Below are 225,579 nucleotides of genomic sequence, written 5' to 3'. Positions count from 1 at the left end.
CCATGAACAGCAGGGGCAGAAACCCCCACATGACATAGCAGCCCAGCGCCGACAGGAACGCGGCCCGCGTCGGGGGCGGCACGGGGGTCGGCGGGGCCACGGCCCTAGACCGTCAGGGTGCGGTACCCGCTCTTCGGCTTGATCGTGCCCGTCTCGTCCAGCAGCTGGGCGATCTGGACCGCGTTCAGGGCCGCGCCCTTCCTGAGGTTGTCGGACACGACCCAGAACACCAAGCCGTTCTCGACGGTGTGGTCCTTGCGGATGCGGCTGACATAGACGGCGTGCTCGCCGGCGGCGTCGACGGGCGTGATGTAGCCGTCGTGCTCCTGCTTATCGATCACCTGGATGCCGGGGGCCTCGCGCAGGATGGCTCGCGCCTCGTCCGGGCTGATCGGCTTTTCGAACTCGACCGTCACGGCCTCGGAGTGGCCGACGAAGACCGGCACGCGGACGCAGGTGACCGTCAGCTTGATGGCGGGGTCCAGCATCTTGTGGGTCTCGTCCCACATCTTCTGCTCTTCGTCGGTGTAGCCGTCCTCGTTGAACGACCCGATGAAGGGGATGACGTTGAAGGCGATCTGCTTGGGGAACTTCTTCGGCTTGGCGTCGCCGAGGCCGTAGATGGCCTTGGTCTGGTTCCACAGCTCGTCCATGCCTTCCTTGCCGGCGCCCGACACGGATTGGTAGGTCGAGACGACAACCCGCCTGGCCTTCGCCGCGTCATGCAGGGGCTTCAGCGCCACGACCAGCTGGGCCGTCGAGCAGTTGGGGTTGGCGATGATGTTCTTCTTCGTCGCCAGCTTGATGGCGTCCGGGTTCACCTCGGGCACGATCAGCGGCACGTCGGGGTCCTTGCGGAAGGCCGACGAGTTGTCGATCACCATCGGGCCCAGCTTGCCGATCTTCTCGGACCAGGCGCGCGAGACGTCGCCGCCCGCCGACATCAGGACGATGTCGACCTTCGAGAAATCGAAGCTGTCGATGTCCTGGCATTTGATGGTCTTGTCGCCCCAGGCGACGTCCATGCCCTTGGATTTTCGCGAGGCGACCGCGTGCATCTCGTCCACCGGGAACTCCAGTTCCTCGAGGATGGTCAGCATCTCGCGCCCGACATTGCCGGTGGCGCCCACGATCGCAACGGAATAGCCCATTCTTGTCAGTCCTTCGGACGCGCTGACGCTCGGCTCCCGGAGCCTCGCTGCTCAAACGCATCTTGGTTGGGGGCGCTAACGCTCGGCTTGCGGAGCCTCGCTGCTTGAGCGCCTTGTCTGGGATGCAGAACCACGCGCGTTCCGCCCGTCGCATTTAGTCTTTCGCGTCTGCGAAGCAATGCTTTTCACCGTCAGCCGGCACGTCTATGCCCCAGTTCCATGCCGTCCCGCATTGCCCGTGCTTATGAAAACCGCCTGAAACAGGGGCTGCTGACCCGCGACCCGGCCCAGAAGACGGCCGTCGCGGCCCTGTCCCGGCTCGAGATCGACCTGGGGAAGCGAAAGCTGTTCGGCGGCACCCCGGAGGTGCGCGGCGTCTATCTGTGGGGCCCGCCCGGTCGGGGCAAATCCATCCTGATGGACCTGTTCTTCGTCTGCGCGCCCGAGCCGCGAAAGACCCGGGCCCATTTCCACGCCTTCATGGCGCGGGTCCACGACCTGATCCGACAGTGGCGCGAGGGCGATCGCAAGGCCCGGCAGGGCGTGTTCGGCACCCACAAGGGCGACGATCCCATCGGCCCCGTCGCGGCCCTGATCGCGTCGGAGGCGCGCCTGCTGTGCTTCGACGAGCTGCAGGTGACCGACATCGCCGACGCCATGATCCTGGGCCGGCTGTTCGACGCCCTGTTCGAGAAGAAGGTCGTCGTCTGCATCACCTCCAACCGCGCGCCCGACCAGCTCTACAAGGACGGGATCAACCGGCCGCTGTTCACCCCCTTCATCGATCGCATCGTCGACCGCTGCGAGGTCGTGGCGCTGTCGGGCGCCCGCGACTGGCGCCTGGACCGGCTGAAGGCCTCGGGCGTCTGGCATGACGCGGGGGATCGCGCCGGGTTCGAACAGCTCTGGGACGATCTGCGCGGGGGCATGCCCGAGTGTCCGGCCCATCTGGAGGTCCTGGGTCGCGACGTCCGGGTGGACCGCACGGCCGGTGGACTGGCGCGCGCCACCTTCGACCAGCTGTGCGACACGCCCCTGGGGCCGCAGGACTATCTGGCCGTGGCGCGGCGGTTCCATACCGTGTTCATCGAGGACATTCCGGTCCTGACACCGGACCGACGGCAGGCGGCGCGGCGGTTCGTGACCCTGATCGATGCCCTGTATGAAGCCCGGACCCGAATTGTCGTGCTGGCCGCCGGCGCGCCGCAGACCCTCTATCCGGCCGGCGACGGGGCCTTCGAGTTCGAGCGCACGGTGTCGCGCCTGAACGAGATGTCGAGCGCCTCCTGGCTGGAAACGGCGGCGGACCGTTCGGACCCGGGCTGATGTCGCCACACGGCCGCAATCGCGGCTAGGATGGGCAACCGTCCAGGAGCCTGCCGATGAAACTCGCCGTCCTACTCGCCTCATGCGCCGTGATCGCTTCCCCCGCAGGGGCGCAGACGGCCGCGCCGGGCACCTGGAAGGGCCTGACGGTGGCCGAGATCACCGGCCAGCTGACCGCCTCGGGCCTCGTCGTGGAGGCCCCGCAGGCCCAGGGCGACCGGGTCTATATCCCCGTCACCGACGGTGCGGTGCGGTCGATCGTGACGCTGTTTTCATGCAGCGACGGCGCCTGTCCCGATGTGCAGTTCACGGCCGCCTTCGCGGGGCCCCAGGCCACGCCCGACATCGTCACCCGCTGGAATGCGGAGCGGCGGTTCGTGAAGGCCTTCTATGCGGTGTCGGGGGAGGCCGAAGAGGGTCAGGCCGTGGCGCAGTACGACATCCTGCTGGTCCCGGCGGTCGGCCCGTCCCAGCTGGACGATCCGATCCAGGTCTGGCGCAGCCTGTCCAACGACCTGGGGCGCACGGTCACCGTGGCCGCGAACGCCGCGCCGGCGGTTCCCCCGGCCCAGTAGACCCGGCTCCTCCCTGCGCCGCTGGCGTGGGGAGTTGGATCCGTAGCGAAGCGAAGGAGACGGAGGGGTTCCGGGTGCACGAGACCCCCTCCGTCAGCTCGCAAGGGCTCGCTGCCACCTCCCCATCCCTTCGGGACGGGGAGGAGACGTGGCGCTCAAGCAGCGCGCGACCGCGTCGCGCGCGTCAGCGCCCTATGCCAGGGACGCGTCGATGTCCTTGCAGGCCTGGATCAGGCCCTGGACGGACTCGACCGACTTCTTGAACATGGCCTTCTCGTCGTCGTTGGTGGTGAACTCGATCACCTTCTCCACGCCACCGGCACCCAGCAGGGCGGGCACGCCGACGTAGAGGTCCGACAGGCCGTATTCGCCCGACAGCCAGACGGCGCAGGGCAGGACGCGCTTTTGGTCCAGCAGATAGGATTTGGCCATGGCGATGGCGCTTTCGGCCGGGGCGTAGAAGGCCGAACCGGTCTTCAGCAGGGCGACGATCTCGCCGCCGCCCTTGCGGGTCCGGTCGACGATGGCGTCCAGGTCACCTTGCGACAGCAGGCCGGCCGCGACGGCGTCGGGCAGGGGCAGGCCGCCGATGGTCGAGTGGCGCACCATCGGCACCATGTCGTCGCCGTGACCGCCCAGGGTCCAGGCGTGGATGTCCTGCACCGAGACGCCGGTCTTTTCCGCCAGGAAATAGGCGAAGCGGGCCGAATCCAGCACGCCGGCCATGCCGACGACCTTCTCCTTGGGGAGCCCTGAGAATTTCTGCAGGGCCCAGACCATGGCGTCCAGCGGGTTGGTGATGCAGATGACGAAGGCGTCGGGAGCGTGGGCCTTGATGCCCTCGCCGACGGCCTTCATGACCTTCAGATTGATGCCGATCAGGTCGTCGCGGCTCATGCCGGGCTTGCGCGGCACGCCGGCGGTGACGATGCAGACGTCGGCGCCCGCGATGTCGGCGTAGTCGTTGGCGCCCTTCAGCGAGACGTCCGAGCCGAACACGGCGGTGGCCTCGGCGATGTCCAGCGCCTTGCCCTGCGGCGTGCCCTCGGCGATGTCGAACAGGATCACGTCGCCCAGGGCTTCGCGCGCGGCCACGTGGGCCAGGGTGCCGCCGATCATTCCGGCGCCGATGAGGGCGATCTTCGCGCGAGCCATAGAGTGTTCTCCGTAAGGGCCTTGTTGCGGTGCGATGTCAGAAACCGTCGGGCGGCGGTCTAGACCCGGTGCGGCAGGGTCGCAAGCGGGGAAGCGGGGGTTTACCGGCGACGATCGTCCTGCGACGGTCCTCGCCTCACAGACGAGGAGCCGACCCCATGCGCGCACCCTTCGCCGCCGCCCTTCTTCTCTCCGCCATCGCCGCGCCCGCGCTGGCCCAGACCCCGCCGGCCACCATCGGCCAGCAATATGTCCCCGCCCCCTGGTGGATGCGCGACCCGGTGATCGCCTCGATCGGCTATGTCCGGGTGGAGCTCCAGGCCAATCGCGCGGGGTTCTCGGCCACCTTCCAGGTCGTGGACCGCAGCGTCGCCGACGCGTCGCGCAAGGCCGCCGACCAGGTCCGGGCGCTGAGCCAGACGCTGGCGGCCTATGGCGTCGAAAAGGTCCGCGTCGAGACCAGCCTGTCGACCCAGCCGCTGTATGACCAGTACCGCGACGAGAACGGGATCCTGCGCGACAACACCCGGGCCGACCGGATCGAACGCTATCAGGCCCAGGCCACGGTCAGCCTGTCGGTCCGCGACGTCGCCCTGCTGGAGCGGATCTACGCCACCGTCGTGGCGTCCCAGCCCAACTCGATCAGCCAGGTCTATTTCAACCTGGAGCCGGACAATGTCGCCAAGACCAACCTGGCCGGTGCAGCCATGCGCGACGCCCGGACCCGCGCCGAGGCGGCCGCGCAGAACGCGGGAGCGACCCTGGGGTCCGTCCGGGTGATCGATCCGACCGGGCGCGCCTGCCAGACCGACGTGCTGGCCGGCTGGCCGTCCTACGGGTCCGGCGCGTCGCAGGCGACGACCGTGGATGAAATGGTCGTCACGGGAAGCCGTGCGCGCGCCGAGATGGCCATGGCCCCGCCGCCGCCGCCACCGCCCGCTCCGGGCCAGGCCCCCAGCGAGGCCCAGATCGAGGCGGCGCGGCTGGCGCTGCAGCCGCCCCTGCAGACCCTGACCGACCAGGCCTGCGTGGTCTACGGGTTGAACTGATGGCCGGATTCGCCGTCGACCCGGCCTTCGCGGCCGGGTCGGTCTTCGTCGCCGACGGGGACCTGTGTCAGGTGCGGCTTCAGGACGACGCGCGGTTTCCGTGGCTTATCCTGATTCCCCGGGTGGCCGGCGCGGTGGAGCTGGACGACCTGTCCGAGGCCGACCGTATCCGTCTGATGACCGAGATCGTGGCGGCCGGAGACCGGGTCCGCGCGCTGGGCGACGCCTCCGGACGGCCGGTCGAGAAGCTGAACGTCGCCGCCATCGGCAATGTCACGGCCCAGCTGCATGTCCATATCGTCGGGCGGCGTCGCGACGACGGCCTGTGGCCCGACCCGGTCTGGGGCCGGGGCCCGGCCCTGCCCTATGGCGACCGGCTGGCGCAGGCGGTGGCCTGGGTGGCGGCGGCCTAGCGCGACAGGGTCACCGGCACCGCGCGGCCGTCCTGCAGGAGTTCGCCGGTCCAGCCCGGGCCGTCGGGCCGCACGGTCAGCTCGCCCCCGGCCCAGGCCAGGCTCACCGAGGCCTCGGACCGTTCCGACCGCTCGATGACGCCCAGTGACGCGATCCCGCCGTCCTTTCGCCAGGCCCCCTCAATCGGCTTGGCGGCGCCCGCGTCCATCAGGGCCAGCGACAGGACCGTGGCGCCCGAAGCGTCCTGCACGCGCCAGATCCCGTCGAGCGGCCCCATGCGCGCGTCCATCGTGCGTTCCGCCTGGGTGACGCCCCGGGTGTAGGCCTCGTCGGCCGTGGACGGAGGGTATTCGTAGCTGCCGCTGTAGGCCTCGACCGCGACCGGGCGGGTGATCGGGCGGCGTCTCGGATCGCCGCCGCCGTCCCCCTCTTCCGTGACGCGCCCGAAGTTGGACGGCGGTTCGAACGGTCGCACCACGGGCGGCTCGTACAGGCGCGCGCCGTAGGCGACGGCCGCGTCTTGAGCGGAGGAAAGACCGAGGGAAATCAGGGCAATCACCAGCATGTCAACAGACTGTCGCCTGTCGTGGCGCATGGCTAGTGCTTACGGCGAACACGCGAAATCGTGATCGGTTCCCCCGACGCAGAGCCACGCGCCGGGCGTGCGGCCGTTTGCAGCGCAGCATCGCGTTGACACCCCCCCGCGGCGGTCCTTAAAGCCATGCGCACCGGGCCTTCGCCCGACTTTTCTGGTTTCGAGAACCATTCGCATGTCGAACGCCCCGCCGGATCGGATCGTGATCCAGCCCAACGGCCGCCCCCGTCCCCTGTCGCCGCACCTTCAGACCTGGCGGTGGCACATCACCATGACCGCCTCGATCCTGTTCCGGTTCACCATCGGCGCGATCAGCGTCGGGGCCCTGATCGGGGTCGCCTGGCTCGCGGCCGTCGCCTTCGGCCCGGCGGCCTATGCGTCGGCGCTGGGCCTGGCGGGATCGTGGTTCGGCCTGATCGTCGGTTTCGGACTGACCGTCGTGCTGTTCTCGCTGCTGCTGAACGGCGGTCGCCACCTGATCAACGACACCGGACGCGGGCTGACGATCAAGTCGGCCGACCTGCTGTCGAACATCGCCGTCTACGGCCCCGTGCCCCTGGCCGTCCTGTTCTTCATCGCCCTGTTCGCCTCGGGAAGGATTTCGCTGTGAGCCATCCCGCCCAATACCGGAACGGCGTCCGCGTCTCGGAACGTCACGGGGCCGGCGAGTGGACGCTGGAGAAGATCCTGCTCGCGGCCCTGATGCCGCTGGGCCTGTGGGTCGCCTCGACCGCCTTCACCCTGTCGGGTCAGGGCTATGACATTGTCCTGCAGTGGTTCGCCAGCCCGGTGAACGCCGCGCTGCTGGCCGCGACGGCGCTGATCCTCTTCGGTTTCGCCAGCCTGGCGTGGAAGGTGATCATCGAGGACTACATCCATGTCGCAGGCACCAAGGCCTTGTTGATCGGCCTGGTGAACCTGATCTGTCTCGCAGCGGCGGCGGCGAGCGTTTTCTTCATCGTGCGGCTGGCGCTGGGGTCGGCGCCGCTGCCGGCCGGTTTCGGGATCTGACGACTGATGGCTGCTTATGAATTCGTCGATCACGCCTACGACGTCGTCGTCGTGGGGGCCGGGGGCTCGGGCCTGCGCGCTGCGCTGGGCGCCGCCCAGCAGGGCCTGAAGGTCGCCTGCGTCACCAAGGTCTTCCCGACCCGCTCCCACACCGTGGCGGCCCAGGGCGGCATCTCGGCCGCGCTCGGCAACATGGGCGAGGACTCGTGGAAATGGCACATGTACGACACCGTCAAGGGGTCGGACTGGCTGGGCGACCAGGACGCCATCGAATATCTGGTCCGCGAGGCCCCCAAGGCCGTCTACGAACTGGAGCACTGGGGCGTGCCCTTCAGCCGCACCGACGACGGCAAGATCTACCAGCGCGCCTTCGGCGGCATGACCAAGAATTACGGCGAAGGCCCGGTCCAGCGGACCTGCGCCGCCGCCGACCGCACCGGCCACGCCATCCTGCACACCCTGTACGGCCAGTCCGTGCGCCGCGAGGTCGAGTTCTTCATCGAGTATTTCGCGCTCGACCTGATCATGGACAACGGGGCCTGCACCGGCGTAACGGCGTGGAAGCTGGACGACGGCACCCTGCACCGGTTCAACGCCAAGCTCGTGATCCTGGCCACCGGCGGATACGGCCGCGCCTATTTCAGCGCCACCTCGGCCCACACCTGCACCGGCGACGGCAATGCCATGGTGCTGCGCGCGGGCCTGCCGCTGCAGGACATGGAGTTCGTCCAGTTTCACCCGACCGGCATCTACGGCGCCGGCTGCCTGATCACCGAAGGCGCCCGCGGCGAGGGCGGCTATCTGACCAACTCCGAAGGCGAGCGGTTCATGGAACGCTACGCCCCGTCGGCCAAGGATCTGGCCAGCCGCGACGTCGTCAGCCGCTCCATGACCATGGAGATCCGCGAGGGTCGCGGCGTCGGTCCGAACAAGGACCACATCAACCTGCACCTGGATCACCTCGACCCGGCCGTGCTGCACGAACGCCTGCCGGGCATCAGTGAATCGGCCAAGATCTTCGCCGGCGTGGATGTGACCAAGGAGCCGATCCCGGTCATCCCGACCGTCCACTACAACATGGGCGGCATCCCCACGAACTATCACGGCGAGGTCCTGACCAAGGTGGGCGGCAACGCCGACACCGTCGTGCCCGGCCTGATGGCCGTCGGCGAGGCGGCCTGCGTTTCGGTTCACGGCGCCAACCGTCTGGGCTCCAACTCCCTGACCGACCTGGTCGTCTTCGGCCGGGCCGCGGGCCTGCGCGCCGGCGAGGTCGTGGACAAGGCGTCGGCCGTTCCGGTCGCCACCGCCGCCCACACCGACAGCCACCTGGCCCGTCTCGATCGCTTCCGCCATGCCTCGGGTTCGACCCCGACGGCGAAGCTGCGCGGCGAGATGCAGCGGGCCATGCAGTCCGACGCGGCCGTGTTCCGCACCGGCGAGACCCTGGCCGAGGGCGTCGCCAAGCTGCGCGACATCCATGCGCGCGGGGCCGATATCCAGACCACCGATCGCGGCATGATCTGGAACACCGACCTGGTCGAGACTCTGGAATACGACAACCTGATCGACCAGGCCCTGGTCACGATCGAGAGCGCCGCAAACCGCAAGGAAAGCCGTGGGGCTCACGCCCGCGAGGACTTCCCCGATCGCCACGACGAGGAGTGGATGAAGCACACCCTGGCCTGGAAGAAGCCCGGCGAAGGCGTCGTCATCGACTACCGCCCGGTCCACGAATACACGATGTCTTCGGACATCGATTATATCAAACCCAAGGCGCGGGTTTACTGAGGAACCGATGGTCCAGCTCACCCTCCCCAGGGGCTCCAAGCCCACGGCCGGCAAGGTCCACAAGGCTCCGGCCGGTGCCCGGAACGTCAAGACCTACAAGGTCTATCGCTACGACCCCGAGGTCGACGCCGATCCGCGCTGGGACCTCTACGAGGTCTCGGCCGACGACCACGGCCCGATGCTTCTGGACGCCCTGATCCACATCAAGTCCACCATCGACCCGACGCTGGCCTTCCGCCGCTCGTGTCGCGAGGGCATCTGCGGCTCCTGTTCGATGAACATCGACGGCCGCAACACCCTGGCCTGCACCAAGGGCTGGGACGAGTGCTCGTCCTCGACCATCGCCATCAATCCGCTGCCGCACCAGCCGGTGGTCAAGGATCTGGTGACCGATCTGACGCTGTTCTACGCCCAGTACGACTCGATCAAGCCGTACCTGCAGTCCGACGACCCGGATCCCACCACCGAGCGCCTGCAGTCGCCGGAGGACCGCGCCAAGCTGGACGGCCTGTACGAGTGCATCCTGTGCGCCTGCTGCTCGACCTCCTGCCCCAGCTACTGGTGGAACCAGACCGAGTACCTCGGCCCGGCCGCCCTGCTTCAGTCCTACCGCTGGATCTCCGACAGCCGCGACGACCAGACCCAGGCCCGCCTCGACGACCTCGAGGACCCGTTCAAGCTCTACCGCTGCCACACGATCATGAACTGCGCCCAGGTCTGCCCCAAGGGGCTGAACCCGGCCAAGGCCATCGCCGAGACCAAGAAGCTGATGATCGCGCCAGACCGCAAGAAGCAGGCTGCCTAGGGTGGCTCGCGTCACCTACATCGAGCATGACGGCCGCGAACATGTCGTGGAGGTCAAGCCGGGCCTCAGCGTCATGGAAGGGGCCGTCCGCAACAATGTGCCCGGCATCGACGCGGACTGCGGCGGGGCCTGCGCCTGCGCCACCTGCCACGTCTATGTCGACGAGGCCTGGCGCGAAAAGGCGGGCAAGGCCTCGGCCATGGAAGAGTCCATGCTGGACTTCGCCGAGGCGGTCGAGCCGAACTCCCGCCTGTCCTGCCAGATCCGCGTGAGCGACGCGCTCGACGGTCTGATCGTCCGGTTGCCCGCCAACCAGCACTGAGCCGACCCCCCTGTTGAGGCCATGTCGGGCCTCCGCGCGTTCCTGTGATGTGTCCCTGTCCAGTCCCCACGATCGTCGCGTTCAGACACGCCAGCCGGCCAATGATCGGGGTGTCGTCATCGTCGACGGTCGCGAGGTCGGCTGCCTGATCACCGACCATTCCGACGGGGGCGTGAGGCTGCGGCTGGACCGCGCCGCCGGCCTGACCCGAACGGTCACGCTCGTCGACGTCGGAAAGGCCCAGGCGTTCGACGCCACGCTCGCCTGGCAGAAGGGGATCGAGGCCGGGCTGAAACTGGGTCAGGGCGCGAGCGTGCGGGGTCTGGTGCCGTCGCGCCTGCTGGCGGCGCGTGAGGCCTGGGTCCGCGCCAGCGGCCGCTGACGGTCTTCAGTTCAGCCTGAGCCGCAACCGGTCCATGCTGGCGCGGTGCACCTGTTCGTCCTGACCCGACACGGCGCGGGCCCGGGCGAGGGCCTCGAGCGCGCCGGCGAGAGCCCCCTGTTTCTCGCGTGCGGCGGCGACATCCAGCCAGGGCCGGTGATCGTCGGGATCGAGCAGGGCGCGCCGCACAGCCGACCGCTCGGCACAGAGATAGTCCTCGCACCGGATGGCGCGGCTGAAGAGGACGTTCTGCAGCCGGATCAGGGCCTCCCGGTCCGTCACGGGGGCCATGAGCAGGTCCAGCCGGTCGGCGACATGCGGCGTCAGGCCGGCGCGCAGGGCCCGGCGCGTCAGTTCCGACGGCATCACGATACGGCCCTCGCTGAAGGGATCCAGGGCCACCGGCCCGGCGGGGGTCTCGACCCGCAGCAGGAAATGGTTCGGAAAGTCCACGCCATAGGCCTTCAGTCCGGCACGGCGCGCGGCGTCCAGATAGAAGACCGCCAGGGCCGCCGACAGGCCGCGGCGGCGCTCCGCCACGGCGATGACATCGGTGTTCGCCGCGTCGTCGTAGTGGAGCAGATCGCCGTTCAGGCGCAGATCGGCGGCCATGGTCTCGGCCAGGGCATCGTCCGGGCTTTCGCCGCCGATCCGCTCCGCCAGTCGTTCATACGCGGCCTGGGCGAGTCGCCGGGCCGGCTCGGGGTCGCGAAACGGATAGTCGTGGATCGCGCAGGCGATCGCCGCCTCCAGCAAAGGGAAGGTTTCGTCCGCGGCCCGGCCGGCCTCGGCCAGCACGTCCTCCGCTTCCTCGCGTGTCATGGCGACGTCCCCCGACGGCGCGTTCCAGGACGCTGGAACTACAGCCCACGACGATGACGCGGAAACCGGCCGGACGCCAGCGCCACAGTATCTATCCGCAGTATCAAGCCCTTAAGACCGGGTCTTTGGCGCAACACTGCCTCACCCGCAGCCCGCAGACGCTCCAGCTGGGCCGGCTTCAGCGCCGTCAGGGCCGCCTCAAGCGTGGCACGGCGCTTGACCTCCACCACGGCCAGAACGCCGCCCTTCCGCGCCAGGATGTCGATCTCGGCACCTTTCGTTTTCAGCCGGAAGCCCAGGATCTGATAGCCCTTCAGCATCAGCCAGAGGGCGGCGATCCACTCCGCGCCGTGGCCCTCGACGAAGGCGCGACCACCCCTGGCCCGACGGTGGTCGGAGGGCGGCCGGACCGGCGGCGGGGCCGGGCGTCGGACCCGCCCGGGTTTCATCCGCGCCCCTGAAGCTCCAGGGCCCGGCGATAGAGGGCCTTCCGGGGCAGGTCGAGCGCGCGCGACACCTCCGAGGCCGCCTCGCCGGGGGCCAGCCGCGCCATGGCCTCGGTCAGGGCCGCGTCGGCATCGGCGGCGCTGGCGGTCTCGGTCTCGCCCGGACCGACCACCACGACGATCTCGCCCTTGGGTCCGTCCAGAGCCGGGTCGGCCGCCAGGGCGTCCAGCGGTCCGCGCACGCAGGTCTCGAACATCTTGGTCAGCTCGCGACACACCGCCGCCGGGCGCGGGCCCAGCACGGCGGCCATGTCGGTCAGGCTGGCCCGCAGCCGGGGCCCGCTCTCGAAGAAGACCAGGGTCTGGCGCGCGCCCTTCAGCTCGGCCAGCATCGCCTGGCGGCCGGCCGATTTCGGCGGCAGGAATCCCGCGAACAGCACCCGGTCCGCCGGCAAGCCGGACAGCACCAGGGCCGCCAGAAGGCTGGACGCGCCGGGGATCGGATGCACCGGCAGGCCCGCCGCGATCACGGCCCGCGCCACGACGAAGCCGGGATCGGACACCACCGGCGTCCCCGCATCGGACACGAGCGCCACCACGGCCCCCTCGCCGATCCTCTGGATCGCCAGTTCGGCGGCATGGGCCGAGGCATGGTCGTCGCACCGCTCGAGCCTGGCCTTCAGGCCGTAGGCGGAGAGCAGCTTGGCCGAGACCCGCGTGTCCTCGGCCAGGACCAGATCGGCCGCGGCCAGTACGTCCAGCGCCCTCAGCGTCATGTCCCGCAGGTTCCCGATCGGGGTCGAGACCAGATACAGGCCCGGCGAGACCGGCCGGGGCGGCGGGGCGGTCGGCGGAAAGGGGCTGGGCTCGGTCATCGCGCGACCGTGACAGCCGGCGCGGTCGCGGACAATGGCCGCCTCACGTCAGCAGGGCCTTCAGCACGGCGTCCAGCACCGGCCGGCCGCGCGCGGTCGCCGCCAGGCGTCCCTCCTCGATCGCGACGAAGCCATCCTCGATCAGCGCGGCCACCGGCCCGGCCGCCACCGGCAGGCCGAGCCCGGACAGATCGCCGAGCGCCACGCCCTCGACGGTCCGCAGACCCAGCAGCACCCGCTCCTCGGCGGTCTCGCGCGCGTCGAGGCGAGCGGTCTCCGACCAGGGCGCGCCCGAGGCGACCCCCTCGACATAGGGCCCGATCCTGCGTTCGGCGACAGTCGCCGTCCGGACCCCGTCCAGCGTCAGCCGCCCGTGCGCGCCCGGCCCGACCCCGATGTAGTCGTGGCCCCGCCAGACATGCAGATTGTGGGCGGACCGGGCGGCCACGCCCCGCGCGTGGTTCGACACCTCATAGGCCTCGAAGCCGGCGGCCCCCAGAACGGCCTGCGTCGCCTCGTAGAGGTCGGCCGCCCGGTCCTCGTCCGGGGGAACGAGGGTGCCGCGCTCGTAGGCCCGTCCGAACGCGGTCGCCGCCTCGATGGTCAGATGATAGGGCGAGACGTGCTCGAACCCCATGGCGACCGCCTCCGTCAGGGCGTCCGACCAGGCGTGGACGGTCTGGCCGGGCAGGGCATAGATGAGGTCGATCGACAGCCGGTCGAACGTCGCGCCGGCCGTCTCGATCGCCCGCCGGGCCTCCGCCGCCGAATGGTTGCGGCCGAGGAAGGCGAGGGCCGCATCGTCCAGCGACTGGACCCCCAGCGACAGCCGATCGACGCCCGCGTCCCGCAGCGCCGCGAAATGGGCGGCTTCCGCATCGGTCGGATTGGCCTCCAGCGTGATCTCGACGGGCTCCCCGGACGGAAAGAGGGCGCGCGCCCGCTCCACGACGCGGGCCACGTCGTCCGGCCGCATCAGCGACGGCGTCCCGCCCCCGAAGAAGATCGAGGCCAGCGGTCGCGCGCCGACGAGAGCGGCCTGGGCGGACAGGTCCGTCAGGATCGCCTCGACCAGCACCGCCTGCTCGTCGCGCCAGCCCCGGTCGCGCACCACGTTGAAATCGCAGTAGGGGCAGATGCGCGCGCAATAGGGCCAGTGGACGTAGACCGCGACCGGGCCGGGGACCTCAGTCAATGAGCGCGGCCTTCAGCATCTCGAACGCCCGGGTCCGGTGGCTCAGACTGTCCTTCAGCGCCGGCTTCATCTCGCCGAACGTCAGCGTATGGCCATCGGGGATGAAGATGGGGTCATAGCCGAAGCCGCGATCGCCGCGCCGGGGGAAGGTCACCACGCCGTCCACCCGCCCCTCGACCACGACGCACGGACCGTCGGGCCAGGCCACGGCGAGGGCGGAGGTGAACCAGGCCGTCCGGTCGTGCGCGCCCAACTCCTCCAGCCGCGTCTCGATCTTGTCCATGGCCACGTTGAAATCCCGCTGCGGCCCGCCCCACCGCGCCGAAAAGATCCCCGGTGCCCCGTCCAGGGCCGTGACCGACAGGCCGGAATCGTCCGCGAGGCAGACTTCACCGCAGAAGGCGGCGGCATGACGGGCCTTCAACATGGCGTTGCCGACAAAAGTGGTCTCGGTTTCGGCCGGTTCGGGCAGATTCACCTCGGTTGCGGTGACCACCGTGTAATGTCCGTCCAGAAGCGCATGGATTTCGCGCGCCTTGCCCGCGTTATGGGTCGCCGCGACCAGCCGCATCCCCTTGATAAGTCTAAGCTTCATCGACGCTCCGCGGACTGAAACAATTCATTGCCTAAGTTTAATATCGTTAAACGATATGTAACGTGACTGGACGCCCTGCACGTCCTATCTATGATCTCAAGAACGGCAGCCACGACGTTCCCCGGTTTGATCCAAACGAGCAAATCGAAGCCTGTGGTTAAAGAATGCGGGCAATAAATGACCCGCTTCAGGATCGAAAGAATAGTACGATGAACACGATGAACGCCTCGCTGATGATGGACAAGGTCGGCACCCTCCTGGTGAACGCCGCTCTCCTCGCCGCCCTGCCGACCGCCATGGTCGCCATCCTGATCCAGGCCTTCTGAGAAGGCTGGATATCACGCTCGACGCGGTCGCTCCCTAGCCGGGCGACGATTTCCGCAAAGACGCCAAGACCCTACGTCGTTCAAGCAGCGAGGCTCCCCGAGCCGCGCGTGAGCGACGCTCTTAAAAAAGAGAGCTTTGACGCCAGTGATGAAGAACGCGATGAAGAGAACCGCGCCGGGGTTCGCCGGACCCCGCGCGGCCATCGCGCCCTGATCCTTCCGGCCGAGTGTCTCCATGCCTGCTGAGCAGCCCGACCGACGCCTGCCGAAGCTGCCCACTCCGGCGATTCGCCTGCCGTTCAGGACCCCCTTCAAGACACCTTTCAAGACCCTGGGCCCCGGGTCCGTTTCCAGCCTGCTGAAGATCGCGCTGGACGTGGCCTATGTGCTGCTGATGCTGATCACAGCCGTGCTGCTGCTGTTGTTCGTCGCGGCCCTGTTCATCCCGGTCAGCCAGTACAACATCACCTTCACCAACGACGACGGCGGGACCCAGCAGCCCCTGACCCGCGCCCTGGTGCTGTTCGGCGTCGGCGCGTTTTCGGCCTATTTCGGCGGCTTCCTGCTGATCCTGCGAAACCTGCGGATGATCTTTCGCACCCTGACGATGGGCGACCCCTTCCAGCCGGAGAACGTCCGGCGCCTGCGTCAGGTCGGGTTGATCCTGGCGGTCGTCACGGCCGGCGTCTGGCTAGCCCAGGGCATGGTCGCCGCCCGCCTGGCCCCCGGGGTGATGGATTCGCAGGGGCTCGGCGAGCTCCTGACGCCCATCTTCTCGGTGCTGGTCGTGTTCGTCCTGGCCGAGGTCTTCCGTGAAGGCGCGCGCCTGCGCCGTGAATCCGAACTGACGATCTGACCATGGCCATTCGCGTTCAGCTGGACAAAATCCTGGTCGAGCGACGCATGTCGCTGACGGAACTCGCCGATCGGGTCGGCGTGACCCTGGCCAATCTGTCGATCCTGAAGACCGGCAAGGCCCGGGCCGTGCGGTTCTCGACCCTCTATGCGCTGTGCCGCGAACTGGACTGCCAGCCGGGCGACCTTCTGGTCTACGAGCCCGGCCCGCCCGAGGCGGACGCAGACCGCGAAGACGCCTGATCCCGTGGCGCGCCGACCGCCCCCGGACCTGACCCCCGAGGACCGCCGGATCTGGGCCCGGGTCGCGGGCTCCGTGACGCCGCCGAAGATCCGGAAAGCCGCGCGGGTGACGCCGGGCGCGATCCAGCCGGACGAGCCTCTCAAGCCCGAGACGATCAAGACCCCGAGAACCCCGGGCCCGATGAAGGCAAAGGTCTCGACGAAAATGAGAACCGCCGAACCAACCACCGCGCTCAAGCAGCGAGGCTCCGCGAGCCGAGCGGTAGCTCCCTCAGGCAAGGAGACTCCGCGCGCCGTGCCCGAAGAGCTGGAACCCCGCCGTCAGCGCCGCCTGTCGCGCGAGCGCGATCCGATAGAGGCCTCCATCGACCTGCACGGCTTTGGCCGGTTCGAGGCCGAGGATCAGTTGCGGGCCTTTCTGGTGTCGTCCCAGTCGCGAGGCCTGCGCGCCGTGCTGGTGGTCACCGGGCAGGGCCGTCGGGGTGGCGGCATCATCCGCGCGTCGATCCACGAATGGCTGCAGGGTCACGCCCTGCGCGGCACGGTCTCCGGCTTCGCCACGGCCCACCGTCGCCACGGCGGCGACGGGGCGATCTATGTGACGCTGAAGAAGCGCTAGTTCAGCGCGAGGCCATGCTCGGCCGCCAGGGCCGACAGCACCACCATCGGGCGCGGACCCCAGTGGGCGATGACTTCGGACGCCGCCAGCGACCCCAGCTTGCCGGACTGTTCCAGCGTCAGGCCGCGCGCGACGCCCAGAAGGAAGCCGGCCGCGTACTGGTCGCCCGCGCCCGTCGTGTCGATGACCCTGTCGACCGGATAGGCCGAGACCGAGACCCGCTCATCGCCCGAAACGATGACCGAGCCGTGCTCGCCCCGTGTGATGGCGGCGACCTCGACCATCGAAGCCAGCTTCGCGGCGGCGGCGTCGAAGTCGTCCGTCTCGAACAGGGCGGCCAGTTCGCCCTCGTTGGCCAGGACGATGTCGGCCGAGGCCTCGATGAAGGCCAGCAACTCGGCGCGCCAGCGGGCGACGACGAAGGTGTCCGACAGGGTGATGGCGACCTTGCGGCCCGCGGCGTGGGCGGCGGCAGCGGCGGCCTCGAAGGCGGCGCGGGCCGGGGCCGGGTCGAACAGATAGCCTTCCAGATAGACGATGGCGCTGGAGCCGATCAGGTCGGCATCGATGTCGGCCGTGCCGAGCTGGTTCGCCGCCCCGAGGAAGGTGCACATGGTGCGCTGGCCGTCCGGCGTGACGTTGATCAGGCAGCGGCCGGTTCCGGCCCCGCCCTCCAGCACCGGGGTGTCGAAGTGGACGCCCACCGCACGGATGTCGTGGCTGAAGACCTGACCCAGGGTGTCCGGCGCGACCTTGCCGACATAGGCCGCACGCCCGCCGAAGCTGCCGACGCCCGCGACCGTGTTGCCGGCCGAGCCGCCCGAGGCCTCCACGCCCGCCGCCATCGCATCGTACAGGGCCGCGCTCTGGGCCTCGTCGACCAGCTGCATCGAGCCGGGCGTCAGGGACTGGGCGGTCAGGAAGGCGTCGTCGCAGGGCGACAGGACGTCGACGATGGCATTGCCGACGGCGCAGACGTCATAGGTGGCGGTGTTCTGGGTCATGGGGGGCCTGTTAGCGGGCGTGACAGGGGCGTACCAGTCCGCTTTAACCCCCGATGCCAAAAAATATAAGGATGTCCTTATATGTTTCGAGGGTTTCGATGACCGAAATCGCCGTCCTGACCCCCGCCGCCGACGACGGCACCTATGGCCCGCACTGGCCGGTGGTGCTGGAACGGCTGTCCGAAGCCCTCGCCCTGACGGGCGTCTCCACGCGTCCGATGGCCTGGCCGGACCATGCACGGGACGCCTCGACGCTGACCGGCTTCCCGCTGGTCCTGCCGCTGCTGGCGTGGGGCTATCACCAACGCCACGCCCTGTGGCTGGAGGCGACCGGCACCTGGGCCGGGGCCGGTGTCCGTCTCGCCAACCCGGCCGGCGTCCTGACCTGGAATTCCGACAAGACCTATCTGCGCAGACTGGACGCCGCGGGCGTCGCCGTCCCCGCGACCCTCTGGGCCGACGGGGTCACGGACCGGGACGTGGACGCGGCCTTCGACCGGTTCGGGACCGACACCCTGATCGTCAAGCCGACCGTCTCCGGCGGGGCCTGGAAAACCCTGAAGATCGCGCGGGGCGAGGCCCTGGTCGATGCGCCGGCGGGCGCGGCCATGATCCAGCCCTTCCTGCCCGACCTGGCCACGGCGGGCGAGCTGTCGATGCTGTTCTTCGGCGGGCGGCTCAGCCACGCGGTCCTCAAGCGGGCCGCCCCCGGCGATTTCCGCATCCAGTCCCAGTTCGGCGGCCGCTACGAAGCCGTGGCCCATCCGCCCGCCGGGGCCCTGGCCTTGGCCGAACAGGTGCTGGCGACGATCGAGGAAGACCTGCTCTACGCCCGCATCGACGTCGTCGAGCACGAGGGCCGGTGGCTGCTGATGGAGGCCGAACTGATCGAGCCGGACTTCTATCTCGGCGAGGCCCCCGATCGCGGCCGGATGTTCGCCGACGCGGTCCGGGCCCGGCTCGCCGCCGGAGGCTGATCCGCCGTCCGGCCGGCCTGCGGCGTGACGCCGCCGGTCGCAACCGCAGCGGTGGCAGACGGTTCGATCCGGATGAAACGCAGACATTTCCTCGCCGGCGGTGTCGGCCTCGCCGTCGCCGGCGGCCCCCTGGCGGCCTGTGGTCAGTCGGCCGCCCCGGCCCTCCGGACGCCCCCGACCCAGGGCCTGGACCCGGCCCTGCTGGCCGCAGCCCTGGAGCAGGCCGGCGCTCTGCCCCGCCTCCACGCCCTGATCGTCGCCCGCGACGGACAGGCCCTGGCCGACCGGGTGTTTCGGGGGCCGGGGCTGGAGGTCCCCGTCAACATCAAGTCCGCCTCCAAATCCGTCCTGACCGCCGTGGCGGGGGTGGCCATCTGGCAAGGCATCCTGTCCAGCGTCGACCAGTCCGTCGCCCCCTTCCTGTCCGACCGTTTCCCGGCCAATCCCGACCCGAGGCTGGCGTCCCTGACGCTCGGCCATCTGCTGTCGATGCGCGCGGGCCTCGGCTCGACGTCCGGGGCCAACTACGGGGCCTGGGTCTCGAGCCCCGACTGGGTCCGCCATGCGCTGGCCCGGCCGTTCGAGAGCGATCCCGGCGGAACCCTGATCTATTCCACCGGCACCTCCCACCTGACCTCGGCCGTGCTGACCAAGGCTTCGGGACGCTCGACGCTGGCGCTGACCCGCGACGCCCTGGGCGAACCGCTGGGCATCACGGTGCCGAGCTGGCCCGCCGATCCGCAGGGCATCTATTTCGGCGGCAACGACATGCGTCTGTCGCCCCGGGCCCTGCTGGCCTTCGGGGAGCTGTATCGCAACGACGGCCTGCACGAGGGCCGGCGCGTCCTGCCCGAGGGCTGGGTCCAGACCTCGTGGGAGCCGCGCGGCACCTCGCGCTACACCGGCGACGGTCACGGCTACGGCTGGTGGATCCGTCGGGCGGGCGGGCACGACGTCTTCTATGCCTGGGGCTACGGCGGGCAGATGGTGTTCGTGGTGCCGGGCCTGAACCTGACCGTGGTGATGACCTCGGACCCGTCGCCCGTCGAACAGCGGGACGGCCATGTCCAGCGGCTGCATGCCCTGCTGGCCGACGGCCTGATCCCTGCGGCCGAACGCGGGGCCTAGGTCCCGGCCATCAGCCCGCGCGAGGGGCACAGGTCGGAGATCACGCAGCCCGGACAGTTGGGCTTCCTGGCCGTGCAGGTGTAGCGGCCGTGCAGGATCAGCCAGTGATGGGCCTTGGGCAGGAAGGCCTCGGGCACGACCGTGTGCAGCTGGTCCTCGACCTTGTCGGCGGTCCCCGCGTTGGCGAGGCCCAGGCGATGCGAGACGCGATAAACGTGGGTGTCCACCGCGATCGCCGGCTCGATGCCCAGTTCGTTGAGCACCACGCTGGCCGTCTTGCGCCCCACGCCGGGCAGGGCCTGCAGGTCCGCGCGGTTCAGCGGCGTCACCCCGCCGTGCTGCTCCAGGATGATGCGGGACAGGGCGATGACGTTCCTGGCCTTGCCGCGATAGAGACCGATCGAGGCGATGTAGGGGACCAGCCCCTCCTCCCCCAGGGCCAGCATCTTCGCGGGCGTGTCGGCGACGGCGAACAGCTTTTCGGTGGCCTTGTTGACCGCGACGTCCGTGGCCTGGGCCGACAGGGCGACGGCGACCACGAGGGTGAAGGGATCCTGGAACGTCAGCTCGGTCTTCGGCTCGGGCATGACGGTCGACAGGCGGGTGAAGATGGCCTCGACGCGGTCCTCGTCCGGGGGCCAGGCGAAGATCGGGATCGGCGCGCCGGTCATGATGCCGCCGGGCTTGCGGACGGGCGCGGCCCTGGCTTTGACCTTGATCGACTTCGCCAACCCCATCCCCCGTCATTCCAGTTCGCCCCGCCTACCGACTGGACGACGAAAAAAACACCGTCCGACCCGTCCGACCCGTCCGACCTGTTCGGGCCGAACCTGTCATTCGGGCCCACTCTAGGCCAGCGCTGCGTCAGATTCGGTCGCAGGTGGGTTCTTTCGACGACCCTCAGTCGATCGACGAGGCCCGCGGATCGATGCCCATTGCCGCGATCGCCTCGATGGCGGCCCGCTCGCCCTCTTCCCAGGCCCCGTGGGCGGTGCCGTAGAAGCCCTTCGACGTCGCCTCGCCCGCGACGAAGATCCGGTCCTCGACCGGGCGGGCCAGGCGGGCCCGCGCGCCGGTGTCGGGATCGCCCTGTCCGGGCAGGACGTGGGAATAGGCCCCCATGGAGAAGGGCTCGGCCCCCCACATCGAGGTCGCCAGCGGGGTCAGCCGCCGCCGGAAGCTGGAGCCCAGAAGATCGACCAGCTCGCTGGCGGCGAAGTCGAAGAAGGCCGCCTCGCCGCCCGCCTCCAGCCCCCAGGCCAGGTCGCCACCGAAATAGCCCTCGATCATCGGCCGGCCGAAGGGGCGCAGGTGATAGCCACCGGTCTGGGACGTGTCGGTGCTGCCCCACAGCTGGCTGTCGGGGGGAAAGTCGTCGGCGCCCTCGACCGCCATGTGCAGCTTGGACGCCAGCCCCAGGGGCGCGCCCGCCGCCGCCTCGATCAGATCGGGCAGGGGCGGATCGAACCGCACGGCCTCCGAGGCGATCACCGAGGTCGGCAGGGTCAGGATGACGGCCTTCGCCTCGATCCGGCCGCGCGCCGTGTCGATCTTCAGCACCGGTCCCGAGCGGTCGACGCGGTCGACCGGGCAGTTCAGCACCACCGGCACATCCCGCCCCAGCGCCTCGACCAGCGTGCCGTAGCCCTCGGCCACGCGCCAGTTCACCCCGGTGTCCTCATAGGCGTCGTAGTCCAGCGTCGAGACCTCGGCGAATTTCGCCCCGTTCAGGGCGCCGGAAATCGCGTCCATCCGCGCGTTCCAGCGCTCGCCGGGGATGAACAGGTCGGAGGCCGGGCGGTCCTGGCCCCCCTCGGCCGCGCGCGCCACCCGATCGTCGAAGGCGGCATAGGCCTCTCCGAACTGCTGCTGCTCGGCCGCGCTCAGACCCAGGTTGAAGGCCTGCTGCCGCCAGGGCGGCGGCGTCTCGTCGATGGTGAACCCCGCGGCGCGGCCCTTTTCCGCCAGCACGTTGCGGTCCGCCGAATGCAGCCAGCCGCAGCCGAGGTCCAGGCCGTGGCCCTCGCGCCGGATCGTGTGGGCGCGCCCGCCGGTCCGGTCGCGCGCCTCCAGCACGACGCAGGCCACGCCGGCGGCGGTCAGACGGCGGGCTGCCGACAGACCGGCCGCGCCGGCTCCGATCACGGCGACATCGATGGAGGAGGGCAGGCGGATGGAGGACCTCATGTGGCTGGAATGCCCGGAAACATGACGTGTTCACGCCCCGCGACAACCGGTTATTGATTTTTGGACGATACAGTCCATTTTACGCGCCGTCCTCCCCGGATGTCCGTCCGACGCCCGACGTCCCCGCTGTTCAGAGATTTCCCCCCATGGCTCTCGCTCCCGCCGTCAAGAAACGCCTGCCGCTGATCCTCGGCGCGGTGGTGGTCCTCGGGCTGATCGTCGGAGGCGGCCTGTGGTGGACCAACAAGCAGCGGTGGGAATCGACGGACAACGCCTTCGTCCAGGCGGACACCACCCTGGTGAGCCCCCAGATCGACGGCTATGTCGCCGAGGTCCTGGTCAGCGACAACCAGCGCGTCGAACAGGGCCAGATCCTGGTGCGTCTGGACGATGCGGATGCCAGGGCGGAACTGGCGCAGGCCGAGGCCAATCTGGCGGCCCTGCTGGCGGCCGTGGACAATGTCGACGCCCGCGCGGCCCAGGAACAGGCGATGATCGCCGCCCGCGCCGCCGGCGTGGCCCAGGCCCGCGCCCAGGCGGATCTGGCCCAGGCCCAGGTCCAGCGATACTCCACCCTGCAGCGTGAGGGCTGGGTCTCGCAGCAGCGCATCGAGACCGAACAGGCCGGGGCCCAGACCGCCGCGGCCTCCGTGGCCGAGGCCCAGGCCGCCCTGGTCGCCGAACAGCGCACCGCCGGCGTGCTCGGCTCGTCGCGCAGCCAGAGCCTGGCCGCCGTCGAACAGGCCCGGGCCCAGGTCGAGCTGGCCCAAACCAATCTGGACCGCACCGTCATCCGCGCGCCCGTCGCCGGAGTCGTGGGGGCCCGCGGCGTCCGCGCCGGTCAATATGTGCGTCCCGGCGGACAGATGCTGTCCCTGGTCCCGCTGGGTGACACCTATGTCGTGGCCAACTTCAAGGAGACCCAGCTGGGCCGCCTGCGTCTGGGCCAGACCGTCCACATCTCGGCCGACGCCTTCCCCGATCAGGACCTGACCGGCCGCATCGAGAGCTTCGCCCCGGCCACGGGGGCCGAGTTCGCCCTGATCCCGGTCGAGAACGCCACCGGCAACTTCACCAAGATCACCCAGCGCGTCCCGGTCCGCATCCTGGTGTCGCGGGCCAGCGGCGGCGCGGCCCTGCGTCCCGGCCTGTCGGTCGAGGTCAAGGTCGATGTGAAGAGCGCCGGCGGAGCCAGCTTCGCCGAGGCCGCCGTCGGCCCGACCAGTCTGGCCGACGCGGGCACTGCGAGCCAGCAGTGACCGTCGCCACCCTCGACGGCGTCCCGGCCCGGGGTCCGGCTCAGGCGCCCGCGGCGGCCGAGCCGAAGGTCAACTGGACCTTCCTGATCCTGGGATTCGCCGGGATGGTGATCGGTCAGTTCATGGCCATCCTGGACATCCAGATCGTCGCCTCGTCCCTGCCCCAGATCCAGTCGGGAGTCGGGGCCTCCGCCGACCAGATCAGCTGGATCCAGACCGCCTATCTGATCCCCGAGGTCGTGATGATCCCGCTGTCGGGATATCTGTCGCGCCTGTGGGGCACCCAGAAGGTGTTCCTGATGAGCTGCGCCGGGTTCGTCATCATGAGCGTGGCCGTGGGCCTGTCCTCGTCGGTCGAGGTGATGATCGTCTTCCGGGCCATCCAGGGCTTCGTCGGCGGGGCGATGATCCCGACCGTCTTCGCCGTGGCCTTCACGGCGTTTCCGGCCTCCAAGCGCGTCACCGCCTCGGTCTTCATCGGCCTGATCGTGACCCTGGCCCCGACCATCGGCCCGACCCTGGGCGGGCACCTGACAGAAGCGCTCAGCTGGCACTGGCTGTTCTTCATCAATGTCCCGTTCGGCCTGCTGTCGTTCTTTCTGGTCTGGCGCTACGCCGACTTCGACAAGGGCGATCCCGGCCTGTCGAAAGGATTCGACTGGTGGGGTCTGGCCCTGATGGCCACCTTCCTGATGAGCCTGCAGTTCGTGCTTGAGGAAGGGTCCAAGAACGACTGGTTCGCCGACGACCTGATCCTGCTGCTCGCCACGGTAGCGGCCATCACCGGCCCGGCCTTCGTCTGGCGCTCGCTGGTGTACTGGAATCCTGTGGTCGAGCTGCGGGCTTTCAACAACCGGAACTTCCTGGTCGGCATCGTGATGACCTTCACGGTCGGCGCGGCCCTGTTCGGCGGCAGTTTCCTGCTGCCGCTGTTCCTGTCGCGGGTGCGGGACTATTCGCCGGCCGAGGTCGGCACGACCCTGGTCGTCTCGGGCCTGGCCATGTTTGCGACGGCCCCGATCGCGGGCCGGCTGGTGCGGATCCTCGACCTGCGCATCCTGATGTTCGGCGGGTTCGTCATGGCGTCCTGGGGGATGTGGGACGCCCATGCCGTGACCACGGAGTGGGGCTTCTGGGAGTTCGCGGGCGTCCAGGCCCTGCGCGGATCCGGCATCATGCTGGCCATGCTGGCGGCCCAGCAGGTCACGATGTCGACCATGCCGCCGCATATGGTCAAGAACGCCTCCGGGCTGGTGAACCTGTTCCGCAATGTCGGCGGGGCCTTCGGGCTGGCCTTCCTGAACACCTCCCTGACCACCAACACCGCCATCCACATGGGGGAGTTGACCAGCCGCATCAGCATCAGCGACACCCGGATGCAGGAGATGCTGGCCGGCATTTCGGCCCGCATGAGCGGCTCGATCGACCCCGACGGCGCGGCGATGAAGGCGATGTACGGAATCCTGAACCGGCAGGCGACGACGCTGGCGTTCGGCGACGCCTTCGCCATGCTGGCCATCGGTTGCGCCTTCGCCGCCTGCGTCACCCTTCTGGCCCAGCCGGTCAAGCCGGGCACCACCGCCCCGCCCGCGGACGTCCACTGATGGCCCGCGTCGCCGGCCAGATCGACGAGCGGAAGTCCGAGGCCATCCTGGACGCCGCCTCGGACCTGTTCGCCGAAAAAGGGGCCGCCGCCTCCATGGACGAGATCGCCCGGCGCGCGGGCGTGTCGAAACAGACGCTCTACAACCGCTATGGCTCCAAGGTGGAGATCGGGCGGGCCCTGGCCGAGCGGCGCTCCGACCTGATCACCGCGCCTCTCCGGGCCGGCGGCGAGCCCGTGACCGTGCTGACGGCCCTCGCCGAAGCCATGCTGACGAAACTGTGCACCGCCGACGGGCGCAGTTCGATGCGCGGGGTCGCCCTGATGTCGCCCCACGCGCCGGATCTGGCCGACGCCGTCTATCACGCCGGACCGGGCGAGAGCCTGCGGCGCCTGGCGCTGTGGCTGGCCGAGCAGGACCGGGCCGGCCTGATCCGCGTGCCCGACCCCGAGCTGGCGGCCGAGATGTTCAGCGGCATGACCATGGGGCACGGCCATCTGCGCGGCATCCTGGGCGTCGATGAGCCCCGCGCCATCGACATCCCCGCCCGCGCCCGCGAGACGGCGCAGCGCTTCCTGCGGGCGTTCGCGGTCTAGCTTTTCGCCAACCGGGCGGCGCGCTAGAGAGACCGCCGGCACGCTGCGCTCAGGCAGTGAGCGCCCGCGGCGCGAGCGAGAGCGCCCTGAAAGGATGCCCGCCCATGCTGATCGCCTTTTCCGCCTGGCCCGAGATCGAGGCCCGTCTCAAGTCCGCGAAGACCGTCGTCATCCCCATCGGATCCAACGAGCAGCACGGCCCGACCGGCCTGCTGGGCACCGACTGGATGTGTCCGGAGATCATCGCCCACGCCGCCGAGAAGACCGACGACGGCCTGGTCGTCGCGCCGACGTTCAACATCGGCATGGCCCAGCACCATCTGGCCTTCGCGGGCACGATCTCCCTGCGGCCCTCGACCTTCATGGCCGCCATCACCGACTGGGTGTCGTCGCTCCACCGCCACGGCTTCGAACGGATCTATTTCCTGAACGGACACGGCGGCAATGTCGCCACCATAGAGGCCACCTTCTCGGAGCTCTACGCCGAATGGTCGTTCATGGACGAGCCCTGCCCCTATGTCCTGAAGCTGCGGAACTGGTGGGACCTGCCCGGCGTCATGGGGGTCTGCAACACCCTGTTTCCGACCGGCCACGGCATGCATGCGACCCCGTCGGAGATCGCTGTGACCCAGGCGGCGTATCCGGATCGGATCAAGACGGCCGACTATGCGCCGAAGATCGCGCCGTCCGGCCCGATCCGCGACGCGGCCGACTACCGTGCCCGGTTCCCCGACGGCCGGATCGGGTCGGATCCCGGCCAGGCCAGCCCCGAAAAAGGCCGGCGCATCATCGATGCGGCCATCCCGGCCCTGCTGAAGGACGTCGCCGCCTTCGCCAATGAACCCTTGCCGACCTGACGAAAGCGGCCCAAGCCCCTGTCATGACGATGCTCGACAAGACGACCGTGAACAGACTGGGCCACGACGGCAGGCGCGCGGCCGGCAATGCCCGCTCGGCCGGCGACAACGCGGTCCACGGCGGCGAGATGCTGCGCGCGGCCTCGGACGTCATCGCCGCCCGCCTGACCATCATGGCCGAGGGCCTGGCCAATCCGATGAAGGCCGACATGGCCGAGATGTCGCTGATGAGCTCCGAGAAGGTCGAGGCCATGACCGCCTCGGCCGGGGCCCTGGCCGGCAATCTGGGCGATCTGGCCGCCCGCGTGTCGAAGTCCGCGATGGACGAGGTCGCCCACGCCCAGCGCGCCGCGTCGCAGATCGCGGGGGCCGCCTCGCCCCAGGCCGCCGCGACCGCCCACTACACCTATGCCGTCGCCTGGTGGGGCCGCGCGGCGGGTCAGATGCTGACGCTGAACACCGAACTGCTGAAGGCCCAGGCCGACGCGCTCCGGCCCATTCATTCGGCGGCCGTGGCGAACGCCAAGCGGCTGAAACGGTAGGAACGGCCACGCTTGCGGGGCGTTGAACCGTCGTCATCCGCAAGGAACGACGACCATGGCCGACCCCAAGACCCAAGAGAACGAAAAACACCCCGGCATGCTGGGCGACGGGACCGAGGAACAGAACCTCAACCAGCCCTTCGATCCATCCAAGCGCATCACGGAAGACGAGGTCGACGAAGCCTTCGGCGGCGACGAAAAGGGCTGATCTCGCTCACCCGGTCCGGATGACGGCTCCGTCGATCCGGACCGGCCAGGGCGTCAGCTTCCCGCCCGCGCAGGGCCCGCCGACGCAGGCCCCGGACAGCGGTTCGAACACCGCGCCGTGCCAGCCGCACAGGATGAGCGACCCGTCCGGCGTGAGGTAGCGGTCCATCTCGATCGCGATCGGAAAGCCCTGGTGAGGGCAGCGGTCGACCCAGCCGGCGATCTCGCCCGCCTTGCGAACGACAAAGCCGTGAAACCAGGCCTCGCCGATCTGCAGCACGAAGCCGCGCGACCCCGGCTCGGCGATATCGTCCAGCGCGCACAGGGCGACGCCGGCCGGTGTCGTCCAGACGCGCTTTCGTTCGGTCGTCGCCGTCTCGCTCATTCCCGCTCGGCCTTGAGCGGACGCGACAGCAGGGCCTCGATCAGGGCGTCGACCGTGGTCTCGCCGGCCAGCAGGCCCGCGATAGCCTCGCAGATCGGCATCTCCACCCCCAGCCGCCGGGCCAGTTCGCGCACCGCCGGCGCGCTCTCATAGCCCTCGGCCACCGACCGCTTGCCGGCCAGGGCCTGTTCGATCGACTGGCCTTCGCCCAGGGCGAGACCCAGGCTCATGTTCCTGGACTGGGGGCTGGAGCAGGTCAGGACGAGGTCGCCCAGGCCGCAGAGCCCCGCGACCGTCGCGGCCTCGGCCCCCAGGGCGACCCCCAGCCGGGTCATCTCGGCGAACCCGCGCGTGATCAGGGCCGCATGCGCCGACCGGCCCAGACGCCGTCCCTCCGAAAGCCCGCAGGCGATGGCCAGGACGTTCTTGACCGCCCCCCCGACCTCGGCCCCGACCAGGTCGGTCGCCAGATAGGGCCGGAACCCGGGGCCCGACAGGGTCTCCATCAGGGCCTCGCCGAGGGCGGCATCGGCGCAGGCCAGGGTCACGGCCGTCGGCAGGCCCCTGGACACGTCGGCGGCGAAGCTCGGTCCCGACAGGACGGCGGCGGGCGCATCGGGCAGGGTCTCCGCCAGCACCTCGGTCATCAGCTTCAGGGATCCGCGCTCGATGCCCTTGGAGCACAGGACGATGGGCGCGCTCGCCTTGTGATGCGGCGCATAGGCGGCCAGCGTCGCGCGCATGAACTGGGCCGGGGGCACGGCCAGCACGAGATCGCAGTCCGACAGGCCCGACAGGTCCGCCGTCACCGAGATCGCGTCATCCAGCACCACGCCCGGCAGGAAGGCCTCGTTGATGCGGCGCGCCGTGATGCTCTCGACCACCTCGGGCTCGCGCGCCTGCAGGACGACGTTCAGGCCGGCGCGGGCGCAGACCAGGGCCAGGGCCGTGCCCCACGCCCCCGCGCCGATGACCCCTGCGGTGCGATAGCTCATGACTGGTCCTTCAAAGCAGGCCTCAGGCCTTCGCGCCCTTGCGCCCGGTCGGATGGACAGGATCGGCCAGGGCGCGCGCCTCGTCCAGCGGCCATCGCGGACGGGCGGGCGCATCGATATCCGAAACCAGCCCCAGCTGAAGCCGTTCCGCCCCCGCCAGGGCGATCATCGCCGCATTGTCGGTGCAATAGGCCATGGGCGGCGCGAGAAAAGCGAACCCGCGCGCGTCCGCCGTCGCCTCCAGCACCCGCCGCACGGTCCTGTTCGCCGCCACGCCGCCGGCCACCACGAAAAGCCGGTGATCGTGCTTTTCGGCATAGTCGGCCATCGCCCGGTCGGAGCGTTCCGACAGCTGGCGCGCGATGGCGCTCTGGACCGCGTCGGCCAGATCGGCCCGGTCCTGATCCGTTTCGCAGGTCTGGGCGAGACGCGACGCCGCCGTCTTCAGCCCCGAGAAGGAGAAATCGCAGTCCTTGCGCCCCAGCAGCGCCCTCGGCAGGTCGAAGCGCGATCCGTCGCCGCCCTCTGCGGTCTTCTCCAGCGCGGGGCCGCCGGGGTAGCCGAGCCCCATGGCCTTGGCGATCTTGTCGAACGCCTCGCCGGCGGCGTCGTCGATCGTGGTGCCAAGCCGGCTCATGTCGCCGATCCCGCGCACCTCCAGCAGCTGGCAGTGCCCGCCCGAGACCAGCAGCAGCAGGAACGGATAGGCGACCCGGGCCCCCAGCCGCGCCGACACCGCATGGCCTTCCAGATGATTGACCGCGATCAGCGGCAGTCCGCGCGCCAGGGCCACGGCCTTGCCGAAGCCCAGCCCCACCATGACCCCGCCGACCAGCCCCGGCCCGGCGGTCGCCGCCACGCCGTCCAGTCCGTCATAACCGATGCCGGCCCCAACCATCGCCCGGCGCACGACGCCGTCGATCATCTCCACATGGCTGCGGGCCGCGATCTCGGGCACCACCCCGCCGAAGGCCGCATGATCGTCGATCTGGGAATGGACGACGGACGACAGCACGGTCGCCTCGCCGTCGGGCGTCAGCCGCACCACGGACGCCGCCGTTTCGTCACAGCTGGTCTCGAGGCCCAGGATGGTCAGCGCGCTACCGCTCGCCCCCGGGTCCGATCTCTGATCGGCCCGAGGATAAACTGTGCGGTCGCTCCCTGCTTGAGCGCGCGTGGAAACCGGCTTTTCGGCTGTGATTTCGGTGATAGGGTCGGCCTCGATTTCCACCGGGTTCAGGTAGCGACCCCGGACACCACACGCAACGGACACGCATGGCCACGATACGTATAGGCACCCGACGCAGCGCCCTGGCGCTGGCCCAGTCCGGGATGATGCAACGGGCCATCGCCGCCGCCATGCAGCTGCCGATCGAGGAGGTGGTGCTGGTCGAGATCGTCACCACCGGCGACCAGATCCAGGACCGACGCCTGATGGAGGTGGGCGGCAAGGCCCTGTTCACCAAGGAGATCGAGGAGGCCCTGCTGGACGGCCGCGTCGACATCGCCGTCCATTCGATGAAGGACGTGCCCGCCGAACAACCCCCCGGCCTGACCATCGCCGCCATCCCCGAGCGCGAGGACGCCCGCGACGCCTTCATCAGCCGCGATTTCGACGAGCTGGAGCATCTGCCCCACGGCGGTCGCCTCGGCACCGCCTCGCTGCGCCGTCAGGCCCAGGCGCTGGCGCTCCGTCCCGACCTGCAGATCGAGATGCTGCGCGGCAACATCGACACCCGGCTGCGCCGCGCGGCCGAGGGGGATTTCGACGCCATCCTGCTGGCCGCCTCCGGCCTGAACCGTCTGGGGCGCTCCGACGCCGTGCGCGGTTTCCTGTCGGTCGATGCCTTCCTGCCCGCGCCCGGTCAGGGGGCCCTGGCCCTGCAGACGCGCGAGGGCGACACCGACCACGCCTGGGTCCAGGCCATGAACCACGGCCCGACCGCCCTCTGCGTCGCCGCCGAGCGCGGCGCCATGGTGGCGCTGGAAGGCTCCTGCCGCACCGCCGTCGGGGCCCATGCCCACATCGACGGCGACCGCCTGACCCTGACCACCGAGATGCTGGCCCCCGACGGCACGGCCCGCTGGCGGCGCGCGGGCGAGATCACCCTGATCACCGCCCCCGACGCGCCCGGCCGCGCCATGGACAACGCCCGCGACCTGGGGCTCCGTCTGGGCCATGAGGTCCATGCGGCGGCGGGCGACCAGAGCGTCCCGGTCTAGCGCTTGGCCGATCGCCGCCGCGTCTGGGTCACCCGCGCCCGACCCGGGGCGGACCGCACGGCCGAACGCCTGACCACCTTGGGCCACACGCCGCTGGTCGTGCCGCTCCTGGCCATCCGTCCGCTCGACGTCGCGCTCGACCTCGACGGCGTCCAGGCCCTCGCCTTCACCAGCCTCAACGGCGTCGCCGCCTTCGCGGCCCTGTCCACCGAACGCGCCCTGCCGGTCCTCGCGGTCGGCGACGCCACCGCCCGCGCCGCCCGCGAGGCGGGATTCGCCTCGGTCCGGTCGGCGGATGGAGACCTTCAGGCCCTGGCCGCCCTCGTCCGGAGCGCGGCCCCGGGGCAGTCGGTCCTGCATCCCGGCGCGCTGGAGCCCGCGGGCGATCTGGCCGCCGCCGTCGGCGACGCCGCCCGGGTACGGTCCATCGCCGTCTATGGCGCACAGGAAACCGGGGCCGCCCCCCCCGGCGACTGGGACACCGTCCTGATCCATTCACCGCGTGCCGGTCGCGCCCTGGCGATCGCGCTGGGGGACCGGCCGACCCTCCGGCTCGCGCTCGCCATCTCCGCCGCCGCCGCCGAACCGCTGGCCGACGCCGGATTCGCCGAGATCCGGATCGCCGCGGCCCCGACCGAGGCGGCGCTTCTGGCGGCCCTTGGCAATCCCCGCGCCGGCGTATAAACAGCCGCTCTCGCGCGAGGCCCATGGCCCTCGCCGCAAGCCGCTTTAGCTCAGCTGGTAGAGCATCGCATTCGTAATGCGGGGGTCAGGTGTTCGAGTCACCTAAGCGGCACCACCTCTTCCCGTAGGATATCCACATCGCCCGAGGCGGACGTGCCTTCCGGCGGGGGCGGTCGGGGGTCCGACGTGGGATGCCGTCCGCCAGATCCCGGCCAACTGCCGCCAGCCTGAAATGAGGACCAAGCTTGGCCTCGATCGCTGTGGTATCGCTCGGCCACACCTTCCAGCCCAAAGCAGAGACATCCGATGATGACCGACCCCGAGCGCGTTGAGGCTCTGCTCGATATGGTCGACCCCGCCCGTGCGACGTCACCCGGTCGAGGGTCAGAGCTGGCGGTGCTGGGGTTGGCCGTCGCCAGGTCCAAGGGCGGCTACCAGCCGACGAACGCTGGCTGGGTGCTGATGGGCAATCGTGGCAGGGCGTTCCAGCCGAACTAGGCGCTCGTGGCCTGCCTTCGGCAGCCGCATTGAAAGCCGGCGGTCGGGCCCCGCGCTCGCATACGCGTCGGATGAGCGGCCTCTGTCAGACATCATGCCGCCCGTCGCATGAGCCGGACGCTAGTACCTCAAGGTCAGCGAAACCGAGACCCAGTTCCTGTCTGCGAACGTCTGTTCGCTTTCGACGTGCGACCATTCCAGACGGCCGAACACCGACGCCCTGCCGGCGGTCGCGGCCTCGAACCGCACCCCGGCCCCGATCGCGCCGGTGTCGGTCTGCTCGCGTTCGCCGACCAGCGGGGTTTTCAGCCATGTCCGACCCGCGGCGCTGAAGACATAGGGCAGGAGCGCGGCGCGGCCGAGGCTCACGCTGCGGCGCACCTCGATGCGGCCGGCGAAGGTGTCGTCACCCACGAGGGAGCCGGCCGGCGGGCCGGAGACGAGATCGCCGGAGGCGATATTGCCCTGTTCCGAGCGCAGCAGCGGATCGCCGAACCCGGTCTGGCCGCGCAGGATGCTCTGGGCGGAGAAGGCACCGCCCAGCGGCATGAGGACGCTCAGGCCGCCCTGGAGCCGGGTGAACGCGGCATCGGCCCCGAACCGCGACAGGGGCCGCAGGGGCGTCGCTTCGTCGATGGATCGTGCGCCGAGCCCGTCGAAGCCTTGCGAGACCTCCAGTTCGTAGCCCAGGCGTCCGTCCAGGATGATGGGTTCGGAGCCGTCGATGCCGAGCCGGGCCACGCGGGTCCGATCCGTGAACAGGGCGAGCGGGAACCCCAGCAGGCCCGTCGTCTGCTCCTCTTCGGAAGCATCGAAGGTCAGCCTGACCGTCTGCGATCGCACCCGCGAGCGCACGGTCGCCAGACTGACGAAGGCACCGGCCCGGGTGAAGTCGCTCTGCAGCAGAAGCGGCGCGCTGCTCCCTTGCGGGGACGACGCGCTGTAGGCGTACTCCCCCCCCAGGCTCAGGCCGTCGCGGCCGATCGGGAGTTCGGCGTAGATCGAGGCGTAGCGGCGCAGCGTGTCGTCCGACCAGGAGACGTCGTCCGGTGACACCGCCCCCGTCAGGATGATGCGCTCGCCCAGACCCAGCAGGCTGTTGAGGGCGACGGACCCCGTCGCCTGTTCGCGCCCGAGGTCTTCGCTCAGGCCGTTGTCGAGGGCGAGCGCGACCTGTACCGGCCGGTGTTCGCCCCCGATGATCAGGACCGTGCCGCCGGTTCGGGTGCCGGGACTGAGGGCGGATTCCAGCGCCACGCCGGCCGTCTCGCCGGCGAGCAGCAGGCGGCGTTCGAACTCGGCAGCGCGCAGCGGCCGGCGATCGAGGAGCGGCGCGAGCACGCTCTGGACCCGGCCGCGAACGGCGCGCGGCAAGCCTTCGACGTCGATGCGCTCCACGAACCCGGACACGACGAGGACCCGGACGATGCCGGTCTCACGCTCGAGATCCTGGGCGGGGACGACGACCCGGACGAGGGGATAGCCGGCATCGAGATAGGCGGCCTGCAACGCGGCGGCGTAGTCGTAGACCTCTGCGACCGAGACCTCGGCGCCGACGGCCGGCTTGAGGGCCTGCGTCCGGGCTTCCAGAGGCGCCAGTCCACCTTCTACCTGCAGGTCGCGCAGGGCGAAGCGGATGGCCGCGGCCCCCTCGGGCGCGGTCAGGCCCTGGGCGGCGGGAAAGCGGAAGCTGGTCGAGGGCGACCGGCGCTCGAGCGTCTGTCCGGGCGGGACCTGGCTGGGCGACTGGGTCTGGGCGAGGGCCGGCCCGGCCAGGGCCAGGGCGGTCCCGACAGCCAGCGCGAAGGGCGCGGCTGCCCTGAGCAGGGAAGACGTCATGGTTATATCCCTATTGGCTGGGCAGACAGACGCCGGCGGCGGAAACGGCGCAGGTTCCAGCCGCGACGCCGGTTTCACCATCATCCGACGAAGTCGCCAGATCCGCGCCGATGTCGACAACGGTCGATGTGGACACGGTCCGGGTCGTGGTCGATGGGGCCCCGTCGGTGGAGTTGGGCTGGCCCAGGGGAGCGGTCGTCGCCAACTGGCTGGGAGGGATGACCGCTGGTGCTAGGAGGGGCGTGGGCTCAGGCACCGGGACCGGCGGCGGCGGCGGCGGCGGGGGCGGCGGGGCGTTGATCGTCAGCACGTTGCCGACATAGCTGATCTGGTAGTTCGGATTGGCGACGGTCCCGATCAGGATGGGGTAGGCACCGGCGGCTTCCCCGGGCGTGCGCGTCAGGCTGCCGGCCAGCGTGTCGTTGAACTGCAGGGCTCCTGTCGTGACCCGGTAGGTCAGGGCCGGGTCGGTCTGGCCCACCAGACGCGAAAGGGCATCGGCCGTGATCGTGATCGGCCGCGGCGTGATGGTCAGGGTGCCGTTGACGAAGGTGACCTCGTAGTTGACACCGGCCGTCAGCGACCCCCGGGTGACGGCGAACGACCCGACGCCGCTCGTCTGGACCGCGGTGGTGGCCAGCGCCCCCGACAGGGTGTCCCCATTGACGAGACCCTGTCCCCCGACCGCATAGGTCAGGGCGGGATTGGCGTTGCCGTAGATGCGGCTGAGGGCATCGGCCGTGATGGTGACCGGTCGCGGGGTGATGGTCAGGTTGGAGCCGACGTAGGTGACGTCGTAGTTGGCACCGGCGGCAAGCGTGCCCCGGGTGATGGCCGAGGTGCCGATGCCGGTGGTGGTCGTAGCCGTGGTGGCCAGTGCCCCCGACAGGGTGTCCCCATTGACGAGACCCTGTCCCCCGACCGCATAGGTCAGGGCCGGGTTGGCGTTGCCGTAGATCCGGCTGAGGGCATCGGCGGTGATGGTGACCGGTCGCGGGGTGATGGTCAGGTTTGATCCGACATAGGTGACGTCGTAGTTGGCGCTGGCGGCCAGGGTCCCCTGTGTGATGGCCGAGGTGCCGATGCCGGTCGTGGTGGTGGCGGTGGTGGCCAGAGCCCCGGTCAGGGTGTCGCCGTTGACGAGGCCAGAGCCGCCGACCGCATAGGTCAGGGCCGGGTTGGCGTTGCCGTAGATCCGGCTGAGGGCATCGGCCGTGATGGTGACCGGTCGCGGGGTGATGGTCAGGTTGGAGCCGACGTAGGTGACGTCATAGTTGGCGCTGGCGGCCAGGGTCCCCTGTGTGATGGCCGAGGTGCCGATGCCGGTGGTGGTCGTGGCCGTGGTGGCCAGCGCTCCGGTCAGGGTGTCGCCATTGACCAGACCCTGTCCCCCGACAGCATAGGTCAGGACGGGATTGGCGTTGCCGTAGATCCGCGACAGGGCATCGGCCGTGATGGTCAGGGGCCGGGCCGTGATGCCCAGTGCGCCGTTGACGAAGGTAAACTGGTAGCCGAGATCCGACGCCAGTGTGCCGAGGGCCGCGACGATCGGCACCGACCCTACGCCGGTCGTGCCGGTCGCCGTGGTGCTGAGGCTGGCCGCGCCGGTCGTGCTGTTGGCGGCAGTGTCGCCGGTCAGGAAGCCGGTCAGCCCATAGGTCAGGGTCGGGTTGGCGTTGCCGTAGAAGCGACTGAGCGTATCGGCGGTCACGGTCAGGACCGGCGCGATCCGGTAGGCGATCACATTGGCCCCGGCGGGCGCGAAGCCGGCGAAGGCGGTCGCATCGGCGATGTTGTAGCGGCGCGTGAAGCCGGTCACCCCCTCGAGCGTGTTGTCGGGGTTGTCGGAGAAGACGCCGTAGGTGCCGCCGCCCGTCAGGCTGAAGACACCCGTCCCGGCATTGTTGGTGAAGGTGCCGGTGCGGGCCTGAAGGTCGATAGCGCGGCCCGTGCCCGATGCGGTCAGGACCGCGCCGGTGTTGAGCACGATGTTGCTGCCCGCTGTCGGGCCAGAGTTTGAGACCGTGATCGTTCGACCCGTGACGGAGTTCAGCGTGATCGATCCGCTGGTCGGGGTGGTGAGGCCGGTGCCGGAGGCGAGCGCGATGTTCACCGCCCCGGTTCCGGCATTGATGGTTGCGCCGGTGCCCATGGTGATGACGGCCGCGCCCGCCTGACGGTTGGCGTTGACGGTGGTCAGGTCCGAGCCGCCGGAGTTGGCGGTCAGGTTCAGATTGCCGTTGGCCGTGGTGATCGAGGCGTTCAGCAGGATCGACCGCCCCGCCGTCAGGCTCAGCGCCCCGCCGGTCGCTCCGGTCACGTTGACGGCGCTGGCCACCGTGATGTCGTTGGAGGCTTCCAGCGAAATCGCGGTCCCGCCCGCAAGGGCCGCGGCGAGCCCCGCAGCGGAGATGTTGCTGGTTCCCGTGGCGTTGTCGGCGAAGGCCAGGCTGGTCACCGGCGTCGTGCTGGACGTGAACAGATGCACCGCCCCCGCACTGGCTCCGAAACCCGGTGTGCCGAGCGCCAGCCGGTCGCCCGACGCGTCGAAGGCCACCGCGCTGCCGAACCCCGGGGCCAATCCGGCGGCTCTGAGGTCCAGGTCACCCGTTCCGGCATAGCCAGCACCGAGGGTGGCCGAGAGCGCGCCGCCCGCGAAACCGGTCCCTGTGAAGGTGAACAGGCGCACAGCGCCGAAACCAGAGAACGCGTTGCCCTGGCCGTCGTCGCCGCTGGCCCCGATCGCCAGCCGGTCACCGACCGCGTTGAGCGAGACGGAATCGCCCAGGAAATCGAGGTCGTCCAGGGCGGTTCCGAGGTCGATATTGTTCGCGCCGGTGTAGCCTCGGCCGATGGTCGCGGCGAGGGCGCCGCCGGCGAAACTGGTGTCGGTGAAGGTGAACAGCCGGACCGAGCCGGCCAGGCTCGCGACATTGCCGAAGCCGCCATCGTAGGCCGCCCCGACCGCCAGCCGGTCGCCGGCCGCGTTCAGCGAAACCGACCAGCCGAAAGCGTCGCTGGACTCCAGGGCGGCTCCGAGGTCGATATCGTTCGCGCCGGAGTAGCCGCGGCCAAGCGTGGCGGCGAGCGCACCCCCTCCGAAGCTGGTGTCAGCGAAGGTGAACAGCCGCACCGAGCCGGCATCGGGGGCCATATCGCCGAAGCCGTCGTCGCTAAAAGCCCCGACGGCCAGCCGGTCCCCGGCCGCGTTCAGCGAGACGGACTGGCCGAACAGGTCGCCGGCCGTCAGCGCGGTCCCGAGGTCGAGGTTGTTTCCGCCCGTGTAGCCTCGGCCGATGGTCGCCGCGAGCGCGCCGCCGGCGAAACTGGTGTCGGTGAAGGTGAACAGCCGTACCGAGCCGGAGGCTCCGGCCGCATTCCCGAAGCCGCCGTCGATGCGCGCCCCGACCGCGAGGCGATCGCCCGCCGCATTCAACGAAACGGACCAGCCGAACTGATCGTTGGCCTCCAGGGCAGACCCGAGGTCGAGATTGTTTCCGCCCGTATAGCCCCGCCCGATTGTGGCCGCGAGCGTCCCGCCGCCAAAGCCGGTGTCGGCGAAGGTGAAGAGCCGCACCGAACCGGTGTTGCTCCAGAGATTACCGAAGCCGTCGTCGCCGTAAGCCCCCACCGCGAGCCTGTCGCCGGCCGCGTTCAGCGAGACGGAGACGCCGAAGACGTCGTTGCTCTCCAGAGCGGCTCCGAGATCGAGATCGTCGCCGCCTGGATAGCCCCGGCCGATCCTCGCCGCGAGCGTGCCGCCGGCGAAGTCGGTGTTGCTGAAGGTGAACAGCCGCACCGAGCCGGAATCAACGAACGAAGCAAGGAAGCCGTCGTCCTGGTACGCTCCCACCGCCAGCCGGTCCCCGGCCGCGTTCAGCGAGACGGACTGGCCGAACCGGTCGTTGAACTTGAGCGCTGTACCGAGGTCGAGGTTGTTCCCCCCTGTGTAGCCTCGGCCGATGGTGGCCGCGAGCGCACCGCCGGTGAAGCTGGTGTCGGCGAAGGTGAACAAGCGCACCGAGCCGGCGTTGGTGACCGAGTTGGCTGCTCCCCAATCACCGCTCGCCCCCACCGCCAGCCGGTCCCCGGCCGCGTTCAGCGCGACGGAGATGCCGAAGAAATCAAAGGCCTCGAGCGAGGTGCCGAGATCGAGATTGTTCCCGCCCGTATAGCCCCGGCCGATGGTGGCCGCGAGCGCGCCGCCGGCGAAACTGGTGTCCGTAAAGGTGAACAGCCGCACCGCGCCGATACCGTTGAACGAATTTGCAGCGCCCCGATCCTGGTTGGCTCCGACTGCCAGCCGGTCCCCGGCCGCGTTCAGCGAGACGGAGACGCCGAAGACGTCGTTGATATCCAGCGCGGCTCCGAGATCGCGATTGTTTCCGCCCGTGTATCCCCGGCCGATCGTGGCCGAGAGGGCACCGCCAGCGAAGCTGTTGTTGCTGAAGGTGAACAGCCGCACCGAACCGGAGTTGCTGAAGGCGTTGCCCGAGCCGTCGTCACCGATCGCCCCGACCGCCAGCCGGTCCCCGGCCGCGTTCAGCGAGACGGCGTAGCCGAGAAAATCATTGGCCTCCAGGGTGGTTCCGAGGTCCAGGTCGTTCACGCCCGTGTAGCCCCGGCCGATGGTGGCCGCGAGTGCGCCGCCGGCGAAACTGGTGTCCGCAAAGGTGAACAGCCGCACCGAACCGGAACTGCTGAACCCATCGCCGAAGCCGTCGTCACCGACCGCCCCGACCGCCAGCCGGTCCCCGGTCGCGTTCAGGGAGACGGAGTAGCCGAAGCCGTCGCCGGCCGTCAGCGCGGTCCCGAGGTCCAGATTGTTTCCGCCCGTGTAGCCCCGGCCGATCGTCGCCGCGAGCACGCCGCCGCCGAAGCGGGTGTCGGTGAAGGTGAACAGCCGCACCGCGCCGGACAGGCTCGCGACGTTGCCGAAGCCGTCGTCACCGGTCGCCCCGACCGCCAGCCGATCTCCGGCCGCGTTCAGAGAGACGGCGGCGCCGAAGTTGTCGCTGTCCTCCAGGGCGGTGCCGAGGTCGACATTGCTTCCACCGTTATAGCCCCGGCCCAGGGTCGCCGCGAGCGCGCCGCCGGCGAAGCTGGTGTTGGTGAAGGTGTACAGCCGGACCGAGCCGGAGTCGGCGAACGCATTGCCGAAGCCGTCATCCTGGGGCGTCCCGACCGCCAGCCGGTCCCCGGCCGCGTTCAGCGAGACGGAAGTGCCGAACGCGTCGCCGTCCTCCAGGGCGACTCCGAGGTCGATGTTGTTGCCGCCGGTATAGCCCCGGCCGATGGTGGCCGCGAGCGCGCCGCCCCCGAAGCTGGTGTTGCTGAAGGTGAACAGTCGCACCGAGCCGGAACTGCTGGCGACATTGCCGAGGCCGCTGTCGCCTTGCGCCCCGACCGCCAGCCTGTCTCCGGCCGCATTCAGCGAGACGGAGGTGCCGAACAGGTCGAAGTCCTCCAAGGAGGTTCCGAGGTCGAGATTGTTTCCACCCGTATAGCCCCGGCCGATCGTGGCCGCGAGCGCGCCGCCGGCGAAGCTGGTGTTGCTGAAGGTGAACAGCCGCACAGAGCCGGAAATGCTAGCTACATTGCCGAAGCCGTCGTCGGTGTACGCCCCGACCGCCAGCCGGTCCCCGGCGGCGTTCAGCGAAACGGATTGGCCGAACCGGTCGCCGGACTCCAGAGCGGTTCCGAGGTCGAGGTTGCTGCCGCCGGTATAGCCCCGGCCGATGGTGGCCGCGAGCGCGCCGCCCCCGAAGCTGGTGTTGCTGAAGGTGAACAGCGACACCGAGCCGGAAGCGTTGGCCACATTGCCGACACCGGCGTCGTTGAGCGCCCCGACCGCCAGCCGGTCCCCGGCCGCGTTCAGCGAAACGGAGGCGCCGAACGCTTCGCTGTTGATTATGATGGCCCCGGGATCGAGGTTGTTCGCACCGGTATAGCCCCGGCCGATAGTCGCCGCGAGCGCACCGCCCCCGAAGCTGGTGTCGGCGAACGTGAACAGCCGCACCGAGCCGGAGTTGGGAACAAGATTGCCGAAGCCGTCGTCCTGGGTCGCCCCGACCGCCAGCCGGTCCCCGGCCGCGTTCAGAGAGACGGAATAGCCGAAGGCGTCGTTGGTCTCCAGGGCGGTGCCGAGGTCGACGTTGTTGCCGCCAGTATAGCCTCGGCCGATCGTGGCCGCGAGTGCGCCGCCGCCGAAGCTGGTGTCGGTGAAGGTGAACAGACGCACCCTGCCGGAATCGAAAGCCACAGTGCCGAAGCCGTCGTCGCCCGCCGACCCGACCGCCAGCCGGTCGCCCGCCGCGTTCAACGATACGGAGCTTCCGAACTGGTCGAAGGCCTCGAGAGTCGTACCCACGTCCCGATCCGATGTGCCCAACCCCGTCCCGATGATCCCGGCATACTGCCAGGCCTGGGCCTGGGCGAAGTCGCCGATGACGATGTCCTTGGGGTCCAGTAGCAGGCCGCCGCCCGCGCCGGTGTCGATGCGCGTCAGATCGACATAGCGCAGCGTCTCCTTGCCCGAGACCTCGACCCAGCCGCCGCCGCGACGACCGGTGGCCAGCACCAAGCCCAGCATGGTCGTCAGGTCGTCGGACCAGATCACGGCCGACCCGCCCTGCCCTCGCGCCGAGGCGACATTGATGCCGACCCCGTCGTTGACGAAGGTGGTCCGGGCATTGGCCAGGGTCGGCAGGGGGCCGAACCGGCCCTCGTGCGCCGCATAGTCGATCCGGTCCACGCGATCGGCCGCGCCGCCCTGGAAGGCTCCGCCCACGCGGACCAGCCCGCCCAGGGCGCCGCCCGAGGCGTCGATCTGCGTCGACAGCAGGCGCACCGATCCCCCCGTCAGATCGACCCGCCCGCCATAACCCAGCAGGCCCGAGGCCAGATAGACGCCCGAGGTCGCCAGGTCGCCGCTCGCCGCGACGCTGATGACGCCGCCGTGCAGGCCGCCAGACGCGTTGTTGACCGAGCCCTGAATCTCTGTGACCGAGCCGCCCGAGGTATAGGTCAGCTGACCGCCGACACCGGTCCGTCCGACCGCGGCGATCTGGTCCGCCAGGCTGAGCGCGCGCCCGGCCCGCAGCGTCACCGACCCGCCGTTCACGCCGCCCGAGGCGTCGACCGTTCCGCCCATGCCGAGAAAGCCGCCCGAGACCTCGACCGCGCCGCCGTTCAGGCCCGTGCCGCCCGAGGCGTCGATGCGGCCCGTGACCTGGACCAGACCGGTCGTGCCGCCATCGATGGCGACATTGCCCAGATGGACCCGGCCGTTGGCGCCCTCGCGCACCGTCGTGGCGATCAGCGATCCATCCACCTTGACCGCGCCCAGCATCAGGTCGCGCGCGCCCTGGGCCGAGATATAGATGCGACCGCCCTCGGCCCGGGTCGTGCCACCCGCCTGGACCAGCGCGCTCAACGGCCGTCCCAGCGCGTCGGTCAGACCCGCGGCGTCCGAGACGGGGATCGCCACCTGCAGGAACCGGTCACCCGAGAAATCCACCGTCACGAGGTCACCGGCCCCGTAGCCGATCTGGCCCAGACGGGCCTCGACCACGCCCTCGTTGACCACGCCCGACCCGATCAGGGCGACGCCCTGGGAGGCGGCGATGGTCCCCTGATTGACGACGGTCGCAGCCCGGCCTGTCCGGCGGAAAGTCAGGTTGCCGGACAGGAAGTCGGCGTCGGCGATGTCCAGTGTCGAGGCCACGAAGGCCCCCGTGTCGATGGTCGCGCCATTGGTGATGGCGATGCCGTTGGGATTGACCAGCAGGAACTGGCCGTTGGCGCTCAGCGACCCGGCGATGATCGAGGCGTCCTGGCCCGTCACGCGACCCAGAAGCGCCGACAGCGATCCGGGTTGATCGATCCGAACCCCGGCACCGGCCGCGATGTCGAAGCTCTGGAAGTTGACGATCGCCCGGTCGGTCGACTGGGTGATCAGAAGCTGGTTCGGCGCGCTGCGATCAAATGAGACGCCGCCGTGCACGACCCCGGCCACAACCGGAAGCTCCCGGCCCGCAGGCGGGGCGACCGGCGCGACATCCTGAGCGTACGCCTGACCGGCAAGAAACACGGCCGCGCTGGCGAGCAGGGAGGTCCGAAGGCTCCGCCCCAGGCGCCCCCCTCGAGCCGCCAGCCCTTCGGCCGACGTTGCGAGTTGAGCACGCGAGGTGAGAGATCGAGACATCCGACGGCTCCAGCAAGCCGACGACGACGTCACGGCATATGGGTTACAGGACGCAGTGGCCGCCGGGTCCCCCCCTTCGGCCGTATCGTGGTTAAGCCTAGCCGCCTGAAGGAGGCCCGGACAAGTCACATAACGCCGCAATCCCGTCGTGCAGCCGGGAAACACCGGATGCGCGAAAAACCGTGCGTTAACAACGCCACGGGATGGCCGGTACCGGCCAGGCCATCGGTCCGGGTCGCCAGGTCCCCTATCCTGCCGCTGTCCAGGAAGCGGTCGCCGCTCGGTCGTGATCGACATCGGCGTGGAAGCGGGTGGTCTCGCCCTCTGAAAGGCGCTCCAGCCTAGGGATGTCGAAACCACTCGCGTCGTCCGGAACGGCCGCGGAGCCACACCGCCGGAAGGATCAGGGACAGGATCAGCGCCAGCCCGAGGGGACCCCACCCTTGCGCACGGTCCGCCCAGCGGTGCGTGGCGTCGCGCCGGACCAGGTCGCGGTCGATGCGGTTGCCGATGGTCGTCAGACGCACTCTCTTGGACGCGTTCAGCGGGTCGATCGTCGGTGGCGCGAGGCTCGAGATCAGCGTCAGCGCTGACGTGCGCTCCGCAGAGATCGATCGATCGATGACGGCCGTGCGATGGCTCGCACAGGCCCAGATGCCCACCCACACCGAGACCCAGACGGCCGCCGCGGCCAGGATGAACCGCGTCAGACGTAGCCTGTGGAATGCTCCGAACCCCTTCGTGACACGGTCCATGTCGGCAGCCTGTTCAGCCTGGATGATCGGGTTCGGGTAAAGGCGCGCCCGACGGTTGAGCGAAGGGTGGAACAGGGGCCGCGCGGTGGCGCGACCCCTGTTGCCGGGTTGGCCTCAGAAGGCCTTGCTCATCCTGGCGCGCAGGCCGTGGAGGCTCTGGCCGTCGCTGAAGGCGCCGTCGTAGTCGGCGGACAGCGACCAGCCGCCGCCCGAGCGCCAGCCGAGGGTGAGCCCGAGGTTCAGGCTCGAGCGCTCCCAGCCCTCCTGACCGATCAGGAAGCCGGGCCCGGTCAGGAAGTCGGCGTAGCGCAGGGCCTGGGGTCCGGCGTCGCCGAACTCACGCGCCCACTCCACCCGCACCCCGGGGGTCCAGACGTCCTCGCCGCGCAGGATCTCGCGCTCGTAGCGCAGACCCACGGCCCCCTGCAGCGACTCCAGGTCGCGCGCCTCGTAGCGGAGCGCCCAGAGCGGCGAGCCGGCTTCGACATAGGCATCGAGGTCGGCGTTCATCACCTCGACCCGGCCATAGCCGATCCAGCGCGCCGCCCCCGCGACCCGGTCCAGGCCCGCCGACAGCGAACCGAACCGCGCCGAACCGTCGCGCTCGCCGGACACCAGGCTCCGGTCCACGGGGGTCCGGCGCCGGGTGGTGAAGTCCAGCTGGGCGTAGCCGAGCGTGCCGTCGACGAACACATCCGCCATCGGCCGCCAGCTGCCGTAGGCCACCGCCAGACGGGTGTAGGATTCCATGCGCGAGCTGTCGGATCCCACATCCGTGTCCTCCCGGCCGTAGCCGACCCCGACCCCCAGATCGAGGACGTCGGACAGGCTCACGTCGACACCGGCGCTGATCCCCGAGGTGGTGATCGACAGCTCGGCCGTCCGGGTCGTCGCATCACGCTCGCCCAGGCTGATCGAGCCTCCGACCCAGACCCGCGGGCCCGAGACCGCGTCCGCGCCGCCGGTTCCGGTGTCGGCGGCGGTGCGGCGGGCGTCCGCCGTCCCGGCCGCGTTGCCGGTTCCGTTGCCCGTTCCGTTGCCGGCCTGGGCCCGGTCGCCCCAGACCATCCGGGTCAGGGCGTCACGCTCCGCCGTCTGGCGATCGCGGCCCTCCTGGAGGTCGAGGAACTGCGACAGCTCGCCCATGGTCCGGCGGCCGGCGTCCGGCGGCGCGAAGGCGCTGCCGTCCAGGGTCAGGTTCAGGCTCGTGCGCGCCTGGGCCTCGCCGCCGCGGTGCAGCTGCTCGAGGCGGCGGCCGAAGGTCTGCAGCTGGGTGCCGACCAGTCGCCGCGTGGCCTCGGCCTGGGCCGTGTTGAGCCCGCGCACGTCCGGATCCGCAGCCGGGTCGGGACGACTGGTGACCGTCACCCGGATCGCCGCGGCGCCGGTGTTGCCGAAGCCGTCCGTGGCCGTGACCGTGAAGGCGAAGGTCCCCGCCGTGGTCGGCGTACCGCGCAGCAGGCCGCCCGGGCTCAGGATCAGTCCGGCCGGCAGGCTGCCGGCGGTGACCGCGAAGCTGTAGCTCCCCTGCCCGCCGGACGCCTGGAACTGCTGGCTGAAGGCCACCCCTTCCAGGGCATCGGCCAGGACCGCCGGGGTCACCGTCACGGTGGCCGCGTTGATCGTCACGCTCAGGTTGGCCGTTCCCGAATACGGTCCCTCGCCCGTGGCGCTGTCGGTGGCGCGGACCTGGAAGGCGAAGGTCCCGACCGCGGTCGGCGTTCCGCTGATCTGGCCGCTGCTCGACAGGGTCAGGCCAGCCGGCAGGGTGCCGGACGAGACGGCATAGCTATAGGGCGCGACCCCGCCGGACGCCGTGACGGCCTGGCTGTAGGGCGTGCCGCGGCTTCCCGCCGGCAGGGCGGCGCCGGACACCGTCACCGACGCGCCGGCGACCGTCAGGCTGTGGGCGGCGGCGACACGGAAGGGGCCGGTCCCGGTCGAGCTGTCGGTCGCGGTGACCGTGAAGCTGAAGGCGCCCCCCGCCGTCGGCGTCCCCGAGAGCAGGCCGGCGGACGACAGGGTCACCCCGGCCGGCAGGGCGCCGCCCGTGACCGCATAGGTATAGGGCGCCGTGCCGCCCGTGGCCGACAGGGTCTGGCTGTAGGCCACGCCCACCCGGGCTTCGGGCTGGGCGCCGCCCGCCAGGACGACCGTCGGGGCCGCCCGGGTGACCGTCACCGTGGTCGGCTCGGACGTCCCGTTCGCATTGCTGGCGGTGTAGGCGAAGCTGTCCGACCCGACATAGCCGGCCTCGGTGAACTGATAGGTGATCGAGGTGCCGCTGACCGTGGCCGTGCCGCGCGTCGGCGGGGTCGTGATCGACACCGACGTCGCCGCGCCACCCGACAGGGTCAGGGGAACCGTCATCGACGCCGTGCCGAACGGCAGCGACACCGACGAGGCCTCCGCCACAGGCACGCCCGGGTCCACCACGAAGGCGTATTCCTGGCCGGCGGAGTTGAAGGGCCCCGTGCCCGTGGTGCTGTCGGTCGCCTGGATGACCACGTCGAAACTCCCGGCCGTCGTGGGCGTACCCGACAGGACACCGTCGGAAGACAGGGTGACCCCGTCCGGCAGGGTGCCGCTGGTCAGCGCGTAGCTATAGGGTGCGGTGCCGCCGCTCGCCGCCGGGATCGAGGCGCGGAACGGCTGGTTGACCACGGCCATGAAGGGCTCGGTCCCGGGCAGGGCGATCGAAGGGCCCCGGACGGACAGGCTGTAGGCTCGCGATCCCATCATGTTCTGGCCGTCCGTCGCGGTGACGGTGAAGCTGAACGACCCCGTGGCGGTGGGCGTCCCCGACAGGGCTCCCGACGACGACAGCATCACACCCGCCGGCAGGGACCCGGCCGTCACGGCGAAGCTGTAGGGTGCCGTTCCGCCGGTGACGGTGAAGGTGTGCGAATAGGTCTGGCCCGCCGTCGCAAAGGAAGGCTCGGCCGTGCCGAGAACGACGCCTGGATCCACCAGGAGGCTGTAGCTCTGGATGGCGTTGTAGGGTCCCGTGCCCGTCGAGCTGTCGAAGGCCTGGATGGTCAGGTTGGTGAAGCCGACTGTCGTGGGCGTGCCGGAAAGGACACCCGCGGCCGACAGGGTGATCCCTGCTGGCAGGGTGCCGCTGAGCAGCGCGTAGCTGTAGGGTGCGGTACCGCCGGTCGGCGTCGGGATCGACGCGCGGAACGGCTGGTTGACCACGGCCTTGAAGGGATCCGCCTGGAACGGCAGGCTGATCGTCGGCGACTGGACCGTCAGGCTGTAGCTTCGCGACCCGGTGACGCTCTGGCCGTCCGTCGCCTGGACGGTGAAGTTGAACGATCCTCCGGCCGTCGGCGTGCCCGACAGGGTCCCGGACGACGACAGGGTCATGCCAGCCGGAAGCGCGCCCGTGGTGACGGCAAAGCTGTAGGGGGCGGTCCCACCGGAGGCAGAGATGGACTGACTAAAGGCTTCTCCCACGCGGGCCGACGGCAGGGACGTCGGCGAAATCGTCAGCGTCGGTCTTGTGATGACCAAGCTGAACGAGGATGCTGACAAACCCGTGTAGTAGACTTCTTCTCTGGAAAGGTTCTCGGTCCCGATCTTGAAACCGATGTTCAACGTGCCGCCACCGGCAGCGGCGAGTGCATTCAGCGCGGACACGCCGGCTGCATTGAGCTGGATTGGGGTAGTGGAGGTGCGGATGACGGCCGTGGGCCCGCCGATCAATGCGCCGCTACCTACGGCTGCGTAGGTGAACGGAGTGGATACATTGCGGAGTTCGGTTGCGGGGCTGTTGGCGACGTTGCTGCTTCCCGGTACTCTTACCTCGGCTGCGGTGATCGACGGACTTCCCGCCGGCACGTTGAATGTGATCACACCCCGAAAACCGAACCCCGCCTGGGTGCCCCATTGGATAAAGCCGTCTCCATCACCGTAGACGCTGCCGTTGTTGTCGAACGTAGACCGCGACGTCCCGCTGAGGTTCGTTGTCTGCGCCGCCGCAGGTGCGGCTGCGAAGCCCACAAGGATCGACAAGCCGACTGCAGCGACAACGGCATTCAAACCGCCCACGCACGTGGCGCGCCAGAGACCAGACAGAGCAGAACGAACAAGACGCATGGCGGCATTTCCGGCGGGGAACGACGCCCTGTGCGTCGGCCCATAATCGGCCGTGCCGTTGCGTGACGGAGGGGGATGCGATCAATGAACAAACTCCCCATTCTGGGGTTTTGATCGCAGATGATAGCATTTGATAGGATTTGAGAGGGCGTCAGGCCCGGCCGAACACCGCGTCCAGCAGCGGCTTGAGTTCGGGATCGTCGCGCCACGGCTCGAATGCCCCCGCCGGGAAGTCGAGATCGCGCCAGTTCTCCCGGCGGACGGACACATCCCTGAGCCGCTCCAGAAGGGCGCTCCGATCGCCCAGCCTCGCGGCCGCGATCGCGGCCGGCAGGTTGCCGCCGTGCCAGAAAGACGTCTCCAGAGCCGGGGCTGTGCTCATCAGCTTCAGGGCCGCCGGCGCGCCTCCGGCGTCGTAGGCCGCCTGTTCGCGATCAAGGCGTTCGAGCTGCGGCGTCGCCCGGATCAGCGACGCCCAGCGGCGCGATGCGGCGAGATAGGCGGCGACGTCGCCCGCCTGCAGGTGGAACAGCGCGGCCGCGCCGGGCGCAGCGGAATGGGTGGGAAAGCGGCGCTCGACGGCCGCCAGACGTTGCAGCGCCGCCGGTCGATCCCCGGCCTGCCACAGGGCGATCGCATAGTCGGTCAGGACGGCCGGGGAGTCGGGCGCGAGGATCACGGCGCGCCGCAGATGTTCGGCGCCCTCGCTGACCCGGCCGCCATCGATCAGCGCGTTGCCGTACCAGAGATGGATCAGATAGTCGTCGGGCCGCGCGCGGGCGGCGCGCTCGAAATAGGGCCGCGCGCGGGCGAGGTCGCGGTGGGTCCAGTATTCGAGAAAGCCGGCCACCCGGTTGGCGTCCGCATCGCCCGGTGCGAGCGCGAGCGCGGTCGTGACGGCCGCCCGTGCGGCGGCGAAGGCGGCGTCGCGGTCCGCGTCGTCGAACTCGCACGACAGGATGTAGGCGTCGGCCAGGCCGGTGAAGGCCGGATGGTAGTCCGGATGCTGGCTGATCATGAGCCGGAATTTCTCGGTCGCGCGGGCGAGGCTGGCGGGGCTGCGCTCGGCCCAGTCCGCCCGGGCCTCGAGATAGCTGGCGGTCAGGGCCGCGTCTGCGACCGGGCGCGCGGGGCCCCCGGTCTCGATCCGCGACACGGCCACAGCGAGGATCGCCACCATCGCAAGCCCCGCGGCCACGCCCAGAACAGCGCGCGGCCGGGCCCGGACGGCCCGCAGCGGTCCGCTCAGCCAGGTCCGGTCTTCGATCCCGGGCCTGTCGGCAACATCCGGAGCCTCGGCATCGGGATTGAGATCCGGATCGTCAGGCCGCTCGTCGGCATTGGCCAGCCACGCCTCCAGCGCTTGCGGCAACGCATAGACAGACCCGTGCTCGCCCGCGCGAATAACCGGGAAGCCGGGTCGACGGGACCAGCGCATCGCCGTGCCGGGAGAAACGCCGAGATGCTCGGCGATCTGCTTCCAGCCCTTCAACCGACCGTCGCTCATTCGTTTCCCCCACCCGGGTATCTTGCTCCAGACCGCGCGTGACAACCCCTCACATGGCCGAAAGGGCGACGAGGGTGGATCCTGATCGAGGAAAAAGGCAAGCGGGCCGACCCCGAAACGAAGACGGTGTTCCGGATACCGGCCCGGGCAGATCCGGACGCGTCCAGACGGGATCGCCCCGAAGAAACCGGATCTGGCGTTCCGGTGTGACGACCCGGCGGCGCGCGGGGGTTGGGTCCCGCATGGATGGCCGCCGGATCGTCAGCGCTGGTGGGCAGCGGGCACGGTTTACCGCAGCCCGGCCCTTGCGTGGCGGGGCTCATGCTCGTTCTGGGTAGATCGCCCCGGCCGGGTCAGCGGACCAGCACGGGGCGTGTCGCGGATGAGGGGCAGGTCAGACCGTGAACCGTGACGTCGGCCTGGCCCAGCTTGAGGCCCGCAACGCCGAGCACGGTGTTCAGGGTGCTGTCGAGTAGAGGGCCGATGGGCGTCAGCAGCAGGTTGAGGGCGCTGGTGAGTCTCGAGACATTGAGACCCAGACCCAGCGCCTCGATGTTCAGGCTGGCGCTGCCGAGAAGACTGCTGATGGCGCCCTGGACCAGACTGCTGGACGTCACCGTTCGTTTTCTCGCCGCCGCGATGTCGGCCTCCGAAAAGCGGGTTGTCTGATGACGGACATCTGTGGCCTGGACCTTGCCACTGGCCTTGACCGACAGCAGCCCCAGCGCCGACACCAGCGTGGCCTCCCGCGGTTTCAGGGCGGTCTTGAAGTCATTCAGATCGCGTTCGTCCACTTCGCCGATCTGAGCGGTCAGCAAGCCGGGCTTGACGGCCAGATCGACCGACCCTGTCTTGCAATCGATGGCCTGGAGATAGGCTTCGCCCGGTGCCAGCTCGAGCAGGATCGGCACATCGACCTGGGCCAGGCCCGACAGGGCTTTCGCTGTTCTGGCCCTGATGAACACCCTGGCTTGCGCCGTCCGGATGATCGGCTGGCCGGTCTTCGTCACCGACAGCCAGGGCGATCGATTGGGGCGTTCGCCGATGGCCAGGAAGACCTGCGCGCCGGCCAGCTGGGCGTTGGCCGCGAGGTCCAGTTTCACCTGTCGACTGCCCCCGGTCTCGAGCGTGGCCATGACGAGATCAAGCGCGGTGACCGAGGCATCCAGCCCCTCCGCCAGACCGCGCCCGGCATCGGCCTCGATCCCGATGACGTCACCAATCCGGACGCGGACATTGGCGGCGGGCGTCCGGAGTTTCCTGAGCGCCGCCGCATCCTGGCCGGTACTCAAGCTCTCCAGAACCTTCACGATCCTCCCGGCATCGACGGTGGTGTTTACAAGGGTCTCGTAGTCGCCGACCGTGACCCCCGTCTCGGTGGCCAGGGCGTCGAAGAATCCGAGCAGGTTGATGCGCGCGGAGGCCAGGGCGTCGTAGTCCATCACGGTCAGCGACACGGAACTGCCCGTCAGCCCGCCGATGACGGCGTTCGCCACCCCGCCATCGACCGCTGCGAGACGCGACCCGATCGAGAACATGGCCCGCGGCGGTTCGATCCGGGCCGCAGCCACCGCCGAGCGCACCTGGACGACCTCATCCTTGCCGATAACGATCTTGCCGAAGAAAAGCGGTGCGGTGGCGGTGACCGTGACCCGCGCGGCGTTGGCGGAGTCCGCCTGGACGCTGAAGCGGCCGGACGGCGCGATGTCCGGGTCGGCGACATAGGCGCCGAGTTCGGTCTTTACGGTGGCGGCGCGCAGATTGGCCGACACAGTCGCTTGCGCGGCCTGGTCCGCCACGTCGAGATTCGCCGCCGCCGACATGGCGGCGAGGTCCGCGACCCCCTGAAGCGTGCGACCGGACAGGGCTACAGAAGCGACGTCGATGCTGATGGCCGCCAGCGCGCAGATCAGGCTACCGGCCGCGGCCGCCATCACGGCGATGCCGCCCCGTGTGTCTTGACGGAAACCCGACGGGCGCAACATCAGAAGCCCCCCGTGCGGACCACGGCGGTGCGCGTGATGGTGACGGGCGGTGCCGGCAGAAAGCCCCGCAGGGCCATCAGCGGATGAGTCCGGATATCGACCGAGATCGTCACGTTGATCTGGGTGTCGGTGGCCTCGACGGCCGTCGACACGGTCTTGGGGTCGAAACCGAGACCCGCCGTGTTGGCCGCGGTGAACTCGCTGGCCAAGGCCACACGCTCCGGGGTGTCCAGACCCCCGATAGCGGCTCTGGCGGCTTCGGTCGCCAGCGATTGCGCGCTGTTGGCGAGCCAGAACCAGCCGCCGTATACCGCAACGCCCATCAGCAGCGCGATGAAGACCGGCGCGACCAGGGCGAACTCGACGGCAGCCGAGCCCTCTCTCGGCGACGGGCCACGGGCACCGCAAAGGCCCGGGAAGATCCCGGTCCCGGTCACGCCGCCACGTCCAGATAATCGTCGTCGGTCGAGTCCGTTTCCGTGCCGGTGGCCCAGAGGGCGAGATCGAAGACCGCCTCCCTGACCACCGGATCACAGTCGCCGGCAAGGTGGCGCGACAGAATCCTCAGCTTGGCCGCCGCGCCTGCGGGATTGGTGATCCGGCAGCGGAGGGCCTGACGTTCCAGATGGGTAATCTCACCCAGCATGTCGTCGATTTCGTCCGGTCCAGCGCCGGCGGCTCGAGCCTCCGCGAGGAGGTGGTCGGCATGAAAAAGGATCTTTTCTAAAGACGAGAGCACAGGCACATCCGCAGTCGACTGGCGATACCCTGGTTTCTCAAGGGGCCATTGACGACACGTGAATCCAGGGGCTCGCGTTGCTTTATGCTCGGTTCAATTTACCCATTTTGGGGAGATGGATAAAGAGACCGGCCAATAACCGGCGCTGGATACTTAAAAGTACCTACCTATCAACCCGGTCCGAAGGGCAGACCAAGCGCGGACCAGATCATGAGCATCGTCAATCCGACTACAAAGAATGACGCGGCGAAGGCGGCCATTCGACCCATCAGACGGGCCATGGACAGGGATCGGTCCCAGGCGGTGGCGCTGATCAGAGCATAAACGGCGGCTGGCTGGAGCGGGTTGACGACGTTGACGACGGCATCGCCGACGCGGAAGGCGGCGGTCGCGACGGCAGGAGAAACCCCCGACTGATCCAGGGCGGGCAGGACGGTCGGCGCGATGACCGTCCATTTGGCCGATGCGGAGAACATCAGGAAATCCGCCAGGGCCGTGACGGCCATCAGCAAGGCAGCGATGGCGCTCTCATGCCAGTCGCTGGCCCTGACCAGTTCCGCCAGATGGTGCGCGGCGAGGCGCCCGAGGTTGGAGACATCGATAGCCTTGACCACGAAGGCGATGAAGATGGCCATCAGGAGGAACGGCGTGAGGTCGCGCATCGACGCTTCGACCGCCTGGGCGACGCGGTGGAGTTTACGCCAGCGGCCGGAGGCGAACCCGTACGCCGTGCCGGCGGCGGCCGAGGTCAGCGTGATGATGGCGGCCCCGGATTTATAAAGCGGCTCGAAGCGGGCCATGCCGGCGGCCGTATCCGTCCGCAACGGGCTGACGTCCGGAACAAGGGCGAGGAGGGCGAACCCTGCGAGAACCAGAAGGCTAGCCGCACCCGCCGCAAGCAGCCCGCGGGAATCCGGCAGCCCTCCGTCGCCGAAGGCCCGGGTCGTGGCCGGCGCTGCGGTCGCCTCGTCGGAGGCACCGGCGAAGCGAGGGACCACGCGGTCCACCAGGGCCCACGCGACCAGAGTAAGCGCCACGGCGTTGGCGGATGAGAACCACATGTTGGCCATGGGGGAAATGGTCCCGGCAATGCCAGCCGCTCGCGCGGCCTGTTCCGTGATCCCCAGCAGGACGATGTCCTGCAGGCCCGGGAAAAGACTGGCATAAAGCGCCCCGGAGAAGGCGGCGAACCCCAGCATGACCCCGAGCACCGGATTGCGTCCCCGGGTCTGGAAGATCATGCCACATAGCGGCAGGTAGACGACATAGAGGGCGTCGGAGACCTGATGACAGATCAGTCCCATCAGGAAGACCGCGGGTGTGATCAGGACGCCCGGCACCTTTCGAGCGACGAAATCAGCGATGGCGTGAAGCAATCCGGACGCCGCCATGACCCCGGCGCCGAGGCTGCAGAGCAGGATGGTCCCGAACGGAGGATAGCCGATCGCGATTGAAGGGGCTTCCGTCAGGAAAACCCTGATGGAGTCCGGGACGAGCAGGCTCTGCACAACGTCCGCGCTGTCGTTGCCGAACGTCCAGCCCTGTGATGCACCCACGACGGACAGGGCCGCGACCACGGCGACCGTGGCCGCGCCTATGCCGATCGTGCCCTTCACGAGAGGTTTACCAGACCGCTGATATACGTAACGTCGATGATGATGATTGCCCCAACCGCAGAGCCCGATACGGCAGATCGAACCGAGCTTGACAGTTACGTGTACGCTCAGACGATAGACGCACTGCTACGCTTCATTCCCATCTGCGCCGCACCGTTCGGCGGCGACGTCACGCGGATGATGGTCTTCTACGGTGCCGCCCGATCGAGCGTTGGCCACCTGAACCATCGCAATCAGCTGCGAGCGGAAGCCGAAGGAGGCATCTTCCCGGACGACCTGAGGCGTGCCGTATCGGTACTCAGCATCTCCGAGTATCTGGCCCTGCCCTACGAAACGGTCCGCCGTCACGTCCATGAACTGGTCGAGCAGAAGCTGCTGGAGCGGCAGGGCTCCCGTTCGTTCTTCGTGAGCTCGGAAACCATGAAGCGGGAGGGACTTCGCGACTGCGTGAAATCCATCGCGCCGAAGATGGCGGAACTGGCGACGCGCATCCATACGACGATCGCCGAGAAATCGGTCGATACGGCAGGTGGGAACTGGGAAAGTTTTCTCCAGCCCCGTGCCAACGAGCCCGAAGTCCGGGCCGCGATCGACCCCGTGGCCTGAGATCGAGGCCGGGCCCTGTCGTCCCGATCGGCCACCTGGCCGGATCAGGACGGGAGCTCTCTGGAAAAAGGTGCGCGTCGCGCGCCCATTGGGTAGCGACCCTGCCAGGGTCTCCTGATCGCAAGTTCCCTCGCGATCAGGAGACGGAAGGGCCTAGTACTTCTTGCCGGAGGCGGGGCGGTTTCCGCTCAGGACATTGACGTTCAGGTTCCGGAGCAGCCCGAGGGTGCCACCCACGGCGCCGTTGCCGACCACGCCGATGGCACCGGCGGCAGTCCCCAGGCCCTGGGTCGAGATGACCGGAGCGATCGTCGTGTTGAGCGTGGGCGACACAGCCGCGGCGATCGAGCCCGTGGTCACGGCCAGATTACCCGTGGTGGCCGACAGCGAACCGTTGAGGGCGCTGACCGAACCGTTCAGGGCGTTGATCGGCGCGACCAGGGCGACCGAACCGGTGTTGACGGCGGCGGAGCCGTTATTGAGCGCCGAGGCGGAAACCTGGTTCAGGGCCTGGACGGTCGTACCGACCGCGACCTGCGTCGCGCCGGCGATAACGGCAGTGGGCGAGGCGTAGTGATTGTTGGAGAAAACAGAAACGTTTGATCCGCCGTTATACTGAGCCGGAGCCGGCGAGGTCTGATATTGCGAAGCCATTGCCGGGGTAGAGACAGATACAGCGGCAATCAGAGCAGCAGCATACATACGCATGTGAAGGGGTTCCTTGAAGGCGGGATGCCTAGCTTCTCGACTAGTTAGACGGACAGCGCGCTGTAATGGAATTCCCCTGACATACGAATCTGTATTACTCAAAATGGGCATTCTGCTCCGGACCGAGTCGATGCCCGAAGTTGCGGAGCCGGGGGCGATCAGGTGCCGCGTGGTGCTCCGGCATTCTCGCCGACAGCGCCTAGCACAATCCGGGGCACGCGCGCGCCTGCCCGGGTCGCCGGCCGTTCCAGAACCCACGGTCCGGGACGCAGCGTCCGCCCCCCCAGTCCTTCCCAATGCCGGGGTGCCGGAACCGCCCCAAGTTGCTCGAGCCTTTCGGCCGGATCCCCCGTGGGCGACGGCGCTGCCGGGACGAGTTCGGCGATCGTCGCCACGGGCGTCACAGGTGTCCCTTCCCGCGAGGCCGGCCGGAAGCCGGCACTGTAGCCGCCACAGGCGTCCGACCCGGACAGCCAGACGGCAATATCCCGGGCGGCTTCCCGGATGGCCAGCCGCGTCGCGAGGTCGAGGCCGTCGTTCTCGCTGCGGCGCGCGTCGAACCTCAGCACATCCAGCGACGACGGATCCGAGATCGAAAGGCTCTGATCGGTCGACACGGCGATACGTTCGTATGTCCCCACCGCCGCGATGAGCAGCGAGCGGCTGTCGATGATCCGGATCGAGACGACGACCCGGCGCCGCATCTCCGTGCTGCTCAGGGTCACGCCGGCCCCGCCGATGGCCTGGCCCTGCAGGCCGGCCGCATCAGCGGGATCAGCCGTCACGATCGCGCCGGAGACATAGTACCGGCTGCCAGCGATACGGCCCGTCTCGCCGGGCGTCGTGTCGGACACCAGCAGCCTCGTCTCGCTGTCGAGGACCGAGGTGTCCTGCCGCTCTGCGAGGCGGATACCGAAGGTGGCGAGATCGGCTGACAGAAACAGCCCGGCCCCCTGGGTCACGACCCGCCCGGTCGCGAAGGTCTGGCGTCCGGTCAGGTCTGCGACCGATCCGACGGCGAGGATCGGACGTGTCGCCTCGGCCGATGCAGCGAGACACTGGGCCAGACTTTCGGTCTGCCTGCCGGTCCGGGCGAATTCCCGTTCGAAGGTGGTCAGCGACGGCGACGTGGCGCAGCCTGCCAGCAGCAGGGCAACCAGACCGATCGCGGACATTGATCCAGGGCGTATCATGGCGTGATGGCCCCCTGGGTCGGGCAGGACTCCAGAACGCCCACCAGAACCCGGACGGCCTCCTCCACCATCCCGCGCACCGCATACTGGACCTCCGATGACCGGGCATAGGCGACCTGGCCCGAGACCACGGGGGCCGTCGCTCCGATCGCTCCGACAGAGAGGTTGCCGCTGGAAAGAGACCGCCGAACCGTGGCGGAACCGACGACTTCCTGGGACAGTGTGTCCACGAGCCTCAGGTCCAGGGCGACGCTGGCCCGCTCATAGCCGCCGCTCGCCGAGAGCGACGCGATCGCCGACGACACCGCCGTGGCGGACGCCGCCCCGGAAAGCGAAGACACGCCGGTATTCAGCTCGGTCAGGGCACCGGTCAGATAGAAGCGCGACCCGGCGATCTGACCCGGATAGATACGCCGATAGTTGTCCTGCACCTGCCCTGCCAGTTCCGGCGTGTCGGACAGCAGCTGCTGGCGGGCGTAGTTTATCTCGATCTCGGCAATCGCCATGTCGAACCGCTCGACGACCGGATAGCCCATCTCCAGCAGGGCCGAGATCGCGAACATCGATGCGCCCTGCGGCAGCAAGGCCCCGGACTCGAGGCTCACCCGGCCGCTCAAGTCCCTGATGTTCCCAACGGCGATGCGAGGACGCGAACCGGTGCCTGTACCGGTCTGCTGCAGGCAACGGACGGTGTCCGGAGCGATCGCCTGCGGCGCAACGGCCCCGGGCTGCATCGCAGCCTGGCCACCAGCGGCACCGGGTGCCGCCATCAGGGCGGCCATGAGGGTCAGACCACCCAGCCTTTGCTGAAGGCCGCGGCCTGATCCTGCGGGGCTAGACATTGCGTATATCCATTCTGGGTCTTCACCTTGGGGTGTCACAATTCTGGACACTCACCGTCAGGATTGCACTGAATGGACCAGTCGAATGACCGAAACCCGGAATAAGTTAGTGAATACCCAAATCGGGTATATATACCTAAACACTCGAGACATGGTTAACAAAGTGGCATGCGCTCATTTATTGTTCATAGCGATCACTTGATTTTTGCTTTGGCTGCTTTGGCACGAGAATAGTTTCGTTTCGCCAAGATTAAACCGACACCGTTTTTTACCCGACATGGGGATATTGGCGATCGGTGCCCAGAAAAGTTCATTACCAGTACGCCGCGTGCGCCTCCGAAATCGCCATCGACGGCGCGTGCGGCAAAGTGGACTTCAGGGGAGGCCATCCAAGTGAAAACGATCTGCACCATGGCGCGCAAGGGCGGGTCCGGGAAAACCACCGTGGCGGTGGCCCTGGCGCTGACGTGGCAGCGCTCCGGGAAGCGGGTTCTTCTTCTCGATTCCGACCCGCAGCGCTCCAGCTGGGCGTACCTGCATTCTCGCACGCAGCCGGGCCTCGACGTCCGTACGACGGTCTCGGGCAAGCTGTTCACCACCAAGGCGGCCGCCGAGCGCGAGGGGTACGACATCCTCGTCGTCGATACGCCGGCTCACCCCGAAGCCGACGTCAGCGTGGCTTTGACCATTTCGGACTATGTGCTCGTCGTGGCCCGGCCCACGTTCCTCGACCTCGCGGCGGCCGCCCAGGCCATCGGCCATCTCAACCAGATTGATCGCCCCGGCGCGATCGTGCTGAACCAGGCCCCTCCGCAACGGTTTGGTGAGGATGCGCCGCAGGTCCGAAAGGCGAAGAAAGCGCTGCAAGCCACCCATTTGCCGCTGATCGGCGTCCTGTGCGCCCGTCGCGTCTACCAGGAGGGGTTGGAAAAGGGGACCTTCGCATCGGGCTGGGGTATCGGCTCATGCCCGCAGGAATTCGAGCGCCTGTTTGCCTTGGTCAACAGCAAGATTGGCCTGAGACCGGTTCTGCCTGCAGCGGACAGCATGGCGTTTGTGAGCCCCTGAGCACGCATTGCCGATCATGCACGACCTGGTCCTCGGGCTGATCTCATCGACGACCTCGGGCCGCAAAAGACCTTCAGCCGCAGCCGTGCCGTGGCCGTGCCGGCTCGGCGTTCGTACGGACCTGGCAGCCCGGGCCGGCTGCTCTGAACCGCGGCCCGCCGGGGCCCACTCCAAGTCTTCGACAAGCCGACCCTCTCGCCCAGGACTCCGCGTCTTGGGGCGGATCTGCTCACGCCGCCGCTGACCGGACGGGTGGCACCGAAAACTTCGACCTCAATCCAGCCAGCATCACCGCGAGAACCTGGTCACGCTGGATCATCGGGCCTTCGTAAGGATCCGTCGGCGCCTGAGCCAAGGGTCGCTGAGTGATGGAGGCTGCTACCGGAGCGACACGCCGCTGCGCGACTCCGATCTCGAACGCCTCGTCGCGTCCAGTGAAAGGACCATTCGGCGGGCGCACGACCGTGCGCCCGCCGAACTCCGACACGCCTAGAAGCGTGCGGTGAGGCCGACCGAGTAACGGCGGCCAAGGGTGTCATAAGTCGACGGGTCGGTGTTGGCCTGAACGCCCGGAGAGTAGACGATCGGCTGCTCGTCGGTGACGTTGTTCACCGTGAAGCGAAGACTGACCGTGTCGGTCAGGTCCCAGCTGCCGTTCAGGTCGAAGTAGTCGGCCGACCCCAACTCGATCGCTGTACCGAACTGGGTCAGCTCGCCGACGTGACGCCAGCGGGCACCCAGGCCGAACGCACCGTAGGCCCAGTTGACCGAGCTCAGCGACTTCCACTCAGGGAAGGTGTTGCCGAACACGCTGTCGATGGTGCCGGTCCGGTTCGTGAACGGACCTCCCGGAGCATCCTGACGTTCGCGGTTCTCGAGCCAGCCCAGCACGAGGTTGAAGTTCAGATCGCCCCAGTCGGGCGCGCCGATGTCGGCGAGACCGAAATTCCAGTCGAACTGGGCATCGATGCCGGACGTCTTCAGGGTCGCGAGGTTGCCGTTGACCTCGCGGGCCTGGCTGATGTTGCCCGACAGTGCATCGCGGACGAACAGCTGGCAGTAGCCGTTGTTCGGATCGTAGGTCGGGTTCTCACCCCGCGCATTGAAACAGCCCTGGAGCTGGGCCGAGGCGCCGATCGTGCCGATGACGTCCTGGATTTCGATGTTGTAGTAGTCGATCGAGGCCGACAGGCCTGCGAGCCAGGGATTGTCGAAAGGCGACTGGATCACCAGCCCGGCGTTGAACGAGTCCGAAGTTTCCTCGGTCAAGTCCGGATTGCCACCGGTAATGCCCGGCACCTGGTTGTTGGTGAACACATAGGCGTCGATCGCCGAGGCGGAGATGCCCTGCGTCAGGCAGAGCGCACGGACCTGAGCGGCGTTTGCGCCGAGGCGGAAGCTTGAACGTGTATCGCAAGGATCGCCGGAAATGCCCGTCGCCGAAGCCGCACCCACGCTGGGGAAGCTCGTGTTGATCGGGGCGAACAGCTCGCCGACCGACGGAGCCCGCACTGCGCGCTGGACGCCGCCGCGGATCCGCAGGAAGTCGACAACCTGCCAGTCCAGATCAGCCTTGTAGGCGCTGACTTTGCCGACCGTCGAGTAGTCCGAGATCCGGTAGCCGAGGTTCAGGTCAAGCTGCTGGACGAACGGCAGGTCCGACAGGACCGGAACCAGCAGTTCAAGGAAATACTCGACAGAGTTCGTATCGCCGACCAGCCGCTGTCCCGGGTTGAAGCCCGCGATTTCCGAACCGCCCGTGGAACCGCCGTCAGCGCGGACCACGATCGGGTTGATCTGGGCCAGCGAGGCGTCCGGACGGAACTCGAAGACGTCTTCACGATACTGGATACCGCCTGCGAAGCGGAGGTCGCCGGCCGGCAGTTCGAACAGGCTGCCCTGCAGCGAGCCTTCGACCACCGACTGCTCCTGCTCGGTCAGGTTTTGCGCCGTGCGTCCGATGAAATTGACGCACGCCGCCGAAAGCTCGGTTTCGCCGTACCAGTCAAAGCCCCCCGCGCAGAGCGAATTGCCGCCGTCCGGCGCGTCGAGCAGGCGCTGCACCGCCGAACGCGAGACGTTGCCGCTCTGAAGCGTCGTACGCAGGACCCGGCCATACTGGGCGTAGACATCGTAGGTCCAGTCACGAAGACCCACCAGCTCCCCGCGAACGCCGACGGTGCTTTGATAGACGTTGTAGTTTTCGGACGCGCGACGACCCCCGAGGGCATTGAAGCGCTTGTTCAGAAGGAACGAGCCGTTCGGGTTTGCGCGCGAGTTCAGCAGGGTGCGCAGGTCAGCCGTGATGAAAGGGTTGGTGACCGGCACGCGGAAGCCCGTGGCGGGCACGTTTCCGGCAGCCGGGCTGGCCGCCAGCTCGTTGGCCGAGTTGTATTCGGTGAACAGCAGGTTTGCGTAGACTTCGGCACCACGGTTGATTTCGTAGCGACCGCCGACGTAGGCGTTCCACCGGTCAAGGCCCAGCTGGTTCAGGTTGAGCGGCCCGGTGTTATAGACGTAGTCGCTGACCCCCGGGTTGGCGAAGCCATCGTAGTCAATGCCGCCCGGGCTCTGGAAATTCCGGGTGCGGACGTAGCTGAACAGCGACCCATTGTTGTTGAAGCCAAACTGCCCGGTGTTGGTCAGGGTCGCGTCGTTGAAATAGGTGCGGACCAGAGTGAGGTTCGGCAGATTGTTCGAGTCGAACGTCGTGCTGCCCAGCGGCGATGTCCCCGACGGGCCCGAGATCGCAGAGAACTCGCGATCGCGGTTGAAAACCTGGTCGCGGCTGGAATGTCCCAGGGACAGGACCAGATGGCCGCGGCCTTCGGCGATTTCCCCGCCCAGCGTCAGGGCATAGGATTCGGTCACGCCGTCGCTGCGGTCGGTCACCCCATACTGAGAGTCGAACTGAACGCCCTCGAAGTTCTCATTCAGGATAAAGTTGGCCACCCCGGCAAGGGCATCCGAGCCATAGGCAGCCGACGCGCCACCCGAAATCACTTCGATGTTCTGGATCAGCGGCGTCGGAAGAAGGTTGATGTCGACCGTACCGTCCGAGTTGGAGGGAACAACACGACGGCCGTTCATCAGGACCAGCGTCCGGGGCGTGCCCAGGCCGCGCAGGTTGATGTTGGCCTGGCCCCCGTTCGAGGGATTGTTCGAGGTCGAATTGACCGAGGGCACGAACTGCGGAAGGTCGTTGACCAGGGTGTCGATCGTCACGGAGCCCGTCGCCTGGAAATCTTCCTGGTTGACGGTCACGATCGGGCTGGTGGCCTGATAGTCCTGGCGCGTGATGCGCGAGCCGGTGACGACGATGTCATCAACCTGGCTGTCGTCCTCGACCTGTGCGTCCTGGGCCGAGACCGGAGAGGCCATCAGCGCGGTAGCGGCGACGATCGCGGCACCCGCGAACATCGAGGTGCCAAGCAGACGCCGGCGAAGGTGGGGGTCACTCAAAGCTTTTCTCCTGATCCATGTCATTGGCGGCCGGCCTCGCCGACCGGCCCGTCCATGCCCTTGCGAGCCGGACTTGGGGCTGGGGCCGTCCCCTGATCCGAAATCGGGAGTGAGCCGGACCCGGTTACGACACGCGAGTGCGCCGCAGCGGAAACCAGGAGCCATCGGGCCCGGCACCCTGAGATTCGAGAACCAGAGGAAAGGCCGCCAGGCCGCTGAAGCTATTGGGTCAGCCCGAGAGCGGTAGCGCGGCAGGATCAGCAACGGCGTTTGATAGGCCCCAGTTTGGGGAGAACGGCCGCGTCAGCTCTCAGGCGTGCCAGTGCCCTTTGACCTCGGTCGCAGGCGCTATGGACGCGGCGCTTCCGCCTGGAGAACCAGACAACCAAGGCTCACAAGACAGGACGGCCATGCCTCCCGCGCGCCTTGCGACGGTGGCCAGAAACGATGCTGTCAGGTCAACCGCGATAAGCTTTCAGGCGTCGTGCCTGCAGATCCAGGCGGCTGCCGCTGCCCGAGCCGTTGGGGTCTCGGCGCGGATGCGGCGGAGGCTGATGCAGTGGCGATGAAGGCCGAAAAGGATTTCGTCGCCACCCGGATATTGAGAACTCTCACGGCTGAATCTTCTTGTTGTCGACAAACCGCGCCGTTCTTCATCAGCGGCCGCAAGCGCCTCGTCTCCCATCGACGCGGGACCTACATGGGCCAAGCGGAGACGAGCTGGCGTGCGACGGCGCGCCCGCCACGGCCCGTTTGTTTTGTTCTGAACCAACCTGCGACTTGGTCCGCCGAATGACGGGTGCGTTCGGACACCCTTAAATCTGTCAGCTCTTTGAACCGGCAACGCGGAGTATCGCATATCGGTCAAAGTGGCGCGGATCGGGCGGGCCAATGCGCAAGGCTGGATCGCATTTGCCGTCTTGTCTCCCGGTCCCGCGCGTTACTTAGGCCCGTGCGCATGGGCCGAGTGCCTCCGGGGATAGCGGTCGTGGCCGTAAGTCCAATCGGTTTGCCACTGCCCGTCATGACCCTGGATCAAGACCTGAGCGGCATGACCCGTTTCGCCTGTTCTGTAGGCGGCCTCGACTGCATGCTTCATGGCCATGGCCTGCGTCCTGTAGTCGTAGTCCATTTCGAGGTGCCGGATCTTCCAGCGGGAGCCGTTCCTGAAGACATAGAATTTGCCGCGGGCCATGTGCTCTGGATCAGTGATTGCAGGACCGTTGGAGGTCGATGGCGTTCGACAGCAGCCCGTGATTCACCTCAATCCATGGTTCTCCCCAACTCGGGTAAGCCGCTCGGCCTCAGGAAGAGCGGGCCTTCCAGAGGACGGCCCACGGCGCAAACGCCGGTCCGCTCGCGAACCGAAACGGGATCGCAGGCGCACCTTTCACAGGCAGGCACGCGGGCGGCTGTCAGATCTGCCGGGTCGCACGCGGCTCATCCGGGACTGGTTTCCGGCGCTCGTTGCCTGACGGCGATCCATTGGGTGGAACAGCGGCCGCGCCGTGGCGCGACCCCTGTTGGCGGGTCGGCCTCAGAAGGGCTTGCTCATCCTGATGCGCAGGCCGTGGAGGCTCTGGCCGTCGGTGAAGCCGCTGGACATGCCACCCTGGGTCGGGGTGCCCGACAGCGTTCCCGACGATGACAGGGTGAGCCCTGCAGCAGCGCACTCGAGGTCACGGCGAAGCTGTATTGTGCCGTCACGCCCCTGGCCGTGAAGGTGTGGGTATAGGCCTGGGCTACCGTCGCAATGGCAGGATTGGCCGTGCCGAGAACGACGCCTTGGCTCGTCACGCCCCATCGGCGGGTGTGGGAGGAGGATGGGCTTTCCGATCCGTAAAGCGATCCGTGCCCCGCAATCCCATGCCGGCGCTTGGTTGGGCGGTCGGCTTCGCCGGATTTCGTAGATGCGGGCGTCAGGCATTCGCCTCACCTAAGCGGCACCACCTATCTCACCACACCGGCCGCAGCCCTGTACGGTCTTCCGAACAGGGGAACTCATCATGCGGCTTCACATCATGCTGGCGGGCTTGCTCGCCGTATCCGGTCATGCCGCGGCGCAGGGGCACGCCGGGCCACAGGGGTCAGCGCCGGCCGCCCATGGCCCGACATGGAGCTACGACGGCCCGAGCGGGCCCGACTACTGGAGCCGTATCGACGCCGCCTATGCCACCTGTTCGACCGGACAGCAGGAAAGCCCGATCGACCTGGCCGGTGCGATCAGCGCAGACCTGGGCGTGCTGGACCTGCAGTGGCGGACCCTTTCGGCCCGCGTTTTCGACACCGGCCACGCCATCCAGGTCGAGGCCACGCCGGGGTCCAACCTGACCATGGGCGGGCGGGGCTATGCGCTGTTGCAGTTTCACGTCCACCAGCCGAGCGAGCATCTGCTGAACGGCCATCGCTATCCGCTGGAGATCCATTTCGTGCACACGGCACCGGACGGGACCCTGGCCGTCGTCGGCGTCTTCGCCGAACCCGGAGCCGCCAATCCGGTTCTGCAGTCCGTCCTCGAATCCGTCCAAGCCGCGCCGGACGCAGCGCGACCCACTCTGGACATGACCGCCCTCCTGCCGCAGGGCCGCGAATTCTTCCGCTACGAGGGCTCCCTCACGACCCCGCCCTGCAGCGAGACCGTCGACTGGGCGATCCTGGCCGAACCGATCACCGCCTCCGACACCCAGATCGAGGCCTTCGCCCGTCTGCATCCCGGTAACACCCGCCCGCTGCAGCCGCTGAACCGGAGGTTCCTGCTGCGGTCTGCCCCCTGAACGCCGGTCGCGCAACGCGTCCCTTGATCATATAAGCATATCTTTATATGTCTCCCGCCAACCCCTGCCCGTCGCGGGCTGCCCGGAGCATCGCCTTGTCCCGTTCTTCCTTCCTGTTCACCTCGGAAAGCGTCTCCGAGGGCCACCCCGACAAGGTCGCAGACCGCATCTCGGACACCGTCGTCGACCTGTTCCTGTCCAAGGACCCCTACGCCCGCGTGGCCTGCGAGACGCTGACCACCACGAACCTCGTGGTGCTGGCCGGGGAAATCCGCGGCAACGGCATCATGGACACGGCGGGCGCGTGGGCCCCGGGCGTCCAGGACGAGATCGAGGCCGCCGTGCGCGCCGCGGTCAAGGACATCGGCTATGAACAGGCCGGCTTCCACTGGGACAAGTTCGAGTTCATCAACCGCCTGCACGGCCAGTCGGCCGACATCGCCGTGGGCGTCGACGCCGCCGGCAACAAGGACGAGGGTGCGGGCGACCAGGGCATCATGTTCGGCTACGCCTCCAACGAGACGCCGGAACTCATGCCGGCCACCCTGCAGTACAGCCACAACATCCTGAAGCGTCTGGCCGAGGTTCGCCATGGCGGCGACACGCGCCTGGAGCCCGACGCCAAGTCGCAGGTCACCATCCAGTACGAGGACGGCAAGCCGGTCCGCGCGACCTCCATCGTCCTGTCGACCCAGCACGCCGCCGGCCTGTCGTCCGAACAGGTCGCCGAGATCGTCAAGCCGCACATCCTGGCCGTCCTGCCGGAAGGCTTCACGGACGAGAACACCGTCTGGCACATCAACCCGACCGGCATCTTCGAGATCGGCGGACCCGACGGCGACGCGGGCGTGACCGGCCGCAAGATCATCGTCGACACCTACGGCGGCGCGGCCCCTCACGGCGGCGGCGCCTTCTCGGGCAAGGACCCGACCAAGGTCGACCGTTCGGCCGCCTATGCCTGCCGCTACCTGGCCAAGAACGTCGTCGCCGCCGGTCTGGCCGACCGCTGCACCATCCAGATCTCCTACGCCATCGGCGTGGCCAAGCCCCAGTCGATCCACGTCGACCTGCACGGCACCGGCAAGGGCGCGGTCACCGAGGCGGTCTTGGAAGACAAGATCCTGGGCCTGATCGGCGGGGCCACGCCGCGCGCGATCCGCGAACACCTGGGCCTGAACAAGCCGATCTACGCCCGCACCGCCGCCTATGGCCACTTCGGCCGCACGCCGGATGCCGACGGCGGCTTCAGCTGGGAAAAGACCGATCTGGTCGATCAGCTGAAGGCCCTGGCCTGACGCTCGCGATCCCAGCCCCTGCGCGCGATCGCGCGGGGCCGGGAGCCCGTCCCACCGGGCGATGACGGTTCCTGACACGGGCGGATCTATGGGGCCGGAACGCTTGACGGAACGTCGCTGTCAGCGCCTTTGTGCGGCTGATCCGGACGATCTCCGTTCGGTCTGGGGAATTCGACGATGAAAAAGATGATCGGCGCGGCTGTCTGCGCCCTGATGATGCTCGCCGCCGGCGGCTCGGCCATGGCCCAGGACGGTGACGAGGACGACTACACCTTCACCCTCTACAACAACTCGTCCTCGACGATTCTGACCTTCAAACTGGTGTCGCAGTACGATGACGACTGGTCGGAAGACTTGATCCCCACCCAGGTGATCGCGCCCGGCGACGAAATCTATATGACGTTTAACCCGAACGAGGATGAGTGCGAGTATCCGACCGCCGTGACCCTGTCCGACGGTTCGGAGTTCGCCGACGTCCTCAACTATTGCGGCATCGACGGCGTGGCCGTGGATGACGACGGCATCCGCGCCTACTGATACCCCACGACCCGGTCCTGTCGCGCGACAGGGCCGGGTTGCTCTTCTTTCCGGCACGATCAGGCTCTAGACAGCCCCGATGCCCGCCTCGCGCCCCCGATCTGAACAGTCCGTCCCCCGAAGCCCCGATGCGCCCCTGCGCTCATTCGGGCGCATCAAGTCGCGCGCGGTCAAGCCGCGACAGGCGGCCCTGTTCGACACCCTGATGCCCCTGATCCGCCTGCCCGACCCGTCGGCCGGCCCCATCGACGTGGCCGACCTGATGCCGGAGGCGACCGAGGCCTGGCTCGAGATCGGCTTCGGCGGCGGCGAACACCTGGCCGCCCAGGCGGCGGCGCATCCGCACGCCCTGATGATCGGCTGCGAGCCCTTCATCAACGGGGTGGCCTCCGCCCTGCGTCATGTGGAAGAGGGCGATCTGAAGAACGTCCGCCTGCACGACGACGACGCCCGCGCGGTGGTCGAGGCCCTGCCGGACGCCTCCCTGGACCGGGTCATGATCCTGTTCCCGGACCCGTGGCACAAGGCGCGCCACAACAAGCGCCGCCTGATCCAGCCGGCCTTCGCACATGAATTGGCACGGGTGCTGAAGCCCGGCGGACGCCTTCGGTTCGTCACCGACTGGAAGGACTATGCGGGCTGGGCGCTGGAGCGGTTCCTGGCCACGCCCGGCCTGACGTGGCGGGCCGATGCGGCGGCCGACTGGCGCGACGCCCCCGCCGACCATGTCGTGACCCGCTACGAGGAAAAACGTCTCGGCGACACCGATCCGATCTTCCTGGAATTCGAAAAGGCCTGAGGCACGACGAACCGCGCTCAAGCAGGGAGGCTCCGCGAGCCGAGCGTTAGCGCCAGCGCCCATCGCCGACCACGCTCAAGCAGCGGGCGACCGCGTCGCGAGCGGTAGCGCCCCCATGCTACGCCTGCCGGAAGCCCAGCACGTCCTGCATGTCGTACAGCCCCGGCCGGCGCGTCCGCACCCAGGCGGCGGCGGCGACCGCGCCCTTGGCGAACAGGGACCGGTCGATGGCGGAATGGCTGAGCGTCAGGACCTCGTCCTCCGAGGCGAACAGCACCGTGTGCTCGCCGACGATGCCGCCCGCGCGGATCGAGGAGAAGCCGATCTTTCCGGTCTCGCGCGGCTCGGCGACCCCGTCATAGGGTGGGCTGCGCAGATCGGTCAGGTCATGACCGCGGCCGTTCGCGGCGGCCTCGCCCAGCATCAGGGCCGTGCCGGACGGCGAGTCGACCTTGCGGCGATGATGGGCCTCGGTGATCTCGATGTCCCAGTCGCGGGCATCGAGCCTCAGGGCCGCATGCTCGACCAGACCGATCAGGATGTTGACGCCGAGCGAGAAATTGCCGCTGCGGACGATGGCGATCGTGTCCGCCGCGCCGGCCAGGACCGCCTCCTGTTCCGGAGAGAACCCGGTCGATCCGATGACCAGCGCCGGACCCCCGGCGGCAGCGCAGGCCGTGGCGAGGGCCACGGAGGCCTCGGCGGTGGAAAAGTCGATGACCACGTCGCACCGCGACAGGTCCGGCGTCTCGCCCCAGTCGAACCGCGCCGCGACCATGACGTCGCTGCGGGCATCCAGCACCGTGTCGACGGCGCGGCCCATCTTGCCGCGCGCACCCGAGATCCCGACGTGAAACAGCTCGCTCAACCGACCGCCCTCACTGGGCGTTCTCGCGAGACGCCTTGGCGTCCTCCGCCCCCAGGATATCGGCCCAGAAGCGCTTGGCCTTGCCGGCGAAGCTCGAGTTCCTGGGGTTCTGGCTATCGCCGAACGAGGCGGCCAATTCCTGCATCAATTCCTTCTGACGCGGGGTCAGATCGGTCGGGGTCTCGACGAACAGCTCGACCACCAGATCGCCGCGCTGGCGACCGTTGAGGTGCGGCATGCCCTTGCCCCGGATCCGGACCGTCTTGCCGGTCTGGGCGCCGGCGGGAACGGAGACGGGGGCCCGGCACTGGCCGTCGCAGGCCTCGGACACCAGGCAGGGGGCCTCGATCTCGCCGCCGAGGGCGGCGACCGTCATCGGGACGGGCACGGTGACCAGAAGGTCCAGATTGTCCCGCTCGAAAAGATCGTGGGGCGTCACCGACAGGAAGACGTACAGGTCACCGCGCGGTCCGCCGCGCGTGCCGGCATCGCCCTCGCCCGACAGGCGGATCCGCGAGCCGTCGTCGACGCCGGCCGGCACCTTCAGCGAAAGATTGCGGGTCTTCCGGACCTGTCCGTGGCCGTGGCAGGTGGCGCAAGGGTCCACGTTCTGGCCGGATCCGCCGCAGCCCGGGCAGGTTCGCTCGACCTGGAAGAAGCCGTTGGCCTGTCGCACGCGGCCCGCACCGCCGCAGGTGGTGCAGGTCCGGGGCTTGGTGCCCGGCTTGGCCCCGGAGCCCTCGCAGGTCTCGCAGGTGGCGGTCGTGGGCACGGCGATCTCGACCTCGGCCCCCTGATAGGCCTGCTCGAGCGTGATCTCGAGGTCGTAGCGCAGGTCCGAGCCGCGTCGCGGTCCGTTCGACTGGCGGCGCCCGCCGAAGACGTCGCCGAAGGCGTCGCCGAAGACCTGGGAAAAGATGTCGTTGACGTCGTGGAAGCCCTGCTGGCCCCCGCCACCGCCGCCGTTCACGCCCGCATGGCCGAACCGGTCGTAGGCGGCGCGCTTCTGGTCGTCGGACAGGACCGTATAGGCCTCGGAGATCTCCTTGAACCTGGCCATGGACTCTTCCGAGCCACCGTTCCGGTCGGGATGGTGCTCCATCGCCAGCTTGCGATAGGCCGACTTCAGGCCGGCGGCGTCGATGGTCCGCTCGACCGACAGCACCTCGTAATAATCACGCGCCATGCGCAGATGTCCTCAAGCCAACCCCCGACATTCCGATCACGTCTCTTTTCAGGAGGCGCAAGCGGAATGGCGACCCATGACAGACATGGGTGGCGGGTTCGGCGATGCAAGTTTCATGAAAGCCACGGTCCCTCCCCGCATGACGGGGAGGGACCATAGCGTTTAGGCGCTCTTCTTCTGGTCGTCGTCGCCCGAGACTTCCTCGAACTCTGCATCGACCACGCCGTCATCGGCGGGCGCGTCGTCACCGCCGGAGGCGGCGTTCTGGGCGTACATGGCCTCGCCCAGCTTCATCGAAGCCTGGACCAGGGTGTTGGTCTTGGTCCGGATGTCTTCCGGATCGGTGCCGTCGCGGGCCGCCTTCAGCTCGGTCAGGCCGGTCTCGATCGCCGTCTTCTCGTCCGCGCCGACCTTGTCGCCGTGTTCGGCCAGGGCCTTCTCGGTCGAGTGGATCAGGCTGTCGGCCGCGTTCTGGGCCTCGACCAGTTCCTTGCGGGCCTTGTCGGCCGTGGCGTTGGCCTCGGCTTCCTTGACCATCTTGTCGATGTCGGCGTCCGACAGGCCGCCGTTCGCCTGGATGCGGATCGACTGTTCCTTGTTGGTCGCCTTGTCCTTGGCCGAGACGTTGACGATGCCGTTGGCGTCGATGTCGAAGGCCACCTCGATCTGCGGCATGCCGCGCGGCGAGGGCGGAATGCCCATCAGGTCGAACTGACCCAGCATCTTGTTGTCGGCGGCCATCGGGCGCTCGCCCTGGAAGACCCGGATGGTCACGGCCGACTGGTTGTCGTCGGCGGTCGAGAACACCTGGCTCTTCTTGGTCGGGATGGTCGTGTTGCGCTCGATCAGCGGGGTGAAGACGCCGCCCAGGGTTTCGATGCCGAGGGTCAGCGGGGTCACGTCCAGCAGCAGCACGTCCTTGACGTCGCCCTGCAGCACGCCGGCCTGAACAGCGGCGCCCAGAGCCACGACCTCATCGGGGTTCACGCCCTTGTGCGGCTCCTTGCCGAAGAAGGCCTTCACGGCCTCCTGCACCTTGGGCATGCGGGTCATGCCGCCGACCAGCACCACTTCGTCGATGTCCGAGGCCTTCAGGCCCGCGTCCTTCAGCGCCTTGGCGCAGGGCTCGATCGTGCGCTGGATCAGGTCGTCGACCAGGGCTTCCAGCTTGGCGCGCGACAGCTTGATGTTCAGGTGCAGCGGGCCCGAGGCGTTCATGGTGATGAACGGCAGATTGACCTCGTACTGGGTCGTGGAGCTGAGCTCCTTCTTGGCCTTCTCGGCCTCCTCGCGCAGGCGCTGCAGGGCCAGCTTGTCCTGGCGCAGGTCGACGCCCTGTTCCTTCTTGAACTCGTCGGCCAGATAGTCGGCCAGACGCACGTCGAAGTCCTCGCCGCCGAGGAAGGTATCGCCGTTGGTCGACTTCACCTCGAACACGCCGTCGCCGATCTCCAGGATCGAGACGTCGAAGGTCCCGCCACCGAGGTCATAGACGGCGATCTTCTGACCGTCGTTCTTGTCGAGGCCATAGGCCAGGGCGGCCGCGGTCGGCTCGTTGATGATGCGCAGGACTTCGAGGCCGGCGATCTTGCCGGCGTCCTTGGTCGCCTGACGCTGGCTGTCGTTGAAGTAGGCGGGAACCGTGATGACGGCCTGGGTGACCTTCTCGCCCAGATAGGCCTCCGCGGCCTCCTTCATCTTGATCAGGGTGAAGGCCGAGATCTGCTGGGGGGAATAGTCCTTGCCGTTGGCGCGCACCCAGGCGTCGCCGTTCGGACCCTTGACGATCTCGTAGGGCACCATGCCCTTGTCCTTCGCCACGACGGGATCGTCGAAGTTGCGGCCGATCAGGCGCTTGATGGCGAAGAAGGTGTTGGCGGGGTTGGTCACCGCCTGACGACGGGCGGGCTGACCCACCAGGGTGTCGCCGCCGTCCTGGATCGCGACCACCGACGGGGTGGTGCGGTTGCCCTCGGCGTTCTCGATGACCTTGGGGTTCTTGCCGTCCATGACGGCCACGCACGAGTTCGTGGTGCCGAGGTCGATACCGATAATCTTGGCCATGAGCCTTATGTCTCTCCGTCTGGCGGGCGATGCGGCGGCCTTTTAGAGCCAAGCGCCGCGCGTGACCGCCCCCGTTTTGTTTGCGCCGCGTTCGCTGAGGGCGCGCACGGCAGGTTGGGTTCTCGTCCCGCGAAACCTCACGATGAGCAGGGTCTCTCGGGCTGGTCGGGATATGGGAAAGTCGCCATGCCCCGCAAGGGCTTGATGCGAATCATCCAGATGTGATCGCGGAGTCAGGTCGTATCAGGTGCAATCGGCTCGCAGGATCGGCACATTGCGACCGATCGTGGGCTCAACGTCCCGTCGATCGACGTTCAGGACGCCCTCATGCCCCAGACATCACCGTCAGCGACGCGAAGGGCGAACCTGATGGCCACCCTGCTGACGGGCGCGCTCCTTGCGCTTGGCATGACGGCCGACGCCAGCGCCGGTGCCGAGCGTGTGTCGCGGACCCTGGCCCGCCCCGTCATGACGCAGTCTCAGGACAGCTACAATCGCGACATCCGGGTCCACAACCAGACCGGCTGGACGATGACCTATTTCTACGCCGCCAGCGCCGGCACGGACGACTGGGGCACAGACCTGCTGGGCTCCGGCACCCTGGCGCCCGGCGACAGCATGGTCGTGACGGCGGATAACGGCTCGGGGGCCTGCCGCTATGATTTCCGGGCCGAGTTCGACAATGGCGAGGCCCTGCGACGGAACGGCATCAACGTCTGCCAGGTGGCCGACTACTATTTCACGCGCTGACGCGCTCGAGCCGCCGGAGACGGCGTCGCGAGCGATGGCACCCGGCTAGACCGGCTCGCCTCGCAGCAGCCGCGGCAGGTCCCCGGTGGCGCCGCCGGCCTCCCCCATGAAGGCCCGACGCAGGGGAGCGATCCGGTTGACCGCCGCCATGCCCAGATCGCGCGCCAGCCGGACCGGCGCGACGTCGTTCGAGAACAGTCGCACGAAGGCGTCGAAGCCCGCCGCCAAAGCCATGATGTCGAACCGCCGCCAGCGGGCATAGCGGTCCAGCACCGTCTCCGAACCGATGTCCTCGCCCAGCCGCATGGCCTCGATCATGACCTGGGCCAGGGCCGCGGCGTCCTTCAGCCCCATGTTCAGCCCCTGGCCCGCCACCGGGTGCACCCCGTGGGCCGCATCCCCGATCAGGGCGACCCTCGGCCCGGTCAGGCGCGTGGCCAGCTCCAGCGCCAGCGGATAGACGAACCGCGGGCCCTCGGGCGTCGCCGTTCCCAGAAAATCGCCGAAGCGGCGCATCAGGTGCGACTGGAAGGCCTCGTCCGACGCGTCGCGCAGGGCCTCGGCCGCGCGCGTCGTCTCGGTCCAGACCAGGCTGGCCCTCCGGTCCGTCAGCGGCAGGATGGCGAAAGGGCCTTGCGGCAGGAAGTATTCGTGGGCGACATTGCCATGGTCGTGGTCCAGCCGGACGGTCGCGACGACCCCCGACTGGCCATAGGGCCAGCCGACCGTCTCGATCCCGGCCGACGCGCGCACCAGCGATCCCCGCCCCTCGGCCCCGATCACCAGCGGCGCCGTCAGGACCGTGCCGTCGACGAGGGTCACCGTGGCCTTCGACGGCGAGGCCTCGACGGCCACCACCGAGGCCGGAGCCATCAGCTCGATGTCCGACCCCGACAGCAGTTCGGCGAGCGCCGCGCGGATGCGGCGGTTCTCGACCATGTATCCGAGGGGTTCGCCGCCCGTCTCATCCCCGACCTCCTCGGCGTCGAAGCGCAGGAAGGCGGGCGAGGCGGCTTTCGACGCCGCGCCCGGCCTGCGCCCGTCGGTGACGAGGATGTGGTCCATCCGGCAGGCGTGAGGCCGGAGCCGCTCGCCGAGCCCCAGCACGTCCAGCATCCGGAAGGTGGACCAGGCGATCGCCGTGGAGCGCCCGTCGAAGGTGGGGGCCAGCTGGGCCGGGAACGGCTGGGGATCGATCAGCGCGACCTTCAGCCCGCCCTGGGCCGCCGCCAGGGCGAAGGTCGCCCCGGCCAGTCCCGCGCCTGCGATGATGACGTCGTGCGTATGGGGTCCGCTCATGGCCGTCTTGTCGTCCCGTCCGGCCGGTCCGTCCAGTGTCGGAGGGGTCGCACGGTGTTACGGCTGAAGCCGGTAGCCGCCCGCGTCCGTCAGCAACAGCCGCGCCTGACCCGGCTCCGGCTCGATCTTCTGGCGCAGGCGATAGATGTGGGTCTCCAGCGTGTGGGTCGTGACCCCGGCGTTGTAGCCCCAGACCTCGGTCAGCAGCTCCTCGCGCGACACCGCCTTGGTGCCCGAGCGATAGAGGTATTTGAGGATATTGGTCTCTTTCTCGGTCAGGCGAACCTTCTTGCCCTTGGCGTCCAGCAGGACCTTGCCCGCCGGTCGAAACTCATAGGGCCCGATCTGGAAGACCGCGTCCTCGGACTGTTCGTGGCTGCGCAGATGGGCGCGGATCCGGGCCAGCAGGACGGCGAAGCGGAAGGGCTTGGTGACATAGTCATTGGCCCCCGAATCCAGGCCCAGCACCGTGTCGGCATCCGAGTCTTGGGCCGTCAGCATGATGACGGGGGTGGAGACGCCGTCCTTGCGCAGCAGGCGACAGGCCTCGCGCCCGTCCATGTCGGGCAGATCCACGTCCAGCAGGATCAGATCGGCGCGGATTTCGCGACCCAGGCGCACGCCTTCGGTGGCGGTCGAGGCCTGGACGGTCTTGAACTCCTCGTGCAGCGCCAGCTGTTCCGCCAGGGCCTCGCGAAGGTCGTCGTCGTCGTCGATGATGAGCAGGGTCTTGGCTGTGGGCATCTGTCTAGAATGGCGAGGCTTGAGGCAAACGCCAAGGCGGTGCCGGAAATTGGTCCAGAATCAGAGACTAGAGGGCGCAGGGATGGGGTTTCGTTCCCCGAACAGCGCCGATCCGACCCGCACATGGGTCGACCCCAGCCGGATCGCGGCCTCGTAATCCCCGCTCATCCCCATCGACAGGACGCCCAGCCCGTTCCGCTCGGCGATCCGGGCCAGCAGGGCGAAATGCAGGATCGGCTCCTCGTCGGCCGGGGGGATGGCCATCAGTCCCTCGACGGTCAGACCCTGCGCCCGCGCCAGGGCGATCAAGGCGTCGGCGTCGCGGGGGGCCACCCCGGCTTTCTGGGGTTCCTCGCCGGTATTGACCTGGACCAGAAGGCGCGGCGACCGTCCGACCTTGGCCGCGGCCGAGGCCAGGGCACCGACCAGCTTTTCGCGGTCCAGCGTCTCGATGACGTCGAACAGGGCCACGGCGTCCTCGGCCTTGTTGGACTGCAGCGGCCCGATCAACCGCAGTTCCAGATCGGGAAGGCCGGCGCGCCGGTCCAGCCAGCGTCCCTGCGCCTCCTGCACCCGGTTCTCGCCGAACACCCGGAGCCCGGCCGACAGGGCCGCGTCGATGGCCTCCGGCGGCTGCGTCTTGGAGACGGCGGTCAGGGTGACCGAGGCTGGATCGCGGCCTGCCGCCTTCGCCGCGCCCAGGATCCGCGACCGGACCACAGCCAGCCGCCCGGCGAAGTCCAGGTCGCTGGACGCGGAGGCGGAAGCGGGCATAGAGGCGGACATGAGCGAACCGGTGATGATGGGAGAGGCCGCGGCCCGACTGTGGGCCAATGCGCAGGCCTTAGCCCGTGCCGCTGCGGCTGTCAGGGGGGGCGCCCCGTCGCGGGTGCCGCCGCTGCTGTTCTTCACCGACCCCGTCCGGACACCGCGACCGTGGGAGACCGCCGCGCGGATGCCGCAGGGCTCGGGGATCGTCTATCGGGCATTCGGCGCGGCCGACGCGCGAGACACTGCGGATCGGCTCCGGGCGATAACGGCCGCGCGGGGGATCTCGCTCCTGATCGGCATGGACGGCGCCCTGGCCGAGGCCGTGGGGGCGGACGGACTGCACCTGCCCGAGCGGGCCCTGTCGGCCGCCTATGCCCTGTCCGGCCGTCGGCCCGACTGGATCCTGACCGGTGCGGTCCATTCGGTCGAGGCCGCGCGGACGGCCCGCGATCTGGACGCCGTGGTCCTGTCCCCGATCTATCCGGCGGGCGGCGCGTCGTCGGCCAGGGCCGCGCTCGGGCTCGAAGCCCTGTCACAGGCGGCGAGGGTGCGGACCGTCATCGCGCTCGGCGGCGTGACGGCCGGCAATGTGGCGGAGCTGCTGGATACGGGGGCAGCGGGCGTGGCGGCCGTTTCCGGGATCGCCGACGCCTTCGCGGACTAGAAGCGGAACAGCGTCTCGAGCCGGACCCGCGGCTGGGCGCGACGATCGGTTTCCGGCGCACGGGCGGGATCCTGTTCGGCGGGTGCCAGACCGGCGGCTGCGCCGACGCGCACGGACGGCGACAGGCGGTAGTAGGCCCCCGCCTCCACATCGCCCCAACGGGTTTCACGCCCGACGGGCTGGTTCAGGTTGAAATCCAGACCCCAGCGGCCGTTCGAGTTCCAGCGGAGACCCCGACGCGGCGCGGCCGGCGCGACGCTGTTACGGGCGGCACTGGCTTCCGACAGGCTGACGGCGGGCGCGCGCGAACGCGATTGCGCAGACGCTTCGCTCGCCAGGCCCGAAACGGCGGCGAGCGCGATAACCCCGGCGATGACGACACGCAGCCGCATTTCCAACCCTTCGATCCGGCGTTTCGTCGCCGGATCCTGTTTCCTGAACCGGCATTTTTGCCGTGAACGCTCCGATTAGACACCGGTGGTCCGCCCGGTCAACGGAACCCGGTCGAACGGACCCGGTTCCTGCGACTCTGGGGGTGGCCTGTGGCGCAAGCGTCACGGGAATGCGTCCACAAGGCGTTCGCCCGCGCGGCGAGCGTACGGTGCCGGACGCGGTCTGGGCCTCCTCGACGCCATTGCCTTGTCATCGCCCCTTTTCAGCGTGTTATAGAGCCTCGCTTCGCCGCGCGCCCTGAAACGGGGCCGTCGACGCGCCTGTGAGCCCGGAGGGGCCATGGGTCGATCCTGGGATGGAGACAAGACGAATGGCGTTTGTTCGCGGCAAGACGGTGGTTGCGGTTACCGCCCTGGCCCTCGGCGGTCTGGTTCTGGCGGGTTGCGGCAGCCTGCCCTTCGTCGGCGACCGTCCGGCCCCCCGGGCCAATGCCCAGCAGGGGATCGGCGTCAACGGCTACCTGTGGCGCGCCACCCTCGACACCCTCGGCTTCATGCCCCTGCTGACGGCCGACCCGTGGGGCGGCGTCGTCAACTACGACTGGTACGTCAATCCCCAGACCCCGAACGAGCGGTTCAAGGCCACCGTCTTCATCCTCGACACCCGTCTGCGCGCCGACGCCCTGAACGTCACCGTGACGAAGGAAGTCAAGGACGCCGCCGGGGCCTGGACCAGCGCGCCGGTGGCCGCCCAGACCGAAGCCGACCTGGAAAACGCGATCCTGACCAAGGCGCGCCAGCTGAACCTGTCCAACGCGGGCTGATCGCTTCGCGTCTCCTCCCTGTCGCGAAGCGATGGGGAGGGGAACCGCCCGCCCCTTGGCGGGTGGTGGAGGGGCTCTTGACGCCCCGCGACCGAGTCCGCTTCAAGAACCCCTCCGTCTCCTCCGCTTCGCTACGGATCCACCTCCCCATTCTCCAAGCGTCGAACGGGGAGGAGACGCCTTGAAGGATTGCTCGTGTCCGCCTCTCCGACCCGCTACGACCCCAAGACCGCCGAACCTCGCCAGCAGGCCCGCTGGACGGAGGCGAACGCCTTCGTCACCCGGGATACCGGTCGGCCAAAGTACTATGTCCTTGAAATGTTTCCCTATCCTTCAGGGAACATCCACATGGGGCACGCCCGGAACTATGTGATGGGCGACGTGGTCGCCCGTCACAAGCGCGCCCAGGGATACGACGTCCTGCATCCCATGGGCTGGGACGCCTTCGGCATGCCGGCCGAGAACGCCGCCATGGAACGGGGCATCCATCCCAAGGGCTGGACCTACGACAACATCGCCCAGATGCGCGCGCAGCTGAAACTGCTGGGTCTGTCGCTGGACTGGAGCCGGGAGTTCGCAACCTGCGACCCCGAATACTATGGCAAGCAGCAGGCCTGGTTCCTGGAGCTGTACCGGCGTGGCCTGGTCTATCGCAAGGACGGCACGGTCAACTGGGACCCGGTCGACAACACCGTCCTGGCCAACGAACAGGTGATCGACGGACGCGGCTGGCGCTCCGGGGCCCTGGTCGAGAAGCGCAAGCTGAACCAGTGGTTCCTGCGGATCACCGACTATGCCGACGACCTGATCGAGGGGCTGAAGACCCTGGACCGCTGGCCCGAGAAGGTCCGCCTGATGCAGGAAAACTGGATCGGCAAGTCCAGGGGCGCCACTGTCTGGTGGGACTTCGCCGAGGCCCCGGCCTTCCTGCCTGCCTCGCCCGAAGGCGAGCCCAATCATGCCCGCGATCCGATCGAGGTCTATACGACCCGGCCCGACACCCTGTTCGGAGCCAGCTTCCTGGCCCTGGCGCCCGACCACCCGCTGACCAAGGCGATCGCCGAAAACCGTCCCGACGTCGCCGACTTCGTGAAGGCCTGCGCCCAGACCGGAACCAGCGAAGCCGATATCGAAAAGGCGGAGAAGCTGGGCATCGACCTGGGAATCCGCGTCCGCCACCCCTTCGACCCCGCCCGCTCTGTGCCGGTCTGGGCGGCGAACTTCGTCCTGTCGACCTATGGGTCGGGCGCCATCTTCGGCTGCCCCGGCCACGACCAGCGCGACCTGGATTTCGCCCGCAAATACGACCTGCCCGTCGTGCCCGTGGTCCGGCCGGACGGGGCCGAAGACGTCGAGATCGGCACCGAGGCCTATGTCGGGCCGGGCCGGATCTTCAACTCCGACTTCCTCGACGGCCTGTCGGTCGAAGAGGCGAAGGCGGAGGCCATCGCCCGTCTGGAGGCCTCGGACTACGGCAAGGGCACGACCATCTACCGCCTGCGCGACTGGGGCGTGAGCCGCCAGCGCTACTGGGGCTGCCCCATCCCGATCGTCCATTGCGCTGCCTGCGGCGTGGTCGAGGTTCCCACCGATCAGCTGCCCGTCGTCCTGCCCGACGACGTGACCTTCGACGTCCCCGGCAATCCGCTGGACCGCCACCCGACCTGGAAACATGTGGCCTGCCCGTCGTGCGGGGCCGATGCGACGCGCGAGACCGACACCCTGGATACCTTCGTGGATTCCAGCTGGTATTTCGCCCGCTTCACCGATCCGACGGCGGCCGAGCCGATCAACAAGGACGCCGCCGACCGCTGGCTGGCCGTGGACCAGTATATCGGCGGGGTCGAGCACGCCGTGCTGCACCTGCTCTATGCCCGGTTCATCACCCGCGCCCTGTCCGACGCGGGCATGCTGTCGGTGAAGGAGCCGTTCGCCGGCCTGTTTACACAGGGGATGGTGGTCCACGAGACCTATCGCCGGGCCGACGGCGCCTGGGTCGAGCCGACAGACGTCGATCTGACGAACACCGCCGGTGTTCGCAGCGCCCGGCAGGTGTCCACGGGCGAGACCCTGGTCATCGGCGACATCGAGAAGATGTCCAAGTCCAGGAAGAACGTCGTCGCGCCCCAGGAAATCCTGGATTCGCACGGCGTCGACGCCGGCCGCCTGTTCGTCCTGTCCGACAGCCCGCCCGAGCGCGACGTCCAGTGGACCCCCGGCGGGGTGGAAGGGGCCAGCCGTTTCGTCCAGCGCGTCTGGACCCTGTTCGACGGCTTCGACGGTTCGGCGGCGGGCGATCCCGCGCAGGACGCCGCCCTGCTCAAGGAAACCCACAAGGCCATCAAGGCCGTGTCCGAGGGGGTCGAAGGCTTCCGCTTCAACTCCGCCATCGCCAAACTCTATGCCTTCGTCGCCACGCTGCGCGATCACGACGCGGCCTCCGGGTCGGCGCGACGCGAGGCCCTGTCGGCCCTGGCCCGGCTGATCGCCCCCTTCACGCCCCACCTGGCCGAGGAAGGCTGGAGCCGTCTGGGCGAAACCGGCATGGTGCTGGATGCCCCCTGGCCCGTGTTCGACCCGACGCTGGCGGCCGATGACGAAGTCGTCCTGCCTATCCAGATCAACGGCAAGCGGCGAGGCGAGATCACCATGCCGCGCGGCGCGGATCCCACGGCCGTCGAGGCCGAGGCGCTCGCCAATCCGGGCGTTCGCGCCTATCTGGAGAGCCAGGGTCAATCCATCCGCAAGGTGATCGTCGTGCCGGACCGCATCGTCAACCTGGTCGCCGCATGAGCCGGCCCGGCCATCGCGGCGCGTGGACGGCTTCGGCTGTTCTGTCCGTCTCCGTGCTTCTGGCGGGATGTGGATTCACGCCCCTGTACGGGGACACGGGAGCGTCCGGATCGCTGTCGCGTATCGCGGTGACCACCCAGGACGACCGTCTGGGCTATCGCCTGCGCGAACAGCTTGAGGACGCCCTGGGATGGGATCGGGGCACCGCGCCCCTCTATCGTCTGGAAACCACGGTCGAGCAGAGCCGGCGTCCGCTGGGCCGCCGCATCGACGATACCGCCACGCGCTATGAGCTGACGGTGCGCGGAGGCTGGACCCTGACCCCCGCGTCGGGCGGGACGCCTCTGACCGGGACCCAGACCGTCACTACCACCTATGCCGCGGCGGACCAGCCCTATGCGGCCATCGCGGCCCAGCAGGACGGCGAGGACCGCGCCGCCGCCGAACTGGCCCGGATGATCCGTCTGGACCTGATGCGGGCTCTGGCCGGCCAGTGATCCCCCTCTCATGATCCTGGCCAAGCGGCCCGAGGTGGACCGCTTCCTGGCGCGGCCCGACGCCGGGATCCGCGCGGCCGTCATCCACGGCAAGGACCGGTCGGGCGTGGCCGAACGGGCGGAGATCCTGTGCAAGGCCATCACGCCCGATCTGAACGACCCCTTCAACGTCACGGTCCTGACCGACAGCGACATCGACGGCGACGAGGCCCGGCTGGAAGAGGCCCTGACCGCGCTCAGCATGATCGGCGGTCGTCGGCTGGTGCGGGTCCGTCTGGGGGCGGACAAGGCCTCGATTGACAAGATGCTGGCCGCCGCGCTCAAGACCCACGGCGAGGGCGGCTACAATCCCGACGCCATGCTGGTCATCGAGGCGGGTGCCCTGGGCCGCGACTCCGTCCTGCGCAAGGCCGCCGAGGCGGGCAAGGCCTCGGTGGGCATCGCCTGCTACGAGGACGAGGCGGGCGACATCGCCCGGATGACGCGCGAGGCCCTGGCGGCCGACAAGGTCGGGCTGACGTCGGACGCCCTGGCCGTCTTCGTCGCGCGCCTGCCCAAGGAGCGCGGCCTGATGCGCCAGGAAATCGAGCGGCTGGCGCTCTACGTCGGTCCCGGCTCCGGCCGCACGATCGACGTCGAGGAACTGGACGCCCATCTGGGCGTGGAGGCGGACGCCTCGCTGGCCGATGCGGCGCTTCAGGCGTTCGGCGGCCGGCCGGCTCCGGCCCAGAGTGGCCTCCGTCGCGCCCTGGCCGAGGGCGAGAGCGCGGTCATGGCGGTGCGCTCAGCCTCGATCCACCTCGGAAAACTTCGCCGGATCAATGTGTTGCAGGGATCCGGAGCCGGAGCCAAGGAGGCGGCCAAGGCCGCCGGCGTATTCTGGAAACAGGAGGCCGAGATGCTGCGTCAGGCCCGGGCCTGGCGGCTCGAGGAACTCGACGTCGTCCAGGACAGCGTCAACACCGCCGACGTCGCCACCAAGACGACCGGCCTGCCCGAACATCTGATCGCGGAACGGCTGCTGCTGGAGATCTCGGCGCGCGCCCGGCGGCTGGGGCTGTAGGGCCCACCGCCCGCCCGCGTCAGCCCCGCTTCGACGCCTTTCGGAAGGCGGGCTTGGCCAGGGCCGCGTTCTTGGCCGCGACGGCGCGTTCCTCGGACTTGCCGCCGGACATGCCGGCATGAGCAGGCGTATTGGCGTTGGCCTTCTTGGCGGCCAGGACGCGTTTCAGGGCTTCGGATGCGGTTTCGGGCGTGTCGGTCATGCGCCGACCCTAGCACACTTGCCGGATCAGGCCTTCATCAACCGGCGGCAAAGGTCGTCCAGCTGTTCCAGGCTGGCATAGGACAGGGTCAGCTCGCCCTTCCCGCCCCGGTCGGCCAGCGCCACCTTCAGACCGAGCGCATCGGCCAGGTCCTGTTCCAGCGCCGCCGTGTCGGGCGAAGCCGGTGCCGACCCGGTGCCGCCTGCTCTGGGCCTGGCGGTCGCGGGTCCCTGGGCCGCTCGCCTGGCCAGGGCCTCGGTCTGGCGGACGTTGAGGCCGTCGCGCTCGACCTGGGCCGCCAGGGCCCCGGGGTCGGGCGCGGTGATCAGGGCCCGGGCGTGACCGGCGCTGAGGAGACCGCGGCGTACGAAGTCCAGCACCTCCTCGGGCAGCTGGAGCAGCCGCAGGGTGTTGGCCACGTGGCTGCGGCTCTTGCCCACGATCCCCGCCACCGCGTCCTGCGTACGGCCGAACCGCTCCATCAGCAGGCGATAGGCGTCGGCCTCTTCCAGCGGATTGAGGTCCGTGCGCTGGACGTTCTCGATGATCGCGACCTCGAAGACCTCGATGTCGTCCATCTCCCGAACGACGATCGGCACCTCGGTCAGGCGCGCAGCCTGCGAGGCGCGCCAGCGCCGCTCGCCGGCGATGATCTGCCAGACGCCGTCCTCGCCGGGCTGGGTCCGGACGAGGATCGGCTGCAGCACGCCCTTGTCCCGGATCGAGGCCGCCAGCTCGTCCAGATCGGCTTGGGCGAAGATCTTGCGGGGTTGGTCGGGGTTGGGCTTGAGGCTTTCGATCGGGGCCATCTGCACGCCGCCGGGCAAGGGCCGGCCGCCGCTGACCGGCACGGGCGTTTCGGCGACGGGTTCTCCCATCAGTGCCGACAGACCGCGACCCAGACCTCTTTGACGTTCAGACAATATATTGATTCCGTTTCGTTATCAGGCAGCAGCCAGGGATTTCAGACGACGGCGCTCCCGGCCGACGACTTCCTTGGCGAGACGAAGATAGGCCTGACTGCCGGTGCATTTCAGGTCGTAGATCAGGACCGGCTTGCCGAACGAGGGCGCCTCGGACACCCGCACGTTCCGGGGGATGACGGCCTCGTAGACCTTCTCGCCGAAATGGGCCCGGACGTCGGCCGCCACCTGCCCCGACAGGGCGTTGCGCCGGTCGTACATCGTCAGGACCAGGCCCTGGATCTCGAGCGACGGATTCAACGATTGACGGACCATTTCGATGGTCTTCATCAACTGCGTCAACCCTTCGAGGGCGAAGAACTCGCACTGCAACGGAACCAGCACCCCGTCCGCCGCCGCCATGGCGTTGAGCGTGAGCAGGTTCAGCGACGGCGGGCAATCGATCAGGACGTAGTCATACCCGGCGCTACCGTCCTCGCCCTGACGCGCCAGCGCGTCACGCAGACGATAGGACCGCCTGTCTGCCTGGCTGAGTTCGATCTCGACCCCTGACATGTCGGCATCGGCCGGAATGATGTGAAGCCCCGGAACGGCCGTCGGTACGGCGGCGTCATGCACGGACCGACCGTCGACGATCACGTCATAGATGGTGATCCGCCGTGTTTCACGTGGAACACCCAGACCCGTGGACGCATTGCCCTGCGGGTCCATGTCCACGATCAGGACCTTCTCCCCGATCGCGGCCAGGGCCGTGCCCAGGTTGATCGCGGTCGTGGTCTTGCCCACCCCGCCCTTCTGGTTCGAGACGGCGAGGACGCGGGCGGTCTTGGTCTTGCTAGCCACGGCGTTTGGCGCTCCGGACGGTCACGATGCGCCCGCGCGGGTCGCTGCGCGAGACGGTGAGATCGGCGTCCACTTGCCAGACCTTTGCCGCCTCCTGCAACTCAAGCTCTGCCTTCTCTCCCTTGAGAAACAGCCCTTGTGCACCGCGCGACAGATAGGGCTGTGCATAACCCAGAAGCTTGTCCATCGGGGCGACCGCCCGGGCCGTCACGATGTCGACCTTGAGCGCCTGCTCCTCGGCGCGGCCCCACACCACGGTTGCGGGAAGTTCGAGTTCATCGACGATCGTCTGCAGAAACCGGCAGCGCTTCTGCAGGGAATCGATCAGCCAGACATGCGAGCCCGGGCGACCCTTGGCCAGGATCGCCAGCACGACGCCCGGAAACCCGGCACCCGCGCCCAGGTCCGCCCAGGTCTTTCCGAAACCCGCCAGATCGACCAGCTGGGCCGAGTCCCAGGCGTGCCGGCTCCAGAAATCGGGCAGGCTGTCCGGACCCACCAGGTTCATCACGGCATTGGCCTCGGTCAGCATGACGCGAAACCGTTCGAGGTCGGCCATCCGCTCGGGCCAGGCCCCGGTCAGGGCCCGAAACTCGTCCGCGGTCATCAGGCGGCGACCGATGTGCGTTTCACGTGAGACAGGAGAGCCGTCAGGGCCCCCGGCGTCACGCCCTCGATCCGCCCGGCCTGCCCCAGGGTCCGGGGCTGAACCAGCGACAGCTTCTCGCGCACTTCGTTCGACAGGCCGCCGATCGCCGCATAGTCCAGACTGGCCGGAAGCGTCAGCGCCTCCTCCCGGCGCAGGGCCTCGGCCTCGGCGGTCTGGCGATCCAGATAACCGGCGTAGCCCGCGTCGATCTCCACCTGTTCGCGGATCGCGACCGGCCATGACCCGATAATCGGCCAGGCCGTTTCGAACTGTGTCAGGTCGACCCCCGGATAGGCCAGGAGATCGCGCATCGAGCGGCGCTGGCCGTCCGCATTGACCGCGATGCCGAGCGCCTGCGCCTCGTTCGGGGTGAAGCGCGTATCGCGCACCAGAGCGGTGGCCTCCGCAAGCGTGTCGGCCTTCGCTTCGAAGGCCGCCCGACGAGCTCCACACACGATCCCGGCGCCGATCCCGACGGGGGTCAACCGTTGATCCGCGTTGTCGGCACGCAGCGTCAACCTGTACTCGGCGCGGCTGGTGAACATCCGGTAGGGCTCGGTCACACCGCGCGTGACCAGATCGTCGATCATCACGCCGATATAGGCCTGGTCCCGCCCCAGCACGATTTCCGGGGATCCCGCGGCGGCGCGGGCGGCGTTCAACCCGGCGATCAACCCTTGAGCGCCCGCTTCCTCATACCCGGTCGTACCGTTGATCTGTCCGGCCAGATAGAGACCCGGCCGGCGCTTGACCTCCAGCGCCGAGGTCAGCTCGCGCGGATCGACATAGTCATACTCGATGGCATAGCCGAAGCGGAACACCTCGACCGCTTCCAGCCCCGGCATGGTGCGCAGGAAGGCCATCTGGGTTTCGGGCGAGACCGAGGTCGAGATGCCGTTGGGATAGACGGTCGGGTCGTCCAGTCCCTCGGGTTCGAGGAAGACCTGGTGCGAGGTCTTGTCGGCGAACCGCACGACCTTGTCCTCGATCGAGGGGCAGTAGCGGGGCCCGCGACCCGTCAGGTGGCCGCCGTAGACAGCGCTCTCCCCGAGATTGGCGGCGATGATCGCGTGGGTCTGTTCCGTGGTCTGGGTGATGCCGCAGGCGATCTGGGGCACCGAGATCCGATCGGTCAGAAAGCTGAACGGCACCGGCTCGGCATCGGCCGCCTGCATTTCCAGACGGTCCCAGCCGATGGTGCGCCCGTCCAGGCGCGCGGGCGTGCCGGTCTTCAGCCGGCCCATCTTCAGCCCCGCGCCATACAGATCCCGGGCGAGACCCGTCGAGGGCGCTTCCCCGTGGCGGCCCGCCGGCGTCCGGACGTCGCCCTGATGGATGACCCCGTTCAGGAATGTGCCGGTCGTCAGGACGACCGCCCCGGCCCGGAGGTCGAGGCCCTCCCCCGTCGTGACGCCGACGACGCGGTCGCCGTTCAGCATCAACGCCTCGGCGGTCCCCGCCATCAGGGTCAGGTTCGGGGTGCCCGCCAGTTCGGCCTGCATGGCCTCGCGGTACAGGCGCCGGTCGATCTGGCTGCGCGGTCCCCTGACCGCCGCGCCCTTCGACCGGTTCAGCATCCGGAACTGGATGCCCGACACATCGGCCAGCCGGCCCATCAGCCCGTCGAGCGCATCGATCTCGCGCACCAGATGGCCCTTGCCCAGGCCGCCGATCGCCGGGTTGCAGCTCATCTCGCCGACGGTCTCGAGCTTCTGGGTCAGGAGCAGGGTCCGCGCACCGGTCCGGGCGGACGCGGCCGCGGCCTCGCAGCCGGCGTGGCCGCCGCCGATGACGATGACGTCGAAGGAGTGAGGGGAAGGCATGGCGGGGACATAGGCGAAACCGGCCCCGAATGCCACTCCACCTCCGGCGAGAGATCGCATGAGCCGCCCACCCTCCGTCGCCGGGCGGCCTTTAACCCCAATGTTTCACGTGAAACAGCCGGCCGCCGACCAGGCCTATTTGCCGATGCAGAAGGTCGAGAACACCTCGCCGAGAATATCCTCGACCCCGATCGCCCCCGTCACCCGGCCGAGCGCATCGGCCGCACGGCGCAGGTCCTCGCCGGCGAGCTCCGGCGCACTGCCAAGTCGGGCCCTGCCGGCCTCGACCGACGCGAGCGCCTCGACCAGCCGTCGTCGATGTCGCTCTCGGGTGACCGCCGGAAAATCGGCCCCCGCCAGATCCCGGATCAGGCGCGCCTCGATCGCGGCCCGCAGGTCGGACATCCCTTCGCCGGTCGTCGCGCTGACGACGAGCCCGCCGGCCGCAGGGTCCCGCGCGCCGAGATCGGCCTTGGTCCAGACCACGAGATCCTGTGGGGTCGTGAACATCGCGGCATCACCTTCGGGATCCCCGGGAGCGCGCACCCAGAGGCGGAGATCGGCGGCTTGGGCCCTCGCCCGTGCCCGACGGACGCCCTCAGCCTCCACCGGATCGGCGCTGTCCCGCAGCCCGGCCGTGTCCGACAGCGTCACGGCATAGCCGCCCATGATCAGATCGGCGTCCAGCACATCCCGCGTCGTTCCGGCGATCGGCGTGACGATCGCGGCCTCGCGCGCCACCAGGGCGTTGAACAGCGCCGACTTGCCCGCATTGGTCTCGCCGATCAGGACGATGCGATAGCCTTCCCGGACCCGTCGCCCGCGGTCGGCATCCGCCAGGGCAGCGTTCAGCGCCTCGCTCAGGCCGTCGAGCACCGGACCGGCCGTCTGCGCCAGATGGTCCGGCAGTTCCTCGTCGGGAAAGTCGATCTCCGCCTCGACAAGGGCCAGGGCCTTCAGAAGATCGCGGCGGAACCCCGCATAGGTCTGGGACAGGGCGCCCTCGAGCTGCCCCAGCGCCTGACCGGCCTGGGCCCGGGTCTCGGCGTCGATCAGGTCCGCGACCGCCTCGGCCTGCGCGAGGTCCATCCGTCCGTTCTCGAAGGCGCGACGGGTGAACTCTCCCGGATCGGCAGGACGAAGGCCGAGCGCGATGAGCGCACTGCTCGCCGCTTCCACGACCGCCCGGCCCCCATGCAGATGGAGCTCCGCGCAATCCTCGCCGGTGTAGCTTCCCGGTCCGGGGAACCTCAGAACCAGGGCCTGGTCGATCACGTCTGGTCCCTGACGCAGGGTTCTCAGCGACGCGACCCGGGCACGGACGGTGCCGGCGCCGAGGGCCGTCAGGGCCGCATCGGTGTCCGGACCGGACAGGCGCAGAATGGCGATCGCGCCCCGGCCGGCCGGGGTCGCCAGCGCGAAGATGGTATCAGTCACCGTCGGTCAGGCCTTCGGGGCCTGGGTGACGACCGACATCATCTGGCGGAATTGATCCTGGGCCTGCAGGCCGAAGCTGGTCCAGGTCTTCATCAGCTCTTCCGGCTGCATGGCGGTGATGTTGGCATCCATCCGCGTCTTCATCTCATTGACCAGATGCTCGTTCAGGACCGTGACGTCCGGAAGGCCCAGAAAGGCTCGAGCTTCCTCCGGTGTGCACTCGGCCTCGATCTTGACTTTCATCATGGCGCTCCAACGTTTGAGCGCCCGTCATAGGCCGATCCGGTCGGCCAAAGGAACCCTCATGACCCACACGATGCGCGCCATCCGGTTGAGCAAGGCGGGGGGTCCCGAGGTCATGGAGGTCGTCGCGGTCGAGGTGCCCACGCCCGGTCCGGGACACGTCCTGATCCGTCATGAGGCCGTCGGCCTGAATTTCATCGACATCTACCAACGCACGGGCCTGTATCCCCTGAGCTATCCCAGTGGCCTGGGACGGGAGGGCGCCGGGATCGTCGAAGCGATCGGCGAGGGCGTGACCCGCTTCAGCGTGGGCGATCGCGCCGCCTACGGCACCGGCGACGTTGGGGCCTATGCCGAGGCTCACGTGGTCGACGCCGGCCGGGCGGTTCGGGTCCCCGCCGCCATTCCGCTGACGACGGCCGCGGCCGTGATGCTCAAGGGGATGACGGCCGAGTTCCTGGCGCGGCGCGTGTTTCACGTGAAACAGGGGGATGCCGTCCTCGTCCACGCCGCTGCGGGTGGCGTGGGCCTCATCCTGTGCCAGTGGCTCCAGACCCTGGGCGTGACCGTGATCGGTACTGTGGGCGATGAGCACAAGGCCGACCTGGCCCGCGCGCATGGCTGCGATCATGTCATCCTCTACCGGCGCGAGGACATCGTGGACCGGGTCAAGGCGATAACCCACGGCGACGGGTGCGCCGTCGTTTACGACTCGGTGGGCAAGGATACACTCGACGCGTCGCTCGCCAGCCTGCGACGCCGGGGAATGCTCGTCAGCTTCGGCAATGCGTCCGGGCCCGTTCCGCCCGTCGAGCCGCTGCGACTGTCACGCGGCGGCTCGCTGTTCCTGACGCGACCGACCCTGTTCGACTATGTCGCCACTACGGAAGAGCTGGACGACAGCGCCGGTGCCCTGTTTGCGCTGATCCAGTCGGGGGCGATCAAGGTCGAGATCGGCCAGACGTTTCCGCTCGACCGCGTCCGCGAGGCCCACGAGGCCCTTGCCGGGCGACAGACGACAGGTTCGACGCTGCTGATCCCGTGACCGTGTCCTCCCCATCGCCGTGCGACAGGGAGGAGACGGCATTACGTGTTCATCGACTGGAAGAAGTCGGCGTTGTTCTTGGACTGGCGCAGCTTGTCGAGCAGGAACTCGATCGCGTCCTGCGGACCCATGGGGTTCAGGATGCGGCGCAGGACATAGGTCTTGGTCAGCTGGTCCTTCGGCGTGATCAGCTCTTCCTTGCGGGTGCCCGACTTCAGCACGTCGATGGCCGGGAAGATGCGCTTGTCGGCGACCTTGCGGTCCAGCACGATTTCCGAGTTGCCGGTGCCCTTGAACTCCTCGAAGATCACCTCGTCCATCCGCGAGCCCGTGTCGATCAGGGCGGTGGCGATGATGGTCAGGCTGCCGCCCTCCTCCACGTTCCGCGCCGCGCCGAAGAACCGCTTGGGCCGCTGCAGGGCGTTGGCGTCGACGCCGCCCGTCAGGACCTTGCCCGAGGACGGCACCGTGGCGTTGTAGGCGCGGCCGAGGCGGGTGACCGAGTCCAGCAGGATGACCACGTCGCGCTTGTGCTCGACCAGGCGCTTGGCCTTCTCGATGACCATCTCGGCGACGGCCACGTGACGGGTCGCGGGCTCGTCGAAGGTGGAGGCTACGACCTCGCCCTTCACGGTGCGCTGCATGTCGGTGACTTCTTCCGGCCGCTCGTCGATCAGCAGGACGATCAGGGCAACTTCCGGGTGGTTGGCCTCGATCGACTTGGCGATGTTCTGCAGCATCACCGTCTTGCCGACCCGCGGCGGGGCCACGATCAGGCAGCGCTGGCCCTTGCCGAGCGGGGCGACGATGTCGATGACCCGGCCCGACCGATCCCGCAGCGTCGGATCCTGGATTTCCATGATCAGGCGCTCATTGGGATAGAGCGGCGTGAGGTTGTCGAAATTGACCTTGGTGCGGACCGTCTCGGGGTCCTCGAAATTGATGGTGTCGACCTTCAGCAGGGCGAAGTAGCGTTCGCCCTCGCGCGGGCCCCGCACCGCGCCGTGGACGGTGTCGCCCGAGCGCAGGCCGAAGCGGCGGATCTGGGACGGCGACACATAGACATCGTCCGGACCCGGAAGATAATTCGCGTCGGGCGAGCGCAGGAAGCCGAAGCCGTCGGGCAGCATCTCCAGCGTGCCGGAGGCGATGATCTCGACCTCTTCGTCGGCCAGGGTCTTCAGGATGGCGAACAGAAGGTCCTGCTTGCGCAGGTTGGAGGCGTTCTCGATGTCCAGCTGCTCGGCGAAGGCCACCAGCTCGACCGGCGACTTGTCGTTCAGCTCCTGCAGCGTGATCCGGCCGGACGGGACGACGGATTCGCCTTCGTCCTCGGCGTCGTCGCCGATGTCGGCCGCGACGTCGGCGTCATTGGCCCCATCGGCCTGGGAGGTGTCGGCCGGAGCCGCGTCCTCGGTCGCTTCGGGCGTCAGGGTGTCGAGCGCCTCGGCTTCGGGGCTGTCGTTCGGGGTATCGCGCACGTCGGTCATGTCGGAACTCGGGATTCACGCCGTCTCGACCCGGCGTCGGATGACGTCAGGCGGGGACGATTGGAAGGGTGTGGCCTGTCGGCCGGAGGGGGAGCGTCGGGTCCAAGGGCGGCATCTGCCAGCGATCGGTCGGCGCGAAGAGAAGGGCAGCGCCGCGGACGACGCCTCGCCACCAGCGAAACCACGAAACACCCCCGGGGGTCAACCGCGCTCGACCCGTGTCGCCGCGCGAGCGACGCGTTGGCAGCCGTCTAGAAGGTCCACTCCGTGGTGACCGACAGCACCATGACGATGGCCAGGACGAACGGCACCTCATTGGTCATGCGCCAGAATTTCGAGGTCCGGACCGACGTTCCGGCCAGGATCTTCTTGCGCTCCGCCACCAGATAGAAATGCCAGCCCAGCAGGAGGACGACCCCGATCAGCTTGGCCACCATCCAGGGCTCGGCCAGGAAGGCCGCGCCGCGGGCCTGGACGTCCAGGTGGATCAGCCACAGGCCGAAGATCAGGGACAGACCCATGGCCGGATGAAGGATGATCTTCAGCATCCGGCCCTGCCACAGCCGCAGCAGGGTCCGCATCTCCGTGTTCAGCGGTTCCGGCTTGTCCGCCTGTTCGGCGTCATAGGCATAGAGCCGGGGCAGGAACAGCAGGCCCGCCATCCAGGCGATGACGGCCAGGATGTGCAGGCCACGGGCGAGATCGTAAAGGTTCATCCCGAACTCCTAAGCGGCCTGCTTTTGCGCCTGACAGGGGCAGGCCTTCCAGCGGCCCTGGCACCCGGGACCCGCCGGCGCGATCCCTGTGCGACCCAGGCTGTCGTTCACCGCATCGGCGAGGCCGTCGATGAACAGGGGACTGACCCCGACGGCGGGCACACGCAGATAGGGGTGAACCCCGGCCTCGTGCGCCAGTTCGCCGTATTCAATATCCAGCTCGACCAGGGTCTCGATGTGTTCGGAGACGAAGGCGATGGGGGTGACGACCAGCCCGATGCCCTCGGCTCCGGCCGCACGAATGGCCTCGGGCGTCGAGGGTCCCAGCCATTTCAGCGGCCCGACCCGGCTCTGGTAGCACAGCAGCCAATCCGTCAGCCCGGCCGCCTCGGCCACGGCCGCCACGGTCGCCTCGACCTGTTCCTGATAGGGATCGCCGTCCTTCTCGACCAGCTTCTCCGGGATCCCGTGGGCGGAGAACAGGACGCGGACCGGCCGGCCCGGATGATCACGCTCGGCCTCGGCCAGCTTCAGCCGGATGCCTTCGGCCTGGGCCGCGATCCAGCCCTCGGCGCGCGGATAGCAGCAGATCGTCCGCGTCCGGCCCGATCCGGCATAGGCCGCGTTCCAGGCTTTCAGCGAAGACCGGGTCGTGGTCGTGGAAAACTGCGGATAGAGCGGCAGCAGCACGATCTCGTCCGGCCCCCAGGCGGCCACCTCCACGGCGGCCTCCTCGGTCAGGGGGTGCCAGTAGCGCATGGCCATGAAGCTGCGGACCTCGTCACCGGGCAGGCGGACCGACAGGGCCGCGTCCAGGGCGTCCATCTGGGCCTGGGTCTCGCCCTTCAGCGGCGAGCCCCCGTTGGAGTCCATCATCGCATAGTTGGCCTGGGCGCTGGCCTCGCGCCGCGACGAGATCAGCTTCGCCAGCGGCGTGCGGAACAGGCCCGGCAGGCCGATGATGGCCGGATCGTTGAACAGGTTGAACAGGAACGGCTTGACGGTGGCCGCATCGTCCGGCCCCCCCAGATTGAAGAGCACGACGGCGATACGACGACCCGACCGCTGGCTCCCCGGGCTTGCGTTCACTGCGCGCCGATCCGCTTCAGAACCTGCTCGACGTGAGCGATCGGCACGTCCGGCAGGATGCCGTGGCCCAGGTTGAAGATCCATGGGCCGGAACCCCAGGCTTCCACAAGCTGATCCACCCTGCGGTCCAGCGCCGCACCGCCGACCCGGAGCAGCAGCGGATCGAGGGCTCCCTGGATCGGCTTGATCGCCTGGACCAGTTTTCCGCGTTCCAGCGAACACGCCGTATCCAGCGCCACGCCCTGGACATCGACCTCGCGGGCATAGCGGTCGGCATGGAGCGCCGACCCGCGCGGGAAGCCGATCAACGGGACGGTGACCCCGAGCTCGCGCACCCGGCGGACCAGGGCCTGATGGGGTTTGAGCACCAGTCGCTCGAAAAGGTCGTCCGGCAGGCCCTCGGCCCAGCTCTCGAAGATCTTCAGGGCGTCGGCCCCGGCATCGGCCTGCATCTTCAGATAGCGGGCGGTGGCCTCGACCAGAACCGCCAGCACCTCATCGACCTTTTCAGGTTCGGCATAGGCATAGGAGCGGGCCGTGGCGCGTTCGCCCTTGCCGATCGTGTTGTGGTGGCCGTCCAGCATGTAGGTGGCCACGGTCCAGGGCGCGCCCGCGAAGCCGATCAGGGCCCGTTCCGGCTCCAGCTGGCTGCGCACGAGGCTGAGGGTCTGGCCGACCTGATGCAGGTATTGCCCCGCGCCTTCGGCGAGCTCCTGCATCCGGCCGACGCTCGGCATCAAGCCCAGACGGGGTCCCTCGCCGGTTTCGAACCAGACGTCCTGCCCCAGGGCCTGCGGGATCAGCAGGATGTCGGCGAAAACGATCGCCGCATCGAAGCCGAACCGGCGCATGGGTTGCAGGGTCGCCTCGGCCGCCATCTCCGGATTCAGGCAGAAGGCGATGAAGTCGGGGGCCTCGGCGCGCAAGGCCCGGTACTCGGGCAGATACCGACCGGCCTGGCGCATGAACCAGACGGGAGGACGCTCCAGGGTCTCGCCCTGCAGGACACGGATCAGTGACGGCGTGATGCTCATGACCTTGGCTTTACGCAGGCTCGCGCATCCCCTCAAGCCCACGCCCTCCTCCTTATTCCAATGAGAATCATAAAAGGAATGGAGGAAGACAGCAGGAGGCGGGACGGCGGGGACAAAGCGCCGGGTTCCGGCGTTCCGGCCTCGCTTTTCCACCCCGGCAGTCCGGCGGCCGAAGCCACGGATGAAAGCCGGTGGAAACCGGGGATAATCCTTAATCAATCCTTAACCCGCCGGGCCCCGGGCCGGGCTGGAGCGCGGTCGATCGATGTGTGCCGTTTACGTTTCGTTAAGGATTTCCCCAGGCGTTTCGCCCGCCGGCGCTTGCCTCGGGATGATCGGCCGCGAAACCCGGTGTTGGTCCCGTCTTGTCCCGGCTCGCAGACCTCGTGGTGCCGCGCTATAGACATCCATGCCCGTGGCCGGACCGCGTGGCGCCCCGACCGTTCCACAGGAATCCGCGCCATTCGCCTGCTCTCGATCTTCGTTATCCCGCGCCGGAGACCGGCGTGAGCCCGGTCCGTTCCGCGGGAGGCTCGCGGCTGGCGACCTATTTCCACGTCCATCTCGTGTCGGACTCGACCGGAGAGACGCTGAACGCCATGGCCAAGGCCGTGACCGCGCGGTTCGACGGGGTCATCCCCATCGAACACATCTATGCTCTGGTGCGATCCGACCGGCAGATGGACCGTGTGCTGGACGAAATCGCCACCGCCCCCGGCGTGGTCCTGCACACCATCGTGGATCGCGACCTGAGGGCCCAGCTGGAGGCGGGCTGCCGCGCCCTGGACATTCCCCATATCGGGGCCCTGGACCCGCTCGTCGGCGCCCTGTCCCGCTATCTGGGCGCCGCCCTGTCGACGCGGGTGGGGGCCCAGCACGCGCTCGACCATGACTATTTCAACCGGATGGCGGCGCTCGACTACGCCATGGCGCACGACGACGGTCAGGGTTCGGCCGAACAGCTGGAAGGCGCCGATGTGGTGCTCGTGGGCGTCAGCCGCACATCCAAGACCCCGACCTGCATCTATCTGGCCCATCGGGGCGTCCGGGCCGCCAATGTCCCCCTGGTGCCGGGTCAGGAGGACGGGGAACGTCTGGTCGGCCTGAAGAACCCGCTCGTGGTGGGTCTGACCGTCTCGCCCGACCGTCTGATCCAGATCCGCCGGAACCGGCTGGACGGGCTGAATGCCACCCATACCTCGTCCTATGTCGAGCCCGACGCGGTGCGCGACGAGACGATCAAGGCCAAGCGGGCCTTCGAGCGACGCGGCTGGCCGACGATCGATGTGACCCGCCGGTCGGTGGAGGAGACGGCCGCCGCCATCCTGAACCTGCTGAACGAACGCCGCACCAAGACCGTCGGGGTGTCCTGGTGACGGGGACTTCGTCCCCCGAACGGCTGGTCCTGGCCTCGCGCAGCGCCGCCCGCCGGGCCATGCTGACCGGCGCCGGCGTGCCCTTCACCGCGGTCGATGCCGGCGTCGACGAGGACGCCATCAAGGCGTCCCTGGCCGGCATCGATCCCGCCGATCTGGCACTGGAGCTGGCGCGGGCCAAGGCGCTGGCGGTCTCGCGCCATGATCCGGAGGTCTGGGTGCTGGGATCGGACCAGACCCTGGATCTGGAAGGCACGATGGTCTCCAAGGCCCCGGACCTCGACGCGGCGCGCGCCCGCCTGAAGACGATGCGGGGCAAGACCCACCATCTCAATTCGGCGGCGGCCCTCGCGCGGGATGGGGCGGTGGTCTGGTCCGGCGTGCATACGGCCCGGATGACGATGCGGTCTTTCTCGGATGGCTTCCTTGACGAGTATCTGGCGGCCGAGGGCGAGGCCCTGCTGGGCTCGGTCGGGTGCTACCGGCTCGAGGGCATGGGATCGCAGCTGTTCGACCGGGTCGACGGCGACTATTTCACCGTCCTGGGCATGCCGCTGTGGCCGGTCCTGGACGAACTGCGCCGCGCCGGGGTGATCGCGACATGAGCCCCCGGTCCGTGACGGGCTCCCGCCTGACCGGGGCCGCGCGGGTCGGCGGCATCGTCGGCAATCCCGTCGCCCATTCGCTCAGTCCCGTCATCCACAACGCCTGGCTCGACGCGGCCGGACTGGACGCGACCTACGCGGCGTTCGCGCCCCGGGACCCCGCCGGTTTCGACGCCCTGGTCGCCTTCGGTCGCGCAGGTCTGCTGGCGGGGGTGAATGTCACCGCGCCCTTTAAGGAACAGGCCTTCGCCAGCGCGGACACGGTGTCGGAGACGGCGCGCGCCGGCGGATCGGCCAATATCCTGGTCTTCCGGGCCGGACAGGTCCTCGCCGACAGCTCGGATGGCGAAGGCCTCCTGCGGGCCCTGGCGCAGCAGGCCCCCGGGCTTTCGTTGCGGGGATCGATCGTGGTCATGCTGGGGGCCGGCGGGGCCGCCCGGGCAGCGGTGGCGGCCCTGAGCGGGGCGGGGGCGACCGTCCGGATCGTCAACCGCACGCGCGAGCGGGCCGAGGCGCTCGCCGCGGACCTGGGCGGATCGGTCGAGGTCGGCGACACGGCCACGGCGTTCACGGGGGCCGCGCTGGTGGTCAATGCCCTGAGTGTCCGGCCGGAGCTCGATCCGGCGACCCTCGATCCGGCGACGGTGGTGATGGACATGACCTATCGGCCGGTGCGCACGGCCTTCCTGCAGGCAGCACAGGCCGCGGGCCTGACCACGGTCGATGGCCTGGCCATGCTGATCGGCCAGGCCGGGCCGTCGTTCCGGGCGATCTTCGGCGTGGAGCCCCCCGATCTCGACCTTCGGCCCCTGTTGCTGGCGCATCTGGGAGAGACGGCGTGATCGTGCTGGGCCTGACCGGATCGATCGGCATGGGCAAGTCGACCACCACGGCCATGTTCGCCGATCACGGGGCGCTGGTCTGGAACGCCGACGATGCGGTCCATGCCCTTTATGCCCGGGGCGGGGCGGCGGTGGAGCCGGTCGGGGCGGCCTTTCCCGGCGTCGTGGTCGACGGAGCCGTCGACCGGACGCGCCTGGCCGAGGCCCTCGGGCGGGACGACACGGCCTTCCGGCGGCTGGAATCGATCGTCCATCCCCTGGTCGGCGCCGGACGGCTGGCCGATCTGGAGGCGGCGCGCGCGGCCGGCACGCCGCTGGCCGTGCTGGACATTCCCTTGCTGTTCGAGACCGGCGGCGACCGGGCGGTCGATGCCGTCGTGGTGGTATCGGCACCTGAGGCGGTCCAACGCGCCCGCGTCCTGGCCCGACCCGGCATGACGCCGGAGCGCTTCGAGGCCATTCGCGCCCGACAGGTTCCGGATGCGGAAAAGCGCCGCCGCGCCGACTTCGTCGTCGACACGGGCGAAAGCCTGGAGGCGACCCGCGCGCGCGTCGCCGAAATCGTGGGGATGGTTCTGTCGCCGGACTGGAAACGACCGGCGCGGACACTTTCACCCGCCAGCGAAACACCCCACACATAGGCCATGGCCCGCGAAATCGTTCTCGACACCGAAACCACCGGCTTCGACCCCCGAACCGGCGACCGGCTGATCGAGGTCGGCTGTATCGAGATCCTGGATCTGCTGCCGACGGGCCGGACGTTTCACCGGTTCGTGAACCCGGAGCGGCTGATCCCCGCCGACGCGATCCGCGTCCACGGCATCACCGACGACAAGGTCAAGGACGCCCCTAAGTTCGCCCAGATCGTCGTCGACCTGATGGACTTCATCGGCGACGCCCCCGTGATCGCCCACAACGCCCAGTTCGACCGCAACTTCATCGACCATGAATGCGGCCGCTGCGGCCATCCGCTGCTTCACGAAACCCGCTGGATCGACACGCTCCAGCTGGCCCAGAAGCGGTTTCCCGGCATGGCCAACTCGCTGGACGCCCTGTGCAAGCGCTACAAGATCAGCCTGGTCGACCGGACCCTGCACGGCGCCCTGATCGACGCCCGGCTGCTGGCCGAGGTCTATCTGGAGCTCAAGGGCGGCAAGGAGCGGGTGCTGGACCTGTCCAGTCGCCGCGAAAGCGTGGCCGCGGCCGCCCATGCCGCCGCAGGCGGGTATGGCCTCCGGCCCCGGCCGCTCGCGCCTCGACTGCATGCCTCGGAAGGCGAGGCCCATGCCGCCTTCCTGGCCGCAACGCTCAAGGATCTGTCGCTATGGGAAGGCTACGGCCTCGTCGCCGAGGCCGCCACCCAGGGTCAGGCCGCGCCCGAGGGCTGACCGTTCTGCTGCTGCATCCGGGCCGCATAGATGCCGGCGAAGTCGATCGGGTCGAGCATGAACGGCGGATAGAAGCCGCCGTCCGCCGTCGCCCGGCCGATGATCTCACGGGCATAGGGGAACAGGTAGCGCGGGCATTCGATCAGCAGCAGGGGCTCGATGTCCTTTTCGGCCACGCCCGAAAGCTGGAACAGGCCGCCGTACAGCAGCTCGACGTGAAACACCGCCAGGGCCTCGGTCGAGGCCTTGATCGACAGCTTGATGTCGACCTCGAACAGACCGTCGGGACGGCCCTGGGCGTTCAGCTCAACGCCCATGTCGATCGAGGGACGACCCTCGATGCGCAGGGAATCCGGAGCCTTGGGGTTCTCGAACGACAGGTCGCGCACATACTGCGCCAGGATGCGGAAACCCGGAACCGGCGGCTGGCCGGTGGGGGCGGAGCCGTTCGGCTCGGTCGGGGCGACATCGGTCATGTTCGGGATAGCCGTGATCGGACGAAGGAATGGAAGGCCGGGCGACTAGCATCCGCGTCACCGGGCTGCAACGTCGGCGACGGATCCGCCGTTGCACGGGCTGTGGTGATGCGTCCGGGTGCGCCCTGCCTTGCGCCCGCCTATATAGGTCCGTAATCGTCCAGCCGACGCCGTTCGCTTTCCGCCGGAAGCGCGCCTCGAAAACCCGGGATAGACCGTGCCCTCTCAGTTTCTGATCGTCATCTTCGCCGTGATCGCGGCCTTCGTGCTGTTCCAGCTCTACAACGTCCTGGGCAAGAAGGTCGGCCGTCAGCCGCAGGACGACGCCAAGGCCCCGCCGGCGCTCCCGGCCACCGGACCCGATGCGCCCCTGCGCACGCCGGGCGTGGACGCCACGCTTCTGGCCGCCGCCGCCTCGCTGCGGGCCCGCGACCCGGCTTTCGACCCCGCCAAATTCATCGACGGCGCGCGTCAGGCCTATGAGACGATCGTCCGGGGCTATGCCGCCGGCGACCGCGCGGCGCTAAAGCCCCTGCTGACCCCCGCCGTGCTGGACTCGTTCGAGACCGGCATCGCGGCGCGCGAGACGCGGGGCGAGACCGAACAGGTCGAGTTCCTGCATCCGCCCCGCGCCGACCTCGAACTGGCCTCGGCCGAGGGTGATCGCGCCGTGGCCAAGGTGCGGTTCCTGGCCGAACTTCGCTCGAAGATCATGCCGCCGGCCGACGAGGCCACCCCGGGCGCGCCCGCCGAGCCCCGGATCGAGGAGCGCCGGACCGCCGAGCACTGGACCTTCGAGCGCTCGCTGGGGGCCTCCGACCCGAACTGGGTCCTGGCCCGGGTCGAACCCGCCAACGCCTAGGGCCGACCGCGCCGTGGGATTTGACCCCAGGTCCGGGCTGGCGGCCGTGCTCCTGCTCCTGGCCGGGTGCGCGACCTCAGCGCCCGGGACCCCGGCGCCGCCCGGTGAAGCGGGTCCTGTCCCTGCCCCGTCGCAGCCGACCCCCGCCTCGCCGCCGTCGTCTCCCGGACCCGGCCTGCCGGGTCCCCAGACGCTCGCGGGCTGGGCCGACGAGGATCATCTTGCCGCGTTCCAGGCCTATGCCGACACCTGCCGTGTCGCACGCGAGCGGAAGGCCGCCGTGCGCTGCGAGGAGGCCCAGCAGATCCGGCGAACGTCCCGGCCGGTCACGCCCTCGGCCGCGCGCGCCTTCTTCGAACGCGGCTTCGGCGTGGTGGCGGCCGCGACGGCGGATGGCCGATCCGGCCTGATGACCGCCTATTTCGCGCCGGAGTATTCAGCGCGACGCACGCCTGACGCCACCTTCGATACGCCGGTGCTGGCGCGGCCCGAAGGCTGGACGCGGGGACAGGTCCTGGCCGAGCGCGCGGAGATCGAGGCCGGACCGCCACCTTCGCCGCCCCTCGCCTGGATGCGGGCCGAGGACCTGTTCTTCCTGCAGATCCAGGGGTCCGGCTATCTGACCTTCGAGGACGGCGCCACGGCCCGCGCCGCCTATGCCGCCGACAACGGCCGTCCCTTCATCGGGATTGCCCGGCCGATGGCGGATCGTGGCCTGCTGCCCGCCAACGGGACGTCGGGCGACGCCATCCGGGCCTGGCTGGCCGCCCACCGCGGGCCGGAGGCGCGGGCGGTCACGGCCCTGAACCCGCGCTACATCTTCTTCTCCCTGGACCCGGACGACGGGGGCGATCCGGCGGGCGCGGCGGGCGTGCCCCTGCCGGCCCGACGGTCGATCGCGGTCGATCCGGCCAGCTGGACCTATGGGGACCTCGTGTGGATTTCCGCCGATGCGGGCAATCTGGTCGGGGCCCGTCATGGCTATCAGGGTCTGGTCATGGCCCTGGACACGGGGTCGGCCATTCGCGGCCCGGTCCGCGCCGATCTCTACGTCGGTCGTGGCGAGGCGGCCGGGGCCGAGGCCGGCGTGGTGCGCCATCCCCTGCGGATGTGGCGTCTGGTTCCGCGTTAGGGATTTCGCCCCAAAGCGCCTAGAGGGACGGGCGGATTGCCCGCCACGGTCTCCCAGTCGCATGACATCCCCTATCGAGCGCATCGTCTATCGAAGCGATGCGGTCGCCCTGACCGACGGTCCCGTGGACGTCTCGCGCATCGTCTCCACCTCGGTTCGCAACAACGCGAAACGTCGCCTGACGGGTGCCCTGGCGCTTCAGGGCGGTGTCTTCGTGCAGGTGCTGGAAGGCGACCCCGATGCCCTGACCGCCCTGATGGAAACCATCGAGACGGACGAGCGTCATCGCAACGTCCGGGTCCTGGCGCGCTGGCCGGTCCAGGCCCAGCTGTTCCTCGGTTGGGCCATGGCGATGGTCGATACCCGCGCCCTGTCGCCCCACCATTCCAAGCTCCTGACCCAGACCGGCTCCGGAGCCCAGGTCACCGGCGTCCTCATCGACCTGGCCAGCGCCCGGCTGGGCTCGGTGATCTAGGCCAGCGGACGTTTCCGCCGGGGGAGTCGCGGTATTCCTGCTTGCAGGGTGCCACGAAAAACCGCGTGCCAGCCGTGCCAGACCCGTCAGCACATCTCGTGAGATCAACGGGTTAGAGACCGAGCAAATCGGAACCCTGCCAGATTATGCGAAATCTCGGCTGACCCTTCAGCGGCCCGCCGGTTCGCTCTGTCAAAGACCCTTGGCGGAGATGGCGACGAACATTGTGATCGCAAGGCGCAGGAAGGATTATATTCCTAGATTGTCGCCATGGTCTGCCGTCGTCCGGATGTCGGCCAGCCCTGGCCTCATCGACGCTTCAATCCACCCAGCACGCCCCGCAGCAGTTCGCGCGTCAGAGTGGACCCGGCGGTGCGGAGGACCGATTTCGTGAGGGCTTCAAGCGGGGTCTGGCGGTTCGACCGACGCGGAGCCTTGGGGGCGGGAGCGGCGCGAGGCGCGGGCGCGGCCCGGCCCCTGGGGGCCGCCCTGGGCGCCGGCTCTTCAGCAGCGGTTTCGGCCGCATGGCGGGCGGCCAGGACTTCCTCGGCGGATTCGCGATCGATCACCGTGTCATAGATGCCCTTGACCGGGCTTGAGGCCATGACCGCGGCGCGTTCCGGGTCGGTGGCGGGCCCCAGACGGCTGTCCGGCGGACGGATCAGGGTGCGCTGGACGATCGTCGGGGCCCCCTTCTCGTCCAGCACGGACACGAGCGCCTCGCCGGTACCGAGCGCCTGGATCGCCTCCTTTGTGTCGAAGGCCGGATTGACGCGGAAACTCTCCGAGGCCGCCCTGAGCCCGCGCTGGTCGGCGGGCGTATAGGCCCGCAGGGCATGCTGGATGCGGTTGCCCAGCTGGGCCAGGACGCTGTCGGGGATGTCGGCCGGGTTCTGGGTGATGAAATAGATGCCGACGCCCTTGGACCGGATCAGGCGGACGACCTGTTCGACCTTTTCCAGCAGCGGCTTGGGCGCGTCCTTGAACAGCAGGTGCGCCTCGTCGAAGAAGAAGACCAGACGGGGCTTCTCCGGATCGCCGACCTCGGGCAGCTGCTCGAACAATTCCGAGATCAGCCAGAGCAGGAAGGCCCCGTACAGGCGCGGGCTGTTCATCAGCCGGGTCGAGTCCAGCACATTGACCTGGCCGCGTCCGTCGACGCCGGTCTTCATCATGTCGGTCAGCCGCAGGGCCGGCTCGCCGAAGAAGGCGCCGCCGCCGTCCTGTTCCAGCTGCAGCAGGGCACGCTGGATCGAGGCGATCGAGGCGGGGGCCACATTGCCGACCTCGCGCCCGATCCGGGCCGCGTTCTCGGCGACATAGACCAGCATGGACCTCAGATCGTCGAGGTCGAGCAGCAGCAGCCCTTCCTTGTCGGCGACGTGGAAGGCCACGGTCAGCACGCCCTCCTGGACGTCGTTCAGGTCCAGCATCCGGGCCATCAGCAGGGGCCCGATCTCGGACACGGTGGCGCGGACCGGGTGACCCTTCTGGCCGTACAGGTCCCAGAAGACCGTCGGGGCCGCCTTCGGCTGAAGGGTCAGGCCCATGCCGGTCGCCCGCGCGACCAGTTTCTCGTTCGGGGCGCCGATCTGGCTGATCCCGGACAGGTCGCCCTTCACGTCGGCGCAGAAGACCGGCACGCCCATCTCGGAAAAGCCCTGCGCCATGATCTGCAGGGTCACGGTCTTGCCGGTGCCGGTCGCCCCGGCGATGACGCCATGCCGGTTGGCCCGGCTCCACAGCAGATGCTCGGCCCGCGCCACGCCGTTGTCGGCGGACTGACCCAGGAACAGTCCCCTGGTCTGGCCGAGGGCGGAAGCGGCGGCGTCGGTCATTCGAAACTCCGGTTTTATCGTCACAATACAGCTTAAGACGCGCTCGGGGAGAGGGATCGGCTTGACCGCTGTTGCGGCCACCCCGAGAGTCCGGCCATGAAACTGCCCATCACCGTCCCGACCAACACCGTCGCCCGAAACGCCCTGGTGACCCTGGCGGTCGTGGCCGTGGGGGCGGCGCTCTACTGGCTTCGGGACATCCTGACGCCCCTGGCCATGGCCATCTTCCTGATGATCATGATCGACGGGGTGAAGCGCTTCATCGAGGACCGGACCAGCCTTCCGGACCACTGGGCAGGGATTGCGGCGCTGCTGCTGGTCACCGTCGCGTTCGTCGGCGCCATCGCCTTCATCGTCAACGGCGCGGCGGGCTTCTTCAGCGATGCGTCGGGCGTTTCCAGCGGCATCGGACCGCGCATCGACGCGATCATCGCCGACGGCGCGAAGCTGTTCGGGGTGACGACCCCTCCGACGGCGCAGGAGCTGATCGGCAGCATCGACCTGCGCGGATATCTGATCGGACTGGCGGGCCAGGCCCAGGGCGTGGCCTCCGGATCCTTCTTCGTCCTGGTCTATCTCGGCTTCCTGCTCGCCTCCCAGGTGGGCTTCCGCCGGAAGATCATCGCCATGTTCCCCGAGCGGGAGCAGCGCAACGAGGCGCTGGAGGTGTTCCAGCGCGTGCGGGGCGGCGTCGAGGGCTATCTCTGGGTCCAGACCGTGACGGGGGCCATCATCTGTGCTGCGGCCTGGATCCTGATGCGGGTCGTCGGGCTGGAGCACGCCGAGTTCTGGACCTTCGTGATCTTCGTGGTCGGCTTCATTCCGGTGCTGGGCGGGGCCGTCGCGGGCCTGGCGCCGCCGCTGTTCGCCCTGGTGCAGTTCCCGACCTACTGGCCGGCGCTGATCCTGCTGGTCGGCCTGCAGGTCATCCTGTTCGTCGTCGGCAACATGATCCAGCCGCGCATGCAGGGCGAGAACCAGAACATCGATCCGGTCGCCGTCCTTCTGGCCCTCGCGCTGTGGGGCAAGATGTGGGGCGTGGTCGGCATGTTCCTGTCCACGCCATTGGCCGTCATGGCCATGGCCATCCTGGCCGAGTTCAGGGGGTCGATGTGGATCGCTGTCCTGCTCAGCGGCGACGGCAAGCCCTATGCCGAAGACGAGGCACGCAGCCACCATGCGCCGGCCAAACGTCCGGCCCGCGTCAAACCGCCGCGCCCGGGGACCGGCGAACCCTGACCGGATGGCCCTTGCAGGTCGGACGGGGGTTCCCATCTCCCATCCAGGCGTCGCGGCCTCCCCTCCCCCTCCCGGCCGCGATGACTTCGAACCTGCGCCCCTCCCCCTCCTGCGCGGGTTCCAGCTGAGGCCGTCGGACCCCCGTCCGGCGGCCTTTTCGCTTTCTGGCCTGATGCATGAAAACGACACATGTGTCCCGCGGTCCCCACGACCTGCATCTGCGCGGAACGGGGGGACGTCCCTGCCGTTAGCCCCGGCGGAAGGGCCGTGCCGCCCCCCGCGGCGCACAACAGCTCAGGGATACAGATTGATGATCAAGACACTCACGGTTTCGGCGGGCGCACTGATGCTGGCCGCGGTCGGCGCGCCGGCCATGGCCCAGTCCCAGGACTGGAGCGGGCTCTATGTCGGCGTCTACGGCTCGGGCACCAAGACCAACGACCAGGACGACGAGCGCCTGCGCTTCGACCGCAATCTGGACGGCAATTTCGGCGACACCGTCACCACGTTGGCGGGCGCCGACGCCTTCAGCCCCGGATCGTGCGGCGGCAGCGCCAAGGGCGATCTGCCGTCCAACGGCTGCGATGAAGACTCCAACGGCGTCGAGGGCGGTGGTCGCATCGGCTACGACTTCCAGTTCGGAAACTTCGTCGTCGGTGCCGTCGGCGAGTATTCCGGCGTCGACGCCGAGGACAGCGTGACGTCCTACTCGACCACGCCCGCCTACTATGTGTCCGAGCGCAACCTGAACAACCTCGCAGCCCTGCGGGCCCGCGTCGGCTACGCCTACGGTCCGGCCCTGGTCTATGCGACCGGCGGCGTGGCGACGGGCGAGATGACGAACCGCTTCTACTCGTCCAACGGCCAGAACACCTTCACGGCCACGACCGACGACGACCAGGCGGACGGCTATCAGGCGGGCGGCGGCATCGAATACGCCCTCGCGCCCCATCTGAGCGTGACCGGCGAATACATCTACACCTCGCTGGAAGCGTCGGACTTCAACGTCCGGGTCGGCCGCGGCATCGCCATTGCCACCAACCCGTTCGTCCTGGCCCCGAACACGACGGGCACGGACATCCAGCGGTCCAACGGACGGTTCGGCCTGCATGCCGTCCGCATCGGCATGAACTACCGGTTCTAGGCCCGCCCAAAAGACCGTCGATCGGCGCCGGGCCCTCGCAAGAGGGTCCGGCGTTTCGCTTTCTGGGCTTCCCGCCGGACGCGGGCGGGCCTATTCCCGAACCTAGCACCTGGCGGCCATCAGAGCCGCGCTGAACGAGACCCTGCCCATGTCCGGCGAACTGCGCACTTCCGTCCCCTCCCCGATCGCGGAGGCGCTGAGGTCCGCGTTCGCGAAGAGCCTGAGGGCGGGCGGCGCGCTCGCCGACCTGGAACAGTCGTTCATCGACCAGGCCGCGGAAGACTATGCGCAGGACGAGACGCCGGAACTGGACGTCGCCGCCATGGCGGCGCTGCTGGCCGACGCCTGGCGCTGGGCCGAGCAGCGGACGGCGGGCGAGGCGCCGCGAATTCTGGTCCAGCCCCTCCGGAACATCCAGAGCCCCTATGACACCCTGTGGATCGCCCAGGACGACCGGCCGTTCCTGGTCGACAGCGTGATGGGCGAACTGGCCGATGCGGGCGTCTCGGTGCGGGCCCTGTTCCATCCGGTCCTGTCGCGCGGCCCCGGGGCCGAACGGGGCGAGGCCCGCGAATCCCTGATCGTGATCGTCATCGATCCGCTCCCGCCCGAACGGCGCGACACGCTGAAGGCGCAGGTCGAACAGGCTCTGGCCGACGTTCACGCGGCCGTCGGCGACTTCCAGCCCATGAGCGAACTGATGGCGCGCTCGATCGCGCATCTGGAGGCGTGCCCGGGCCAGATCGATCCCGAGGTGGTGGCGGAGAACCTGGCCTTCCTGCGCTGGCTCAACGACGACCATTTCGTCTTCCTGGGGGCCCGCGACTACGACTATCCGCGCACCGCCGACGGGGGCTATGCGGCCGAGGCGCCGCTCGATCAGGCCTCGGCCGGCGTCGGCGTGCTGCGCGATCCGGAACGGACCGTGCTGCGTCGCACCTCCGAACCGGCCGTGCTGACCGCGCAGATGAAACAGCAGATGGATCTGTCCGAGCCCGTCACCGTGGCCAAGGCCAATCTGCGCAGCCGGGTCCACCGCCGCGCCTATATGGATTACGTCGGCGTCAAGCGGTACGGCGACGACGGGCGGCCGTCGGGCGAGACCCGGTTCGTCGGCCTGTTCACCGCCGAAGCCTATGATCGCACGGCCTCGGACGTCCCGCTGATCCGCCGCAAGGTGCTGAACGCCCTGACCCGCGCGGCCAAGGTACCCGGCAGCCACAACGAGAAGCGGCTCAGGAACATCCTGGAGAACTATCCGCGCGACGAGCTCTTCCAGATCACCGAGGACGAACTGCTGACCTCGGCCCTGGGCATCCTGCATCTGTACGACCGGCCCCGGATCAAGACCTTCACCCGGCTGGATCCGTTCGACCGGTTCGTGTCGGTGCTGGCCTTCGTGCCGCGCGAGCGGTTCGAGGCGGCGGTGCGCGAGCGTATCGGCCGCATTCTGGCCCGGGCCTGGGGTGGCCGGCTGTCGGCCTGGTATCCGCAGCTGTCCGACGCACCGCTGGTGCGCATCCACTACATCATCGGGGTGACGCCGGGCGCGCATCCGACGCCCGACGCCAGGGCGCTCGAAGCCGAGATCGCCGAGGCGGGCCGCAGCTGGGTCGACCGGTTCGAGACCGCCCTGCGCGCCGCCGACGTCGATGACAGCCAGATCGGGGCGCTGAGCCTGAAATGGTCGGACGCCTTCGGCGCCGGCTATCGCGATCGCTACGACGCGGTCGAGGCCGTGGCCGATCTTCAGGAGATCGATCGGCTGAACGCCTCCGGCACCGTGGGCACGGGCGAGCCCGTGGCGGTCCGGGCGTTCCGGTCGGCCGGCGATACGCCGCTGCAGTTCCGGTTCAAGCTCTACCGTCGCGGCGCGGCGGTGCCCCTGTCCGATGTCCTGCCGGTCCTGGCCGACATGGGCCTGAAGACGCTGGAGGAGTTCGGACACGCGATCCGTCCGGTCGACGCCGAAGAGATCCATGTCCACGAGTTCCTGCTGGAAGACCCGCGCGGCGCCGCCATCGCTTTCGCCGACGTCAAGGGGCCGTTCGAGACGGCCTTCTCGGCCGTCTGGAACGGCCTGACCGAGAGCGACGGCTTCAACCGGCTGGTGCTGGAACTGGGCGTCGAATGGCGCGAAGCCGCCCTGATCCGCACCCTCGCCCGCTATCGCCAGCAGACCGGGCTCGATCCCTCCCAGGCGGTGCAGGAAGAGGCGCTGCGGGACTATCCCGCCATCGCGCGGGCCCTGCTGAGCCTGTTCGCCTGCAAGTTCGATCCGGCTCATGGCGGGTCGGCCGACGACCGCGCCGCCCAGGTGGCGGAGCTGAACGACAAGATCACCGCCCTGCTGATGGAGGTGACGTCGCTGGATCACGACCGGGCGCTGCGCCGGATGGCCGCTCTGGTCGGGGCGATCAAGCGGACCAACTACTACCAGGTCGCGGCCGACGGCGGGTTCAAGCCGCATATCTCGATCAAGATCGCCTCGCGCGAGCTGGACGACCTGCCGTTGCCCAAGCCCTACCGCGAGATCTTCGTCTGGGCCCCGCACATCGAGGGCGTCCACCTGCGGTTCGGTCCCGTGGCCCGGGGCGGTCTGCGCTGGTCCGATCGCCGCGACGACTTCCGCACCGAGGTGCTGGGTCTGGTGAAGGCCCAGCAGGTCAAGAACGCCGTCATCGTGCCGGTGGGCTCCAAGGGCGGGTTCTTCCCGAAACATCTGTCCGCCATCGTCCGCGCCGGCGGCGACCGCGACGCCCAGCAGGCCGAGGCCATCCGCGCCTACAGGACCTTCCTGTCCGGCCTGCTCGACATCACCGACAACATCGGCGCCGACGGCCGGGTGGTCCATCCGTCCCATGTCGTCGCCTTCGAGGGCGACGACCCCTATCTGGTCGTGGCCGCCGACAAGGGCACGGCGACGTTCAGCGACATCGCCAACGGCGTGTCGGCCGACTACGGCTTCTGGCTGGACGACGCCTTCGCCTCGGGCGGGTCGGTGGGCTACGACCACAAGGCCATGGGCATCACCGCCCGCGGCGCCTGGGAGGCGGTCAAGCGCCACTTCCGCGAGATCGGCAAGGACATCCAGACCGAGCCCTTCACCGTCGTCGGCGTCGGCGACATGTCGGGCGATGTGTTCGGCAACGGCCTGTTGCTGTCGAAGGCCTCGAAACTGGTCGCCGCCTTTGATCACCGCGACATCTTCATCGATCCGACGCCCGATCCCGCGACGTCCTGGGAGGAGCGCAACCGCCTGTTCGCCCTGCCGCGGTCGTCCTGGCAGGACTACGATGCGTCGCTGATCTCGAGCGGCGGCGGCGTCTTCTCGCGTTCGGCCAAGTCGATCCAGCTGACGCCCGAGATCCGGGCGGCCCTGGACATCACCGACGAGGCCCTGGACCCCGTCAGCCTGATCCGCGCCATCCTGAAGGCCCCGGCCGAACTGCTCTATCTCGGCGGCATCGGCACCTATGTGAAGTCGGCGCTCGAGACCGACGCCCAGGTCGGCGACAAGGGCACCGACGCCCTGCGCATCAATGCCGACGAACTGCGGGTCAAGGTGGTGGGCGAGGGGGCCAACCTCGGCTTCACCCAGGCGGGACGGATCGCCTTTGCCGCCGGCGGCGGCCGGATCAACACCGACGCCATCGACAATTCCGCCGGCGTCGACACCTCCGACCACGAGGTCAACATCAAGATCCTGATCGGATCGGCGGTCACCAACGGCGTCCTGCCGCTGGAGGAGCGCGTTCCGCTGCTGGCCTCGATGACCGAGGAGGTCGGCCACAAGGTGCTGGCCCACAACTACGACCAGACCCTGGCCCTGACCCTGCAGCAGGCCGAAGGCCCCGGCGCGCTCGACAGCCAGCAGCGGTTCATGCAGGCCCTGACGGCCCGCGGGAAGCTGGACCGCAAGGTCGAGGGTCTGCCCGGCGATGTCCGCATCGGCGAGATGAAGACGGCCGGTCTGGCCCTGACCCGGCCGGAGCTGGCCGTGCTGATGGCCTATTCCAAGCTGGAACTGGCCGAGGACATCGTGGCGTCGAGGGCCCCGGAAGACCCGTTCTTCGAGGAAACCCTGGTCCGCTACTTCCCCCAGCCCCTCGCCCGGTTCGAGGACCAGATGAAGGGTCACCGGCTGCGGCGCGAGATCGTGGCCACGGTCCTGTGCAACGAGATCGTGAACATGACGGGCCCGACCTTCCCCGATCGCCTGCGGGGCGCGGCGGGGTGCGACACGACGGCCCTGGTCATCGCCTTCGAGGCCGCGCGGCGGGTGTTCCGGCTGGATGAGGCCTGGGACGCGGTCAGTGCACTGGACCTCAAGGTGCCCGCCGAGACCCAGACGGCGCTGTATCTGGAAATCACGACCGTCCTGCGCCGCCAGACGTTCTGGCTGGCGCGGCGCGGGGCCCGGGCCGGCGCGACGGTGCAGGGTCTGATCGAGGCCTATCGTCCGGCGGCGGATGCGCTGCGCGCAGCGGGGGGCGACGTGCTGTCCCGCTTCGAGCAGGGCCGTCTGGCGGCGCGCCTGAAACGCTTCGCCGACATGGGGGTGGGCGAGGACCTGGCCCAGACCGTCTCCATGCTCCGGCCCCTGGTGGCGACGGCGGACATCGGCGATCTGGCCGGGGAAACGGGCTGGTCGGCCCCCCGGATGGCGCGCCTGTACCACCAGGTCGGCGCCGCGTTCGACTTCGATCGCCTGCGCGCCGCAGCCGGGGCCGTGCCCTCGGGCGACCATTTCGACCGGCTGGCCGTGCGCAGGCTGATCGAGGACCTGATGGCCGAACAGGTCACCCTGACCCGGGCGGTCGCCAAGGCGTCCGATCCCGCCGTCGGCGACAGCGAGGCGACGGCCGAGGCCGCCGTCGACGCCTGGATCGGACCGCGCCAGTCGATGGTCGAGGGCGTCCGCGCCGCCGTGGACGAGATCGAGGCCTCGGGCACCGGCTGGACCTTCGCCAAGCTGACCATCGCCAACGGTCAGATCCGCAGCGTCGCGGGCTCGGCCTGATGCCCCGGAAGTTCCTGGTCGTCGTCGACGACAGCCCCGAGTTCGAGGCGGCCCTGCGCTACGCCGCCCGGCGGGCGAAATCGACCGGCGGCCGGGTCGCCCTGCTGCGGATCATTCCCGGCGGCTCGGACGAGCAGTGGGCGGGGGTGCGCGAGCAGATCCAGCGCGAGCAGCGGGCCGAGGCCGAGGCCCTGCTGACGCGTCTGGGCGACGAGGCGCAGACCCGGTCCGGGGCCGCGCCGATCTTCCTGATCGAGGAGGGCGAACCCCAGGCCGCGATCCGCAAGGTCTGCGGCGAGGACCCGGAGATCAAGATCCTGGTGCTGGCGTCGGGGTCCGGCGCGCGGGGGCCGGGGCCCCTGGTGTCCGCCGTGCTGAAACAGGGCGCGGCGTTCGGCGGGCGCAAGCTGCCGGTGACGATCGTGCCGGGCGAACTGACCGACGCCGAGATCGAGGACCTGGCGTAACGCCAAGGGCGCTATCGCTCGCGCCGCGGGCGCTCGCTGCTTGAGCGCGGGGCCTTGAATGCTTGGGGCGGCGGGCGCATTTCTCGGTCATGTTCATCCAGACCGAGCCGACCCCGAACCCCAATGCGCTGAAGTTCCTGCCGGGCCGCGATGTGGCCCCGGGCGGATCGCGCGAGTTCCTGAGCATCGACCAGGCGACGGCCTCGCCCCTGGCCGAGGCCCTGTTCCAGCTGGAGGACGTCAGCGGCGTCTTCTTCGGCGGCGACCACATCTCCGTCACCCGCGCCGAGCACGGGCGTGACTGGAGCGAGATGAAACCCGAGATCCTGTCGGTGATCATGGACCATTTCGTCTCGGGCCAGCCCCTGATGCGCGAGGGGGCCGATGCGGTCGATCACGCGGAAGACGACTCCGAGATCGTGGCCGAGATCAAATCCCTGCTCGACAGCCGGATCCGCCCGGCGGTGGCCCAGGACGGCGGCGACATCCTGTTCGACGCCTTCGACGAGGAAAGCGGCGTTCTGCGTCTGCGGATGCGGGGGGCCTGCGCGGGCTGCCCGTCCTCGGCCATGACGCTGAAGGCCGGCGTGGAGCAGATGATGCGCCACTACGTCCCCGAAGTGACCAGCGTCGAGCAGGTGATCTAGACCGGGCTCGACCCGCGCATCGCCTCCACGGCCGCGATCAGGCGCTCGAGGTCCCTCGGCGTCGACAGACGGTGGTCGCCGCCCTCGATCAGGTCCAGTCGCACGTCGCCCCCGGTCAGCCGCTCCGCCAGCCTCATGGCATGGGCCCACGGCACGGTGTCGTCGGCGCGACCCTGCAGGACATGGACCGGGGCCGGGATGGCGATGGGCGCATCCAGCAGCAGCCAGTCCCGCGCCTCCTCGAACATCCGCTGCGTCAGCACGTATTCGCCGAGGCCGGGCTCGGTGATGGTCGCCTCGCCATCGCGCAGGATGGTCTGGCGGACGTGATCGGGCAGGGACGGCCACATCAGCCGCTCGGTGAAGTCCTGGGCCGGATTGACCAGCACCAGACCCGCCATCCGCTCCGGACGAGCCAGGGCCGCCAGCAGGGCGACCCAGCCGCCCATCGACGAGCCGACCGGAATGACCGGACCGTCCAGGGCGTCGATCAGGCCGATCGCATCCTCGCGCCACCTTCCGATCGTGGCCTGACGCCAGTCGCCGGAAGACGCTCCGTGGGCGAAATGATCATAGCGGACGAAGGACCAGCCGCGTTCGCGCGCGGCGGCGTCCAGGGCCAGCGCCTTGGTGCCCTCCATGTCGGACCGGAAGCCGCCGATCCAGAGGACGGTCGGGCCGCCGCCCTCGACCCGTTTCAGGGCCAGGGTTTCGCCGTCGGGGCGGGTCAGGGACTGGATCATGGCGGCTCGCGCTGCGGGACGGAGAACGATAAGACCCCTTCATGAGCAAGAAGGTCCTGTTCGTCACCTCCAACCGCATCGGCGACTGCGTGATCTCGTCGGGGATCCTCCGCGAGATCGCGCGCCAGGTGCCGGGGGCCGAGATCACCGTCGCCTGCGGCCGCCCGCCCGCGCCCTTCTTCCGTTCGGCCCCGGGGGTCGAGCGGGTCATCGTGCTGGACAAGAAGAAGGCCGCCGGACACTGGCTGGACCTGTGGCGACAGGTCGTGGGCACCCGCTGGGCGATGGTGATCGACATCCGCGGCTCGGCGCTGGCCTATCTGGTCCGGGCGGATCGGCAGGTGGTCTACAACCGCCGCTGGGAGACCGGCCTGCCCAAGGTCGAGATGGTCTCGCGCCTGATGGGGGCCGACCGGCCGCTGGAGCCGGAACTGTTCATCGACGACCGGGCCCGGGCCGAGGCGGCCGCCGTGATCGACCCGCAGCTGGCCACCGCGCCGGGCCCGATCATCGCCCTGGCCCCCATCGCCCATCAGCCGGGCAAGAGCTGGCCCGCCGACCGCTGGGGCGAACTGGTCGAGAGGCTGAAGGCCGAGCCGCGCTTCGCCGGCTGGCGGTTCATGCCCGTGGGCGGCCCCGGCGACCGCCCCCCCGCGACCCCCGCGCTAGAGGCCGCCGGCCCACGCGGGATCGACTGCGTGGGCAAGGGCGACATCCTGTGCTCGGCCGCCGCCATCGACCGGGCCGCCCTGTTCGTCGGCAACGATTCCGGCCTGATGCATGTGGCGGCGGCGGCCGGCAAACCGACGCTCGGTCTGTTCGGGCCGACCGAATGGTGGCTGTACGGGCCGCGGGGTCCGCGCACCGCCATCGCCGCCTCCAACCCCGTGCGTGGCGAGTTCGCGCCGATCGAGGCCCTGACGACACAGCGTGTCTTCGAGGCCGTCATCGCGCTGCATGACCGCTGGATCGGCGCCCCCGACCCCGTCTAGCCTTGAAGAACGGGCGTTTCGCGGTCATATAGGCTTTGTGAGGGAACGCGGCGGTATGCCGTGCGCTGTCCCCTGCGACATCATTGCTTCTGCTGAAACACAAGGAAACGACGCTCATTCGCCGTCCGATGAACCAGCCGCCCACCAAGGACGGCCCGCCGATGAACCAAGACATCCGCGCCCCGCGCGTTCTGCTGATCGATCAGAACGGCGAGAAGCAGGGGGTCATGCCGACCTCCGCCGCGCTGGAGGCCGCCGAGGAGGCGGGCATGGATCTGGTTCAGATCGTCTCGACGTCGGAGCCGCCCGTCGCCAAGATTCTCGACTACGGCAAGTTCCGCTTCCAGGAGCAGAAGAAGAAAGCCGAGGCCCGCAAGCGCCAGAAGGTCGTCGAGCTCAAGGAAATCAAGCTGCGTCCCAACATCGACATCCACGACTATGAGGTGAAGGCCAAGGCCATGCACCGCTTCTTCGACGAGGGTGACAAGGTCAAGGTGACGCTGCGCTTCCGCGGTCGTGAAATGGCCCACCCCGAACTGGGCATGAAGCTGCTGAACAAGGTCCAGGCCGACTTCGACGAGATCGCCAAGGTCGAATATGCGCCCCGCATGGAAGGCCGCCAGATGATCATGATCCTCGCGCCCAAATAACCGTCGCGCAACGACGGCTTCGAGAAACCCCGACCGGAAACGGCCGGGGTTTCTTTTTGTCGCGACACGCGCGCGCCCCTTGCAACCGGGGCGCGGGTCGGTGGAAAAGAATACCCGGTTGGGGAGATCGGGTATCGTGTTGAAGTCAGTCGTGAAAGCGTGCGCCGTCGCGATCGTCGGCCTGCTTTGCCTGGGAGATCCCGGCGCGCGGGCCTGGAGCCAGGTCCCGGCGCCGGCTCCCCTTGAGGCCTATGGCGCGACGCCCGCGATCGAACTCCTGCAGGTTTCGCCCAGTGGCGAACTGATCGCCGGTATCACGGTGACCGGCGAAACGCGGGCCCTCGCGGTGACCCGCATCGCGACCGGTGAAAGCCTGTTCCTCCAGGACATCAGCGTCCTCAAGGTGCGTGACCTGCGCTGGATCGGCGAGGGGCGGATCCTGGTGGTCACCTCGCGCACGCTCGACATCACCTCGCTGGGCGTGTCCCGGTCAGAGCTGTTCTTCGGCCAGGTGGTCGACCTGGAGACACGGAATGTGGTCCAGGTGCTGGATCGCACGCCGGATGTGCTGGCGGTTCTCTACGGGCCCGCCTCGGTCCGCAACACGAGCGACGGCGACGCCCTGTTCGTGCGCGGCGTCAACGTCGTCAACAACCAGATCAACCTGCACCGTATCGATCTCAGGACCGGGCGCGGCCGTTCGGTGGCCTATATGGAAAGCGCGACCCAGGACTATGTGCTGGACGCCGAAGGCGAGGTCATCGCCCAGTCGCGGTATGACGAGCGATCAGGTCGCTGGTCGTTGCGCCTGCCGCAGGGTCGTAACTACCGCGAGGTCTGGGCGGTCGACGCGCCGGTGGACTCCCCCGAGCTCCACGGTATGGGCCGCACGGCCCGGACCATCGTCGTGAGCGCAGATCGGCCAGATCTTTTGCCCGGAGATGCGGAGGCGGGAATCGCCGGCACCCTGTTCGAGGTCAATGTGGACAGCGGCGAATGGAGCCGCCTGCCGTTCACCCACACCCCGGATTCCCTGGTGCATCATCCCCGCACCCGCCTGCTGGTCGGCGGCGCCAGCAACGGTGAGGACGGCGTCCGGTACGAATTCCTCGACCCCCCGACCTCGGCACGGTGGCAGTCCATCGAACGGGCGTTCAGGGACAAGGCCCCTGGCCTGGTGTCGTGGAGCGACGCCCTGACCCGGGTGGTCGTCTTCACCGACACGGGTGAGGCGGGCCAGTACCAGCTGGTCGATTTTGAAAGCGGTACCGCCGACATACTGGCGGACGCCTACCCCGCCATCGCGCCGGAACAGGTGGGTGTCGTGCGGCCCGTCCAGTACGTCGCCCGGGACGGGCTGGACATTCCCGGGTATCTGACCCTGCCGCCGGGGGTGTCCGAACCTTCCGGTCTGCCTCTGGTGGTCCTCGCGCACGGGGGTCCGGCGGCCAGGGACGTGGCGGGTTTCGACTGCTGGGCCCAGGCCCTGGCGTCGCGGGGCTATGCGGTGCTGCAGTCCAATTTCCGGGGATCGACGGGCTATGGCCGCGCCTTTCTGGAGGCGGGTTACGGCGAATGGGGCCGCAAGATGCAGACGGACCTGTCCGACGGCGTGCGCTGGCTCGCGGACCAGGGGATCATCGACCCCGCCCGTGTGTGCATCGTCGGCGCCAGCTACGGCGGCTACGCGGCCATGGCGGGACTGACCCTGGACGCCGGCGTCTATCGCTGCGGCGTCTCCGTCAACGGCGTGTCGGACCTGCGCCGCATGGTCAACCGGGAGGCGCGGCAGGACGGGCGCAGCAACACCCAGACGATCCGATACTGGAACCGGTTCATGGGGGCGGCGCGGCTCAACGACCGGGCGCTGGACGACCTGTCTCCGGCCCACCTTGCGGCCGAGGTCGACAGCCCCCTTCTGTTGATCCACGGCAAGGACGATACGGTGGTCCCGATCGAACAGAGCCGGGTGATGGCCGACGCCCTGCGTCGGGCGGGCAGGCCCGTCGAGTTCGTGGAGTTGCCGGGCGAGGATCACTGGCTGTCGCGGTCCGCGACGCGCCAGCAGATGCTGGCAGAGACGGTTCGCTTCCTCGAGGCGAACAATCCGGTTCGCGCGGCGGACTGACAGAGGGCGCGCCGCGCTGCGGCCTGGCCGGCCCGGCCGGGTCAGGCCGCCCGGGTGTCCGCGACCGGCACCGCACCCAGCGCCAGGCGGATCGCGTTCAGCAGGGCGTCGGGCTGGATCGGCTTCTGGGCCACGCCGTTCATGCCGGCCGCGCTGTAGTCTGCGGCATCGCGCTCGTCCGCATTCGCGGTCAGGGCCAGGATCGGGACGCGACCGGCCGGACCGGGCAGGGCGCGGATGGCGCGGGTCGCGGCCACGCCGTCCATGACCGGCATCTTGATATCCATCAGGATCAGGTCGAAGGGCCGCGCCCGGGCCGCTTCCAGGGCCAGGGCACCATCCTCGACCAGTTCGTGGGTGCAGCCGAACATCTCCAGCAGACGGGCCGCGACGAAGCGGTTGGTGGCGTTGTCGTCGGCGACCAGCACATGCAGCGTCTCGTGCGGCGTCGGCTCCGCCATGGCGTGGGCGGCGGCCCGCATCTCGGGTCCGCAGGACGGCAGCGACAGGGAGAAGTGGAACCGCGCGCCGGCCCGGGGCGACCGGGACACCCCGATGGACCCGCCCATCCGTTCGACGATCTGGCGGCAGATCGCCAGGCCCAGGCCCGCGCCGGCTCCCTCCCGCCCGGCCTGACCGGTATTGAACGGCTCGAAGATGGTGGCGGCGTTGGCGGCGGGAATGCCGGGTCCGGAATCGTCGACCGTGCCATCGATCCGGACCGCCCCGTCTTCCCGGCGGCAGGTCAGGGTGGCCACCACCTCGCCTTCGGCGGTGAACTTCAGCGCGTTGCCGATCAGGTTGTTCAACAGCTGCTTGATCCGCATGCCGTCGCCCACCACCCAGTCATGGCCGGTCGTGTCGCTGACGACGCTCAGGCGCAGGCCCTTTTCCTCGGCCCTCGGTCGCCACAGGGCGTCGAGGTCTTTGACGAGGGTGTCGATATGCAGGGGGGCGGGTTCGAGCGTCAGGATGCCCGCCGACGCGCGCGACATATCGAGCGCGTCGGTCAGCAGCCTCAGCAGCGTCTGGCCGGAATCCAGGATGGTCTGCACATAGGGCCGCAGCTCTTCCTGCTGCAGCTTCCGGTCGAGCAGGCCGGCCACGCCCAGCACACCGTTCAGCGGGGTGCGGATCTCGTGGCTCATGACGGCCAGGAATTCGGACTTGGCCCGGCTGGAGGCCTGGGCCTGGGCCTCCGCCGCCGCCAGGCTGCGGGCGAGGGCGCTCATGTCCTCGGCCTTCTGACGATAGAGGGCCGACCCGGCCTGCAGGATCTGGATGCCCGCCCCGACCCCGAGATATCGACCGTCGCGGACGACGATGAACCCGCGCAAAAGGCTGCCCAGCTCGGCGGCATCGACGCTGTCGAAGAAGGTCTCCGCCGACGCCCCGGCCTCGGCCAGGGGCGGATGCGGATCCATCAGCGACGAGACCGGGCGTCGCGCATAGAGGGCCCGACCGAACTCGGCCGCCATCTTCAGGCAGAAGGCATTGCGTTCCAGCAAACCCAGCGGTCGACCGTCCGCATCGACCACGGCGATGGCCAGGGTGTTGGGCTCGTTCTGGAACCTGTCGAACACGACGGCACCGAAGGTCTCGGGCGAGACCGCTTCGACCGCGTCCACAAAATCGCCGATCTTCGCCATTCGTCCTCCGGGTGGGGGAGGCATAGCGAGGGGGCCTTAACGCAGGCTTTGCCGTTCTTGAAACTTTTGCAGCGTTTGCAAGGCTTTATGTCCGCTGACGGAGCAAGTCCGGGTGCGTCGCGGGCCCCTCTCGCCGTGGCGTATCGGGTCGGCTAGAAGGCGATATGAGCCAGACGCCGTCGTCCGTTTCCGCCGAGACCCCCAACAGCGACCGGCGGGCCCTGGCCGTCCTGTTCGCCATCGTCTTCATCAATCTGGTCGGGTTCGGCCTCGTCGTGCCCCTGCTGCCGTTCTTCGGCAGCAGCCTGAACGCCGCCCCGTGGCAGGTGGCGCTGATGTTCTCCGCCTATTCGGTGGGCCAGTTCTTCGCCGAGCCGTTCTGGGGCCGGTTGTCGGACCGGATCGGCCGCAAGCCCGTGCTGCTGATCACCGTCGCGGCCAATGCGGTCGGCTATCTGATGCTGGCCTTCGCCCCGAACATCTGGGTGGCGATCGGCATCCGGCTGTTCACCGGCCTGGGCGCGGGCAATGTCTCGACGGTCCAGGGCTATGTCGCCGACGTCACCCCGCCGGAGAAGCGGGCCGGGCGGATGGGTCTGATCGGGGCGGCGTTCGGAGCCGGCTTCATTGCGGGGCCCGGCCTGAGCGGCATTCTGGTGCGCGAGGACCTAGGGCGGCTGGGTTACCAGTTGCCGATCTTCGCCGCCTGCGGGCTGGCCACCCTGGCGGCGCTCGGCGTTCTGTTCCTGCTGAAGGAAAGCCTGGTGCGCCGGGACGGACCCGCCCCGGCGCGCACGCCGTTCCTGGGCGGTGTCCGGGATGCGGCGGCCAACCCGGTCGTGTCGCGGGTGATCCTGGTCACCCTGATCTACATGGCCGGCTTCTCGGGGATGGAGTCGACCTTCGGCCTGTTCACCGGCGCGCGGTTCGGCTGGGGCGCGCGCGAGGTGGCGTTCTCCTTCATGGCGGTCGGGATCGTCTCGGTGATCTGCCAGTCCCTGGTCACCGGCCGGCTGTCGCGGCGCTTCGGTGAAAGCCGGATGCTGGCGGTGGGCTGCGTCCTGTTCGGCTGCGGCCTGGTGGGCCAGATGCTGGCTCCCGTGGCCTGGGCGGTTCCCGTGGCTATGGGGATCGGTGCGTTCGGGATGGCGATGACCATGCCCAACATCTCGGCGATGATCTCCCGTGCCACGCCGCCGGACCGCCAGGGCGCGATGCTGGGGCTGAACATGGCCGCCAGTTCGTCCGGCCGCATCTTCGGTCCGGTGGTGGCCGGCTTCATGTTCTCCAGTCTCGGCCATGACTGGCCCCTCGCGGTGGGGGCCGTCCTGATGGTGCCCGCGGCCCTGATGGCGCTCAACGCCGGGCGGGCCGTGGCGCGCGAGGCGGCGGTTCCGGCGGCGGCCGAGTGACTCCGCTTGCCCAGTGTCCGCACTTCCGCTACTAGCCGCGCCTTCGCGTAACGAACCGCCGGGCTTACAGGCATGCCTGGGCGGTTCTTAAATCCAGCGGCGATCACCCCTCGGGCTCAAGTAGTCCAAAGGACGATAGCCCACCAAAAGGAACTGAAATGCCCAAATTGAAGACGAAGTCGGGCGCCAAGAAGCGCTTCAAATTCACCGCGACAGGCAAGGTCAAGGCCGGCGTTGCGGGCAAGCGTCACCGCTTGATCAGCCACAACTCCAAATACATCCGCCAGAACCGCGGCACCTCGGTCATGGCCGACGCCGACGCCAAGAAGATCAAGTCCTACATGCCGTACGCCTAAGGCGAACGGACGGACCCAGGCTTTTCACCGCATCGAATTTGAACATCGTCCCTCTAGCAGCCGAGCCCCGCGGGCGAGGCGATAGGGACATCCGAAGGATCACACCATGGCTCGCGTCAAACGCGGCGTAGTTTCCCACGCCAGACACAAGAAGGTTCTCGAACAGGCCAAGGGCTTTTCGGGTCGCCGCAAGAACACCATCCGCACGGCCAAGGCCGCCGTCGACCGCGCCGGCCAGTACGCCTACCGCGACCGCCGCATCAACAAGCGCAACTTCCGCGCCCTGTGGATCCAGCGCATCAACGCCGCCGCCCGTCAGGAAGGCTTTACCTACTCGCAGTTCATGCACGGCCTGTCCAAGGCCGGGATCGAGCTGGACCGCAAGGTCCTGGCCGCGATCGCCATGGACGGCACCGGCTTCTCGGACATCGCCGCCAAGGTGCGCGACGCGCTGAAGTAAGAACGTCCGGTTCGCCGGAATGATCGAAGGCCCCCCGGTTCGCGCCGGGGGGCCTTTGTCGATCATCAGCCAGAGCAATCGGCACTTCAGTCAACGCATGATGTCCAGCGAGAGGTTCATCACAGCGAACACAACGGACCACGGCGAACACGGCGGGATCAAGACTGCGGTGCCATCGCCGATCCCTTCCTTCGGGCGCGACGTCTCGGCGAAGAGAGGATCGGCGGCGACGCCGCCCCTTGTCTCGTTTCGGCGCCAGGGGCGAGCGACGACCGCCACCACTGCTCGGTCCCGTCGTGTCCTCTGTGACCCCGCCGTGCTCGCCGTGATGAACCTTTGAACCGCCGCGCCAGCTCAGTCGACGAACCGCCTAGGCCCCGGCTTTTTCGGCGAAGCTCCACGCGGCCCGGGCCAGGGGCGTCACCTGACGGGCCGTCTCCACGGCATGGGCGGAGGCGGCGGTGCCGTCGCGCACGCGCCCGGCGATGCCCTGGCAGATCGCCGCCAGGCGGAACAGGTTGTAGGCCATGAGCCAGTCCAGATTGCCGGGGGCCTGCAGGCCGCTTCTGGCGGCATAGCGTTCGACCGTCTCGGCGACCGTCGGGATCCCCAGAGCCTCCAGATCCAGCCCCGCCAGACCGTTCCGCACCGTCGGCGGCAGGACCCAGCCGATCAGCAGATAGGAGAAGTCCGCCATGGGGTCGCCCAGGGTCGACAGCTCCCAGTCCAGCACCGCCCGCACCTGCGGCCCGTCGTTGGCCATCATCAGGTTGTCGAGCCGGAAGTCCCCGTGAACGATCCGGGCCGGGCCCTCCGGCGGCAGGCCCTCCGGCAGGAAGGCGATCAGCCGGTCCATCTCCGGGATCGGATCGATCTCCGAGGCCTTGTACTGCTTGGTCCAGCGCCCGACCTGGCGCGCGAAATAGTTGCCCGGCTTGCCATAGTCCGAAAGGCCGATCGCGGCCGGATCGAAGCGGTGCAGGTCGGCCAGGGCGTCGGTCTGGGCCTCGAAGATGGCCCGGCGCTCGGCGGGCTCCATCCCCGGCAGCTTCAGGTCCCAGAGCACCCGCCCCTCGACCCGGGCCATGACGTAGAACATCGAGCCGATGACGCCGTCGTCCGTGCACAGGGCATAGGGCCGGGCCACGGGATACCCTTGGGCATGCAGGGCCGAGATGACGGTGAACTCGCGGTCCACCGCATGGGCGCTGGGCAGCAGGACGCCCGGCGGCTTGCGGCGCAGCACATAGGCCGCCCCGGGCGTGACCAGCTCATAGGTCGGGTTGGACTGTCCGCCCTTGAACTGGCGGATCGTCAGGGGCCCGGCATAGGCCTCGACATGGGCCGCCATCCAGCGGTCCAGCGCGGCCTCGTCGAGGCGGTATCGGGGATCGACCTCCCGCGTTCCGGAAAAGGCGGCCTGGGCGTCTGTAGCGAGGTCTGTCATGCGGTGGCGATGATGGCGGCCTTCACCGCGCGACGCCAGCCCTCGAGCAGCCGCGTGCGTTCGGCCTCGTCCATGCGCGGGGTCCAGACGGCCGGGGCCTCGTCGTTGTGGGGTTCCAGACTGTCGATGAGTCCGGCTCCCAGTGCCGCCAGTCGCGCCGCGCCCAGGGCCGTCATCTCCTGGAAAGCCGGGCGTTCGACCGGAACGCCGCAGATGTCGGCGACGAACTGCATGGCGAAGGCGTTGGCGGTGACGCCGCCGTCGACCTTCAGCACCTTCAGGGGCGGGGCCCCGTCTGTTTCGAGCGCGTCGAGCAGATCGCGCGTCTGATAGGCCAGGGCCTCCAGCGCCGCCCGCACGAAGTGGGCCGGTTTCGAATCGCGGGTCAGGCCGATGACGGCGCCCCGCGCGTCCGGCTCCCACCACGGCGCCCCCAGGCCGGTGAAGCCGGGCACCAGATAGACGCCGCCGTTGTCGGGCAGGGTCTGGGCCACCGCCTCCGAATGGCGGCTGTCGGTGATCATCCCGACGCCGTCCCTCAGCCACTGGATCGCCGACCCGGCCGAGAAGATCGAGCCTTCCAGGGCATAGGCCACGACCCCGCCGACCGAATAGCCCAGGGTGCCCAGAAGGCGACTGGACGAGGCCACGGGGGTGTCGCCCACATTGGCGACCAGGAAGGCCCCGGTGCCATAGGTGATCTTGGCGTCGCCTGGCTTCAGCGCGCCATGGCCGACGAGGGCCGCCTGCTGGTCCCCGGCCGAGCCCGTGATCGGCAGGGCGCGGCCGAACAGGGCAGGGTCGCTTTCGCCCATCGGCTCGGCACAGCCGAGGATGCGGGGCAGGGCCGCTTTCGGAACCTGGAACAGGTCGCACAGGTCGTCGCGCCACTGGAGGGTGGTCAGGTCCATCAGCGAGGTGCGGGATGCATTGGTCGCGTCGGTGACGTGGCGGGCCCCGCCGGTCAGGTTCCAGATCAGCCAGGAATCGATCGTGCCCAGACGGACCTCGCCCCGGGCCGCCCGCTCCCGCGCCCCGGGCACGGCGTCCAGCAGCCAGGCGAATTTGGTGGCCGAGAAATAGGGGTCGAGGATCAGGCCGGTCGCGGCCTGAACCCTGGCTTCGTGCCCTTCGGCCGCCAGACGTGACGAGACGTCGGCTGTCCGGCGGTCCTGCCAGACGATCGCATGATGCAGGGGTTCGCCGGTCGCGGCGTCCCACAGGACCGCGGTTTCCCGCTGGTTGGTGATGCCGATGGCGGAAAAGCGTCCCACGCCTCCGGTCTTGCGGATCACCTCGCGGCAGGTCTGCAGCGTCGCGGTCCAGATCTCGGCGGCGTCATGCTCGACCCAGCCGGATTTGGGAAAATGCTGGGCCAGTTCGATCTGGCTGACCGCGACCGGATGGAGCCCTCCGTCCTCGCGCAGTTCGAAGGCGATGGCCCGGGTGGAGGTCGTGCCCTGGTCGATGGCGAGGATACAGGTCGTCATGAGGCCACCTTACGCGCAGCATCGTCATCGGGTTAAGTGGGGTCATGTCCGATCGCATCGCGTCCTATGAAGGCGTCCTCGACGCCGCCCGCCAGATCGCTCCGGCGGCCGTCCGCACCCCCCTGATCGAAAGCCCGGCCCTGAACGAACGGATGGGCGGGCGCATCCTGCTGAAGGCCGAGACCCTGCAGGTGGCGGGGGCGTTCAAGTTCCGGGGGGCCTACAACCGGATCAGCCGGTTCAGCGCGGACGAGCTGGCCGCCGGCGTCGTCGCCTTTTCGTCCGGCAACCACGCCCAGGGGGTCGCCGCGGCGGCCCGGCTGATGGGCACGCGGGCCGTGATCGTGATGCCGGCCGACAGCCCCGTCATCAAGATCGAGGGCGTGAAGGCCTTCGGCGGCGACGTCCGGCTGTACGACCGCTGGACCGAGAGCCGCGAGGAGATCGGGGCCCAGGTGGCCCGGGAGCGCGGCTCGGTTCTGGTCCCGCCGTTCGACGATCCCTACGTCATCGAGGGGCAGGGCACGACGGCGCTGGAGCTTCTGGAGCAGGCTGACGGTCCCGTCGACCAGTTGATCTGCTGCTGCTCCGGGGGCGGGTTGATGGCGGGGATCAATCTGGTGCTGGAAGCGCGGAGCCCCACCACCCGCAGCTGGGCCGTCGAACCCGAGGCCTTCGACGATACGGCACGTTCTCTGGCCGCGGGCGAGCGGGTCGGCCATCCCCAGGGCCCGCCCTCCATCTGCGACGCGCTGCAGACGCCGATCCCCGGCGTCCTGACCTTTCCGATCAACCGGCGCGTCCTGTCCGGCGCGGTGACGATTTCCGATCCGGAGGCGGCCGACGCCGTCGCCTATGCCTTCCGGACCCTGAAGCTGGTGGTGGAGCCGGGCGGGGCCGCAGCGCTCGCCGCCGTGCTGGCCGGGAAGATCGAAACCGCGGGCCGCACCACCGCCGTCATCCTGTCCGGCGGCAATATCGACCCCGGCCTGTTCGCCCAGATCATCGAAGGCCGGTTCGTCCCGGCCACCCAGGGAGTTTCCGCATGACCAAACCCTACGACCTGCAGTCCCTGATCGGCACGGAGATCGGCGTCTCGCGCTGGATCACCGTCGACCAGGCCCGGATCGATGCTTTCGCCGAGATCACCGAGGACCGTCAGTTCATCCACATCGACCCGGTCGCCGCCAAGGCCACGCCTTTCGGCGGGACGATCGCGCACGGGTTCCTGACCCTCAGCCTCGCCTCGGCCATGTCCTATGACGCGGTCAAGCCGCTGGAGGGGGTCGTGATGGGGGTCAACTACGGCTTCGACAAGCTCAGGTTCCTGGCCCCGGTGCCGGCGGGATCGAAGGTCCGAGGGCGGTTCAAACTCCTCTCCGCCGAGGACAAGGGCGGCGGCCGCTGGCTTCTGAAGCACGAGCTGACCGTCGAGATCGAGGGGGCCGACAAGCCCGCCCTGATCGCCGAATGGCTGGGCATGCAGATGGTCGCGGGGGGCTGATCGCCATGGACGCCCGGGTGTGCATGCTCGATAACCCCGTGACTTCTGTACGGTAATCGACTTGCATCACCACAACGGCGTGACCTTCCTGCTTCTGGCCTATGCGGTCGCGGTGCTCGCCGGCTGGACGGCGCTGGACCTGTTCCAGCGCGTCCGCGGGCGCGAGGGACGCGACCGGGCCCTGTGGCTCGGCGCGGCGGCGTTCGCCATGGGCGGGGGTGTCTGGGCGATGCATTTCATCGCCATGCTGGGCTTCGACCCCGGCGCGCCGGTTCACTACGACCCCCTTCTCACGATCGCGTCGTTCGGCCTCGCCGTGGCCGGTACGGCGGCAGCCTTCACGGCCGCGGCCCGCCAGCAGCTGGGACCGGGGCGGATTCCCCTCGCCGGCACGGTGATGGGCCTGGCCATCGCCAGCATGCACTACGTCGGCATGGCCGCGATGGAGACGACCGCGACGGTCGGATGGCACGCAGGTCAGGTCGGGGTCTCGGTCGCCATCGCCATCGGAGCCTCCATCACCGCGCTCTGGGCCGCCCGGCGTGAAACGTCCCTTCCGTGGCGGACGGTGGCGGCCGCCATTCTGGGCCTGGCGGTCGTGGGCATGCACTACACGGGCATGGCCGCGCTCGAGCTGCGAACGGTCGAGGTCGCCATGGAGGCCGGCGGGGCCTCGCCGCTGGCCATCGCCATCAGCATCGCCGCCGTCACGGCGGGCATCCTGTTCATCGCCCTGGCCGCCTCCATGGCCGACGCGCGCGCGGGCCTGGTCCAGGTGCTGGCCGCGGCCGGGGTGGGCTACTGGGAGGTCAATCTGAAGGACCGTTCCTTCGTCCTGTCGCCGCGCGCCCGCGAGCTGATCTGCCATCCGGCGGATCGTCCGGACGGCGATCTGATGAACCCTGTCTGGCTCGCCGATGCAAACCATGTCGCAGCCCGCGCCGTCGCCCTAGAGGCCGCGATCGCGGGCGAGGCGGACTATGACGTCGAATACCCGATCGTCGGCACCGATCGCTGGGTCCAGTCGCGCGGAAGCCTGGTCCGGTCCCGCTCGGGCCGCCCGCTGAAGCTGGCCGGCGTGGTCAGCGACATCACCGATCGCCGTCGGGCGTTCGAGGCGTTGGAGACCAGCGAACGCCGCCAGAAGCTGCTGATCAACGAATTGAACCACCGGGTGAAGAACACCCTCGCCACCATCCAGTCGATCGCAACCCTGACGGCGCGCCGGTCCGGGTCGGTGGAAGAGTTCTCGCGCCTGTTCGAGGCCCGGCTGATGGCGCTGTCCGACACCCACAACCTGCTGACGGCCTCGGGCTGGGAACAGGCGACGCTGAGCGACCTGCTGGCCAAGGAGTTCCGGCCCTATGCGCCCGAGCAGGTCAGGCTCGAAGGGCCGGACGTCACGTTCGAGGCCCCGCAGGCCCTGGCCATGGGGATGGTGATCCACGAGATGGCCACCAATGCCGCCAAGCACGGGGCGCTCAGCCACCCCGAGGGCTGTGTGACCGCGTCGTGGTCGGAGCCGGGCGACGACGGCCGCATCACGCTCGACTGGGCCGAAACCGGGGGCCCGCCGGCCAGCCCGCCGCGGCAGAGGGGGTTCGGCTCGCGCCTGATCGCCACCAGCCTGAAGGGCGACCTGAACGGGTCCGCGGACATGGACTACAGCGACACCGGGCTGCGGGCGCGGCTGTCTCTGGATCCGGCCCCCGGCCGCCGGGCCGATCCGGCGATCGACGCGGCGCTGGGGACCGTGCCCGCGCCCTAGCCGACGGTCTGCACCGCCTCGCCCGAGGCGATCACGACCAGCTTGCGGTTCACGAACTCCTTGATGCCCACGTCGCCCAGCTCGCGGCCGAAGCCGGAGCGTTTGACGCCGCCGAAAGGCAGTTCGGGCATCGAGGTGGTGGCCGTGTTGATGAAGACCATGCCGGTCTCGATCCGCGTCGCCAGCGTCCGGGCCCGGTCGATGTCGCCGGCGAAGATCGAACCGCCCAGGCCATAGTGGGAATCGTTGGCGATCCGGACGACCTCGTCGTCGTCCTTGACGACATGCACCATGGCGACCGGTCCGAAGAACTCCTCGAAATAGGCGGGATTGTCCCGGGCGATGTCGGTCAGGATGGTGGGTTCGAAGAAGAAGCCGGTGCGGTCGGCCCGCTTGCCGCCTGCGAGCACGGTGGCCCCGGCGGAGACCGCGGCGTCGACCTGCTTTTCGAGCCCGTTCAGGGCGTCCTCCGACGAGAGCGGCCCCAGCGTCGTCGACGGGTCCATCGGGTCGCCGAGAACGGCGGCACCCATATTGGCCTTGAAGGCCGTCAGGAAGGCCTCGGCGACGGCCTCATGGACGATGAACCGCTTGGCCGCGGTGCAGACCTGGCCGGCGTTGGCCAGACGGGCCTGGGTGCCGATCTCGGCGGCCCGTTCGATGTCGGCGTCGTCCAGCACGACGAAGACGTCCGCCCCGCCCAGCTCCAGCGTGGATTTCTTCAGCTTTTCCGACGCCCGGGCCGAGACCTTGCTGCCCGCGTCCTCGGAGCCGGTCAGGGCCACGCCCTGGACCCGGTCGTCGCCGATCAGTTCGGCCACCGTTCCGGACGAGACATAGAGGTTGGTCACCGCCCCCTCCGGCGCGCCCGCGTCTCGGACCAGCTGTTCGAACAGTTCGGCGCAGTGGGGAACGATCCCCGCATGCTTGAACATGACCGGATTGCCGACCGCGATCGCCGGGGCGATGACGCGGATCAGCTGGTAGATCGGAAAGTTCCAGGGCTCCACGGCGATCAGGACGCCGATGGGATGATGCTGGACCCAGGCCTCGCCCAGGTCCGTGTCGATGGTCTCGGGCTTCAGGAACTCGGCCGCGTTCTCGGCATAGTATTTCGCGATCCCGGCGCAGAGCTGGATCTCTCCGGCCCCCTGTTCGACGAGCTTGCCCATCTCGGTGGCCATGGCCTGGGCCAGGGTGTCGGAGCGTTCGGTCAACAGCTCGGCCATGCGGGCCAGGACCGCCAGACGGGGCGCCATGTCGCCCTGCGACCAGTCCGAGCGGAACAGGGCATCGGCCTTCGCCAGCGCCGCCTCGACCTGGGCGTCCGTATGCTCGGGGTATTCCCGGACCAGCTGTTCGGTGAAGGGGTTGAGCGTACGATAGGCCATGGCGTGTCCTCAGGCTGCGGGCTGCGGAAACGTCAGGCATGCGTCGCGGTTGCCGCGACACAGTGGCAGCGCCCGGGGCAGGGCGGGGATCAGCCCTCGCCGAGGCACCTCAGCGCGACTTCCAGATTGCGCAGGCCGTCCTCGCCCGTGACGGCCGGGGCCTCGCCGGTGCGGATGGCGTGGGCGAAGCTTTCCAGCTCCTTCTTCAGCGGTTCGTTGGGCCAGGAGTTGACCGCGCGGGTCTGGTAGCTGCCGTCGGGTTGCTGGCCGAAATACTCGGTGACCTGGCGGGTCATCAGGTCGGCGACGACGAACTTGCCCTGGGTCGCGACCTGAAGGGTGCGAACCTTGTAGGGCGTGACCCAATTTGTGGTGATGTGGGCGATCACGCCGTTGTCCATGCGGAACTGGAGCAGGGCGGTGTCCTCGCGCTCGGCGCGGGTGCGGGCCAGCTGCGGCTGGACCTCGGCGACCTCGGAACCGGTCAGGTGGCGGATGATGTCGATGTCGTGCACCGCCAGGTCGATGACCACGCCCACCTCGCCCATGCGCGGAGGGAAGGGGCCGACGCGCGTGATCTGGATCGAGATGACCTGTTCGTCGGCGATGGCGCGTTTGACCGCCTCGACCGCCGGATTGAACCGCTCGACCTGACCGACCATCAGCACGCGGTCGTTGGCCTTCGCTGCGTCGATCATGCGCCGGGCATCGGCGACGGTGGCGGCGATCGGCTTCTCGACCAGGACGTGGACGCCCTTTTCCAGCAGAGCCACCGACAGGTCGGCGTGGGTGCGGTTGGGGGTGGAAACCACGGCTGCGTCCAGCCCGGCGTCGACGAAGGCCTGGGCCGTCGTGACCGGGGTCGCGTCGTACAGATCGGCCACGCCCTTCGCGGTCAGGTCGTCCATGTCGAAGATGGTCGTGACATCGAAGTCGCGGATGTCGGACAGGACGCGGGCGTGGTTGCGGCCCATGACGCCGACGCCGGCGACGCCGACCTTCAGGGGGGCGGGATGGTTCGGCATGGTGTGTCCTAGCCCTTGTAGCTGGCGACGGCGGCGACGATCCGGTCCTGGGTCGCCTCGTCCAGATCGGAGTGCATCGGCAGGCTGATGACCGTCTCCTTCTTGGCCTCGGTCACCGGCAGGCCCTGCGGGCCGCGCGGATGGTGCTCATAGGCCGGCTGGAGGTGGCAGGGGATGGGGTAATAGACCGCCGAGGGCACGCCCTCATTCTTCAGGTGGGCGGCCAGACCGTCCCGGTCCGGATGCTCGATCGTGTACTGGGCCCAGTTCGAGACGTTGCCGGCCGGCACGAAGGGCACGGCGGTCACGTGGGGGGCCAGCAGGTCGTTGTAGCGGGCGGCGATACGGTTGCGCCATTCGATCTCCTCGGGGAAGACCTTCAGCTTCTCGATCAGGACGGCGGCCTGGACCGTGTCGAGGCGCGAGTTCATCCCGACCCGCATGTTCAGATATTTGGTGTCGTGCTCGAAGGTCCGACCCACCAGGTCCTTGGCGACCGCCTTGCCGTGCACGCGGTAGGAATCCATCTCCTGGGCCAGGTCGTCGTCGTCGGTCAGGACCGCGCCGCCGTCGCCGTAGCAGCCCAGCGGCTTGGCGGGGAAGAAGCTGGCGGTGGTCACGTCGGCCCATTTCAGCGGGTGATCGCCGTTGATGGTGCAGCCGAAGCCCTGGGCCGAATCCGAGATCAGCTTCAGGCCGTGCCGGTCGCAGATCGCCCGGATCGCCGGATAGTCGGCGGGCTGGCCGAACAGGTCGACCGCGATGACGACCCTGGGCCGCAGCTTGCCTTCGGCGATCGTGGCCTCGATGGCGGCCTCCAGATGGCCGGGATCCATGTTGTAGGTCTTCGCGTCGATGTCGATGAAGACCGGCGTCGCGCCCAGCCACGGCACGACCTCGGCGGTGGCGCAGAAGGTGAAGGAGGGCACGAAGACCGCGTCGCCCGGACGGATGCCCCAGGCCATCAGCGGCAGGACCAGGGCCTCGGTCCCGTTGGCGCAGCCCAGGGCGTGCTTCGCCTGGCCGAAGGTCGCCAGCGCCTGTTCGAACTCGCGCACCGGCGGGCCCATCACATAGGCCCCGCTCTCGACGGCGGCCATCATGGCGGCCTCGATCTTGCCGCCCAGACGGCGGCGCTGGGCCTGCAGGTCGATGAAGGCGATGCTCATGGGGGTGCCTCTCTGCGGACGGCCTCGCCGTCGAAGGTGGTCGCGGTCTAGCCCACCGGACCGGTGAACGCCAAACACGACGGGGTCACTTCGCGTTGCGCCTTGCAACGGTCGCTTCTACCAGTGGCCGGTCAGTACCCGGAGTGCCTTGCCTTGACCGATCCCCAGCCCAGTGTCCCCGCGGTCTTTCTGGACCGCGACGGCGTCCTGATCGAGGACAGCGGCTATCCGCATCTGGACGAGCACCTGATCCTGATCCCCGGGGCGGCCGAGGCGGTGCGGCGGCTGAACGGCCTGGGCTATATGGCGGTCATCGTGACCAACCAGTCCGGCGTGGCGCGCGGCCTGTTCGACGAGGACCGGATGAACCGGTTCAACGACCTGCTCGTGCGGCGGCTGGCCGGCAAGGGCGCCCGGATCGGCGCGGTCTATGCCTGCCCGTTCCACGCGGAGGCGCAGGACCCGCGATACCGGCACCCGGACCACCCGGACCGCAAACCCAATCCCGGGATGATCCTGCGGGCCATCGCCGACCATCACATCGACCCGGCGCGGTCCTTCCTGATCGGGGACCGCCAGAGCGACCTGGAGGCAGCCCGACGGGCCAGTCTGCCGGGCTTTCTGTTCGAGGGCGGCAATCTGGATCATTTCGTCCGCGACCTGCTGGGCGGTTGATCGCAATTCGTCCGGCGATGAAATAGATCTGGTCCGACGCGGGGGCGTTGTTGTCAGGAAGGCGATCCGATGCCCGATTCAAACGGTTTTTCCGAACGGCGATGGACCTCGTCCGACGGCCTCAGCCTGTTCGCGCGCGACTATCCGGGGGCGGACGGTCCGGCGAAACTGCCGGTGATCGCCATCCACGGCCTGACGCGCAACAGCGCCGACTTCGACGCCATCGCGCCCCTGATCGCGCGGGGCGGCCGGCGCGTTCTGGCGCTGGACGTGCGCGGTCGCGGCCGGTCGGATCGCGCCACCGATCCCATGACCTACCAGCCGCCGGTCTATGCCAAGGACGTCCTGGCCCTGCTGGAACAGGCCGGCATCGCGCGCGCCGTCTTCCTGGGCACCTCCATGGGCGGGCTGATCACCATGGCGCTGGCGGCCCTGAAGACCCGCGTCGTCGCCGCCGCCATCCTGAACGACATCGGCCCCCAGGTGTCGCCCGAGGGCCTGGCCCGGATCGCCGCCTATTCTGGCCAGCCGGTCGAGACCCCGACCTGGGAGGCCGCCGCCGCCTATGCGAAGCGGATCAACAGCGTCGCCCTGCCGCACTATTCGGATGCGGACTGGGACGCCTTCGCGCGCCGGACCTTCCGCGAGGGGACGGAAGGCTCGCCGGTCCTCGACTACGACCCCGACATCGCCGTGCCGATCCGGGCGGCGGGGCCCAAGGCCCTGGCCCCGAACCTGTGGCCGTACTTCCGCCGCCTGGCCCGCAAGCGCCCGACCCTGCTGATCCGGGGCGCGACCTCGGACCTGCTGGGGGCCGACATCGCCGACCGGATGAAGAAGGCCGCCCCGGACATGGCCTATGCCGAGGTTCCCGGCGTCGGCCATGCGCCGATGCTGGACGAACCGGAAGCGAAGGCCGCGATCTTCGAGTTCCTGCGGGACATTCCCTGACCAGACGGCCGGGACCGAGGTGCCACAAAAAACGGGTGCCACGCCTGCCACAGCGACAGAAAAGCGAGCGTTCTCAAGGGCCGGACCGGACTGGCGCCCGGGATCGTGCCAGATTATCGGAAATCGGGCGGTCCTGACCGGCGCGCGTTCCTCACACCCCGACCTGTCAAAGACCCGCCGTTCCAGATGGAAGCGGACAGGATCGGACGCAAGAGCGCGTCAGGAATAAATTCCTTTATTCGGGTCTCGGTCAGGCCTTGCGGACGAACTCGGTCCTGAGCACCAGGCCGCGCACCTTGTCGACATTGGCCTCGATCTCGTCGGTGTCGTCGGTCAGGCGGATGTTCTTGACCATCGTGCCGCGCTTCAGCGTCACCCCGCCCGAGCCCTTGACCTTCAGGTCCTTGATCAGGGTCACGCTGTCGCCGTCAGACAGGATGTTGCCGTTGGAATCTTTCGTCGGAGTGTCGCTCACGTCGGGGTCCGTTCAGTTCAGGCCCACGCTCGACTGCAGGCTGGCGAAGATGGCGGCCGTGTCGTAGCCGACGCCCGCCTTGAAGACGAGGGGCATGCGGTCCAGCGCGGCCGCATCGGCCACCGGGTCGCCGTCGACCAGCACCAGATCGGCCCGCTTGCCCGCCTCGATGGAGCCGATGTCCGCCTCCCGGCCCAGGAACCGCGCGCCGTCCAGGGTGGCGATCCGCACCGCCGCCTCGATCGGAAAGCCGGCCTCGACCATCAACTGCAGCTGGCGCTTGGACGACCAGCCTGGGATGACGCCGCCGTAGCCGGTCGGGTCGGTGCCGGCGACCAGTCGCCCGCCCGCGTTGGCGAAGTTCCGCTCCATCCGCATCATCCGCTGCAGGAAGCCGGGCGCGGCCGGGTTGGTGCTGGCCTGCACTCGCGTCCAGCCCGCCTCGTACTGCGCGCGGATCTGGGGGATCAGCAGGTCGCGCGCGGCCTCGGGGGCCATGGGCCGGCCTGGGGTGGTGGTCTCGAAGATGGTCAGGGTCGAGGTCAGGGTGACGTCGTGATCGACCAGGAACCGGATCAGGGCCGCCGCCTCGGGCCCGTCGGGGTCCAGCGCCATCAGCGAGGCCTGGACCGCGCCGCCGGTCGGGCAGACATCGGGCTGTTTGTCGGCGACGAAATCGCTGGCGGCGTAGAAGCCGTGCTCCAGATTGTCGATGCCCGCCTCGGCCGCCTCGCGATAGGTGACCGAGCACAGGTGGCCGGTGACGCGCTGGTCCCGCGCATGGGCCAGCTCGACGATCCGGGCCAGTTCGGCCCGGGTGATCTGCATATAGACCTTGTAGGAGGTGGCCCCCTCGTCGGCCCAGTAGGTCACCATCCGCTCGGCATCGGCGACGTCGCCCAGGGCGTTGACCTTCAGGATCGGCAGGCCCGGCCCGTTCAGATAGGGGGCGGTCACGTCGATGTCCGGTCCCGGGATCCGTCCGGCCGCGATCTCGTCGCGCAGGTTCAGGTCGGCATAGGGGGCCATGGTCCCGGCCGTGCGCAGGCTGGTCACGCCGCCGGCCAGGTACAGGCGGGGAAAGCTGTAGACCATCTCGGTATAGTTGGCCCGGCCGGTCGGGTAGAACATGTGCTCGTGCATCAGCACGAGGCCGGGCATCAGGGTCTTGCCCCGGCCGTCGATGACGGTGGCGTCGCCGGTGTCGGTCAGCTCGGCCGCCGGAGCGACGCGAACGATCCGGCCGTTCTCCATCAGCACGCTCATGCCCGGCCGCGCGGCCGCTCCGGTCCCGTCGATCAGCTGGACGTCGCGGATCAGGATGCGGGACTGGGCATAGGCGACATAGGGCGCGGGGCCGGCGGCCTGTGTCGGGGTTGCGGCAGGGGCCTGCGCCTGAACCGGTACGGCCGTGAAAAGGGCGGTGGCGGCGAGCAGGGCGCGGATCAGGGATCGGGTCATGATCCATCCAAGCCCGCCCTGCGCCCCCTGTCGAGGGGCCCGGTCGGGCGTCGGCGTCAGGGGACGTTGGCGTCCAGCTCGTCCAGCCACACCCGCGCGTTGCCGTCCGAGGGCGCGCGCCAGTCGCCGCGCGGCGACAGGGAGCCGCCGGTGACGACCTTGGGCCCGTTGGGCAGGGCCGAGCGCTTGAACTGGCTGGTCTGGAAGAAGCGGACCAGGAATTTCCGCAGCCAGCCCTTGATGGTCGGCAGATCGTAACTGACGCGTTCGGCGTCGGGCGTGTTCGCCGGCCAGTGGCCGCGGGCGGCATCGCCCCAGGCCTGATGGGCCAGGAAGGCGACCTTCGACGGGCTCATGCCGTAACGGGTGATGTGGAACAGGAAGAAGTCGTTCAGCGCATAGGGGCCGACGGTGGCTTCCGTCGACTGGATCTGTCCGTCCGCGCCGGCCGGGACCAATTCGGGCGAGATCTCCGTGTCCAGAATGGCGTACAGGACGTCGGCCGCACCGCCATCGGGCTCGCGATCGGCGACCCAGCGGATCAGGTGCCGGATCAGGGTCTTCGCCACGCCGCCGTTGACGTTGTAGTGGCTCATATGGTCGCCGACGCCATAGGTGGCCCAGCCCAGCGCCAGTTCCGACAGGTCGCCGGTGCCCAGCACGAAGGCCCGGTTCTGGTTGGCCAGCCGGAACAGGTAGTCGGTGCGCAAGCCCGCCTGAACGTTCTCGAAGGTGATGTCGTGGACGGGCTGGCCGTCCGCATAGGGATGTTTGATGTCGGCCAGCATGCGCTCGGCGGCGGGGCGGATGTCGATCTCCGCGCCCGTGACTCCGAGGGCGGTCATCAGGGCCCAGGCGTTGGACTTCGTCCCGTCCGAGGTCGCGAAACCCGGCATGGTGAAGCCGAGGATGTTCGTCCGCGGCAGGTTCAGCCGGTCGAAGGCGCGGCAGGCGACCAGTAGGGCCTGGGTCGAATCCAGACCGCCCGACACGCCGATGCACAGCCGCTCGGCCCCCGTCGCCGTCATCCGGCGCATCAGGCCCTGGACCTGGATGTTGAAGGCCTCGAAACAGTCCTGGTCCAGACGGGCGGGATCGTCCGGTACGAAGGGGAACCGGTCCAGCGGGCGGATCAACGGCCCGGCGGGCGCGGCGTCGCGGGTCCGGAACCCCAGCCGGATATAGCCTTCCTCGTCCAGCTCGCGCCGGGCGCAGTCGGCGAAGGTGCCGTTGCGCAGCCGGTCCTGGCCGATCCGCTCGATGTCGATGTCGGCGACCGTCAGATGGCTCTCCAGCGCGAACCGCTCGCCCGACGCCAGTTTCGCGCCCAGTTCGTGGATCGTCGCCTGACCGTCCCAGGCCAGGTCGGTGGTGCTTTCGCCCCAGCCGGAGGCGGTGAAGACGTAGGCCGACAGGGTCCGCGCCGACTGGCTGGAACACAGCATGGCGCGTTCGTCCGCCTTGCCGATGACGATGTTGGAGGCCGACAGGTTCAGCAGGATGCGCGCGCCCGCCAGGGCCTGACGGGTGGACGGCGGCACGGGGGCCCAGAAGTCCTCGCAGATCTCGACGCCGACGACGAAGCCCGGCCGGTCGTCGGCCTCGAACAGCAGCCGCGTGCCGACCCAGCTGTCCTGGCCGCCGATCCGGAGCGTCTCCGCCCCGATGTCGTCGCCGGACGAGAACCAGCGCTTCTCGTAGTATTCGCGGTAGTTCGGCAGATAGGTCTTGGGCACGACGCCGGTGACCTCGCCGCCCGCCAGCACCACGGCGGTGTTCAGCAGGCGGTCGCCATGCCGGACGGGGGCGCCGACGACCGCGACCAGCCCCGCCTCGCCCGCGACCCGGGCCAGATGCCCGATCTGGCGATCGACCTCGGCCAGCAGGGCCGCCTGCATGTGCAGATCGTCGATGGCGTAGCCGCTCAGGCTCAGCTCGGGGAAGACGATGAGGTCGCAACCCTGTGCGCCCGCCTGGCGAATCAGGGCGACGTGTTCTTCGGCATTGGCGGCCGGGTCGGCGATATGGACCACCGGCGTGGCCGCCGCGACGCGGACGAAGCCGTGGGTGCGGGGGGCGTGGAACGGGTGCGGTTCGGCCAAGGCAGGTCCTCGAGACGGGTTATGCTCATATAGAGCCAAAGTCGCGACATGGCCACGTTACCCCGTGACCTGCCCGCCCGCGACGGCTAAAGCCCTTCCCTATGACCGACACGCCGAAGAAGGGCTGGTTCCAGCGCCTCAGCGCGGGGCTGGCCCGCTCCAGCCAGCAGATGACCGAGACGGTCGTGGGCACCTTCGTCAAGGAGCCGCTGAGCGAGGCCGCGCTGGACCGGCTGGAAGAGCATCTGCTGGAAAGCGATCTGGGGCCGGCCGCCACGGACCGCATCGTCGCCCGCTTCCGCGAGCTGAGGTTCGGCAAGGTGTCCGACGAGCGCGAGGTCAAGGAGGCCCTGGCCGAGGCGGTCGCCGCCGAGCTGCTGCCGCGTCAGGCGACCTTCGATCCGCTGTCGGAGGGCATCAAGCCGTATGTCGTGCTGTTCGTCGGCGTCAACGGATCGGGCAAGACCACGACGCTGGGCAAGATCGCCGCCGACCTGACGGGCAAGGGCGCCAGGGTCATGATCGTGGCCGGCGACACCTTCCGCGCCGCCGCCCGCGAGCAGCTGAAGGTCTGGGCCGAGCGCGCCGGGGCCGATTTCGAGAGTCGCCGCGACGGGGCCGACCCGGCGGGCCTCGCGTTCGATGCCTACACCAAGGCCAGGGCCGAGAACTACGACGTCATCCTGATCGACACGGCCGGGCGGCTGCAGAACAAGTCCGCCCTGATGGACGAGCTGCTTAAGATCGTTCGGGTGCTGAAGAAGATCGATCCGGACGCGCCGCACGAGACCCTGCTGGTGCTGGACGCCACCGTGGGCCGCAACGCCCTGGCCCAGGAACAGATCTTCGGCCGAACCGCCTTCGTGTCGGGTCTGGTGATGACCAAGCTGGACGGCACTGCGCGCGGCGGGGTCCTGGTGCCCGTGGCCCAGGCGTCCGATGCCCCCATCAAGCTGATCGGGGTGGGCGAGGGGATCGACGACCTGCAACCCTTCGACGCCCGGGCGTTCGCGCGCTCGCTGGTCGGACTGGAAGACTAGACCATGACCGACGCACAGCCCCCCCGCGCCGGCCCGCCGCCCTGGGTCCGCCAGCTGGTCGATTTCGGCGCGCTTCTGGCGTTTGGCGTGACCTTCCTGGTCTTCCGCCTGCGCGGCCTGCCGGGCGACGAGGCCCTGGTGCATGCGACCTGGGCGCTGGTCGGCGGGTCGGCCGTCGCCGTGATCGTCGGCCTGCTGGTCGAGAAGCGACTGGCGCTGATGCCGCTGCTGGTCGGCGGGTTCGCCCTGGTGTTCGGGGTCCTGACCCTGCTGACCAATGACGACGTCTGGGTCAAGGTGAAGGTGACGGTGCTGAACGCCTCCCTGGCCGTGGCGCTTCTGGGCGGTCTGCGGCTGGGCAAACAGCCGCTGAAGGCCCTGCTGGGCACCGTCCTGCCGATCAACGACGCGGCGTGGCGGACGCTGACGTTCCGCTACGGGCTCTATTTTCTGGCCGTGGCCGTGGTCAACGAGCTGGTGCGGTCGGAGGCCCTGGTGGCCTGGGTCGCGGCGCGGGTCGGCATGACGGGCGTCGATCCGGCCGACGTCTGGGTCAGCTTCCGCGGCGTGCTGTGGATCGCCTCGTCCGTGTTCGGCCTGTCGCAGGTGCCGCTGATCATGAAGAACATGCTGCCCGACGCGGACAGGGACGGCCCCGTCGACCCGTCGGCCCCCGCCCGGCCCGACACCGCGCCCTGAGCCGAAAGACAATACTGTTTGCGCTCAGGTCGGGAGGCTCCGCGAGCCGACCATAGCGCCCCGCGTCAGCGGCCAGGCAAACTGCGCTCAAGCAGGGCGCGCCCGTGGCGCGAACGATAGCGCGCCGTGACAACGGCCCGGCGCGCAGCGCCATAAATCTGTAAAGCGTCACTGATAACCCTCCGCATACGGCAGAGGGATGCGTTCGATGGTCAAGTCCGGCAAACAGGCGAGGCGGGCGGGAACGCTGGCGGATTCGCCCAGCCATCTGATGCACCGGGTGCTGCAGCTGGCGCTCGACATCTATTCCGAGGAAGCCGGGTCCGACGGTCCCACCCAGCGCCAGTTCGCGGTAATGGAGGCCGTGTCGGTCAAGTCCGGCCTGACCCAGACCGATCTGGTCAAGGCGACGGGCATCGATCGCTCCACCCTGGCCGATCTGGTCGCCCGCATGACCACCAAGGGCCTTCTGGCCCGCGAACGCTCCAGCCTGGATGCCCGCGCCATGGCCGTCAGCCTGTCGGACGAGGGCAAGGCCTTGCTGGAGGCGGCCCGTCCCCGCGTCGAGGCGGCCGACAAGCGGATCATGGGTCTGCTGCCCAAGGGCAAGCGCGACGTGTTTCTGGAACTGCTGGGCGAACTGGCCGCCTCCGCCGATGCCGCGCCTGAACAGGCCAAGGCCGACGCCAAGGCGCTGAAGAAGGCCCAGAAGGAAGCCCGGAAGGCGGAAAAGGCGGCGAGGAAGGCGGCCGAGCCCGCCGGCAAGGTCCGCAAGGCCAAGAAGGCGAAGGTCGCCGAGCCGGTCGCCTAGACCCGGATATCCAGCAGCTGACCCGGGCGGGGCAGGCGCGGGGTGTCGGAGGCTGACGCGGTTGCGGTCGTGGGTGCCGGGCGCTGGGGCGCGGCCGCCTGAACGTCCCCCATCGCGGCCCGGAAGAAGGCCGCCTGGGCCGCGCGCATCTGGACCGCCTGGCCGTTCGGGGCGGTCGGCAGGGTGGCCGGCAGGTCGGGACGAATCGCGCTCATGCGGACAGGGTTAACGATTCCTGTCGATAAAGGGTTAACGGGATTGTGGGGGCGCTGAAGCCCGGCCCGCCGCAGCCTCGCGGCTTGAGCGCGGGTCTATCGCGACGTGGCGGTGGGCAGGGGGCGCGAGGGGGCGACCAGGGCGTCGGTCATCCGTTTCAGGTCGGCGTCGGTCAGCAGGGGGCCGGAGGACTTGGCCACCACCTCGCCCATGGCGTTGACGGCGAAACTCTCGGGCACGCCCGAAATCCCCATCTCCAGACCCGCCCGGCCGTCCTGATCGACCAGGACCATGGCGAAGGGGTCGCCCAGTTCGTCGAGGAAGGCCTGGGTGGCCTCGGGTTCGTCCTTGTAGGCGATGCCGACGACAGCGATCCCCTGGGCCTGCAGCTTGAGCAGCTGGGGGTGCTCGACCCGGCAGGGGGCGCACCAGCTGGCGAAGACGTTGACGATCATCGGCTTGCCGACGCCGGCCGTGCGGATGTCGACATTCTGGGGGCCGGGCACGCCGTCCTGCAGGATGGGCAGGACCGTCTCCGGCACCGTCTGGCCGACCAGGGCGGCGGGCTTGAACTCCGGATCGCGCTTCAGCGACCAGCCGATGAACAGCACGGCCAGCAAGGCCAGCACCACCAGCGGGATGATGGAGAACCAGCGGCTCATTCTTGTGGGCCTACCGCGCGGGGCGCTACTTGAGGCCGGTCGGCGGGCGTGTCTTCCAGCCGCTTCAGCTCGGCCTTCCATTTGCGCGACGCAGCCACCGCGCGCGCGACGACCGCGCCCAGCACGAGGGCGCTGATCCCCCAGGCGGGCCAGACGAAGGCGGCATAGGGGCTCATGTCCAGGTCGAACATTCAGGCCTCCAGCGCCATGCGGGCACGGATCGACTGGACCCGACGGCGGACGATCTCTGTGCGGATGGACGTCAGCCAGACGGCCAGGAACAGGGCCCCGTAGGCGGCCATCATGGTCAGCAGGGGGGCGAGGAAGACAGGGGCCAGGGCGGTTCCCCCCTCGCGCAGCAGCGACGCCGGCTGATGCAGGGTGTTCCACCAGTCGACAGAGAATTTCACGATCGGCAGGTTGATCAAACCGACCAGCCCCAGGATGGCGGCGGCCCGGGCCGCGCGGGCCTCGTCGTCGATGGCGGACCGCAGGGCCATGTAGCCGAGGTAGAAGAGGAACAGCACCAGCACGCTGGTCAGCCGCGCGTCCCAGACCCACCAGGTCCCCCACATGGGCTGGCCCCACAGCGAGCCCGTCACCAGCGCCAGCAGGGTGAAGGCGGCACCGGGCAGGGCCGCCGCCCGCGCCGCCGCATCCGCCAGCGGATGGCGGAAGACGAGGGCGAAGAAGCTGGAGATCCCCAGCGCCGAATAGGCCATCAGCCCCAGCGACGACGCCGGCACATGGACGAACATGATGCGGACGGTGTCGCCTTGCTGATAGTCGCCCGGGGCGGTGAAGCTCAGCCAGATCCCCACCAGCAGAAGCGCGACGGCCACGACCCACAGCACCGGCACAAGCGGCCGGGTGAACGACATGAAGCGTTGGGGATTGGCGAGGCCGAACATGTCTTTGCGCTCTACGCGGGGCCGCGACGCCGGGCAAGGGCGCGGTCGTCGCGGACGAACGGCGTCCGGCGGATCAGGCGAACTCGGCTTCGAGGTCGGACAGGCGCGCGGCCTGGTCCTCGGCGATCAGGGCGTTCAGCAGGGCGTCCAGATCGCCCTCCAGGATCTGGGGCAGGCTGTGCAGGGTCAGGCCAATCCGGTGGTCGGTCACCCGCCCTTGCGGGAAGTTGTAGGTGCGGATGCGTTCGGACCGGTCGCCCGACCCGACCTGGGACTTGCGCGCGTCCGAGCGGGCGTTGTCCTTCATCTGGCGCTGCATGTCGTACAGCCGGACCCGCAGGTTCTTCATCGCCTTGTCGCGATTGACGTGCTGGGACTTTTCCGAGGACGTCACCACGATCCCGGACGGGAAGTGGGTGATCCGCACCGCGGAGTCCGTCTTGTTGACGTGCTGGCCGCCCGAGCCGGAGGCGCGGTAGGTGTCGATGCGGATGTCCTTGTCCTGGATGTCGATCTCGACGTCCTCGACCTCGGGCAGGACGGCGACGGTGGCCGCCGAGGTGTGGATGCGGCCGCCGGCCTCGGTGGTCGGCACGCGCTGGACCCGGTGCACGCCGCTCTCGAACTTCAGCCGGCCGAAGACGCCGTCGCCGGTGACCGTGGCGATGATTTCCTTGTAGCCGCCGGCGTCGCCCTCGGTGGCGCTGTCCAGCTCGACCTTCCAGCCGCGCGTGGACGCGTAGCGGGAATACATGCGGAACAGGTCGCCCGCGAACAGGGCCGCCTCGTCCCCGCCGGTGCCGGCGCGGACTTCCAGCACGGCCGAGGCGTTCTCGTCGGCGTCGCGCGGGGCCAGCAGCAGGGCGACGTCGCGCTCCATCTCCGGCAGGCGGGCGTTCAGCGTCTCCAGCTCGTCGGCCACCATGGCCGCCATCTCGGGATCGGCCGTCATGGCCTGAAGCTCCTCGATCTCCGTCCTGGCCTTGGCCAGAGCAAGCACCGCGTCCGCCACCGGCTTCATCTCGGCGTGCTCCTTGGACAGGCGCACGATCTCCTGCCCGTCGCTGGCCGCGCCCATGCGCGCCTCCACCTGGTGGAAGCGGTCCAGGACCTGGTCGAGCTTGGACTGGGGCAGATGCAAGGGGATATTCCGGCAGCAGGCGAAGGCGCGGTTCATACTCCGCCACGGCAGGCCATGTCGATGCGCGCCCCGGTCACGGCCGGATGTCGCGCTTGTGCGCCGGCGTCACGATGGCGTCAGGACGGTTACGCGGTCGGGCCCGCCTTCCTAGGTTGAGGCGAGCCGCAGAGGGAATTCGACCATGTCAGACACCGCAGACTCCGCCCGTACCGCGGACGAGACGGCGATCGCCGAAACGGATCGTCATCGTCTCGAGGCGCTTCTGGAGCGCTACGACGGACTGATCCGGGACGGGCGACGGCCCGGCCCGTCCGAGGCGGCGGAACTGTCGGCCATGGCGGGGATCTTCGATCTGGACCCCAGACGTCCGTTCGAGGCGGTGTGGCCGGATCTGCGGGCCATCCTGACCGCCCAGGCCCCCCGCGTGCCGGACGAGGTGGCGATCTTCGCCCCGTCGGACGGCCTGACGCTGATGATCGTCGAGGACGATCCGGCCATGGCCCAGGACCTGACCGCCCTGATGGTCGAGGCGGGCCATGCGGTGGTGGGGCCCTTCCACAGCGCCGAGGCGGCCGAGGCGGCCGCGGCGCTTCACGGCATCGATGTGGCGCTTCTGGACATCAACCTGTCGGGCGAGGGCGACGGGGCGACCCTGGGGCGCCGGCTCAAGACCCGCTGGGGCACCCGGGTGATCTTCCTGTCCGGGAATGTGACGGCCGCCGCGCGGCATGCCGATATCGCCGAGGCGATCGTGATAAAACCCTATCGCGCGGCCGATGTGCTCGGCGCGCTCCAGCGCGCGGTCCCCGGCCGGTCGGGCCAGGGTCGGGCCTGATCGCAGGAACGCTATCGACCGCGGGCAGTTTTTCCCGCTGCAGACACGCTTCGCTACAGGCTACGGGTCGGGACAGAGGGCGTGAATGGACACATTTTTCCTGTTTCTGCTGGTCGGGGTCGTGGCCCAGGCGGTCGATGGCGCGCTGGGGATGGCCTATGGCGTGATCTCGTCGTCTGTGCTGCTGGCCTTCGGCGTGCCGCCGGCGACCGCCTCGGCCAGCGTGCATGGCGCCGAGGTGTTTACGACCGCGGCCTCGGCGGGATCCCACATCTGGCACCGGAACGTGGAATGGCGGCTGCTGGTGCCCCTGGCCGTCGCCGGCGTCATCGGCGGCTGCCTCGGGGCCTATGTCCTGGCCGGCCTCGACGGTGACGTGATCAAGCCCTTCATCGTCGCCTATCTGGCCGGCATGGGTTGCTACATCCTGTATCGCGCCACCCGGGACCAGAAACCGCGCCACATCCCCCGCTGGCTGGTCGCGCCGCTGGGCCTCGTCGGCGGTTTCTTCGACGCCATCGGCGGGGGCGGCTGGGGGCCGACGGTCTCCTCGGCCATGGTCGGCGCCGGGGCCGAGCCGCGGCGGGCGATCGGGACCGTCAATACGGCCGAGTTCTTCCTGACCGTGGCGATCTCCGCGACCTTCGTCTGGGCCCTGATGACAGGGCACTGGAAGGACGCCGATGCGCTGGAGAACCATCTCCCGGCCGTGGCCGGTCTGGTCGTCGGCGGTCTGATGGCCGCGCCCTTCGCCGGATGGATCACGAAAACCGTGCCCCAGCGCGCCCTCACCTATGGCGTCGGCGGCCTGCTGCTGCTGCTCGCCGGCTTCCAGGGTCTGCAGCTGGCGGGCGTGTTCGCCTGACCGGCAGGGCTCCGGCTATTCCGCCGCCTGGAGCTCGGCGGCGTCACGGGCGGCGTTGAGCTCGGCCGCCTTGGCCTCAACCATCTCGACGATGTGCTCGACCATGCCGTCATTGGCCAGTTTGTGGGCGATCTTGCCGTTCAGATAGACCACGCCCGACCCCGCGCCGCCGCCGGTGAAGCCGATGTCCGTGTAGAGCGCCTCGCCCGGGCCGTTGACGACGCAGCCGATGATCGAGAGCGACATCGGCGTGGCGATATGGGCCAGCTTCTCTTCCAGGATGCCCACCGTCTCGATGACGTTGAAGCCCTGACGCGCGCAGGAGGGGCAGGCGATGATGTTGACGCCGCGGTGGCGCAGGCCCAGCGACTTCAGGATGTCGAAGCCGACCTTGATCTCCTCGACCGGGTCGGCGGCGAGGCTGACGCGGATGGTGTCGCCGATCCCGGCCCACAGCATGTTGCCCATGCCGATGGCGGACTTGATCGTCCCGGTGCGCAGGGGGCCGGCCTCGGTGACGCCCAGGTGCAGCGGACAGTCGATGGCCTCGGCCAGCTGCTGATAGGCGGCCACGGTCAGGAAGGGGTCCGACGCCTTCACCGAGATCTTGAACTCGTGGAAGTCGTGGTCCTGGAGGATGCGGGCGTGGTTGAGCGCGCTCTCGACCATGGCGTCCGGGCAGGGCTCGCCGTATTTCTCCAGCAGCTCCTTTTCGAGGCTGCCGGCGTTGACGCCGATGCGCATCGAGCAGCCATGGTCCTTGGCGGCCTGGATGACGTCGCGGACGCGCGACGCATTGCCGATATTGCCCGGATTGATGCGCAGGCAGGCGGCGCCGGCCTCGGCGGCCTCGATGCCGCGCTTGTAGTGAAAATGGATGTCGGCGACGAGCGGCACCTTCGCCTCGCGCGCGATGGTGCGGAAGGCGGCGGTCGAGGCCTCGTCGGGGCAGGAGACGCGGACGATGTCGGCCCCGGCCTCTTCCAGTTCGCGGATCTGGCCGATCGTCGCACTGGCGTCCGACGTCAGGGTGTTGGTCATCGACTGGACGCTGATCGGGGCGTTGCCGCCGACCGGGACGTTGCCGACCATGATCTGGCGGGACTTCCGACGCTCGATGTGGCGCCAGGGTCGGATGTGGGAATGGTCGCTCATGACGCGCTCAATATAGGCCCGTCGGGACGACAAGGCCATGACGCACGACGACGCCCCAGATCCGGACCCGGATCAGCCCGGGCTGACCGTGGTCGACAGGGTCTGTTCGGCGGATCCGACCGTCCGGGCGACGCCGGCCTGCGTGGCCAGGGTGGCGCGGGCGGCGGCGGCCTGGGCGGCGGTCGCATCGGCCTGGACCTGGGCGGCGGTCTGGCGGGCCAGGGCCTGGGCGCGGGTGTTCAGCTGGGCCAGCGGCGTCAGCACCCCGGTCAGGGCCCCGCCCAGTTCGCCGTTCAGATAGACGTCGAAGGCGGCCGGATCGGACACGTCGATGATCGCGGACACGTCGGCCGGCGCGCGCCAGGCCTCGCCCGCGGCCAGCTGACGCGCGAACAGCACCCGTCCGTCGGCCATGCGCACCACGAGCGCGCCAGCCTTCTTCGCCTGCAGCACGACCTGGGAGGCGGTGGCCGAGGCACCGTAGATGGCGCCGCGCGGGTTGAAGGCGGCCTGGACCGGCGGGGCGTTGCGGGCCGCGGCGGCCGCGACGGCGGCGGTGTCGGTCGGGTCGATGCCCGTCAGCTCGGCCTCGAGGCCCGGGGTGATGTAGAGGGCGGGCGTGGTCTGGTCCGGCGGGGCGGCCATCGGCGCGCCGACGCGGACGATATCCTGACCGGGGACTTCGCCCAGCGACCAGCTTTCGGGAACCTCGGCGATGTCGGAGGGCTGGGGCGCCTGCATCAGGCTGACGCGCTGGAACACGTTCCAGCCGATGACGGCCACGGCCAGCAGGACCACGCCGCCGATGATGCGGGGCGAATAGCGTTTGACGTCCTCGAAGGCGACGCCGACCGGGGCCTGGAGGGCGACCGAGGCGTCCGGCGTCTCGCGCTTGTAGCGTTCGACGGCCAGCTGTTCGTCGAGGCCCAGGGCTCCGGCATAGGCGCGGACATAGCCGATGGCGAAGACGCGCGACGGCAGGGCCGAGACGTTGTCCTCCTCCAGCGCGCGGAGATAGCGTTCGTGAACCCGGGTGTCGGCGGCCAGTTCGGCCATGGACCGGCCCGACAGCTCGCGGGCCTTGCGCAGGCCGGAGCCCAGAGTCGCTGCATCCGTGATGGAGGGCACGGGGTCCTTCCAGTCCGGGTGGGCCCGAAACTCGTCGGGGACAGTCCCCGTATCCAGCGCCATGACGCCTGACCCCATACTCGACGTCGTCCTGAGAGCCGACGTCGTACTCAACCAGTCATCGCCTACCATGTGGGTATGACAGTGACCGCCTCCCCCCGGAGGCCCCCGCGTATCGTCTTGTGGATAACCCATTTCGGTTGCCGTATCAACGTCTTGTTAAGCGTGTTGGCGTCCCGGACGGGGACGCCTCACAAACCGACGTTCAACTTCCGGGCCAGACTTTCGATCTCGTTGCGGATCGAGCCCGCCGAGGATCCCAGCAGGTTCGCCATGCTGCGCCGGGCCGCGACCAGATCGGCCGACAGGATCATCCGCTTGACGGGTCCGACGCCCCCGGCCGGGGCCGACAGCCGCGTGAATCCCAGGGTGATCAGGGCGAAGGCTTCCAGCGGACGCCCCGCCAGCTCCCCGCAGACGGACACCGGCGTGCCGGTCTCGGCACAGGCCTTCTGGATCGACTGCAGGGCCCGCAGCGCCGGGGGCGACAGGGCGTCGTAGCGATCCGACACCAGCGGATTGGTCCGGTCCGCGGCGTACATGTACTGGAACAGGTCGTTGGACCCGACCGAGACGAAGTCCGTCAGGGGCAGAAGCGCGTCCAGATGCCAAAGCAGGCTGGGGCATTCGATCATCGCCCCGACCCTCAGCCGGGCCGGCAGGGGCCGTCCCCGACGGCGCGCCCATTCGCATTCGACGTCGACCAGTTCGCGCGCGGCCCGGAACTCGTCCACCGTGGCGATCATGGGGAACATGACCCGCAGCTCGCGGCCCGCGCCCGCGGCCAGCAGCGCGCGCAGCTGGAGCCGGAGCAGGGACGGCCGGTCCAGACCCAGCCGGATCGCGCGGCGACCCAGGGCCGGGTTCTCCTCGCGCTCGCTGGTTTCCATATAGGGCAGGACCTTGTCGCCCCCGATGTCGAGCGTCCTGAAGGTCACCGGCCGGTCGCCGGCGGCGTCCAGCACCAGTTTGTACAGCGCCGTCTGCGAGTTCAGCCGGGGCAGTTCCTCCGACACCATGAACTGGAACTCGGTGCGGAACAGGCCGATGCCCTCGGCCCCCGTGGCGTCGAGGTTCTCTAGATCGACCGCGAGCCCGGCATTGGTCAGCAGGGTGATGCGGGTCCCGTCGGCGGTGATCGCCGGCACGTCACGCAGCTTGGCGAACTCGGCCTGGCGCTGGTCGCGCAGCGCCATGCGCGACTGCACCGATTCCAGCATGTCGGGCCGGGGCCGCAGATGCGCCTCGCCCGTCTCGCCGTCGACGATGACCAGATCGCCTTCGCTCAGCCGGTCGCGGATGCCCTGCAGGCGGCCCACGCAGGGGATCTGCAGCGCCCGGGCCACGATGGCGGCATGGCTGGCCGCCGAGCCTTCCTCCATCAAGAGGCCGCGGATCCGGTCGCGCGGATACTCCAGCAGGTCGGCGGGCCCCAGGTTGCGGGCCACCAGGATGGCGTCGTCGGGCAGCGCCCGCTGGCCCGGCTTCTCGCCGCCCAGAACGCGGAGCAGCCGGTTGGCCAGGTCCTCGAAGTCGTGCAGCCGTTCCTTGATGTAGGGGTCGCGCGCCTGGGCGAAGCGGGCGCGGTGTTCGTTGCGCACCCGGTCCACGGCGGCCTCGGCCGTCAGCCCGCCCCGCACGGCCTCTTCCAGCGACCGGTTCCAGCCCCGGTCATCGGCAAACATCCGGTAGGTCTCGAGCACCTCGAACGACTGGCCCGCCAGCTTGCCCTGGCCCCCGTCCAGCAGGGCGTCGATCGAGGCCTTGAGCGTGTTCAGCCCCTCGCGCAGGCGGATCTCCTCGACCTGCTGGTTCTCGGCCAGCAGTCGCTCCGGCGGCAGGGGGGCCTCGTGCAGAACCACGTGACCGAAGGCCAGCCCCTCGGCGAACCTCTGGCCCTTGATGCGTTCGGGACGGTGCGGCGCGACCTCGATGTCGCGCAGCTCCTCCTGCGCCAGCAGTTCGCCCGAGGCCACGGTCTCGGCCAGCACCATGGCGATGGTCTGGATGTCCTCGACCTCGTCGGGGTCGTAGCGGCGCTCGGACTTGTTCTGGACGACCAGCACGCCGATGGCACGGCCGCCGCGCAGCAGGGGGGCACCCAGGAAGGCGTGATAGGGGTCTTCGCCCGTTTCCGGCCGATACGAGAAGCTGGGGTGGTTGGGCGCGTCCGACAGGCTGATCGGCTGGGCCATGCGCGCGACCTCGCCCACCAGACCCTCGCCGGCCTTCAGGCGGGTGGCGTGGACGGCGTCGCGGTTCAGGCCGTGGGTGGCGAACAGCTCGAGCTCGCCCGAGGCGCGTCGCAGATAGATGGAGCAGACCTCGGCCACCATCGACTGGGCGATGGTGGTGACGACGACGTCCAGACGCCCCTGGGCCGGGCCGCCGTCGGCCATGGCCTCGCGGATCTGGCGCAGGAGGACGCGCGGCCCCCTCGTCATCGTTCCGCCCGCTATCGGCATCCGCTCTCCCTGTCCTCTCCCGAGATAGGGTGAGGATTCACCGAAGGCTATACAGCATCCAGGCCATAGGCCGAATGCAGGGCGCGGACGGCCAGTTCGGCATAGGCGGCGTCGATCAGGACCGAGATCTTGATCTCCGAGGTCGAGATGGCCTGGAACTTGACCCCCTTGTCGGCCAGGGCGCGGAACATGGTCTGGGCCACGCCGGCGTGGCTGCGCATGCCGACGCCGACCACAGAGACCTTGGCCACGTCCTCGTCGACGCGGATCTCCTCGAAGCCGATGTCGGCCTGGTGCGCGCGCATCAGGTCGGCGGCGCGGGCAGCGTCGCGGCGGCCGGTGGTGAAGGTCAGGTTGACCGCCCCTTCGGTCCGCGCCTGGGACTGAACGATCATGTCGACGTTGACGCTGGCCTCGGCCAGGCGGGTGAAGACGTCGGCGGGGGCGTCGACCCGGTCGGACAGGCCCAGCAGGGTGATCCGGGCCTCGTCACGGCTCATGGTCACGCCGGACACGATGCGTTTTTCCACGATTTCTTCCTCGTCACAGATGAGCGTGCCGGACTTGGCGGGCAGGACGCCGTGTTCGTCGGGTTCGATGAAGCTGGACAGGACCCGCACCGGGACCTGTTTGGCCATGGCCAGCTCGACCGAGCGGGTCTGAAGCACCTTGGCCCCCAGCGAGGCCATCTCCAGCATCTCCTCGTAGGAGACCTTCTCCAGCCGCCGTGCCCGGCTCTCGATGCGGGGGTCGGTGGTGTAGACGCCGTCGACGTCGGTGTAGATATCGCACGGACAGCCGAGCGCCGCCGCCACCGCCACGGCCGAGGTGTCCGACCCGCCGCGGCCCAGGGTCGTGATCCGGCCCGAGGGCGACACGCCCTGGAAGCCCGGCACCACCGCGATCTCTCCGGCATCCAGCGCCGCCCCCAGGACCTCGCCCGGCACGTCGACGATGCGGGCGCGGGCATGGTCCTCGTCGGTCAGGATGGGAATCTGCCAGCCCATCCAGCTGCGCGCGTTCAGACCCATGTTGCGCAGGGTCAGGGCCAGCAGGCCCGAGGTCACCTGTTCGCCCGAGGCGACCACCACGTCGTATTCGTCGTCCGACAGCGGCAGGCCGGGCGCGGCCGCCCCGGCCCCGTCGGTCCAGGCCACCAGTTCGTTGGTCTTGCCCGCCATGGCGGAGACGACGACGGCCACGGAATGTCCGGCCCGGACCTCGGCGGCGACGATGCGCGCGGCCCGGCGGATCCGCTCCAGGTCGCCCATGGAGGTGCCGCCGAACTTCATCACCAGTCGCTTGGCCGCCCGTCCTGTCATAGTGCCCGCGTCATCGTGGCGGAAATCCCGGTCTTGCATGGTGGGGGCAAAAGGGGTTCACCCTTGCGCCATGGCCGCTTCTACCGACCCCTCGTCCGGGCGCAAACCCCAAACGGGGCAAGACTTTGCCGATATCGACGCCGATCGTGCCGAAGGGGCCAGTATCGACCCCGCCGACGTCGCCCGCTTCTCGGCCCAGGCGGCCGAATGGTGGGACGCGCGCGGGCCGTTCGCCCCGCTGCACAGGTTCAATCCGGCCCGGCTGTCCTTCATCCGCGACCACGTCGCCGACCGCTTCCTTCGCGATCCTGCCAAACGCGAGGCCTTCGCGGGCCTGAGCCTGATCGACATCGGCTGCGGCGGCGGCCTGATCGCCGAGCCGATGCGGCGGATGGGGTTCGCGGTCACGGCCATCGACGCCTCGTCCGAGAACATCGGCACCGCCCGGGCCCACGCCGCCGAACAGGGTCTGGACATCGCGTATCGCGCCGCCACCGTCGAACAGGTGGAGGCCGAGGGGGCAGGGCCGTTCGACGTCGTCCTGGTGCTGGAGATCATCGAGCACGTGGCCGACCCGGAAAGCTTCCTGCGGGCCTGTTCCCGGCTGGTCGCCCCCGGCGGCATCCTGATCGTGGCGACCCTGAACCGCACGCTGAAGTCGCTGGCCCTCGGCAAGGTCGCGGCCGAGTATATCCTGCGCTGGGTGCCCGCCGGGACCCACGACTGGCGCCAGTTCGTGAAGCCGGACGAGATCCGGATGATGCTGTCGGCCGAGCCGGTCGCGGTCAGCGGCCCCTATGGCCTGGTCTACAGCCCGCTGTCGGACCGCTGGAGCGAAAGCGCCGATGCCGACGTCAATTACATGATGGTCGCGACGAAGGCCTAGAGCTTGATCGTTTGAGACGGGCCCACATCGTGGGCCCGTCGAAAGCGTGACTCACGCTCACGGCTCAAGCTTCACCTTACCGCGAATTCACCTACATGTCGGGTTCGTAACGGGATTTCAGCGACCCCGGATGGCATCGATAGGCTCTGATCCAATGGAGCCTGCCATGAAACGTCTTCTGATCCTCGCCAGCCTGTCGGCCGCCCTGATGACCTCGGGCTGCATCACCGTGATCGACGCCGACAGCGACGACGCGGCCTGGCACGGCAACAACGCCCAGCCCTTCGACGCGGCGCGCGCCGACTGCGACGAACGCACCGAGGGCCGCGACGCCTTCCGCGCCTGCATGGCCGAGAAGGGCTGGACCCGGAACTAGAGCAGTCGGCGCGTCAGTCGACGCGTGGATGTCCAGCAGAGGTTCATCACAGCGAGCACAGCGGGGTCACAGCGAACACGACGGGATCAAGATTGCGGTGCCATCGCCGATCCCCTCCTTCGGGCGTGACGTCTTGGAAGAGAGGATCGGCGGCGACGCCGCCCCTTCTGTCTTTTCAGCGTCAGGGGCGAGCGACGACCCCGACAACCGCTCGGTCCCGTCGTGCCCTCCGTGACCCCGCTGTGTTCGCCGTGATGAACCCATGCGACACCGCGCGCCAACTTAGCGGACGAACGGCCTAGACCGGCCTGGTCATGTAGCGGGCGTCCGGGCCGTAGCTGGCCAGCTTGTCCGCCATGCCCGGGGCCTCGCGCACCGCGAAGCCGTGTCCGCGCCAGAAGCCGGCCGCATCGTTGACGGCGACCAGGGCCACCGTCGGCCAGTCGCCGGCCTGCGCCAGATCGAGCACCGCGGCGACGGCCGGCCTCGACCAGCCCTGGCCCCGGACCGCCGGGGTCAGGGCGAGGTCGTGCAGGTACATCACGCCCGCATCCCCGGGGATCGTCTCGATCAGGGTGTTCAGGGGCGGCGCGGCATCCACGCGCCACGGGTAGGCGACCAGATAGCCCTCCAGCCCCTGCGCCGTCTGCAGCACGAAACAGCCCGCCGGGCTCAGCGCCAGCCGGTTCTCGAAACAGTCCCGGCCCTCGAAATGGTCGGGAAAGCCGACGGCGGCGATCTCCGCGACCCGGTCCAGATCCTCGGCAAGCATCGGCCGCCAGCCGCCCGCCATCAGTTTACCTTGGCCGGATCGAGCGGCGCGGGGGGCAGGGCGGCGCAGGGCACGCCGTCCGCCTTCAGCGCCTTCACCTCGGCGGGCGTAGCCTCGCCGTAAATCTCGCGCTTTTCGGACTGGCCCTCGTGGATGGCGCGCGCCTCGCGGGCGAAGGTGTCGCCGACATAGTCGAAATTCGCCTCCACATGGCTGCGCACCTCGCGCGCCGCCTGCATCATCATGGTCTGGACCCGGGCCATTTCGACGGCGGGCGCCGCCTTGCGGGTGCCCGAGACGGCAGGGGCCATGATCTGCTTGGCCACGTTGCGGGACCCGCAGAACGGGCATTCGACCAGGCCGCGGGCCGCCTGATCGTCATAGTCGCCGGACGATCCGAACCAGGCCTCGAACGGATGATCGGCCTCGCACCTCAGGGCATAGCGGATCACGTCGGGTCTCCGGGGGGCGCAAAGTCCCGGTCGTGCCGCAGCTGGGGCACCGAAGTCCGGGCGGCCTCGACCGCTGCGAGGTCGAGCGTGGCGTGCAGCACGCCCGGCTCGTCATGGTCCAGCTTCGCGATCACCTCGCCCCACGGACCGACGACGATCGAATGGCCCCAGGTCCTGCGGCCGTCCTCGTGCGTGCCGCCCTGGGCCGGGGCCAGGACGAAGGCTCCGGTCTCGATGGCGCGGGCGCGCAGCAGGGTCTCCCAATGCGCCTCTCCGGTCGGCACGGTGAAGGCGGCGGGCACCGCGATCATGCAGGCCCCCGCCCTGGCCAGCTGGCGGAACAGGTGCGGGAACCGCACGTCGTAGCAGATCGTGAGGCCCATCCGGCCCCACGGCGTGCCCGCGACGCAGGCCCCGTCGCCCGGGCGGATCGTCGAACTTTCCCGATAGGTCTCGCCATTGGCCAGATCGACGTCGAAGACGTGCAGCTTGTCATAGCGCGCCACGATCGTGCCGTTCGCATCGATCAGCAGCGACCGGTTGGCCGCCCGGTCGTCGCCCGCATGGCCGGACTTCACGATGGCCGAGCCGATCAGCAGCCAGACGCCGAGCTCGGCGGCCAGATGCCGCAGACCGATCACCGCCGCGTCCTGATCCTCGTCGGTGACCGCCAGCCCCCGGCGGTCCCGCCGCTGCTCCAGCAGGTTGGTGCCCTCCGGCGTCAGGATCAGCTTCGCCCCCCCGTCCGCCGCTTGGCGGATCAGGGGTTCGACATGGGCCAAGGCGGCCTGCGCCGTCGCCGGCGTCCGCGTCTGGATCAGGGCGATGGGCAGGCTGGACGACATCAGGCGGCCAGCAGGGGATCCAGCCCGCCACGGCGGTCGAGGGCGCTCATGTCGTCGGACCCGCCGATATGTTTTCCATCGATGAAGATCTGCGGGAAGGTGGCCTTGCCGCCGGCCTTCTCGACCATCTCGGCCTTCCTGGCCGGATCGTTGGAAGCGACGATCTCGGTGTAGTCGACGCCCTTCCTGTCCAGCAGCGCCATGGCGGCGTGGCAATAGGGGCAACCGGGTTTGGTGTAGAGGATGACGTCGGCCATGGGGAAGCTCCGAAAACTGGGGGGTGTGGGGACTATCTAGGGACTTCGCGCGCGGTTCGCACCCTCGCGATCACCGCCAGATCGACAGCGCGGGCTCCGCCGTCCAGCAGGGCGGTGGCGCAGGCCTCGGCGGTGGCGCCCGTCGTCAGCACGTCGTCGACCAGCAGGATGCGTCGCCCCCGGACGCGGCGCGCCCCGGTTTCGGTCAGATCGAAGGCGGACTTCACGTTCAGCCGCCGGCCGCGGGCACTGCGGCCGCCCTGGGATGCCGTCCGCGTCGTGCGCTGGAGGGCGTCGGGCAGATAATCGAGGCGCGCGGAGCGGGCCAGCGGACGCGCGATCTCGGCCGCCTGGTTGAACCGGCGCGCCAGCAGCCGGGCGGGATGCAGCGGCACGGGCACGACGGCATCGGCCTGCTCGATCAGGGGGGCCGCCGCCCGGCCCAGCCAGCGGGCGAACAGGCCTGCGAACTGCTGCTGGTCGCCATGCTTGTACTTCAGGATCAGACCCCGCGACGCGTCGTCGTAGACGCAGGCGGCGCGGCACCGCGTGAAGCGATAGGGCGAAGCCAGACAGGCCGCGCAACGCTCAGAGGCAAAATCGCCGCCGTCGTATTCGAAGGCCGCCCCGCATCCGTCGCAGACCGGGTCCTCGAGGAACGCGACCCGGTTCCAGGCGTCGGCGGTCAGGCCCGCGGCCTGGGTCGCCTCGCGGCTGTCGTGCGCCATCGGCGGCAGGACCAGATCGGCCAGTCCGCGCCCCAGACCGGTCAGTCCGATCACGGCGCGCGCACGCGCCGCTTCCCATCGGTCGCTCCAGTCCCCATCCTGACGTCCCATGACCGCTTCCGGCCCCCCCGTCATCTTCGATCCCGCGCGCCGCGCCCTGCGTCTGGCGCGCTCCGGCGGAATGTTCGCCCAGGCCGACTTCCTGCACCGCCGCGCGGCAGAGAACGCTGTTCTCAGTCTCGAGGCCACCTTGCGTCCATTTCCCGCCGTCGTCGACCTCTCGGCGCATACGGGCGTGTTCGCGGCGGCCCTGGCCGGGAGCGACGCAGCCGGGCGGGTCGGGATGCCGGGGGCGGACCCCGACAGCTACCGCGCGGCCCCGGGCCTGCGGCCGCTGGGCGTGGCGGAGGGATCCGTCGATCTGATCGTCTCCCTGATGACCCTGCACTGGGCCAACGACCTGCCGGGCGCGCTCAGCCAGATCCGGCGGGCGCTGAAGCCCGACGGCCTGTTCCTCGGCACCCTTCTGGGGGCGGGGACACTGAAGGAGCTGCGGGCCGTGCTGACCGAGGCCGAGCTGGCGGAGCGGGGCGGGGCGCAGGCCCGGGTCTCGCCTTTCGCCGACGGGTTCGACGGCGCGGGTCTGCTGCAGCGGGCCGGGTTCGCCCTGCCGGTGGCCGATGTCGACCGTCTGACGGTCCGGTACCGCGACCTGTTCGGCCTGATCCGCGACCTGCGCGCCATGGGCGAGACCAATGTGCTGGCGGGGTCTACCCGGCCGCTGACGCGCGGCATCCTCGCCCGCGCCGCCGCCCTGTACGCCGAGCGCTACGGCGAGCCGGACGGCCGCATCCCGGCGACCTTCGAGATCGTCAATCTGGCCGGATGGGCCCCGCACGACAGCCAGCCAAAGCCCCTGCCGCGCGGGTCAGCCAAGGTCCGCCTCGCCGACGCCCTGGGCGTCGTCGAGCACGGACGCGGAAAACTCTAGAGGGGCGCGGCCTCGACCAGGACCTCGGTGCGGCGCCGCAGCGGCTCCAGCACGCCGTCGGGCGTGGTGGCACCCGAATCGCCCGCCGCCGCCAGCTCGAAGGCGGGCGCAGGCCAGCCGGCGGCCGTCAGGGCCTCGGCGACAGCCAGGGCCCGGCGTTCGGACAGATCCAGGTTCGCATCGGCCGCGCCGCTCGCGCTGGCCAGACCCAAAACCTTGACCGAGGTGATGCGGCAACCCTGTAGCTGGGTCGCCGTCAGGCCGATCGCCTCCAGCGCCGGGCTGGTCAGCCGGTCCTGGTTCTCGTTGAAATAGACGTCGAACCGCTTGGCGGCGCAGGCGTCGGGCGTGGTGACCAGAGCGTCGCGATCCATGAACCGGGGCCCCATCGAACAGGCCGACAGGCCCACCGCGCCCAGCGTGGCTGCCAGAAGGATCTTCTGCGTCGTCATCATTGCCCTGTGTCCCTGTGTTCGCTCAAGCAAAGGGCGGCCCGTCGTTCGACGAGCCGCCCTGAGAATCGTCAGTCGTCGTCAGAGCCTAGTAGCGGCGCTGACCGTTTTCCCAGTAGCACTCGTTCTGGTTGTTGTCGTAGCAGTAGTAGTACTGGCCGCGGTTGTCGCGGTAGCGCTGCTGGTTGTTGCGGTCGGCTTGCGAGCCGCGGACCGCGCCGACGGTGCCGCCGAGGGCGCCGCCGATGAGGGCTCCGGTCGCTGCGTTGCCGCCGCCGACGTTGTTGCCGATGATGGCACCGGCCACGGCACCGAGACCGGCACCGATCGCGCCCTGGCGGACGGTCTGGTTGGAGGTGCTGTTGCCGTAGGGATCGGTCGCGCAGGCCGATGCGAGCAGGCCGGCGACGCCGATCGCGATAATTGCCGTCTTCATGGATGTGTCCTTCATTCCTGATGTTCGCCCCGAAAGCGAGAACGCTGGATTATGGCTCAGGTTCCGCGCCTATGCTGCAAGTTAACGATGACATAGGCTGAAGCGGGCCGCGCGAGGGGCGCAGGTTCGAACACGTCAGCGTTTCCGAGGGGTTTTCAATGCGCTTTCCTGAACCGGTCCGTATGTCGGACGATCACGTCAGCCCGGTCTGGGCCCGCACGAAGCGCCGGTCGGGCGGCGGCGGGGGCGGATTCGTCGGCCTGCTGGTCACCCTGCTGGCCCTGTTCGGCGTCCTGACCGCGGTCCTGGGCATCAAGGAGAAGTCGCTGGCCGAGGGCGGGGCCATGATGGACGGCTGGATCACCGCCGGTGTCGCGTCCGCGCGGGGTCTGGTCGGTCAGGCCCCGGAAGCCGCCGACACTGCCGCCGAAAAGGCGGGCGCTGCGGCGGAGAAGACCGGCGACGCCGTCCAGGCCGGCGCGGCGACCACGGCGGACGCGCTGAAGGCGCAATAGTCACGCTTGGCCGGAACGCGGGTGGGACAGGCGCGTTCGGGCGTGATGAGCGACACCATCACCCCCGCGTCCGCGTCCATGGACCTGCCTGAAACCGCGCCTGTCGAGGCCGTCGCGGAGCCGCGCGTCCTGACGCCCCACGTCGCGATCTCGCGCGTGGTGATCCTGGTCAACACCCTGTCCGGCTCGGTCGGACCCCGGGCGGTCGCCGAGGTCGAGGCCATCATGGCCGACTATCCGTGCGAGGCGGAGATCGTCGAACTGGTCGGATCCACGATGGATGCGCAGATCGACGCGGCCCTGGCCTCGAAACCCGACGTGCTGTTCGTCCTGGCCGGCGACGGCACGGCGCGGGCCGCGGCGTCGAAGGCGGGGCCGAAGGGACCGCTGGTCGCCCCCCTGCCGGGCGGGACCATGAACATGCTGCCCAAGGCCCTGTACGGTACCGCCGACTGGAAGCTGGCGCTGCGCGACGCGCTGGAAAACGGGTCGCCGCAGTGCGTGTCGGGCGGGATCGTCGAGGGCCAGTCCTTCTATTGCGCCGGGATCTTCGGCTCCCCGGCCCTGTGGGCTCCGGCGCGCGAGGCGATGCGCACCGGCAAGCTCAGCCTGGCCTGGACCTATGGCCGCCGGGCGCTGAAGCGCGCCTTCTCGGGCAAGATCCGGGTCGAGCTGGACGGTGGCAAGGCGCGGCGCAGCGAGGCCCTGGCCCTGATCAGCCCCATGATCTCCAAGGCGATGGACGAGCCCGTCGGGCTGGAGGCTGCGGCCATGGACCCGGCCGACGCGGCCCAGGCCTTCCGTCTGGCCGCCACGGCCCTGTTCAGCGACTGGCGCCAGGATCCGTCGGTCATGACCCAGGCTGCGAAAAAAATCCGCATCCGCGCCCGGTCCAAGATCCCGGCCGTGCTGGACGGAGAGCCCACCCTGCTGCATCACGACACGATGGTGACGTTCATCCCGAAGGCTTGGCAGGCCCTTGCCCCCGAGCGCGAGCCTCAGGGAGACACCGTTTGATGCGCCCTGTGTCCGGGGGGATCGACCGGTGAGAACAGGCCGCCTGCTCCAGTTTTCCGACGTCCATTTCGGCGTCGAACATCCCCACGCCTGCGCCGCCGCGCTCGAGTACGCGCACGCCACGCCCACCGACCTGATCCTGATCACGGGCGACATCACGCAAAAAGGTCTGCCGGACGAGTTCGCCGCCGCCGGGGAATGGATCCGGGCCATGCCGACGCCGCGCTTCGTCATCGTCGGCAATCACGACGTGCCCTATTACAGTCTGGGGGCGCGGCTGTTCCGGCCCTGGAAGGCGTTCGAGGACGCGACCGGTCACCCGGCCCACGACGGCGAATTCGTCTCCGACAATGTGATGGTCCGGGGCGTCGTCACCGCGCGCGGCTGGCAGGCCCGGGCCAACTGGTCCAAGGGCGTCATCGATCTGGACCAGACCCGCCGCGCCGCCGAGGCCCTGCGTCAGGCCCCGGTGGGGGCGCTGCGGATCCTCGCCTGCCACCACCCCCTGATCGAGATGATCGGCACGCCCATGACGGGTGACGTGAAACGCGGCGACGCCGCGGCCGAGATCTTCGCCGAGGCCGGGGTCGATCTGATCACCACGGGCCACGTCCACGTGCCCTTCGCCATCCCGATCGACCTGTCGGACCGCTGTTCCTACGCGGTGGGCTGCGGGACCCTGTCCAAGCGCGAGCGCGGCACCCCGCCCAGCTTCAACCAGATCGAATGGTCGGCCCACGAGATCGTGGTCACGGCGATCGCCTGGGACGGTCAGGCCTTCAAGCCGGCCCAGAGCTGGCGGCTGCCGCGGCGCCAGGACACGCGCCACACCGAGTCCGCCCCCGACCCGAAAAACCCGGGCACCCTCGAAGCAGCGATGACCTGACGCCAAGAAAAAAGCCGCGATCCCGAAGGATCGCGGCTTTGATCGTTTTGCGCCTGTCGCGAGACTAGGTGCGGGGGCCGCGTCGCAGTCCGCCGGTGAAGAACGAGATCACCATCAGGACCAGGAACACGACGAACAGGACGTAGGCGATGTTCATCGACAGGCCCGCGACGCCACCGGCACCGAGGGCACCCGCGACCAGCGCCAGAACGAGAAATATAAGAGCCCAGCGGAGCATGGACGAGCCTCCCTTTGAAGAGTGGTTGAAGGGCGTCGCCATCCACGACGCCGCCTCTCCAATCAATGTTCTGCGAGGCAGTCCGTTCCGTTCAGCGCCGGTAACGACCGTGCGATTTCTCTGTGAAGGCCGCGGCCACCATGGTGGCCAGGGCGGGATTGCGCAGGAAGATCCAGCCGCCGGCGAGGGCGGCGACCGTGCCCAGGATGGGACGCGAGCGGAACAGGGCATAGGCCCGGCCACCGAGACCTTCGGGCTCTTCTTCCGCCTCTTCCTCGAAAGCGCCACCGACGCCGAGGAATACCATGGCCACGATCACGGCGACCAGGGCGAAAGCTCCGGCCGTGATGGCCGCGGCGCCCAGGGGCGGCAAGACCAGGGCCAGCGCATAGTAGAGCGTTGCACCCAGGGCGACGACGGCGACGAAGGCGCAGCCGGCGACCACGAAGGCCGCCGACAGCTTCTTAACAAGCCCCTTGCCGAGCATCAGCGACGACGACCGGCCAGCAGGAGACCGAGCACCACGCCGACGCCCAGGGCGATGGCGGTGGACTGGACGGGGCGCTCCTGCACCCGCTCGGTGATGTAGCGTTGGGCCTCGTCGAGACGCTCCGAAGCGTCGTCATAGTATTCCCGGCTGCGGACGCGGGCCTGGTCGTAATAACCGCGGGCCTGTTCGCGCAGTTCGTCGGCGCGCTCGCGCACGCGGGCGTCGGCCTCGGCAGCCTTCTCGCGCAGGCGGGCTTCGGTTTCCGACGCCTTGGCCTTCAGCTTGGCGGCTTCCTCGCGCGCGCCGACCTTCAGGTCTTCCTTGAGCGTATTCAGGTCGTTCTTGATGTCTTCACGCGCCTTGCTGGTGGCCATGATCGCACTCCGTTGCTGCAGCTTTGCCATAAATAGGGGGCTTGTCGGCTGAACGCCACTGCTCCGTGGCGGTTCCGCCGCGCTGCAGCATTTGGGGGAGAGAGGCGGTGGGCAGGTCCGCCTGCTGTGCGCCACGGGCACGACCGGTTGGCGTGTCCGTGCGCCGGTGACCCGGCTGCCTGCTCCCTGATCCCCAATCCCTAGTCCCTAATCCCTAATCCCTCCCCCGGGCCCCGCGCCCAGGCACCGATCGCCGTTACCCCGGTAACACTCCGTAAGGGTCTCCCTCAGCCTCCCTTAAACTTTGCCGGTCACTATCGACCGGTGATGTCCTCCTCCCGTCCCTCTCCGGTCGCGAAGCTCGCCCTGGCGGTCGTGACCGAGCCCGAGCGTGCCCTGCCCGCGCCCGTCGGCGCGCGCGAGGAGGCGATGCGGACTCTGCTGCAGACGGCGGCCGACTCCGGGGTCTCGATCGTCGCCACCCGGCCGACCGGCGACGCCGAGCGTCTGCTGGGTCAGGCCTGGCCCTTCCCGTCCCCCTTCGCCGTCACCGTCCGCACCGTCGCCCTGTCCGAAGGGCTCGACCGGGTCGAGGCCCGCGCCCGACGTTCGCTGGAGCGGATGGGTCTGCCGCGCGGCGATACGCTTCTGGTGTCCGGCGCGACCGATCTGGCCGGAGCCGAGGGACGGGCCCTGTGGGACCGGATGATGGCGCTGAAGGATCGCGGCCTGTACCGCCGCATCGGCTTTCTGGCGACCATGGAGGACGGGCCGACCCTGCTGGCGCGGCGCTACCAGCCCGACGTGGTGCAGATCGCCTGCAATATCCTGGACCAGCGGCCGGTGACCGAGGGGGTCCTGTCCGACCTTGCGGGCCTCGGCGTCGACGTTCACGTGGCCTCGGTCTTCGCGCGCGGCCTGCTGTTCGCCAGCCGCGAGACCCTGCCCGCCCATCTGGCCGACCAGGGCGTGGCCCTGTCGCGCACGCGCCGTCGCCTGGCCGAGGCCCGGATCGATCCGATGCAGGCGGCGCTCGCCTTCTGCCTCGGCCTGCCGCCGGTCGCCGCCGTCGTGGCCAGCGTCGCCTCGGCCGCCGAGCTCCGCGCGGTCCTGGCCGCCGCCCACGCCCCCCGGCCCGATCTGGACTGGGAGGCGCTGGCCCTGTCGGAGCCGGCCGCCTTCACGACCGGCTCCCTGTCGCGGATCAGTAACGCAGCCTGATCCGCTCCTCCCCCTAAGGGGGAGGGGGACCGCCGCGCGCTTGCGCGGGGGTGGAGGGGGCCAGCCCCAAACACCGTGTTCGCGGTGAGCCCCCTCCGTCACTACGCTTCGCTTCGGGACACCTCCCCCAACGGGGGAGGATGTCTAGTACCGCAGCCTGATCCCGACGTAGCCGGACCGGCCCGGCTCTCCGTATCCGAACACCTGCTGATAGCGTTCGTCGGCGAGGTTCTCGAGCCGCGCCGTCAGGGCGACGACCTCGGTCAGCTGCCACGCCGCATTCAGGTTCGCCGTCACGAAGGCCTCGCGCACGCCGCCGGAATCGGGCTGGTCGCCCTCGGCCCGGATCGTCAGCGCCCCCGACAGCCGCTCGCCGCTCCAGCCCAGGGTCGCGGACCCGGCGTGTTCGGGCACGCGCAGCAGGCGCGCCCCCGTCGTCGCGTTCACCGCGTCCGTGTAAGCATAGGCCAGGGTCAGGTCGAATCCGGCCCCGAGCAGGGCGCGGGCCTCCGCCTCGACCCCGTCGGTCCGGGCCTGGGCGATGTTGATGTAGTAGCTGTCGAAGGTGATCGGCGCGGTGAAATAGGTGATCTGGTCCTCCACGTTCAGCCGGTAGACCGTGACGCGGCCGTCGATCCGGCCGTCGCTCGAGGCCCAGCCGATCGCGCCCTCGACCGAGTCGGCGGTCTCGGGCCGCAGGGTCGGGACCGGAACCGACGAGAAGCAGAAGTCGCAGACGGCCTGGCTGACCGACGGCGCCTTGAAGCCCGTTCCGTAAGCCCCCGACAGGATGAAGCCCGCCGGCAGGTCATACGCCGCCGAGATCCGGCCCGTGGTCTTCTCGCCGAAATCGTCCGTGGCGTCGTAGCGCAGACCGCCCGTGACGCTCAGCGCGTCCGTGGCGTCGAAACGGACGACGCCGAAGGCCGAGGAGGTGCCCAGATCGACCGAGGCCCCGGTCGAGATGCTGCCGGCGGTGTCTTCGCGCTCGGCCCCGAAGGCATAGGCCAGGCGGTCGCCCAGGGCCGCCCCATCGGCCTGCCAGCGATAGACCTGGCGATCGGCCTGATAGACCGAGGCGAAGTCGCCATTGTTCGCGCGCTCGATGTCGGAGGCCGAGACGCTGAACCGGTGCGACAGGCCGAGCGCGGTCACGCTGACCCCCACGACGCCCGACCAGGACTGGCTGTCGGTGGTGTCGGCGGTGTCGGCCAGGTCATAGGTCGGGGCCGGGAAGCCGTCGATGTCGGCCTCCGAATCCGTCCAGCGCACCGACCCGTCGACCTTCACGGCGTCCGACACGGCGTAGCGGCCCTTCAGCCCCAGCGTCAGGCTGTCGAAGCCGTCCTTTTCGGGATTGCCGTCGGCCGCGTCGGCGACCGAGATGCCGTCGGTGGTGTAGTGCGAGACCCAGGCCCCGAAGGCGTAGCGATCGTTGGCGACCCCGGCCGCCAGGCGGTGGCGCAGGGTACCGTACGATCCGGCCTCCGCCTCGGCGCGCACGCCGTCGATCTCGCGGGTGGTGAAGGCGATGACCCCGCCGATGGCGTCCGATCCCCACAGCGAGGACTGGGGTCCCGACAGGACCTCGACCCGCGCGATATCGCCCAGTTCGAAGCCGGAGAAGTCATAGGCGCCGTTGGGCTCCGACGCGTCGTTGACCGGCGCGCCGTCGACCAGGACCAGGGTCTTGCCGGGCGTGGCGCCCCGCATCCGCACCTGGGCCACGCCGCCGAGGCCCGAGCGCGTGACGGACAGGCCGGGAATGTCGGTCAGGATATCGGCGGCGAAGACCGCGCCCCGCTGTTCGATGGCGCGGCTGTCGATGACCCGGGCGCCCGGCGTGTCCTGCTGGATGGCCGGCAGGCGGGTGGCGGTGACGATCACCTCGGGCAGGGTGTTGGAGGGCAGGGTGTCGTCGGCAGGGTCTTGGGCGAACGACGGGCAGGCGGCCGCGACCGCCGCGAGCGCGGTGGAGATAAGGAGCAGGCGTTTCATCGAAAGAACTCCGACAGGCCCGGCTTCGGCGCGCGCCGGGCGTGTGAACAGCGACCAATCCGCCGCGAGCAGGGCTCACGACGGCTCCGAGACCGGGTCGCTTCGACGGAACGGCCTCTCCGCATCGGGAAAGGGGTTGGTCCACGCCTCTGTCTGGTCCCGGACAGCGGGCGAGCGACGTCGGCGGCCAGGTCTCCTGGCTTGCGGGTCAACGATCGCCGTCCTCGCCTTCCCGGTCCCGCGGATGCGGTTCCAGTGACGCCGGGAGCGAACCCCCGGACCGGACGACGGCCTCACCGCCTACAGTTGCGGGCACAGCCGCGGTGTTCGACCGCGTTCCCTTAACCGCCTGGGCGGGCTTGTCGCAGCGCAGCGGAGGTTGCGCAAGATCCATCCTCCCTCGCGTAGCGGTGGAGGGGGACCGCCGCGCACTTGCGCGGGGGTGGAGGGGGCGACCCCGGACACGGTGCTGACTTCCGCCCCTTCTACCGCCTCGCGGTCCCCCTCCGCCGTGAAGAACGGGGGAGGATTTGCTTGAGACAACCCCTCCGATCCGTCACCTTGACGCCACGCCATGAACGCCCCGCTCGCCCATCCCCCGAAGATCGACGCCCTCGAGGGCGCGACCCCCGTCATGGCCCAGTTCCTGACGGCCAAGGCGTCGCAGCCGGATGCGATCCTGTTCTTCCGCATGGGCGATTTCTACGAGCTGTTCTTCAGGGACGCCGAGGTCGCGGCCGCCGCCATCGGCATCACCCTGACGAAACGGGGCAAGCATCAGGGCGAGGACATCCCGATGTGCGGCATGCCGGTGCATGCGGCCGAGGGCTATATCGCCCGGCTGATCCGCATGGGGTTCAAGGTCGCCATCTGCGAACAGATGGAGGATCCGGCCGAGGCCCGGAAACGCGGATCCAAGGCCGTGGTCCGGCGCGACATCGTGCGGGTCGTCACGCCGGGCACCCTGACCGAGGACAGTCTGCTGGACGCGCGGGGCGCGAACCGGCTGGCGGCCGTGGCGATCCGCAAGGGCCGCGCGGCCGTGGCCGTGGTCGAACTGTCGGCCGGGGCGGTCGACTGCGTCGCCTGCGAGATCGGCGACCTCGGCGCGACTTTGGCCGCCTTCCGCCCCAGCGAGGTGCTGGTCACCGACAAGGGGTTTTCCGATCCGGACCTGAAGGCCGCGCTCGACGGCTCGGGCGGCGTGGTCCAGGCCCTGGCCTCGGCCGTGGCCGAACCGGTGGCGGCGGGCGGACGCGTGGCCCGGCTGTACGGCGTCGCCTCGCTGGACGGGTTCGGGGCCTTCGAGGAGGCGGAGGTCTCGGCGCTGGGCCTGATCGCCGCCTATCTGGAGACCACCCAGGCCGGCAAGGTCCCGGCCCTGTCGCCGCCGCGGCGGTCGGGGGACGCGGGCTTCCTGGCCATCGATCCGGCGACGCGACTCTCGCTGGAGATCGACCGGACGCAGCGGGGCGAGCGCGAGGGGTCGCTGCTGGCCTGTCTGGACCGGACGGTGACCTCGGGCGGGGCGCGGGCCCTGGCCGAACGGATCGCCCGGCCGCTGCGCCATCCCGTCGAGATCAACCATGGACTCGACGCGGTCGAGTGGCTGCTGGAGCGGCGCTCGCTGCGGCGGGACCTGCGCGACGGGCTGAAGGCCTCGGCCGACGTGGCCCGGGCCGTGTCGCGGCTGGCGCTGGGCCGGGGCGGGCCGAGGGATCTGGGGGCCATCCGGGCGGGCCTGACGATCGCCGAGGCGCTGGCGGGCCTGTTCACCCTCTCGCCCGATCCCCTGACCGGGCCGCCGGCGCGGATCGTGGCCTGTCTCGACCGGCTGACCCTGTCGCCCGATCTGGCGCGGCTGATGCTGGACCTGGCCGGGGGTCTGGCCGACGAGCCGCCGCATCTGGCGCGCGACGGGGGCTTCGTGAAGCCCGGCTTCCGGCCCGAGCTCGACGCGGCGCGCACGCTTCGCGACGACAGCCGCCGGGTCGTGGCCGATCTGGAGGCCCGGGCCGTGGCCGAGAGCGGCGTGCCGTTCAAGGTGCGGCACAATGCGGTGCTGGGCTATTTCCTCGAGACCACGTCCAAACACGCCGAGCCCCTGTTCCGGGCTGGGCCCGAGAGCCCCTTCATCCATCGCCAGACCCTGGCGGCGCAGGTGCGGTTCACGACGGTCGAGCTGTCGGAGCTGGACGCGAAGATCAGCCAGGCGGGGCACCGGGCGCTCGCCATGGAGGGCGAGACCTTCGAGGTGTGGCGGCGCACGGTGCAGGACCTGGCGCGGCCGCTGCAGGCCGTGGCCGATGCGCTCGCCGAACTGGACGCCACCGCGGCCCTCGCCGAATGGGCCGAGGAGGTCGGGGCGGTGCGGCCCGTGGTCGACGACAGCCGCGTGTTCTCGGTCGAGGCCGGGCGGCATCCGGTGGTCGAGGCGGCGGTCAAGAAGGCGGGGGACCCCTTCACGCCGAACGACTGCAGACTGGACGGCGACGGGGCAGGGTGCGCGCGGCTGTCGATCGTCACCGGGCCCAACATGGCCGGCAAGTCGACCTTCCTGCGCCAGAACGCGCTTCTGGTGGTGCTGGCGCAGGCGGGTTGTTTCGTCCCGGCCAGGGCGATGCGGCTGGGCGTCGTCGACCGGCTGTTCAGCCGGGTCGGGGCGGGCGACGACCTGGCGCGGGGCCGCTCCACCTTCATGATGGAGATGGTCGAGACGGCCGCCATCCTGACCCAGGCGACGCCGTCCAGCTTCATCGTGCTGGACGAGATCGGGCGCGGCACGGCCACCTATGACGGCCTGGCCATCGCCTGGGCCTGCGCCGAGGCCCTGCACGACGTGAACCGCTCGCGCACCCTGTTCGCCACCCACTATCACGAGCTGGCGCGGCTGGAGGAGCGGCTGGACCACGTCTGCAACCTGTCCATGCGGGCCCGCGAGTGGAACGGCGACCTCGTCTTCCTGCATGAGGCCGTGCCCGGCGCGGCCGACCGGTCCTATGGCGTCCAGGTGGCCAAGCTGGCGGGCGTGCCCCCGGCTGTCGTCGCCCGCGCCCGCGCCGTGCTGGACCGGCTGGAGACGGAAAAGGCGGCACAGGGGAGGCTCGACGACCTGCCCCTGTTCGCCGTGATGGAGCCGCCGGCCCCGCCACAGACATCCGCGCTGGATGACGCCGTGGCCGCGCTGGACCCCGACGCGCTCAGCCCGCGCGAGGCGCTGGAGGCCCTGTATCGGCTGAAGGGTCTGAGCCGCCCGTGAGCGACAGCCTCGACGCCCGCCTCGACGCCATCGTCTCGGGCCCGGGCGTCCGCCCGGCCGTCGCCGCGGTCCTGAAGGCCCACCACGACGCGGCGCGCGAGAAGATCGCGGCGAAACTGGCCAACGGCCTGCCGGGGGTCGAGGTGGCCCGTCTGTACGCCGCCGCCGCCGACGACCTGCTAATCGCCCTGTGGCGGTTCACGACCGAGACCCTCTATACGTCCCACAATCCGACCGAGGCCGAGAAGCTGAGCCTGATCGCGGTCGGCGGATACGGCCGGGGCGTCCTGGCCCCCTTCTCGGACCTCGACCTCGTCTTCCTCCGGCCGTGGAAGACCACGGCCCGGACCGAGACGGTGGCCGAGTTCATGCTCTACGTCCTGTGGGATCTGGGGCTGAAGGTCGGGTCGTCAGCGCGGTCGGTGGAGGAGGCGCTGAGCCTGGCCCGGACCGACATGACCATCCGCACGGCCCTGCTGGAGGCGCGGCCCCTCGCGGGGGACGTCGCCCTGACCGAGAACTTCCTGTGGCGCTTCCGGGGCATGGTGACCAATGCCGATCCCCGCCCCTTCATCGCCGCCAAGATGGAGGAGCGCGACGGTCGCCACCAGAAGGCGGGGGCCACCCGCTACCGGGTCGAGCCCAATATCAAGGACGGCAAGGGGGCCTTGCGCGACCTCAACGCCCTGTTCTGGATCGCCCGGTCGCTGGCCCCGGAAAGCCCGCTCGGGGCCAAGGTGCTGGACGAGCTTCTGACCGCCCGCGAGCGGCGCACCTTCGAGGAGGCGTTCGACTTCCTGTGGCGGGTGCGCTGCCACCTGCATCTGGCGGCCGGACGCGCCGAGGAGAAGCTGACCTTCGACCTCCAGCCCGAGGTCGCGCGGCGCATGGGCTGGCGCGGGCGGGGCGACGAGCCGGCGGTCGAGCGGTTCATGCGCCGGTACTTCCTCGTCGCCCGCGACGTCGGGGCCCTGACCCGGGCCATGAGCGCCACGTTGGAGGCCCGGCATCAAAAGAAGACCATGAGCCTGTCGCGGCTGATCCCGGGGCGCCGGCGCGACCTCGGCGTCGCGGGCTTCATCGAGGACGGCGGGCGGCTGTCGATCACGGGACCGGAGGTCTTCGCCGAGGACCCGGTCAAGCTCTTGACCCTGTTCGTCACCGCCGACCAGCACGACCTGGACGTCCATCCCCACGCCTTCTCCGCCGTGACCCGCGCCCTGTCGCTGGTGACGCCCCGGCTGCGGCGCGACCCGCGCGCGACGGCCGCCCTGCTGCACGTCCTGGCCCACGGCCAGCGGCCCTACCGGGTCCTGACCATCATGAACGAGGCCGGGCTGCTGGGCCGGTTCCTGCCGGAATGGGGCCGGATCGTCGGCCAGACCCAGTTCAACATGTACCATGCCTATACGGTCGACGAGCACACCCTGCAGGCCATCGGCATCATCAACGACATCCAGCGCGGCAAGCTGAGGGACGACCATCCCCTCGCCAGCGAGGTGATCCACCTGATCGCCGACCCCGAGGCCCTGATGCTGGCCATGTTGCTGCATGACGTCGGCAAGGGCGGCGAGCGCGGCCAGCTGGAAGACGGGGCCATCGCCGCGCGCCGGGCCTGCGAGCGGCTGGGGATCGAGACGCGGCGGATCGAGATCGTCGTCTGGCTGGTCCGCCATCACCTGGCCCTGTCGGATTATGCCCAGAAGCGCGACATCTCCGACCCGGCGACGGTCCAGGCCTTCGCCGAGATCGTGGGCGATCCGGAGCGGCTGCGCATGCTGCTGGTCCTGACCGTGGCCGACATCCGCGCCGTGGGCCCCGGCGTCTGGAACAGCTGGAAGGGCCAGCTGATGCGCACCCTGTACGGCCGGGTCGAGGCCCTGTTCCGGGGCGAGGACGCGGTGGGGGCCGATCCTCTGGCCGACCATGCCGATCTGGTGGCGCGGGCCTGCACCACTGGCGCCGCGGCCGAGGCCCGTCAGGGGCCCGGCACGATGGAGGCCACGACCGAGATCGCCCTCGCCGCCCGCGACCGTCCCGGCCTGTTCGCCGATCTGACGGCGGTGCTCGCAGCCGCCGGGGCCGATGTGGCCGGGGCCCGGGTGGCCACCGCCGCCGACGGCACGGTGCTGGACGTCTTCCAGGTCCAGGACGGGGCCGACCGGCCCTATGGCCAGGACGAGCCGCGCCGCCTGACCTCCCTGATCGCGGCCCTGGAGGCGGCGGCCCGGGGCGAGACGCCGGTCGCCCCGCCCGCCATGCCCGCGCCCTCGCCGCGCCGGGCCGTGTTCGACGTCCGCCCGGTGGTCATGATCGACCCCTCGGCCAGCGAGGGGGCGACGGTGATCGAGGTCTCCGGTGCCGACCGCCCGGGCCTGCTGGCCGAGCTGTCGCGGACCCTGTCGGACCACGCCCTGTCGATCCGCTCGGCCCATGTCGCCGGCTTCGGCGAGCGGGCCGTCGACAGCTTCTATGTAACGGACGCCAGGGGCCGGAAGATCACCTCCGAGGCCGTGCTGGACGAGGTCCATGCGGCGCTGGAGGCGGTGCTGGACCGCGCCCCCGAACCGCCCCAGGGCCGGCGCATCACCGCCGCCCGCGCCAGCGCCCGCGACGTCTCCGATCTGCGGCCCAGGAAGCCCATTTCGCCGGACGCGGAACCGCGCTAAGCGCGGATGTCTCCCCGCGAGCCTGTCTGCCGAATGAGCCTCCGTCCATGAGTCTGGCCCGCAACACGCTCGTTCAGGCGACGCTGACGCTCGGCAGCCGCATCCTGGGCTTCGCGCGCGACCTGGTGCTGTCGGCCCGGTTCGGCCAGGGGCCGATGATGGACGCCTTCACCACGGCCCTGATGCTGCCCAACATGTTCCGCCGGCTGTTCGCGGAAGGGGCCTTCGCCCAGGCCTTCGTGCCCATCTACGGCGGCGTGCGGGCGCGGGACGGGGACGAGGCAGCGGCCGTCACGGCGTCCGAGGCCCTCAGCTTCATGTTCGCGGTCGTGGCCGGCTTCTGCATCCTGCTGCAGATCGCCATGCCCTGGATCATGCCGCTCCTGCTGTCGGCCTGGAAGGACGACAGCGGGGTGATGTTCGCGGCCACCACCGCCGCCCAGCTGACCATGCCCTATCTGGCCTGCATGACCATCGCGTCGCTGCTGTCCGGCGTGCTCAACACCTCGGGCCGGTTCGCCCTGTCGGCGGGCGTGCCGGTGTTTCTGAACCTGTGCACCCTCGTGCCCCTGCTGGCCCCCAGCCTGATCCCGATGAGCCAGCCGACGACGCTGCTGGCCGTCTCCGCCGCCGTCACCGTCTCCGGCGTCATACAGGCCGGCCTGCTGTGGTGGGGCGTCCGGCGCCTCGGCATCCGGCTGAACCTGTCCTGGCCCCGGCTGACGGCGGGCGTCGCGCGCACGCTGAAACTGGCCATCCCCGGCGTGCTGGCGGGCGGCGCCCTGCAGCTGAACTCGGTCGTCAGCCAGCTGCTGACCGGCTCGAACGAGGGCGCGCGTTCGGTGCTGTACAACGCCGACCGCCTGTACCAGCTGCCGCTCGGCCTCGTCGGCGTCGCCATCGGCCTGGCCCTGGTGCCGCGCCTGACCAGGGCCTTCGTCAGCGGCGACCACGAGGGCGGGCGACGCACGCTGGACGACGGCATCACCCTGTCGATGGCCTTCACCCTGCCGGCCGCCGTGGCCCTGTTCGTCATTCCCTTCTTCATCATCGACGCGACCGTGACGCGCGGGGCCTTCACCAGCCTGGACGCCGCCCGCACCGCCGACGTGCTGCGCCAGTTCGCCTGGGGCGTGCCGGCCTTCGTCCTCGCCAAGGTCCTGACCCCGCCCTTCTTCGCACGCGAGGACACGCGCCGGCCGATGATCTTCGCCGTCATCTCGGTCGTGGTCACCGTCGCCCTGGGGTCGGGCCTGTTCTTCTGGTTCAGCCGCAGCGGCGTCGACGGGGTGCTGGGCCTGGCCATCGCCACCTCCGTCTCGGCCTGGATCAATGTCGCGCTTCTGGGCGGCACCCTGATCCGCGAGGACGTCTGGGCCCCCTCGGCCCGGTTCGTCGGACGGTTCTCGCGCGTGCTGGCCGCCTCGGCCGTCATGGCCGCCGTCCTGATCCCCGCCAGCCTGTTCTACAGCGACCTCAGCCGGATCCTGTTCGCCAAGGAGATCGCGGTGATCGCGGTCGTCGGCGCGGGCGCTCTTGTGTATGGCGTCTGCATCGTGCTTTTCCGCGCCGTCAGCGTCTCCGAACTGAAGGCGACGCTGAAGCGTGAACCGGGGGCCTCCGCCCCGACCGGACTGGATTGATGACCGACGCCTCGCCCACCACCCCCGCCTACACCGGCCCGCGCCGTATCCTCTCGGGCATCCAGGCCTCGGGTGCCCTGCACCTGGGCAACTATCTGGGGGCCCTGAAGCGGTTCACCGCCCTGCAGGACAGTGGCGCGCCCTGCTTCCTGTTCGTGGCCGACCTGCACGCCATCACCGTCTGGCAGGACCCGGCCCTGCTGGCCGCCCAGACGCGCGAGATCGCCGCCGCCTACATCGCCTCGGGCCTCGACCCCGCGACCTCGACCATCTTCCCCCAGTCGGCCGTTCGGGCCCATTCGGAGCTGGCCTGGATCCTCAACTGCGTCGCCCGCCTCGGCTGGCTGGACCGGATGACCCAGTTCAAGGAGAAGTCGGGCAAGCACAAGGAACGCTCCTCGGTCGGGCTCTATACCTATCCGGTGCTCCAGGCCGCCGACATCCTGCTGTACAAGGCCACCGAGGTGCCGGTCGGCGAGGACCAGAAGCAGCATCTGGAACTGACCCGCGACATCGCCGCCAAGTTCAACACCGACTTCAACGCCCCGGGCTTCTTCCCCCTGCCCGAGCCCCTGATCCAGGGGCCGGCGACGCGGGTCATGAGCCTGCGCGACGGGGCCGCCAAGATGTCCAAGTCCGACCCCTCGGACCAGAGCCGCATCAACCTGACCGACGACGCCGACACCATCGCCGCCAAGATCAGGAAGTCCAAGACCGACATGGGCGTGATGCCCGCGCCGGGCGATGTCCTGGATGACCGGCCCGAGGTGCGGAACCTGATCGCCATCTATGCCGCCCTGTCGGACACGACGCGCGAAGCGGTCACCGCCCAGTTCGCGGGTCAGGGCTTCGGGGCCTTCAAGCCCGCCCTGGCCGACCTGGCCGTCGCGGCCCTGGCCCCCGTCACGGCCGAGATGCGCCGCCTGATGGACGACCCGGCCGAGATCGACCGCGTTCTGAAGGACGGGGCCGAGCGCGCTGCCGCCATCGCCGACCCGGTGGTCGACGAGGTCAAGAAGATCGTCGGTTTCTGGCGCTGAGCGCGTCCCCGCCTTCGCGAGGATGACAAGGGAATGAGCGGGTTTCGGACCCGACGTCGGCGTGGGGCTGGCGCGGAGACGACCGCCCGCTAAAGCTTCGCCATGACCCACCCCCTGGACCGCGCCGTCTGGAACGCCCTGACGACCCGACTGTCGGCCTTCGCCACGGCGGACTCGGACGACCGGGCCGTGCGCATCGATCCGGAGGTCGGCGTCTTCCTCGCGGGCGCCGACGCCAGGCCGGAAAGCCTCGCGGCCATGGCCGGGCTGGCGCTCCGCCATCCCGGGGCCGGAATGATCGAACGGGCCGGCAGCGCGATGGCCGCGCTCGACGTGCCGGGCGTCGCGGTCGTCGACCGCATCCCCCTGGTCCAGATGGTGGCCACCGCCCTGACGCCGGGCGGTCCCGACCTCGCCTTCGAGACCCTGACCGAGGCCGATGCACCGGAGATGCTGGCCCTGGCCACCCTGACGAAACCCGGCCCCTTCCGGTCGGCGACGCGGCGGCTGGGTCCCTTCATCGGGGTCAGGCAGGACGGCCGGCTGGTCGCCATGGCCGGTCGGCGGATGCGGGTCGACGGCTTCACCGAACTCAGCGGGGTCTGCACCCATCCCGACTGGCGCGGCCGGGGCTATGCGGCGGGCCTGTCGCGCGCGGTGGCGGGCGAGATCCTCGCGTCGGGCGAGGGGGTCTTCCTGCATGCCTTCGCCGGGCATGACGCCACGATCGCCTTCTATCGGTCGCTGGGATTCGAGATCCGGGCCCCGATGACCTATACGCGGCTCGCCGAGGGAGACCGTCCATGAGCGAACACGTCGCCACCATCGACTGGTGCCGGGGCGATCAGCCCTTCGCCGACAACCGCTATTCGCGCGCCCACGACTGGACGTTCGACGGGGGGGCGGTGGTGCGCGGGTCCTCGGCCCCGTCCAGCGTCGCCGTGCCGATGTCGGATCCGGCCGCCGTCGACCCGGAGGAGGCGTTCGTCGCGGCGCTCTCCAGCTGCCACATGCTGTTCTTCCTCGCCTTCGCGGCCAAGGCGGGGTTCGTGGTCGACCGCTACCGCGATGCGGCGATCGGCGTGCTGGGCCGGGACGATCGCGGAAAGACCTCGATGACGGTCGTGACCCTGCGGCCCGAGGTCGTCTTCAGCGGCGCAGGACCCGACGCGGCGGCCCTGGCCGACCTGCATCACCGCGCGCACGAGGCCTGCTACATCGCCAACTCGGTCCGGGCCGAGGTGCGGGTCGAGCCGGTCTGAGCCTCAGGCCAACGGCGGCGCGACGGCCGCGTCCTCCAGCAGGGCGACGAACCGGCGGATCGCCTCCTGCGTCAGGTCGGGATCGTAGCGCATCGGCAGGGCGGTCATCGGCTCGTCGAAGCTGTGGGTGCCGTCCGCGACCCAGGTCTCGACCTCGGCTCCGCAGTTCCTGACCATGGCGTGGATGCGCTCGGCGTTGCGCACGGTCGTCAGGTGATCCTTGGCAGAGATCACCGCGAGGGTCTTCGGGCAGTGTTTCCACGGCCGCATGCGGTTCAGGGCGGCGACGCCGACGTAGGGGTAGGCCAGATAGGTCGCCTGGACCCCGTCCAGCGATACGGCACCGGGATCGGCCACGCCCAGCGACGGCAACGACCGGTCCGCGCTCATCGCCTCCATGATGCCCCAGCCGCCGTGGCTCCAGCCGGCCAGCACCAGTTTGGAGGCATCGACGTCGGGCCGCGCCGACACGCCCCGGATGGTCGCCAAGATGTCGCCCGCCCGCTCGTGCCCGCGTAGCATCAGGCCGGTGCAGACGGTGGCCATGGCGAACTGCCGGCTCCAGCCGCGCGGCGCGTAGGAATCCACGATCACCGCCCGCCACCCGGCCGCCTTCGCCGCCGCCGCATACATCGGCAGATGCCCCCTCAGCCCGCCGCAGCCGTGGAACAGCAGCGCCGTCGGCCGGGGGCGGTCGTCGTCGGGGCCGACGACGGCGGTGAAGGGCTCAAGCCGGGCCCAGCGATCTGAAAGCGTGTCCATATGCGCAGTCATAGTCTCCTCCCTGTCGCGGAGCGATGGGGAGGTGGCTCCGTGGCGAAGCGGAGGAGACGGAGGGGTTCTGAGTGCACGCAGAACCCCTCCGTCAGCTCGCGAAGGGCTCGCTGCCACCTCCCCATTCGCTGCGCGAACAGGGAGGAGACATTCTTCAGTGCCGGAATACGCGCACGCCGGTGAAGGCCATGGCGATGCCGCGTTCGTCGGCGGCGGCGATGACCTCCTCGTCGCGCATCGAGCCGCCGGGCTGGATCACCGAGGTGGCCCCGGCCGCGACGGCTTCCAGCAGGCCGTCGGCGAAGGGGAAGAAGGCCTCGGAGGCGCAGGCCGAGCCCTGGGCCAGCGAATGGGCCAGGCCCTTGGCTTCTCCGGCCTCGCGGGCGCGGATGGCGGCGATGCGGGCCGAGTCGCGGCGGTTCATCTGGCCGGCGCCGATGCCGGCGGTCTGGCCGTCCTTGGCATAGACGATGGCGTTGGACTTGACGTGCTTGGCCACGGTGAAGGCGAACAGCATGTCCTCGATTTCCTGCGGCGTCGGCTGGCGGCGGGTGACGATCTTCAGGTCGGCGGGCCGGATCAGGCTGCGATCGCGGCTCTGGACCAGGAAGCCGCCGGCCACGCTGCGGAACACCTCGCCCGGACCGTGCGGGTCGGGCAGGCCGTCGGTGATCAGCAGGCGCAGGTTCTTCTTGGCGGCGAAGACCGCCTTCGCCTCGTCGTCGGCCCCGGGGGCGATGACGACCTCGGTGAAGATCTCGGTGATGGCCCGGGCATCCGCCCCGTTCAGCGGCCGGTTGACGGCGATGACGCCGCCGAAGGCCGAGACCGCGTCGCATTCCAGGGCGCGGGCGTAGGCCTCGGACAGATTCTTGCCGACGGCGACGCCGCACGGGTTGGCGTGTTTGACGATGACGCAGGCCGGGGCCTCGAACTCGGCCACCAGCTCATAGGCGGCGTCGGCGTCGGCGATATTGTTGTAGCCCAGCTCCTTGCCCTGGATCTGCTGGGCATAGGCGACGCCGGGGCGGGCCTCGCCGGTGCGGTAGAAGGCCCCCGTCTGGTGCGGGTTCTCGCCATAGCGCAGCGTCTGGGCCAGCGATCCGGCGATCGCCTTGCGGGCCGGGGCGGCGTCGCCCAGCTGACCGGCGAACCAGCCCGACACGGCGGCGTCATAGGCGGCGGTGCGGGCGAAGGCGCGGGCGGCAAGCCGCTTCCTCAGGGCCAGCGACGTCGTGCCGTCGGCCTTCAGGGCGTCGACGATCTCGCCGATCGAGGCGGCGTCGACGGCCACGGCGACATAGCCGTGGTTCTTGGAGCCCGAGCGGATCATGGCTGGGCCGCCGATGTCGATGTTCTCGATCACGGCGTCGAAGCCCGCGCCCGAGGCCACGGTGGATTCGAACGGGTACAGATCGATCCAGACGATATCGATCGGACCGATGCCGTGGGCGTCCATGGCCGCCTTGTGGTCGGCGGCGTCGCGCACGCCCAGCAGGCCCCCATGGACCACCGGGTGCAGGGTCTTGACCCGCCCGTCCATCATCTCGGGAAAGCCCGTCAGGTCGGCCACGTCCTTCACCGGCAGGCCGAACCCGGCGATGGCCGCGCGCGTCCCCCCGGTCGAGACCAGCTCGACCCCGGCGTCGTGCATGGCGCGGGCCGCGTCCTCCAGCCCGGCCTTGTCGGACAGGGAGATCAGGGCGCGGACGGGTTTGACGGCGTCGGGTGCGGGCGGAAAGTCGGGAGCGGCGGGCATGGGGCGGTCCTGGGAGGGCAAGCTGGGGAGAGCGTGGGACGCGCGGCCCTTAGCATCCGCCGCCGCGCCGCGTCACCCCGATGCGCTCAGGAAGGCGGCGTATCGGCGGCCCGCACGCCCGCGAAGGTCCAGCGCAGCGTCCTGGCCAGCCCCATCGTCCCGGCCCGCACCAGAGGCCGGGTCAGGACCGGGGCCGACAGCCCGTGCATCTGTCTCGCCCAGACGGGCAGCAGCTCGACCCCCGCCTGCAGCGTCATGGTCTGGATCGGGGCGGTGGCCGGGCTGGACGGGGGCTGGCTCAGGACCAGACGCGCGACCTCGCGGGTGCGCGCGTCGACCCGCAGCTGCGGCCGCATCCGGTCGATCAGGCGGCGCGCCTCCAGCCGGGTGCGGGGCAGGGGATCGGCTCCCAGCATGGCCCCCATGGTCGCCATCTCGGCGAAATAGCGGTCCTGATCGGCCGCCGACATGCCCGGCTCGCCATAGCGGATCCAGCCGTTCAGGAAGCTCCAGCACTCCGTCACATGGACCCAGGCCAGCAGCTCGGGATCGGACACCCGATAGGCCTCGCCCGACGGCAGGGTCCCGCCCAGATGGCTGTGGATGGTCCGCACCCGGTCGATGGCCCGCGTGGCATCCTCGGGTCCGCCATAGGTGGTCATGGCGATGAACCGCGCGGTCCGCCGGAGCCGCCCGTGCATGTCGGCGCGGAAGTTGGAGTGGTCCCAGACCCCGGCCAGCACCTTGGGATGCAGCATCTGCAGCAGCAGGCCCGACACCCCGCCGACGAGCATGCCCACGACGTCGCCATGGACCCGCCAGGCGACCGAGTCGGGCCCGAACAGCCCGTCGGGGCGGCGCACGATCGGCGTCTCGCCCTTGGTCGGGTCGTTGAACATGGCCACGACCTGCTTCGCGATGGCCCGCTGGGCGACAAGCGCCAGCGGGGGGGCGATGGCGCGCTGCGTCCGCGGGGTGAGGGGGCCCCTGGCCATCAGCGCGGGTCGGGCTGGATGTCGACCGAGGCGGCGGGGCACATCAGGCGGAAGGCGGCGGTCAGGACATAGCCTCCGCCCGCTCCGGAATAGTCCCGGATCTCGCCGCTGGCCACGTCCTGCCAGACCGGCGCGATCTTGCCGCCCTCGCCCGGTTCGTCGCGGACCCAGCGGGCGGAACTGCCGTCCGAGACCGTGCGGGCGAGACAGTCGGCGGTCATGGTCTCGACCGGCTGTTCGACCTTCTCGGCGGCGCAGCGGGCGAGGACCTCGGTGTCGTCGGGCCCGGCATAGCCGATGCAGTAGTCGTAATTGTCCTGCGCCGTCGTCCGGCCCGTCAGGGTCGCCGAGGCCGTGTCGACGCCCTCGATCGACAGGATCTCGGCGCGCGGCACGTGATTTCCGAACCAGACATAGCGCGTCGGGGCGCCGGGCGTCGCCGTGGGCGTTCCGGCGGACCCGGCGGCGGGAGACGCCAGGGCGGGCGCGGAGGCCTCCGGGGCCGCTTCGGGGGCGGGCTTGCAGGCGGCGAGCAGGAACAGCAGGGCGGCGACGATCGGCTTCATGGCGTTCCTCGTCCCCGTGACATCAGACCGGGTCGCCCGCGGCCCCGGCCGGAGACAGCTTCCAGCGGATCCGGGTTTCCGCGTCGGTCCGGGCCGATCCGCGCACCACGACCTGCAGCGAGCGCCGCGTCAGCCCGTCCTCGACATGCACGGACGGCTCGATCGCCACGTCCGGCCCGTCGGTCCGGAACCACCAGCCACGGCCCGAATGACCGCGCAGCAGGATGGAGCGCCGGTCGCGCGCCAGCGACGCCTGCGCCCCCGGCTCCAGATGGAACCGCACCGCATAGGGGGCGGCGATGGCCCGCACGACGTCGCGGTGGTCGGGGCAGGGATGCAGCCGTTCCTCGGCCCGCAGCTCGTCCAGCCTCTGGTCCAGATACAGGCGGCGCTGATGCAGCAGGCCGTACTGGACGGCCCAGGCGTCGTGTTCGACCTCCAGCCAGACTGCCCCGTCGCCGTCGCGCTGTTCGGTGGTGCATCGGTAGGGCCGTCCGAACAGGCGCGGGCCCAGAAGCTCGCCCTTCCACCCGCCCAGCGGTTCGGCGAACGACTGCTCGCCCAGGGTCAGGGTCGAATGTCCGGGGGCCAGCCGCAGGCCCTGCCGGTCGGCCGCGCGTGGCGTCCAGCCGCAGCCCGTGATCAGCCGGTCCTTGCCGCAGACGATCTCGAGCGCCAGGGGCTGGGCGCAGGCCGTCTCCGACCATGCGCCCTTGCCGGGCGATCCCGCGTCGGCGACGATGGTCAGCAGGGGCGAGCGGATCCGCGTCAGCCCCCCGACCGTGCCCGCCACCCCGCCAGGCGCCTCGGCATGATCGTCATGGGCGCGGGCGGCCGCGACCCGGGCCGTCGTGGAGGGTCCGCCCCCCTGGAAGCCCGCCAGCCGCCCGTCGGGCAGGGTCTGCAGCCGCAGCGCCGTGGTCAGGCGCAGGATGGCGCCGGCCATGGCCTCGGGCACCGGCTCCGACAGCTGCGACAGGGCGTCGTTCAGGCTCAGCAGGTCCAGCAGCAGTTCCAGCCCCGCTTCCGGACTGCGCGAGGCATGGCTGCCGTCCCCGAACACGGTGACGCGCAGGGCGCCCGTCAGCCGCCCCAGCGCCGCGCGCCGGATGCGGGCCCCCGGAGGTCCTGCCAGGACGCAGCCCGTCAGGGCCGCGGCGACCAGGCGTTCGGCCTTGCCCGCCAGCCCGCCGGGCGGCCGCAGCAGCTGACGCGCTTGACGCCCCAGGACGTCGGCCAGCCGCAGCCGGTCGGCCTCGGAGGCGACCGCCCCCATGCGCCGGGCCGCGCACGCCAGGTTGAAGGTGCGGCGCGCCAGGATCTGGGGGTCCCAGGCGAACGGCGACCAGCGGGCGAAGGCCTCGGCCCAGATCAGGGTCAGCCGCACGGCCTCGCGCGCCCCGCGGTCCTCCTGCAGCATCAGCGACGGCAGCCAGGCGAAGGCGTGCAGGTCGGTGGCGAAGGCCTTCGACGGACTGGGCCGGTTGAAGGGATCGGCCGGGGCCTCGGCCTCCATATGCGTCCCGGCCAGATGGAAGCGCCCGCCCAGAATGGCCTTGCCGACGGCCGGGTCCACGGGGCGGAAATCGCGCGGCGTGGCGGCGAAGGCCACGGCCTTGCCCGCCGCCAGCGTCATCGCATAGCCGGGCAGGCCGTACAGTTCGATCCACATCTGGCGGGTCAGAACCCGTCCGGCGATGGCCGGCCACAGGGCCGGGCCCGTCTGGGCGCCGCTGGTCCGGACCGGCGTGCGCACCGGCGCGCCCCTCAGGCCGGGAATGGCACCCTCGCCGACCGTCGGCGGCGCGGCGCGTTCGGCGAAGGGCCCGACCGGGCTCATGCAGCTTTCAGCGCGGCGATGTTGGCGGCATAGGCGTCCGGCCCGCCCCGGAACACGGCGGTTCCGGCCACGAGGGCGTCGGCCCCGGCGGCGACGCAGGCCCCGGCATTGGCCGCCGTCACCCCGCCGTCGACCTGCAGGTGTGCGGACGATCCGGCCGCGTCCAGCATCGCCCGGGTCCGCTCAATCTTCTTCAGGGTCGAGCCGATGAACGACTGCCCGCCGAAGCCCGGATTGACCGACATCAGCAGCACCAGGTCGACCAGCTCGATCACGTCCTCCAGCACGCTCAGCGGCGTGCCGGGGTTCAGCACCACGCCGGCCTTCGCGCCCAGCTGGCGGATGCGCCCCAGGGTCCGGTGCAGGTGGGGCCCGCTTTCGGGATGGACGGTCAGGATGTCGGCCCCGGCCTCGCGGTAGGCCTCCAGCCACGGATCGACCGGCGCGACCATCAGGTGGACGTCGAACGGCAGGGAGGTGTGGGGGCGCAGCGCCTTCACCACGTCCGGGCCGATGGTGATGTTGGGCACGAAATGGCCGTCCATCACGTCGACGTGGACCCAGTCGGCCCCCGCCGCCTCGATCGCGGCGACCTCGGCACCCAGTTTGGCGAAGTCCGAGGCCAGGATGGACGGGCAGATCAGGGGCGTTGTCGGCATGGTCAGGGGATAGGCCGGGAGCGCGACAGGGGCAAGCGCGGCGGATCGCATCGTGGCCCTCCGCTCGACGGCCGCCGCTTGACGCCCCCCCGCTTGACGTGGCCGCCCGACTGGGGCTCCGTCCTGCCGTTCGCGGTTACCCGGAGCCTCCATGCGTCTCGCCCGCCTCTCCCGTCTGGTCCTGCCGCTGATCCTGACGGCCTGCGCCGCCACGCCCCCGCCGCCGCCCCCGCCGCCCATGCCCGCGACGACGGTTTCGGGCAGCATCAACACCGGGGCGCTGCGCGACTGGCGCGGCATCGTCCGCTCGGCCGACCGCGATCGCTATGCCCGCCGCGACGCGGCCTGGCGGCTGGCGCTGGAACAGGCGCGTCGCCAGACCGGCTCGGGCGACCTGCGGTCCCTCGGCGACCTGATCGAGCCGGGCGCGGCGCGCCGCGACGTCACCCCGCCGGTCGGGGCGTACCGCTGCCGCACGGTGAAGCTGGGCTCCCAGGGCGGGGAACAGGGTCTGGGCTATGTCGTCTACGACTGGTTCGCCTGCCGCATCGAGGCCACGCCGCGCGGGCTGAAATTCTCCAAGACCACGGGCTCCCAGCGCCCGTCCGGCCTGCTGTTCCCCGAGGACGACCGCCAGATGGTCATGCTGGGGTCCCTGGCCCTGGCCGTCGAGCCGCCCGCCAACTCCTATGGCCAGCGGCCGGAACGCGACCTGATCGCCGTGCTGGAACGCATCGGCGAGGCGCGCTGGCGGCTGGTCATCCCCTGGCCCCAGACCGAATCCAACCTCGACCTGATCGAACTGGTCCCGGCCTGACGGTGCCCCGCCCCGGCGTGAAAGGTCCTGCAGACGTCGCGATCGTCGGCGCGGGTCCGACCGGCCTGGCCCTGGCCCTGATGCTCCGGCGTCAGGGCCGCCGCGTCGTCGTGCACGAACGGTTCGACGCGCCGCGTCCGATCGGCGCGGGCTTCATGCTGCAGTCGACCGGCCTGTCTGTGCTGGACCGGCTGGGTCTGACGGCCCGGATCACCGCGCTCGGCCAGCCGCTGAACCACGTCTTCGGGCGGGAGGCGCGCCGTCGCCGGGTCGTGCTCGACGTCAAATACTCGGACCTGAAGACGCCCCGCCCCGACGGCATCAACGCCCTGGGCGTCCACCGGGCGACGATCTTCCACGTCCTGCACGACGCCTGTCTGGCCGAGGGGGTCCAGTTCCAGACCGACACCGAGGTCGTGGCCGCGTCCGGCGGGCGGATGACGACGGCCCGGGGCGGGACCGGCCCGACCTTCGATCTGGTCGTCGACGCCTCGGGCGCGCGCTCGCCGGTCGCTCACGCCCTGGGGGTCGCGCAGGGGTCGCGCCGCGCCGAACTGCCGTGGGGCGCGCTGTGGGCCACCGTGCCCTGGCCCGGGACCCCCTTCGACGAGGGCGCGCTGGAACAGGTCTATCGCGGGGCCTCGCGCATGATCGGCGTCCTGCCCTGCGGCACCCGGCCGGACGGCCCCGACCGGCTGGCGACCTTCTTCTGGAGCCTAAAGCACGCCGACCACCCCGAATGGCGGGCGACGGGGCTGGAGCCGTGGAAGGCCGAGGTCCGCGGCCTGTGGCCCGAGGTCTCGCCCGTGCTCGACACCCTGACCGATCCGGACCAGCTGACCCTCGCCCGCTACGGCCACCACACCCTGCCCCTGCCGGTTGCCGACCGTCTGGCCGTCGTCGGCGACGCGGCCCACTCCACCAGCCCCCAGCTGGGCCAGGGCGTGAACATGGGGCTGCTGGACGCCCAGGCCCTGGCCGACGCGCTGGAGGCCCATGCCGATCTGGGCGAGGCGCTGTCGGCCTATGCCGCGGCGCGGCGTTGGCACGTGCGGCTGTACCAGGCCCTGTCGATGGGCTTCACCCCCTTCTACCAGGCCGACGGCAAGTCCCTGCCCTGGGTCCGCGACCACGTGCTCGGCAAGCTCGCCCGCCTGCCCTTCGCCGCCCGGATGCTGGCCGCGACCGTGTCGGGGGTGCTGCTGGATCCGCGATCGTCTCCCTCCCCCTCGGGGGAGGGTGGTCGGAGCGCAGCGGAGACCGGGTGGGGGCGGCAAGGCGATACGACGCAGGTCTGAGTCCGGCTTGCCTTACCCGCCCCACCCGATCGCTTCGCGATCTGCCCTCCCCCGAGGGGGAGGGAGACCGTCACCGTCTCACACCCGCGTCAGCCTCAGGTCCTGGTAGTCGTAGCTGAAGTCGATATCCGGGCTCACGCCCTTGACCGTCGCCCGCACCGGTCGCCCGTCCTCGATCTCGAAGGTGACGAAGGCGTCTTCCTCGCGCTTGTCGGGGAAGCGGGTGCGCAGGGTGTTGCCGTCATAGGGTTCCAGCGGCCCCTGAAGCGCGGCGTTGCGGGTGAAGGTCAGCCACAGGCCGACGTCGCGGGCCTCGATCGTGATGTCGCCGTACCAGGGATCGCGCCAGGTCCCGACGAAGGCCGACAGCGGCAGGGTGGGCGGCGCGCCGGCGGCCTGTTTCGCGTCGATCTCGGTGGCCGCCTTCAGCGACTCCGCGATCCCCTCGGCCTCCAGCCGTTTCGAATCCGCGATCCAGTCGAAGCCCTGTTTGCCCATCACGATGTCGACGAGGCCGCTGCGCAGGGTCCGCAGCAGGAAATTCTCCTCGGCGTTGGAGAAGACCGAGACCCCCGCCTTCCGGCCCGGGATCAGGACGGTGAAGGAGTTGCCGCCGGGCGAGCCGCCACCGTGGCTGACGATCCGCTCGCCGCGATAGTCCTGCACCTGATGGCCCATGGCGTAGGTCGAGGCGATGGCCCGGCCGGGCAGTTCGGCGGTCGGGCCGGGCGTGCCGGAGATGACCACGTTCGGACGCCACATCTCGGTCGCCCGGGCCTCGGTGAACAGCCGGGTCCCGTCGGGCATGGCCCCGTTTCCAAGCCTCAGGATCATCCACTTCGCCCAGTCGGCCGGCGAGGCGCAGATGCCGCCCGCGGCCGCGGCCGAATCCCAGTTCCAGATGCCGACGATACTGTCCGCGATCTTCGTCATCTCGCCCTGATAGCGCAGCGGCGGCCCGATCCGGGCGTGGGGCAGGGCGGACCGGGCCGGATCCGCCTGGCTGGCCATCGGCACGGTGTCGGTCATGCCCAGCGGGTCCAGCACCCGGGTCTGGACGAAGGCCTCCCACGTCAGGCCCGAGACCGCCTCCAGCACCGCCCCGGCGACCACGAACATCAGGTTGCAGTAGTGGTAGTTGGCCCGCAGCCCGTCCTCGATCGGCACGAAAGGCACGGCCGCCAGAACCTCGGCGCGGGTGCGGTCCGAGTTGGGCCAGAACAGCAGGTCGCCGGCCCCCAGGCCGAACCCGGCCCGGTGGCTCAGGGTGTCGCGCACGGTGATGTGCGCGCCGATATAGGGGTCCGACAGGGTGAAACCGGGCAGATAGGTCCGGACCGGTTCGTCCCACTTCACCTTGCCCTCGTCGACCAGCATGGCCAGGCAGGCGGCGGTGACGTTCTTGGTGTTGGAGGCGATGGCGAACAGGGTGTGCTCGTCGGCGCGCGCCGCCTGACCCTGCACCTTGACGCCATAGCCGCGCGTCAGCACCGCCTGACCGTCCTTCACGACCGCCACCCCCAGGGCCGGCTGATCCGGCCAGGCGGCCATGGCCGCGGTCACATAGGCATCGATCGCCTCGGCCAGACTGGCATCGTCGTTGGCCGCCTGGCTCCACGCGACGGCGGGCAGGGCGGCGGCTCCGGCCGAGGCGAACAGGGCTGAGCGGCGGGTCAGGCGGAAGGGCGAAACGGTCATGGGCGGCTCCGGGCAGGCGATCACGCTAGCGCCGCGCCGCCCGTGACGCCAGTCGGCGTCCGCGGCGTCCGCCATGCTTCCGCCACAACCGTGACCGGACCGTAACCTTCTGAAATCATGACGTTATGACAGGGTTGTAACTCGGGCCTGCGTCGATCGTCTGCTATCGGCGGGACATCGGTCGCCGGGGCGGTCGAGCGAATGCCAGGGGGCACAGACCAATGAACCGAACCCGATCGATCCTGCTTGCCGGGGTGGCCGTGCTGGCCCTCGCCCCGTCCGCCATGGCCCAGACCACGGTTCCGGCGCCCGCCGGCGGCACGCGGCCGGCCCAGACGCCGGCGTCCGTTCCGACGCCCGCCCCAGCCCCAGCCCCCGCGACGCCCCAGGCCGCGCAGGACGCCCCTGCCGCCGAACCGGCCGAGGCCGAGCCCTCCGCCGTGGGCGACGTGGTCGTGACCGGCAGCACCACCGAGGTCCGCACCTCGATCGACTCGGTCAGCTACAGCCTCGCCAACGACCTGCAGGCCACGACCGGCAGTCTCGCCGACGCCCTGCGCAACGTGCCCTCGGTGGACGTCGACCCCCAGGGCAATGTCTCCCTGCGCGGCGATTCCGGCGTCACCATCCTGGTCGACGGCCGCCCGTCGGGGATCCTGACGGGCGAGGGCCGGGCCCAGGCCCTGCTGCAGCTGCCCGCCGACCGCTATGCCCGTATCGAGGTCATGACCAACCCGTCGGCCGCCTACAGCCCCGAGGGCTCGGGCGGGGTCATCAACCTGATCACCAAGCCGACCGCCCCGCGCGCCGGCAGCCAGACCACCGGCTCGATCCGCGCCAACGTCGGCGACAACGGCCGCTGGAACCTCGGCGGCAGCGGCTCGTGGCAGAAGGACCGGCTGACCCTGTCCGGCGACCTCAGCTACCGGGCCGATCCCAGCCAGTTCGAGCTCAACCGCCTGCGCGAACAGCTCGATCCCGTCACCGGGGCGGTGGTCTCGACCACCCGCAACGACACGACCCAGGAGTCCGACCAGACCGGCACGGTCGCCCGTTTCAGCGCCGAGTACCGGCTGACCGATCGCACCCAGCTGACGGGAGAGGTACGCAGCATCGCCTTCCAGGGCGACGGGGACGTCGACAGCCTGTTCGAGACGCGAAACGCGGCGGGCGCCGTGACCAGCGCCTACCGCCGCGCGGGCGGTTCCGACTTCGACTATGCGAACTGGGGCGCGACCGCCCGTCTGCTGCATCGTTTCGACGACGCCGGCCATGAATGGTCCAACGAGCTGCGCTACGATTCCAACAGCATCGAGTCCGGCGGCCTGACCCTGACGGACTTCCTCGTGCCCGCGGGCACCGGCCTGGCCGAACGCACGGACCAGGACCAGGACCAGGTCACCCTGGGCTTCACCAGCGCCTATGTCCGGCCCACGGCCGACGGCGGCAAGCTGCGCCTCGGCTACGAGCTGACCGACGTGCGCCCGGACCAGGACGTCACCTTCCGCCAGGGCCCGTCGGAGGGGACGCTCTCCGTCGTTCCGGGCTTCAGCAACCGGTTCGAGGCGCGCCAGACCGTGCACGCCCTGTACGGCACCTGGGAAAGGCCCCTGACGGAGAAACTCTCGGCCCAGGCCGGGCTGCGGCTGGAACAGGCCGACATCGAGATCGACGACCTGACCGGCGGCGCCTCGGCGTCCCAGGACTATTTCCGCGCCTATCCCACGGCCCATCTGCAGTACCAGCTGTCCGAGACCGAGACCCTGCGCGCCAGCTATTCGCGCCGCATCCAGCGCCCCCAGCCCGCCCAGCTGAACCCCTTCGTGTCCTACGGCGACCCGCTGAACCGGCGCTCGGGCAATCCCGATCTGGAGCCGCAGGAAACCGACGCCTTCGAGGCCATGTGGCAGAAGCGGCAGGGCACGACCTTCTACCAGGTCACCGCCTATCTGCGCGACACCGACAAGGCCTTCACCGAGGTTGTGACGGACCTCGGCGGCGGAGTCTTCCTGACCCGGCCCGAGAACCTCGGCGCGCGCCGCGATCTGGGTCTGGAGACCACCGCCAACGGCGCCCTGCATCCGACCCTGCGCTACAGCGCCGGCGTCAATGTCTTCCGCCAGGAGATCGACGCAGCGGGCCTGCCCGGCGGCCAGGACCGCGAGGGCACCTTCGCCACCGGCCGCCTCAGCCTGAACTGGACGCCGACGGCCAAGGACTTCGTCCAGGTCTCGGGCTTCTGGCAGGGCGAGAGCCTGCTGGCCCAGGGCACGCGCGAGGCCGGCGGCATGCTCAACATCGGCTATCGCCGCAAACTGACCGACAGCCTGTCGTTCAATTTCACCGGCCGCGACGTGCTGAACTCGTTCAACAACACCTCGGTCTACGAGACGCCCCTGTTCCGCGAGCGGGCCGAACAGAACATCCGCCTGCGCGCCTTCTACATCGGCCTCAGCTGGACGCTCGGCACCGGGCCGCGCCGTCCGCCGGAACAGTTCGACTTCTCGACCGGTCCCGGCGGCGGCTGACCGGTTCCGGCCGGCGGTGGCTCAGGCGCGGGTGGTCCAGGCCATCCAGACCGCCACCGCCGCGATCCCGGCCGCCATGGCCCGACCGGCGACGACGCCCTGCATCCGCCGCATGACCACGGCCCCGGCCGAGGCGGCCCCCAGCACGATCAGGGTGTGGACCGCCACGCTGACCGCGACATGCAGTCCGCCCAGCGTCAGGGCCTGCACCAGCGGCGAGGCCCGGTCCGGCCGGATGAAGGTCGGCAGAAGCGCGACATAGAAGACGGCGGCCTTGGGGTTCAGCAGATTGCCGGTCAGGCCCCGCAGGAACAGCCCGCCCAGGGTCCGCCGGTCGGGCTCCGCGTCCGGCGCGACCTTGCCCGCCCCCGCCCAGGCCTCCCACGCCAGCCACAGCAGGAAGGCCACCCCGGCCCAGCGCACTGCCTGATACAGGCCCGGAAACGTCAGCAGGACGGTGGTCAGCCCGAAGGCCGCCGCGACCATCCAGGCCGTCAGGCCCAGGGTCACCCCGGCCACCGCCGCCATCCCGGCGATCCGCCCCCGCCCCAGCGCCACCAGCGCCAGCCAGCCCATGTTCGGCCCCGGCGTCAGCTCGATCAGCGACACCGCCACCAGGAACGGCAGCAGGACGGCGGGATCGACGGGAAAGGCGGCGTGAACCATGGCGGGACCCTAGCGCCATCCGCCCCCCTTGTGCGCCCCCCTGCCCGCGACCACCTTTGCCCCAGATCAAGGCGTCGCTTCATGTGAGGGCGTCTGAACGACGTCCGCCTCTCCGGGGAACCCAGATGAATCTCGACCTCTATTCCGACCGCGCCAAACAGGCGGTCCAGTCCGCCCAGTCGCTGGCCCTCGCCCGCAAGCACCAGCAGTTCGCCCCCGAGCACCTGCTGAAGGTGCTGCTGGAAGAGCGCGACGGCCTCGCTCGCAACCTGATCACCGCCGCCGGCGGCGACCCGGCCAAGGCCGCCGACGCGGCCGAGGCCCTGCTGAAGAAGCGCCCCCAGGTCGAGAGCACCAACAGCCAGCTCTATCTGGACGGCGCGACCGCCCGCGTCTTCGCCGGGGCCGAGGCCGCCGCGAAGAAGAACGGCGACGCCTTCGTCACCACGGAACGGATCCTCGCCGCCATCGCCCGCGAGGGCGGCCCCGCCGGCGACGCCCTGAAGTCCGCCGGGGTCACCGCCGACAAGCTGGACACCGCCGTCGCCGATATCCGTAAGGGCAAGACCGCCGACTCCGCCGGGGCCGAGGACGCCTATGAGGCGCTGAAACGCTACGCCCGCGACCTGACCCAGGCCGCCCGCGACGGCAAGATCGACCCCGTCATCGGCCGCGACGAGGAGATCCGTCGCACCATCCAGGTCCTGGCGCGGAGGACCAAGAACAATCCCGTCCTGATCGGCGAACCCGGCGTCGGCAAGACCGCCATCGTCGAGGGTCTGGCGCTGCGCATCGTCAACGGCGACGTGCCCGAGAGCCTGAAGGACAAGACCGTCATGGCGCTCGACATGGGCTCCCTGATCGCCGGGGCCAAATACCGCGGCGAGTTCGAGGAGCGGCTGAAGGCCGTGCTGGGCGAGGTCACGGCCGCCGAGGGCCAGATCATCCTCTTCATCGACGAGATGCACACCCTGGTCGGGGCCGGAAAGGGCGACGGGGCCATGGACGCCTCCAACCTGCTGAAGCCCGCCCTGGCGCGCGGCGAGCTGCACTGCGTCGGGGCCACGACCCTGGATGAATACCGCAAATACATCGAGAAGGACGCGGCCCTGGCCCGGCGCTTCCAGTCGGTCTTCATCGACGAGCCGTCGGTGGAGGACACCGTCTCCATCCTGCGCGGGCTGAAGGAGAAGTACGAGGTCCACCACGGGGTGCGCATCAGCGACAGCGCCATCGTCGCCGCCGCCACGCTGAGCAACCGCTACATCACCGACCGCTTCCTGCCCGACAAGGCCATCGACCTGATCGACGAGGCCGGCAGCCGCGTGCGCATGGCCGTCGATTCAAAGCCCGAGAGTCTGGATGAGATCGACCGCCGCCTTGTCCAGCTGAAGATCGAGCGCGAGGCCCTGAAGAAGGAGACCGACACCGCCTCCAAACTGCGTCTGGAGCGGCTCGACGACGAGATCTCGGACTTGCAGGTCGAATCCGACGCGCTGACCACCCGGTGGAAGGCCGAGAAGGACAAGGTCGGGCAAGGAGCGCAACTCCGCGAGACCCTCGATCGCCTGCGCGCCGAACTGGCGGCGGCCCAGAGGAACGGCGACCTCGGCCGCGCGTCGGAGATCGCCTATGGCCAGATCCCCCAGATCGAGAAATCGCTGGACCAGGCCGAGGCCGACGAGAACGCCGGCGGCGGCCCGCTGACGCCCGAAGTCGTCGACGCGGAACAGATCGCCGCCGTGGTCTCGCGCTGGACCGGCGTCCCGGTCGACAAGATGCTGGAGGGCGAGCGCGAGAAGCTGCTGTCGATGGAGGACGCCCTGCGGGGCCGCGTCGTCGGTCAGGACGCGGCGCTGGAGGCCGTCGCCGATGCGGTCCGCCGCGCCCGCGCCGGCCTCAACGACCCCAATCGCCCGCTGGGCAGCTTCCTGTTCCTCGGCCCCACCGGCGTCGGCAAGACCGAGCTGACCAAGGCGCTCGCCGCCTTCCTGTTCGACGACGAGACCGCCATCACCCGCATGGACATGTCGGAGTATATGGAGAAGCACTCGGTCAGCCGCCTGATCGGTGCCCCTCCGGGCTATGTCGGTTATGACGAGGGCGGGGCCCTGACCGAGGCGGTGCGCCGCCGGCCCTATCAGGTCGTCCTGTTCGACGAGGTCGAAAAGGCCCACCCCGACGTCTTCAATGTGTTGCTCCAGGTGCTGGACGACGGCCGCCTGACCGACGGTCAGGGCCGCGTGGTCGACTTCAAGAACACCTTGCTGATCATGACCTCCAACCTCGGCTCCGACGCCCTGGCCAACCAGGCCGACGGCGAGGATGTCGAGGCCGTGCGCCCCTTCGTCATGGACGCCGTCCGCGCCCATTTCCGCCCGGAGTTCCTGAACCGCATCGACGAGATCATCCTGTTCCGCCGCCTCGGCCGCGACCAGATGGCCGGCATCGTCCGCATCCAGCTGGCGCGTCTGGAAAAGCTGATGGCCGACCGCAGGTTGACGTTGTCCATCGACGACGGCGCCCTCGCCTGGCTGGCGGACAAGGGCTACGACCCGGTCTACGGCGCGCGCCCGCTGAAGCGGGTGATCCAGAAGGACCTGGTGGACCCGATGGCGAAGAAGCTGCTGGCCGGCGAGCTGGAGGACGGCTCGGTGATCGCCGTGTCAGCGGGGGCGGACGGGCTGGAGATCGGGAAGGCGCGGGTGCACTAGCCAGGCACCCCGCTTCCTTTCGTCATCCTCCGGCAAGCCGCGCCTTCGCGGCGCAGACCGGGGGACGCAGCGGCGCGCGGGAGCGCGAACCTGTCGCGGACACTGGCGGCTGACGTCGTGCCTGAACAGATCGCCTTCGGCGCCGCTGCGTCCTCCGGTCTTCGCTTCGCTACGCCGGAGGATGACGAAAGGAAGATGTGCGGATAGGTTGTGCGGTTGGGACGCACCGCACCTTCATCGCGACCTACGTCATGGCCAGCGGGCGGAACGGCTGGGTCTATATCGGGTCGACCTCGAACCTCCACGCGCGCGTCTGGCAGCACAAGACCGGGACCCATCCCGACGGCTACTCCGCCGAGCACGGCTGCGTTCACCTGGTCTGGTACGAACAGCATCAATGGGTCGTCGATGCGATCCGGCGCGAACGGCGCTTGAAGAAATGGATGCGCGACTGGAAGCTGAAGCTGATCGAGGACGCGAATCCGCAATGGCTGGATCTCGCGGCCGACTGGTATCCCGTCAACGATCCGAACTGGACCCCACCTTCCGAACACGATTGAGACCCCCGCGTCTCCACGGGGGCCTCCGGTCTCCTCGCCGCCGGGCGTCCCCGGCCTAGGGGTTGATGACGACCTTGACGCAGCCGTCCTTCTTTTCCTGGAACATCTTGTAGGCGTCGGGGCCGTCTTCCAGCTTGATCTTGTGGGTGATCAGGAAGCTGGGGTCGATCGCGCCTTCCTCGATCTTGCGCATCAGGGGTTCCAGATAGCGCTGCACGTGGGTCTGGCCGGTCTTCAGGGTCAGGCCCTTGCCGACGAAGGCCCCCATCATGGTGGGGATGACGCCGACGAAGACGCCGGGCAGGCTGATGGTGCCGCCGGGGCGGCAGGCGACGATGGCCTCGTTCAGGGCATAGGGGCGTTCCATCTTGCCGGCGACGGTCTCCTGGACCTTCTCCATCAGGCCGCCCGAGCCGTGGCTTTCCAGGCCGACGGCCTCGATCACCGAATCCGGGCCGACGCCGTGGGTCATGGTCTTGATCCGCTCCTGCAGGTCGCCCTCGGAGAAGTCGATGGTCTCGGCCCCGGCGTCGCGGGCCAGCTGCAGGCGCTCCGGCACCTGGTCGATGGCGATGACGCGCTCGGCCCCCATCATGAAGGCGGAGCGGATGGCGAACTGGCCGACGGGGCCGCAGCCGAACACCAGGACGGTGTGGCCGGGCTGGATGTTGGCGTTCTCGGCGGCCATCCAGCCGGTCGGGAAGATGTCGGACAGGAACAGGACCTGGTCGTCGGTCAGGCCGTTGGGCACCTTGATCGGCCCCACGTCGGCGTAGGGGACGCGCAGGTATTCGGCCTGGCCGCCCGGGATGCCGCCGTACATATGGGTGTATCCGAACAGGCCGGCGGTCGGATAGCCGGTCTGTTTCGCCTGTTCGGCCCCGTTGGGGTTGGACCGTTCGCACACGGAATAAAGCCCGCGTTTGCAATAGTCGCACTCGCCGCAGCTGATGGTGAAGGGCACCACGACGCGGTCGCCGACCTTCAGCTTGGTGTTGTCCTTGCCGACGGCGACGACCTCGCCCATCGTCTCGTGGCCCATGACGTCGCCGGACTTCATGCCGGGCACGAAGCCGCCGTACAGGTGCAGGTCACTGCCGCAGATGGCGCAGGAGGTGACCCGGATGATGGCGTCGCGGCCGTCCTGGATCTCGGGGTCGTCCACCGTCTCGCAGCGGATGTCGCCCTTGCCGTGCCAGCATAGCGCTTTCATGTCGATCTCCTCTGGGATGAGGAGGGGAAAGGCGCAGCGGCGCGGGCGGTTCCTCTGTCGGGTGTCCGACATCCGGCGTCGAGTTGTCCGCGCTTGCCCCGAATTCCCCAATCCGATCAAGGCCCGGTCCTCACAGGGAGCGTCCGGACGCGCCTGCATCGGAAACGCGTTTATCCTTTTGCCGTCCCGTTGCGAGGGGAAGGCGTCCTGGGCCCAGGACCCGGACGCGCGGCGGGGTCGATCGCAGGGCATGCCGGGGCGAAACCCCGGGTCCGGCGGCGCACTGGGCGTCGTCGCCTGTCGTGGGCTAAGACTCGGAAAGGGACAAATCGGGACAGCACCAAGGCGTCGGGGAAGAGGCCCCCGGCGTTGCCCGACACAAGACATCCCGCCCCCGAACGCTTGCGAAAACCGGTCGAGCGGAGCCAAGGCGACCACGCCGAAACTCTTCTACAGGCGGCCGTCGGCGACGGCGGCCGTCACGGTCCCGGGCGAGATCGCCCTGGCTCCGCCGCTTCCCCGACCCGTTCACAGCGGAAGAACGATGACGCACGGGCAGATGCCGTCTCCCTCCCCCTTGGGGGAGGGTGGTCGGAGCGCAGCGGAGACCGGGTGGGGAGGGCAAAGCGATACATCGTGCGGCCTTGCCTTGCCGCCCCCACCTGATCGCTTCGCGATCTGCCCTCCCCTGGGGGGGAGGGAGATGACCGCAAGCCCTCTCCGCGACTGAGGGCCTCAGATTTCCTGGTTGTAGGTCCCGACCTCGGGGTGGGCGGCCAGACGGGGTTTGACCTCCTGCTGGAACAGGGCGCGCATGTCGTCCTCGGACCGCATGGATTCGACCACGACGACCAGTTCCGGCTTGTTGGAGGAGGCGCGCACCAGCACCCACGACCCGTCTTCCAGGTGCACCCGCGCGCCGTTGACGGTGATGACCTCGACGATCTTGCGGCCGAGGATCGAGCCACCCTCGGCCCCCAGTTTCTCGTACTCGGCGACGATCTTGGCGAGCACGTCGTATTTGATCTCGTCGTCGCAGTGGGGCGACATGGTCAGGGACGTCCAGGCGTCCGGCAGCGACGACTTCAGCTCGAACAGGGTCTTGCCGGGGTTCCTGTCCATCATCTGCAGGACGGCGGCGGCGGCGACCAGGCCGTCGTCGTATCCGCGCCCGATCGGGTTCGCCAGGAAGAAGTGGCCCGACTTCTCGAACCCGGCCAGCGCCCCCAGTTCGGCGGTCTTGCGCTTGATGTAGGAGTGGCCGGTCTTCCAGTAGACGGTGGTCGCGCCGTTGGCCGCCAGGACCTCGTCGGTCTTGTACAGTCCGGTCGATTTCACATCGACGACGAAGGTCGCATTGGGGTGCAGGGCCGACAGGTCGCGGGCCAGCAGCAGGCCGATCTTGTCGGCGAAGATCTCCTCGCCGGTGTTGTCGACCACGCCGCAGCGGTCGCCGTCGCCGTCGAAGCCCAGGGCCAGGTCGGCGCCCGTCTCGCGCACCCGCTGCGCCATCTGCATCAGCATGGCGTGGTCTTCCGGGTTCGGATTGTATTTGGGGAAGGTGTAGTCGAGGTCGGTGTCCATCTCGATCACCTCGGCTCCCATTCGGCGCAGGGCCTCGGGCGCGAAGGCTCCGGCGGTGCCGTTGCCGCAGGCGCAGACGACCTTCAGCGGCCGGCTGAGCTTGATCGATCCGACCACCTCCTGAAGGTACAGTTCGCGGAAGTTCTCGACCCGCTCCAGCCGTCCGCCGGGCCGGGCGACGCCGGTTCCGGACAGCACGATCTCCTTCAGCCGGCCGATCTCCTCGGGGCCGAAGGTGACGGGCGGGTTGGTGCCCATCTTGACCCCGGTCCAGCCGTTCTCGTTGTGGCTGGCCGTGACCATGGCCACGCAGGGGGCGTTCAGGGCGAACTGGCCGAAATAGGCCATCGGCGACAGGGCCAGGCCGATGTCCAGCACCTCCATCCCGCCTTCCAGCAGGCCCAGGATCAGGGCCTGTTTGACGCTGATGGAATAGGACCGGAAGTCATGGCCGACGACGATGCGCGGCTGGATGTCGTTTTCGTGGACATAGGTCGCCAGGGCCAGCCCCAGGGCCTGGATGCCCAAGAGGTTGATCTCCTTCTCCAGGATCCAGCGGGCGTCGTACTCGCGGAACCCCGTCGGCTTCACCAGGGCGGTGGTCTCGTACTCGAACGTGTTCGGGACCAGGTCCTGGCGGGGCTTCGACATGCGGGCATCCTCGGGGAGAAGGGGTCTGACCGGCGCGGTATAGCCGCACGGCCGGGAGCGGACAACAACGCGCGACCGGTGGTATGGCTGCGAGATCGGCGTTGGGGGATGCGGACGATGAAGTCCTTGAAGGTGGCGCGCCTCGTGCTCGTCCTGTCGCTGGGGGCGGCGGGCGCCCAGGCGCAGACGGCGGCCGAGGGGCTTGGCGCCATGCAGGCGCGACTGGCGGCATCTGAAGGCTATGCCGGCGTCTTCGGCGTCTCGCGGGGCGGCCAGACCGGGGTGGCGTCCATCGCGCGGCCCGACGGTGCCTTTCCGGTCGATCCCTCGACGCCGGTCCGCTGGGCCTCGGTGTCCAAGATGATCACGGCCATCCTGGTCTTCCAGCAGATCGATGCCGGCACGCTCGCGCTGGACACGCCGGTCGCGACCTATCTGCCCGGCACGACCGTGGCCAATGCCGACCGGATCACCCTGCGGCAGCTTCTGGGGCACCGCTCGGGCCTGGCGGCGGAGCTGGAGACGCCCGACGGCCCGCCCGGCGACGCCCTGCAGTACTGCGGGGCGGCCAGGGCCGAGCCGGGGTCCGGCTTCTTCTACAACAACTGCGACACGATCGTGGTGGGCAAGGTGCTGGAGGCGGTGACGGGCCGGACCTTTCTCGATCTGGTCAACAGCCGCATCGGTGCGCCGCTGGGCCTGACGCTGACCCTGCCCGAGGGGCCCCGCGTCGAGGCGACGATGGAGGATGGCTCGGCCGAGCCCCGCATCTGGCTCGCCGACTTCGGCCCCGCCGGCGGCCTTTACGGCACGATCGGCGACATGCTGACGATCGACATGGCCCTGATCGAGGGTCGGCTGATCTCGGCCGCATCGCTCGACACGATGCTGACGGGCGACCCGGCCTCGGGCTATGCCGCGCTCAGCGTCTGGTCCTATGCGCCCGATCTCGGAGCCTGTATCGGCACGACCCGGCTGGTCGAACGCTATGGCGAGATCGGCGGGGTCCAGGTCCGCAACTTCCTCCTGCCGGACCTCAAGGTGGCGCTGGCCGTCTATTCCAACGATCACCGGACGACCTTCGGCGAGGTCTGGCAGGGGCAGGGGCAGGGGCTGTCGATCGACCTGATCCGGGCCGCGGCCTGTGGGGTGCCACCCGCCGCTTGACCGGGCGGAGCCTTTCGCCCTACCCCGGAGGCCTGTTTTCGGAGAGCCGCGACCCATGCCTCGACTGATCCTGTTGCGTCACGGCCAGAGCCAGTGGAACCTCGAGAACCGCTTCACCGGCTGGGTCGACGTCGACCTGACGGCCGAGGGCGAGGCCCAGGCGCGCCGCGGCGGCGAACTGATCGCCCAGGCGGGCTTCCGGCCGGCGGTGATGTTCACCTCGGTCCTGACCCGGGCGAAACGCACCGGGGCCCTGGCGCTTCAGGCCGCGGGCCTGTCGGACGTGCCCGTCATCGCCGACTGGCGTCTGAACGAGCGCCACTACGGCGGCCTGACCGGACTGGACAAGGCCGAGACCGCACGCCTGCACGGCGAGGATCAGGTCAAGATCTGGCGGCGCAGCTACGACATTCCCCCGCCCCCGCTGGAGGCCGGCAGCGAATGGGATTTCGATGCCGATCCCCGCTACGCCGGACAGGCCATTCCGGACACGGAGAGCCTGAAGACCACGCTGGACCGTGTCCTGCCCTACTGGAACGAGGCCATCGCGCCCCGTCTGGCGGCGGGCGAGGACGTGCTGATCGCCGCCCACGGCAACAGCCTGCGCGCCATCGTCAAACACCTGTTCGCCGTGCCGGACGACCAGATCGTCGGCGTCGAGATCCCGACCGGCAATCCGCTGGAGATCGATCTGGATGCGGCGCTGAAGCCGACCGCTGCGCGGTATCTCGACGAAGCCCGCGCCACCGCCTTGCCGGGACTGCCCGCGTGAGCGACGCCGCGGCCGATCAGGTCCATATGCGTCGGGCCATCGACCTGGCCCTGGCGCGGATGGGCGAGACCTGGCCCAATCCGGCCGTCGGCTGCGTGATCGTCAAGGACGGGATGGTCCTGTCGGAGGCCGCGACGGCGCCCGGCGGCCGCCCCCATGCCGAGGAACAGGCCGTGCCCGCCGCCGGGCCCGGCGTGGCCGGGGCGACCGCCTATGTGACGCTGGAACCGTGCGGGGCGCGGTCGTCCGGCCGGGCCTCCTGCGCGCAGTTCCTGGCCGAAGCCGGCATCTCCCGCGTGGTCGTCGCGGCGCTGGATCCGTCGCCCTTCGCCTCGGGCCGGGGCACCGAGCGCCTGCGTCAGGCCGGGCTCCGGGTCGAAACCGGACTGATGAAGGATGAGGCCGGCGTCCTGTCCGAAGGGTTCCTCCACCGGCTGGAAACCGGACGGCCGATGGTGCGGATCAGCGCGGACGGAACAGGCTTCGACGCCCGTTTCGCCGCCTCGCCCCGCGCCGATCTGGTGACCGAGCTCAAGCGTCTGGGTGAAGCTGGTTACACCCGACTGTGGACGGGTCCCGGCGAACTGGCCGACGCCCTGGCCGAGCAGGGGCTGCTGACACAGTAAGGGCGCTAACGCTCGCGACGCGTGCGCTCGCTGCTTGAGCGCATGCGGATTGTGCGCCCCTAGGTCCGAAGTCCCGGTCTGGCCGAAACGGGAGTCCTGCCCGCGCTCAAGCAGTGGGGCTCCGCGAGCCGAGCGCTAGCGCCCTAAAGGGTGTCCAGACGTGAAAAAGCCCGCTGCGGGGGATACATCGCAGCGGGCTTTCTCGCTCTCTGTGGAGCGGACGTTTCCTCCCCGAAACGCCTTCGTCCAGCGGCTGCGCCTTGCAGCGCCGCGCCGTTCGAGTGAGACCAGATGACCGATCGGCCGGGATCAAGTCAATCAAACCGCACGCCTTTTTGGGGCGAATTATCAGTTATCGACGATAAGTCACAACTTCAGGCGGGCATTCTCGACGAAGCGTCGATAATGCTGCGAACCGTTGTCACCAGTTCGTTTCTGGCCACCTTCATCTGGCCCGGCCGTTCGCTCTTCCACGCCTCGTTGTCGGTGACGCCCGCGGCCAGCTGGCGACCGGCGTCCAGATCCTTGATCGTGACCTGGCCTGCGGCGATCTCGTCGCCGCCCAGCATGATGGCGGCCGGTGCGCCCCGCCGGTCGGCGTATTTCATCTGGGCCTTCATGCCCGCCCGGCCCAGATACAGTTCGGCCGCGATCCCGGCGTTGCGGAGCTCGGACACGGCGTCGAGATAGGCCTGCATGTCGTCCTGGCCGAAAACGATGACCACCACCGGACCCCGCGCGGCGCCGTCCGTCCGCCCGGCCGCCCGCAGCGCGGAGGCCAGTCGCGAGACGCCGAACGAAAAGCCGGTGGCCGGCGTCGACTCGCCGGTGAAGCGCGCCACGAGATCGTCGTACCGGCCGCCGCCGCCGATGGAGCCGAACCGGACCGGCCGCCCCTTGTCATCGGTGGTGTCCAGCAGCAGCTCGGCCTCGAACACCGCGCCGGTATAGTATTCCAGTCCCCGGACGATCGTCGGATCGAAGCGGACCGCGTCCTGCCCGACCCGCATGGCGCCGAGGGCCCGGTCGATCCCGGCCAGTTCCTCCAGCGCCGCCTCGCCGGCCGCGCCCAGGCCGCCCGAGCGGGCGATGGCGTCCAGCGTCTCGGCTCGCGTACGGTCGCCGTCTCCCGCCGATCCGAGAAAGGCCTCGATCGTGGCCGCCACGCCGAGCGGCAGGTTCGCCCCCTTGGTGTAGTCGCCGCTCTCGTCCAGCCGACCCTCGCCGAGCAGGGCGGCGACACCCTGCCAGCCCAGCCGGTCGAACTTGTCGATGGCCCGCAGCGCCGTCAGCCGTTGACCGGGATCGGTGACCCCGCCCGCCTCGAACAGCCCGTCGAACAGCTTGCGGTTCGACACGCGCACGACGGCCTGTCCCGGCTGAAGGCCGGCAGCCTGCAGGCCCTCGCAGGCCATGGCGATGATCTCGGCGTCGGCCTCGGGACGGTCGGAGCCGACGGTGTCGGCATCGCACTGGGTGAATTCCCGGAAGCGCCCCGGGCCGGGCTTCTCGTTGCGCCACACCGGCCCGAAGGCGTAGCGGCGGAATGGCTTGGGCAGCGTCTCCCAGTTCTGCGCCGCGAACCGGGCCAGCGGGGCCGTCAGGTCGTAGCGCAGCGCCATCCACTGGTCGTCGTCGTCCTGGAGCGCGAACACGCCCTCGTTCGGACGGTCGGCGTCGGGCAGGAATTTGCCCAAGGCATCGGCATATTCGAACGCGCCCGTATCCAGCGGCTCGAAGCCCCAGCGTTCGTAGACCTCGGACACGCGCTGGACGATCCGCCGTTCGGCGATCAGGCTCGGGCCGCGACGGTCGGCGAACCCGCGGGGGCTTCGGGCTTCGGGGCGGGCAGGGGGCGGCGCGGCGTCGGTCATGGCCGGGCTTCTAGAGGGTGCAGGCCCGAGGGTCGAGGGTCGCGCGGCCGCAGTCCGCCCCGCGCCTATCTGCGGATCGGGACCAGCCGGCCATAGGTCAGGCATCGCCAGGCCCATTCCAGCGGCCCCATCTGGAAGGCCGACAGCCACAGCGGCGACCAGATCAGCTGTGCCACCCACACCGCAGCGACGATGCCCCACAATCCGGCCGGCTCGACCGAGCCGAACAGGCGCGGCCCCCACGGCATGTAGAAGATCGTGGTCATGATCAGCGTCTGGGTCAGATAGTTGGTGAAGGCCATGCGACCCACCGGAGCCAGGACGCCCGTCAGGCTCCGGGCCCCGAACCGGGTCAGCAGGATCAGCATCGAGACATAGGCCAGGGTGATCAGGATCGCGAAGGATCCGGCCACCTTGTCCAGGCCTTTCGTCGGGTTGGCACCCGGCCCGGCGATCATCTCGCGCCATTCCAGCCAGCCCAGGGCCGCCAGGATGCCGCCGCCGACGAGCAGGATCAGCCCGTAGACCCAGGCCGGAGCCCGGCCGGTCAGGAAGCCGGTCTTGAACAGGCCCAGGCCGACCATCATCAGGCCCAGCGTGGGCCAGACGATCATGATCAGGCTGGCGAGCTGCAGGGTGAGCCAGCTGCCCACGTTCTGCGTCAGGGCGCCGACCAGGCCGGAGCGATAGGCGTCGATGCTGCTCTGGATGTCGGCCGGCGTCACCCTGGGGGTGTTGGCCTGCATCTGGCGGGCGAACTCCCCGCCCGCGTTGACCGTCGCGTAGCCGAAGCCGGCCTGAACGAGGCAGAAGACGGCGGTCATCAGCCCGCCGACCAGCAACAGCCTGCCGGGCGTCCACGACCGGCACAGCATCATGAACACGCCGGACCAGGCATACAGCAGCAGGATGTCGCCGAACCACAGCGCCAGGCCGTGGATCAGGCCGAAGATCGCCAGCCAGAACAGGCGGCTGCGCAGCAGCCTGCCCCGCGCCCTGTCGGAGCGTTCGCCGCCCACCAGGAAGATCGACACCCCGAACAGCATCGAGAACAGGGTCCGGAACTTGTCCTGGAAGAAGACCTGCACGATCCAGTGAGCCCACTGGTTGGCCGGCTCGGCCATCCACGGCAGCTCGACGGGTCCCATTTCAAGGGCGATGGGCCAGGCGAAGGCCATGGCATTGACCGCCAGGATTCCCAGGATCGCCCAGCCGCGGAGCATGTCGAGTTGGAAGATGCGGTCCTTCGGCGTCACGGGCGCGAGGCCTCCGGACGTCGGCGCGGTCAGCGCCTCGGCTGGCATGGACATGGTTCAGTTCCCCCGAAATGAAACCGCAGCTTTGCCGGGCGACGCGGGGTCGTAAACTGAATTCGGCTTAATGCGCCGGTAGCGCGGTCAGGCGCGCGGGATTTGTCCCATGACGCCCAGCCGGTCGCGGACCTTCTCCGGGGCGGGCATGAAGGCGAGGTAGGCGGCGCACAGCCCCGCCCACAGGGCATAGCTGACCCCCACCAGGATCGCGACGGGGAGGCCGCCCACGCCATAGATCAGGAGCACGGTCTCGGTCGATCCGACGGCCTCGAGCGGGTTGGCCGACCCGAACCAGCCCAGAACCATCATGGTCAGGGCCAGCACCACCTGCAGAGACGCGGCCAGCAGCCCGCCGTACAGCATGAAACGCCAGACGATGCCCAGACGCGTGGCGGGGCGACCCGTCCGGCGACGCTCCCGCGCGATCAGCCACAGGCCGAGGGGGACGCCGACCAGGCCGATCAGGACGGCCAGCAGCCGGAAATCGAACTCGCGCCCGGGAATCCAGTTCTGGGGGGGCCAGACCAGAAAGGTCAGGATGAAGGGCGGCCATAGCACGCCCGCCAGAATGGCCAGGGCGATGGCCGGTCGTGTGCGCCGCCAGGTCACGGCCGTCTGGCCGGGAAAGCGCGACGGCGTGTCGAACCGCCCCATCATCGGGTCGGGACGGGAACGTCGCCCGAATAGTCATAGAAGCCGCGGCCGGACTTGCGCCCCAGCCAACCGGCTTCGACGTATTTCACCAGCAGGGGACAAGGCCGGTATTTGCTGTCGGCCAGGCCCTCGTACAGGACGTTCATGATGGCCAGGACGACGTCCAGCCCCATGAAGTCGGCCAGCGCCAGCGGGCCCATCGGGTGGTTGGCCCCCAGCTTCAGCGCCTTGTCGATCGAGGCGACGTTGCCGACGCCTTCGTACAGCACATAGATCGCCTCGTTGATCATCGGAACCAGGATGCGGTTGACGATGAAGGCGGGAAAATCCTCGGCGTTGGTGGTCGTCTTGCCCAGGCTTTCGGCGAAGGCGACGGCCGTGTCGTAGGTGGCGGCCGATGTGGCGATGCCGCGGATGATCTCGACCAGCTTCATCACCGGCGCCGGCTTCATGAAGTGCAGGCCGATGAACCGGTCGGGCCGGTCCGTGGCCGAGGCCAGGCGGGTGATGGAGATCGACGAGGTGTTGGACGCCAGCAGGGTGTCAGGCCCCAGATGCGGGACGAGGTCGGTGAAGACCGCCTTCTTGACGGTCTCGTCCTCGACGGCCGCCTCGATCACCAGATCGGCCTTGCCGGCCTCTGCCAGAGTGGCCACGCCCCCGACGGCGGCCATGGCGGCATCGGCTTGGACCTGGGTCAGACCGCCCCGCTCGACCTGTCGGGCCAGACTGGCCCCGATCATGCCCAGCGCTACGGGCAGGCGCGTGGCGTCGACGTCGAACAGGCTGACCCGATAGCCGCCCAGCGCGACGGCCTGGGCGATCCCGGCCCCCATCTGGCCTGCGCCGATCACGGCCACTGTTTTGATCGAGGAAGTCATGAAGCGGTGGTCGGCAGCGGCGTTTCGCCCGGTCGGGGGCACCTTAAGAGGGTCGGCGCGTGGCGCAAGGCTGGAATCGTGCGGTGCAGCATGGCCGGACCCTGGTCCGGGCCTAGACGCCGCCGCCCAGAAGCATCGCCAGGGCCCCGCAGAACGGGGGCAGCAGGTAACGCTGCACGCCCGAAATGATCAGCAGGGCGATGATCGGCGTGATGTCGATGCCGCCCAGCGGCGGGATGAAACGGCGCAGCGGGGCCAGCAGCGGCGTGACCACACTATCCAGGAAGTTGGCCAACTGGGCCACGAACCGGTTGCGATAGTTGATGATGTCGAAGGCGAACAGCCAGCTCAGGATGGCCGAGACCACGATCGCCAGCCACAGCAGCTGGAACAGCGACGTGACGATGAAACAGATGAAAGCCGCGATGCCGGTGCCGATACCCACGATATGCTCCTGAACCTTGTTGCGCCTGTCCTAGCCGCCCCGGGCGCGAACGCCAAGGACATGGGTGTCGCGCGGGGGACCGTTGACACTGCCCGGCCGCGCCGCCTATGTCCCGCCTCGCCTTCAACCCGGAAACGGGGCCGTAGCTCAGTTGGTAGAGCGCGTCGTTCGCAATGACGAGGTCAGGGGTTCGACTCCCCTCGGCTCCACCATCCTACTTCGCGCCGCGCGCTTCGTAGGACGGACAGGTAAGGTTTCCGATGACAACACCGCCCATCCGCGTCGCCGCCGTCTATCGCTTTGCGGCGGTCTCCGATCCTGACTCCCTGCGGACCCGGCTCGAGGCTCTTTGCGGGGATGATGTCCTTGGGACCCTGCTGGTGGCGCGCGAGGGCGTGAACGGCACCATCGCCGGTCCTGATCCCGCCATTGAACGCGTGCTGGCCGGACTGCGCGCCGTGCCGGGATTCGCCGATCTGGAGGTCAAGACCAGCACCGCCGCGACCCCGCCGTTCCATCGCCTGAAGGTCCGGGTGAAGTCCGAGATCGTGACGATGGGACAGCCGGGGATCGATCCGGTTCTAGATGCCGGAACCTATGTCGCGGCCGCAGAATGGAACGCCCTGATCGCCGATCCGGACACCGTCGTGATCGACACGCGCAACGACTATGAGGCCGATGTCGGGGCTTTCGCCGGCGCGATCCAGCCCCGGACCCGCACCTTTCGCGAGTTCGCCGACTGGTTCGAGCGTGAGGGTCGCGCGATGCTCGACCGACCCGGCGGGGACGAGAGGGGGCCGCCCAGGGTGGCCATGTACTGCACCGGCGGCATCCGCTGCGAAAAGGCGACGGCCTATCTGAAGGCGCAGGGGGTCGCCGACGTGCACCACCTGCAGGGCGGGATCCTGCGCTATCTGGAGACGGTGCCGGAGGGCGAAAGCCTGTGGCAGGGCGAATGCTTCGTCTTCGACGAGCGGGTCGCGGTCGGCCACAACCTGGCGCAGGGCACCCACAGCCTGTGCCGGGGCTGCCGCATGCCGGTCAGCGAGGCGGGACGGGCATCGCTCGCGTTCGTCGAGGGCGTCTGCTGCGATCGCTGCCACGACACGATGACCGAAGGGCAGCGGGCCGGGGCGCGCGAACGGGATCGTCAGGTCAGGCTGGCCGCCGAACGGGGAGAGGCCCACATCGGCACCAGACAGGCCCTGCCGGGCGTCGAGCGGTAGCCCCCTTCAGGATCAGGCGTCCTCGTCGAAGCGCCGGGCCACAAGGTCGGACAGGGCCTCGATGGCGGCTTCCGCGTCCTGGCCTTCGGCGGTGATCTCGATCGAGCAGCCGTTGCCGGCTCCCAGCATCAGCAGGCCCATGATGGAGCGGGCGTCGACGGTGGTGCCGTCGCGGGTCACCTGGATCTCGGCTTCGAAACTGGACGCCAGCTTGACGAATTTGGCCGAGGCCCGCGCATGCAGGCCGCGCGTGTTGCAGATGTCGGCGATGGCCCGCACGGGTGGGACGGCCTGGCCCACGGCTATTTCTCGCCCGCCAGGACCCAGGAGGCCACGGAGATGTATTTGCGCCCCGCGTCCTGCGCGTGGGCCACGCAGGTCTCCAGGCTTTCGCGGGTCCGCACGCTGGCCAGCTTGATCAGCATGGGCAGGTTCAGTCCGGCGATGACCTCGGCATGGGTCTGCTCCATGACGGAGATCGCCAGATTCGACGGCGTGCCCCCGAACATGTCGGTCAGCAGGATGACGCCCGAGCCGTCGTCGACGGCGGCGGCCGCATCGACGATGTCGCGCCGGCGGCGCTCCATGTCGTCTTCCGGCCCGATGCAGATGGCCGCGACGCCCCGCTGGGGCCCGACGACGTGCTCCATCGCGGACAGGAACTCCGACGCCAGTCCACCGTGGGTAACGATCACCAGGCCGATCATGCCGACCTCATCCTGAAGGCGTTCAACTGCGAAGCATCCCGTTCACACTGCATCGGTGCCCCCCGGTCCGACCCGCAAGCGGGCCTAGATAAAGGAATCCTGGCCCGGGTCAAAGCCGCCTGATGGCCAGCGCGAGGGTTTCGGCGGCCGACGCCGGCCGGATGTCCAGCGCGACGCGTGCGATGGAGACCCCGGCGATGGAGGCCGTCCGGGGCTCAGGCAGGCGCTCCGGTGCCTCCTGCACGCAATCCACCACCAGAACGATCCGGGACGCCGGCCGATACGCGGTCGGGACGATACCCAATCCACGCGCCTCCATCCGCCCGGCGATGGCCTCGACCGCGGTGGCGAACAGCGCACCGCCCGAGGCCCAGGCGTGGACATAGTCGTCGCCGATCAGCCGCCAGCCCCGCGCCATCAGGCGGAGCGCCAGATCGCTCTTGCCCGCGCCCGAAGGTCCCGTCAGCAGGGCCCCGCGCCAGCCGCCGTGACCGAACACGGCCACGGCCGTCGCGTGGATCGGCGGGGCCGTCCCTTCTACGGTCACCCGCGGCGACCGGCGGCAGGCAGGGTCACCTCGAACATCGCGCCTTCGATGCTTCCGTCCGGGCCGGTGCGATTGGAAGCGACGACGCGACCGCCGTGGGCCTCGACGATCTGGCGCACGATGGACAGGCCGAGGCCCGAATTGGACCCGAACGCCGTGCCGCGCGGACGCGAGGTATAGAAACGCTGGAAGACGGTCTCCAGATTCTCCGGCGGGATGCCCGGGCCGTCGTCGTCCACGCGGATCGACAGACTGCGGTCCGGATCGGCGTCGTCGCGACTCACGGAAACGCGCACCGCCCGGCCCGGCGGGCTGAACGAGCGGGCGTTGTCGATCAGATTGCGGAAGACCTGACCCAGGGGACCGTCCCGGCCCATGACGCGGGCCGGACCGTCCAGCGCCAGATCCAGCAGCACGGGGGCCTCGCCCGGCTTGGCCGTCGTTTCGTAGACCCCGACGATATCGCTCAGCAGCGGCTTCAGGTCGACGGGACGCGGCTGATCCCGCGACAGTTCGGCATCCAGACGCGAAGCGTTCGAGATGTCGGTGATGAGGCGGTCCAGCCGTTTCACATCCTGCTGCAGAACCAGGGTCAGCCGGTCTCGCTTGTCCTTGTCCCGCACCAGATCCAGCGTCTCCAGCGCCGACCGGATCGAGGTCAGGGGGTTCTTGATCTCGTGCGCCACATCGGCGGCGAACCGTTCGATCGCGTCCATCCGGGCAGACAGCGTCTCGGTCATCGACTCCAGCGACCGCGCCAGATCGCCGATCTCGTCGCGACGGTCCTCCAGATCGGGCAGGGAGATGGCGCGGGCCCGCTGCAGCCGGACCTGATCCGCCGCCGCCGACAGGCGCATGACCGGCCGCGCCACGAACAGATGCAGCAACAGGCTGGCCAAGAGGTTCACGGCCAGCGCCACGAGGGCGAACGGAACCAGGGCCTTGCGCTGGGCCCCCAGGATCTGGTCGACGTCGCCGGCCTCCAGCGTCAGCACGCCCAGCACCTGCTGCACATGGCGCACCGGCAGGGACACGGACACGACCCGGTCGCCGTTCTCGGACCGGCGCACGGTGGCTTGGGGCTCGCCCGCCAACGCCGCCTCGATCTCCTCGCCCAGAGCGGTGTTGGCGCGCGACAGGTCGGCCTGTTCCTGCGCGACGTTGGCGGTGTCCGGCGCCGGCGATCCAGCGGGCCGGGCAGGCGGCAGCGGTTCGCCGGGGATCTTGTCCGACACGGCGAAGCTGTCGGACACCAGAAGCCCGAAACTGTCATAGAGCCGCGCGCGCTGGCCGGTGGGAATGAAGTTGTCGCGGAGCCAGCGGCTGGCTTGAATGGGGTCGAGGGTGGGCTCGGGCTCGCCCTCGGTGATGCCCAGCTGGCCCAGAACATTGGACAGCAACTCGGCCTGGACCATCAGGCTTTCCTGACGCGCCTGCACGAGGCCGCGGTTCCACTCGTTGAGCGCCAAGGCACCCCCGAACAGGATCAGCAGGCTGAGCAGGTTCAGCGCGAGGATCAGCCCGCCCAGTCGCGATCCGCCGAAGCGGATCAGGCGACGGCGGAGCGGGGCGTCTTCCGATCCCGTTGAACCCTGCGGCTCGGGATCAGCTCTCGCGGTAACGATAGCCGACGCCATACAGGGTCTCGATCGCGTCGAACTCGTTGTCGACGACCCGGAACTTCTTGCGCATGCGCTTGACGTGGCTGTCGATGGTGCGGTCGTCGACGTAGACCTGGTCGTCGTAGGCGGCGTCCATCAGATTGTCGCGGCTCTTCACGAAGCCGGGCCGCTGGGCCAGGGCCTGCAGCAGCAGGAACTCGGTGACCGTCAGCTTGACCGGCTTGCCGTCCCAGGTGCTCTCGTGACGGGCGGGATCCATCAGCAGCTTGCCGCGACGGATGGCCTTGCCGCTGATCTCGGCCGAGGGCTCGGGCTCGCCGCCGTCGCCGCCGGAACGGCGCAGCAGCGCCTTGACCCGCTCGATCAGCAGCCGCTGGCTGAACGGCTTGTGCATGTAGTCGTCGGCCCCGAGGTTGAACCCGAGGATCTCGTCGATCTCCTCGTCCTTGGACGTCAGCATGATCACGGGGATCTGGCTGGTCTGGCGCAGGCGGCGCAGGACCTCCATCCCGTCCATGCGGGGCATCTTGACGTCGAGAATGGCCAGATCGGGCGGCGACGCCTCCAGCGCCTCCAGGCCCGTGGCCCCGTCGTGATAGGCGACCACCTTGTGGCCGTGGCTTTCCAGCGCCAGCGACACGGATGCGACGATGTTCTCGTCGTCGTCCACCAGGGTGATGTTGGCCAAATCGGTCTCCTCGTCATATCCCGCACAAGATCGGGCCCGACTGATGTCGGGAGCGTCTGAACGCACGGCAAGCGTAACCGTTCGCCCGCGAACGCGGTGACTTTACGGCCACACAGCGTTGCTGACCAGATTTCGTTCGCGAAACCGGACCTTAAACCCTCGACCGCTAGGGTTCCGGATCAACGTCGAAACGAGACCATGGCCGGACCCGTCCACTACGAACTCTATATCCGCAAGACGGCCCCGTCGCCCTGGACCCTCATGCAGGCCACGGAAAATCGCCAGCAGGCCATCGAGGCGGCGGAGGAAATCCTGCGCGACAAGCATGCCGTGGCTGTGCGCGTGACCAAGGAAACCCTCGACCCCGACACGATGGAGTTCAACAGCGTTACGGTCCTGACCCGCGGCGCGCCCGAGGCTCCCAGGAAGCGGGTGGTGGATCAGGCGGATCGCCCGAACTGCATGACACCGGCCGATCTCTACACGCCCCATGCGCGCGACCTGCTGGGACGCGTGCTGGAAGACTGGCTGATGCGAAACGGGGTGACCCCGTTCGAACTGCTGCACCGGCCCGATCTGGTCGAAAGGCTGGAGGCCTCGGGCGTGGAGGTCCAGCACGCGATCCAGAAGATCGCCATCCCCGAAAGCCAGGCGACGGGCCAGCCCGTGCACGAACTCATCCGGCATTATCAGCGGCTGGTTGAACAGGCGATGGAGCGGGTGATGACGGCGGGGCGAAAGGGCACCTTCCCCGACCTGGCCAACCGGTCCCTCGCCGATGTAGCCCACCGGCTGGCCGGGACGGCCGACCGGGCCTTTGTCATGGGGGGCGTGATCGCCGGTGCCCTGGTGGGGGTCCGGGGGGCCCGCGGCCGGCTGGACCGGCTGATGGATCTGGCGGACCGGGCGCCCATGGAGGGCGCGCCGCGCGCCCTGGTGATGGTCGGCATCGAGCAGATCCTGGTGGAACTTCTGGCCGCGCGGACCGGTCTGGCCGAGATCCTCGGACCGGCGCTGGACCAGGGCGGCAGCCTGGCCGCGGTGGTGCGGATGGTGGCGCCGCGAGAGATCGACGCCCTGATCGCCCACGATCCGCGCATGGCCCTGCTGATGCCGGCCGTCGACGGCGCGGCGGCCCGACTGGGTCAAAGACTGGATGCCGGCGAGTATCCGATCCTTGCCGCATCGCTGGCCCGGATGGTGCTGCGCGAGCTGCAGGGGCCGCGACGGCTTCGGCCGGCCGATGCCCCGGGCGAGATCGATATCCTGCGGACCCTGGCCATGTCGCTGACTGCGACGGCCGGGCGACTGCTGACGCTGGAAGAGGTCCAGAACGCCTTCATCGAACGCTCCAAGAGCCTGGTCACCGCCGACTTCGTCCAGTCCTATGTCGTGTCGTGCGAGACCGTCCTGTGCGAAGCGGAGCAGCTCACCCGCCTGTGCGAGAACGTGACGGGGGCGGCGAACAAGCGGTCTGCGGCGCGCTGGCTGGCCGCCTGCGTCACCTCGTTGCGGTTCGAGAGCGAGATGCGCGGAGCCGGCCCGACGGCCGCGCGCAAACTTCAGATCCTCGCCCAGCTGCAGCGGTCCGTCCGGGCGGCCGCCCTGTCCGACCACGACACCGAACAGATCGGTGGCGCGATCGGCGTCGTGGGCGGCACGATCGAGGCCGAGGCGAAACTGACTACCCAGTTGGCCCGCGCGCCGGCCCCCATCCCGCAGAAACTGTCGGCGCTGCTGCGGCTTGCGGCCGGCGAGACGGCTCCCTTCGGTCCGGCCGCCGACCGGGCCAAGGCGGAGGCGATCCGGATGTTCAGGGCCCCGGAGGCCCGGGCGTCCCTGAGCGCCTCCCCGGAGACGCTGGTGCCACTGAAGACCCTGATGCGGGCGGCCGGCCTCGCGGCCTGAGGACCGGCCGGGGGCTGATCTCAGTCGAAGATGTCGAAGATGCTGTCGCGCTTCTTCTTCTTGTAATGACGGTCGTCATCGTCGCGATAGCGGGGCTGTTCGCGATAGGGCTGCTGGGTCTGACCCCACGGCTGGCTTTGCGGGGGCGAGGCATAGGCCTGGGGTGCGGGCGCCGCCGGAGCGCCCTCCATCAGCTTTTCAAGCTCGCCGCGATCCAGCCAGACGCCGCGACAGGTCGGGCACATGTCGAACTGGACGCCGTTGCGGTCCAGCGTCTGCATCTGGGCGTTGTCGTTGGGGCACATCAAGAGGGGCACGGGGTCTCCTTGCGAGCAACTCTCAATTCAGGATGGAGCAGTTGTTCCAGACCAGCAAGGTCAGGCGGTGTCGCAGGACGCCCGCCTGACCCTGCCTGACCGGTCGCCTCAGTCCTCGGCCAGGACGATCACCCGGTCCTCGGGCAGGTACTCCAGCACCTCGGACTTGTTCGGATTGACCACCACGCCGCCCATATTGCGGTCGTCTCCGTCCTCGCTGTCGCGCTTGCGGCGATAGCCGATGGCGGTCTCGCCCCTCTGACGGGCCGCCTCGGCGATGGTGTAGAAGCTGACCGGACCCGCCAGATCGACGTAGTTGCCCACCGGCCGCATGTAGATCTCGGACCCGTCCTCATCCAGCAGGTCGTCGAAGATGGACGACAGGTATTCGTTCTCCGAGGCCTGGGCCAGCATCAGGCTGACCAGCTTGTTGGACACGACGAAGTCGTCGGCCCGGGTGACCTCGGCCAGTTCGCGGTTCCGGATGTCGATCATCTCCGACACGACGCTGATGTGGGTGCCCAGCCGTTCGGACAGCTTCCTGAGATGCAGCAGGGTGATCAGCGTGCGGGTATCGGCCGACTGGGCCTCCATGGTGTCGGAATAGCCCAGCACCATGATGGAGTCGTAGCTGACCGGATCCAGCGCCTCGATCGATGCGGAGTGACTGGTGTCGATGGTCTTCGCCTCGACCTTCATGTTGGTCGAGCCCATCGGCATGTTGGCGATCTCGTCCGCGAAGCCGGGGGTGTCGCCGGCGACCGTCAGCAGGGACCCGGGCCGGACATATTTGGACAGCTCATAGGCGATCAGCGGCCCGCGCCGGTTCCAGCCGATGATCAGCGTCCGCTCGGCCTTGCGGCGCACGGCCTTGGGCTGGCGGATGGCGGCCGCGTCCACCGCGTCTTCGGACAGCGGGGTCAGTTTGATGGAGGCGTCGTCCTCGGCGATGATGATGGCGCGGGCGCCTTCGGGGATGACGGTATCCATCGCCGGGTTCATCTTCACCTTGCCGTCGGCATAGCGCAGCCCGATCAGGGCCGAATCCTCATACCCCATGACCGCGTCGCCATAGGTGATGCCGACCAGCTCCGCGAGCTCGGTCGTGTAGATCTCGCAGCCGTCGAAATCGAGCAGTTCGGAATAGACGGCCGACAGGCCCGCCTGGCGGCTGGACTGGACCACGATGCGCGAGATCAGATCGTCGGCGAGCACCAGCTGGACCTCGTCGCCCCCCACGATTCGGGCGACCTCGGCGTTCTTGGCGTCACGCAGTTCGGCGGCGATCAGATAGCGTTCCTCACGCCGCTTGGGGTCGTTGGTCAGGGCCAGGACGGTCTTGATGACCTGGCTGTCGGGATCGTCGACGCCTTCCGGCGAGACCACGATGACCGAGCGACAGGCCTGCGGATTGACGATCGACAGGTCGAACAGGTCGGTCGGATCGCCCGAGCGGCAGATGATCTGCGTGTTCTTGAGATCCTCGACCTTGTCGGCGATCTCGTCCTCCATCTCGACCTTGTCCTTGCTGGCCATGATGACGATGCGCGGATTCTTCCGGCTCTCGTTGGCGATGACCAGTTCGGAGATGATGTCGAAGATCGACGCCGACCAGTTCAGGATGATGGTGTGATCCGTCTCGAGCACGCGAGAGCGGCCCTTCCGGGCCTCCTCGATCTTGGCGTCGAGGCCCGCCGAGATGATCGAGATCAGGGCCGAGAAGACCAGGATGCCCATCAGGGTCACGAACAGGGTCAGGAACCGGAACGGCCAGCCGGAGTCCCCGCCCATGGTCCCCGCGTCCATCGTCCGCATCAGCGACTGCCAAGCCGCCTCGAAGAAGTTGAAGCCGCCGTCGGGCCCCATACGGCTGATCGCCAGGATGGTCGCGGCGAACAGGATCACCACCAGGGTGACCAGGCTGAGCCAGCCCACCAGGGCGACCGGGCCGCCCGCCATCGACTTGTCGAAACCGTACTTCAGTCTTTCGCCCAGGCTGACGTCTCCGACGTTCTGGCCCTTGGTGGTGTTCGGCTTGGCGGAGCCTGCGCCCTTGACGGCGCTGCGGGCGGCGTTCGCCCGGGTGAGAGAGCCCATGTCGGCTATCGATCCTGTGGAAGTCCGCCGACCCCCCTGATCGGCGATCGCCGTCGCGGATGGTACGCACCCGGACATTGAACGGCGTGATGCATAGGACCGTTCTGCCCCCTTTGGAACCTGACGATTTCCGACTAGAAGGACCACGTCACCCTCCCCCCTCAGAGTGTCTCCCCATGCGCTATCTGCACACCATGGTACGGGTCGCCGACCTGGAAGCCTCCCTGCATTTCTGGACGACCCAGCTGGGTCTGCAGGAAGTCCGCCGCCTCGAGAACGAGAAGGGCCGCTTCACCCTCGTCTTCCTCGCCGCGCCGCGGGACCTGGACCGCTCCGAGGCGGAACGCTCGCCGGAGGTTGAGCTGACGTACAACTGGGATCCGGAAACCTACACCGGCGGCCGCAATTTCGGCCACCTGGCCTACCGGGTCGACGACATCTACGCGACCTGCCAGCACTTGATGGACTCCGGCGTCGTCATTAACCGTCCGCCCCGCGACGGCAACATGGCCTTCGTCCGTTCGCCGGACGGAATCTCGATCGAACTGCTCCAGGAAGGCGCGGCCCTACCGCCGGCCGAGCCCTGGCTGTCCATGCCCAACACCGGAACCTGGTAGTATGCGCGTTGCCCTGATCGGGCTTTCTTTGCTGGTCGGGGCCTGCGCCTCGACCAACGAAAGCTACACCGGCCGCACGGCGACGGAGCAGCTGCTGCTGTCGCGGGCGGCCGATCAGGCGGTCGAGGGTCTGCGCCTGCCGATCCCCCCGGGGGCGAAGGTCTTTGTCGACATGCGGTTCTTCCAGGGCGAGGGCGCGAACTATGCCACCTCCGCCGTCCGCAGCGCCCTGTCGGAAGCGGGCTTTGCCCTGGCCGACGATCGGGCGAGCGCGGAAGTCGTGTTCGAAATGCGCGCCGGAGCCCTGTCGCTGGAGCAGATGCGGCGCGTCGTCGGCATTCCGCCCCTGGCCGTCCCGATCAACGAGACCCTGAACGTCGTCTCCCTGCCGGAGCTCAGTCTCTACAGCCGACGCGACCGGGTCGGCGTCGCCGAATTCTCGGGCTTTCTCTACGACGCCCGGACCGGGGCTCCCCTCGGTGCCGTCGCGCCCATGATCGGGGAGTTTCGTATCCGCAGCCACAAGGTGCTGATGGTCGTCGCCTGGGGCCAGCAATCCGTCCGCGCGGGCCAGAGCGATCCGGGCGACAGCTGGCGAGAGTTCTAGGCTCGCGACCTACGACAGGGTCTTCATGTCGATGACGGCGCGGTAGCGGACCTCGCCGTTCTCGACGCGGGTGAAGACCTCGTTGATCGTCTTGATGTCGACGATCTCGATCTCGGGGGCGATCCCGTTGGCAGCGCAGAAGTCCAGCACGTCCTGCGTCTCCTGAAGGTTGCCGATCAGCGAGCCCGAGACGCTTTGCCGCTTGAACGCCAGCTTCGAGTTGTCGACGCCGTCGACGATGTCCAGGTTGCCGACGACGACGAAATGCCCGTCGCGCTTCAGCAGGTCCAGCAGGGCACCGACCTCATGCTTTTCGGGCACGGTCGACAGGATGAAATCGAAGGTCCCGGCCAGCGGCGTCAGCGCGGTCTTGTCCGTTTCGACATAGGCGGCGTCGGCACCCTGGGCCTTGGCATCGGCGATCTTTTCCGGCGTGGAGGTCAGGACCGTCACCTTCGCTCCGATGCCCTTGGCCAGCTTGGCCGCCATGTGGCCGAGGCCGCCGAAGCCGAGCACCGCGACGCTGTCGCCGGCCTTCACGCCCCAGTGCTGCATCGGCGACCAGGTCGTCACGCCCGCGCAAAGGATCGGCGCGGCGGCGGCGGGATCAAGACCCTCGGGGATCGACAGGACGAAGTCTTCCTTGACCACCACCGTGTCGGAATAGCCGCCGAAGGTGTTGTCGCGGCCGTACATGTTGGACGCGTCCTGCGTCTCCGTCGCCGGGGTCATCGGGCCGTTGTAGGTCGCCAGCCAGCCGTTCGGGCCCTCGCAATAGTTCTGGTCGCCGTCCTTGCAGGGCTCGCACGCCCGGCAGCTGTCGATCATGCAGCCGACGCCGACGATGTCGCCTTCCTTGAACCGCGTCGCCTTGGCACCCGTCTTCTTCACCCGGCCGACGACTTCATGACCCGGCACGCAAGGGTAGACCGTGTTGCTCCACTCGTTCTTGGCCTGGTGGATGTCGGAGTGGCAGACGCCGGTGAACATGACCTCGATCTGGATTTCGTCGTCCTTCGGCTCGGCGCGCTCGATCTCCATCCGCTCCAGAGGGGCGGCGGCGGACTGGGTGCCATAGGCAAGCGACATGATCATGGGGAGGCTCCGGGCGGGGTGAGCGGACAGAACCCCGCTTCTCCGAGCCTTGTTCCGAATGGCCAAGCCGGGTTTCGACGCGACGCCCGGTGACGTGGAAGGACCGCCCGCCTATGTTCGCCCCATGTCCGACGCCGCCCCCGACGCCCTGCCCGAAACCGATCGCCCCCTGACCCAGGACGGCCCCGCCGTCCGGCTGTGGCTGATCGACGCCTCGGCCTACATCTTCCGCGCCTATCACGCCCTGCCGCCCCTGACGCGCAAGTCGGACGGGCTGCCGGTGGGGGCGGTGCAGGGGTACTGCAACATGCTGTGGAAGCTGCTGAAGGACATGAAGGGGGCGGACGGGCCGACGCACCTGGCGGCGATCTTCGATCATTCGGAGAAGACGTTCCGGAACGCGCTGTACGACCAGTACAAGGCGAACCGGTCGGCGCCGCCGGAGGATCTGGTGCCGCAGTTCCCGCTGGTGAGGGACGCCACGCGCGCGTTCGGCGTCCACTGCGTCGAGCTGCCCGGCTACGAGGCCGACGACCTGATCGCCACCTATGCCTGCAAGGTCCGCGACGCCGGCGGCGAATGCGTGATCGTCAGTTCCGACAAGGACCTGATGCAGCTGATCGGCCCCTCGGTCGTCATGTGGGACCCGATGAAGGACCGCCGCCTGGCCGAAGACGCCGTCATGGAGAAGTTCGGCGTCACCCCCGACAAGATGATCGACCTGCAGGCCCTGATCGGCGACAGCGTCGACAACGTCCCCGGCGCCCCCGGCATCGGCCCCAAGACCGCCGCCCAGCTGCTGGACGAATACGGCGACCTGGACACCCTGCTGGAGCGCGCCGGCGAGATCAAACAGCCCAAGCGCCGCGAGACCCTGATCAATTTCAGGGACCAAATCCTGCTGAGCCGCCAGCTGGTCCGCCTGACCTGCGACGCCCCCGCGCCCGAACCCATCGACGACTTCAGGGTGCGCGACCCCGACCCCCAGACCCTGGCCGACTTCCTCGAGACGATGGAGTTCCGCTCGCTGCTGCGCCGGGTCGGCGACGGCAAGCTGGCCGGCCACGACGGCTCGGCCTTCGCCCCCGCCCGTCCCGCCCCCCTGTCGGCGCCCGTCATCTCGCCCCGCTACGCCCCCCAGGCGGTCTCGGCCGACGTCGAGAAACAGAGCGTCGACCACGACGCCTATCACTGCATCCGCGACCTCGCCGACCTCGACGCCTTCATCGCCCGCGCCACCGAGGCGGGCGTCGTCGGCTTCGACACCGAGACCGACGCCCTGTCGGCGACCCATGCGGGGCTGTGCGGGGTCTCGCTGGCCATCGGGCCCAACGACGCCTGCTATGTGCCGCTGACGCACGAGCATCCCCCCGTGGAGGGGGCCGGCGGCCTGGACTTCGGCGGCGACACCGACGCCCGCCCGCCGCTGGACCAGCTGGACAAGCCCACGGTGCTGGCCCGGCTGAAGGGCCTGCTGGAGGACCCCGGCGTCCTCAAGGTCGTCCAGAACGGCAAATACGACCTGGCCGTCATGGCCCGGCGCGGCATCCGCGTCGCCCCGATCGACGACACCATGCTGATCTCCTACGTGCTGGAGGGCGGGCTGCACGGCCACGGCATGGACGAGCTCAGCCGCCTGCACCTCGGCCACGAGCCCATCCCGTTCAAGTCGGTCGCCGGCACCGGCAAGGCCCAGAAGTCGTTCAAGCACGTCGAGCTGAAACCCGCGACCTGCTACGCCGCCGAGGACGCCGACGTGACCCTGCGGCTGTGGCGCATCCTCAAGCCCCGCCTCGCGACTGAGCGCCTCGCCACCGTCTATGAGACGCTGGAGCGCGGTATGCCCGCAGTCCTGGCCGACATGGAACTGCGCGGCATCCGCGTCGACCCCGCGCGCCTGCGCCGCCTGTCGTCCGAATTCGGCCTGCGCATGGCCGAGCTGGAGGCCCAGGCCCACGAGATCGCCGGCCGCCCGTTCAACGTCGGCTCGCCGCGCCAGATCGGCGAGATCCTGTTCGGGGAGCTGAACCTGCCCGGCGGCAAGAAGACCGCCAGCGGCCAGTGGGAGACCGGCGCCGCGACGCTGGAAGGCCTCGCCGAGACCCACGCCCTGCCGCGCGTCCTGCTGGACTGGCGCCAGCTGTCCAAGCTGAAGGGCACCTATACCGATGCCCTGGTGGCGGCCATGGACCCCCAGACCGACCGCGTCCACACCAGCTATCAGCTCGCCGCAGCCACCACCGGCCGCCTCGCCTCGTCCGACCCCAACCTGCAGAACATCCCCATACGCACCGAGACGGGCCGCCAGATCCGTCAGGCCTTCATCGCCAAAGACGGCCACGTCCTGATCAGCGCCGACTATTCCCAGATCGAGCTGCGCCTGCTGGCCCACATCGGCGACATCCCCGAGCTGAAACGCGCCTTCAAGGCCGGGATCGACATCCACACGGCCACGGCCAGCGAGATGTTCGGCGTCCCCGTCGCCGACATGGACCCCGAGACGCGCCGCCGCGCCAAGGCCATCAATTTCGGCATCGTCTACGGGATCAGCGCCTTCGGCCTGGCCAACCAGCTGGGCATCGATCAGGGCGAGGCCGGGGCCTATATCAAGACCTATTTCGAACGCTTCCCCGGCATCCGCACCTATATGGACGCCACCCGCGCGGAGGTCCGCAGCCTCGGCTTCGTCTCGACCGTCTTCGGCCGCAAGATCCACATTCCGGCCATCGCCTCCAAATCGGGGGCCGAGCGCCAGTTCGGCGAACGCGCCGCCATCAACGCCCCGATCCAGGGCGCCGCCGCCGACATCATCCGCCGCGCCATGATCCGCATGCCGGGCGCGCTGGAGGCCGCCGGTCTGGAGACGAAGATGCTGCTCCAGGTCCACGACGAACTGGTCTTCGAGGCCCCCGAAGCCGAGGTCGAGGCGGCGATCCCGCTGATCAAGCGGATCATGGAGGGGGCGGCGGAACCGGCCGTGGCGCTATCGGTGCCGCTGGTGGTGGACGCCCGGGCGGCGAAGAACTGGGATGAGGCGCATTGAGGGCGGCTTGCACAAACTCGCGTTAAGAGGTTGGATCGAGGAATAACTAACACGGGAATGGGCGAGTGGATTCGTTTGAGCTGACGCGATTGGACGCAAATACATTCGAGCAACTCGTCAACATGCTCGTAATGCAAACTCTGGGGCACGGTGCCACAGGATTTGGTCCGGGTGCAGACGGCGGTCGCGACGGTTGGTTTGAAGGAACCGCAGATTATCCCAGTAAAACCGATCGCTGGCAGGGCACCTGGCACATCCAGTCAAAGTTCCACAAGCCGCACCTAAGTAAGGATCCGCAGAAATGGCTCATTCAACAGATTAAGAACGAACTAGAACTCTACGCCGACGACACCTTGGACCGTGAGTGGCCGGACAATTGGATTATTGCTACAAATATTGATCCCTCTGGAAAACCGGAAACAGGATCATTCGACGCTATACGAGAGCTAATTAAATCATACCGTCCTGAACTTGCCGAAAGAGCGCATGTTTGGGGCGGCTCCAAAATTCTTTCACTGCTTGCGGCCTCGCCGACCACAGCTGACTATTTTGGTGAGTTTGTAACTCCGGGCCATGTCATACGCTCATTGTACGAGAGCATATCGCATAGCTCGTCTGACAAGACATCGGTTGTGCGTGACGCAATAGTCACCGCTTTTGACCAATACGCTCACACCAAACTAGACCAGGCCGGACATGACGCGGATAGTCGGCCAGGTATTCAGCATCTTTATGTAGACATACCGTTCCAAGACGAGTGGGAGGAAGGGGAAGGTTACGTCGCCAATACGCTCGCCAAAGCTGCGTCTCTCAATCACAAGAAACCCTATCCACTCGTAGAGAACGAGGACTGGATATTCTGGGCGCAAGCTTCAGCGCGCGCGCGTGTGTGGTTTATCATCGGTGGACCCGGACAAGGAAAGTCGACCTCAACGCAGTTTTTCTGCCAAGTGCATCGGGCTGCAGCAATTCTGGAAAACAACGCGCTCACGGTGACGCATGCGCAACGCCAGTCCGCGCTCTCGATAAAAAACCGCGCTTTATCGGAGGACATTTGGCCCACTTCACCCCGTCTTCCCATTTCAATCGAACTCAGAGAGTTTGCTAAATGGTACGGCGAACGAAAGGCGGATGAACCCAAGCGATTGATCAACTATTGGTCTTCAATGTCGGGCAAGTCGATTGGTCAAGAAGTCGCTGTCGGCTTATTGAAATCTATGGTGTCTGAAGGTCGTTGGTTATTCGTTTTTGACGGACTAGATGAAGTTCCAGGCGATGTAAAAGATAGAGTGGCCGACGAAATAACGTACTTTGTTGACAACTTTCTTGTCGGCGCTCTTTGTGATGCCCTAATCGTATGCACGTCAAGACCGCAGGGCTATTCTGGCCAGTTCTCGTCATTATCGCACAACCGCGTCGAGCTAGTTAAGCTATCTGCAGCGCAGGCTCTTGCATGTGCAAAACCGGTGCTTTCGATTGATCGGACAGTCACCGAATCCGAGAAGGCTTACCGGGTACTACAAGAAGCTATTCAAGCGCCTGCTGTACAAGAGATTATGACGTCTCCTTTGCAGGCGCATATCATGGCCGTAGTCGTCAGGAACGGACACCGACCGCCCGAAAGAAAATGGCAACTCTTCAATAACTTTTATGAAGTTATGAGAAAGCGGGAAGCGAACCGCACTCTCCCTAATGCCGAGCTTGCCGCCATACTTTCAGGAGGGGATAAGCTTATCAAAAGCCTACATTCCCGACTTGGATTTGAGCTTCACGCCAAAGCAGAAAAGAGCGAAGGTGCCACGACGTCAATAAGTCGTTCGGAGCTAAAGGAAATAATCTCTGATGTAGTTCAAACTCTTCAGGAGGAAAATATTTCAGCTACGGTTGATATTCTTTTGGAGGCGACAACTGAGCGGCTTGTACTTGTAAACACGCCCGATAACGGTGACTACGTTAGATTTGATATCCGCCCATTGCAGGAATTCTTTGCTGCTGAGTATATAGCCGAAAACAGCGATCTTGAGACATTGCCGGAACGTCTATTTTTGCTCGCCTCAGACTCCCACTGGAGGGAGGTAATACACTTCTACGTCAGTTCATTGGTTGAGAACGATCGCAAAGGCGAACTTTCTATTGCCACCTCCGTGCTTGAGAAAGCCAATGTAGAAGTAAATGGGGAAGACTGCAGGGAGCTATCTCTTCGGTTGGCACTGGGAGGTGTACAAGCCGGGCGTCTTCTCTCAGAGGGCGTATTAGAGCAGGATCGACGTGTGCGATCGCTGGTCCGTCCCGTTATATCTACGCTTGCAGGGTGTACCGATGCAGCCCGTTTGATTGGACGCGTAGCCTCTCCTCATAGCCGGTCTTGGCTAGTCGATGTACTGCTCACCGCACTTAGGGAGCGGAGCGAGTGCGACAGCATAGGTGCGGCACTATTGCTTCCAATGGTGTTGGCAGATGGCGATGCCAGGATTCCTGAGGCTGCCGCATTGCTGTCTGAGCGTACTACCGCGACCAAGAGGTTCATATTTCTGTCTTGGGCTGAGCGACACGACTCGGCTGCTTGGCTGAACGTTCCTCGTTGGGCTAGGCAGTTCGCGGTCGATGAGCTCGCATCGCCGAATTGGATGGAGCTTCGGGACAGTGTCGGAGCAGCGGGAAAGATCATCATCGGTCGCCGGTCGCCATTTTCCGGAGATTCTATCGCTGAAGAGGCCGATGAGTTGTCGCTGTTGAGTGCTCTTCTGTCTGTGGGTGAGTTCGATCCTCGAACATACAGTGGTACTCCAAGGACAGAAAGTCTATTCGGGGCGATCGACGTAAAGATTTTCAGTAGCAGTCTCGTCAGCGGCTTGAAAAAGGTAGACGATAGGAAGCTTGCAAAACTAAGAAATCTTGGTGGTTTTTTTGAAGGAGCCATAGATCTTATAGCGTATCATGTGAAGAATGACAGCCTGGCCGGATCACGATTTTTGTCCTGGATTTCCGGAAACCGGACACGTCTGGCACTTATTCCGGCGGGAATAAGCGAACTAATCAATCGAAACGAAAGACTTAAAGTAGTTGAGGGTGGCGATATAAGTGAAGCACTTCTACGTGTGAAAGACGTTGGCTGTTCTCGTCACCTATCCGTTGTTCAAGTTCAGCGAACTGTCGACTGGGAGGGTCTCGCAGAGAATGAGGCGTGGCTAATCGCCCATTCCCTACTTTACGGTAGCAGCGGCCATCTCAATATTGATTTTGATGACTTCTTCCACAAAATCCGGTTAGAAACTCTCCAGAGAATTGTATCCCAAGGCTGGTTTGATGCGACGCTTCTTCCCATCGCCGCCAGCCTCCATCAGCGCGTAGATGCCAAGGCCTGCTTTCAGCTTGTGGTTAATCGCGCGGCGGTTGTCGTTCCGAACCCGACGTCACACGGATTAGATTCAGAATTCGAGATTCTGCACGACGACAGGGCTCTGCTGCTTCCGTTTGTCATGGCCGACGTTCTGTCACGGGCGCTAGCGAGAGCATCGGCGCGCTCAACAAGAAGATCAAATCATCAGCCATTCTCGAGGGGCGCTGTCGACGGTTTCGGATTGTCAAAAGACGACCTTCGGTCCATCGCAGATGATTTGTCTAATTCGGCCGATCTCAGATCATCAGCGCTTCTACTCATGGCGATAGGGGAAGAAGGCCTAAACTCACGGCTTGCTTTCGTAGAGTCCGCTATAAGTCTCTGCCCGGATTGGTCGAAATGGTGGATAGCCGTGGGCGGCCTGCTTGCGTTGAGCGATGGCGTAATGGCTGGCTCGGCTACCGAGTGGTCGGTGGCATCTTCCATCCTCGAGAATATTAGAGACGATTTTGACATCCGACGGATATCGGAGCCGCTTCTCCGACGTTGGCGTGAGCGAACCGGCTCCCCTGTATTGTCTTCCTTAGGCTCGTTATCCTGGCATTGAACGCAGACGATATTCTTGCAGCTACGCAAGGCATTTTCTGGGTGCACCACAGCCATTTGAGTGGGGTGCTCGGCGCAAACGAAGGATGGCGAACAGCTGTATCGCCTGGCATTGGTCAAGATGCCCCTCCCACCCCCGCCGGGGCCCCTCAGCCTTCAGCCACCACGCTCACGTGTCTTGGGCTGGAGGCCGGTACTGCGCTCGACCGGGATGCGGTTGGGGCGCTCGCCGAAATCGAAGCAGCGGAAGGGGATCTGGCCCCGGGGTATGCCTTGGATCAGCCGGTCTTCACCGTTCCCCGCTGGCCTCCACGAGCGCCCCGTCGATCAACGGCCGCTGCAGCGCCCTGGCCTCGGCCCAGTCGGCGCGCATCCAGGTCTCGCGCTCTTCCTCGGTCGTCAGGATGACCGGCATGGCCTTGGGGTGGACGGCCCCGACCTCGGCGTTCGGCTCGGTGGTCAGGAAGGCATAGAGGTCGCAGGTCTCCGGCCCCGTCTTGATCTTGCGCACGCAGCTGTGGTCGCGGACGTGGACCCCGGCGAAGAAGGCGAGGGGTTCGGGGTCGTCGCCCGCCAGCCGGAACCAGACGGGGCGATATTTGTCCTGGGCGTCGCGGCCCGGCTCGCTGAAGGCGGTGAAGGGGACCAGGCACCGGTTGGCGGGGGACAGCCAGGGCTTCCAGTGGCTGGAGGCCGTGTTCCGGACATTGGTGGTGCCGCTGTCGGGCTCCAGTTCCAGCAGCCGGGGAAAGTCGACGTCCTTGCCCCTGGCGCGCAGCTTGTCGGCCCGTCTGGTCGCCGCGTCGAACAGCGCCTTTTTCGACGACGGCAGGCCCCATCGCGCGGTCGTCAGGATGCGTTCGCCGGTGTCGTCCATCCGCACGATCGGGGCGGCATAGTCCGGGTAGAGGTCGCGCGGCTCCAGATTGCCGACGTCGGATCGCATCGCCCGCGCGAGGTCGAGGATGGCGGCCGGGCCTTTGCGCAGGGAATAGAGGTTGCACATGGGGGGGACCCTGACATGCGGTCCTGAAATCGGCAAAGCGCGCCCCCGCGCCTCGGCCGGGTGGCCCTCCATCTTCAGCGACCACGCCAAGACCGTCTCGGGCTGGAGCCCGGTGCCGCGCTCGAACGGGAGGTCTCCCCGCTTTCGCGGGGATGACAAAGCCTTCGTGAAGCGGACGAGGCGCTTTCGCCCGAAGAGCTGGGGCGTTGGCCCCCTCCACCGCCTTCGGCGGTCCCCCTCCCCCGATGGGGGAGGATCGGGGGTGTCCGCCTGGAGCGTCCGAGTTGTCCGCGAGGGGGCGGACTCTTGCTTTGATTTCAAGGGGCGGGGTCGCGAGGGAGCGTCCGGACGCGCCCGGGTTCGGGGGTGGCCTAGACTCCTCCGATGGGATCAGGACGGCCGGGAAAATCGAAGCTGGAGGACCCGGTGTGGGTCGCGCTGCTGGAACGCTATGTGGCCGGGGAGGTCGCGAGCGAACTGGCGGACGAGCACGGGGTCAGCGTGGAGGCCGTGCGCTATCAGGCGCGGAACCGGGGCTATCGCAAGAAGGACCGGCCGGGGGCGGTCTATCGCTGGTCGCAGCCGCCGCCGATCACGCCCGCGCCCGATCCCGTCGTGGCGCGGGGGTTCGCCTTCGATCCGCTGGACCTGGAAGGGTCCGAGGCGCGGGCGCTGGAATGCGCGGCGCGGGCGGCGGACGAGGGGCGGCTGCCGGACTTTCTGGCGCTGACGCAGAGCGCGCGGGGGATCCGGCGGTTGGGGGTGGGGGGAGGAGGCTCCCCCTCCACCGCCTGCGGCGGTCCCCCTCTCCCAGAGGGGGAGGATTGGTGCGAGCCGGTGCTTCGGCCTGCGCAGCGGGCGCCTGAGGGGGACTGGACGACGTGGCTGTTCCTGGGGGGACGGGGGGCGGGGAAGACGCTGGCGGGGGCGGTGTGGCTGTCGGATCAGGCGGAGGCGCTGGGGGCCGGCGGGCGGCTGGCGCTGATCGGGGGCAGTCTGCACGACGTGCGCGAGGTGATGGTCGAGGGGGTGTCGGGGATCGCGGCGCTGGCGCGCTGGAACGATCCGAAATGGGGCGGGGTGCGGCCGGTGTTCGAACCGTCGCGGAAACGGCTGGTGTTTCCGAACGGGGCGGTGGCGCAGGCCTTCTCGGCCGAGGACCCGGAAGCCCTGCGGGGGCCGCAGTTCGCGGCGGCCTGGGCGGACGAATTCTGTGCCTGGCCGCGCGGCGGCCGGGGCGGACGGGGCGGGCCGGGGGCGACGCTGGCCCTGCTGCGGATGGGCCTGCGGCTGGGCGAGCGGCCCCGGCTGGTGGTGACGACGACGCCCAAGCCGATCGGGGCGCTGAGGGACCTGAGGGCCGAGCCGGGGCTGGTCCAGACCCATGCGGCGACGCGGGACAATGCGGACCACCTGGCAGCGGGCTTCGTCGAGGGGCTGGAGCGGCTGTACGGCGGGACGCGCAAGGCCGCGCAGGAGCTGGAGGGGCGGGTGGTGGAGCAGGAAGGGAGTTTGTTCACGGCGGAGATGATGGGGCGGGCGCGGGGAGTGTTGGAGGGGAGCTTCGACCGCATCGTCGTGGCCATCGATCCGACGACGACGGCGGGGGGCAATGCCTGCGGGATCGTGGTGGCGGGACGGGTCGGGGACCGGGCGCATGTGCTGGCGGATCGCTCGGTGGCGGGGCTGGGGCCGGACGGGTGGGCGCGAAGGGCGGTGCGGGCGGCCGAGGAATTCGGCGCGGTCGCCCTGGTGGTCGAGGTCAACCAGGGCGGCGAGATGGTGCGGGCGGTGCTGAAGACGGCGGGCTGTTCGGTGCGGATCCGCGAGGTGCGGGCCACGAAGGGCAAGCGGATCCGGGCCGAGCCGGTGGCGGCGCTGTACGAACAGGGGCGGGTCACCCATGCGCGGGGCTTAGGCGCGCTGGAGGAGGAGCTGATGGCGATCGGGGGCGACGAGGCGGGCTGGGATCTGGACCGGGCGGATGCCCTGGTCTGGGCCCTGACGGACCTGCTGATCGACCGGTCGGGGGGTGAGGGGCCGCGCATCCGGCTGCTGGACTGGCCGGCGGCACCGCCGGGGCTGGCGGGGGGCTGAAGGCCCTCACACCCCCGCCGGGTGGCCCTCCGGCTTCAGCGCCCAGGCCCAGACCGTCTCGTGCCGGGGCCCGGTGCCGCGCTCGACCTGGATGCGGTTGGGGCGCTCGCCGCATTCGAAGCAGCGGAAGGGGATCCGGCCGAGGTCGGTGTCCTGCCAGCGGCGGGGGATGGCGCCGACCCGCAGGGATCGCGAGCGGTTGCAGCGGCCGCAGGCGATCGCGGCCCGCAGGGTGTGGTCCGCGCGGACGTCCTGGGGGGTCATGGCTCACCGTCCGGTCCGGGAGGACGGGGAGGCGGGGCAGCCCAGGCTGCGGAGCTGGAGCGTGGCGGCCTGGCGCAGGATGGCGCCGGGGGCGAGGCGCTCGATCTCGGCCAGCAGGCAGCCGATGCCGGCGCGGCCGTCGGCGCTGGTCAGGTCGAGGCCCTGCAGGGGCGCCAGCAGGCGGGCGGCGGGGTCGGGGGTCATGATGTTCAACTCAACGGTGGGCGCCGACCCGGGCGCGATCTAGCGGCCCCTGCGCGTCGGACGCAAGGCTCTGTTCGTGCTTTGTTCCGGTCGTCCACAGGCGCGGAGGGCGTGCTAAGGGACGCCGCATGAAGACAGAGACGGTCGATGTGGTGGTGGTGGGCGCGGGCGCGGCGGGGATGCTGTGCGCGGCCGAGGCGGGGCGGCGCGGGCGCTCGGTGCTGGTCGTGGACCATGCCCGGGCCCCGGGCGAGAAGATCCGCATCTCGGGCGGCGGGCGGTGCAACTTCACCAATACGGGGACGACGGTGGCCAACATGCTGGGGGAGAACCCCCGGTTCGCGGCCTCGGCGCTGGGGCGGTTCACGGTGGCGGACTTCGTCGGGCGCGTCGACCGGGCGGGGATCGCCTGGCACGAGAAGACCCTGGGGCAGCTGTTCTGCGACGACAGCGCCAAACAGATCGTGCGGATGCTGACGGACGCGATGCGGGCGGCGGGGGTGACGCTGCGGCTGGGCACCGGCGTGGCGGCGGTGGCGCGCGAGGGAGACGGCTTCGCCCTGACCCTGTCGGACGGGACGGCGGTGCGCTGCGCCTCGCTGGTGGTGGCGACGGGGGGCAAGTCGATCCCCAAGATGGGCGCGACGGGCTGGGGCTATGACCTCGCGCGCCAGTTCGACCTGAGGGTCACCGAGACCCGGCCGGCGCTGGTGCCGCTGACCTTCGAGGCGGGGCTGCTGGAACAGACCACCCCGCTGGCGGGGGTGGCGGTGGATGCCGTCGTCACGGCCGGGAAGACCCGGTTCGAGGAAGCGATGCTCTTTACCCATCGGGGGCTGAGCGGCCCGGCGATCCTGCAGATCAGCTCCTATTGGCGCGAGGGGGAGGCGATCACGGTGTCGATGGCGCCGGGGGTGCGGGTGCTGGAGCGGCTGAAGGCGGCCAAGGCCGAGAACGGCGGCAAACAGGCGGTGCACACGGCGCTCGGCCACATCGTGCCGCGCCGGCTGGCCGAGGTGCTGACGGCGCGGGAAGGCGCCAACGGTAAGCTGGCCGAGGTCGGCGACAAGGTGCTGGCGCGGCTCGACGCGGCGGTGAACGGCTGGACCGTGAAGCCGGTGGGGTCGGAGGGCTACCGCACCGCCGAGGTGACCCTGGGCGGGGTGGCCACGGACCAGCTGGACCAGTCGACCATGGCGGCGAAATCGGTGCCCAGCCTGTATTTCATCGGCGAGGTGGTCGACATCACCGGCTGGCTGGGCGGGTATAATTTCCAGTGGGCCTGGAGCTCGGGCTGGGTCGCGGGACAGGCGGCCTGAGGCCCACGGCCCGGGTCACCCCCTGCGTCGACGTCGCCTTTTTACCAACTCGCGCATTCCATGGCATGCAGGCCGGGGCGCGACATCGCAGTCGCGCCGGCGGCGATCCGATCCACCGAGGGAGGCCACGAGATGGCACTGAAACTGAACGTCATCTTCTGCAGCACGCGGCCGAGCCGGGCCGGGACCCCCGTGGCCGAATGGGTCGACCGGTTCGCGCGGGAGCAGGGGGCGTTCGAGGTCGAGATGGTCGATCTGGCCGCCTTCGACCTGCCCCTGTTCGACGAGGCCGCCCATCCGGCGCAGAACCGGTACGAACACGCCCACACCAAACGCTGGAGCGCGAGCGTCGCCCCGGCCGACGCCTTCGTCTTCGTCACGCCCGAATACGACTATTTCGCCCCGGCCGCGGTGATCAACGCGATCCAGTGCCTGTACCACGAATGGACCTACAAGCCGGCCGCCGTGGTCAGCTATGGCGGCGTGTCGGGCGGATTGCGGTCCTCGCAGACGCTGCGCGGCCTGCTGGGGAACCTGAACATGATGGCGATCGCCCAGGCCGTGCCGGTGCCGTTCTTCACCAACTTCATCGGCGACGACGGCGTCTTCAACCCGAACGAACAGACGGTCGCCGGGACGACGACGATGCTGAAGGAGCTTCACAAATGGGCGGTGGCCCTGAAGCCGATGCGGGAGCCGCAGGCTTCGGCCTGATGCCGATCAGGCTTTAGACCAACCGGCGCTTCCGTTGGCGCATGGATCTGCTGCGAGGGGTTCATCACAGCGAGCACAACGGGCCACAGCGAACACGGCGGGATCAAGACTGCGGTGGCATCGCCGATCCCATCCTTCCGGCGCGACGCCTGGTCGAAGAGAGGATCGGCGGCGACGCCGCCCTTTCTCTGCTTTCGGTGCCAGGAGCGAACGACGCCCGCGACCACCGCTCGGTCCCGTCGTGTCCTCTGTGACCCCGTTGTGCTCGCCGTGATGAACCTGTGCGACCGCCGTTCCAACTCGGCCGACGGACGGCCCTGGCCGCGACGGGGGCGGCGTGCGGTCAGTGCGCCTCGGGCGGGCGGGCGGCCGGGTCCAGGTAGTCGCTCTCGGCGTGGTGGTCGGCCGACAGCACGAAGCGACGGTCGCAGTAGCCGCACTCGACGAAGGTCTCGCCGCCCATGTCCAGATAGACCAGCGGATGGCCCAGGACACCGCCGCCGTCGCAGGCGACCCGCTTGGTCGAGACCACGATCTGTTCGGGCGGGGCGACGAGGGTTTCGGGGTGGCGCGGGGGCATGATCGGATCCGTGGTCTTGGCGCGGGGAGGCCTCGCGCCTAGTTAGACGGCCACGCCTCCCGCCGAAAGTCCCTTATGACCCAGACCGAAGCCCTGCCCGTCAACGCCATCGAGGTGCACGGGCTGGAAAAGACCTATGCCGGGTCCAAGAAGTCTCCGCCCAAGACCGCCCTGCGCGGCGTCGACCTGGTGATTCCGCGCGGCTCCATGTTCGGCCTGCTGGGCCCCAACGGCGCGGGCAAGTCGACGCTGATCAACATCCTGGCCGGGGTGGTTAACAAGACCGGCGGGACCGCCGCCATCTGGGGCCGCGACATCGACGAGCGGCCGCGCGACGCCCGGGCGGCGCTGGGCGTCGTGCCGCAGGAAATCGTGGCCGACGTCTTCTTCACCCCGCGCGAGGCGCTGGAGGTGCAGGCGGGATTCTATGGCGTGCCGAAGAACGAGCGGCGCAGTGACGAACTGCTGGCGGCGCTGGGCCTGTCGGACAAGGCCAACGCCTATGTGCGGGCCCTGTCGGGCGGCATGAAGCGCCGGCTGATGGTGGCCAAGGCCCTGGTCCACAATCCGCCCATCCTGATCCTGGACGAGCCGACCGCCGGGGTGGACGTCGAGCTGCGTCGCCAGCTGTGGGAATATGTCCGCCGCATCAACGCCGAGGGCGTGACCATCCTGCTGACCACCCACTATCTGGAGGAGGCGCAGGAGCTGTGTGACACCATCGCCATCATGAACCGGGGCCAGGTGGTGGCGTGCGAGCCGACGCCGCAGCTGCTGCGCCGGCTGGATACGCGGAACGTCGTGGTGACGCCGGAGCACCCGCTGGACGGCCTGCCGGTCGTGGCCGGGTTCGAGACGGTGGCGCGCCCGAACGGGGCCTTCGCCATCACCTATCGCAAGGGCCAGTCGTCGGTGGAACAGGTGCTGGCCGCGGTGCGCGCGGCCGGGATCACCATCTCGGACATCACCACCGAGGATCCGGACCTGGAGGACGTGTTCCTGGCCCTGACCTATGGCGATGCAAACGCGGTCAGTCCGACGAAGGACTGACGGGTCTATGCGACGACGTCTGCCGGCGCCGTCGCGCGGGCCGTCGCATGGGGCATGGACTCCTCACTGGGCCGGGACCCGGATCGGCGATCACCATTGCGGCGATCCGCCTGCCGCATGCCGCCGTTCGCCATCATGAGCTCCAGGCGGATCTCGATCAGACGTTGCTCGAGGCTGCCCAGCATGAGGGCGAAGGCCGAGATGACCACCGCCATCCCGGATACGGACAGGGCGATCCAGGGGATCGTCTGCGCGATCATGGCGGTCGCCAGGATGACGATGGCGAAAACGGCACAGGACATGGCCGTCGCCGATGCACCGAAGGCCTTCATAAGAGACCGCCGGGGCGCGACGTGGTTGATGCGGGTCTGGCCCAGGCGACGGTCCTTGCCCCGCCGTTCGGATTTGGCCCGCCGGTTGCCCGGGTTCATTTCCGCCGCTTCGGCGACGCGCTCCGATTCCAGTGCCATCGTCCCTCTCCCTGTCCTGTCTAGTCGACGAGCCGTACTTCGCCGCCCCTGGGGCCGACCCCCGTGGGGACCGGAACATCGGAAACGGCATAGTTCGAGTTGATGATCAGCGAGGGCGCGCCCTTGAGCTCCAGGGAGCGTGCGACGATCACCGTCCAGGCACTGTCCCGCGCGATCTCGGCCTTGCCACCCTCGACGATCACGCGTGCGTCCGGCACATAGATGACGCCCAGCAGGTTCTCCACATTGTCGCTGGATATGCCGAAATCCGACGTGTTTCCCCGCGCCGCGACCATGACCATGCCGGCGTAGGCACCGCTTTTCCGGCCGTCCAGACTGACCGTCGCGTGGTCCTTGAAATCAAATTTCGAATCCTTGTCGAAGAACAGGACCACGTCGTCGCCCTGAAGGCGTGCGTCCTCCTTGACCTCCAGCTGGCCTCGAATGAACCAGTGGTCGCCGGGATCGAGGACCAGCAACGCATTGCCGCCCATCTTGTACTTGCCGCAGTGGACGCCCGGGGCGAGGCGATGGGTCCCGGTCTTCACATCGAGATCGACGGGGCCGCCTGCGGGGCAGGGGCCCGGTCGCCCGAGACCGAGATCCCGGAACGGATCGTCGATGGGGGATGCACCCGTGCCTGCGGTCGGGCTGATCACGCCCCGCGCCGACGTGACCGCCTGGACCTGGAAGGCCGCGATATTGCCGCCCTCGACCACGATGTCTCGATTGGAATGGACCAGACACTGCAAGGCCGAGAGACGCCCCGAGTCCTTCACATTGAGCATCTTGGAACCGGAACTCCCGGTGATCAGAACGCACAGGGGGGTCAGGCCGACGGCGACCGCGCGCGCCTCCGCATGATATTTCCAGCCGCCGGGCGGCAACATATTGGCGAAGAACGAGGGCGTGTGGCCCTTCAGGACCACCTGGATCACCCGCTGCTTGTCCCTGAGGATCACGGCGATTTCCGGCGTGACGGCCGGCGCGCTTTTCCACTCGGAGACGTGGCCATCGATGAAGACCTTGGCGCGCTCGATGGCGGCGGCGTCGTCGATGGCGAGTGCGAGCTCGTTGGCCCCCGCCAGCGCAGCGGTATCGGCGATGTCCTGAAGCTTGGCGCGGTTGGACTGGACGCTCCCGAGTTCGACGGCGCCGACGGAGATCAGGACCACGGCCGGGGTGGACAGGGCGAATATCAGGGCGATGTTGCCGCGTTCGTCACGCCCGAATGCGGCAAGCCAACGTCGGCAACGGTCGAGCCAGTTCATTGGATAGGTCACGCCGCGACGAGGGGCGCGGAGCGGCAACGATCACGCAAGACGGCTTCCGCGCGCGCGGCGCGAAGGGTGAACCGCAGTTGATAGGTCAGCAGCCGCCAGTTCAGCGGCTTGGTCACGAAGGCGGTCGCTCCGGCGCGAAACGCGCGGTCGATGGCCTCCACGTCCTCGCGGCCCGTTTCGACCACCACGGGGAGATGGGCCGTGGCCGGATCCGCGCGCAAATGCGCCAGCAGCTCGAAACCGTCCATGCGGGGCATGTCGAGATCCACCAGCAGCAGGTCGTAGCGGTGCCGTGACAACGCCTCGAGCGCCTCGACGCCGTCGGCGGCCACATCGACTTCGGCGGCGGCGGACGCCAGGTTCACCTGCGCGAACTCCCGCAGGATAGGATCGTCATCCACGAAAAGGAGGCGAGCCTCGTCGTCGAGAACGTAGAAAAAGCCACTCATCAGAACACCCCAGAGGCTGATACCTCTCCGATCCCCCGACCAGACAGACGGCTTAAGGGTCAGGTCATTAACGCCGGGTATAGGTGAAAATACTTACAACCACCTGGGGCTTCGCCAGTGTACGGCACCCGACTCAAGACCCACGGCGGCATCGCGCGTAAGCTGGTCGGACTGGTCACCGCGTCTTTACTTGCGTCGTTCCTGGTGACGGCCGCCGTGTCGACCTGGATAGACTTGCGAAGACAGGCGACGCTGGAGACCAGCCGGCTGACCCAGACGGCCCGCGTCATCGGCTCGCTGGCCTCCGAAGCTGTCGCGCGCGGAGACCGTGCCGAAAGCTTCGTCGCCATCCGCTCGGTCAGCCAGATGCCGGGGATCAGCTACGCGCGCCTGGAGTCCGACCGCTTCGGCCTGCTGGCGGAAACCGGGGCCGGCGCACGGCTCATGACCGATGCCACGGTCGCGGGATCCAGGGACCGGCTGTCGATCTGGTCTGTGCTCAGCACCGGATCGATCCAGGTCTCGGCCCCGGTTCTGAGCGAAGGCGAAACGGTCGGCGCGATCACCCTGTTCAGCCGGACGCCGGAGTTGCGGGGTCGGGTCCTGGCCACGATCTGGACGACCCTGGCCGGGGCCCTGGTCGCGGTCGTCGCGGGGTTGATTGTCGCCCTCAGGATGGCGCGGAAGATCAGCGCGCCGATCGTCGCCCTGGCCGGCCTGGTCAAACACGTTCACGACACGCGAGACTTCTCGACCCGCGTGGACATCAAGGCCGAGGGCGAGGTCGCGGACCTGGTGTCGGGCATCGATACGATGCTGTCCGGCATCCGGGAGCGGGACGCACGGATCGCGGCCCAGGTGGAGGGGCTGGAGAGCGAGGTCGCCGCCCGCACCGGGGAACTGGTGGTGGCCAGGGACGCCGCCGAGCAGGCGAACGCGGCCAAGTCGGATTTTCTCGCCGTCATGAGCCACGAGATCCGCACACCCCTGAACGGCATCCTGGCCCTCAGCGACATGCTGGCGACCTCCGACCTGCCACAGCGGCAGCAGC

At 69.1% G+C, this 225,579-nt stretch carries 207 protein-coding genes, 2 tRNA genes and 1 riboswitch (2 of these 210 cut by a window edge); of the genes, 101 read left to right on the top strand and 108 right to left on the bottom strand.

The annotated features are described in order from the left end of the window. A protein-coding gene (gene rarD / locus BRESU_RS02235; RefSeq protein WP_013267864.1) for an EamA family transporter RarD crosses the window boundary here: on the bottom strand, positions 1–100 show its 5' end (the start). It extends 833 nt beyond the left edge of the window; only the first 100 of its 933 coding nucleotides appear in the window; the start codon lies at positions 98–100; its stop codon lies off the left edge, out of view. 4 nt (positions 101–104) lie between these two features. Beyond that, the gene (locus tag BRESU_RS02230) at positions 105–1,151 is read right to left on the bottom strand and encodes an aspartate-semialdehyde dehydrogenase (protein WP_013267863.1); all 1,047 of its coding nucleotides are present in this window, start codon (positions 1,149–1,151) and stop codon (positions 105–107) included. A gap of 219 nt (positions 1,152–1,370) precedes the next feature. Here BRESU_RS02230 and zapE point away from each other — a divergent pair, with 219 nt between their 5' ends. Then, positions 1,371–2,477, top strand: a complete 1,107-nt coding sequence (zapE, locus tag BRESU_RS02225) for a cell division protein ZapE (RefSeq protein WP_013267862.1) — start codon at positions 1,371–1,373, stop codon at positions 2,475–2,477. Between the two features lie 56 nt (positions 2,478–2,533). Then, positions 2,534–3,052 carry a YbjN domain-containing protein gene (locus tag BRESU_RS02220; RefSeq protein ID WP_013267861.1) on the top strand — a complete coding sequence of 173 codons (519 nt, stop codon included), beginning with the start codon at positions 2,534–2,536 and terminating at the stop codon, positions 3,050–3,052. Positions 3,053–3,244: 192 nt separating this feature from the next. On the opposite strand, the gene mdh is transcribed toward BRESU_RS02220, so the two are convergent. Beyond that, positions 3,245–4,207 carry a malate dehydrogenase gene (gene mdh / locus BRESU_RS02215; protein ID WP_013267860.1) on the bottom strand — a complete coding sequence of 321 codons (963 nt, stop codon included), beginning with the start codon at positions 4,205–4,207 and terminating at the stop codon, positions 3,245–3,247. A 158-nt stretch (positions 4,208–4,365) separates the two neighbouring features. Between mdh and BRESU_RS02210 the strand changes: the two genes are divergently transcribed. Continuing rightward, positions 4,366–5,256, top strand: a complete 891-nt coding sequence (locus tag BRESU_RS02210; RefSeq protein WP_013267859.1) for an SIMPL domain-containing protein — start codon at positions 4,366–4,368, stop codon at positions 5,254–5,256. After that, the gene (locus BRESU_RS02205) at positions 5,256–5,669 is read left to right on the top strand and encodes an HIT domain-containing protein (protein ID WP_013267858.1); all 414 of its coding nucleotides are present in this window, start codon (positions 5,256–5,258) and stop codon (positions 5,667–5,669) included. Before BRESU_RS02210 ends, BRESU_RS02205 begins: the two co-directional genes overlap by 1 nt. Here the strand turns inward: BRESU_RS02205 and BRESU_RS16740 are convergent. Beyond that, positions 5,666–6,235, bottom strand: a complete 570-nt coding sequence (locus BRESU_RS16740) for a hypothetical protein (RefSeq protein WP_013267857.1) — start codon at positions 6,233–6,235, stop codon at positions 5,666–5,668. The genes BRESU_RS02205 and BRESU_RS16740 overlap by 4 nt on opposite strands. Before the next feature lie 205 nt (positions 6,236–6,440). Here BRESU_RS16740 and sdhC point away from each other — a divergent pair, with 205 nt between their 5' ends. Genes sdhC through BRESU_RS02170 form a run of 6 tightly spaced genes read left to right on the top strand, consistent with a single transcriptional unit; the run spans position 6,441 to position 10,576 of the window. After that, a complete protein-coding gene (sdhC, locus tag BRESU_RS02195) occupies positions 6,441–6,875 on the top strand; it encodes a succinate dehydrogenase, cytochrome b556 subunit (protein ID WP_013267856.1) in 435 nt (144 codons plus the stop codon). Then, positions 6,872–7,276, top strand: a complete 405-nt coding sequence (gene sdhD / locus BRESU_RS02190) for a succinate dehydrogenase, hydrophobic membrane anchor protein (protein ID WP_013267855.1) — start codon at positions 6,872–6,874, stop codon at positions 7,274–7,276. Before sdhC ends, sdhD begins: the two co-directional genes overlap by 4 nt. A gap of 6 nt (positions 7,277–7,282) precedes the next feature. Then, positions 7,283–9,067: a succinate dehydrogenase flavoprotein subunit gene (gene sdhA / locus BRESU_RS02185; RefSeq protein WP_013267854.1), complete on the top strand. Its 1,785-nt coding sequence runs from the start codon at positions 7,283–7,285 to the stop codon at positions 9,065–9,067. Positions 9,068–9,074: 7 nt separating this feature from the next. Further along, positions 9,075–9,872, top strand: a complete 798-nt coding sequence (locus BRESU_RS02180; protein WP_013267853.1) for a succinate dehydrogenase iron-sulfur subunit — start codon at positions 9,075–9,077, stop codon at positions 9,870–9,872. A 1-nt stretch (position 9,873) separates the two neighbouring features. Further along, positions 9,874–10,194, top strand: a complete 321-nt coding sequence (locus BRESU_RS02175; RefSeq protein ID WP_013267852.1) for a 2Fe-2S iron-sulfur cluster-binding protein — start codon at positions 9,874–9,876, stop codon at positions 10,192–10,194. 49 nt (positions 10,195–10,243) lie between these two features. Beyond that, positions 10,244–10,576: a hypothetical protein gene (locus tag BRESU_RS02170; protein WP_013267851.1), complete on the top strand. Its 333-nt coding sequence runs from the start codon at positions 10,244–10,246 to the stop codon at positions 10,574–10,576. Between the two features lie 6 nt (positions 10,577–10,582). Here the strand turns inward: BRESU_RS02170 and BRESU_RS02165 are convergent, their stop codons facing one another. From BRESU_RS02165 to rdgB, 5 genes are read right to left on the bottom strand one after another with little or no spacing between them, the layout of a single operon-like run. Beyond that, a complete protein-coding gene (locus tag BRESU_RS02165) occupies positions 10,583–11,398 on the bottom strand; it encodes a SirB1 family protein (protein ID WP_013267850.1) in 816 nt (271 codons plus the stop codon). A 38-nt stretch (positions 11,399–11,436) separates the two neighbouring features. Beyond that, a complete protein-coding gene (locus BRESU_RS02160; RefSeq protein ID WP_013267849.1) occupies positions 11,437–11,847 on the bottom strand; it encodes a YraN family protein in 411 nt (136 codons plus the stop codon). Then, on the bottom strand, positions 11,844–12,719 hold the full coding sequence (gene rsmI, locus BRESU_RS02155) for a 16S rRNA (cytidine(1402)-2'-O)-methyltransferase (protein ID WP_013267848.1): 876 nt from the start codon (positions 12,717–12,719) through the stop codon (positions 11,844–11,846). The genes BRESU_RS02160 and rsmI overlap by 4 nt, the downstream gene beginning before the upstream one ends. A gap of 43 nt (positions 12,720–12,762) precedes the next feature. Beyond that, on the bottom strand, positions 12,763–13,914 hold the full coding sequence (gene hemW, locus BRESU_RS02150) for a radical SAM family heme chaperone HemW (protein WP_013267847.1): 1,152 nt from the start codon (positions 13,912–13,914) through the stop codon (positions 12,763–12,765). Beyond that, positions 13,907–14,509 carry an RdgB/HAM1 family non-canonical purine NTP pyrophosphatase gene (gene rdgB / locus BRESU_RS02145; protein ID WP_013267846.1) on the bottom strand — a complete coding sequence of 201 codons (603 nt, stop codon included), beginning with the start codon at positions 14,507–14,509 and terminating at the stop codon, positions 13,907–13,909. The genes hemW and rdgB overlap by 8 nt, the downstream gene beginning before the upstream one ends. Positions 14,510–14,943: 434 nt before the next feature. Between rdgB and BRESU_RS17265 the strand changes: the two genes are divergently transcribed. From BRESU_RS17265 to BRESU_RS17675, 4 genes are all read left to right on the top strand, one after another. Then, positions 14,944–15,081, top strand: coding sequence for a hypothetical protein (locus BRESU_RS17265; RefSeq protein ID WP_156796091.1), 138 nt, complete (start codon positions 14,944–14,946; stop codon positions 15,079–15,081). Beyond that, positions 15,071–15,691, top strand: coding sequence for a DUF2975 domain-containing protein (locus BRESU_RS02140; protein WP_013267844.1), 621 nt, complete (start codon positions 15,071–15,073; stop codon positions 15,689–15,691). The genes BRESU_RS17265 and BRESU_RS02140 overlap by 11 nt, the downstream gene beginning before the upstream one ends. 2 nt (positions 15,692–15,693) lie before the next feature. Then, positions 15,694–15,933, top strand: coding sequence for a helix-turn-helix domain-containing protein (locus BRESU_RS02135; RefSeq protein WP_013267843.1), 240 nt, complete (start codon positions 15,694–15,696; stop codon positions 15,931–15,933). A gap of 295 nt (positions 15,934–16,228) precedes the next feature. Beyond that, positions 16,229–16,552, top strand: a complete 324-nt coding sequence (locus BRESU_RS17675; protein WP_245528585.1) for a Smr/MutS family protein — start codon at positions 16,229–16,231, stop codon at positions 16,550–16,552. Here the strand turns inward: BRESU_RS17675 and BRESU_RS02125 are convergent. Next, on the bottom strand, positions 16,549–17,556 hold the full coding sequence (locus BRESU_RS02125) for an adenosine kinase (protein ID WP_013267841.1): 1,008 nt from the start codon (positions 17,554–17,556) through the stop codon (positions 16,549–16,551). The genes BRESU_RS17675 and BRESU_RS02125 overlap by 4 nt on opposite strands. Positions 17,557–17,654: 98 nt before the next feature. Between BRESU_RS02125 and BRESU_RS02120 the strand changes: the two genes are divergently transcribed. Both BRESU_RS02120 and BRESU_RS02115 read left to right on the top strand, forming a co-directional pair. Then, entirely contained in the window at positions 17,655–18,533 is an 879-nt protein-coding gene (locus BRESU_RS02120) for an ATP-grasp domain-containing protein (protein WP_013267840.1), read from the top strand. Positions 18,534–18,605: 72 nt separating this feature from the next. Further along, positions 18,606–19,661 (top strand): serine hydrolase domain-containing protein, encoded by a 1,056-nt coding sequence (locus BRESU_RS02115; RefSeq protein WP_013267839.1) that lies wholly within the window; start codon positions 18,606–18,608, stop codon positions 19,659–19,661. Here BRESU_RS02115 and nth read toward each other — a convergent pair. Together nth and BRESU_RS02105 are read right to left on the bottom strand one after the other, a co-directional pair. After that, a complete protein-coding gene (gene nth / locus BRESU_RS02110) occupies positions 19,658–20,398 on the bottom strand; it encodes an endonuclease III (protein WP_013267838.1) in 741 nt (246 codons plus the stop codon). The two genes, BRESU_RS02115 and nth, sit on opposite strands and share 4 nt — an antisense overlap. A gap of 163 nt (positions 20,399–20,561) precedes the next feature. Further along, positions 20,562–21,848 (bottom strand): flavin monoamine oxidase family protein, encoded by a 1,287-nt coding sequence (locus BRESU_RS02105; RefSeq protein ID WP_013267837.1) that lies wholly within the window; start codon positions 21,846–21,848, stop codon positions 20,562–20,564. 146 nt (positions 21,849–21,994) lie between these two features. Between BRESU_RS02105 and BRESU_RS02100 the strand changes: the two genes are divergently transcribed. The 6 genes from BRESU_RS02100 (at position 21,995) to BRESU_RS17505 (ending at position 26,914) form a co-directional block, all read left to right on the top strand. Then, complete coding sequence (locus BRESU_RS02100; RefSeq protein ID WP_013267836.1) at positions 21,995–23,107, top strand: HlyD family secretion protein; 1,113 nt, start codon at positions 21,995–21,997, stop codon at positions 23,105–23,107. Then, positions 23,104–24,711 carry a DHA2 family efflux MFS transporter permease subunit gene (locus BRESU_RS02095; protein ID WP_013267835.1) on the top strand — a complete coding sequence of 536 codons (1,608 nt, stop codon included), beginning with the start codon at positions 23,104–23,106 and terminating at the stop codon, positions 24,709–24,711. The genes BRESU_RS02100 and BRESU_RS02095 overlap by 4 nt, the downstream gene beginning before the upstream one ends. Next, positions 24,711–25,307, top strand: coding sequence for a TetR/AcrR family transcriptional regulator (locus BRESU_RS02090; RefSeq protein WP_013267834.1), 597 nt, complete (start codon positions 24,711–24,713; stop codon positions 25,305–25,307). The genes BRESU_RS02095 and BRESU_RS02090 overlap by 1 nt, the downstream gene beginning before the upstream one ends. Before the next feature lie 104 nt (positions 25,308–25,411). Beyond that, positions 25,412–26,164 carry a creatininase family protein gene (locus BRESU_RS02085; RefSeq protein WP_013267833.1) on the top strand — a complete coding sequence of 251 codons (753 nt, stop codon included), beginning with the start codon at positions 25,412–25,414 and terminating at the stop codon, positions 26,162–26,164. A gap of 23 nt (positions 26,165–26,187) precedes the next feature. Continuing rightward, positions 26,188–26,706 (top strand): phasin, encoded by a 519-nt coding sequence (locus BRESU_RS02080; protein ID WP_013267832.1) that lies wholly within the window; start codon positions 26,188–26,190, stop codon positions 26,704–26,706. A 55-nt stretch (positions 26,707–26,761) separates the two neighbouring features. Next, positions 26,762–26,914, top strand: coding sequence for a hypothetical protein (locus BRESU_RS17505; protein WP_013267831.1), 153 nt, complete (start codon positions 26,762–26,764; stop codon positions 26,912–26,914). A 6-nt stretch (positions 26,915–26,920) separates the two neighbouring features. Here BRESU_RS17505 and BRESU_RS02075 read toward each other — a convergent pair whose 3' ends face one another. The 3 genes from BRESU_RS02075 to tsaD are packed head-to-tail and all read right to left on the bottom strand — an operon-like array spanning position 26,921 to position 29,389. Continuing rightward, positions 26,921–27,298, bottom strand: coding sequence for a Rieske (2Fe-2S) protein (locus BRESU_RS02075; protein WP_013267830.1), 378 nt, complete (start codon positions 27,296–27,298; stop codon positions 26,921–26,923). After that, on the bottom strand, positions 27,295–28,293 hold the full coding sequence (locus BRESU_RS02070; RefSeq protein WP_013267829.1) for an NAD(P)H-dependent glycerol-3-phosphate dehydrogenase: 999 nt from the start codon (positions 28,291–28,293) through the stop codon (positions 27,295–27,297). Before BRESU_RS02070 ends, BRESU_RS02075 begins: the two co-directional genes overlap by 4 nt. A 22-nt stretch (positions 28,294–28,315) precedes the next feature. Continuing rightward, positions 28,316–29,389: a tRNA (adenosine(37)-N6)-threonylcarbamoyltransferase complex transferase subunit TsaD gene (gene tsaD, locus BRESU_RS02065; RefSeq protein WP_041761897.1), complete on the bottom strand. Its 1,074-nt coding sequence runs from the start codon at positions 29,387–29,389 to the stop codon at positions 28,316–28,318. 179 nt (positions 29,390–29,568) lie between these two features. On the opposite strand from tsaD, the gene hemC reads away from it, so the two are divergent. The 4 genes from hemC (at position 29,569) to BRESU_RS02045 (ending at position 31,698) form a co-directional block, all read left to right on the top strand. Next, positions 29,569–30,516 carry a hydroxymethylbilane synthase gene (gene hemC, locus BRESU_RS02060; RefSeq protein WP_013267827.1) on the top strand — a complete coding sequence of 316 codons (948 nt, stop codon included), beginning with the start codon at positions 29,569–29,571 and terminating at the stop codon, positions 30,514–30,516. A 3-nt stretch (positions 30,517–30,519) separates the two neighbouring features. Continuing rightward, positions 30,520–31,200, top strand: a complete 681-nt coding sequence (locus BRESU_RS02055; protein ID WP_013267826.1) for a uroporphyrinogen-III synthase — start codon at positions 30,520–30,522, stop codon at positions 31,198–31,200. Between the two features lie 39 nt (positions 31,201–31,239). Continuing rightward, a tRNA-Thr gene (locus BRESU_RS02050) sits at positions 31,240–31,315 on the top strand. Between the two features lie 191 nt (positions 31,316–31,506). After that, a complete protein-coding gene (locus BRESU_RS02045; protein ID WP_013267825.1) occupies positions 31,507–31,698 on the top strand; it encodes a hypothetical protein in 192 nt (63 codons plus the stop codon). A gap of 120 nt (positions 31,699–31,818) precedes the next feature. Here the strand turns inward: BRESU_RS02045 and BRESU_RS02040 are convergent, their stop codons facing one another. The 9 genes from BRESU_RS02040 to BRESU_RS02000 form a co-directional block, all read right to left on the bottom strand. Next, the gene (locus BRESU_RS02040; protein ID WP_013267824.1) at positions 31,819–33,537 is read right to left on the bottom strand and encodes a ShlB/FhaC/HecB family hemolysin secretion/activation protein; all 1,719 of its coding nucleotides are present in this window, start codon (positions 33,535–33,537) and stop codon (positions 31,819–31,821) included. A gap of 10 nt (positions 33,538–33,547) precedes the next feature. Beyond that, positions 33,548–41,554, bottom strand: a complete 8,007-nt coding sequence (locus BRESU_RS16735) for an MBG domain-containing protein (RefSeq protein ID WP_013267823.1) — start codon at positions 41,552–41,554, stop codon at positions 33,548–33,550. Positions 41,555–42,084: 530 nt separating this feature from the next. Then, positions 42,085–42,498, bottom strand: a complete 414-nt coding sequence (locus BRESU_RS02030) for a hypothetical protein (RefSeq protein ID WP_013267822.1) — start codon at positions 42,496–42,498, stop codon at positions 42,085–42,087. A gap of 114 nt (positions 42,499–42,612) precedes the next feature. Beyond that, entirely contained in the window at positions 42,613–46,599 is a 3,987-nt protein-coding gene (locus BRESU_RS17635) for a putative Ig domain-containing protein (protein WP_013267821.1), read from the bottom strand. 151 nt (positions 46,600–46,750) lie between these two features. After that, positions 46,751–48,106: a tetratricopeptide repeat protein gene (locus tag BRESU_RS02020; RefSeq protein ID WP_013267820.1), complete on the bottom strand. Its 1,356-nt coding sequence runs from the start codon at positions 48,104–48,106 to the stop codon at positions 46,751–46,753. A gap of 353 nt (positions 48,107–48,459) precedes the next feature. Beyond that, positions 48,460–50,091: a TadG family pilus assembly protein gene (locus tag BRESU_RS02015; RefSeq protein ID WP_013267819.1), complete on the bottom strand. Its 1,632-nt coding sequence runs from the start codon at positions 50,089–50,091 to the stop codon at positions 48,460–48,462. After that, entirely contained in the window at positions 50,091–50,528 is a 438-nt protein-coding gene (locus BRESU_RS02010; protein WP_013267818.1) for a TadE/TadG family type IV pilus assembly protein, read from the bottom strand. Before BRESU_RS02010 ends, BRESU_RS02015 begins: the two co-directional genes overlap by 1 nt. Next, positions 50,525–50,836: a hypothetical protein gene (locus BRESU_RS02005; protein WP_169308003.1), complete on the bottom strand. Its 312-nt coding sequence runs from the start codon at positions 50,834–50,836 to the stop codon at positions 50,525–50,527. Before BRESU_RS02005 ends, BRESU_RS02010 begins: the two co-directional genes overlap by 4 nt. 164 nt (positions 50,837–51,000) lie before the next feature. Continuing rightward, positions 51,001–52,446: an AbgT family transporter gene (locus tag BRESU_RS02000; protein ID WP_013267816.1), complete on the bottom strand. Its 1,446-nt coding sequence runs from the start codon at positions 52,444–52,446 to the stop codon at positions 51,001–51,003. Positions 52,447–52,482: 36 nt separating this feature from the next. Between BRESU_RS02000 and BRESU_RS01995 the strand changes: the two genes are divergently transcribed. Next, positions 52,483–53,052 (top strand): helix-turn-helix domain-containing protein, encoded by a 570-nt coding sequence (locus BRESU_RS01995; RefSeq protein WP_013267815.1) that lies wholly within the window; start codon positions 52,483–52,485, stop codon positions 53,050–53,052. A gap of 153 nt (positions 53,053–53,205) precedes the next feature. On the opposite strand, the gene BRESU_RS01990 is transcribed toward BRESU_RS01995, so the two are convergent. From BRESU_RS01990 to BRESU_RS01980, 3 genes are all read right to left on the bottom strand, one after another. After that, positions 53,206–53,706 (bottom strand): hypothetical protein, encoded by a 501-nt coding sequence (locus BRESU_RS01990; RefSeq protein ID WP_041761217.1) that lies wholly within the window; start codon positions 53,704–53,706, stop codon positions 53,206–53,208. 212 nt (positions 53,707–53,918) lie between these two features. Then, positions 53,919–54,935: a CsgG/HfaB family protein gene (locus BRESU_RS01985; RefSeq protein ID WP_041761216.1), complete on the bottom strand. Its 1,017-nt coding sequence runs from the start codon at positions 54,933–54,935 to the stop codon at positions 53,919–53,921. Between the two features lie 14 nt (positions 54,936–54,949). Then, positions 54,950–55,687, bottom strand: coding sequence for a CsgG/HfaB family protein (locus tag BRESU_RS01980; protein ID WP_280990775.1), 738 nt, complete (start codon positions 55,685–55,687; stop codon positions 54,950–54,952). 501 nt (positions 55,688–56,188) lie between these two features. On the opposite strand from BRESU_RS01980, the gene BRESU_RS01975 reads away from it, so the two are divergent. Further along, positions 56,189–56,863: a ParA family protein gene (locus BRESU_RS01975; protein WP_013267811.1), complete on the top strand. Its 675-nt coding sequence runs from the start codon at positions 56,189–56,191 to the stop codon at positions 56,861–56,863. A 489-nt stretch (positions 56,864–57,352) separates the two neighbouring features. Here BRESU_RS01975 and BRESU_RS01970 read toward each other — a convergent pair whose 3' ends face one another. Beyond that, positions 57,353–60,349, bottom strand: a complete 2,997-nt coding sequence (locus tag BRESU_RS01970) for a TonB-dependent receptor plug domain-containing protein (RefSeq protein ID WP_174262865.1) — start codon at positions 60,347–60,349, stop codon at positions 57,353–57,355. A gap of 1,982 nt (positions 60,350–62,331) precedes the next feature. Here BRESU_RS01970 and BRESU_RS01960 point away from each other — a divergent pair. From BRESU_RS01960 to trmB, 4 genes are all read left to right on the top strand, one after another. Next, complete coding sequence (locus BRESU_RS01960; RefSeq protein WP_013267808.1) at positions 62,332–63,099, top strand: carbonic anhydrase; 768 nt, start codon at positions 62,332–62,334, stop codon at positions 63,097–63,099. A 95-nt stretch (positions 63,100–63,194) separates the two neighbouring features. Beyond that, positions 63,195–64,394, top strand: a complete 1,200-nt coding sequence (gene metK, locus BRESU_RS01955) for a methionine adenosyltransferase (protein WP_013267807.1) — start codon at positions 63,195–63,197, stop codon at positions 64,392–64,394. 177 nt (positions 64,395–64,571) lie between these two features. Then, positions 64,572–64,931, top strand: a complete 360-nt coding sequence (locus BRESU_RS01950) for a hypothetical protein (protein ID WP_013267806.1) — start codon at positions 64,572–64,574, stop codon at positions 64,929–64,931. A 79-nt stretch (positions 64,932–65,010) separates the two neighbouring features. Further along, entirely contained in the window at positions 65,011–65,730 is a 720-nt protein-coding gene (gene trmB / locus BRESU_RS01945; RefSeq protein ID WP_013267805.1) for a tRNA (guanosine(46)-N7)-methyltransferase TrmB, read from the top strand. A 118-nt stretch (positions 65,731–65,848) separates the two neighbouring features. Here trmB and dapB read toward each other — a convergent pair whose 3' ends face one another. From dapB to dnaK, 3 genes are all read right to left on the bottom strand, one after another. Continuing rightward, entirely contained in the window at positions 65,849–66,598 is a 750-nt protein-coding gene (dapB, locus tag BRESU_RS01940; RefSeq protein ID WP_013267804.1) for a 4-hydroxy-tetrahydrodipicolinate reductase, read from the bottom strand. A 10-nt stretch (positions 66,599–66,608) separates the two neighbouring features. Further along, the gene (dnaJ, locus tag BRESU_RS01935; RefSeq protein ID WP_013267803.1) at positions 66,609–67,784 is read right to left on the bottom strand and encodes a molecular chaperone DnaJ; all 1,176 of its coding nucleotides are present in this window, start codon (positions 67,782–67,784) and stop codon (positions 66,609–66,611) included. A 162-nt stretch (positions 67,785–67,946) separates the two neighbouring features. After that, a complete protein-coding gene (gene dnaK, locus BRESU_RS01930; RefSeq protein WP_013267802.1) occupies positions 67,947–69,848 on the bottom strand; it encodes a molecular chaperone DnaK in 1,902 nt (633 codons plus the stop codon). A 369-nt stretch (positions 69,849–70,217) separates the two neighbouring features. Here dnaK and BRESU_RS01925 point away from each other — a divergent pair, with 369 nt between their 5' ends. After that, complete coding sequence (locus BRESU_RS01925) at positions 70,218–70,598, top strand: hypothetical protein (RefSeq protein ID WP_013267801.1); 381 nt, start codon at positions 70,218–70,220, stop codon at positions 70,596–70,598. Between the two features lie 45 nt (positions 70,599–70,643). On the opposite strand, the gene BRESU_RS01920 is transcribed toward BRESU_RS01925, so the two are convergent. Genes BRESU_RS01920 through BRESU_RS01910 form a run of 3 tightly spaced genes read right to left on the bottom strand, consistent with a single transcriptional unit; the run spans position 70,644 to position 73,415 of the window. Further along, entirely contained in the window at positions 70,644–71,897 is a 1,254-nt protein-coding gene (locus BRESU_RS01920; RefSeq protein ID WP_013267800.1) for a UbiH/UbiF/VisC/COQ6 family ubiquinone biosynthesis hydroxylase, read from the bottom strand. 57 nt (positions 71,898–71,954) lie between these two features. After that, entirely contained in the window at positions 71,955–72,641 is a 687-nt protein-coding gene (locus tag BRESU_RS01915) for a response regulator transcription factor (protein WP_013267799.1), read from the bottom strand. Between the two features lie 60 nt (positions 72,642–72,701). Further along, entirely contained in the window at positions 72,702–73,415 is a 714-nt protein-coding gene (locus BRESU_RS01910) for a YggS family pyridoxal phosphate-dependent enzyme (RefSeq protein WP_013267798.1), read from the bottom strand. A gap of 10 nt (positions 73,416–73,425) precedes the next feature. Between BRESU_RS01910 and BRESU_RS01905 the strand changes: the two genes are divergently transcribed. Then, positions 73,426–74,076 carry a thiamine phosphate synthase gene (locus tag BRESU_RS01905; RefSeq protein ID WP_013267797.1) on the top strand — a complete coding sequence of 217 codons (651 nt, stop codon included), beginning with the start codon at positions 73,426–73,428 and terminating at the stop codon, positions 74,074–74,076. Here the strand turns inward: BRESU_RS01905 and BRESU_RS01900 are convergent. Then, positions 74,073–74,468, bottom strand: a complete 396-nt coding sequence (locus BRESU_RS01900; protein WP_013267796.1) for an NtrZ family periplasmic regulatory protein — start codon at positions 74,466–74,468, stop codon at positions 74,073–74,075. The two genes, BRESU_RS01905 and BRESU_RS01900, sit on opposite strands and share 4 nt — an antisense overlap. 371 nt (positions 74,469–74,839) lie before the next feature. Here BRESU_RS01900 and BRESU_RS01895 point away from each other — a divergent pair, with 371 nt between their 5' ends. The 4 genes from BRESU_RS01895 to holA all read left to right on the top strand — a co-directional run bounded on the left by BRESU_RS01895 (position 74,840) and on the right by holA (position 79,645). After that, positions 74,840–75,292 carry a DUF3576 domain-containing protein gene (locus BRESU_RS01895; protein ID WP_013267795.1) on the top strand — a complete coding sequence of 151 codons (453 nt, stop codon included), beginning with the start codon at positions 74,840–74,842 and terminating at the stop codon, positions 75,290–75,292. 195 nt (positions 75,293–75,487) lie between these two features. Beyond that, positions 75,488–78,085: a leucine--tRNA ligase gene (gene leuS, locus BRESU_RS01890; protein WP_013267794.1), complete on the top strand. Its 2,598-nt coding sequence runs from the start codon at positions 75,488–75,490 to the stop codon at positions 78,083–78,085. Continuing rightward, positions 78,082–78,582 (top strand): LPS assembly lipoprotein LptE, encoded by a 501-nt coding sequence (gene lptE, locus BRESU_RS01885; RefSeq protein WP_013267793.1) that lies wholly within the window; start codon positions 78,082–78,084, stop codon positions 78,580–78,582. The genes leuS and lptE overlap by 4 nt, the downstream gene beginning before the upstream one ends. Positions 78,583–78,592: 10 nt before the next feature. Continuing rightward, positions 78,593–79,645, top strand: a complete 1,053-nt coding sequence (gene holA / locus BRESU_RS01880) for a DNA polymerase III subunit delta (RefSeq protein WP_013267792.1) — start codon at positions 78,593–78,595, stop codon at positions 79,643–79,645. 19 nt (positions 79,646–79,664) lie between these two features. Here holA and BRESU_RS01875 read toward each other — a convergent pair whose 3' ends face one another. The 7 genes from BRESU_RS01875 to BRESU_RS01845 form a co-directional block, all read right to left on the bottom strand. Continuing rightward, positions 79,665–79,847, bottom strand: coding sequence for a hypothetical protein (locus BRESU_RS01875; RefSeq protein WP_013267791.1), 183 nt, complete (start codon positions 79,845–79,847; stop codon positions 79,665–79,667). Between the two features lie 26 nt (positions 79,848–79,873). Further along, positions 79,874–80,770, bottom strand: a complete 897-nt coding sequence (locus tag BRESU_RS01870; protein WP_050762445.1) for a ParB/RepB/Spo0J family partition protein — start codon at positions 80,768–80,770, stop codon at positions 79,874–79,876. A gap of 21 nt (positions 80,771–80,791) precedes the next feature. After that, positions 80,792–81,613, bottom strand: coding sequence for a ParA family protein (locus BRESU_RS01865; protein WP_013267789.1), 822 nt, complete (start codon positions 81,611–81,613; stop codon positions 80,792–80,794). Further along, positions 81,606–82,220, bottom strand: coding sequence for a 16S rRNA (guanine(527)-N(7))-methyltransferase RsmG (rsmG, locus tag BRESU_RS01860; protein ID WP_013267788.1), 615 nt, complete (start codon positions 82,218–82,220; stop codon positions 81,606–81,608). The genes BRESU_RS01865 and rsmG overlap by 8 nt, the downstream gene beginning before the upstream one ends. Beyond that, on the bottom strand, positions 82,220–84,085 hold the full coding sequence (gene mnmG, locus BRESU_RS01855) for a tRNA uridine-5-carboxymethylaminomethyl(34) synthesis enzyme MnmG (protein WP_041761874.1): 1,866 nt from the start codon (positions 84,083–84,085) through the stop codon (positions 82,220–82,222). The genes rsmG and mnmG overlap by 1 nt, the downstream gene beginning before the upstream one ends. A gap of 135 nt (positions 84,086–84,220) precedes the next feature. Then, the gene (mnmE, locus tag BRESU_RS01850) at positions 84,221–85,522 is read right to left on the bottom strand and encodes a tRNA uridine-5-carboxymethylaminomethyl(34) synthesis GTPase MnmE (RefSeq protein WP_013267786.1); all 1,302 of its coding nucleotides are present in this window, start codon (positions 85,520–85,522) and stop codon (positions 84,221–84,223) included. A gap of 6 nt (positions 85,523–85,528) precedes the next feature. Next, positions 85,529–85,765: a DUF6489 family protein gene (locus tag BRESU_RS01845; RefSeq protein ID WP_013267785.1), complete on the bottom strand. Its 237-nt coding sequence runs from the start codon at positions 85,763–85,765 to the stop codon at positions 85,529–85,531. A 73-nt stretch (positions 85,766–85,838) separates the two neighbouring features. Here BRESU_RS01845 and BRESU_RS01840 point away from each other — a divergent pair, with 73 nt between their 5' ends. Continuing rightward, on the top strand, positions 85,839–86,810 hold the full coding sequence (locus BRESU_RS01840) for a quinone oxidoreductase family protein (RefSeq protein WP_041761871.1): 972 nt from the start codon (positions 85,839–85,841) through the stop codon (positions 86,808–86,810). 41 nt (positions 86,811–86,851) lie between these two features. Here BRESU_RS01840 and rho read toward each other — a convergent pair whose 3' ends face one another. The 4 genes from rho to hemE form a co-directional block, all read right to left on the bottom strand. After that, the gene (rho, locus tag BRESU_RS01835; RefSeq protein WP_013267783.1) at positions 86,852–88,300 is read right to left on the bottom strand and encodes a transcription termination factor Rho; all 1,449 of its coding nucleotides are present in this window, start codon (positions 88,298–88,300) and stop codon (positions 86,852–86,854) included. Positions 88,301–88,551: 251 nt separating this feature from the next. After that, the gene (locus BRESU_RS01830) at positions 88,552–89,016 is read right to left on the bottom strand and encodes a CopD family protein (RefSeq protein ID WP_013267782.1); all 465 of its coding nucleotides are present in this window, start codon (positions 89,014–89,016) and stop codon (positions 88,552–88,554) included. Positions 89,017–89,025: 9 nt separating this feature from the next. Beyond that, positions 89,026–90,105, bottom strand: a complete 1,080-nt coding sequence (gene hemH, locus BRESU_RS01825; RefSeq protein ID WP_013267781.1) for a ferrochelatase — start codon at positions 90,103–90,105, stop codon at positions 89,026–89,028. Then, entirely contained in the window at positions 90,102–91,139 is a 1,038-nt protein-coding gene (gene hemE / locus BRESU_RS01820; protein WP_041761207.1) for a uroporphyrinogen decarboxylase, read from the bottom strand. The genes hemH and hemE overlap by 4 nt, the downstream gene beginning before the upstream one ends. A gap of 506 nt (positions 91,140–91,645) precedes the next feature. On the opposite strand from hemE, the gene BRESU_RS01815 reads away from it, so the two are divergent. Genes BRESU_RS01815 through dnaQ form a run of 5 tightly spaced genes read left to right on the top strand, consistent with a single transcriptional unit; the run spans position 91,646 to position 95,350 of the window. Continuing rightward, entirely contained in the window at positions 91,646–92,515 is an 870-nt protein-coding gene (locus tag BRESU_RS01815; protein WP_013267779.1) for a pyruvate, water dikinase regulatory protein, read from the top strand. Continuing rightward, the gene (locus tag BRESU_RS01810; protein ID WP_013267778.1) at positions 92,512–93,120 is read left to right on the top strand and encodes a Maf family protein; all 609 of its coding nucleotides are present in this window, start codon (positions 92,512–92,514) and stop codon (positions 93,118–93,120) included. Before BRESU_RS01815 ends, BRESU_RS01810 begins: the two co-directional genes overlap by 4 nt. Further along, positions 93,117–93,962, top strand: a complete 846-nt coding sequence (locus tag BRESU_RS01805) for a shikimate dehydrogenase family protein (RefSeq protein WP_013267777.1) — start codon at positions 93,117–93,119, stop codon at positions 93,960–93,962. Before BRESU_RS01810 ends, BRESU_RS01805 begins: the two co-directional genes overlap by 4 nt. Then, positions 93,959–94,603, top strand: coding sequence for a dephospho-CoA kinase (coaE, locus tag BRESU_RS01800; RefSeq protein WP_013267776.1), 645 nt, complete (start codon positions 93,959–93,961; stop codon positions 94,601–94,603). Before BRESU_RS01805 ends, coaE begins: the two co-directional genes overlap by 4 nt. A 3-nt stretch (positions 94,604–94,606) precedes the next feature. Continuing rightward, complete coding sequence (gene dnaQ, locus BRESU_RS01795) at positions 94,607–95,350, top strand: DNA polymerase III subunit epsilon (RefSeq protein ID WP_013267775.1); 744 nt, start codon at positions 94,607–94,609, stop codon at positions 95,348–95,350. Here the strand turns inward: dnaQ and secB are convergent. Next, positions 95,329–95,826, bottom strand: a complete 498-nt coding sequence (secB, locus tag BRESU_RS01790) for a protein-export chaperone SecB (RefSeq protein ID WP_013267774.1) — start codon at positions 95,824–95,826, stop codon at positions 95,329–95,331. The genes dnaQ and secB overlap by 22 nt on opposite strands. 217 nt (positions 95,827–96,043) lie before the next feature. On the opposite strand from secB, the gene timA reads away from it, so the two are divergent. From timA to BRESU_RS01775, 3 genes are all read left to right on the top strand, one after another. After that, a complete protein-coding gene (timA, locus tag BRESU_RS01785) occupies positions 96,044–96,688 on the top strand; it encodes a TIM44-related membrane protein TimA (RefSeq protein WP_013267773.1) in 645 nt (214 codons plus the stop codon). A gap of 46 nt (positions 96,689–96,734) precedes the next feature. Next, a complete protein-coding gene (locus BRESU_RS01780; protein WP_245528582.1) occupies positions 96,735–97,820 on the top strand; it encodes an MltA domain-containing protein in 1,086 nt (361 codons plus the stop codon). A gap of 61 nt (positions 97,821–97,881) precedes the next feature. Continuing rightward, positions 97,882–98,295 (top strand): BLUF domain-containing protein, encoded by a 414-nt coding sequence (locus tag BRESU_RS01775; RefSeq protein WP_013267771.1) that lies wholly within the window; start codon positions 97,882–97,884, stop codon positions 98,293–98,295. A 308-nt stretch (positions 98,296–98,603) separates the two neighbouring features. Here BRESU_RS01775 and BRESU_RS01770 read toward each other — a convergent pair whose 3' ends face one another. Further along, complete coding sequence (locus BRESU_RS01770) at positions 98,604–100,133, bottom strand: helicase HerA-like domain-containing protein (RefSeq protein WP_013267770.1); 1,530 nt, start codon at positions 100,131–100,133, stop codon at positions 98,604–98,606. Between the two features lie 96 nt (positions 100,134–100,229). Here BRESU_RS01770 and BRESU_RS01765 point away from each other — a divergent pair, with 96 nt between their 5' ends. The 5 genes from BRESU_RS01765 (at position 100,230) to BRESU_RS01745 (ending at position 108,653) form a co-directional block, all read left to right on the top strand. Further along, positions 100,230–101,372, top strand: a complete 1,143-nt coding sequence (locus BRESU_RS01765) for an AI-2E family transporter (RefSeq protein WP_013267769.1) — start codon at positions 100,230–100,232, stop codon at positions 101,370–101,372. A gap of 310 nt (positions 101,373–101,682) precedes the next feature. Further along, positions 101,683–102,516 (top strand): outer membrane protein, encoded by an 834-nt coding sequence (locus BRESU_RS01760; RefSeq protein ID WP_013267768.1) that lies wholly within the window; start codon positions 101,683–101,685, stop codon positions 102,514–102,516. Positions 102,517–102,664: 148 nt separating this feature from the next. Beyond that, on the top strand, positions 102,665–107,539 hold the full coding sequence (locus tag BRESU_RS01755) for an NAD-glutamate dehydrogenase (protein WP_013267767.1): 4,875 nt from the start codon (positions 102,665–102,667) through the stop codon (positions 107,537–107,539). Next, positions 107,539–108,006 (top strand): universal stress protein, encoded by a 468-nt coding sequence (locus BRESU_RS01750; RefSeq protein ID WP_013267766.1) that lies wholly within the window; start codon positions 107,539–107,541, stop codon positions 108,004–108,006. The genes BRESU_RS01755 and BRESU_RS01750 overlap by 1 nt, the downstream gene beginning before the upstream one ends. Before the next feature lie 89 nt (positions 108,007–108,095). Further along, positions 108,096–108,653, top strand: a complete 558-nt coding sequence (locus BRESU_RS01745) for a NifU family protein (RefSeq protein ID WP_013267765.1) — start codon at positions 108,096–108,098, stop codon at positions 108,651–108,653. On the opposite strand, the gene BRESU_RS01740 is transcribed toward BRESU_RS01745, so the two are convergent. Next, positions 108,650–109,396, bottom strand: coding sequence for an alpha/beta fold hydrolase (locus BRESU_RS01740; RefSeq protein WP_013267764.1), 747 nt, complete (start codon positions 109,394–109,396; stop codon positions 108,650–108,652). The two genes, BRESU_RS01745 and BRESU_RS01740, sit on opposite strands and share 4 nt — an antisense overlap. A gap of 41 nt (positions 109,397–109,437) precedes the next feature. Here BRESU_RS01740 and BRESU_RS01735 point away from each other — a divergent pair, with 41 nt between their 5' ends. From BRESU_RS01735 to BRESU_RS01725, 3 genes are all read left to right on the top strand, one after another. Beyond that, positions 109,438–110,388 (top strand): glycosyltransferase family 9 protein, encoded by a 951-nt coding sequence (locus BRESU_RS01735; RefSeq protein WP_013267763.1) that lies wholly within the window; start codon positions 109,438–109,440, stop codon positions 110,386–110,388. Positions 110,389–110,516: 128 nt separating this feature from the next. Continuing rightward, complete coding sequence (gene infC / locus BRESU_RS01730) at positions 110,517–111,038, top strand: translation initiation factor IF-3 (protein ID WP_041761204.1); 522 nt, start codon at positions 110,517–110,519, stop codon at positions 111,036–111,038. Positions 111,039–111,174: 136 nt separating this feature from the next. Next, the gene (locus BRESU_RS01725) at positions 111,175–113,166 is read left to right on the top strand and encodes an alpha/beta hydrolase family protein (protein WP_013267761.1); all 1,992 of its coding nucleotides are present in this window, start codon (positions 111,175–111,177) and stop codon (positions 113,164–113,166) included. A gap of 41 nt (positions 113,167–113,207) precedes the next feature. Here BRESU_RS01725 and BRESU_RS01720 read toward each other — a convergent pair whose 3' ends face one another. After that, the gene (locus BRESU_RS01720) at positions 113,208–114,815 is read right to left on the bottom strand and encodes an ATP-binding protein (RefSeq protein ID WP_013267760.1); all 1,608 of its coding nucleotides are present in this window, start codon (positions 114,813–114,815) and stop codon (positions 113,208–113,210) included. A 164-nt stretch (positions 114,816–114,979) separates the two neighbouring features. Here BRESU_RS01720 and BRESU_RS01715 point away from each other — a divergent pair, with 164 nt between their 5' ends. The 3 genes from BRESU_RS01715 (at position 114,980) to rplT (ending at position 117,043) form a co-directional block, all read left to right on the top strand. Next, positions 114,980–116,227, top strand: a complete 1,248-nt coding sequence (locus tag BRESU_RS01715; protein WP_013267759.1) for an MFS transporter — start codon at positions 114,980–114,982, stop codon at positions 116,225–116,227. 158 nt (positions 116,228–116,385) lie between these two features. Further along, on the top strand, positions 116,386–116,583 hold the full coding sequence (gene rpmI / locus BRESU_RS01710; RefSeq protein ID WP_003166435.1) for a 50S ribosomal protein L35: 198 nt from the start codon (positions 116,386–116,388) through the stop codon (positions 116,581–116,583). A 106-nt stretch (positions 116,584–116,689) separates the two neighbouring features. Further along, positions 116,690–117,043, top strand: coding sequence for a 50S ribosomal protein L20 (gene rplT, locus BRESU_RS01705; protein ID WP_013267758.1), 354 nt, complete (start codon positions 116,690–116,692; stop codon positions 117,041–117,043). 370 nt (positions 117,044–117,413) lie between these two features. Here the strand turns inward: rplT and BRESU_RS01695 are convergent, their stop codons facing one another. Further along, positions 117,414–118,490 (bottom strand): phosphotransferase family protein, encoded by a 1,077-nt coding sequence (locus BRESU_RS01695; protein WP_013267757.1) that lies wholly within the window; start codon positions 118,488–118,490, stop codon positions 117,414–117,416. After that, positions 118,487–119,980: a glycerol kinase GlpK gene (gene glpK, locus BRESU_RS01690; RefSeq protein ID WP_013267756.1), complete on the bottom strand. Its 1,494-nt coding sequence runs from the start codon at positions 119,978–119,980 to the stop codon at positions 118,487–118,489. Before glpK ends, BRESU_RS01695 begins: the two co-directional genes overlap by 4 nt. 44 nt (positions 119,981–120,024) lie before the next feature. Here glpK and BRESU_RS01685 point away from each other — a divergent pair, with 44 nt between their 5' ends. The 3 genes from BRESU_RS01685 (at position 120,025) to BRESU_RS16725 (ending at position 123,252) form a co-directional block, all read left to right on the top strand. Further along, entirely contained in the window at positions 120,025–121,029 is a 1,005-nt protein-coding gene (locus BRESU_RS01685; protein WP_013267755.1) for a threonine ammonia-lyase, read from the top strand. Then, the gene (locus BRESU_RS01680) at positions 121,026–121,484 is read left to right on the top strand and encodes a MaoC family dehydratase (RefSeq protein WP_013267754.1); all 459 of its coding nucleotides are present in this window, start codon (positions 121,026–121,028) and stop codon (positions 121,482–121,484) included. Before BRESU_RS01685 ends, BRESU_RS01680 begins: the two co-directional genes overlap by 4 nt. Before the next feature lie 61 nt (positions 121,485–121,545). Next, positions 121,546–123,252: an MHYT domain-containing protein gene (locus BRESU_RS16725; protein WP_013267753.1), complete on the top strand. Its 1,707-nt coding sequence runs from the start codon at positions 121,546–121,548 to the stop codon at positions 123,250–123,252. Here BRESU_RS16725 and BRESU_RS01670 read toward each other — a convergent pair. The 3 genes from BRESU_RS01670 to BRESU_RS01660 form a co-directional block, all read right to left on the bottom strand. Then, on the bottom strand, positions 123,249–124,643 hold the full coding sequence (locus tag BRESU_RS01670; protein WP_013267752.1) for an NAD-dependent succinate-semialdehyde dehydrogenase: 1,395 nt from the start codon (positions 124,641–124,643) through the stop codon (positions 123,249–123,251). The genes BRESU_RS16725 and BRESU_RS01670 overlap by 4 nt on opposite strands. Before the next feature lie 89 nt (positions 124,644–124,732). After that, on the bottom strand, positions 124,733–125,668 hold the full coding sequence (locus BRESU_RS01665) for a Gfo/Idh/MocA family protein (protein ID WP_013267751.1): 936 nt from the start codon (positions 125,666–125,668) through the stop codon (positions 124,733–124,735). Positions 125,669–125,676: 8 nt separating this feature from the next. Next, positions 125,677–126,837 carry a DegT/DnrJ/EryC1/StrS family aminotransferase gene (locus BRESU_RS01660; protein WP_013267750.1) on the bottom strand — a complete coding sequence of 387 codons (1,161 nt, stop codon included), beginning with the start codon at positions 126,835–126,837 and terminating at the stop codon, positions 125,677–125,679. Positions 126,838–126,990: 153 nt separating this feature from the next. On the opposite strand from BRESU_RS01660, the gene BRESU_RS01655 reads away from it, so the two are divergent. Then, positions 126,991–127,512: a D-glycero-alpha-D-manno-heptose-1,7-bisphosphate 7-phosphatase gene (locus BRESU_RS01655; protein ID WP_013267749.1), complete on the top strand. Its 522-nt coding sequence runs from the start codon at positions 126,991–126,993 to the stop codon at positions 127,510–127,512. A gap of 69 nt (positions 127,513–127,581) precedes the next feature. After that, positions 127,582–128,463, top strand: a complete 882-nt coding sequence (locus BRESU_RS01650) for an alpha/beta fold hydrolase (protein WP_013267748.1) — start codon at positions 127,582–127,584, stop codon at positions 128,461–128,463. 250 nt (positions 128,464–128,713) lie between these two features. Here BRESU_RS01650 and BRESU_RS01645 read toward each other — a convergent pair whose 3' ends face one another. The 3 genes from BRESU_RS01645 to BRESU_RS01635 are packed head-to-tail and all read right to left on the bottom strand — an operon-like array spanning position 128,714 to position 132,501. Beyond that, positions 128,714–128,938: an alkylphosphonate utilization protein gene (locus BRESU_RS01645; protein ID WP_013267747.1), complete on the bottom strand. Its 225-nt coding sequence runs from the start codon at positions 128,936–128,938 to the stop codon at positions 128,714–128,716. A 12-nt stretch (positions 128,939–128,950) separates the two neighbouring features. Further along, on the bottom strand, positions 128,951–130,399 hold the full coding sequence (locus BRESU_RS01640; RefSeq protein ID WP_013267746.1) for an amidohydrolase family protein: 1,449 nt from the start codon (positions 130,397–130,399) through the stop codon (positions 128,951–128,953). A gap of 56 nt (positions 130,400–130,455) precedes the next feature. Further along, positions 130,456–132,501, bottom strand: a complete 2,046-nt coding sequence (locus tag BRESU_RS01635; RefSeq protein WP_013267745.1) for an NAD(+) synthase — start codon at positions 132,499–132,501, stop codon at positions 130,456–130,458. Positions 132,502–132,602: 101 nt separating this feature from the next. On the opposite strand from BRESU_RS01635, the gene ftsY reads away from it, so the two are divergent. The 3 genes from ftsY to BRESU_RS01620 all read left to right on the top strand — a co-directional run bounded on the left by ftsY (position 132,603) and on the right by BRESU_RS01620 (position 135,051). Then, positions 132,603–133,541: a signal recognition particle-docking protein FtsY gene (ftsY, locus tag BRESU_RS01630; RefSeq protein WP_013267744.1), complete on the top strand. Its 939-nt coding sequence runs from the start codon at positions 132,603–132,605 to the stop codon at positions 133,539–133,541. Positions 133,542–133,544: 3 nt separating this feature from the next. After that, the gene (locus BRESU_RS01625) at positions 133,545–134,240 is read left to right on the top strand and encodes an inner membrane-spanning protein YciB (protein ID WP_013267743.1); all 696 of its coding nucleotides are present in this window, start codon (positions 133,545–133,547) and stop codon (positions 134,238–134,240) included. A gap of 208 nt (positions 134,241–134,448) precedes the next feature. Continuing rightward, a complete protein-coding gene (locus BRESU_RS01620) occupies positions 134,449–135,051 on the top strand; it encodes a MarR family winged helix-turn-helix transcriptional regulator (protein WP_013267742.1) in 603 nt (200 codons plus the stop codon). Here the strand turns inward: BRESU_RS01620 and BRESU_RS01615 are convergent. The 5 genes from BRESU_RS01615 to prfA all read right to left on the bottom strand — a co-directional run bounded on the left by BRESU_RS01615 (position 135,048) and on the right by prfA (position 137,981). Next, positions 135,048–135,266, bottom strand: a complete 219-nt coding sequence (locus tag BRESU_RS01615; protein ID WP_013267741.1) for a hypothetical protein — start codon at positions 135,264–135,266, stop codon at positions 135,048–135,050. The genes BRESU_RS01620 and BRESU_RS01615 overlap by 4 nt on opposite strands. Before the next feature lie 96 nt (positions 135,267–135,362). Next, on the bottom strand, positions 135,363–135,929 hold the full coding sequence (locus tag BRESU_RS01610) for a DsbE family thiol:disulfide interchange protein (RefSeq protein ID WP_013267740.1): 567 nt from the start codon (positions 135,927–135,929) through the stop codon (positions 135,363–135,365). Next, positions 135,926–136,120, bottom strand: a complete 195-nt coding sequence (ccmD, locus tag BRESU_RS01605; protein WP_013267739.1) for a heme exporter protein CcmD — start codon at positions 136,118–136,120, stop codon at positions 135,926–135,928. Before ccmD ends, BRESU_RS01610 begins: the two co-directional genes overlap by 4 nt. After that, positions 136,121–136,840 carry a heme ABC transporter permease CcmC gene (gene ccmC, locus BRESU_RS01600; protein ID WP_013267738.1) on the bottom strand — a complete coding sequence of 240 codons (720 nt, stop codon included), beginning with the start codon at positions 136,838–136,840 and terminating at the stop codon, positions 136,121–136,123. A gap of 73 nt (positions 136,841–136,913) precedes the next feature. Then, positions 136,914–137,981, bottom strand: coding sequence for a peptide chain release factor 1 (prfA, locus tag BRESU_RS01595; protein WP_041761853.1), 1,068 nt, complete (start codon positions 137,979–137,981; stop codon positions 136,914–136,916). A 181-nt stretch (positions 137,982–138,162) separates the two neighbouring features. Here prfA and BRESU_RS01590 point away from each other — a divergent pair, with 181 nt between their 5' ends. Both BRESU_RS01590 and BRESU_RS01585 read left to right on the top strand, forming a co-directional pair. Beyond that, positions 138,163–138,816 (top strand): response regulator, encoded by a 654-nt coding sequence (locus tag BRESU_RS01590; RefSeq protein WP_013267736.1) that lies wholly within the window; start codon positions 138,163–138,165, stop codon positions 138,814–138,816. An 85-nt stretch (positions 138,817–138,901) separates the two neighbouring features. Then, a complete protein-coding gene (locus tag BRESU_RS01585; RefSeq protein ID WP_013267735.1) occupies positions 138,902–139,681 on the top strand; it encodes a sulfite exporter TauE/SafE family protein in 780 nt (259 codons plus the stop codon). Between the two features lie 15 nt (positions 139,682–139,696). Here BRESU_RS01585 and ispG read toward each other — a convergent pair whose 3' ends face one another. From ispG to BRESU_RS01565, 4 genes are all read right to left on the bottom strand, one after another. Continuing rightward, complete coding sequence (gene ispG, locus BRESU_RS01580; protein WP_013267734.1) at positions 139,697–140,836, bottom strand: flavodoxin-dependent (E)-4-hydroxy-3-methylbut-2-enyl-diphosphate synthase; 1,140 nt, start codon at positions 140,834–140,836, stop codon at positions 139,697–139,699. Positions 140,837–140,908: 72 nt separating this feature from the next. Continuing rightward, the gene (locus BRESU_RS01575) at positions 140,909–142,042 is read right to left on the bottom strand and encodes a helix-turn-helix domain-containing protein (protein ID WP_013267733.1); all 1,134 of its coding nucleotides are present in this window, start codon (positions 142,040–142,042) and stop codon (positions 140,909–140,911) included. Between the two features lie 173 nt (positions 142,043–142,215). After that, complete coding sequence (gene ptsP, locus BRESU_RS01570) at positions 142,216–144,468, bottom strand: phosphoenolpyruvate--protein phosphotransferase (protein WP_041761188.1); 2,253 nt, start codon at positions 144,466–144,468, stop codon at positions 142,216–142,218. 68 nt (positions 144,469–144,536) lie between these two features. After that, positions 144,537–145,811, bottom strand: coding sequence for an aspartate kinase (locus BRESU_RS01565; RefSeq protein ID WP_041761185.1), 1,275 nt, complete (start codon positions 145,809–145,811; stop codon positions 144,537–144,539). 70 nt (positions 145,812–145,881) lie between these two features. Here BRESU_RS01565 and ubiG point away from each other — a divergent pair, with 70 nt between their 5' ends. Together ubiG and BRESU_RS01555 are read left to right on the top strand one after the other, a co-directional pair. Continuing rightward, entirely contained in the window at positions 145,882–146,697 is an 816-nt protein-coding gene (gene ubiG / locus BRESU_RS01560) for a bifunctional 2-polyprenyl-6-hydroxyphenol methylase/3-demethylubiquinol 3-O-methyltransferase UbiG (RefSeq protein ID WP_013267730.1), read from the top strand. A 166-nt stretch (positions 146,698–146,863) separates the two neighbouring features. Next, complete coding sequence (locus BRESU_RS01555; protein WP_013267729.1) at positions 146,864–147,073, top strand: hypothetical protein; 210 nt, start codon at positions 146,864–146,866, stop codon at positions 147,071–147,073. Positions 147,074–147,371: 298 nt separating this feature from the next. Here BRESU_RS01555 and BRESU_RS01550 read toward each other — a convergent pair whose 3' ends face one another. The 5 genes from BRESU_RS01550 to BRESU_RS01530 are packed head-to-tail and all read right to left on the bottom strand — an operon-like array spanning position 147,372 to position 150,238. Beyond that, on the bottom strand, positions 147,372–147,866 hold the full coding sequence (locus tag BRESU_RS01550) for a GNAT family N-acetyltransferase (RefSeq protein ID WP_013267728.1): 495 nt from the start codon (positions 147,864–147,866) through the stop codon (positions 147,372–147,374). Further along, positions 147,866–148,297, bottom strand: a complete 432-nt coding sequence (locus tag BRESU_RS01545; RefSeq protein ID WP_013267727.1) for a DUF1178 family protein — start codon at positions 148,295–148,297, stop codon at positions 147,866–147,868. The genes BRESU_RS01550 and BRESU_RS01545 overlap by 1 nt, the downstream gene beginning before the upstream one ends. Then, the gene (locus BRESU_RS01540; RefSeq protein ID WP_013267726.1) at positions 148,294–149,142 is read right to left on the bottom strand and encodes a carbon-nitrogen hydrolase family protein; all 849 of its coding nucleotides are present in this window, start codon (positions 149,140–149,142) and stop codon (positions 148,294–148,296) included. Before BRESU_RS01540 ends, BRESU_RS01545 begins: the two co-directional genes overlap by 4 nt. After that, positions 149,142–149,399, bottom strand: a complete 258-nt coding sequence (gene grxC, locus BRESU_RS01535) for a glutaredoxin 3 (RefSeq protein WP_013267725.1) — start codon at positions 149,397–149,399, stop codon at positions 149,142–149,144. The genes BRESU_RS01540 and grxC overlap by 1 nt, the downstream gene beginning before the upstream one ends. 32 nt (positions 149,400–149,431) lie before the next feature. Next, entirely contained in the window at positions 149,432–150,238 is an 807-nt protein-coding gene (locus BRESU_RS01530; protein ID WP_041761849.1) for a ComFC family protein, read from the bottom strand. Here BRESU_RS01530 and BRESU_RS01525 point away from each other — a divergent pair. Next, positions 150,237–151,118, top strand: coding sequence for a methyltransferase domain-containing protein (locus tag BRESU_RS01525; RefSeq protein WP_013267723.1), 882 nt, complete (start codon positions 150,237–150,239; stop codon positions 151,116–151,118). The genes BRESU_RS01530 and BRESU_RS01525 overlap by 2 nt on opposite strands. On the opposite strand, the gene BRESU_RS01520 is transcribed toward BRESU_RS01525, so the two are convergent. Further along, the gene (locus BRESU_RS01520; protein WP_013267722.1) at positions 151,115–151,573 is read right to left on the bottom strand and encodes an OmpA family protein; all 459 of its coding nucleotides are present in this window, start codon (positions 151,571–151,573) and stop codon (positions 151,115–151,117) included. The genes BRESU_RS01525 and BRESU_RS01520 overlap by 4 nt on opposite strands. Before the next feature lie 85 nt (positions 151,574–151,658). Further along, entirely contained in the window at positions 151,659–152,006 is a 348-nt protein-coding gene (locus BRESU_RS01515; RefSeq protein WP_013267721.1) for a glycine zipper domain-containing protein, read from the bottom strand. 158 nt (positions 152,007–152,164) lie between these two features. On the opposite strand from BRESU_RS01515, the gene BRESU_RS01510 reads away from it, so the two are divergent. Genes BRESU_RS01510 through BRESU_RS01500 form a run of 3 tightly spaced genes read left to right on the top strand, consistent with a single transcriptional unit; the run spans position 152,165 to position 154,424 of the window. Continuing rightward, positions 152,165–152,521, top strand: a complete 357-nt coding sequence (locus tag BRESU_RS01510) for a hypothetical protein (RefSeq protein WP_013267720.1) — start codon at positions 152,165–152,167, stop codon at positions 152,519–152,521. A gap of 45 nt (positions 152,522–152,566) precedes the next feature. Then, the gene (locus BRESU_RS01505; RefSeq protein WP_050762443.1) at positions 152,567–153,538 is read left to right on the top strand and encodes a diacylglycerol/lipid kinase family protein; all 972 of its coding nucleotides are present in this window, start codon (positions 152,567–152,569) and stop codon (positions 153,536–153,538) included. Positions 153,539–153,566: 28 nt separating this feature from the next. Beyond that, positions 153,567–154,424 (top strand): metallophosphoesterase family protein, encoded by an 858-nt coding sequence (locus tag BRESU_RS01500; RefSeq protein WP_013267718.1) that lies wholly within the window; start codon positions 153,567–153,569, stop codon positions 154,422–154,424. 64 nt (positions 154,425–154,488) lie between these two features. Here BRESU_RS01500 and BRESU_RS17055 read toward each other — a convergent pair whose 3' ends face one another. The 3 genes from BRESU_RS17055 to BRESU_RS01485 form a co-directional block, all read right to left on the bottom strand. Continuing rightward, a complete protein-coding gene (locus BRESU_RS17055) occupies positions 154,489–154,662 on the bottom strand; it encodes a DUF1328 domain-containing protein (protein ID WP_013267717.1) in 174 nt (57 codons plus the stop codon). A 91-nt stretch (positions 154,663–154,753) separates the two neighbouring features. Next, positions 154,754–155,149 carry a hypothetical protein gene (locus BRESU_RS01490; protein ID WP_013267716.1) on the bottom strand — a complete coding sequence of 132 codons (396 nt, stop codon included), beginning with the start codon at positions 155,147–155,149 and terminating at the stop codon, positions 154,754–154,756. Next, on the bottom strand, positions 155,149–155,526 hold the full coding sequence (locus tag BRESU_RS01485; RefSeq protein WP_013267715.1) for a glycine zipper domain-containing protein: 378 nt from the start codon (positions 155,524–155,526) through the stop codon (positions 155,149–155,151). The genes BRESU_RS01490 and BRESU_RS01485 overlap by 1 nt, the downstream gene beginning before the upstream one ends. Positions 155,527–155,853: 327 nt before the next feature. Here BRESU_RS01485 and BRESU_RS01480 point away from each other — a divergent pair, with 327 nt between their 5' ends. Further along, on the top strand, positions 155,854–156,747 hold the full coding sequence (locus tag BRESU_RS01480) for an aldo/keto reductase (protein ID WP_013267714.1): 894 nt from the start codon (positions 155,854–155,856) through the stop codon (positions 156,745–156,747). 144 nt (positions 156,748–156,891) lie between these two features. Here the strand turns inward: BRESU_RS01480 and BRESU_RS01475 are convergent, their stop codons facing one another. Next, entirely contained in the window at positions 156,892–158,745 is a 1,854-nt protein-coding gene (locus BRESU_RS01475; RefSeq protein ID WP_013267713.1) for a TonB-dependent receptor plug domain-containing protein, read from the bottom strand. Positions 158,746–158,934: 189 nt separating this feature from the next. Then, positions 158,935–159,087: riboswitch (cobalamin riboswitch) on the bottom strand. A 232-nt stretch (positions 159,088–159,319) separates the two neighbouring features. On the opposite strand from BRESU_RS01475, the gene mutS reads away from it, so the two are divergent. The 6 genes from mutS to BRESU_RS01445 all read left to right on the top strand — a co-directional run bounded on the left by mutS (position 159,320) and on the right by BRESU_RS01445 (position 168,618). Further along, complete coding sequence (mutS, locus tag BRESU_RS01470; protein WP_013267712.1) at positions 159,320–162,004, top strand: DNA mismatch repair protein MutS; 2,685 nt, start codon at positions 159,320–159,322, stop codon at positions 162,002–162,004. Continuing rightward, positions 162,001–164,673 carry a [protein-PII] uridylyltransferase gene (glnD, locus tag BRESU_RS01465; protein ID WP_013267711.1) on the top strand — a complete coding sequence of 891 codons (2,673 nt, stop codon included), beginning with the start codon at positions 162,001–162,003 and terminating at the stop codon, positions 164,671–164,673. Before mutS ends, glnD begins: the two co-directional genes overlap by 4 nt. A 47-nt stretch (positions 164,674–164,720) precedes the next feature. Further along, entirely contained in the window at positions 164,721–166,316 is a 1,596-nt protein-coding gene (gene murJ, locus BRESU_RS01460) for a murein biosynthesis integral membrane protein MurJ (RefSeq protein ID WP_013267710.1), read from the top strand. Next, positions 166,316–167,356 (top strand): tryptophan--tRNA ligase, encoded by a 1,041-nt coding sequence (gene trpS / locus BRESU_RS01455; RefSeq protein WP_013267709.1) that lies wholly within the window; start codon positions 166,316–166,318, stop codon positions 167,354–167,356. Before murJ ends, trpS begins: the two co-directional genes overlap by 1 nt. Positions 167,357–167,458: 102 nt before the next feature. Further along, a complete protein-coding gene (locus BRESU_RS01450) occupies positions 167,459–168,163 on the top strand; it encodes a GNAT family N-acetyltransferase (protein WP_013267708.1) in 705 nt (234 codons plus the stop codon). After that, positions 168,160–168,618, top strand: a complete 459-nt coding sequence (locus tag BRESU_RS01445; RefSeq protein ID WP_013267707.1) for an OsmC family protein — start codon at positions 168,160–168,162, stop codon at positions 168,616–168,618. The genes BRESU_RS01450 and BRESU_RS01445 overlap by 4 nt, the downstream gene beginning before the upstream one ends. 3 nt (positions 168,619–168,621) lie before the next feature. On the opposite strand, the gene BRESU_RS01440 is transcribed toward BRESU_RS01445, so the two are convergent. The 6 genes from BRESU_RS01440 to rpe all read right to left on the bottom strand — a co-directional run bounded on the left by BRESU_RS01440 (position 168,622) and on the right by rpe (position 175,262). Beyond that, positions 168,622–169,380, bottom strand: a complete 759-nt coding sequence (locus BRESU_RS01440; protein ID WP_041761178.1) for a dienelactone hydrolase family protein — start codon at positions 169,378–169,380, stop codon at positions 168,622–168,624. Between the two features lie 166 nt (positions 169,381–169,546). Then, complete coding sequence (gene purH, locus BRESU_RS01435; RefSeq protein WP_013267705.1) at positions 169,547–171,151, bottom strand: bifunctional phosphoribosylaminoimidazolecarboxamide formyltransferase/IMP cyclohydrolase; 1,605 nt, start codon at positions 171,149–171,151, stop codon at positions 169,547–169,549. 86 nt (positions 171,152–171,237) lie between these two features. Further along, on the bottom strand, positions 171,238–172,146 hold the full coding sequence (locus BRESU_RS01430) for an oxygenase MpaB family protein (protein WP_013267704.1): 909 nt from the start codon (positions 172,144–172,146) through the stop codon (positions 171,238–171,240). After that, a complete protein-coding gene (locus tag BRESU_RS01425; protein ID WP_013267703.1) occupies positions 172,146–172,712 on the bottom strand; it encodes a hypothetical protein in 567 nt (188 codons plus the stop codon). Before BRESU_RS01425 ends, BRESU_RS01430 begins: the two co-directional genes overlap by 1 nt. Positions 172,713–172,734: 22 nt before the next feature. Beyond that, positions 172,735–174,552, bottom strand: a complete 1,818-nt coding sequence (locus tag BRESU_RS01420; RefSeq protein WP_013267702.1) for a heparinase II/III family protein — start codon at positions 174,550–174,552, stop codon at positions 172,735–172,737. Next, positions 174,549–175,262: a ribulose-phosphate 3-epimerase gene (gene rpe, locus BRESU_RS01415; protein WP_013267701.1), complete on the bottom strand. Its 714-nt coding sequence runs from the start codon at positions 175,260–175,262 to the stop codon at positions 174,549–174,551. The genes BRESU_RS01420 and rpe overlap by 4 nt, the downstream gene beginning before the upstream one ends. Before the next feature lie 100 nt (positions 175,263–175,362). On the opposite strand from rpe, the gene BRESU_RS01410 reads away from it, so the two are divergent. After that, complete coding sequence (locus tag BRESU_RS01410) at positions 175,363–176,028, top strand: DUF4893 domain-containing protein (RefSeq protein WP_013267700.1); 666 nt, start codon at positions 175,363–175,365, stop codon at positions 176,026–176,028. A gap of 17 nt (positions 176,029–176,045) precedes the next feature. Then, positions 176,046–177,326 (top strand): FAD-dependent oxidoreductase, encoded by a 1,281-nt coding sequence (locus BRESU_RS01405; protein WP_083777578.1) that lies wholly within the window; start codon positions 176,046–176,048, stop codon positions 177,324–177,326. A 78-nt stretch (positions 177,327–177,404) separates the two neighbouring features. Here BRESU_RS01405 and BRESU_RS01400 read toward each other — a convergent pair whose 3' ends face one another. Then, a complete protein-coding gene (locus BRESU_RS01400) occupies positions 177,405–179,024 on the bottom strand; it encodes a serine hydrolase (protein ID WP_013267698.1) in 1,620 nt (539 codons plus the stop codon). Positions 179,025–179,245: 221 nt separating this feature from the next. Here BRESU_RS01400 and BRESU_RS01395 point away from each other — a divergent pair, with 221 nt between their 5' ends. After that, complete coding sequence (locus BRESU_RS01395) at positions 179,246–181,552, top strand: TonB-dependent receptor domain-containing protein (protein WP_013267697.1); 2,307 nt, start codon at positions 179,246–179,248, stop codon at positions 181,550–181,552. Positions 181,553–181,573: 21 nt separating this feature from the next. Here the strand turns inward: BRESU_RS01395 and BRESU_RS01390 are convergent, their stop codons facing one another. Beyond that, positions 181,574–182,218, bottom strand: coding sequence for a LysE family translocator (locus BRESU_RS01390; RefSeq protein ID WP_013267696.1), 645 nt, complete (start codon positions 182,216–182,218; stop codon positions 181,574–181,576). Between the two features lie 125 nt (positions 182,219–182,343). Here BRESU_RS01390 and clpB point away from each other — a divergent pair, with 125 nt between their 5' ends. After that, complete coding sequence (gene clpB / locus BRESU_RS01385) at positions 182,344–184,932, top strand: ATP-dependent chaperone ClpB (protein WP_013267695.1); 2,589 nt, start codon at positions 182,344–182,346, stop codon at positions 184,930–184,932. A 251-nt stretch (positions 184,933–185,183) separates the two neighbouring features. Continuing rightward, positions 185,184–185,492, top strand: coding sequence for a GIY-YIG nuclease family protein (locus BRESU_RS01380; protein ID WP_013267694.1), 309 nt, complete (start codon positions 185,184–185,186; stop codon positions 185,490–185,492). Between the two features lie 55 nt (positions 185,493–185,547). Here BRESU_RS01380 and BRESU_RS01375 read toward each other — a convergent pair whose 3' ends face one another. Both BRESU_RS01375 and BRESU_RS01370 read right to left on the bottom strand, forming a co-directional pair. Then, positions 185,548–186,705: a zinc-dependent alcohol dehydrogenase gene (locus BRESU_RS01375; RefSeq protein ID WP_013267693.1), complete on the bottom strand. Its 1,158-nt coding sequence runs from the start codon at positions 186,703–186,705 to the stop codon at positions 185,548–185,550. Positions 186,706–187,440: 735 nt separating this feature from the next. Continuing rightward, positions 187,441–188,940, bottom strand: coding sequence for a phosphomannomutase/phosphoglucomutase (locus tag BRESU_RS01370; protein WP_013267692.1), 1,500 nt, complete (start codon positions 188,938–188,940; stop codon positions 187,441–187,443). Between the two features lie 117 nt (positions 188,941–189,057). On the opposite strand from BRESU_RS01370, the gene BRESU_RS16720 reads away from it, so the two are divergent. Genes BRESU_RS16720 through BRESU_RS01355 form a run of 3 tightly spaced genes read left to right on the top strand, consistent with a single transcriptional unit; the run spans position 189,058 to position 191,505 of the window. Continuing rightward, positions 189,058–190,107 carry a serine hydrolase domain-containing protein gene (locus BRESU_RS16720; protein ID WP_013267691.1) on the top strand — a complete coding sequence of 350 codons (1,050 nt, stop codon included), beginning with the start codon at positions 189,058–189,060 and terminating at the stop codon, positions 190,105–190,107. 55 nt (positions 190,108–190,162) lie between these two features. After that, positions 190,163–190,879, top strand: a complete 717-nt coding sequence (gene gpmA / locus BRESU_RS01360; protein ID WP_013267690.1) for a 2,3-diphosphoglycerate-dependent phosphoglycerate mutase — start codon at positions 190,163–190,165, stop codon at positions 190,877–190,879. After that, entirely contained in the window at positions 190,876–191,505 is a 630-nt protein-coding gene (locus tag BRESU_RS01355; protein ID WP_013267689.1) for a bifunctional diaminohydroxyphosphoribosylaminopyrimidine deaminase/5-amino-6-(5-phosphoribosylamino)uracil reductase RibD, read from the top strand. Before gpmA ends, BRESU_RS01355 begins: the two co-directional genes overlap by 4 nt. Positions 191,506–191,879: 374 nt before the next feature. Here BRESU_RS01355 and hisS read toward each other — a convergent pair whose 3' ends face one another. The 5 genes from hisS to BRESU_RS01330 all read right to left on the bottom strand — a co-directional run bounded on the left by hisS (position 191,880) and on the right by BRESU_RS01330 (position 196,672). After that, positions 191,880–193,379 carry a histidine--tRNA ligase gene (hisS, locus tag BRESU_RS01350; RefSeq protein WP_013267688.1) on the bottom strand — a complete coding sequence of 500 codons (1,500 nt, stop codon included), beginning with the start codon at positions 193,377–193,379 and terminating at the stop codon, positions 191,880–191,882. Between the two features lie 65 nt (positions 193,380–193,444). Next, on the bottom strand, positions 193,445–194,689 hold the full coding sequence (locus BRESU_RS01345) for a DUF418 domain-containing protein (protein ID WP_013267687.1): 1,245 nt from the start codon (positions 194,687–194,689) through the stop codon (positions 193,445–193,447). Between the two features lie 87 nt (positions 194,690–194,776). Next, a complete protein-coding gene (locus tag BRESU_RS01340) occupies positions 194,777–195,349 on the bottom strand; it encodes a hypothetical protein (protein WP_013267686.1) in 573 nt (190 codons plus the stop codon). Then, positions 195,346–196,227: a 3-hydroxybutyryl-CoA dehydrogenase gene (locus BRESU_RS01335; protein ID WP_013267685.1), complete on the bottom strand. Its 882-nt coding sequence runs from the start codon at positions 196,225–196,227 to the stop codon at positions 195,346–195,348. Before BRESU_RS01335 ends, BRESU_RS01340 begins: the two co-directional genes overlap by 4 nt. Before the next feature lie 112 nt (positions 196,228–196,339). Beyond that, positions 196,340–196,672: a YggT family protein gene (locus tag BRESU_RS01330; RefSeq protein WP_013267684.1), complete on the bottom strand. Its 333-nt coding sequence runs from the start codon at positions 196,670–196,672 to the stop codon at positions 196,340–196,342. A 136-nt stretch (positions 196,673–196,808) separates the two neighbouring features. On the opposite strand from BRESU_RS01330, the gene BRESU_RS01325 reads away from it, so the two are divergent. Both BRESU_RS01325 and trhO read left to right on the top strand, forming a co-directional pair. Next, positions 196,809–196,884 (top strand) — tRNA-Ala (locus BRESU_RS01325). Positions 196,885–196,932: 48 nt separating this feature from the next. Continuing rightward, complete coding sequence (trhO, locus tag BRESU_RS01320) at positions 196,933–197,898, top strand: oxygen-dependent tRNA uridine(34) hydroxylase TrhO (protein WP_013267683.1); 966 nt, start codon at positions 196,933–196,935, stop codon at positions 197,896–197,898. Between the two features lie 12 nt (positions 197,899–197,910). On the opposite strand, the gene BRESU_RS01315 is transcribed toward trhO, so the two are convergent. From BRESU_RS01315 to BRESU_RS01295, 5 genes are all read right to left on the bottom strand, one after another. Then, positions 197,911–198,198, bottom strand: coding sequence for an HPr family phosphocarrier protein (locus BRESU_RS01315; RefSeq protein WP_013267682.1), 288 nt, complete (start codon positions 198,196–198,198; stop codon positions 197,911–197,913). Positions 198,199–198,200: 2 nt separating this feature from the next. Next, on the bottom strand, positions 198,201–198,605 hold the full coding sequence (locus BRESU_RS01310) for a PTS sugar transporter subunit IIA (protein WP_013267681.1): 405 nt from the start codon (positions 198,603–198,605) through the stop codon (positions 198,201–198,203). A 109-nt stretch (positions 198,606–198,714) separates the two neighbouring features. Then, on the bottom strand, positions 198,715–199,152 hold the full coding sequence (locus BRESU_RS01305; protein WP_013267680.1) for an HPr kinase/phosphorylase: 438 nt from the start codon (positions 199,150–199,152) through the stop codon (positions 198,715–198,717). Further along, positions 199,149–200,789, bottom strand: a complete 1,641-nt coding sequence (locus tag BRESU_RS01300) for a stimulus-sensing domain-containing protein (protein ID WP_013267679.1) — start codon at positions 200,787–200,789, stop codon at positions 199,149–199,151. The genes BRESU_RS01305 and BRESU_RS01300 overlap by 4 nt, the downstream gene beginning before the upstream one ends. Beyond that, entirely contained in the window at positions 200,758–201,462 is a 705-nt protein-coding gene (locus tag BRESU_RS01295; RefSeq protein ID WP_013267678.1) for a two-component response regulator ChvI, read from the bottom strand. Before BRESU_RS01295 ends, BRESU_RS01300 begins: the two co-directional genes overlap by 32 nt. 198 nt (positions 201,463–201,660) lie before the next feature. Between BRESU_RS01295 and BRESU_RS01290 the strand changes: the two genes are divergently transcribed. Further along, a complete protein-coding gene (locus BRESU_RS01290; RefSeq protein WP_013267677.1) occupies positions 201,661–203,370 on the top strand; it encodes a hypothetical protein in 1,710 nt (569 codons plus the stop codon). 20 nt (positions 203,371–203,390) lie between these two features. Here the strand turns inward: BRESU_RS01290 and BRESU_RS01285 are convergent, their stop codons facing one another. Together BRESU_RS01285 and BRESU_RS01280 are read right to left on the bottom strand one after the other, a co-directional pair. Continuing rightward, on the bottom strand, positions 203,391–203,687 hold the full coding sequence (locus tag BRESU_RS01285) for a TFIIB-type zinc ribbon-containing protein (protein ID WP_013267676.1): 297 nt from the start codon (positions 203,685–203,687) through the stop codon (positions 203,391–203,393). 108 nt (positions 203,688–203,795) lie between these two features. Continuing rightward, positions 203,796–205,784, bottom strand: a complete 1,989-nt coding sequence (locus tag BRESU_RS01280; RefSeq protein ID WP_013267675.1) for a CASTOR/POLLUX-related putative ion channel — start codon at positions 205,782–205,784, stop codon at positions 203,796–203,798. Between the two features lie 176 nt (positions 205,785–205,960). Between BRESU_RS01280 and BRESU_RS01275 the strand changes: the two genes are divergently transcribed. After that, positions 205,961–206,401, top strand: a complete 441-nt coding sequence (locus BRESU_RS01275) for a VOC family protein (RefSeq protein WP_013267674.1) — start codon at positions 205,961–205,963, stop codon at positions 206,399–206,401. Position 206,402: 1 nt separating this feature from the next. Beyond that, entirely contained in the window at positions 206,403–207,008 is a 606-nt protein-coding gene (locus BRESU_RS01270; protein ID WP_013267673.1) for a DUF6655 family protein, read from the top strand. A gap of 9 nt (positions 207,009–207,017) precedes the next feature. On the opposite strand, the gene BRESU_RS01265 is transcribed toward BRESU_RS01270, so the two are convergent. Further along, entirely contained in the window at positions 207,018–208,103 is a 1,086-nt protein-coding gene (locus BRESU_RS01265; RefSeq protein ID WP_013267672.1) for an NAD(P)-dependent alcohol dehydrogenase, read from the bottom strand. A gap of 124 nt (positions 208,104–208,227) precedes the next feature. Between BRESU_RS01265 and polA the strand changes: the two genes are divergently transcribed. Both polA and BRESU_RS17260 read left to right on the top strand, forming a co-directional pair. Continuing rightward, the gene (gene polA / locus BRESU_RS01260; RefSeq protein WP_041761825.1) at positions 208,228–211,146 is read left to right on the top strand and encodes a DNA polymerase I; all 2,919 of its coding nucleotides are present in this window, start codon (positions 208,228–208,230) and stop codon (positions 211,144–211,146) included. A gap of 65 nt (positions 211,147–211,211) precedes the next feature. After that, positions 211,212–215,093 (top strand): NACHT domain-containing protein, encoded by a 3,882-nt coding sequence (locus BRESU_RS17260; RefSeq protein ID WP_013267670.1) that lies wholly within the window; start codon positions 211,212–211,214, stop codon positions 215,091–215,093. Between the two features lie 288 nt (positions 215,094–215,381). Here BRESU_RS17260 and BRESU_RS01250 read toward each other — a convergent pair whose 3' ends face one another. Then, positions 215,382–216,098, bottom strand: coding sequence for an SOS response-associated peptidase (locus BRESU_RS01250; RefSeq protein ID WP_013267669.1), 717 nt, complete (start codon positions 216,096–216,098; stop codon positions 215,382–215,384). Between the two features lie 426 nt (positions 216,099–216,524). Here BRESU_RS01250 and BRESU_RS01245 point away from each other — a divergent pair, with 426 nt between their 5' ends. After that, entirely contained in the window at positions 216,525–218,195 is a 1,671-nt protein-coding gene (locus tag BRESU_RS01245; protein ID WP_013267668.1) for a DNA-packaging protein, read from the top strand. Positions 218,196–218,201: 6 nt separating this feature from the next. Here BRESU_RS01245 and BRESU_RS01240 read toward each other — a convergent pair whose 3' ends face one another. Together BRESU_RS01240 and BRESU_RS17255 are read right to left on the bottom strand one after the other, a co-directional pair. Beyond that, the gene (locus tag BRESU_RS01240) at positions 218,202–218,459 is read right to left on the bottom strand and encodes a hypothetical protein (protein ID WP_013267667.1); all 258 of its coding nucleotides are present in this window, start codon (positions 218,457–218,459) and stop codon (positions 218,202–218,204) included. A gap of 3 nt (positions 218,460–218,462) precedes the next feature. After that, positions 218,463–218,663, bottom strand: coding sequence for a hypothetical protein (locus BRESU_RS17255; protein ID WP_013267666.1), 201 nt, complete (start codon positions 218,661–218,663; stop codon positions 218,463–218,465). 128 nt (positions 218,664–218,791) lie between these two features. Here BRESU_RS17255 and BRESU_RS01230 point away from each other — a divergent pair, with 128 nt between their 5' ends. Further along, complete coding sequence (locus BRESU_RS01230; protein WP_013267665.1) at positions 218,792–219,982, top strand: BaiN/RdsA family NAD(P)/FAD-dependent oxidoreductase; 1,191 nt, start codon at positions 218,792–218,794, stop codon at positions 219,980–219,982. Between the two features lie 132 nt (positions 219,983–220,114). Next, entirely contained in the window at positions 220,115–220,696 is a 582-nt protein-coding gene (locus tag BRESU_RS01225; protein ID WP_013267664.1) for an NADPH-dependent FMN reductase, read from the top strand. A 343-nt stretch (positions 220,697–221,039) separates the two neighbouring features. On the opposite strand, the gene BRESU_RS01220 is transcribed toward BRESU_RS01225, so the two are convergent. Continuing rightward, on the bottom strand, positions 221,040–221,276 hold the full coding sequence (locus tag BRESU_RS01220; protein WP_013267663.1) for a zinc-finger domain-containing protein: 237 nt from the start codon (positions 221,274–221,276) through the stop codon (positions 221,040–221,042). A gap of 75 nt (positions 221,277–221,351) precedes the next feature. Between BRESU_RS01220 and BRESU_RS01215 the strand changes: the two genes are divergently transcribed. Further along, entirely contained in the window at positions 221,352–222,326 is a 975-nt protein-coding gene (locus tag BRESU_RS01215; protein WP_013267662.1) for an ABC transporter ATP-binding protein, read from the top strand. 5 nt (positions 222,327–222,331) lie between these two features. Here BRESU_RS01215 and BRESU_RS01210 read toward each other — a convergent pair whose 3' ends face one another. From BRESU_RS01210 to BRESU_RS01200, 3 genes are read right to left on the bottom strand one after another with little or no spacing between them, the layout of a single operon-like run. Beyond that, positions 222,332–222,796, bottom strand: a complete 465-nt coding sequence (locus tag BRESU_RS01210; protein WP_013267661.1) for a hypothetical protein — start codon at positions 222,794–222,796, stop codon at positions 222,332–222,334. Positions 222,797–222,816: 20 nt separating this feature from the next. Beyond that, positions 222,817–224,067 carry a TadE/TadG family type IV pilus assembly protein gene (locus tag BRESU_RS01205; protein WP_013267660.1) on the bottom strand — a complete coding sequence of 417 codons (1,251 nt, stop codon included), beginning with the start codon at positions 224,065–224,067 and terminating at the stop codon, positions 222,817–222,819. An 8-nt stretch (positions 224,068–224,075) separates the two neighbouring features. Continuing rightward, the gene (locus BRESU_RS01200; RefSeq protein ID WP_013267659.1) at positions 224,076–224,528 is read right to left on the bottom strand and encodes a response regulator; all 453 of its coding nucleotides are present in this window, start codon (positions 224,526–224,528) and stop codon (positions 224,076–224,078) included. A gap of 117 nt (positions 224,529–224,645) precedes the next feature. Here BRESU_RS01200 and BRESU_RS01195 point away from each other — a divergent pair, with 117 nt between their 5' ends. Next, positions 224,646–225,579: the 5' portion of an EAL domain-containing protein gene (locus tag BRESU_RS01195; protein WP_013267658.1), read on the top strand. It continues 2,483 nt past the right edge of the window; only the first 934 of its 3,417 coding nucleotides appear in the window; it begins with the start codon at positions 224,646–224,648; its stop codon lies off the right edge, out of view.

This window comes from Brevundimonas subvibrioides ATCC 15264, from assembly GCF_000144605.1.
Lineage (GTDB): Bacteria > Pseudomonadota > Alphaproteobacteria > Caulobacterales > Caulobacteraceae > Brevundimonas > Brevundimonas subvibrioides.
This window is presented reverse-complemented; position numbering and strand designations above follow the sequence as displayed.

What these genes read in the sequence shown, in the direction of transcription:
- BRESU_RS02015 (WP_013267819.1), bottom strand. Translation starts at nt 50,091, where the DNA reads ATGTTGCGCCCGTCGGGTTTCCGTCAAGACACACGGGGCGGCATCGCC.
- BRESU_RS01485 (WP_013267715.1), bottom strand. Translation starts at nt 155,526, where the DNA reads ATGGCCACCAGCAAGGCGCGTGAAGACATCAAGAACGACCTGAATACG.
- BRESU_RS01280 (WP_013267675.1), bottom strand. Translation starts at nt 205,784, where the DNA reads ATGGGCTCTCTCACCCGGGCGAACGCCGCCCGCAGCGCCGTCAAGGGC.
- BRESU_RS17635 (WP_013267821.1), bottom strand. Translation starts at nt 46,599, where the DNA reads ATGCGTCTTGTTCGTTCTGCTCTGTCTGGTCTCTGGCGCGCCACGTGC.
- BRESU_RS01950 (WP_013267806.1), top strand. Translation starts at nt 64,572, where the DNA reads ATGAAAAAGATGATCGGCGCGGCTGTCTGCGCCCTGATGATGCTCGCC.
- BRESU_RS01440 (WP_041761178.1), bottom strand. Translation starts at nt 169,380, where the DNA reads ATGGACACGCTTTCAGATCGCTGGGCCCGGCTTGAGCCCTTCACCGCC.
- BRESU_RS01585 (WP_013267735.1), top strand. Translation starts at nt 138,902, where the DNA reads ATGGACACATTTTTCCTGTTTCTGCTGGTCGGGGTCGTGGCCCAGGCG.
- mdh (WP_013267860.1), bottom strand. Translation starts at nt 4,207, where the DNA reads ATGGCTCGCGCGAAGATCGCCCTCATCGGCGCCGGAATGATCGGCGGC.
- BRESU_RS01490 (WP_013267716.1), bottom strand. Translation starts at nt 155,149, where the DNA reads ATGCTCGGCAAGGGGCTTGTTAAGAAGCTGTCGGCGGCCTTCGTGGTC.
- ftsY (WP_013267744.1), top strand. Translation starts at nt 132,603, where the DNA reads ATGACCGACACGCCGAAGAAGGGCTGGTTCCAGCGCCTCAGCGCGGGG.
- BRESU_RS01720 (WP_013267760.1), bottom strand. Translation starts at nt 114,815, where the DNA reads ATGGCGAAGATCGGCGATTTTGTGGACGCGGTCGAAGCGGTCTCGCCC.
- BRESU_RS02180 (WP_013267853.1), top strand. Translation starts at nt 9,075, where the DNA reads ATGGTCCAGCTCACCCTCCCCAGGGGCTCCAAGCCCACGGCCGGCAAG.
- BRESU_RS01830 (WP_013267782.1), bottom strand. Translation starts at nt 89,016, where the DNA reads ATGAACCTTTACGATCTCGCCCGTGGCCTGCACATCCTGGCCGTCATC.
- trmB (WP_013267805.1), top strand. Translation starts at nt 65,011, where the DNA reads ATGCCCGCCTCGCGCCCCCGATCTGAACAGTCCGTCCCCCGAAGCCCC.
- BRESU_RS01225 (WP_013267664.1), top strand. Translation starts at nt 220,115, where the DNA reads ATGGCACTGAAACTGAACGTCATCTTCTGCAGCACGCGGCCGAGCCGG.
- BRESU_RS16740 (WP_013267857.1), bottom strand. Translation starts at nt 6,235, where the DNA reads ATGCTGGTGATTGCCCTGATTTCCCTCGGTCTTTCCTCCGCTCAAGAC.
- BRESU_RS01695 (WP_013267757.1), bottom strand. Translation starts at nt 118,490, where the DNA reads ATGACAGACCTCGCTACAGACGCCCAGGCCGCCTTTTCCGGAACGCGG.
- BRESU_RS02220 (WP_013267861.1), top strand. Translation starts at nt 2,534, where the DNA reads ATGAAACTCGCCGTCCTACTCGCCTCATGCGCCGTGATCGCTTCCCCC.
- ubiG (WP_013267730.1), top strand. Translation starts at nt 145,882, where the DNA reads ATGGCCGCTTCTACCGACCCCTCGTCCGGGCGCAAACCCCAAACGGGG.
- BRESU_RS01515 (WP_013267721.1), bottom strand. Translation starts at nt 152,006, where the DNA reads ATGAAGACGGCAATTATCGCGATCGGCGTCGCCGGCCTGCTCGCATCG.
- BRESU_RS01565 (WP_041761185.1), bottom strand. Translation starts at nt 145,811, where the DNA reads ATGACAGGACGGGCGGCCAAGCGACTGGTGATGAAGTTCGGCGGCACC.
- BRESU_RS01895 (WP_013267795.1), top strand. Translation starts at nt 74,840, where the DNA reads ATGGCGTTTGTTCGCGGCAAGACGGTGGTTGCGGTTACCGCCCTGGCC.
- BRESU_RS01400 (WP_013267698.1), bottom strand. Translation starts at nt 179,024, where the DNA reads ATGACCGTTTCGCCCTTCCGCCTGACCCGCCGCTCAGCCCTGTTCGCC.
- BRESU_RS01445 (WP_013267707.1), top strand. Translation starts at nt 168,160, where the DNA reads ATGAGCGAACACGTCGCCACCATCGACTGGTGCCGGGGCGATCAGCCC.
- BRESU_RS02160 (WP_013267849.1), bottom strand. Translation starts at nt 11,847, where the DNA reads ATGAAACCCGGGCGGGTCCGACGCCCGGCCCCGCCGCCGGTCCGGCCG.
- BRESU_RS01925 (WP_013267801.1), top strand. Translation starts at nt 70,218, where the DNA reads ATGGCCACCCTGCTGACGGGCGCGCTCCTTGCGCTTGGCATGACGGCC.
- ispG (WP_013267734.1), bottom strand. Translation starts at nt 140,836, where the DNA reads ATGAGCGACCATTCCCACATCCGACCCTGGCGCCACATCGAGCGTCGG.
- lptE (WP_013267793.1), top strand. Translation starts at nt 78,082, where the DNA reads ATGAGCCGGCCCGGCCATCGCGGCGCGTGGACGGCTTCGGCTGTTCTG.
- BRESU_RS01715 (WP_013267759.1), top strand. Translation starts at nt 114,980, where the DNA reads ATGAGCCAGACGCCGTCGTCCGTTTCCGCCGAGACCCCCAACAGCGAC.
- trpS (WP_013267709.1), top strand. Translation starts at nt 166,316, where the DNA reads ATGACCGACGCCTCGCCCACCACCCCCGCCTACACCGGCCCGCGCCGT.
- BRESU_RS01805 (WP_013267777.1), top strand. Translation starts at nt 93,117, where the DNA reads ATGAGCCCCCGGTCCGTGACGGGCTCCCGCCTGACCGGGGCCGCGCGG.
- BRESU_RS01380 (WP_013267694.1), top strand. Translation starts at nt 185,184, where the DNA reads ATGGCCAGCGGGCGGAACGGCTGGGTCTATATCGGGTCGACCTCGAAC.
- BRESU_RS01340 (WP_013267686.1), bottom strand. Translation starts at nt 195,349, where the DNA reads ATGATGGGGCGGTTCGACACGCCGTCGCGCTTTCCCGGCCAGACGGCC.
- BRESU_RS01520 (WP_013267722.1), bottom strand. Translation starts at nt 151,573, where the DNA reads ATGATGACGACGCAGAAGATCCTTCTGGCAGCCACGCTGGGCGCGGTG.
- BRESU_RS01960 (WP_013267808.1), top strand. Translation starts at nt 62,332, where the DNA reads ATGCGGCTTCACATCATGCTGGCGGGCTTGCTCGCCGTATCCGGTCAT.
- BRESU_RS01215 (WP_013267662.1), top strand. Translation starts at nt 221,352, where the DNA reads ATGACCCAGACCGAAGCCCTGCCCGTCAACGCCATCGAGGTGCACGGG.
- trhO (WP_013267683.1), top strand. Translation starts at nt 196,933, where the DNA reads ATGACAACACCGCCCATCCGCGTCGCCGCCGTCTATCGCTTTGCGGCG.
- BRESU_RS01420 (WP_013267702.1), bottom strand. Translation starts at nt 174,552, where the DNA reads ATGAGCCCGGTCGGGCCCTTCGCCGAACGCGCCGCGCCGCCGACGGTC.
- hemC (WP_013267827.1), top strand. Translation starts at nt 29,569, where the DNA reads ATGGCCACGATACGTATAGGCACCCGACGCAGCGCCCTGGCGCTGGCC.
- BRESU_RS01840 (WP_041761871.1), top strand. Translation starts at nt 85,839, where the DNA reads ATGCGCGCCATCCGGTTGAGCAAGGCGGGGGGTCCCGAGGTCATGGAG.
- BRESU_RS01270 (WP_013267673.1), top strand. Translation starts at nt 206,403, where the DNA reads ATGCGCGTTGCCCTGATCGGGCTTTCTTTGCTGGTCGGGGCCTGCGCC.
- BRESU_RS02125 (WP_013267841.1), bottom strand. Translation starts at nt 17,556, where the DNA reads ATGACCCAGAACACCGCCACCTATGACGTCTGCGCCGTCGGCAATGCC.
- mnmG (WP_041761874.1), bottom strand. Translation starts at nt 84,085, where the DNA reads ATGCCTTCCCCTCACTCCTTCGACGTCATCGTCATCGGCGGCGGCCAC.
- hisS (WP_013267688.1), bottom strand. Translation starts at nt 193,379, where the DNA reads ATGACCGACGCCGCGCCGCCCCCTGCCCGCCCCGAAGCCCGAAGCCCC.
- BRESU_RS01375 (WP_013267693.1), bottom strand. Translation starts at nt 186,705, where the DNA reads ATGAAAGCGCTATGCTGGCACGGCAAGGGCGACATCCGCTGCGAGACG.
- BRESU_RS01430 (WP_013267704.1), bottom strand. Translation starts at nt 172,146, where the DNA reads ATGGCCAGGGGCCCCCTCACCCCGCGGACGCAGCGCGCCATCGCCCCC.
- BRESU_RS01530 (WP_041761849.1), bottom strand. Translation starts at nt 150,238, where the DNA reads ATGGGACGTCAGGATGGGGACTGGAGCGACCGATGGGAAGCGGCGCGT.
- BRESU_RS01735 (WP_013267763.1), top strand. Translation starts at nt 109,438, where the DNA reads ATGAGCAAGAAGGTCCTGTTCGTCACCTCCAACCGCATCGGCGACTGC.
- BRESU_RS02140 (WP_013267844.1), top strand. Translation starts at nt 15,071, where the DNA reads ATGCCTGCTGAGCAGCCCGACCGACGCCTGCCGAAGCTGCCCACTCCG.
- BRESU_RS01970 (WP_174262865.1), bottom strand. Translation starts at nt 60,349, where the DNA reads ATGACATGGATCAGGAGAAAAGCTTTGAGTGACCCCCACCTTCGCCGG.
- infC (WP_041761204.1), top strand. Translation starts at nt 110,517, where the DNA reads ATGAACCAGCCGCCCACCAAGGACGGCCCGCCGATGAACCAAGACATC.
- rsmG (WP_013267788.1), bottom strand. Translation starts at nt 82,220, where the DNA reads ATGACCGCGGACGAGTTTCGGGCCCTGACCGGGGCCTGGCCCGAGCGG.
- BRESU_RS01505 (WP_050762443.1), top strand. Translation starts at nt 152,567, where the DNA reads ATGAGCGACACCATCACCCCCGCGTCCGCGTCCATGGACCTGCCTGAA.
- rsmI (WP_013267848.1), bottom strand. Translation starts at nt 12,719, where the DNA reads ATGACCGAGCCCAGCCCCTTTCCGCCGACCGCCCCGCCGCCCCGGCCG.
- BRESU_RS02230 (WP_013267863.1), bottom strand. Translation starts at nt 1,151, where the DNA reads ATGGGCTATTCCGTTGCGATCGTGGGCGCCACCGGCAATGTCGGGCGC.
- BRESU_RS02210 (WP_013267859.1), top strand. Translation starts at nt 4,366, where the DNA reads ATGCGCGCACCCTTCGCCGCCGCCCTTCTTCTCTCCGCCATCGCCGCG.
- BRESU_RS01770 (WP_013267770.1), bottom strand. Translation starts at nt 100,133, where the DNA reads ATGACCGACGCCGCCGCTTCCGCCCTCGGCCAGACCAGGGGACTGTTC.
- BRESU_RS01275 (WP_013267674.1), top strand. Translation starts at nt 205,961, where the DNA reads ATGCGCTATCTGCACACCATGGTACGGGTCGCCGACCTGGAAGCCTCC.
- BRESU_RS01575 (WP_013267733.1), bottom strand. Translation starts at nt 142,042, where the DNA reads ATGGGGTCAGGCGTCATGGCGCTGGATACGGGGACTGTCCCCGACGAG.
- BRESU_RS02020 (WP_013267820.1), bottom strand. Translation starts at nt 48,106, where the DNA reads ATGAGCGACGGTCGGTTGAAGGGCTGGAAGCAGATCGCCGAGCATCTC.
- BRESU_RS02120 (WP_013267840.1), top strand. Translation starts at nt 17,655, where the DNA reads ATGACCGAAATCGCCGTCCTGACCCCCGCCGCCGACGACGGCACCTAT.
- BRESU_RS01920 (WP_013267800.1), bottom strand. Translation starts at nt 71,897, where the DNA reads ATGAGCGGACCCCATACGCACGACGTCATCATCGCAGGCGCGGGACTG.
- BRESU_RS02080 (WP_013267832.1), top strand. Translation starts at nt 26,188, where the DNA reads ATGACGATGCTCGACAAGACGACCGTGAACAGACTGGGCCACGACGGC.
- BRESU_RS01760 (WP_013267768.1), top strand. Translation starts at nt 101,683, where the DNA reads ATGATCAAGACACTCACGGTTTCGGCGGGCGCACTGATGCTGGCCGCG.
- BRESU_RS01290 (WP_013267677.1), top strand. Translation starts at nt 201,661, where the DNA reads ATGGCCGGACCCGTCCACTACGAACTCTATATCCGCAAGACGGCCCCG.
- sdhC (WP_013267856.1), top strand. Translation starts at nt 6,441, where the DNA reads ATGTCGAACGCCCCGCCGGATCGGATCGTGATCCAGCCCAACGGCCGC.
- BRESU_RS02100 (WP_013267836.1), top strand. Translation starts at nt 21,995, where the DNA reads ATGGCTCTCGCTCCCGCCGTCAAGAAACGCCTGCCGCTGATCCTCGGC.
- BRESU_RS01220 (WP_013267663.1), bottom strand. Translation starts at nt 221,276, where the DNA reads ATGCCCCCGCGCCACCCCGAAACCCTCGTCGCCCCGCCCGAACAGATC.
- nth (WP_013267838.1), bottom strand. Translation starts at nt 20,398, where the DNA reads ATGGGGTTGGCGAAGTCGATCAAGGTCAAAGCCAGGGCCGCGCCCGTC.
- BRESU_RS01845 (WP_013267785.1), bottom strand. Translation starts at nt 85,765, where the DNA reads ATGAAAGTCAAGATCGAGGCCGAGTGCACACCGGAGGAAGCTCGAGCC.
- BRESU_RS01620 (WP_013267742.1), top strand. Translation starts at nt 134,449, where the DNA reads ATGGTCAAGTCCGGCAAACAGGCGAGGCGGGCGGGAACGCTGGCGGAT.
- holA (WP_013267792.1), top strand. Translation starts at nt 78,593, where the DNA reads ATGATCCTGGCCAAGCGGCCCGAGGTGGACCGCTTCCTGGCGCGGCCC.
- BRESU_RS01755 (WP_013267767.1), top strand. Translation starts at nt 102,665, where the DNA reads ATGTCCGGCGAACTGCGCACTTCCGTCCCCTCCCCGATCGCGGAGGCG.
- BRESU_RS02115 (WP_013267839.1), top strand. Translation starts at nt 18,606, where the DNA reads ATGAAACGCAGACATTTCCTCGCCGGCGGTGTCGGCCTCGCCGTCGCC.
- BRESU_RS01660 (WP_013267750.1), bottom strand. Translation starts at nt 126,837, where the DNA reads ATGAGCATCGCCTTCATCGACCTGCAGGCCCAGCGCCGCCGTCTGGGC.
- BRESU_RS01525 (WP_013267723.1), top strand. Translation starts at nt 150,237, where the DNA reads ATGACCGCTTCCGGCCCCCCCGTCATCTTCGATCCCGCGCGCCGCGCC.
- BRESU_RS01300 (WP_013267679.1), bottom strand. Translation starts at nt 200,789, where the DNA reads ATGGCGTCGGCTATCGTTACCGCGAGAGCTGATCCCGAGCCGCAGGGT.
- BRESU_RS02165 (WP_013267850.1), bottom strand. Translation starts at nt 11,398, where the DNA reads ATGACACGCGAGGAAGCGGAGGACGTGCTGGCCGAGGCCGGCCGGGCC.
- BRESU_RS01670 (WP_013267752.1), bottom strand. Translation starts at nt 124,643, where the DNA reads ATGGCCTATCGTACGCTCAACCCCTTCACCGAACAGCTGGTCCGGGAA.
- BRESU_RS01985 (WP_041761216.1), bottom strand. Translation starts at nt 54,935, where the DNA reads ATGTCCGCGATCGGTCTGGTTGCCCTGCTGCTGGCAGGCTGCGCCACG.
- BRESU_RS01685 (WP_013267755.1), top strand. Translation starts at nt 120,025, where the DNA reads ATGTCCGATCGCATCGCGTCCTATGAAGGCGTCCTCGACGCCGCCCGC.
- BRESU_RS01590 (WP_013267736.1), top strand. Translation starts at nt 138,163, where the DNA reads ATGTCAGACACCGCAGACTCCGCCCGTACCGCGGACGAGACGGCGATC.
- glpK (WP_013267756.1), bottom strand. Translation starts at nt 119,980, where the DNA reads ATGACGACCTGTATCCTCGCCATCGACCAGGGCACGACCTCCACCCGG.
- BRESU_RS01990 (WP_041761217.1), bottom strand. Translation starts at nt 53,706, where the DNA reads ATGGCTTCGCAATATCAGACCTCGCCGGCTCCGGCTCAGTATAACGGC.
- BRESU_RS01750 (WP_013267766.1), top strand. Translation starts at nt 107,539, where the DNA reads ATGCCCCGGAAGTTCCTGGTCGTCGTCGACGACAGCCCCGAGTTCGAG.
- BRESU_RS02070 (WP_013267829.1), bottom strand. Translation starts at nt 28,293, where the DNA reads ATGAGCTATCGCACCGCAGGGGTCATCGGCGCGGGGGCGTGGGGCACG.
- BRESU_RS02135 (WP_013267843.1), top strand. Translation starts at nt 15,694, where the DNA reads ATGGCCATTCGCGTTCAGCTGGACAAAATCCTGGTCGAGCGACGCATG.
- BRESU_RS17255 (WP_013267666.1), bottom strand. Translation starts at nt 218,663, where the DNA reads ATGACCCCCGACCCCGCCGCCCGCCTGCTGGCGCCCCTGCAGGGCCTC.
- BRESU_RS01390 (WP_013267696.1), bottom strand. Translation starts at nt 182,218, where the DNA reads ATGGTTCACGCCGCCTTTCCCGTCGATCCCGCCGTCCTGCTGCCGTTC.
- BRESU_RS01900 (WP_013267796.1), bottom strand. Translation starts at nt 74,468, where the DNA reads ATGCGGCTGCGTGTCGTCATCGCCGGGGTTATCGCGCTCGCCGCCGTT.
- clpB (WP_013267695.1), top strand. Translation starts at nt 182,344, where the DNA reads ATGAATCTCGACCTCTATTCCGACCGCGCCAAACAGGCGGTCCAGTCC.
- secB (WP_013267774.1), bottom strand. Translation starts at nt 95,826, where the DNA reads ATGACCGATGTCGCCCCGACCGAGCCGAACGGCTCCGCCCCCACCGGC.
- BRESU_RS01915 (WP_013267799.1), bottom strand. Translation starts at nt 72,641, where the DNA reads ATGCCCACAGCCAAGACCCTGCTCATCATCGACGACGACGACGACCTT.
- dnaK (WP_013267802.1), bottom strand. Translation starts at nt 69,848, where the DNA reads ATGGCCAAGATTATCGGTATCGACCTCGGCACCACGAACTCGTGCGTG.
- grxC (WP_013267725.1), bottom strand. Translation starts at nt 149,399, where the DNA reads ATGGCCGACGTCATCCTCTACACCAAACCCGGTTGCCCCTATTGCCAC.
- BRESU_RS01775 (WP_013267771.1), top strand. Translation starts at nt 97,882, where the DNA reads ATGACATCCCCTATCGAGCGCATCGTCTATCGAAGCGATGCGGTCGCC.
- mutS (WP_013267712.1), top strand. Translation starts at nt 159,320, where the DNA reads ATGAACGCCCCGCTCGCCCATCCCCCGAAGATCGACGCCCTCGAGGGC.
- BRESU_RS01335 (WP_013267685.1), bottom strand. Translation starts at nt 196,227, where the DNA reads ATGACTTCCTCGATCAAAACAGTGGCCGTGATCGGCGCAGGCCAGATG.
- BRESU_RS01550 (WP_013267728.1), bottom strand. Translation starts at nt 147,866, where the DNA reads ATGGCGGGCGGCTGGCGGCCGATGCTTGCCGAGGATCTGGACCGGGTC.
- BRESU_RS02045 (WP_013267825.1), top strand. Translation starts at nt 31,507, where the DNA reads ATGATGACCGACCCCGAGCGCGTTGAGGCTCTGCTCGATATGGTCGAC.
- BRESU_RS01450 (WP_013267708.1), top strand. Translation starts at nt 167,459, where the DNA reads ATGACCCACCCCCTGGACCGCGCCGTCTGGAACGCCCTGACGACCCGA.
- zapE (WP_013267862.1), top strand. Translation starts at nt 1,371, where the DNA reads ATGCCGTCCCGCATTGCCCGTGCTTATGAAAACCGCCTGAAACAGGGG.
- ptsP (WP_041761188.1), bottom strand. Translation starts at nt 144,468, where the DNA reads ATGACGAGGGGGCCGCGCGTCCTCCTGCGCCAGATCCGCGAGGCCATG.
- ccmD (WP_013267739.1), bottom strand. Translation starts at nt 136,120, where the DNA reads ATGTTCGACCTGGACATGAGCCCCTATGCCGCCTTCGTCTGGCCCGCC.
- rpmI (WP_003166435.1), top strand. Translation starts at nt 116,386, where the DNA reads ATGCCCAAATTGAAGACGAAGTCGGGCGCCAAGAAGCGCTTCAAATTC.
- BRESU_RS01765 (WP_013267769.1), top strand. Translation starts at nt 100,230, where the DNA reads ATGAAACTGCCCATCACCGTCCCGACCAACACCGTCGCCCGAAACGCC.
- rplT (WP_013267758.1), top strand. Translation starts at nt 116,690, where the DNA reads ATGGCTCGCGTCAAACGCGGCGTAGTTTCCCACGCCAGACACAAGAAG.
- sdhA (WP_013267854.1), top strand. Translation starts at nt 7,283, where the DNA reads ATGGCTGCTTATGAATTCGTCGATCACGCCTACGACGTCGTCGTCGTG.
- BRESU_RS02105 (WP_013267837.1), bottom strand. Translation starts at nt 21,848, where the DNA reads ATGAGGTCCTCCATCCGCCTGCCCTCCTCCATCGATGTCGCCGTGATC.
- BRESU_RS17055 (WP_013267717.1), bottom strand. Translation starts at nt 154,662, where the DNA reads ATGCTCCGCTGGGCTCTTATATTTCTCGTTCTGGCGCTGGTCGCGGGT.
- BRESU_RS01480 (WP_013267714.1), top strand. Translation starts at nt 155,854, where the DNA reads ATGTCCTCCTCCCGTCCCTCTCCGGTCGCGAAGCTCGCCCTGGCGGTC.
- BRESU_RS02090 (WP_013267834.1), top strand. Translation starts at nt 24,711, where the DNA reads ATGGCCCGCGTCGCCGGCCAGATCGACGAGCGGAAGTCCGAGGCCATC.
- BRESU_RS01345 (WP_013267687.1), bottom strand. Translation starts at nt 194,689, where the DNA reads ATGTCCATGCCAGCCGAGGCGCTGACCGCGCCGACGTCCGGAGGCCTC.
- gpmA (WP_013267690.1), top strand. Translation starts at nt 190,163, where the DNA reads ATGCCTCGACTGATCCTGTTGCGTCACGGCCAGAGCCAGTGGAACCTC.
- BRESU_RS01640 (WP_013267746.1), bottom strand. Translation starts at nt 130,399, where the DNA reads ATGACCCGATCCCTGATCCGCGCCCTGCTCGCCGCCACCGCCCTTTTC.
- BRESU_RS02085 (WP_013267833.1), top strand. Translation starts at nt 25,412, where the DNA reads ATGCTGATCGCCTTTTCCGCCTGGCCCGAGATCGAGGCCCGTCTCAAG.
- BRESU_RS01625 (WP_013267743.1), top strand. Translation starts at nt 133,545, where the DNA reads ATGACCGACGCACAGCCCCCCCGCGCCGGCCCGCCGCCCTGGGTCCGC.
- BRESU_RS01910 (WP_013267798.1), bottom strand. Translation starts at nt 73,415, where the DNA reads ATGCCCGCTTCCGCCTCCGCGTCCAGCGACCTGGACTTCGCCGGGCGG.
- BRESU_RS01875 (WP_013267791.1), bottom strand. Translation starts at nt 79,847, where the DNA reads ATGACCGACACGCCCGAAACCGCATCCGAAGCCCTGAAACGCGTCCTG.
- dnaQ (WP_013267775.1), top strand. Translation starts at nt 94,607, where the DNA reads ATGGCCCGCGAAATCGTTCTCGACACCGAAACCACCGGCTTCGACCCC.
- BRESU_RS01230 (WP_013267665.1), top strand. Translation starts at nt 218,792, where the DNA reads ATGAAGACAGAGACGGTCGATGTGGTGGTGGTGGGCGCGGGCGCGGCG.
- BRESU_RS02205 (WP_013267858.1), top strand. Translation starts at nt 5,256, where the DNA reads ATGGCCGGATTCGCCGTCGACCCGGCCTTCGCGGCCGGGTCGGTCTTC.
- BRESU_RS01425 (WP_013267703.1), bottom strand. Translation starts at nt 172,712, where the DNA reads ATGAAGCCGATCGTCGCCGCCCTGCTGTTCCTGCTCGCCGCCTGCAAG.
- BRESU_RS01615 (WP_013267741.1), bottom strand. Translation starts at nt 135,266, where the DNA reads ATGAGCGCGATTCGTCCCGACCTGCCGGCCACCCTGCCGACCGCCCCG.
- rpe (WP_013267701.1), bottom strand. Translation starts at nt 175,262, where the DNA reads ATGCGATCCGCCGCGCTTGCCCCTGTCGCGCTCCCGGCCTATCCCCTG.
- BRESU_RS01745 (WP_013267765.1), top strand. Translation starts at nt 108,096, where the DNA reads ATGTTCATCCAGACCGAGCCGACCCCGAACCCCAATGCGCTGAAGTTC.
- BRESU_RS01410 (WP_013267700.1), top strand. Translation starts at nt 175,363, where the DNA reads ATGCGTCTCGCCCGCCTCTCCCGTCTGGTCCTGCCGCTGATCCTGACG.
- BRESU_RS01205 (WP_013267660.1), bottom strand. Translation starts at nt 224,067, where the DNA reads ATGAACTGGCTCGACCGTTGCCGACGTTGGCTTGCCGCATTCGGGCGT.
- BRESU_RS16720 (WP_013267691.1), top strand. Translation starts at nt 189,058, where the DNA reads ATGAAGTCCTTGAAGGTGGCGCGCCTCGTGCTCGTCCTGTCGCTGGGG.
- ccmC (WP_013267738.1), bottom strand. Translation starts at nt 136,840, where the DNA reads ATGTTCGGCCTCGCCAATCCCCAACGCTTCATGTCGTTCACCCGGCCG.
- BRESU_RS01540 (WP_013267726.1), bottom strand. Translation starts at nt 149,142, where the DNA reads ATGTCGTCCAGCCTGCCCATCGCCCTGATCCAGACGCGGACGCCGGCG.
- BRESU_RS01650 (WP_013267748.1), top strand. Translation starts at nt 127,582, where the DNA reads ATGCCCGATTCAAACGGTTTTTCCGAACGGCGATGGACCTCGTCCGAC.
- BRESU_RS02075 (WP_013267830.1), bottom strand. Translation starts at nt 27,298, where the DNA reads ATGAGCGAGACGGCGACGACCGAACGAAAGCGCGTCTGGACGACACCG.
- BRESU_RS02030 (WP_013267822.1), bottom strand. Translation starts at nt 42,498, where the DNA reads ATGGACCGTGTCACGAAGGGGTTCGGAGCATTCCACAGGCTACGTCTG.
- BRESU_RS01240 (WP_013267667.1), bottom strand. Translation starts at nt 218,459, where the DNA reads ATGACCCCCCAGGACGTCCGCGCGGACCACACCCTGCGGGCCGCGATC.
- BRESU_RS01510 (WP_013267720.1), top strand. Translation starts at nt 152,165, where the DNA reads ATGCGCTTTCCTGAACCGGTCCGTATGTCGGACGATCACGTCAGCCCG.
- purH (WP_013267705.1), bottom strand. Translation starts at nt 171,151, where the DNA reads ATGCCCGCCGCTCCCGACTTTCCGCCCGCACCCGACGCCGTCAAACCC.
- BRESU_RS01370 (WP_013267692.1), bottom strand. Translation starts at nt 188,940, where the DNA reads ATGTCGAAGCCCCGCCAGGACCTGGTCCCGAACACGTTCGAGTACGAG.
- BRESU_RS01610 (WP_013267740.1), bottom strand. Translation starts at nt 135,929, where the DNA reads ATGAGCCGCTGGTTCTCCATCATCCCGCTGGTGGTGCTGGCCTTGCTG.
- rho (WP_013267783.1), bottom strand. Translation starts at nt 88,300, where the DNA reads ATGACCGACGTGCGCGATACCCCGAACGACAGCCCCGAAGCCGAGGCG.
- BRESU_RS01200 (WP_013267659.1), bottom strand. Translation starts at nt 224,528, where the DNA reads ATGAGTGGCTTTTTCTACGTTCTCGACGACGAGGCTCGCCTCCTTTTC.
- BRESU_RS01475 (WP_013267713.1), bottom strand. Translation starts at nt 158,745, where the DNA reads ATGAAACGCCTGCTCCTTATCTCCACCGCGCTCGCGGCGGTCGCGGCC.
- BRESU_RS01995 (WP_013267815.1), top strand. Translation starts at nt 52,483, where the DNA reads ATGATGATGATTGCCCCAACCGCAGAGCCCGATACGGCAGATCGAACC.
- BRESU_RS01740 (WP_013267764.1), bottom strand. Translation starts at nt 109,396, where the DNA reads ATGATCCAGTCCCTGACCCGCCCCGACGGCGAAACCCTGGCCCTGAAA.
- rdgB (WP_013267846.1), bottom strand. Translation starts at nt 14,509, where the DNA reads ATGAAGCTTAGACTTATCAAGGGGATGCGGCTGGTCGCGGCGACCCAT.
- BRESU_RS01265 (WP_013267672.1), bottom strand. Translation starts at nt 208,103, where the DNA reads ATGATCATGTCGCTTGCCTATGGCACCCAGTCCGCCGCCGCCCCTCTG.
- BRESU_RS17505 (WP_013267831.1), top strand. Translation starts at nt 26,762, where the DNA reads ATGGCCGACCCCAAGACCCAAGAGAACGAAAAACACCCCGGCATGCTG.
- BRESU_RS01980 (WP_280990775.1), bottom strand. Translation starts at nt 55,687, where the DNA reads ATGCAGCCCGGGGCCGTTGCGCCGCAGGCGATCGCTCCGGACACCGTC.
- BRESU_RS01250 (WP_013267669.1), bottom strand. Translation starts at nt 216,098, where the DNA reads ATGTGCAACCTCTATTCCCTGCGCAAAGGCCCGGCCGCCATCCTCGAC.
- BRESU_RS01395 (WP_013267697.1), top strand. Translation starts at nt 179,246, where the DNA reads ATGAACCGAACCCGATCGATCCTGCTTGCCGGGGTGGCCGTGCTGGCC.
- hemE (WP_041761207.1), bottom strand. Translation starts at nt 91,139, where the DNA reads ATGAGCATCACGCCGTCACTGATCCGTGTCCTGCAGGGCGAGACCCTG.
- BRESU_RS01555 (WP_013267729.1), top strand. Translation starts at nt 146,864, where the DNA reads ATGAAACGTCTTCTGATCCTCGCCAGCCTGTCGGCCGCCCTGATGACC.
- BRESU_RS01680 (WP_013267754.1), top strand. Translation starts at nt 121,026, where the DNA reads ATGACCAAACCCTACGACCTGCAGTCCCTGATCGGCACGGAGATCGGC.
- murJ (WP_013267710.1), top strand. Translation starts at nt 164,721, where the DNA reads ATGAGTCTGGCCCGCAACACGCTCGTTCAGGCGACGCTGACGCTCGGC.
- dnaJ (WP_013267803.1), bottom strand. Translation starts at nt 67,784, where the DNA reads ATGGCGCGTGATTATTACGAGGTGCTGTCGGTCGAGCGGACCATCGAC.
- polA (WP_041761825.1), top strand. Translation starts at nt 208,228, where the DNA reads ATGTCCGACGCCGCCCCCGACGCCCTGCCCGAAACCGATCGCCCCCTG.
- BRESU_RS01210 (WP_013267661.1), bottom strand. Translation starts at nt 222,796, where the DNA reads ATGGCACTGGAATCGGAGCGCGTCGCCGAAGCGGCGGAAATGAACCCG.
- BRESU_RS01310 (WP_013267681.1), bottom strand. Translation starts at nt 198,605, where the DNA reads ATGATCGGCCTGGTGATCGTTACCCACGGTGGACTGGCGTCGGAGTTC.
- BRESU_RS02040 (WP_013267824.1), bottom strand. Translation starts at nt 33,537, where the DNA reads ATGACGTCTTCCCTGCTCAGGGCAGCCGCGCCCTTCGCGCTGGCTGTC.
- BRESU_RS01665 (WP_013267751.1), bottom strand. Translation starts at nt 125,668, where the DNA reads ATGCCGAACCATCCCGCCCCCCTGAAGGTCGGCGTCGCCGGCGTCGGC.
- BRESU_RS01905 (WP_013267797.1), top strand. Translation starts at nt 73,426, where the DNA reads ATGAGCGAACCGGTGATGATGGGAGAGGCCGCGGCCCGACTGTGGGCC.